This window comes from Bradyrhizobium sp. 14AA (genome assembly GCF_054185205.1).
The window spans coordinates 626781-847791 of the sequence record NZ_JAVAYM010000001.1 but is presented as its reverse complement, the minus strand read 5'-3'; the positions used below and the strand labels follow the sequence as shown (position 1 = coordinate 847791).

Annotated in this window: 233 protein-coding genes and 1 pseudogene (2 of these 234 only partly in view); 121 read left to right on the top strand and 113 right to left on the bottom strand. The window is 65.1% G+C overall.

Annotated features, from left to right (window positions below):
• On the top strand, positions 1-22 hold the final stretch of the coding sequence (locus RAD15_RS04005) for an NAD(P)/FAD-dependent oxidoreductase (protein WP_458174556.1). Its footprint begins 1211 nt before the window's first position; the window shows 22 of its 1233 coding nt (coding positions 1212-1233); the start codon falls outside the window, past its left edge; it ends in the stop codon at positions 20-22.
• On the opposite strand, the gene RAD15_RS04000 is transcribed toward RAD15_RS04005, so the two are convergent.
• From RAD15_RS04000 to RAD15_RS03985, 4 genes are all read right to left on the bottom strand, one after another.
• Entirely contained in the window at positions 19-2088 is a 2070-nt protein-coding gene (locus tag RAD15_RS04000; RefSeq protein WP_458174554.1) for a tetratricopeptide repeat protein, read from the bottom strand. The two genes, RAD15_RS04005 and RAD15_RS04000, sit on opposite strands and share 4 nt — an antisense overlap.
• Before the next feature lie 207 nt (positions 2089-2295).
• Positions 2296-3630 (bottom strand): dicarboxylate/amino acid:cation symporter, encoded by a 1335-nt coding sequence (locus RAD15_RS03995; RefSeq protein WP_458174551.1) that lies wholly within the window; start codon positions 3628-3630, stop codon positions 2296-2298.
• 84 nt (positions 3631-3714) lie between these two features.
• The gene (locus RAD15_RS03990; RefSeq protein WP_458175035.1) at positions 3715-4272 is read right to left on the bottom strand and encodes a biotin transporter BioY; all 558 of its coding nucleotides are present in this window, start codon (positions 4270-4272) and stop codon (positions 3715-3717) included.
• A gap of 88 nt (positions 4273-4360) precedes the next feature.
• Complete coding sequence (locus RAD15_RS03985; protein WP_458174549.1) at positions 4361-5548, bottom strand: pyridoxal phosphate-dependent aminotransferase; 1188 nt, start codon at positions 5546-5548, stop codon at positions 4361-4363.
• 192 nt (positions 5549-5740) lie between these two features.
• On the opposite strand from RAD15_RS03985, the gene RAD15_RS03980 reads away from it, so the two are divergent.
• The 10 genes from RAD15_RS03980 to aat all read left to right on the top strand — a co-directional run bounded on the left by RAD15_RS03980 (position 5741) and on the right by aat (position 15673).
• Complete coding sequence (locus RAD15_RS03980) at positions 5741-7144, top strand: M48 family metalloprotease (RefSeq protein ID WP_458174547.1); 1404 nt, start codon at positions 5741-5743, stop codon at positions 7142-7144.
• A 104-nt stretch (positions 7145-7248) separates the two neighbouring features.
• The gene (locus tag RAD15_RS03975; RefSeq protein WP_458174545.1) at positions 7249-8016 is read left to right on the top strand and encodes a DsbA family protein; all 768 of its coding nucleotides are present in this window, start codon (positions 7249-7251) and stop codon (positions 8014-8016) included.
• Between the two features lie 225 nt (positions 8017-8241).
• The gene (locus RAD15_RS03970; protein ID WP_458174543.1) at positions 8242-9114 is read left to right on the top strand and encodes a DUF1236 domain-containing protein; all 873 of its coding nucleotides are present in this window, start codon (positions 8242-8244) and stop codon (positions 9112-9114) included.
• A gap of 228 nt (positions 9115-9342) precedes the next feature.
• Positions 9343-9810 carry a type II 3-dehydroquinate dehydratase gene (aroQ, locus tag RAD15_RS03965; protein WP_063194278.1) on the top strand — a complete coding sequence of 156 codons (468 nt, stop codon included), beginning with the start codon at positions 9343-9345 and terminating at the stop codon, positions 9808-9810.
• Positions 9811-9845: 35 nt separating this feature from the next.
• Entirely contained in the window at positions 9846-10337 is a 492-nt protein-coding gene (accB, locus tag RAD15_RS03960) for an acetyl-CoA carboxylase biotin carboxyl carrier protein (protein WP_458174540.1), read from the top strand.
• A gap of 82 nt (positions 10338-10419) precedes the next feature.
• Entirely contained in the window at positions 10420-11778 is a 1359-nt protein-coding gene (gene accC / locus RAD15_RS03955) for an acetyl-CoA carboxylase biotin carboxylase subunit (RefSeq protein ID WP_458174538.1), read from the top strand.
• Positions 11779-11884: 106 nt separating this feature from the next.
• Positions 11885-13402, top strand: a complete 1518-nt coding sequence (locus RAD15_RS03950) for a sensor histidine kinase (RefSeq protein ID WP_458174537.1) — start codon at positions 11885-11887, stop codon at positions 13400-13402.
• Positions 13399-13839 carry a response regulator gene (locus RAD15_RS03945; RefSeq protein WP_458174535.1) on the top strand — a complete coding sequence of 147 codons (441 nt, stop codon included), beginning with the start codon at positions 13399-13401 and terminating at the stop codon, positions 13837-13839. The genes RAD15_RS03950 and RAD15_RS03945 overlap by 4 nt, the downstream gene beginning before the upstream one ends.
• Positions 13836-14939: a sensor histidine kinase gene (locus RAD15_RS03940; RefSeq protein WP_458174533.1), complete on the top strand. Its 1104-nt coding sequence runs from the start codon at positions 13836-13838 to the stop codon at positions 14937-14939. Before RAD15_RS03945 ends, RAD15_RS03940 begins: the two co-directional genes overlap by 4 nt.
• A gap of 53 nt (positions 14940-14992) precedes the next feature.
• Positions 14993-15673 carry a leucyl/phenylalanyl-tRNA--protein transferase gene (gene aat / locus RAD15_RS03935; RefSeq protein ID WP_458174531.1) on the top strand — a complete coding sequence of 227 codons (681 nt, stop codon included), beginning with the start codon at positions 14993-14995 and terminating at the stop codon, positions 15671-15673.
• Between the two features lie 42 nt (positions 15674-15715).
• On the opposite strand, the gene RAD15_RS03930 is transcribed toward aat, so the two are convergent.
• Positions 15716-16756: a DUF2155 domain-containing protein gene (locus tag RAD15_RS03930; RefSeq protein ID WP_458174529.1), complete on the bottom strand. Its 1041-nt coding sequence runs from the start codon at positions 16754-16756 to the stop codon at positions 15716-15718.
• Positions 16757-16964: 208 nt separating this feature from the next.
• On the opposite strand from RAD15_RS03930, the gene RAD15_RS03925 reads away from it, so the two are divergent.
• Together RAD15_RS03925 and RAD15_RS03920 are read left to right on the top strand one after the other, a co-directional pair.
• Positions 16965-17912, top strand: a complete 948-nt coding sequence (locus RAD15_RS03925) for an alpha/beta hydrolase (protein ID WP_458174527.1) — start codon at positions 16965-16967, stop codon at positions 17910-17912.
• A gap of 14 nt (positions 17913-17926) precedes the next feature.
• The gene (locus RAD15_RS03920) at positions 17927-18916 is read left to right on the top strand and encodes a Na+-dependent transporter (protein ID WP_458174525.1); all 990 of its coding nucleotides are present in this window, start codon (positions 17927-17929) and stop codon (positions 18914-18916) included.
• A 331-nt stretch (positions 18917-19247) separates the two neighbouring features.
• Here the strand turns inward: RAD15_RS03920 and RAD15_RS03915 are convergent, their stop codons facing one another.
• Positions 19248-20186, bottom strand: a complete 939-nt coding sequence (locus RAD15_RS03915; RefSeq protein ID WP_458174523.1) for a GlxA family transcriptional regulator — start codon at positions 20184-20186, stop codon at positions 19248-19250.
• A 92-nt stretch (positions 20187-20278) separates the two neighbouring features.
• On the opposite strand from RAD15_RS03915, the gene RAD15_RS03910 reads away from it, so the two are divergent.
• The gene (locus RAD15_RS03910; RefSeq protein ID WP_458174521.1) at positions 20279-20965 is read left to right on the top strand and encodes a DJ-1/PfpI family protein; all 687 of its coding nucleotides are present in this window, start codon (positions 20279-20281) and stop codon (positions 20963-20965) included.
• Positions 20966-21466: 501 nt separating this feature from the next.
• On the opposite strand, the gene RAD15_RS03905 is transcribed toward RAD15_RS03910, so the two are convergent.
• Complete coding sequence (locus RAD15_RS03905) at positions 21467-21874, bottom strand: NADH:ubiquinone oxidoreductase subunit NDUFA12 (protein WP_458174519.1); 408 nt, start codon at positions 21872-21874, stop codon at positions 21467-21469.
• Positions 21875-22119: 245 nt separating this feature from the next.
• Between RAD15_RS03905 and RAD15_RS03900 the strand changes: the two genes are divergently transcribed.
• The 4 genes from RAD15_RS03900 (at position 22120) to RAD15_RS03885 (ending at position 26268) form a co-directional block, all read left to right on the top strand.
• The gene (locus tag RAD15_RS03900; protein ID WP_458174517.1) at positions 22120-22779 is read left to right on the top strand and encodes a BA14K family protein; all 660 of its coding nucleotides are present in this window, start codon (positions 22120-22122) and stop codon (positions 22777-22779) included.
• Positions 22780-23029: 250 nt separating this feature from the next.
• Complete coding sequence (locus tag RAD15_RS03895; protein ID WP_458174515.1) at positions 23030-23452, top strand: response regulator; 423 nt, start codon at positions 23030-23032, stop codon at positions 23450-23452.
• Positions 23449-25725, top strand: coding sequence for a CHASE3 domain-containing protein (locus tag RAD15_RS03890; protein WP_458174513.1), 2277 nt, complete (start codon positions 23449-23451; stop codon positions 25723-25725). The genes RAD15_RS03895 and RAD15_RS03890 overlap by 4 nt, the downstream gene beginning before the upstream one ends.
• Positions 25726-25782: 57 nt before the next feature.
• A complete protein-coding gene (locus tag RAD15_RS03885; RefSeq protein WP_458174511.1) occupies positions 25783-26268 on the top strand; it encodes a DoxX family protein in 486 nt (161 codons plus the stop codon).
• A gap of 4 nt (positions 26269-26272) precedes the next feature.
• Here RAD15_RS03885 and RAD15_RS03880 read toward each other — a convergent pair whose 3' ends face one another.
• Positions 26273-27169: a DMT family transporter gene (locus RAD15_RS03880; protein ID WP_458174509.1), complete on the bottom strand. Its 897-nt coding sequence runs from the start codon at positions 27167-27169 to the stop codon at positions 26273-26275.
• Positions 27170-27717: 548 nt separating this feature from the next.
• Between RAD15_RS03880 and RAD15_RS03875 the strand changes: the two genes are divergently transcribed.
• From RAD15_RS03875 to RAD15_RS03860, 4 genes are all read left to right on the top strand, one after another.
• Positions 27718-27948, top strand: a complete 231-nt coding sequence (locus RAD15_RS03875; protein ID WP_458174507.1) for a hypothetical protein — start codon at positions 27718-27720, stop codon at positions 27946-27948.
• Positions 27938-31708 carry a vitamin B12-dependent ribonucleotide reductase gene (locus RAD15_RS03870; protein ID WP_458174505.1) on the top strand — a complete coding sequence of 1257 codons (3771 nt, stop codon included), beginning with the start codon at positions 27938-27940 and terminating at the stop codon, positions 31706-31708. Before RAD15_RS03875 ends, RAD15_RS03870 begins: the two co-directional genes overlap by 11 nt.
• 54 nt (positions 31709-31762) lie before the next feature.
• The gene (locus RAD15_RS03865; RefSeq protein WP_458174503.1) at positions 31763-31960 is read left to right on the top strand and encodes a hypothetical protein; all 198 of its coding nucleotides are present in this window, start codon (positions 31763-31765) and stop codon (positions 31958-31960) included.
• 310 nt (positions 31961-32270) lie between these two features.
• Positions 32271-32786 carry a chromosome partitioning protein ParB gene (locus RAD15_RS03860; RefSeq protein WP_458174501.1) on the top strand — a complete coding sequence of 172 codons (516 nt, stop codon included), beginning with the start codon at positions 32271-32273 and terminating at the stop codon, positions 32784-32786.
• Positions 32787-32876: 90 nt separating this feature from the next.
• Here the strand turns inward: RAD15_RS03860 and RAD15_RS03855 are convergent, their stop codons facing one another.
• Positions 32877-33920 (bottom strand): acyl-CoA desaturase, encoded by a 1044-nt coding sequence (locus RAD15_RS03855; protein ID WP_458174499.1) that lies wholly within the window; start codon positions 33918-33920, stop codon positions 32877-32879.
• 208 nt (positions 33921-34128) lie between these two features.
• Here RAD15_RS03855 and RAD15_RS03850 point away from each other — a divergent pair, with 208 nt between their 5' ends.
• Both RAD15_RS03850 and RAD15_RS03845 read left to right on the top strand, forming a co-directional pair.
• On the top strand, positions 34129-34923 hold the full coding sequence (locus RAD15_RS03850) for a transglycosylase SLT domain-containing protein (protein ID WP_458174497.1): 795 nt from the start codon (positions 34129-34131) through the stop codon (positions 34921-34923).
• A gap of 258 nt (positions 34924-35181) precedes the next feature.
• Positions 35182-36150, top strand: coding sequence for a hypothetical protein (locus RAD15_RS03845; protein ID WP_458175033.1), 969 nt, complete (start codon positions 35182-35184; stop codon positions 36148-36150).
• A 114-nt stretch (positions 36151-36264) separates the two neighbouring features.
• Here RAD15_RS03845 and RAD15_RS03840 read toward each other — a convergent pair whose 3' ends face one another.
• From RAD15_RS03840 to RAD15_RS03815, 6 genes are all read right to left on the bottom strand, one after another.
• Entirely contained in the window at positions 36265-36771 is a 507-nt protein-coding gene (locus RAD15_RS03840) for a hypothetical protein (RefSeq protein ID WP_458174495.1), read from the bottom strand.
• Between the two features lie 460 nt (positions 36772-37231).
• Positions 37232-37513 (bottom strand): hypothetical protein, encoded by a 282-nt coding sequence (locus RAD15_RS03835; RefSeq protein WP_458174493.1) that lies wholly within the window; start codon positions 37511-37513, stop codon positions 37232-37234.
• A gap of 65 nt (positions 37514-37578) precedes the next feature.
• A complete protein-coding gene (locus RAD15_RS03830) occupies positions 37579-38244 on the bottom strand; it encodes a cell envelope biogenesis protein TolA (protein ID WP_458174491.1) in 666 nt (221 codons plus the stop codon).
• A 232-nt stretch (positions 38245-38476) separates the two neighbouring features.
• A complete protein-coding gene (locus tag RAD15_RS03825) occupies positions 38477-38998 on the bottom strand; it encodes a hypothetical protein (RefSeq protein ID WP_458174489.1) in 522 nt (173 codons plus the stop codon).
• Positions 38955-39578, bottom strand: a complete 624-nt coding sequence (locus RAD15_RS03820) for a hypothetical protein (RefSeq protein ID WP_458174487.1) — start codon at positions 39576-39578, stop codon at positions 38955-38957. The genes RAD15_RS03825 and RAD15_RS03820 overlap by 44 nt, the downstream gene beginning before the upstream one ends.
• 140 nt (positions 39579-39718) lie before the next feature.
• Positions 39719-40255, bottom strand: a complete 537-nt coding sequence (locus tag RAD15_RS03815) for a helix-turn-helix domain-containing protein (RefSeq protein ID WP_458174485.1) — start codon at positions 40253-40255, stop codon at positions 39719-39721.
• Positions 40256-40450: 195 nt separating this feature from the next.
• On the opposite strand from RAD15_RS03815, the gene RAD15_RS03810 reads away from it, so the two are divergent.
• Entirely contained in the window at positions 40451-41290 is an 840-nt protein-coding gene (locus RAD15_RS03810) for a PhzF family phenazine biosynthesis protein (protein WP_458174483.1), read from the top strand.
• 26 nt (positions 41291-41316) lie between these two features.
• Here RAD15_RS03810 and RAD15_RS03805 read toward each other — a convergent pair whose 3' ends face one another.
• Positions 41317-41676, bottom strand: coding sequence for a c-type cytochrome (locus tag RAD15_RS03805; RefSeq protein ID WP_458174481.1), 360 nt, complete (start codon positions 41674-41676; stop codon positions 41317-41319).
• 140 nt (positions 41677-41816) lie between these two features.
• Between RAD15_RS03805 and RAD15_RS03800 the strand changes: the two genes are divergently transcribed.
• Both RAD15_RS03800 and RAD15_RS03795 read left to right on the top strand, forming a co-directional pair.
• On the top strand, positions 41817-42020 hold the full coding sequence (locus RAD15_RS03800; protein ID WP_458175048.1) for a hypothetical protein: 204 nt from the start codon (positions 41817-41819) through the stop codon (positions 42018-42020).
• A 108-nt stretch (positions 42021-42128) separates the two neighbouring features.
• Positions 42129-42479 (top strand): zinc ribbon domain-containing protein YjdM, encoded by a 351-nt coding sequence (locus RAD15_RS03795; RefSeq protein WP_458174479.1) that lies wholly within the window; start codon positions 42129-42131, stop codon positions 42477-42479.
• Positions 42480-42751: 272 nt separating this feature from the next.
• On the opposite strand, the gene RAD15_RS03790 is transcribed toward RAD15_RS03795, so the two are convergent.
• Both RAD15_RS03790 and RAD15_RS03785 read right to left on the bottom strand, forming a co-directional pair.
• The gene (locus tag RAD15_RS03790; RefSeq protein ID WP_458174477.1) at positions 42752-43672 is read right to left on the bottom strand and encodes a DMT family transporter; all 921 of its coding nucleotides are present in this window, start codon (positions 43670-43672) and stop codon (positions 42752-42754) included.
• Between the two features lie 65 nt (positions 43673-43737).
• The gene (locus RAD15_RS03785; protein WP_458174475.1) at positions 43738-44154 is read right to left on the bottom strand and encodes a nuclear transport factor 2 family protein; all 417 of its coding nucleotides are present in this window, start codon (positions 44152-44154) and stop codon (positions 43738-43740) included.
• A 129-nt stretch (positions 44155-44283) separates the two neighbouring features.
• Here RAD15_RS03785 and RAD15_RS03780 point away from each other — a divergent pair, with 129 nt between their 5' ends.
• Entirely contained in the window at positions 44284-44871 is a 588-nt protein-coding gene (locus RAD15_RS03780; protein ID WP_458174473.1) for a bifunctional transcriptional activator/DNA repair enzyme AdaA, read from the top strand.
• On the opposite strand, the gene RAD15_RS03775 is transcribed toward RAD15_RS03780, so the two are convergent.
• The 4 genes from RAD15_RS03775 to RAD15_RS03760 all read right to left on the bottom strand — a co-directional run bounded on the left by RAD15_RS03775 (position 44838) and on the right by RAD15_RS03760 (position 46234).
• Positions 44838-44984, bottom strand: coding sequence for a hypothetical protein (locus RAD15_RS03775; RefSeq protein ID WP_458174471.1), 147 nt, complete (start codon positions 44982-44984; stop codon positions 44838-44840). The two genes, RAD15_RS03780 and RAD15_RS03775, sit on opposite strands and share 34 nt — an antisense overlap.
• 349 nt (positions 44985-45333) lie before the next feature.
• On the bottom strand, positions 45334-45582 hold the full coding sequence (locus RAD15_RS03770) for a hypothetical protein (RefSeq protein ID WP_458174469.1): 249 nt from the start codon (positions 45580-45582) through the stop codon (positions 45334-45336).
• Between the two features lie 171 nt (positions 45583-45753).
• Entirely contained in the window at positions 45754-45999 is a 246-nt protein-coding gene (locus RAD15_RS03765; RefSeq protein ID WP_458174467.1) for a hypothetical protein, read from the bottom strand.
• A 70-nt stretch (positions 46000-46069) separates the two neighbouring features.
• A complete protein-coding gene (locus tag RAD15_RS03760) occupies positions 46070-46234 on the bottom strand; it encodes a Flp family type IVb pilin (RefSeq protein WP_458175031.1) in 165 nt (54 codons plus the stop codon).
• Positions 46235-46595: 361 nt separating this feature from the next.
• Here RAD15_RS03760 and RAD15_RS03755 point away from each other — a divergent pair, with 361 nt between their 5' ends.
• Positions 46596-47894 carry a hypothetical protein gene (locus RAD15_RS03755; RefSeq protein ID WP_458174465.1) on the top strand — a complete coding sequence of 433 codons (1299 nt, stop codon included), beginning with the start codon at positions 46596-46598 and terminating at the stop codon, positions 47892-47894.
• 5 nt (positions 47895-47899) lie between these two features.
• Here the strand turns inward: RAD15_RS03755 and pdxY are convergent, their stop codons facing one another.
• Together pdxY and RAD15_RS03745 are read right to left on the bottom strand one after the other, a co-directional pair.
• Positions 47900-48718, bottom strand: a complete 819-nt coding sequence (gene pdxY, locus RAD15_RS03750; RefSeq protein ID WP_458174463.1) for a pyridoxal kinase — start codon at positions 48716-48718, stop codon at positions 47900-47902.
• A 104-nt stretch (positions 48719-48822) separates the two neighbouring features.
• Positions 48823-49467 (bottom strand): TetR family transcriptional regulator, encoded by a 645-nt coding sequence (locus RAD15_RS03745; protein WP_458174461.1) that lies wholly within the window; start codon positions 49465-49467, stop codon positions 48823-48825.
• A 96-nt stretch (positions 49468-49563) separates the two neighbouring features.
• On the opposite strand from RAD15_RS03745, the gene RAD15_RS03740 reads away from it, so the two are divergent.
• From RAD15_RS03740 to RAD15_RS03730, 3 genes are all read left to right on the top strand, one after another.
• Positions 49564-50229 carry an O-methyltransferase gene (locus RAD15_RS03740; protein ID WP_458174459.1) on the top strand — a complete coding sequence of 222 codons (666 nt, stop codon included), beginning with the start codon at positions 49564-49566 and terminating at the stop codon, positions 50227-50229.
• Between the two features lie 184 nt (positions 50230-50413).
• Positions 50414-50758, top strand: coding sequence for a DMT family transporter (locus tag RAD15_RS03735; RefSeq protein WP_458174457.1), 345 nt, complete (start codon positions 50414-50416; stop codon positions 50756-50758).
• Entirely contained in the window at positions 50758-51327 is a 570-nt protein-coding gene (locus tag RAD15_RS03730; protein WP_458174455.1) for a TetR/AcrR family transcriptional regulator, read from the top strand. Before RAD15_RS03735 ends, RAD15_RS03730 begins: the two co-directional genes overlap by 1 nt.
• Positions 51328-51428: 101 nt before the next feature.
• On the opposite strand, the gene RAD15_RS03725 is transcribed toward RAD15_RS03730, so the two are convergent.
• From RAD15_RS03725 to RAD15_RS03705, 5 genes are all read right to left on the bottom strand, one after another.
• The gene (locus RAD15_RS03725; RefSeq protein ID WP_458175029.1) at positions 51429-51749 is read right to left on the bottom strand and encodes a hypothetical protein; all 321 of its coding nucleotides are present in this window, start codon (positions 51747-51749) and stop codon (positions 51429-51431) included.
• A gap of 71 nt (positions 51750-51820) precedes the next feature.
• Entirely contained in the window at positions 51821-52027 is a 207-nt protein-coding gene (locus RAD15_RS03720) for a hypothetical protein (RefSeq protein WP_458174453.1), read from the bottom strand.
• Positions 52028-52291: 264 nt separating this feature from the next.
• The gene (locus RAD15_RS03715; RefSeq protein WP_458174451.1) at positions 52292-52570 is read right to left on the bottom strand and encodes a hypothetical protein; all 279 of its coding nucleotides are present in this window, start codon (positions 52568-52570) and stop codon (positions 52292-52294) included.
• A 170-nt stretch (positions 52571-52740) separates the two neighbouring features.
• A complete protein-coding gene (locus RAD15_RS03710; protein ID WP_458174449.1) occupies positions 52741-53793 on the bottom strand; it encodes an SH3 domain-containing protein in 1053 nt (350 codons plus the stop codon).
• Between the two features lie 147 nt (positions 53794-53940).
• Positions 53941-55863: an FAD-binding monooxygenase gene (locus tag RAD15_RS03705; RefSeq protein ID WP_458174447.1), complete on the bottom strand. Its 1923-nt coding sequence runs from the start codon at positions 55861-55863 to the stop codon at positions 53941-53943.
• 104 nt (positions 55864-55967) lie between these two features.
• On the opposite strand from RAD15_RS03705, the gene RAD15_RS03700 reads away from it, so the two are divergent.
• Positions 55968-56432, top strand: coding sequence for a MarR family winged helix-turn-helix transcriptional regulator (locus tag RAD15_RS03700; protein WP_458174445.1), 465 nt, complete (start codon positions 55968-55970; stop codon positions 56430-56432).
• Between the two features lie 163 nt (positions 56433-56595).
• Entirely contained in the window at positions 56596-57030 is a 435-nt protein-coding gene (locus RAD15_RS03695) for a COG4315 family predicted lipoprotein (protein WP_458174443.1), read from the top strand.
• Between the two features lie 11 nt (positions 57031-57041).
• Here the strand turns inward: RAD15_RS03695 and RAD15_RS03690 are convergent, their stop codons facing one another.
• Positions 57042-57659 carry a L,D-transpeptidase gene (locus RAD15_RS03690; RefSeq protein WP_458175027.1) on the bottom strand — a complete coding sequence of 206 codons (618 nt, stop codon included), beginning with the start codon at positions 57657-57659 and terminating at the stop codon, positions 57042-57044.
• A 320-nt stretch (positions 57660-57979) separates the two neighbouring features.
• On the opposite strand from RAD15_RS03690, the gene RAD15_RS03685 reads away from it, so the two are divergent.
• Positions 57980-59020, top strand: a complete 1041-nt coding sequence (locus tag RAD15_RS03685) for a hypothetical protein (RefSeq protein WP_458174441.1) — start codon at positions 57980-57982, stop codon at positions 59018-59020.
• A 368-nt stretch (positions 59021-59388) separates the two neighbouring features.
• Positions 59389-59619 (top strand): DUF6894 family protein, encoded by a 231-nt coding sequence (locus RAD15_RS03680; RefSeq protein ID WP_458174439.1) that lies wholly within the window; start codon positions 59389-59391, stop codon positions 59617-59619.
• Here RAD15_RS03680 and RAD15_RS03675 read toward each other — a convergent pair whose 3' ends face one another.
• Positions 59620-60405, bottom strand: coding sequence for an SDR family NAD(P)-dependent oxidoreductase (locus RAD15_RS03675; RefSeq protein ID WP_458174437.1), 786 nt, complete (start codon positions 60403-60405; stop codon positions 59620-59622).
• A 129-nt stretch (positions 60406-60534) separates the two neighbouring features.
• On the opposite strand from RAD15_RS03675, the gene RAD15_RS03670 reads away from it, so the two are divergent.
• Positions 60535-60927 (top strand): hypothetical protein, encoded by a 393-nt coding sequence (locus RAD15_RS03670; RefSeq protein WP_458174435.1) that lies wholly within the window; start codon positions 60535-60537, stop codon positions 60925-60927.
• A gap of 102 nt (positions 60928-61029) precedes the next feature.
• Positions 61030-61281 carry a hypothetical protein gene (locus RAD15_RS03665; RefSeq protein WP_458174433.1) on the top strand — a complete coding sequence of 84 codons (252 nt, stop codon included), beginning with the start codon at positions 61030-61032 and terminating at the stop codon, positions 61279-61281.
• 13 nt (positions 61282-61294) lie between these two features.
• On the opposite strand, the gene RAD15_RS03660 is transcribed toward RAD15_RS03665, so the two are convergent.
• The 7 genes from RAD15_RS03660 to RAD15_RS03630 form a co-directional block, all read right to left on the bottom strand.
• Positions 61295-61480: a hypothetical protein gene (locus RAD15_RS03660; RefSeq protein WP_458174431.1), complete on the bottom strand. Its 186-nt coding sequence runs from the start codon at positions 61478-61480 to the stop codon at positions 61295-61297.
• A 174-nt stretch (positions 61481-61654) separates the two neighbouring features.
• The gene (gene minE, locus RAD15_RS03655) at positions 61655-61936 is read right to left on the bottom strand and encodes a cell division topological specificity factor MinE (RefSeq protein WP_028136732.1); all 282 of its coding nucleotides are present in this window, start codon (positions 61934-61936) and stop codon (positions 61655-61657) included.
• Positions 61933-62748: a septum site-determining protein MinD gene (minD, locus tag RAD15_RS03650; protein ID WP_458174429.1), complete on the bottom strand. Its 816-nt coding sequence runs from the start codon at positions 62746-62748 to the stop codon at positions 61933-61935. Before minD ends, minE begins: the two co-directional genes overlap by 4 nt.
• Positions 62749-62767: 19 nt before the next feature.
• On the bottom strand, positions 62768-63466 hold the full coding sequence (minC, locus tag RAD15_RS03645) for a septum site-determining protein MinC (protein ID WP_458174427.1): 699 nt from the start codon (positions 63464-63466) through the stop codon (positions 62768-62770).
• Positions 63467-63710: 244 nt separating this feature from the next.
• A complete protein-coding gene (locus RAD15_RS03640; protein WP_458174425.1) occupies positions 63711-64802 on the bottom strand; it encodes a TRAP transporter substrate-binding protein in 1092 nt (363 codons plus the stop codon).
• A 222-nt stretch (positions 64803-65024) separates the two neighbouring features.
• The gene (locus RAD15_RS03635; RefSeq protein WP_237858175.1) at positions 65025-65282 is read right to left on the bottom strand and encodes a hypothetical protein; all 258 of its coding nucleotides are present in this window, start codon (positions 65280-65282) and stop codon (positions 65025-65027) included.
• 67 nt (positions 65283-65349) lie between these two features.
• Complete coding sequence (locus RAD15_RS03630; protein ID WP_458175025.1) at positions 65350-66330, bottom strand: DUF2778 domain-containing protein; 981 nt, start codon at positions 66328-66330, stop codon at positions 65350-65352.
• Positions 66331-66554: 224 nt separating this feature from the next.
• On the opposite strand from RAD15_RS03630, the gene RAD15_RS03625 reads away from it, so the two are divergent.
• On the top strand, positions 66555-66983 hold the full coding sequence (locus RAD15_RS03625; protein ID WP_458174423.1) for a DUF1810 domain-containing protein: 429 nt from the start codon (positions 66555-66557) through the stop codon (positions 66981-66983).
• Here the strand turns inward: RAD15_RS03625 and RAD15_RS03620 are convergent, their stop codons facing one another.
• Positions 66984-67760 (bottom strand): crotonase/enoyl-CoA hydratase family protein, encoded by a 777-nt coding sequence (locus RAD15_RS03620; protein ID WP_458174421.1) that lies wholly within the window; start codon positions 67758-67760, stop codon positions 66984-66986.
• A gap of 40 nt (positions 67761-67800) precedes the next feature.
• Positions 67801-68283 carry a tautomerase family protein gene (locus RAD15_RS03615; RefSeq protein WP_458174419.1) on the bottom strand — a complete coding sequence of 161 codons (483 nt, stop codon included), beginning with the start codon at positions 68281-68283 and terminating at the stop codon, positions 67801-67803.
• A gap of 101 nt (positions 68284-68384) precedes the next feature.
• Here RAD15_RS03615 and RAD15_RS03610 point away from each other — a divergent pair, with 101 nt between their 5' ends.
• The 3 genes from RAD15_RS03610 (at position 68385) to RAD15_RS03600 (ending at position 72018) form a co-directional block, all read left to right on the top strand.
• Complete coding sequence (locus RAD15_RS03610) at positions 68385-68993, top strand: TetR/AcrR family transcriptional regulator (RefSeq protein WP_458174417.1); 609 nt, start codon at positions 68385-68387, stop codon at positions 68991-68993.
• Between the two features lie 15 nt (positions 68994-69008).
• Entirely contained in the window at positions 69009-69794 is a 786-nt protein-coding gene (locus RAD15_RS03605) for a 2-keto-4-pentenoate hydratase (protein ID WP_458174415.1), read from the top strand.
• A gap of 142 nt (positions 69795-69936) precedes the next feature.
• Positions 69937-72018 (top strand): methyl-accepting chemotaxis protein, encoded by a 2082-nt coding sequence (locus RAD15_RS03600; protein WP_458174413.1) that lies wholly within the window; start codon positions 69937-69939, stop codon positions 72016-72018.
• Between the two features lie 15 nt (positions 72019-72033).
• Here RAD15_RS03600 and RAD15_RS03595 read toward each other — a convergent pair whose 3' ends face one another.
• From RAD15_RS03595 to RAD15_RS03580, 4 genes are all read right to left on the bottom strand, one after another.
• Positions 72034-72999, bottom strand: coding sequence for an acyltransferase family protein (locus RAD15_RS03595; RefSeq protein WP_458174411.1), 966 nt, complete (start codon positions 72997-72999; stop codon positions 72034-72036).
• A 116-nt stretch (positions 73000-73115) separates the two neighbouring features.
• Positions 73116-73706: an NADPH-dependent FMN reductase gene (locus RAD15_RS03590; protein ID WP_458174409.1), complete on the bottom strand. Its 591-nt coding sequence runs from the start codon at positions 73704-73706 to the stop codon at positions 73116-73118.
• A 55-nt stretch (positions 73707-73761) separates the two neighbouring features.
• A complete protein-coding gene (locus RAD15_RS03585; protein WP_458174407.1) occupies positions 73762-73965 on the bottom strand; it encodes a hypothetical protein in 204 nt (67 codons plus the stop codon).
• 166 nt (positions 73966-74131) lie between these two features.
• Positions 74132-74809 carry a nitroreductase gene (locus RAD15_RS03580; RefSeq protein ID WP_458174405.1) on the bottom strand — a complete coding sequence of 226 codons (678 nt, stop codon included), beginning with the start codon at positions 74807-74809 and terminating at the stop codon, positions 74132-74134.
• A gap of 125 nt (positions 74810-74934) precedes the next feature.
• On the opposite strand from RAD15_RS03580, the gene RAD15_RS03575 reads away from it, so the two are divergent.
• Positions 74935-75897: an alpha/beta hydrolase gene (locus tag RAD15_RS03575; RefSeq protein WP_458174403.1), complete on the top strand. Its 963-nt coding sequence runs from the start codon at positions 74935-74937 to the stop codon at positions 75895-75897.
• A 7-nt stretch (positions 75898-75904) separates the two neighbouring features.
• Here the strand turns inward: RAD15_RS03575 and RAD15_RS03570 are convergent, their stop codons facing one another.
• The gene (locus tag RAD15_RS03570) at positions 75905-76363 is read right to left on the bottom strand and encodes a cupin domain-containing protein (protein WP_458174401.1); all 459 of its coding nucleotides are present in this window, start codon (positions 76361-76363) and stop codon (positions 75905-75907) included.
• Between the two features lie 245 nt (positions 76364-76608).
• Here RAD15_RS03570 and RAD15_RS03565 point away from each other — a divergent pair, with 245 nt between their 5' ends.
• The gene (locus RAD15_RS03565) at positions 76609-76857 is read left to right on the top strand and encodes a hypothetical protein (protein ID WP_458174399.1); all 249 of its coding nucleotides are present in this window, start codon (positions 76609-76611) and stop codon (positions 76855-76857) included.
• Positions 76858-77108: 251 nt separating this feature from the next.
• On the opposite strand, the gene RAD15_RS03560 is transcribed toward RAD15_RS03565, so the two are convergent.
• Positions 77109-77984: an MBL fold metallo-hydrolase gene (locus RAD15_RS03560; RefSeq protein WP_458174397.1), complete on the bottom strand. Its 876-nt coding sequence runs from the start codon at positions 77982-77984 to the stop codon at positions 77109-77111.
• Between the two features lie 146 nt (positions 77985-78130).
• Between RAD15_RS03560 and RAD15_RS03555 the strand changes: the two genes are divergently transcribed.
• On the top strand, positions 78131-79114 hold the full coding sequence (locus RAD15_RS03555; RefSeq protein ID WP_458174394.1) for a glycerophosphodiester phosphodiesterase family protein: 984 nt from the start codon (positions 78131-78133) through the stop codon (positions 79112-79114).
• On the opposite strand, the gene RAD15_RS03550 is transcribed toward RAD15_RS03555, so the two are convergent.
• Positions 79111-80733 carry an ABC-F family ATP-binding cassette domain-containing protein gene (locus RAD15_RS03550; protein WP_458174392.1) on the bottom strand — a complete coding sequence of 541 codons (1623 nt, stop codon included), beginning with the start codon at positions 80731-80733 and terminating at the stop codon, positions 79111-79113. The two genes, RAD15_RS03555 and RAD15_RS03550, sit on opposite strands and share 4 nt — an antisense overlap.
• Positions 80734-81006: 273 nt before the next feature.
• Positions 81007-81249, bottom strand: coding sequence for a hypothetical protein (locus tag RAD15_RS03545; protein ID WP_458174390.1), 243 nt, complete (start codon positions 81247-81249; stop codon positions 81007-81009).
• 350 nt (positions 81250-81599) lie between these two features.
• Between RAD15_RS03545 and RAD15_RS03540 the strand changes: the two genes are divergently transcribed.
• The 3 genes from RAD15_RS03540 (at position 81600) to RAD15_RS03530 (ending at position 82665) form a co-directional block, all read left to right on the top strand.
• Positions 81600-81815 (top strand): dodecin family protein, encoded by a 216-nt coding sequence (locus tag RAD15_RS03540; protein ID WP_212337104.1) that lies wholly within the window; start codon positions 81600-81602, stop codon positions 81813-81815.
• A gap of 167 nt (positions 81816-81982) precedes the next feature.
• Complete coding sequence (locus RAD15_RS03535) at positions 81983-82294, top strand: hypothetical protein (RefSeq protein ID WP_458174388.1); 312 nt, start codon at positions 81983-81985, stop codon at positions 82292-82294.
• Positions 82295-82446: 152 nt separating this feature from the next.
• Positions 82447-82665 (top strand): hypothetical protein, encoded by a 219-nt coding sequence (locus RAD15_RS03530; RefSeq protein WP_458174386.1) that lies wholly within the window; start codon positions 82447-82449, stop codon positions 82663-82665.
• A gap of 313 nt (positions 82666-82978) precedes the next feature.
• On the opposite strand, the gene RAD15_RS03525 is transcribed toward RAD15_RS03530, so the two are convergent.
• On the bottom strand, positions 82979-83857 hold the full coding sequence (locus RAD15_RS03525) for a LysR substrate-binding domain-containing protein (protein WP_458174384.1): 879 nt from the start codon (positions 83855-83857) through the stop codon (positions 82979-82981).
• A 94-nt stretch (positions 83858-83951) separates the two neighbouring features.
• On the opposite strand from RAD15_RS03525, the gene RAD15_RS03520 reads away from it, so the two are divergent.
• Complete coding sequence (locus RAD15_RS03520; RefSeq protein ID WP_458174381.1) at positions 83952-84869, top strand: DMT family transporter; 918 nt, start codon at positions 83952-83954, stop codon at positions 84867-84869.
• 51 nt (positions 84870-84920) lie between these two features.
• Here the strand turns inward: RAD15_RS03520 and RAD15_RS03515 are convergent, their stop codons facing one another.
• Entirely contained in the window at positions 84921-85439 is a 519-nt protein-coding gene (locus tag RAD15_RS03515) for a GNAT family N-acetyltransferase (RefSeq protein WP_458174379.1), read from the bottom strand.
• Between the two features lie 184 nt (positions 85440-85623).
• Between RAD15_RS03515 and RAD15_RS03510 the strand changes: the two genes are divergently transcribed.
• A complete protein-coding gene (locus RAD15_RS03510) occupies positions 85624-86829 on the top strand; it encodes a DUF418 domain-containing protein (protein WP_458174377.1) in 1206 nt (401 codons plus the stop codon).
• A gap of 95 nt (positions 86830-86924) precedes the next feature.
• Here RAD15_RS03510 and RAD15_RS03505 read toward each other — a convergent pair whose 3' ends face one another.
• A complete protein-coding gene (locus tag RAD15_RS03505) occupies positions 86925-87629 on the bottom strand; it encodes a GrlR family regulatory protein (RefSeq protein WP_458174375.1) in 705 nt (234 codons plus the stop codon).
• 256 nt (positions 87630-87885) lie between these two features.
• Positions 87886-88035, bottom strand: coding sequence for a hypothetical protein (locus RAD15_RS03500; RefSeq protein WP_458174373.1), 150 nt, complete (start codon positions 88033-88035; stop codon positions 87886-87888).
• A gap of 101 nt (positions 88036-88136) precedes the next feature.
• Here RAD15_RS03500 and RAD15_RS03495 point away from each other — a divergent pair, with 101 nt between their 5' ends.
• On the top strand, positions 88137-88595 hold the full coding sequence (locus tag RAD15_RS03495; protein WP_458174371.1) for a hypothetical protein: 459 nt from the start codon (positions 88137-88139) through the stop codon (positions 88593-88595).
• 48 nt (positions 88596-88643) lie between these two features.
• On the opposite strand, the gene RAD15_RS03490 is transcribed toward RAD15_RS03495, so the two are convergent.
• The 4 genes from RAD15_RS03490 to RAD15_RS03475 all read right to left on the bottom strand — a co-directional run bounded on the left by RAD15_RS03490 (position 88644) and on the right by RAD15_RS03475 (position 92134).
• On the bottom strand, positions 88644-89465 hold the full coding sequence (locus RAD15_RS03490) for a tetratricopeptide repeat protein (protein ID WP_458174369.1): 822 nt from the start codon (positions 89463-89465) through the stop codon (positions 88644-88646).
• Positions 89466-89497: 32 nt separating this feature from the next.
• Positions 89498-90181: a substrate-binding domain-containing protein gene (locus tag RAD15_RS03485; protein WP_458174367.1), complete on the bottom strand. Its 684-nt coding sequence runs from the start codon at positions 90179-90181 to the stop codon at positions 89498-89500.
• A 17-nt stretch (positions 90182-90198) separates the two neighbouring features.
• Positions 90199-90900, bottom strand: coding sequence for a GrlR family regulatory protein (locus RAD15_RS03480; protein WP_458174365.1), 702 nt, complete (start codon positions 90898-90900; stop codon positions 90199-90201).
• Positions 90901-91099: 199 nt separating this feature from the next.
• On the bottom strand, positions 91100-92134 hold the full coding sequence (locus tag RAD15_RS03475; RefSeq protein WP_458174363.1) for a glutamine synthetase beta-grasp domain-containing protein: 1035 nt from the start codon (positions 92132-92134) through the stop codon (positions 91100-91102).
• Between the two features lie 539 nt (positions 92135-92673).
• On the opposite strand from RAD15_RS03475, the gene RAD15_RS03470 reads away from it, so the two are divergent.
• A complete protein-coding gene (locus RAD15_RS03470; RefSeq protein WP_458174361.1) occupies positions 92674-92877 on the top strand; it encodes a DUF2735 domain-containing protein in 204 nt (67 codons plus the stop codon).
• 113 nt (positions 92878-92990) lie between these two features.
• On the opposite strand, the gene RAD15_RS03465 is transcribed toward RAD15_RS03470, so the two are convergent.
• Positions 92991-93299: an MliC family protein gene (locus tag RAD15_RS03465; RefSeq protein ID WP_458175023.1), complete on the bottom strand. Its 309-nt coding sequence runs from the start codon at positions 93297-93299 to the stop codon at positions 92991-92993.
• A gap of 72 nt (positions 93300-93371) precedes the next feature.
• Here RAD15_RS03465 and RAD15_RS03460 point away from each other — a divergent pair, with 72 nt between their 5' ends.
• Together RAD15_RS03460 and RAD15_RS03455 are read left to right on the top strand one after the other, a co-directional pair.
• Positions 93372-94130, top strand: coding sequence for a tyrosine-protein phosphatase (locus RAD15_RS03460; protein WP_458174359.1), 759 nt, complete (start codon positions 93372-93374; stop codon positions 94128-94130).
• Between the two features lie 23 nt (positions 94131-94153).
• Positions 94154-94834 carry an SDR family oxidoreductase gene (locus tag RAD15_RS03455; RefSeq protein ID WP_458174358.1) on the top strand — a complete coding sequence of 227 codons (681 nt, stop codon included), beginning with the start codon at positions 94154-94156 and terminating at the stop codon, positions 94832-94834.
• On the opposite strand, the gene RAD15_RS03450 is transcribed toward RAD15_RS03455, so the two are convergent.
• Positions 94835-95182, bottom strand: coding sequence for a GrlR family regulatory protein (locus RAD15_RS03450; RefSeq protein WP_100175743.1), 348 nt, complete (start codon positions 95180-95182; stop codon positions 94835-94837).
• A 141-nt stretch (positions 95183-95323) separates the two neighbouring features.
• Here RAD15_RS03450 and RAD15_RS03445 point away from each other — a divergent pair, with 141 nt between their 5' ends.
• On the top strand, positions 95324-96010 hold the full coding sequence (locus RAD15_RS03445) for a DUF2161 domain-containing phosphodiesterase (protein ID WP_458174357.1): 687 nt from the start codon (positions 95324-95326) through the stop codon (positions 96008-96010).
• Between the two features lie 103 nt (positions 96011-96113).
• Positions 96114-96419: a hypothetical protein gene (locus tag RAD15_RS03440; RefSeq protein ID WP_028144951.1), complete on the top strand. Its 306-nt coding sequence runs from the start codon at positions 96114-96116 to the stop codon at positions 96417-96419.
• A gap of 77 nt (positions 96420-96496) precedes the next feature.
• Here RAD15_RS03440 and RAD15_RS03435 read toward each other — a convergent pair whose 3' ends face one another.
• Both RAD15_RS03435 and RAD15_RS03430 read right to left on the bottom strand, forming a co-directional pair.
• Positions 96497-97108 (bottom strand): N-acetyltransferase family protein, encoded by a 612-nt coding sequence (locus RAD15_RS03435; protein WP_458174356.1) that lies wholly within the window; start codon positions 97106-97108, stop codon positions 96497-96499.
• A 150-nt stretch (positions 97109-97258) separates the two neighbouring features.
• Complete coding sequence (locus tag RAD15_RS03430) at positions 97259-97660, bottom strand: PaaI family thioesterase (RefSeq protein WP_458174355.1); 402 nt, start codon at positions 97658-97660, stop codon at positions 97259-97261.
• A 119-nt stretch (positions 97661-97779) separates the two neighbouring features.
• Between RAD15_RS03430 and RAD15_RS03425 the strand changes: the two genes are divergently transcribed.
• A complete protein-coding gene (locus RAD15_RS03425) occupies positions 97780-98559 on the top strand; it encodes a cobalamin-binding protein (protein ID WP_458174354.1) in 780 nt (259 codons plus the stop codon).
• A gap of 90 nt (positions 98560-98649) precedes the next feature.
• Here RAD15_RS03425 and kynU read toward each other — a convergent pair whose 3' ends face one another.
• The 5 genes from kynU to RAD15_RS03400 all read right to left on the bottom strand — a co-directional run bounded on the left by kynU (position 98650) and on the right by RAD15_RS03400 (position 103863).
• Entirely contained in the window at positions 98650-99852 is a 1203-nt protein-coding gene (gene kynU, locus RAD15_RS03420) for a kynureninase (RefSeq protein WP_458174353.1), read from the bottom strand.
• Between the two features lie 20 nt (positions 99853-99872).
• A complete protein-coding gene (kynA, locus tag RAD15_RS03415; protein WP_458174352.1) occupies positions 99873-100712 on the bottom strand; it encodes a tryptophan 2,3-dioxygenase in 840 nt (279 codons plus the stop codon).
• A gap of 33 nt (positions 100713-100745) precedes the next feature.
• Positions 100746-101555, bottom strand: a complete 810-nt coding sequence (locus tag RAD15_RS03410; protein WP_458174350.1) for an alpha/beta hydrolase — start codon at positions 101553-101555, stop codon at positions 100746-100748.
• 250 nt (positions 101556-101805) lie between these two features.
• Positions 101806-103083, bottom strand: coding sequence for an ArgE/DapE family deacylase (locus RAD15_RS03405; protein WP_458174348.1), 1278 nt, complete (start codon positions 103081-103083; stop codon positions 101806-101808).
• A gap of 54 nt (positions 103084-103137) precedes the next feature.
• Positions 103138-103863, bottom strand: coding sequence for a pyridoxamine 5'-phosphate oxidase family protein (locus RAD15_RS03400; protein WP_458174346.1), 726 nt, complete (start codon positions 103861-103863; stop codon positions 103138-103140).
• Between the two features lie 75 nt (positions 103864-103938).
• Between RAD15_RS03400 and pdxR the strand changes: the two genes are divergently transcribed.
• Together pdxR and RAD15_RS03390 are read left to right on the top strand one after the other, a co-directional pair.
• The gene (gene pdxR, locus RAD15_RS03395; RefSeq protein WP_458174344.1) at positions 103939-105465 is read left to right on the top strand and encodes a MocR-like pyridoxine biosynthesis transcription factor PdxR; all 1527 of its coding nucleotides are present in this window, start codon (positions 103939-103941) and stop codon (positions 105463-105465) included.
• Positions 105466-105532: 67 nt separating this feature from the next.
• The gene (locus tag RAD15_RS03390; RefSeq protein WP_458174342.1) at positions 105533-105778 is read left to right on the top strand and encodes a DUF6719 family protein; all 246 of its coding nucleotides are present in this window, start codon (positions 105533-105535) and stop codon (positions 105776-105778) included.
• Here the strand turns inward: RAD15_RS03390 and RAD15_RS03385 are convergent, their stop codons facing one another.
• Both RAD15_RS03385 and RAD15_RS03380 read right to left on the bottom strand, forming a co-directional pair.
• A complete protein-coding gene (locus RAD15_RS03385) occupies positions 105779-106144 on the bottom strand; it encodes a hypothetical protein (RefSeq protein WP_458174340.1) in 366 nt (121 codons plus the stop codon). It abuts the gene before it with no gap.
• 35 nt (positions 106145-106179) lie between these two features.
• Entirely contained in the window at positions 106180-106344 is a 165-nt protein-coding gene (locus RAD15_RS03380) for a hypothetical protein (RefSeq protein ID WP_458174338.1), read from the bottom strand.
• Positions 106345-106757: 413 nt separating this feature from the next.
• On the opposite strand from RAD15_RS03380, the gene RAD15_RS03375 reads away from it, so the two are divergent.
• Entirely contained in the window at positions 106758-106967 is a 210-nt protein-coding gene (locus RAD15_RS03375) for a hypothetical protein (protein WP_458174336.1), read from the top strand.
• Between the two features lie 11 nt (positions 106968-106978).
• Here RAD15_RS03375 and RAD15_RS03370 read toward each other — a convergent pair whose 3' ends face one another.
• Entirely contained in the window at positions 106979-107527 is a 549-nt protein-coding gene (locus RAD15_RS03370; protein ID WP_458174332.1) for a CreA family protein, read from the bottom strand.
• A 204-nt stretch (positions 107528-107731) separates the two neighbouring features.
• On the opposite strand from RAD15_RS03370, the gene RAD15_RS03365 reads away from it, so the two are divergent.
• The 4 genes from RAD15_RS03365 (at position 107732) to RAD15_RS03350 (ending at position 111902) form a co-directional block, all read left to right on the top strand.
• Entirely contained in the window at positions 107732-109444 is a 1713-nt protein-coding gene (locus RAD15_RS03365) for a L,D-transpeptidase family protein (RefSeq protein ID WP_458174330.1), read from the top strand.
• Positions 109445-109589: 145 nt separating this feature from the next.
• On the top strand, positions 109590-110159 hold the full coding sequence (locus tag RAD15_RS03360; RefSeq protein ID WP_458174328.1) for a glutathione peroxidase: 570 nt from the start codon (positions 109590-109592) through the stop codon (positions 110157-110159).
• Between the two features lie 167 nt (positions 110160-110326).
• Complete coding sequence (locus RAD15_RS03355) at positions 110327-111340, top strand: polysaccharide deacetylase family protein (protein WP_458175021.1); 1014 nt, start codon at positions 110327-110329, stop codon at positions 111338-111340.
• A 7-nt stretch (positions 111341-111347) separates the two neighbouring features.
• Entirely contained in the window at positions 111348-111902 is a 555-nt protein-coding gene (locus RAD15_RS03350) for a dihydrofolate reductase (protein WP_458174326.1), read from the top strand.
• A 112-nt stretch (positions 111903-112014) separates the two neighbouring features.
• Here RAD15_RS03350 and RAD15_RS03345 read toward each other — a convergent pair whose 3' ends face one another.
• Positions 112015-112467 carry a DoxX family protein gene (locus RAD15_RS03345; RefSeq protein ID WP_458174324.1) on the bottom strand — a complete coding sequence of 151 codons (453 nt, stop codon included), beginning with the start codon at positions 112465-112467 and terminating at the stop codon, positions 112015-112017.
• 293 nt (positions 112468-112760) lie between these two features.
• Complete coding sequence (locus RAD15_RS03340; protein ID WP_458174322.1) at positions 112761-115070, bottom strand: NADP-dependent malic enzyme; 2310 nt, start codon at positions 115068-115070, stop codon at positions 112761-112763.
• Positions 115071-115319: 249 nt separating this feature from the next.
• Here RAD15_RS03340 and RAD15_RS03335 point away from each other — a divergent pair, with 249 nt between their 5' ends.
• Positions 115320-117302: a hypothetical protein gene (locus tag RAD15_RS03335; protein ID WP_458174320.1), complete on the top strand. Its 1983-nt coding sequence runs from the start codon at positions 115320-115322 to the stop codon at positions 117300-117302.
• A 180-nt stretch (positions 117303-117482) separates the two neighbouring features.
• On the opposite strand, the gene aspS is transcribed toward RAD15_RS03335, so the two are convergent.
• Positions 117483-119255 (bottom strand): aspartate--tRNA ligase, encoded by a 1773-nt coding sequence (gene aspS / locus RAD15_RS03330; RefSeq protein ID WP_458174318.1) that lies wholly within the window; start codon positions 119253-119255, stop codon positions 117483-117485.
• Positions 119256-119451: 196 nt separating this feature from the next.
• Here aspS and RAD15_RS03325 point away from each other — a divergent pair, with 196 nt between their 5' ends.
• The 6 genes from RAD15_RS03325 (at position 119452) to rnd (ending at position 126837) form a co-directional block, all read left to right on the top strand.
• The gene (locus RAD15_RS03325) at positions 119452-120924 is read left to right on the top strand and encodes a protein adenylyltransferase SelO (protein ID WP_458174316.1); all 1473 of its coding nucleotides are present in this window, start codon (positions 119452-119454) and stop codon (positions 120922-120924) included.
• A 345-nt stretch (positions 120925-121269) separates the two neighbouring features.
• On the top strand, positions 121270-122121 hold the full coding sequence (locus RAD15_RS03320) for a phosphodiesterase (RefSeq protein WP_458174314.1): 852 nt from the start codon (positions 121270-121272) through the stop codon (positions 122119-122121).
• Between the two features lies 1 nt (position 122122).
• Positions 122123-123073 (top strand): carbohydrate ABC transporter permease, encoded by a 951-nt coding sequence (locus RAD15_RS03315; RefSeq protein WP_458174312.1) that lies wholly within the window; start codon positions 122123-122125, stop codon positions 123071-123073.
• Complete coding sequence (locus RAD15_RS03310; RefSeq protein ID WP_458174310.1) at positions 123070-123939, top strand: carbohydrate ABC transporter permease; 870 nt, start codon at positions 123070-123072, stop codon at positions 123937-123939. The genes RAD15_RS03315 and RAD15_RS03310 overlap by 4 nt, the downstream gene beginning before the upstream one ends.
• A 10-nt stretch (positions 123940-123949) precedes the next feature.
• Positions 123950-125281: an extracellular solute-binding protein gene (locus RAD15_RS03305; RefSeq protein ID WP_458174308.1), complete on the top strand. Its 1332-nt coding sequence runs from the start codon at positions 123950-123952 to the stop codon at positions 125279-125281.
• 407 nt (positions 125282-125688) lie between these two features.
• Complete coding sequence (gene rnd / locus RAD15_RS03300) at positions 125689-126837, top strand: ribonuclease D (protein WP_458174306.1); 1149 nt, start codon at positions 125689-125691, stop codon at positions 126835-126837.
• Between the two features lie 182 nt (positions 126838-127019).
• On the opposite strand, the gene RAD15_RS03295 is transcribed toward rnd, so the two are convergent.
• The 5 genes from RAD15_RS03295 to RAD15_RS03275 all read right to left on the bottom strand — a co-directional run bounded on the left by RAD15_RS03295 (position 127020) and on the right by RAD15_RS03275 (position 130579).
• On the bottom strand, positions 127020-128402 hold the full coding sequence (locus tag RAD15_RS03295; RefSeq protein ID WP_458174304.1) for an aspartate aminotransferase family protein: 1383 nt from the start codon (positions 128400-128402) through the stop codon (positions 127020-127022).
• Positions 128403-128571: 169 nt separating this feature from the next.
• Complete coding sequence (locus tag RAD15_RS03290; RefSeq protein WP_458174302.1) at positions 128572-128742, bottom strand: hypothetical protein; 171 nt, start codon at positions 128740-128742, stop codon at positions 128572-128574.
• Positions 128743-128771: 29 nt separating this feature from the next.
• Positions 128772-129335: an isochorismatase family protein gene (locus RAD15_RS03285; protein WP_458174300.1), complete on the bottom strand. Its 564-nt coding sequence runs from the start codon at positions 129333-129335 to the stop codon at positions 128772-128774.
• Positions 129336-129360: 25 nt separating this feature from the next.
• Positions 129361-129981, bottom strand: coding sequence for a GNAT family N-acetyltransferase (locus RAD15_RS03280; protein ID WP_458174298.1), 621 nt, complete (start codon positions 129979-129981; stop codon positions 129361-129363).
• Positions 129968-130579 carry a hypothetical protein gene (locus RAD15_RS03275; protein ID WP_458174296.1) on the bottom strand — a complete coding sequence of 204 codons (612 nt, stop codon included), beginning with the start codon at positions 130577-130579 and terminating at the stop codon, positions 129968-129970. Before RAD15_RS03275 ends, RAD15_RS03280 begins: the two co-directional genes overlap by 14 nt.
• Before the next feature lie 77 nt (positions 130580-130656).
• Here RAD15_RS03275 and RAD15_RS03270 point away from each other — a divergent pair, with 77 nt between their 5' ends.
• Complete coding sequence (locus tag RAD15_RS03270; RefSeq protein WP_458174294.1) at positions 130657-131697, top strand: LysR family transcriptional regulator; 1041 nt, start codon at positions 130657-130659, stop codon at positions 131695-131697.
• Positions 131698-131790: 93 nt separating this feature from the next.
• On the opposite strand, the gene RAD15_RS03265 is transcribed toward RAD15_RS03270, so the two are convergent.
• Together RAD15_RS03265 and RAD15_RS03260 are read right to left on the bottom strand one after the other, a co-directional pair.
• On the bottom strand, positions 131791-132630 hold the full coding sequence (locus RAD15_RS03265; RefSeq protein WP_458174292.1) for a PilZ domain-containing protein: 840 nt from the start codon (positions 132628-132630) through the stop codon (positions 131791-131793).
• Positions 132631-132835: 205 nt separating this feature from the next.
• The gene (locus RAD15_RS03260) at positions 132836-133993 is read right to left on the bottom strand and encodes an autotransporter outer membrane beta-barrel domain-containing protein (protein WP_458174290.1); all 1158 of its coding nucleotides are present in this window, start codon (positions 133991-133993) and stop codon (positions 132836-132838) included.
• Between the two features lie 379 nt (positions 133994-134372).
• Here RAD15_RS03260 and RAD15_RS03255 point away from each other — a divergent pair, with 379 nt between their 5' ends.
• Positions 134373-134579 (top strand): cold-shock protein, encoded by a 207-nt coding sequence (locus tag RAD15_RS03255; protein WP_458174288.1) that lies wholly within the window; start codon positions 134373-134375, stop codon positions 134577-134579.
• A 90-nt stretch (positions 134580-134669) separates the two neighbouring features.
• Here RAD15_RS03255 and purN read toward each other — a convergent pair whose 3' ends face one another.
• Complete coding sequence (gene purN, locus RAD15_RS03250; protein ID WP_458175019.1) at positions 134670-135323, bottom strand: phosphoribosylglycinamide formyltransferase; 654 nt, start codon at positions 135321-135323, stop codon at positions 134670-134672.
• Positions 135324-135337: 14 nt separating this feature from the next.
• Positions 135338-136411 (bottom strand): phosphoribosylformylglycinamidine cyclo-ligase, encoded by a 1074-nt coding sequence (gene purM, locus RAD15_RS03245; RefSeq protein WP_458174286.1) that lies wholly within the window; start codon positions 136409-136411, stop codon positions 135338-135340.
• Between the two features lie 155 nt (positions 136412-136566).
• On the opposite strand from purM, the gene RAD15_RS03240 reads away from it, so the two are divergent.
• The 7 genes from RAD15_RS03240 (at position 136567) to RAD15_RS03210 (ending at position 146399) form a co-directional block, all read left to right on the top strand.
• Complete coding sequence (locus RAD15_RS03240) at positions 136567-137109, top strand: CDP-alcohol phosphatidyltransferase family protein (RefSeq protein WP_458174284.1); 543 nt, start codon at positions 136567-136569, stop codon at positions 137107-137109.
• A 111-nt stretch (positions 137110-137220) separates the two neighbouring features.
• Positions 137221-137898 (top strand): chromosomal replication initiator DnaA, encoded by a 678-nt coding sequence (locus RAD15_RS03235; protein WP_458174282.1) that lies wholly within the window; start codon positions 137221-137223, stop codon positions 137896-137898.
• A 139-nt stretch (positions 137899-138037) separates the two neighbouring features.
• Positions 138038-140230, top strand: coding sequence for an RNA degradosome polyphosphate kinase (locus RAD15_RS03230; protein ID WP_458174280.1), 2193 nt, complete (start codon positions 138038-138040; stop codon positions 140228-140230).
• A 15-nt stretch (positions 140231-140245) separates the two neighbouring features.
• Positions 140246-141748, top strand: a complete 1503-nt coding sequence (gene ppx, locus RAD15_RS03225) for an exopolyphosphatase (protein WP_458174278.1) — start codon at positions 140246-140248, stop codon at positions 141746-141748.
• Between the two features lie 134 nt (positions 141749-141882).
• Positions 141883-143016, top strand: a complete 1134-nt coding sequence (locus RAD15_RS03220; RefSeq protein WP_458174276.1) for an efflux RND transporter periplasmic adaptor subunit — start codon at positions 141883-141885, stop codon at positions 143014-143016.
• Positions 143017-146091, top strand: a complete 3075-nt coding sequence (locus tag RAD15_RS03215; RefSeq protein ID WP_458174274.1) for an efflux RND transporter permease subunit — start codon at positions 143017-143019, stop codon at positions 146089-146091.
• A complete protein-coding gene (locus RAD15_RS03210; RefSeq protein ID WP_458174272.1) occupies positions 146088-146399 on the top strand; it encodes a DUF3240 family protein in 312 nt (103 codons plus the stop codon). The genes RAD15_RS03215 and RAD15_RS03210 overlap by 4 nt, the downstream gene beginning before the upstream one ends.
• Positions 146400-146476: 77 nt before the next feature.
• Here RAD15_RS03210 and RAD15_RS03205 read toward each other — a convergent pair whose 3' ends face one another.
• Positions 146477-147898, bottom strand: a complete 1422-nt coding sequence (locus RAD15_RS03205) for a TonB-dependent receptor (protein WP_458174270.1) — start codon at positions 147896-147898, stop codon at positions 146477-146479.
• Between the two features lie 280 nt (positions 147899-148178).
• Positions 148179-148406 (bottom strand): annotated as a pseudogene (locus RAD15_RS03200) (TonB-dependent receptor plug domain-containing protein); the annotation flags it as partial.
• A gap of 316 nt (positions 148407-148722) precedes the next feature.
• Between RAD15_RS03200 and RAD15_RS03195 the strand changes: the two are divergent.
• Positions 148723-148902, top strand: a complete 180-nt coding sequence (locus tag RAD15_RS03195; RefSeq protein WP_458174268.1) for a hypothetical protein — start codon at positions 148723-148725, stop codon at positions 148900-148902.
• Positions 148903-149097: 195 nt separating this feature from the next.
• Here the strand turns inward: RAD15_RS03195 and RAD15_RS03190 are convergent, their stop codons facing one another.
• The gene (locus tag RAD15_RS03190; RefSeq protein WP_458174266.1) at positions 149098-149958 is read right to left on the bottom strand and encodes a TerC family protein; all 861 of its coding nucleotides are present in this window, start codon (positions 149956-149958) and stop codon (positions 149098-149100) included.
• A 45-nt stretch (positions 149959-150003) separates the two neighbouring features.
• Positions 150004-150426 carry a nucleoside-diphosphate kinase gene (gene ndk, locus RAD15_RS03185; RefSeq protein WP_458174264.1) on the bottom strand — a complete coding sequence of 141 codons (423 nt, stop codon included), beginning with the start codon at positions 150424-150426 and terminating at the stop codon, positions 150004-150006.
• Positions 150427-150735: 309 nt separating this feature from the next.
• On the opposite strand from ndk, the gene RAD15_RS03180 reads away from it, so the two are divergent.
• The 3 genes from RAD15_RS03180 to RAD15_RS03170 all read left to right on the top strand — a co-directional run bounded on the left by RAD15_RS03180 (position 150736) and on the right by RAD15_RS03170 (position 153357).
• On the top strand, positions 150736-150996 hold the full coding sequence (locus tag RAD15_RS03180; RefSeq protein WP_458174262.1) for a sulfur globule protein precursor: 261 nt from the start codon (positions 150736-150738) through the stop codon (positions 150994-150996).
• 230 nt (positions 150997-151226) lie between these two features.
• A complete protein-coding gene (locus RAD15_RS03175) occupies positions 151227-151400 on the top strand; it encodes a hypothetical protein (RefSeq protein ID WP_458174259.1) in 174 nt (57 codons plus the stop codon).
• Between the two features lie 97 nt (positions 151401-151497).
• On the top strand, positions 151498-153357 hold the full coding sequence (locus RAD15_RS03170) for an ABC-F family ATP-binding cassette domain-containing protein (RefSeq protein ID WP_458174257.1): 1860 nt from the start codon (positions 151498-151500) through the stop codon (positions 153355-153357).
• 99 nt (positions 153358-153456) lie between these two features.
• Here RAD15_RS03170 and RAD15_RS03165 read toward each other — a convergent pair whose 3' ends face one another.
• From RAD15_RS03165 to RAD15_RS03135, 7 genes are all read right to left on the bottom strand, one after another.
• Positions 153457-154131 (bottom strand): 3'-5' exonuclease, encoded by a 675-nt coding sequence (locus tag RAD15_RS03165; RefSeq protein ID WP_458174255.1) that lies wholly within the window; start codon positions 154129-154131, stop codon positions 153457-153459.
• Positions 154132-155934 (bottom strand): putative nucleotidyltransferase substrate binding domain-containing protein, encoded by a 1803-nt coding sequence (locus RAD15_RS03160; protein ID WP_458174253.1) that lies wholly within the window; start codon positions 155932-155934, stop codon positions 154132-154134. It lies immediately after the preceding gene.
• Between the two features lie 117 nt (positions 155935-156051).
• Positions 156052-157701, bottom strand: coding sequence for a cation acetate symporter (locus tag RAD15_RS03155; protein ID WP_458175017.1), 1650 nt, complete (start codon positions 157699-157701; stop codon positions 156052-156054).
• A gap of 38 nt (positions 157702-157739) precedes the next feature.
• The gene (locus RAD15_RS03150) at positions 157740-158042 is read right to left on the bottom strand and encodes a DUF485 domain-containing protein (RefSeq protein WP_458174251.1); all 303 of its coding nucleotides are present in this window, start codon (positions 158040-158042) and stop codon (positions 157740-157742) included.
• A 598-nt stretch (positions 158043-158640) separates the two neighbouring features.
• A complete protein-coding gene (locus RAD15_RS03145) occupies positions 158641-159129 on the bottom strand; it encodes a hypothetical protein (RefSeq protein ID WP_458175015.1) in 489 nt (162 codons plus the stop codon).
• Between the two features lie 166 nt (positions 159130-159295).
• Entirely contained in the window at positions 159296-159748 is a 453-nt protein-coding gene (locus RAD15_RS03140; protein WP_458174249.1) for a DNA polymerase III subunit chi, read from the bottom strand.
• 6 nt (positions 159749-159754) lie between these two features.
• Complete coding sequence (locus tag RAD15_RS03135; protein ID WP_458174247.1) at positions 159755-161254, bottom strand: leucyl aminopeptidase; 1500 nt, start codon at positions 161252-161254, stop codon at positions 159755-159757.
• 338 nt (positions 161255-161592) lie between these two features.
• On the opposite strand from RAD15_RS03135, the gene lptF reads away from it, so the two are divergent.
• The 8 genes from lptF (at position 161593) to RAD15_RS03095 (ending at position 170617) form a co-directional block, all read left to right on the top strand.
• Positions 161593-162762 carry an LPS export ABC transporter permease LptF gene (lptF, locus tag RAD15_RS03130; RefSeq protein WP_458174244.1) on the top strand — a complete coding sequence of 390 codons (1170 nt, stop codon included), beginning with the start codon at positions 161593-161595 and terminating at the stop codon, positions 162760-162762.
• Positions 162759-163856 carry an LPS export ABC transporter permease LptG gene (lptG, locus tag RAD15_RS03125; protein ID WP_458174242.1) on the top strand — a complete coding sequence of 366 codons (1098 nt, stop codon included), beginning with the start codon at positions 162759-162761 and terminating at the stop codon, positions 163854-163856. The genes lptF and lptG overlap by 4 nt, the downstream gene beginning before the upstream one ends.
• Positions 163856-166345 carry an LPS-assembly protein LptD gene (locus RAD15_RS03120; RefSeq protein WP_458174240.1) on the top strand — a complete coding sequence of 830 codons (2490 nt, stop codon included), beginning with the start codon at positions 163856-163858 and terminating at the stop codon, positions 166343-166345. The genes lptG and RAD15_RS03120 overlap by 1 nt, the downstream gene beginning before the upstream one ends.
• A 68-nt stretch (positions 166346-166413) precedes the next feature.
• The gene (locus tag RAD15_RS03115; protein WP_458174238.1) at positions 166414-167340 is read left to right on the top strand and encodes a peptidylprolyl isomerase; all 927 of its coding nucleotides are present in this window, start codon (positions 166414-166416) and stop codon (positions 167338-167340) included.
• Positions 167340-168365 (top strand): 4-hydroxythreonine-4-phosphate dehydrogenase PdxA, encoded by a 1026-nt coding sequence (pdxA, locus tag RAD15_RS03110; protein WP_458174236.1) that lies wholly within the window; start codon positions 167340-167342, stop codon positions 168363-168365. Before RAD15_RS03115 ends, pdxA begins: the two co-directional genes overlap by 1 nt.
• Positions 168365-169222, top strand: coding sequence for a 16S rRNA (adenine(1518)-N(6)/adenine(1519)-N(6))-dimethyltransferase RsmA (rsmA, locus tag RAD15_RS03105; RefSeq protein ID WP_458174234.1), 858 nt, complete (start codon positions 168365-168367; stop codon positions 169220-169222). The genes pdxA and rsmA overlap by 1 nt, the downstream gene beginning before the upstream one ends.
• A 22-nt stretch (positions 169223-169244) precedes the next feature.
• Entirely contained in the window at positions 169245-170303 is a 1059-nt protein-coding gene (locus RAD15_RS03100; protein ID WP_458174232.1) for an alcohol dehydrogenase, read from the top strand.
• Between the two features lie 77 nt (positions 170304-170380).
• On the top strand, positions 170381-170617 hold the full coding sequence (locus RAD15_RS03095) for a hypothetical protein (protein WP_458174230.1): 237 nt from the start codon (positions 170381-170383) through the stop codon (positions 170615-170617).
• Between the two features lie 52 nt (positions 170618-170669).
• Here RAD15_RS03095 and RAD15_RS03090 read toward each other — a convergent pair whose 3' ends face one another.
• Positions 170670-171404 carry a Crp/Fnr family transcriptional regulator gene (locus RAD15_RS03090; protein WP_458174228.1) on the bottom strand — a complete coding sequence of 245 codons (735 nt, stop codon included), beginning with the start codon at positions 171402-171404 and terminating at the stop codon, positions 170670-170672.
• Positions 171405-171575: 171 nt separating this feature from the next.
• On the opposite strand from RAD15_RS03090, the gene RAD15_RS03085 reads away from it, so the two are divergent.
• Together RAD15_RS03085 and RAD15_RS03080 are read left to right on the top strand one after the other, a co-directional pair.
• Positions 171576-171815, top strand: coding sequence for a hypothetical protein (locus tag RAD15_RS03085; protein WP_458174226.1), 240 nt, complete (start codon positions 171576-171578; stop codon positions 171813-171815).
• Positions 171816-171833: 18 nt separating this feature from the next.
• The gene (locus RAD15_RS03080) at positions 171834-172535 is read left to right on the top strand and encodes a Crp/Fnr family transcriptional regulator (RefSeq protein ID WP_458174224.1); all 702 of its coding nucleotides are present in this window, start codon (positions 171834-171836) and stop codon (positions 172533-172535) included.
• Positions 172536-172838: 303 nt separating this feature from the next.
• Here RAD15_RS03080 and RAD15_RS03075 read toward each other — a convergent pair whose 3' ends face one another.
• Complete coding sequence (locus RAD15_RS03075; protein ID WP_458174222.1) at positions 172839-173540, bottom strand: hypothetical protein; 702 nt, start codon at positions 173538-173540, stop codon at positions 172839-172841.
• Between the two features lie 435 nt (positions 173541-173975).
• Here RAD15_RS03075 and RAD15_RS03070 point away from each other — a divergent pair, with 435 nt between their 5' ends.
• From RAD15_RS03070 to RAD15_RS03060, 3 genes are all read left to right on the top strand, one after another.
• The gene (locus RAD15_RS03070; protein WP_458174220.1) at positions 173976-175322 is read left to right on the top strand and encodes a caspase family protein; all 1347 of its coding nucleotides are present in this window, start codon (positions 173976-173978) and stop codon (positions 175320-175322) included.
• 28 nt (positions 175323-175350) lie between these two features.
• Positions 175351-175866, top strand: a complete 516-nt coding sequence (locus RAD15_RS03065) for a hypothetical protein (protein WP_458174218.1) — start codon at positions 175351-175353, stop codon at positions 175864-175866.
• A gap of 151 nt (positions 175867-176017) precedes the next feature.
• On the top strand, positions 176018-177196 hold the full coding sequence (locus tag RAD15_RS03060; protein ID WP_458174216.1) for a hypothetical protein: 1179 nt from the start codon (positions 176018-176020) through the stop codon (positions 177194-177196).
• On the opposite strand, the gene gmk is transcribed toward RAD15_RS03060, so the two are convergent.
• The 7 genes from gmk to fabD all read right to left on the bottom strand — a co-directional run bounded on the left by gmk (position 177135) and on the right by fabD (position 183854).
• On the bottom strand, positions 177135-177788 hold the full coding sequence (gmk, locus tag RAD15_RS03055; protein WP_458174214.1) for a guanylate kinase: 654 nt from the start codon (positions 177786-177788) through the stop codon (positions 177135-177137). The two genes, RAD15_RS03060 and gmk, sit on opposite strands and share 62 nt — an antisense overlap.
• Positions 177789-177791: 3 nt before the next feature.
• Complete coding sequence (locus tag RAD15_RS03050; RefSeq protein ID WP_458174212.1) at positions 177792-178679, bottom strand: YicC/YloC family endoribonuclease; 888 nt, start codon at positions 178677-178679, stop codon at positions 177792-177794.
• 115 nt (positions 178680-178794) lie between these two features.
• Positions 178795-180078, bottom strand: a complete 1284-nt coding sequence (mltG, locus tag RAD15_RS03045) for an endolytic transglycosylase MltG (protein WP_458174210.1) — start codon at positions 180076-180078, stop codon at positions 178795-178797.
• A 125-nt stretch (positions 180079-180203) separates the two neighbouring features.
• Positions 180204-181469: a beta-ketoacyl-ACP synthase II gene (gene fabF, locus RAD15_RS03040; protein WP_458174208.1), complete on the bottom strand. Its 1266-nt coding sequence runs from the start codon at positions 181467-181469 to the stop codon at positions 180204-180206.
• Positions 181470-181579: 110 nt separating this feature from the next.
• The gene (locus RAD15_RS03035; RefSeq protein ID WP_006020277.1) at positions 181580-181819 is read right to left on the bottom strand and encodes an acyl carrier protein; all 240 of its coding nucleotides are present in this window, start codon (positions 181817-181819) and stop codon (positions 181580-181582) included.
• Positions 181820-182134: 315 nt separating this feature from the next.
• Complete coding sequence (fabG, locus tag RAD15_RS03030; protein WP_458174205.1) at positions 182135-182872, bottom strand: 3-oxoacyl-[acyl-carrier-protein] reductase; 738 nt, start codon at positions 182870-182872, stop codon at positions 182135-182137.
• A 10-nt stretch (positions 182873-182882) separates the two neighbouring features.
• Positions 182883-183854: an ACP S-malonyltransferase gene (gene fabD, locus RAD15_RS03025; protein WP_458174203.1), complete on the bottom strand. Its 972-nt coding sequence runs from the start codon at positions 183852-183854 to the stop codon at positions 182883-182885.
• A 289-nt stretch (positions 183855-184143) separates the two neighbouring features.
• Between fabD and RAD15_RS03020 the strand changes: the two genes are divergently transcribed.
• On the top strand, positions 184144-185400 hold the full coding sequence (locus RAD15_RS03020) for a diguanylate cyclase domain-containing protein (protein ID WP_458174201.1): 1257 nt from the start codon (positions 184144-184146) through the stop codon (positions 185398-185400).
• 97 nt (positions 185401-185497) lie between these two features.
• Here RAD15_RS03020 and RAD15_RS03015 read toward each other — a convergent pair whose 3' ends face one another.
• Both RAD15_RS03015 and RAD15_RS03010 read right to left on the bottom strand, forming a co-directional pair.
• Entirely contained in the window at positions 185498-186523 is a 1026-nt protein-coding gene (locus RAD15_RS03015; protein WP_458174199.1) for a fatty acid desaturase family protein, read from the bottom strand.
• Positions 186524-186526: 3 nt separating this feature from the next.
• The gene (locus RAD15_RS03010; RefSeq protein WP_458174197.1) at positions 186527-187231 is read right to left on the bottom strand and encodes a TetR/AcrR family transcriptional regulator C-terminal domain-containing protein; all 705 of its coding nucleotides are present in this window, start codon (positions 187229-187231) and stop codon (positions 186527-186529) included.
• 343 nt (positions 187232-187574) lie between these two features.
• Here RAD15_RS03010 and rpsF point away from each other — a divergent pair, with 343 nt between their 5' ends.
• The 4 genes from rpsF (at position 187575) to rplI (ending at position 190079) form a co-directional block, all read left to right on the top strand.
• The gene (rpsF, locus tag RAD15_RS03005; RefSeq protein ID WP_183239588.1) at positions 187575-188075 is read left to right on the top strand and encodes a 30S ribosomal protein S6; all 501 of its coding nucleotides are present in this window, start codon (positions 187575-187577) and stop codon (positions 188073-188075) included.
• 5 nt (positions 188076-188080) lie between these two features.
• Positions 188081-188320 (top strand): 30S ribosomal protein S18, encoded by a 240-nt coding sequence (gene rpsR / locus RAD15_RS03000; RefSeq protein ID WP_007592020.1) that lies wholly within the window; start codon positions 188081-188083, stop codon positions 188318-188320.
• 126 nt (positions 188321-188446) lie between these two features.
• Positions 188447-189427 (top strand): hypothetical protein, encoded by a 981-nt coding sequence (locus tag RAD15_RS02995; protein ID WP_458174195.1) that lies wholly within the window; start codon positions 188447-188449, stop codon positions 189425-189427.
• Between the two features lie 49 nt (positions 189428-189476).
• Entirely contained in the window at positions 189477-190079 is a 603-nt protein-coding gene (rplI, locus tag RAD15_RS02990; protein WP_458174193.1) for a 50S ribosomal protein L9, read from the top strand.
• A 115-nt stretch (positions 190080-190194) separates the two neighbouring features.
• Here the strand turns inward: rplI and RAD15_RS02985 are convergent, their stop codons facing one another.
• From RAD15_RS02985 to RAD15_RS02975, 3 genes are all read right to left on the bottom strand, one after another.
• Positions 190195-190662, bottom strand: coding sequence for a PaaI family thioesterase (locus RAD15_RS02985; RefSeq protein WP_458174191.1), 468 nt, complete (start codon positions 190660-190662; stop codon positions 190195-190197).
• Between the two features lie 11 nt (positions 190663-190673).
• Positions 190674-191270, bottom strand: coding sequence for a TetR/AcrR family transcriptional regulator (locus tag RAD15_RS02980; RefSeq protein ID WP_458174189.1), 597 nt, complete (start codon positions 191268-191270; stop codon positions 190674-190676).
• 108 nt (positions 191271-191378) lie between these two features.
• Positions 191379-192377, bottom strand: coding sequence for a hypothetical protein (locus tag RAD15_RS02975; protein WP_458174187.1), 999 nt, complete (start codon positions 192375-192377; stop codon positions 191379-191381).
• Positions 192378-192657: 280 nt separating this feature from the next.
• On the opposite strand from RAD15_RS02975, the gene RAD15_RS02970 reads away from it, so the two are divergent.
• From RAD15_RS02970 to alr, 3 genes are all read left to right on the top strand, one after another.
• On the top strand, positions 192658-193908 hold the full coding sequence (locus RAD15_RS02970; RefSeq protein WP_458174185.1) for a class I SAM-dependent methyltransferase: 1251 nt from the start codon (positions 192658-192660) through the stop codon (positions 193906-193908).
• Between the two features lie 756 nt (positions 193909-194664).
• Positions 194665-196176: a replicative DNA helicase gene (locus RAD15_RS02965; RefSeq protein WP_458174183.1), complete on the top strand. Its 1512-nt coding sequence runs from the start codon at positions 194665-194667 to the stop codon at positions 196174-196176.
• A 57-nt stretch (positions 196177-196233) separates the two neighbouring features.
• A complete protein-coding gene (gene alr / locus RAD15_RS02960) occupies positions 196234-197517 on the top strand; it encodes an alanine racemase (protein WP_458174181.1) in 1284 nt (427 codons plus the stop codon).
• 160 nt (positions 197518-197677) lie between these two features.
• Here alr and RAD15_RS02955 read toward each other — a convergent pair whose 3' ends face one another.
• Complete coding sequence (locus RAD15_RS02955) at positions 197678-197896, bottom strand: hypothetical protein (RefSeq protein ID WP_458174179.1); 219 nt, start codon at positions 197894-197896, stop codon at positions 197678-197680.
• Between the two features lie 41 nt (positions 197897-197937).
• On the opposite strand from RAD15_RS02955, the gene RAD15_RS02950 reads away from it, so the two are divergent.
• Positions 197938-198714, top strand: coding sequence for an exodeoxyribonuclease III (locus RAD15_RS02950; protein ID WP_458174177.1), 777 nt, complete (start codon positions 197938-197940; stop codon positions 198712-198714).
• 107 nt (positions 198715-198821) lie between these two features.
• Here the strand turns inward: RAD15_RS02950 and RAD15_RS02945 are convergent, their stop codons facing one another.
• Positions 198822-199637, bottom strand: coding sequence for a DUF4886 domain-containing protein (locus RAD15_RS02945; RefSeq protein WP_458174175.1), 816 nt, complete (start codon positions 199635-199637; stop codon positions 198822-198824).
• A gap of 97 nt (positions 199638-199734) precedes the next feature.
• On the bottom strand, positions 199735-200103 hold the full coding sequence (locus RAD15_RS02940; protein ID WP_458174173.1) for a GFA family protein: 369 nt from the start codon (positions 200101-200103) through the stop codon (positions 199735-199737).
• Positions 200104-200363: 260 nt separating this feature from the next.
• Here RAD15_RS02940 and RAD15_RS02935 point away from each other — a divergent pair, with 260 nt between their 5' ends.
• The 9 genes from RAD15_RS02935 (at position 200364) to RAD15_RS02895 (ending at position 207213) form a co-directional block, all read left to right on the top strand.
• Complete coding sequence (locus RAD15_RS02935; RefSeq protein WP_458174171.1) at positions 200364-201104, top strand: FadR/GntR family transcriptional regulator; 741 nt, start codon at positions 200364-200366, stop codon at positions 201102-201104.
• A 54-nt stretch (positions 201105-201158) separates the two neighbouring features.
• A complete protein-coding gene (locus RAD15_RS02930) occupies positions 201159-202058 on the top strand; it encodes an NAD(P)-dependent oxidoreductase (RefSeq protein WP_458174169.1) in 900 nt (299 codons plus the stop codon).
• 10 nt (positions 202059-202068) lie between these two features.
• Positions 202069-202752: an amino acid ABC transporter permease gene (locus RAD15_RS02925; RefSeq protein ID WP_458174167.1), complete on the top strand. Its 684-nt coding sequence runs from the start codon at positions 202069-202071 to the stop codon at positions 202750-202752.
• A 7-nt stretch (positions 202753-202759) separates the two neighbouring features.
• Complete coding sequence (locus RAD15_RS02920; protein WP_458174165.1) at positions 202760-203428, top strand: amino acid ABC transporter permease; 669 nt, start codon at positions 202760-202762, stop codon at positions 203426-203428.
• 1 nt (position 203429) lies between these two features.
• Positions 203430-204188 carry an amino acid ABC transporter ATP-binding protein gene (locus RAD15_RS02915; protein WP_458174163.1) on the top strand — a complete coding sequence of 253 codons (759 nt, stop codon included), beginning with the start codon at positions 203430-203432 and terminating at the stop codon, positions 204186-204188.
• Between the two features lie 20 nt (positions 204189-204208).
• The gene (locus RAD15_RS02910) at positions 204209-205003 is read left to right on the top strand and encodes a transporter substrate-binding domain-containing protein (RefSeq protein WP_458174161.1); all 795 of its coding nucleotides are present in this window, start codon (positions 204209-204211) and stop codon (positions 205001-205003) included.
• 67 nt (positions 205004-205070) lie between these two features.
• Positions 205071-205517 (top strand): ribose 5-phosphate isomerase B, encoded by a 447-nt coding sequence (gene rpiB, locus RAD15_RS02905; protein WP_239626100.1) that lies wholly within the window; start codon positions 205071-205073, stop codon positions 205515-205517.
• 9 nt (positions 205518-205526) lie between these two features.
• Complete coding sequence (locus RAD15_RS02900; RefSeq protein WP_458174159.1) at positions 205527-206444, top strand: ribokinase; 918 nt, start codon at positions 205527-205529, stop codon at positions 206442-206444.
• Between the two features lie 43 nt (positions 206445-206487).
• Complete coding sequence (locus tag RAD15_RS02895; protein ID WP_458174157.1) at positions 206488-207213, top strand: sulfite exporter TauE/SafE family protein; 726 nt, start codon at positions 206488-206490, stop codon at positions 207211-207213.
• Positions 207214-207224: 11 nt separating this feature from the next.
• Here RAD15_RS02895 and RAD15_RS02890 read toward each other — a convergent pair whose 3' ends face one another.
• Together RAD15_RS02890 and RAD15_RS02885 are read right to left on the bottom strand one after the other, a co-directional pair.
• Entirely contained in the window at positions 207225-209294 is a 2070-nt protein-coding gene (locus RAD15_RS02890) for a putative bifunctional diguanylate cyclase/phosphodiesterase (RefSeq protein ID WP_458174155.1), read from the bottom strand.
• Complete coding sequence (locus tag RAD15_RS02885) at positions 209294-210451, bottom strand: ABC transporter substrate-binding protein (RefSeq protein ID WP_458174153.1); 1158 nt, start codon at positions 210449-210451, stop codon at positions 209294-209296. Before RAD15_RS02885 ends, RAD15_RS02890 begins: the two co-directional genes overlap by 1 nt.
• Positions 210452-210654: 203 nt before the next feature.
• Between RAD15_RS02885 and radA the strand changes: the two genes are divergently transcribed.
• From radA to RAD15_RS02855, 6 genes are all read left to right on the top strand, one after another.
• Positions 210655-212103, top strand: coding sequence for a DNA repair protein RadA (radA, locus tag RAD15_RS02880; RefSeq protein WP_458174151.1), 1449 nt, complete (start codon positions 210655-210657; stop codon positions 212101-212103).
• 166 nt (positions 212104-212269) lie between these two features.
• Positions 212270-212899: a CvpA family protein gene (locus tag RAD15_RS02875; RefSeq protein ID WP_458174149.1), complete on the top strand. Its 630-nt coding sequence runs from the start codon at positions 212270-212272 to the stop codon at positions 212897-212899.
• 28 nt (positions 212900-212927) lie between these two features.
• A complete protein-coding gene (gene purF, locus RAD15_RS02870) occupies positions 212928-214451 on the top strand; it encodes an amidophosphoribosyltransferase (RefSeq protein WP_458174147.1) in 1524 nt (507 codons plus the stop codon).
• Between the two features lie 176 nt (positions 214452-214627).
• Positions 214628-215368, top strand: a complete 741-nt coding sequence (locus RAD15_RS02865) for an SDR family NAD(P)-dependent oxidoreductase (RefSeq protein WP_458174145.1) — start codon at positions 214628-214630, stop codon at positions 215366-215368.
• Positions 215369-215446: 78 nt separating this feature from the next.
• Positions 215447-216592, top strand: a complete 1146-nt coding sequence (locus RAD15_RS02860) for a hypothetical protein (RefSeq protein ID WP_458174143.1) — start codon at positions 215447-215449, stop codon at positions 216590-216592.
• Positions 216593-216759: 167 nt separating this feature from the next.
• Positions 216760-217986, top strand: a complete 1227-nt coding sequence (locus RAD15_RS02855; RefSeq protein ID WP_458174141.1) for an ABC transporter substrate-binding protein — start codon at positions 216760-216762, stop codon at positions 217984-217986.
• Positions 217987-218027: 41 nt separating this feature from the next.
• On the opposite strand, the gene RAD15_RS02850 is transcribed toward RAD15_RS02855, so the two are convergent.
• The 3 genes in view from RAD15_RS02850 to RAD15_RS02840 are tightly spaced (at most 49 nt apart) and all read right to left on the bottom strand, a layout consistent with a single transcriptional unit that may run on beyond the window.
• On the bottom strand, positions 218028-219272 hold the full coding sequence (locus RAD15_RS02850; protein ID WP_458174139.1) for a TCR/Tet family MFS transporter: 1245 nt from the start codon (positions 219270-219272) through the stop codon (positions 218028-218030).
• A complete protein-coding gene (der, locus tag RAD15_RS02845; protein ID WP_458174137.1) occupies positions 219269-220654 on the bottom strand; it encodes a ribosome biogenesis GTPase Der in 1386 nt (461 codons plus the stop codon). The genes RAD15_RS02850 and der overlap by 4 nt, the downstream gene beginning before the upstream one ends.
• A 49-nt stretch (positions 220655-220703) precedes the next feature.
• Positions 220704-221011, bottom strand: partial view of a hypothetical protein gene (locus tag RAD15_RS02840; protein ID WP_458174135.1) — the 3' portion only. It continues 235 nt past the right edge of the window; only the last 308 of its 543 coding nucleotides appear in the window; the start codon falls outside the window, past its right edge — the gene reads right to left on this strand; it ends in the stop codon at positions 220704-220706.

Sequence of the window (221011 nt, the reverse complement as noted above, 5' to 3'; positions counted from 1 at the left end):
CTATCGGCCGGAGCGGTTCTAGCCTTCCGCGCTCGCGGCGAGCACCGCGAGCGCGGCCGAAACGCGCATCAACGGGTCGTCCCATTCGCGGGGGCTGCGCTGGCGGAACAGCCGCATGGTCGGATACCAGGGACTGTCCTCGCGGTCGCGCAGCCAGCGCCAGTCGAGCGCGTAAGGCGTCAGCATCCAGACCGGACGGCCGAGCGCCCCGGCGAGATGAGCGACCGAGGTGTCGACGGCGACGACGAGATCGAGCGCAGCCACCGCCGCGGCGGTGTCGGCGAAATCGCCGAGTGCCGGCGCAAGATCGATGACGTCGCCGCCGAGCGCTGCCAGCACCGGGGCATCTTCGGGACGCGGCTCCTTTTGCAGGCAGTAGAGCTGCACGCCCGGCATCACGAGGCGCGGCAGCAACGCCTCGGCCGACAGCGAGCGTTGCCGGTCGCCCTTGTGCCTGGCATTGCCGGCCCAGACCACGCCGACTTTCAATGCCGTCACACCCGCGAGCGCAGCACGCCAGCGCGACAGTTTTGCGGGATCGGGATGCAGATACGGCACGTCGGCGGGAATGGTGTCGAGCGTGGTGCCGAAGATCCGCGGCAGGCTCATCAGCGGCACTTGCAGATCGAACGGTGGCAGCGGCTCGCCGCGCGCGAGCACGGTGACGTCGGGGAGTTGCCGCAGCAGTGAGGCGAGCGCGGGCTGCACCTGCACGATGACCCTGCCGCCCCTCGCCACCACCATCGGCAGGTAGCGCACGAAATGCAGGGCATCGCCGAGCCCGTATTCGGCAAACAGCAGCAAGGTGCGGCCGTCCAGCGGCTCGCCCTGCCATTCCGGCTCGCCGAACGAGGGATCGCCGTCCGACAGCGTCTTGCATTTGCGCCGCCAGCGATAGGCCTCGAACCCATCGGCGAAATCGCCGTTCATCAGCAGGAAATGCGCGTGGTTGTACTGGGCGAGCGGCTGCTCGGGATCGAGCGCGATCGCGCGGTGCGAGGCCGCCAGCGCCTCGTCGATCTCGCCGGCATTGCGCAGCGCCACCGCGAGATTGGCGTGGCCCTTGGCGTAGTCGGGATTGGACACGACCGCGCAGCGATGCGCGGCGACCGCGTCGCCGGCGCGCTCCTGCTTCTCGAAGACGTTGCCGAGATTGGTCCAGGCCGGGGCGTAGTCGGGCTTGAGCAGCAGCGCGTGCTCGCAGGCGGCAATCGCCTCCTCGAGTGCACCTCGCTCGGAGAGACAGGCGCCGAGATTGCTTGCGATCAAATGATCCGCCGGATCGAGCGCAAAGATCCGCCTGTAGACATCGGCAGCCTCTCGCAGTTGACCGGCCTCGTGCAGGACGAGGCCGAGCAGGCGCAGCGCCGGAACATTGTCCGGCACGCGCGCGATCGCGCGGCGGTACGAGACGATGGCGTCCTCCAGCAACCCTTGCCGATAGAGCACGGCGCCGAGATTGCAGAGCAATCCCGGGTCATCCGGATCGCCATCGAGGGCGCGACGATAGGCAGCCTCCGCCTCGCCGAGCCTCGTCTGGTCCATGAGAAGATTGCCGAGATTGAGCCAGGCGCCGCGATAGTCCGGCTCCCGCGCGATCACGGCGCGATAGGCCTCTTCCGCCTCGGCCGGCCGTCCCTGCTCCGCGAGCACGACGGCCAGGTTGAAGCAGGCCCGCGTGAGATGCGTATCGAGCGCGAGCGCCCGGCGATAGGCGGCTTCGGCCTCGTCGAACCGGGCAAGCTCCCCGAGCGCCACGCCGAGCTTGTTGTGCAGGCCCGCGTCCTCCGGCCGCCGGACCAGCGCGCGCCGGAATGCCGCCACCGCGCCCTCCTGCTCGCCCTTGACCGCAAGCGCGTCGCCAAGCGTGACGAGCGCAGGCGCGTGGTCGGGATCGACGTTGAAGATGCGGCCGAGCAGCGCGGCGCCCGCGCTTGCACGGTCGGAGACGAAGGCGGCGACGGCGGCCAGATGCAGCGCCGGCACATGATCCGGGTCGGCCTTCAGAGCCTCCGCGCAGAGCGCATCCGCCTGGTCGGGACGGCCCGCCGCAAAATGCTCGGCCGCCTGCAACACAATCTGATTCACAACCGCATCGCCCACGACAGCCCCCACCCGTTCGAAGTCCGAGACGCGGGTTAAACGCACGAGGGCGCAAATTCCGTCAGTCCGCGCGTTCGCTCGGCTGAGCGCCGCGAGAAAAAGGGCTGATCGAGGATCTCGACCAGCCCTGCTACTTCAAGGTCTGACTTCAAGGTCTGACGGCGGCTCGCGCCGTCAGATGCAGCCTGCAGATCAGTCCGTCGTGACCGCCGTTTCCAGGTCGGTCGGATCGATCTGCTTGGCGAGGTTGGCGGTGAGCTTCTCGCGATCGAGCTCGCCCTCCCACCAGGCGACGATCACGCAGGCCACGCCGTTGCCGCAGAGATTGGTCAGCGCGCGGCACTCGCTCATGAACTTGTCGATGCCGAGCACGATCGCCATGCCCGGCACGAGGCGCGGGTCGACCACGGCCAGCGTCGCCGCCAGCGTGATGAAGCCGGCGCCGGTGATACCGGAGGCACCCTTCGACGTCAGCATGGCCACGATCAGGATGGTCAGCTGCTGGCCGAAGGTGAGGTCGACGCCGAGCGCCTGCGCGATGAACAACGTCGCCAGCGTCATGTAGATGTTGGTGCCGTCGAGGTTGAACGAATATCCCGTGGGCACCACGAGACCCACCACCGATTTCGAGCAGCCGAGCCGCTCCAGCTTCTCCATCAAGGACGGCAGCGCGCTTTCCGAGGACGACGTGCCGAGCACGATCAGGAGCTCGTCCTTGATGTAGGCCAGGAACTTGAAGATCGAGAACCCGGCCAGGCGCGCGATGGTGCCGAGCACGACGAACACGAACAGCGCCGCGGTGACGTAGAACGTGGCGATCAGGCCGACCAGGTTGAGGATCGCGCCGGTGCCGAACTTGCCGATCGTATAGGCCATCGCGCCGAACGCGCCGATCGGCGCCGCGCGCATCACGATGGAGATGACGCCGAACACCGCATGGGCGGCGTCGTCGATGAAGCTGCGGATAGTGTGGCCGCGCTCGCCCAATCCCATGATGGCGAAACCGAACAGCACCGAGAACAGCAGCACCTGCAGGATCTCGCCCTGCGCGAATGCGCCGACCACGGTGTCGGGGATGATGTGCAGGACGAAATCGACGCTCCTCTGGCCCTCGGCCTGCTTGGCGTAGTTGGCGACGGCTTGCGCATTGGCCGCCGCGCTGCCGAAGCCTGCGCCCGGCCTCACCAGATTGCCGACCAGAAGGCCGATCACCAGTGCGAAGGTGGAGACGACCTCGAAATAGACCAGCGCCTTGACGCCGATGCGGCCGACCTTCTTGGCATCCTGGATATGGGCAATTCCGGAGACCACGGTGCAGAAGATGATCGGGGCGATCACCATCTTGATCAGCTTGATGAAGCCGTCGCCGAGCGCCTTGATCCATTCGTTGGTGGCGACCTGTGGCCACAGCCAGCCGACGATGGCGCCGAGCACGATCGCGATCAGCACCTGGACATAGAGAACCTTGTACCACGGCTTGGCGGCGGGCGGCGCGACCGGCGCCCCCGCCATCGTTGTCGTCGTCATTGTTTCACTCCCCCTCAAACATTGGGGCCAGCCAAGATCAACTTGGCCGGCCCTGTCAATTGGAACTGCTTGGAATGGTGCGATTTACCCGCGGCGATCGACGACCCGGCGTGCCGCCGGCATCAGCGTCGCGCCAAGCGCGTTCTTGACCAGGGATGCCGCAATGAACGGCACGATGCCGACCTGCCAGGCCTTGGCCGCTCCAAGACCGAGGCCAAACGCCAGCCAGCCGAAGCCCGCCGCCAGGATGACGATATGGCCGGCGGCCATTGCCGCAAATAGCAGAACCACGCTGCGATCCCAGCCGCGCTCGGCGAGCCAGCCGGTCACGAAGGCAGCCAGCACGAAACCGAACAGGTAACCCGCGGTCGGACCGATCAGCGGTGCAATTCCACCGACCGGGCCGGCGAACACCGGCAGGCCGATCGCGCCCTCGGCGAGGTAGGCGACCATGGTTGCGCTGCCAAGCCGCCAGCCATAGGCGGCACCAATCATCAGCACGACCAGCGTCTGCAAGGTCATGGGCACGTAAGGCAGCGGCAGGTTCACCTTGGCCGACAGCGCCAGCAGCGCGGTGCCGAGCGCGACCAGCACGACGGCGCGCAGTGCGCCGACGGTCTCGCCCGGCCGGGTCGGCCACATCAATGCGGCGAGAGGAGAATGCGTGGCGGCGGATGGGACGGTTCGGTCAGACAAGTTCAACTCCGGAAGGCTGTTCGAAAACTGGCGGCTATTTAAGCCAGTGAGCGATCCGGTCAACTGCCTCCCGCATCTCATCAGCCGAGCGTGCATAGGATAATCGTATGAACGAGCGGCCACGGATGGGATCGAAATCGAGGCCCGGCGTGGTCGCGACATGGGCCTGTTCGAGCATCTGCTTGGCGAACTCGAAACTGTCAGAGGTGAAGTCCGAGACGTCGGCATAGAGATAAAATGCACCGTCGGCCGGCAGGAACTTGCTGAGGCCTGCCTTGGGCAATCCCTCGATCAAAATGCGCCGGTTCTCCTGATAGCCGTGCTTGATCTCCTCCATCTCGGCTGCACCGTCGAAGGCGGCCTCTGCCGCGATCTGCGACAGCGAGGGCACCGAGATCGACAGGTTCTGCTGCAGCCGCTCGATCGGCCGCACCAGAATCTCCGGCACCACCATCCAGCCGACGCGCCAGCCCGTCATGCAAAAATATTTCGAGAACGAGTTGATCACGAGTGCGTGGTCCGACAGCGCCGCCGCGGTGACCGCCGGAAACGCATAGTCGAGCCCGTGATAGATCTCGTCCGAGATGAAGCGGATGCCGGCGTCTTCCGCCGCAGCGATCAAGCCCGACAGCGCCTCGCGGGACATCATCGTCCCGGTCGGATTGGCGGGGCTGCCGACCAGCACGCCCTTCAGCGGCGCCTTGCGATGGGCCGCGAGCAGCGCCTCGCCGGTGAGCGCATGGCGCGTTTCGTTCGTGGTCTCGATCAGGACCGGCTCGCAACCGAGCGCGGTGAGGATATGACGGTATGGCGGATAGCCCGGCACCGTCACGGCGACGCGGTCGCCGGGCTCGAACATCGACAGGAAGGCGAGGATGAAACCGCCCGAGGAGCCGGTGGTCGCCACGATCCTGTCAGGGCTGACGTCGCAGCCATAGGCATCGCGATAATGCCGCGCGATGCGCTCGCGCAAGGAGGGGATTCCGAGCGCGGAGGTATAATCGATCCGCGCGGCCTCGAGCGCCGCATGGGCGGCCGCAATTGCGGTCTTCGGCGCGCCGGCCGCGGGCTGGCCGACCTCCATGTGGATGACATGGCCACCGGCCGCCTCGATTCGGGCCGCCGCGGCCATGACGTCCATCACCATGAACGGGGGAACATCGCTGCGGCGGGAGGGCTCGAGCCACTGCCCCAACCGGTTCCTCAATGTCGCATCGTGCATCGATTTCTGCTATTTCGCTGGCGGACCGGTCCGTCCGGTCCGGAAAAACGGGGCTCTTGCGCCCCAGACTGGCCGCATTGTACGGCTCATAAGGGGTACGGCTCACAAGGGCATATCGCGTATCCGGTCCGCCGCCAATCGCCAAAACCAATCACGAAACTGCTGTCCAGACCGTTTGACCAAGACCGTTTGATGCTGCTCCAGATCGCATTGCGCAAGAAGGCCTCCGCCCTCACCGCCCTCGTCACGGCCGCGGCGATCGCGTTGCTGCCGCTCCCGGCCGCGCATGCGCAGGGCAAGGGACCGCCGGTCCTGCGCGACACCGAGACCGAACAGCTGCTGCGCGAATACACCCGCCCGATCCTGCGCGCCGCCGGTCTGGAAAAGCAGAACATCCAGATGGTGATCGTCAACGAGAGCTCGTTCAACGCGTTCGTCGCGGACGGCCGCCGCATCTTCGTCAATTACGGCGCGATCCTCCAGTCGGAGACGCCGAACCAGATCATCGGCGTGCTCGCGCACGAGACCGGGCATCTGGCCGGCGGCCATCTGTCCAAGCTGCGCGAGCAGCTCGCCACCGCCCAGACCCAGATGATCATCGCGATGCTGCTCGGCGCCGGAGCGATCGCCGCCGGCAGCACCCGCGGCTCGAGCAGCGCCGGCAACAACGGCCTTGCCAATGCAGGCGCGGCCGTGATCGCCGGTCCGCAGGAGATGATCCGCCGTTCGCTGCTGTCCTACCAGCGCCAGCAGGAAGAGAACGCCGACCGCGCCGGCGTGAAGTTCCTGACCGCGACCCAGCAGTCGCCGAAGGGCATGTACGAGACCTTCAAGCGCTTCACCAGCGAGAGCCTGTTCGCCGCGCGCGGCGCCGATCCCTATCTGCAGTCGCACCCGATGCCCGCGGAGCGCGTGGCCGCGCTGCAGGAGTTCGCAAGCTCCAGCCCCTATTGGGACAAGAAGGACGATCCCGCGCTCCAGCTCCGCCATGACATGGTTCGCGCCAAGATATCCGCCTTCATGGAGCGGCCGGAGACGGTGTACCGCCGCTATCCGCAGACGAACGACAGCATGCCGGCGCGCTATGCCCGTGCCATCAGCACCTATCTGCACGGCGATTTGCGCAGCGCCCTCGCCCAGATCGACGCGCTGATCCAGGTCCAGCCCAACAATCCGTACTTTTACGAGGTGCGCGGCCAGGCCCTGCTGGAGAGCGGCAAGGCCGCCGAGGCGATCCCTGCCCTGCGCAAGGCGGTGCAGCTTTCGAACAATTCGCCCCTCATCGAGATGTTACTTGGGCAGGCTCTGGTTGGAACCGATAATAAGGCCTACACCGACGACGCCGTTCGGATTCTCCGCGCCGCGGTGGCACGGGAGCCCGAGGCGGTGCTCGGCTATACCCAGCTCGCGATGGCCTACGGCCGGAAGGGCGACTATGCCGAGGCGGATCTCGCATCGGCGCAGGCCGCCTACCTGCGCGGCGACAACAAGACCGCCCGCGAGCTCGCCACGCGCGCGAAAACCCGTTTCGCCGTCGGCACGCCCGGATGGGTCAAGGCCGACGATATCGTGGCGGCGAAGCCGCCGCACAACTGAGCAACTGATACGACCAGAACGACGCCCGACACCACGACGTCACGACACCGAGCTTTGAGTCCGGGACGTTTCTCGAAACCTGCTTTGGATAAGAGGATTTGCCTATGCCTTCGCTGCGCCTGCTTGCTCCCGCGCTGTTTGCGCTCGCCATGTTCGGCGCAGCCGCGCCCGCATCGGCCGACAGTTTCTCCGATGCCCAGCGCACCGACATCGAGGCCATCATCAAGAACTACCTCATCAGCCATCCCGAGGTGCTCGAGGATGCCATGGCCGAGCTCAGCAAGCGCCAGGCCGCGGCCGAAACGCAGAAGCACGAAGCCAGCATCGCGCAGAACTCGGATGCGATCTTCAACTCGCAGCGCCAGGTCGTGCTCGGCAACAAGGACGGCGACGTCACCTTCGTCGAGTTCTTCGACTACAATTGCGGCTATTGCAAACGCGCGATGGACGACATGCTCAGCCTCATGAAGAGCGATCCGAAGCTGAAGGTCGTGCTGAAGGAGTTTCCGGTGCTGAGCCAGGGTTCGGTGGAGGCAGCCCAGGTCGCCGTCGCCGTGCGCATGCAGGACCCCACGGGCAAGAAATATCTCGACTTCCACCAGAAGCTGCTCGGTGGCCGTGGCGCAGCCGACAAGGCGCGTGCGCTTCAGGCGGCCAAGGAAGCCGGCCTCGACACCGCGAAGATCGAGAAGGACCTCGCCAACCCCGAGGTGCGCGCCACCATCGAGGAGAACTTCAAGCTCGCCGAAGCGATGGGCATGAACGGCACGCCGAGCTACGTCATCGGCAAGCAGATCGTGATCGGCGCCGTCGGCGTCGAAGGCCTCAGGGAAAAGATCGGCATTGCCCGCTGCGGCAAAGCTACCTGCTAACAACGCGACCTGCGGATCACGCGCTTCGCAATTCAGGCATGCACCAAGGCCGGCTGAAAAGCCGGCCTTTTTCGTTGGTCAAATCACGACGCGAATCCGGCGCACGCGTTCATCTCGCGTTTAAGAAACAAATGCCGCGGAACCCCCGATGTTCCGGAACAACTCAAATCTCCTTTCGTTGTCGGCGCGGGCAATGACGCAAAGAAACACGTGAGGAGAATCTCGATGTTGAACCGCTTTATGATCTCGGTTGCCACGCTTGCGCTCGTCGCGGGCACCGGTCTTGCGAACGCACAAGACAAGGGCCGCGACACTGGCGGCGCTGGCTCGCAGCAGCAGATGCAGCATTCGCAGCCGTCCGGCGGCGCCGCCGAGCGCGGCTCGATGGGCCGTGAATCCGGTCATGAGAAGGGCACGGTTGGCCAGGCCGGCGGGTCCAGCAGCATGAAGTCCGATCGGGCTTCTGAGGACAAGTCCGGCGCGATGAAGGACGAGCGCTCGGGCGGCGCGATGCACAAGAACGCTGCCGAGGACAAGTCCGGCGCGACCAAGGGCCAGCGCACCGACGAACGCGCACAGGGCCAGACGGACAAGTCCCAGCAGGACAAGTCCAAGAGCATGACCCAGGACACTGGCAAGGACACCAAGTCCGGTCAGAAGGACAAGGACATGAAGGCTGAGGGCAGCAAGAGCGGCACCTCGACCAACAATGCCGAGAACCAGAAGGGCACCGGCACGGGCACCAACCAGAACGCTCAGGGCCAGACCGGCACCAGCACCAACCAGAACGCGCAGGGCTCGACCTCGTCCTCGACGACGGTTGGCCAGGCCGGCGCCGGCGCCAAGCTCTCCACCGAGCAGCGGACCCAGATCACGTCGGTGATCCGCGAGGAGCGCGTGGCTCCCGTGACCAACGTGAACTTCTCGGTGGCGGTCGGCACCCGCGTGCCGCGCGAGGGTATTTCGCTGCACGCCCTGCCGTCCCGCGTCGTGACCATCTATCCGGAGTGGCGGACCTATAAGTACGTCCTGGTCCGCGAGCAGATCGTGATCATCAATCCGGACACCTACGAGATCGTCGCCGTCCTCGACGTGTAAGGCGGCTCGCGGTTAAACCTTGGGGGCGGGCAGCAATGCCCGCCCCCTTGCCGTTGGCTGGCAGCCATGCTTCGGACTGGTTAACAAGCAATTTCCGTAGTTTCCGCACAGGTTTTTGCGCACTGGATGAGGTCCTTGAACCGGTCCGGGAGGCCCTTCAAGGCTTCCCCTCACGCTCTTTGTTACCTATAACCCCCGCCACGCCGAAGCACCTCATCCGGGATTGGAATGGCCGAACCAGCAACCGACACGATCCTCGTCCTGAACGGGCCGAACCTCAACATGTTGGGGACGCGCGAGCCTGAGAAGTATGGCCATGCCACGCTGGCCGACGTCGAGGCGCTGTGCCGGGAGACGGCGGCGACATTCGGCCTCAAGGCCGACTGCCGGCAGTCCAACCGCGAAGGCGAGCTGATCGATTTCATCCACGAGGCGCATGCGCGCAAGATGAAGGGCATCATCATCAATGCCGGCGGCTATTCGCACACTTCGATCGCGCTGCACGACGCGTTGCTCGCGGTGCAGATCCCGACGGTCGAAGTGCATGTGACCAACATCCACGCCCGCGAGAGCTTCCGTCACCACTCCTACACCGCGCGGGCGGCCTTCGCCTCGCTCTGCGGCTTCGGCATCGAGGGCTATCGCCTCGCCATCCAGGGCCTTGCCGCCAAGCTCGCTATCAAGCCCAAAGCCTGACGCTCCCCTCCAACAGAACATTCGGATCAAAGAACATGGCGCGCCAGCCAGACGACAAAGCAGCCGCAAAGTTTTCCAGCGAGGATTCCGCGCTCGTCCGCGAGCTCGCCTTGCTGCTCGATGAGACCAGCCTCACCGAGATCGAGATCGAACGCGCCGGCCTGCGCCTGCGGGTCGCCCGTAACATCAGCGTTGCCGCAACCATGCCGATGCCCATCGCAGCCGCTCCCGCGGCCCTGCCGATGGCCGCAGCCGCTGCTGCGCCCGCTGCCGCAGCCGACTTGTCGAAGCACCCGGGCGCCGTCACCTCGCCGATGGTCGGCACCGCCTATTGGGCGCCGGAGCCCGGCGCCAAGCCGTTCATCGAGGTCGGCAGCAAGGTCTCGGTCGGCCAGACGCTGCTGATCATCGAGGCCATGAAGACCATGAACCAGATCCCCTCGCCCCGCGCCGGCACGGTGACGCAGATCCTGGTCGAGGACGGCCAGCCGGTCGAGTACGGCGAACCGCTCGTCATCATTGAATGAGCGAGTGGCGAATGGCCAATAGCGAATGGTGCCCGTCCTGCCATTCGCCATTCACCATTCCCTATTCGCCCGCTGAGGCACCATGTTCGACAAGATCCTCATAGCCAATCGCGGCGAGATCGCCCTTCGCATCCTCAGGGCCTGCAAGGAGCTCGGCATCGCCACGGTCGCCGTGCACTCCACCGCCGACGCCGATGCGATGCATGTGCGCCTGTCGGACGAGAGCGTTTGCATCGGGCCGCCGGCGTCCAAGGACAGCTATCTCAACGTGCCCGCGCTGCTCGCGGCCTGCGAGATCACCGGCGCCGACGCCGTGCATCCCGGCTATGGCTTCCTCTCCGAGAACGCGCGCTTCGCGGAAATCCTTGGCGAGCACAATCTGCATTTCATCGGCCCCAAGGCCGAGCACATCCGCCTGATGGGCGACAAGATCGAGGCCAAGAAGACCGCCAAGAAGCTCGGCATCCCCGTGGTGCCCGGCTCCGACGGCGCGGTCGGTCCCGGCGACGATGCGATGGCGATCGCCAGGAAGATCGGCTTCCCCGTGCTGGTGAAGGCGGCGGCCGGCGGCGGCGGGCGCGGCATGAAGGTCGCGCAGAGCGAGGCTGACCTTCAGATGGCGCTGTCGACGGCGGCCAACGAAGCCAAATCCGCGTTTGGCGATGCCTCCGTCTACCTCGAAAAATACCTCCAGAAGCCGCGCCACATCGAGATCCAGATCCTCGGTGACGGCCGTGGCGGCGCGATCCATCTCGGCGAACGCGACTGCTCGCTGCAACGCCGTCACCAGAAGGTCTGGGAGGAAGGCCCCTCGCCCGTCCTTGCCGCCGCCGCGCGCGCCAAGATCGGCGAGACCTGCGCGAAAGCGATGCGCGAGATGAAATATCTCGGCGTCGGCACCATCGAGTTCCTGTTCGAGGACGGCGAGTTCTACTTCATCGAGATGAACACGCGTATCCAGGTCGAGCATCCCGTCACCGAGAGCATCACCGACATCGATCTCGTGCTGGAGCAGATCCGCATCGCCGCCGGCGGCGATCTGCCGGCGAAGCAGGAGGACGTCCAGGTCATCGGCCATGCGATCGAGTGCCGCATCAACGCCGAGAATCCGCAGACCTTCCGCCCCTCGCCCGGCCGCATCCTGCAATACCATCCGCCCGGAGGCCTCGGCGTGCGGATCGATTCCGCCGTCTACCAGGGCTACATGATCCCGCCCTATTACGATTCCCTCGTCGGCAAGCTGATCGTGCACGGCAAGACGCGCGCCGAATGCCTGATGCGGCTGCGCCGGGCCCTGGACGAGATGGTGGTCGAAGGCATCGAGACCACGCTGCCGCTGTTCCGCGCGCTCGTGCGCGAAGACGATATCATCAACGGCGACTACCACATCCACTGGCTGGAACAGTATCTCGCCGGCAAGGCGGAACCCGCCCCGCGATAATCTTCGCCTCCCATGGAACCCTTTGGCCCCGATCGCGTTCTGCTGGCTCGGGTCAGTTCCAAGGGGGCGTTTTGAAATCCACCGAGCCTGACAAGGCGAGACCGTCGTGACAGCCGAGTCGCACCGACGGCGCGCATTCTGGCAGATCCTGCTGATCTTGGCGGGCCTTCTGGTGCTGACCGTGATCAGCGCGGGCTCCGTCTATCTCGTCAACGAGGCGCGGGAAGACAGCAAAAGGGTGCTCCACACCATCGAGGTGGAGAACCAGATCAACACCCTGCTGCTCGAAGTCCGACGCGCCGAGAGCAGCGCCCGCGGCTTTCTCCTCACGCGAGGACCGGATTTCCAGTCGGATCATGAGAAGGCCGTCGCAGCGATCGTTCCGGCACTCGACAAGCTCACGCGCCAGATCGGCGACAATCCGGTGCAACGCGACAGCATCGAGAAGCTGAGCGCGGCGATCGAGACCCGGCTCGACCAGTTCTCGCGCGAGATGAATTTCGTCAAGCAGGGTCAACCCGACAATGCCACCGCGCTCATCCGCGAGGCCGCCGCCGGCAACACCACGACCACGATCGGCAACTTCGCCAACGCCATGATCCGCGAGGAGGAACGTCTGTTCCGGATTCGCACCGCCAACTCCGACCGGAGCCAGACGCTGGCCGCATCGATGACCGGCATCGGTTCCGGCCTCGTCGTGCTGCTGGCCTTGATCTCGATTTGGCTGGTGCGGCGCTCGGCCCGCGCCCGTGACGAGGCCGAAACGCGCCTGCGCGATGCCAATTTCAACCTGGAGGCCATCGTCGACGAGCGCACCTCAGACCTGCGCGAAGCCAACGACGAAATCCAGCGCTTTGCCTATATCGTCAGCCACGATCTGCGCTCGCCCCTCGTCAACATCATGGGCTTCACCAGCGAACTCGAGGAGCTTGGCGGCGACATTTTCCGCCGTATCGGCGGCCTCACCCATGCCCCGGCCGGCGGGCCGCCACTCGGCTCGGGCGAGATCTCACTCGAAGGCCCCGACAAGCAGCTCTCGGAGGATTTTTCCGAAGCGCTCGGCTTCATCAAGACGTCGATCGCCAAGATGGACCGGCTGATCTCGGCCATCCTCAACCTCACCCGCGAGGGCCGGCGCGAATTTCAGCCGGTGAAGATCGACACCCGTGAGTTGATCGAGGCCATCGTGACGACGCTGGCGCATCAGGCCGCCGAAGCCCAGGCCGAGATCCACGTCGAGCCCCTGCCGAATGTCATGAGCGACCGGCTCGCACTCGAGCAGATCTTCTCCAATCTGATCGACAATGCGATCAAGTACCTGAAGAGCGGTGTGCCCGGCGAGATCAGAATTCGCGGGCGCACCAAGCTCGGCTACGCTATCTTCGAGATCGGCGACAATGGCCGCGGGATCGACGCTAGGGATCATCAGCGGATATTCGACCTGTTCCGCCGCGCGGGAACCCAGGACAAGCCCGGTCAGGGCATCGGTCTTGCACATGTGCGTGCACTTGTGCGTCGCCTCGGCGGTACCATGTCGGTATCATCGGAACTGAACGCGGGCAGCACCTTCACGATCACGCTGCCGATCGCCTGGAACGTGAGCAACCGGAACGCAGATCGATGACCCAACCTGTCAGCATCATCATGATCGAGGACGACGAGGGACACGCGCGGCTGATCGAGCGCAATATCCGAAGGTCCGGCGTCAACAACGAGATCATCTCCTTCGCCAACGGCACGGACGCGATGAAGCACCTGTTCGGTGCCGACGGCAGCGGGCTCGTCCAGAAGGGCAACGCGCTCCTGATCCTGCTCGATCTCAACCTCCCCGACATGGTCGGGATCGACATCCTGAAGCAGATCAAGGAGAACAGATACCTGAAGGCCTCGCCCGTGGTGGTGCTGACCACCACCGACGATTCCCAGGAAATCAAGCGCTGCTACGAGCTCGGCTGCAACGTCTACATCACCAAGCCCGTCAATTACGAGAATTTCGCCAATGCCATCCGGCAGCTCGGCCTGTTCTTCTCGGTCATCCAGGTCCCGCCCGCCGCCTCATGAACCAGCGCACGCCGACACTGCTCTACATCGACGACGACGACGCGCTGGCGCGCCTGGTCGATCGCGGCCTGACGCGGCGCGGCTACAAGGTCGTTCATGCCGCAAGCGGCGAGGAAGGCCTCGAGCGCATCCGCCGCGCGGGGACGGACGGCGGCATCGACGTCGTGGCGCTCGACCAGTACATGCCCGGGCTCGACGGGCTGGAGACGCTCGAGCAGATCATGGCCATCCCCGACGCGCCGCCGGTCGTCTTCGTCACGGCCTCGCAGGATTCCAGCATCGCGGTCACGGCCCTGAAGGCGGGCGCGGCCGATTATCTCGTCAAGGACGTCACGGGCGACTTCATCCCCCTGCTTCACGTCGCCGCCGAGGGCGCGCTGCGCCAGGCCGCGTTGCAGAAGGCGCGCGAGGAAGCCGAAGCCGAGATCCATGCCTCGCGCGACCGCTACGCTGCGCTTGCGGCCGAACGCGAGCTGCTGCTGCGCGAAGTCAACCACCGTGTCGGCAACTCGCTCCAGATCATCGCCTCGCTGCTGCACCTGCAGGCCAACTCCGCCGCGCAGGAAGAGGTCAAGGCCGCGCTGACCAATGCGATGGGCCGCGTCGCCGCGGTCGCGCAGGTGCACCGCCGCCTCTACACCTCGCAGGACCTGAAGAGCGTGGTGCTGAACCAGTATCTGGACTCGCTGCTCGAGGATCTCCGCCGCTCGGCCGAAGGTAACCGGATGTCGCGCCTGACGCTGAAGGCCGAGCCGATCGATATCGATCCGGACCGTGCGGTCGCCGTCGGCATCATCGTCAACGAGCTGGTGATGAACGCGGTGAAATACGCCTATCCCGACGGCGCCGGCCCGATCCATGTCGAGCTGAGCTCGAAAGGAGACGATGTGCTGCTGTCGATCACCGACGACGGCGTCGGCGACAAGGTCAAGGCCGATCCGCGCTCCACCGGCATGGGCCAGCGCATCGTCGCGGCGATGGCCACCAAGCTCGATGCCTCGGTCGAGCGCGACCCGGCGCATTCCGGAACCCGGATCGTCCTGAAGTTCGGTCGCGTGCCCGCAATCCCCGGCAAGACGAATAGCGCTGCCGCGAGCTGACCCGCGTCGCGCCCCATCGCAACTGCGTTGCGTTCCTGCTATGATCGCGAACCATGACTTCGCGCGACTCCGCCTCGTCTGAAATCACGCCGGCCGTGCTGCTGCGCGCCTATGCGTGCGGCATCTTCCCGATGGCCGAGAGCGCCGACGATCCGACCCTGTTCTGGGTCGAGCCGGAGCTGCGCGGCGTCATCCCGCTCGACGGTTTTCGCGTGGCCTCGCGGCTCGCCCGCACCGTGCGTTCGGATTCGTTCCGCGTGACGGTCAATACCGCGTTCAAGGCCACGATTGCGGGCTGCGCCGCGCCGCAGGAAGGGCGCGAGGACACCTGGATCAACAAGCGCATCCGTGACCTCTACGGCGGCCTGTACGAGCTCGGCCATTGCCACAGCGTCGAGGCCTGGCAGGGCGAGGAGCTCGTCGGCGGGCTTTACGGCGTCAGTCTCGGACGGGCCTTTTTCGGCGAGAGCATGTTCCACAACGCGCGCGATGCCTCGAAGGTCGCGCTGGTGCATCTGGTCGCACGGCTCATCCATGGCGGCTTCGAGCTGCTCGACACCCAATACGTCACCGAGCACCTGAAGAGCTTTGGCGCGGTCGAGATTTCGCGGCGGCGCTATACCGCGCTGCTCGACAAGGCGCTCGCGGGCGAGCCCGGCGATTTCCGGAAACTCTCCGCGGGCGATGCGATCCCGGGCGCACGCGCGCTCGAGATCATCGCCTCGCGGCCATAATCGATAACTGCGCTTGGCGGCCAAACCCCGAGGGGATTTGGCCTAGCGGCCAAACCCCGGGATACCGAACAGACCTGGCCGCTGCTCCGGCGGCGGAGGTGGTGGCGGCGCCGGCTGCTGCGGCGGCGGCAATGGCTGCGGCGGACGCTGCTGCACGGCCTGCTTCGGCGCGGCCTTCTTCTGCGCGGGCGGCAGCGGGGGCGCAGCCGGCTTGGCCCCAGGATCCGGTGCCGCGGTCGCAATCGTCTGCTGCGGCTCTTTGCAGTCGGTGAGCCAGATGTCGTAGATCGGATGCTCGACGCCGTGCAGGCCCGGGCTTGCCGCATACATCCAGCCCGAGAAGATCCGCTTCACCTCGCCCTGCAAGGTGATCTCGTCGACCTCGACGAAGGCGTCGGTGTTGGCAGCCTCCGTCGCCGGCCGCGTGTAGCAGGCGTCGGTCTTGACCCTGAGCGCGCCGAACTGGACGGTCTCGCCGATATCCTCGTCGAAATTGATGATGCGCCCGGTGATCTTGTCGAGGCCGGAGAAGGTCGCCTTCTTGTTCACGATCTTCTGGGCCGGCGGCTCGGTGACGACCTCATCGCCCGGCTGGAGGCTCGCCGGCGTCTGCGGCACGGCGCCGCCAGGACCGCCCTTCTGCCCGGGCTGGCGCTGACCGGGCGCACCCGGGGCGCCCTGCGGATTGGGCGGCGCGACCGCCACGGATGGCGGCTGGTTTGGCGGAGCGACGCTAGACCCCGGCGGCGGCGCCAGGGGCTGGGTCTCGACCGGCCCGGGCATCACGTTCCCCTGCCGGCCCGGCGGAGGCGCCATCGGGCGCGAGGGCAGCACGCGGCCCTGCGGCGGCAGCTCCGGCACCTCTTCATCGTCGTCGGGAATCTGCTGCGGCTGCGGCTGGCCGCGCGGAATATTGCCGGGCGGCCGCAGCGGCGGCGGATCGGAGAAGATCGTGCCGATCTGCGCCTCCGCGGGCGTCGCAACCATCAGCGCGGTGGCGGCCAAAAGCGCCGCAAGACCTGTCAGGGTAAAGGTTCGAAACATCTCGCGCGGCTTCAACAGCGAATCGGGCTTGTTGGACATTCTACAGGGGATACCGCCGCTCGCAGGCCCTCCGGTTAACACGAGGAATACGGCGGGGGAAGGGCGGCATCCCTGCCCCGCCCGGCCCGATCTGGCCAGACGGGCGCCCGGATGGGATAGTCGGAAGGCCCTTCCCGGGGCCGAGGCGGGCATCGCCTTCCGAAAACGACATCCAACGATAACTGGAAACCCAGAGGTTGCTCCCCCCATGCCCGTTGTGCTCGATCCCGATGCCGCTGCCGTCTACAAGGCCTTCCAGGAGGCCGGCCGCCCCGCCTACGAGACCCTGACCGCAGGTGAAGCGCGGGCCTATTACGCGCAGGCGCGCTTTGCCACCAATCCCGAGCCGCCGGAGCTGGCGCGCGTCGCGCAGCTGGCGATCCCGGCGCCGCATGGCGCGATCCCGGCCCGCCTCTACGTGCCGAAGGAACCGCGCCGGCGCGACGGCTTGTCGCCGGCCCTGGTGTTCTTCCATGGCGGCGGCTGGGTGATCGGTGACCTCGAGTCCCACGACGTCGTCTGCCGCCAGCTTGCGGTCGAAGGCGCGCTGATCGTGATCTCGGTCGATTACCGCCTCGCGCCCGAGCACAAATTTCCTGCCGCAACCGAGGACGCGATCACTGCGACCAAATGGGTCGCCGCGAACGCGCGCGAGCTCGGCATCGACACCGCGCGCCTCTCGATCGGCGGCGACAGCGCCGGCGGCAATCTCGCCGCCGTCGTCGCGCTCGCCGCGCGCGATGGCGACGGCCCCGAGATCGCGGGCCAGGTGCTGATCTATCCGGCCACAGATTTCGCCATGACGCACGGCTCCCACAGCGAGCCCGAGACCAGCGTGCTCTTGACCCATTCGGTGATCCGCTGGTTCCGCGATCACTACCTCAATGGCACGGCCGACATCCACGACTGGCGCGCTTCGCCCGCGCGCGCGCAAAACCTTGCCGGCCTGCCGCCGGCCTATGTGCTGACCGCCGGCGCCGATCCCCTGCGCGACGAAGGCGACGAATATGCCGCGCGCCTGAAGCAGGCCGGCGTGTCAGTCGCGTACAAGCACTATCCCGGCCAATTCCACGGCTTCTTCACGATGGGCAAATTGCTGCCGCAGGCCAATGGCGCTGTCAGCGAGATCGGCGCCTGGCTGAAGGGATTGGGCTGACGGCGCCGTCCCTCATGCAGTCCGTTCTTCAATCCATCTTCGCCCTCCCCCTGCGCGCCCTGACATGGCTCGGCGGCCAGGGCACCCGTGCGGTAGCCGCCGTCGTGTTCGTGGCGGTCGCGGTGCCGCCGCTCGGGGCGCTGCTGCGTCCCTATGTGACCGAGGCGATCTTCGTTCTGCTCTGCATCTCCTTCATGCGGGTCGATCTCGTGGCGCTCTACGGCCATCTGCGCCGGCCGGCGCTGGTCGCGACCGCAACGGCCTGGACCACGATCGGCGTGCCGCTGATCGTCGGGCTGACTGCCCATATGACCGGGCTGACCAGCCGCTCGCCAGGTCTAGCTCTGGCGCTGATGCTCCAGAGCATGGCTTCGCCGATGATGGCAGCGCCCGCGCTTGCCGCGCTGATGGGGCTCGACGCCACGCTGCCGCTGGTCACGCTCGTCAGCGCCACCGCGCTCGTCCCCTTCACCGCCTCGCTGTTCGCGAGCCTGTTTCTCGACGGCATGCTCAGCATCTCGCCGCTCACGCTCGGCCTGAAGCTGCTCGGCATCCTCGCCGCCTCGCTGCTCGCCGCGACAATCATCCGCCGCCTGTTCGGTGCCGAGGCGATCCAGCGCCACAAGCGGCCGATCGACGGCATCAACATCGTCATCCTGCTGGTGTTCGCCGCCGCCGTGATGGGCGACGTCGCGGGCGACTTCGTCGCCGCTCCGCTGTTCACGATCGGAATCGGGCTTTTGGCTTTCGCGGTCTATTTCACCCTGCTCATCGTGACGACGCTGGTGTTCCGCCGCGTCGGCACCGAGCGTGCCTTCGCGATCGGGCTGATGGTCTCGCAGCGCAATCTGGGCTTGATGCTGGCCGCGACCGCCGGCGCGCTGCCGGCAACGACCTGGCTCTATTTCGCGATGACGCAGTTTCCGATCCATCTGGCGCCGTATCTGCTGACGCCGATCGCGCGGCGGCTCACGGCGCGCGCCGAAGTGGCAAACGCTCTTTAGCAGCCCTGCGAGACAGTTTCTCGAGTGCCCCTGACGCGAATTTCCATTCTCCTCCGACCATCGATATTCGGTAATGGCCGCGCTTCCATCCTGCCGCCTCGGCAGAGACGTGGCAGATCGTAAAGTCGTCGTTCGGAAGGTGAACCGATTTGAGAGTGTCTGGCGTCAATCGCCTGTCACCCATGGCCAAGCCAATCGCAACAAAGATTTCCCGCAACTGGGTAGGCCAATATTCAGGATCGGATTCGTCCATCGTTAGGGGACCGCCTCAACTAGTAGTCTCTCCTGATAACATGCCAAACCCGCGAAGTCGCGCCTTAGGCCCAAGACATCACCCCGCCCGCGCCGCGCGCCGCAGCGCCTGCGGCGGCTGGCCGAAGGCGCGGATGAAGGCGCGGCGCATGCGCTCGGGGTCGCGGAATCCGGTCGTCTCCGCAACGAGTTCGATCGCCTCGCGCGAGGACTGCACGCGCTCGCGGGCGACCTCGAGCCGCAACCGTTCGATCGCCTTGGACGGCGTCGTCCCGGTCTCGGCGGCGAAGGCGCGGGCAAAGTGCCGCGCGCTCATGCCGGCGTGGTCGGCGAGGTCCTCCACCGTCAGCGGCGCGTCGAGATTTTCGCGGGCCCAGGACAACAGCGCGCCGAAGCGGCCGTTCGGCGTCTTCAGTTCCAGCAGCGAGGAGAATTGCGACTGGCCGCCGCTGCGGCGATGGTAGAGCACGAGCTGCCGTGCGGTCGCTTGCGCGATCTCCTCGCCGTGGTCCTCTGTGACCATCGCCAGCGCAAGGTCGATGCCCGCGGTGATGCCCGCCGACGTCCACACATGGCCGTCGCGGGTGAAGATCTGGTCCGGCTCGAACTTCACCTTGGGATAGCGCGCGACGAAATCGCGCGTGCGCCCCCAATGCGTGGTGGCGCGGCGGCCGTCGAGCAGGCCCGCTTCGGCGAGCACGTAGGCGCCCGAACACACGCTGGCCACGCGCACGCCACGCCGCGCCAGCCGCTGCACGAAGGCTCGCGTGACCTCGCAGCGCGCAGCGTCCGTCACGCCGGCACCGCCCGCGACGACCAGGGTCGTGATCGCATTCGCCGATTTGAAATCGCGTGCCATCATTTCCACGCCGGACGAGCTGCGCACGGGTCCTGCCTGCACAGCCAGCACCCGGAGCGCCAGCGGCTTGCCGGAAGCACGGGCCGCGATCTCGAACACCGAGATCGGGCCGGCCGCATCGAGCAACTGAAAATCCGGAAAGATCAGGATGCCGATCATGGTTGCGTCCGAAATAGAGGGAAATATGCCATTTTGGACGGAAGGGCATCATGCCAACCTGCTTCCGTCAAGCTCTCTTTGGAGGATCAGCCATGTCGTCACCGCTCCAGATCGGTCTCCTGGTGTTTCCACGCGTCACCCAGCTCGACTTCACCGGCCCCTTGCAGGTGTTCGCCATGGTTCCCGGCGCAAAGCTGCATTTGATCTGGAAGCGGATCGAGCCGGTGCCGAGCGATTCCGTGCTGACGCTGACGCCAACCACGACGTTTGCGGACTGCCCGCAACTCGACGTGATCTGCGTGCCCGGCGGCGGCGGCACCAACGACCTGCTCAACGACGAGGAGGTGCTGGATTTCCTGCGCAAGCAGGCCGAGGGCGCAAAGTACGTCACCTCGGTCTGCACGGGATCGCTCGCGCTCGGCGCGGCCGGTCTGCTGAGGGGTTACCGCGCAGCGACCCATTGGAGCGCGATGGACATGCTCAGCCAGTTCGGCGCGACGCCGACCAAGACGCGCGTCTGCATCGACCGCAACCGCATCACCGGCGGCGGCGTCACCGCCGGCATCGATTTCGCGCTGACGCTGGTCTCGATCCTGGTCGACCGAACCACCGCCGAGGCGATTCAGCTGCAGATGGAATATAATCCGGCCCCGCCCTTCAATTCAGGCTCGCCCGACACTGCGCCGGCCGAAGTGCTCGCATTGCTGAGGGAGCGTGGTGCGCAAAACCAGGCCCGGCGGCTCGAGGCCGTCAAGCGCGCGGCTGAAAGGGTGATGTAGCTTCGCACGTCAGATTCGATCCACGCGTGTCCCGGACGCGCTGCAGCGCTCTTTGCGCTGCTGTGCTGAGCCGGGACCCAGAATGCCGCTGCACGGGCCCGGCTCTGCAGCGCACCGCTGAAGAAGCGCTGCGCTGCGTCCGGGGCACGAACATCCACGCAAGGTCCGAAAGAAAAAGGCCGCTCGGTTTCCCAAGCGGCCTTTCCTGTCTTACGACAGCTGCACATTTCATCGGGCGATTTCGGAACTTCCAGACCGGGGGCCTATCTCCCGATCGAGTCCTGGTCGGCAGCCGCTGCATTTCGGGGCAGTCGCGAACTGTTGCCCGAACCGAACGCGATGGTTTCCCATCTCCGTAAGATGGGAACATTGAGCCGCATTCCACGCGTGGCCGCAACGGCCGCGCAGGCGCCATCCCCGCTGTTCCCGTTGTCCACAGCGGCGTGAGGCGGATGCGCCTGCATCCAACCGGACGATCGGGATTCGATGGAGGCCGAAAGCCTAGCCGGGGGTCCAGGGCTGATAGTCGCCGGTCGCCTTCGGGCGCTTGCCGCTGGCGAGCGTCGAGCCCGAGGGACGGTAGGCGTTCGCCGTGCCAGTGAGATTCGGCTGGTGCGGCTTTTCCCATTCGCGCGGCTGATAGTTGGCCTCGGTCGGCGGCACGTCGACGACGTGATGGATCCAGCCATGCCAGGACGGCGGAATACGGCTGGCTTCCGCGTAGCCGTTGTAGACCACCCAGCGCCGCTCGAAACCGAGCGTCGGGTCGATCGCCCCGCCGCGGGTGCGATAATAGAGATTGCCCTGCTCGTCCTGGCCCACCAGCTCCCCGTACCGCTTGGTCCAGAGTTGGGTGCCAAAAGTCTGGCCATTCCACCAGGTGAAGAACTTCAGGAAGAACTGTTTCATGCGGCAAGGGCCCTGCTTCGTCGGGTCCTGATGCCATCCGGACGGCGAAATGTCCAGTTCGGCGGGGGCGGTGGTGACCTCCGCAAATGCGGCCTTCCGGCGCCGACGGTGCCGCAAATCGGACGCGATCCGTTCATGCCGGGTACAGCGATCGGGTGAGACGCTCGTCACACACCACGCAAACAGGCGTGATCCAGGAACCACGGCCCTTTCGTGGGGTTGGCTTCCGGGAAAGGAGTTTCATCATGACAAGTCTGAGAGTTCTAGGCGCGGCTGCGGCCGTGGCGCTGGTTCTGCCGTTGGCGACGCCGAGCTTCGCACAGAACCGTCCCGCCGCGGGCGGCGGCGCCCATATCGGCGGCGGTGGCGGCGGTGCTCACTTCGGCGGCGGCGGCGCGCGTATGGGCGGCGGCGGTTTCCAAGGCGGCGGCGCCGCTTTCCGGGGCGGCGGTGGGAGCTTCGCCGGCGGCGCAGCCATGCGGCCGAGCAGCGGCAATTTCGCAGCAGCGCGTCCGAGCGGCGGCAGTTTCGTAGCCGGTGCGGCGACCCGTCCGGCCATCTCGCCCTCCTTCAGCGGTACCCGCAGTGTCGCAACTGCAGGCAACTGGCAGGGCGGCGGCAATTGGAGCGGTCGCCAATGGCACCATCGTCGCGGCGGCTTCTGGCCGGGCTTCGCGGCGGGCGCCGCGATCGGCGGCCTTGGCTCGTACGCCTATTACGGCGGCGGCTATTACAACGACCCCTATTATTATGGCGACGACAGCTACTATGACGAGCCGTCAGTGGCGGTCGTGCAGGATGGCGGCGGCGACTCGGAAGGCTATTGCGCGCAGCGCTACAGATCGTACGACCCGGCCTCCGGAACCTATCTCGGCTATGACGGCCAGCGGCACCCCTGTCCGTAAGCAGATCAACGACAGTTGAAGACGAAGGCGTCGCAGCAATGCGGCGCCTTTTTCGCGCATATCGCGCCGTTCACCTCTTTCGCGCGCATCCTGCTCGTCACATTGCAGCGTTATGTACAAGTCGATTCAAAAACGGACCTCTATGCACCGAGCCGTGCATATCTACTCTGATCCAATCCAAAATTGACCCGAGGCACGATTCGCGGATATCACCAATCACAATGGGGACTTCGATCTGCTGGGAAGTGTCATGCCGCGTGTTCTCGTGGTTGATGACGATCCGATGGTCGGCGCGACCATCGAGGTCCTCCTCCAACGTCAGGGCTTCGACGTCACGCTAGCCGACGGTGGTGAAACAGGACTGGCTGCGCTCGAAGCGCAAGCCTTCGAGGTGATGCTGGTTGACATCTTCATGCCGCATATGCGCGGCTTCGAGTCGATCCGCATCTTTCACGAGCGCGCGCCGGCGGTGCCGCTGATCGCGATGTCCGGCTACGCCTTCGCCTCGTCCGCCTCGCCCTCTCCCGATTTCCTCCGCATGGCGCTGGAGCTCGGCGCAACGCGCTGCCTGCGCAAGCCGTTCACCCCGGAAGCGCTGCTGACCACGATCCGGGAATGTCTCGCCGGCCCGGGCGAGAGCGCATCGCCGAAGGACAAGAAAGAAGTCCCTTGATTCCAACGCAGCGCGTCATTCTCGGTGCTGGACTTGCCATCCTCCTGATCATCACCGCGGCCTCGATCGCCCTCGACGTCAAGTCGCGGTCCGACGCGGCCTGGGTCAATCACATCGTCCAGGTGCAGAAGAAGATCTCCGATCTGCGCGTGCTGCTGCGCCGTGCCGAGAGCGCCGCGCGCGGCTTTGAGCTCTATCGCAGCCAAGGTCTCAGCGACGAGTTCAAGGCGGTGCATGCCCAGATCGCCCCGGCCCTCGCCGACCTCAAGCGCGGCGTGCGCGACAATCCCGATCAGGTCGCGCTGCTGGAGGGCACCGAGCCGCTGGCGCTGCGCCGGATCGAGATCGCTGCCGAAGCGATGCGCCTGCGCGCGGCGAACGACCAGGCTGGCATCGCCGCGCTCAACGGCAGGGCCGAGGGCCGCGGCCTCATGGACACGGTGATGACCAATCTCGACCATCTGAGCGCGGAGGAAGAACGATTGCTCGCGGCGCGCTCGCAGGATTCGCGACGCACCGGCATCGTGCTGCTCGGCATCGACGTCGCCGGCGCCGTGCTGATCCTGCTGCTGGTCGCGCTGGTGATGCGCGAGAGCCGGCGTGCCACGGGGCAGCTCCAGAGCACGCTGACCGAGACCACGGCCGCCAAGGAGGCGCTCGCGGCGGCGGTGGCCGAGCGCACCGAGCATCTGGTCGCCGCGCATGACGAGCTGCGCCTGTCGATCAACGTGCTGCAGAGCACGTTCCACAGCATGGCGGAGGCGGTGCTGGTGATCGACGCCGAGAGCAATGTCCTGCTGTCCAATCCGGCCGCCGAGCGCATGCTGCTGCATCGCGCCGGCATGAACCTCGGCAATCTGCGTGCGCTGTCCGACGTGTTTCACGGCGACGGTGTCACCCCGCTCAAGGCCGGCGAGCTGCCGTCCGCGCGCGTGCTGCGCGGCGAGCAGTTCGAGGATCTGGAGATGATCGTCCGCCCGCACAGCGGCAATCCGCCCCGTCACCTCATGATCAGCGGACGGCCGATGCTGGACGGGCACGGCGACATCTCCGGCGCGGTGCTGGTCTATCACGATGCGACCACATCGCGCGAGACCGAGCGGCAGCTGCACCAGTCGCAGAAGCTGGATGCGATCGGCAAGCTGACCGGCGGCGTCGCGCACGACTTCAACAACATGCTGACCGTCATCTCCGGCAACACCGAGACGCTGGTGGAGAGCCTGAAGCAGCAGCCGGAGCTGCAGCGCGTGGCGCGGCTGATCGACGATGCCGCCGAGCGCTGCGCCGAGCTGATCCAGCATCTGCTGGCGTTCGCGCGCAGACAGCCGCTACAGCCGCGCGACGTCGAGATCAACGCCGCGATCACGGATATCGCAAAGCTGCTGCGCCCGACCCTCGGCGAGCAGATCCAGATCGAGACTGTGCTGGAACAGGGGCCGACGACCGCGCACATCGATCCATCCCGGCTCACCAATGCCGTGCTCAACATGGCGATCAACGCCCGCGACGCCATGCCGAACGGCGGCAAGCTGCTGTTCGAGGCCCACCGCGTCGTGCTCGACGAGGCCTATGCGCAGAACAATCCGGACGTGCGGCCCGGCCCTTACGTGATGCTCGCCGTCAGCGACACCGGCACCGGCATGGCGGCCGAGGTCCAGCAGAAGGCATTCGAGCCGTTCTTCACCACCAAGGAGGTCGGCAAGGGATCGGGCCTCGGCCTCTCCATGGTCTACGGCTTCGTCAAGCAGTCCGGCGGCCACATCAAGATCTACAGCGAGGAAGGCCACGGCACCACGATCAAGCTCTATCTGCCGCCGGGCGAAGGCATGACGGAAGCCACCGCGCCTGTCGCGCCGCAGGCCGAAGGCGGCGCCGAGACCATTTTCGTGGTCGAGGACGACAGCCTCGTGCGCAACTTCGTCACCGCGCAGTTGCGGAGCCTCGGCTACAAGACGATTGCCGCGCCCGACAGCCGCGCCGCGCTGGAATTGATCGAGGCCGGCGAGCCGTTCGATCTGTTGTTCACCGACATCGTCATCCCCGGCGGCATGAGCGGCCGCGAGCTCGCCGAGAAGGTCGCGACGATGCGTCCCGGGCTGAAGGTGCTCTACACCTCCGGCTACACCGACAACGCCATCGTGCACCACGGCAAGCTCGACGACGGCGTGATGCTGCTGACGAAGCCGTATCGCCGCAACCAGCTCGCCGAGATGATCAGGAAGGCGCTGGGGGACGGCGTGGCTGGCCAGGCGTCGGCAGACGATGGGGTTTGAGTTGCATCAAGGCGCCTTGCGACGTGTGGCCTAAGGTCTTCGACAAGGAGACCAGCCATGTTCATTTCGCCAGACGATTTCCGGATCAAAGCAGAGAATTTCGACCCCACGAAAATGGAGAACATCGTCCGCATCGCGTGCGGGGTGTTCTACCTTCCGCACGTCGCGGGAAAGTTTGCCGCCTTCGGCGTTCTCAACCCGCCCATCGTCAAGTTCTTTGCCGCCGCGGGCCTGTCGCCGCCGGAGGCCTGGGTCTACCTCGCCGCCGCTGCCGAACTGTCCGTCGCCATCGCGCTGACGCTCGGCATCTGCACGCGCTTCGCCGCGCTGGGCTCCGTGGCGCTGATGGTCGTCGCAGTCTACTCGCTGCAGGTCGTGAAGGGTTTTGGCTGGACCTGGAATACGGGCGGCTACGAATACCCGGTGTTCTGGGGCATCTGCTCGCTCGCAGTTGCCGTGCACGCCTGGAAGGCCTGGCTGAATGCACGCAAGGATGCCGTCACGGCCGGCAGCCGCACCGTGCGGATGGCGCCTGCGGAGTAGTGCCTCAGCGCGTCGCCAGCACCACGGCGCCGAGCGTGAAGATCAGCGCGGCGATCTGCCCGGGCCCGAGCGGCTCGTGCAGCGCCAGCGCGGAGGCGACGACGCCGATCACCGGCACCGCCATGGTGCCGATCGCGGCGACGGAGGCCGGCAGGCGCGCGAGCGCCGCAAACCAGCTGACATAGGCGATGCAGAACTGCACCACGGTCGAATAGACCAGCAGCCACCATCCGACCGGCGTCACCAATTCCAGATGCGTGGTCTCGACCAGGAGGCCAATGATCGAGATCGGCAGGCAGCCGATCCCGATCTGCCAGGCCGCGGCCGTGATCGGCGGCAGGTGGATTGGGTATTTCTTCGAGAACACCGTGCCGACGGCGAAGCCGAACGCGCCGCCCAGCGCCATGATGATTCCCGGCAGCTTCTCCACGCTGGCGGCAATGCCGTTGCCACCCATGATCGAGGCGAGCCCCACAAAGGCCATCACCAGCCCCAGCGTGCGGAGCAGCGTCGGCCGCTCGCCGAGCACCGGCCAGGCGATGATCGAGGCCCAGACCGGCATCGTATAGGCGATCAGCGCCGCTTCGCTCGCCGGCAGCCAGAGCAGCGCCAGCCCCATCAGCACCATCCAGCCGGTCACGTTGAGGACGGCGGCGGTGAGCAGCCGCGGCCAGATCCCCGGCCCCACCCTCAGGCTCTGCCGGCGGATGACCGCCAGCGCCGCCAGCAGCACCGCGCCCAGCACGCCGGTGACCCCGCGCAGCGTCAGCGGCGGCAGCTCGGCGAGCAGGAATTTGGTCACCGGCCAATTGAAGCCCCAGCCGATCGAGGTGATGGCGAGGAACATCAGGCCGGCCGGGGCGATGCGCGGCCGCGCATCCCGGCGAGTCGAATCAAGCATGTGGGGTATCCGGCAAAATCGAGGTCAGCTTGGCGCGGATTCGCTGCCCCGACCACCGCCTCGGCGGGCATGCCTGCCCTCACCTTCCGTAAGGCTACGTGAGTCCTGCTGACGCAATCCCGATCCCGAAAAATATACCTGCCCTGTGAACAGCGGGATGAAGGCCCCGCATCAACACGGGATGCAAATTTTTTCAGTTGGGAATCCCTGAGGACTCACTGATACTTGCCTCCACAACAGGTGTGGGCTTGCCCCCTGTTATCCCCCGCAATCCACCATATTTAGTATTTGATTCAGGAACCCGTACTAATTCTTGACGAGCGCAACGGAGAGTCCTAGCTTTCGGTCCGTTCGGCGCGAGTGAGTTTGCGTCCCGCCGGCACTCCCCCAAAGGGTCTCGCAAATCGTCACTCCGCCAAGCCAGCCAAAGGCCGCGGGATGAGGGCTTGTCTGCCCGCGAGAAGCGGACTCCTGGGGCGCCAGAACGGGCCGGCAACAGGCTCGGATGGCATCGGTAGACGTTAGTGACGGCGTGGGGCGTTAAACGCATGTCGCGCACATCCCTTGGGGCGGATGGGCGTGGGCATGCCGGCAAGATGATCGATGCGCGCATCGAAGAATCGCGTCGGGAGAACAAGGGCCGGGTCCACCGGCTGAACTGCGGTGCCTTCAAGGCCGGAACGGTCCTCAAGGGAACCGCAAAACGAAATGTCGACCCGGCACGCCTGAACGGAGGCGACCGGTCAAAGATAAGGACGGGGCAAGACCATGCGGATTGAGCGGCGCCACACCACCACGGGACAGTCACCTTACGCGGGAATCGAATTCCGCCTGACCACGTCGGAGATCAGGAATCCCGACGGCTCGGTCGTGTTCAAACTGGACAATGTCGAGGTGCCGACCGAGTGGTCGCAGGTCGCCTCCGACGTCCTCGCCCAGAAATATTTCCGCAAAGCCGGCGTTGCCGCGCGCCTGAAGAAGGTCGAGGAGGAATCCGTCCCCTCCTTCCTGTGGCGCTCCGTGCCCGACACCGAGGCGCTTAGCCTCCTGCCCGAGAAAGAGCGCTATGTCAGCGAGCTCTCGGCGAAGCAGGTGTTCGACCGCCTTGCCGGCTGCTGGACCTATTGGGGCTGGAAGGGTGGCTATTTCTCCACCGACGCTGACGCCCAGACCTTCTACGACGAGCTGCGCTACATGCTCACGATGCAGATGGTCGCGCCGAACTCGCCGCAATGGTTCAACACCGGCCTGCACTGGGCCTATGGCATCGACGGCCCCGGCCAGGGCCACTATTACGTCGACCCCTTCACCGGCAAGCTGACCCGCTCGAAATCGTCCTACGAGCACCCGCAGCCGCACGCCTGCTTCATCCAGGGCGTCGGTGACGACCTCGTCAACGAAGGCGGCATCATGGACCTCTGGGTCCGCGAAGCCCGCCTGTTCAAATACGGCTCCGGCACCGGCTCCAACTTCTCGCGCCTGCGCGGCGAAGGCGAAAGGCTCTCCGGCGGCGGCCGCTCGAGCGGCCTGATGAGCTTCCTCAAGATCGGCGACCGCGCCGCGGGCGCGATCAAGTCGGGCGGCACCACGCGCCGCGCGGCCAAGATGGTCGTTGTCGACGCCGACCATCCCGATATCGAGACCTATATCGACTGGAAGGTGAAGGAGGAGCAGAAGGTCGCGGCTCTCGTCACCGGATCCAAGATCAACCAGAAGCATCTCAAGCTGGTGCTGAAGGCCTGCGTGAACTGCGAAGGCTCGGGCGACGATTGCTTCGACCCCGAGAAGAACCCGGCGCTGCGCCGCGAGATCAAGCTCGCGCGCCGCAGCCTCGTGCCCGACAATTACATCAAGCGCGTCATCCAGTTTGCCAAGCAGGGCTACAAGGACATCCAGTTCGACACCTACGACACCGACTGGGATAGCGAAGCCTATCTCACGGTTTCGGGGCAGAACTCCAACAACTCGGTCTCGCTGAAGGACGACTTCCTGCGCGCCGTGGAAACCGACGGCGACTGGAATCTGAACGCCCGCACCTCCAAGAAGGTGACGAAGACGCTGAAGGCGCGCGACCTCTGGGAAAAAATCGGCTACGCCGCCTGGGCGTCGGCCGACCCGGGCCTGCACTTCAACACCACCATGAACGACTGGCACACCTGCAAGGCGTCCGGCGACATCCGCGCGTCCAATCCGTGCTCGGAATACATGTTCCTGGACGACACGGCGTGCAACCTGGCGTCCGCGAACCTGCTGACGTTCTACAACACCGAGACCAAGCAGTTCGACGTGAAGGGCTACGAGCACCTCTGCCAGCTCTGGACCATCGTGCTCGAAATCTCCGTGATGATGGCGCAGTTCCCGTCGAAGGCGATCGCCGAGCTCTCCTACGAGTTCCGCACGCTCGGCCTCGGCTACGCCAACATCGGCGGCCTCTTGATGACCATGGGCCTGTCCTACGACAGCAAGGAAGGCCGTGCGCTCTGCGGCGCGCTGACCGCGGTCATGACCGGCATCACCTACAAGACCTCCGCGGAGATGGCCGCTGAACTGGGCACCTTCCCCGGCTACAAGAAGAACGCCGCGCACATGCTGCGCGTCATCCGCAACCACCGCCGCGCCGCGCATGGCGAGGCCTCCGGTTACGAGGCGCTCTCCGTCAACCCGGTGCCGATGGACCTCGTCTCCTGCCCGCAGGCCGATCTGGTCAGCCACGCACAGGCGGCCTGGGATGCGGCGCTCGAGCTCGGCGAGAAGCACGGCTATCGCAACGCCCAGACCACGGTGATCGCGCCGACCGGCACGATCGGCCTCGTCATGGATTGCGACACCACCGGCATCGAGCCCGACTTCGCGCTGGTGAAATTCAAGAAGCTCGCCGGCGGCGGCTACTTCAAGATCATCAACCGCGCGGTCCCCGCAGCGCTCCGCGCGCTCGGCTATCGCGAAGCTGATATCGCGGAGATCGAGGCCTATGCCGTCGGCCACGGCTCGCTCTCCAACGCCCCTGGCATCAACGCCTCGACGCTGAAGGCCAAGGGCTTCACGGACGAAGCCATCGCCAAGGTCGAGAAGGCCCTGCCGACTGCCTTCGACATCAAGTTCGCCTTCAACAAGTGGACCTTTGGCGAGGACTTCATCCGCGACCAGCTCGGCATCGGTGCCGAAGCCATCGCGGCCCCCGGCTTCGACCTGCTCCAGGCCGTGGGCTTCACCAAGCGCGAGATCGAGGCCGCTAACGTCCACATCTGCGGCGCGATGACCGTCGAAGGGGCCCCGCATCTGAAGGCGGAACATTACTCCGTGTTCGATTGCGCCAACCCCTGCGGCAAAATTGGAAAACGCTATCTGTCGGTCGAGAGCCACATCCGCATGATGGCGGCGGCGCAGCCCTTCATCTCGGGTGCGATCTCCAAGACCATCAATATGCCGAACGACGCCACGGTGGAGGACTGCAAGTCCGCCTACATGCTGTCGTGGAAGCTGGCCCTCAAGGCCAACGCGCTCTATCGCGACGGCTCCAAGCTCTCCCAGCCGCTCAACTCGCAGCTTATCAGCGACGATGAGGACGAGGACGATGCGGTCGAGTCCCTCTACGAGAAGCCGATGGCGGCGCGTGCCGCGCAGGTCTCGGAAAAGATCGTCGAGAAGCTGGTCGAGCGCATCATCGTGATGCGCGAGCGCGAGAAGATGCCGGATCGCCGCAAGGGCTACACCCAGAAGGCGGTCGTCGGCGGCCACAAGGTCTACTTGCGGACCGGCGAATATGACGACGGCCGTCTCGGCGAGATCTTCATCGACATGCACAAGGAAGGCGCGGCTCTCCGCTCCTTCATCAACAACTTCGCCATCGCGGTGTCGCTCGGCCTGCAATACGGCGTGCCGCTGGACGAATATGTCGACGCCTTCACCTTCACCCGCTTCGAGCCGGCGGGCCCCGTGCAGGGCAACGACAGCATCAAGTACGCGACCTCGATCCTCGACTACGTCTTCCGCGAGCTCGCGGTGAGCTACATGTCGCGCTTCGACCTCGCCCACGTCGATCCCAACGAGACCGGTTTTGACGCGCTCGGCAAGGGCGTCGAGGAAGGCAAGGAGCCGGATGACGGGGCCCACCACGCCACCAAGCTGGTCTCGCGCGGCCTCACCCGCTCCCGCACCGACAACCTCGTCGTGATGCGCGGCGGCAGCGCCGCAGTGGTCTCGGGCAACGACAGCGCCCCGACCGGCGGCAGCAAGGTCACGGCGCTGGCCTCCCACGGCACGTCGGCTCGCGTCGGCGACGCCCTCGAAGGCGCCGTCGCCCTGAAGCAGGAAGCGAGCCACGACCTCTCCCCCACGGAGAAGCTCGAAGCCCTCCAGTGGAGCAAGGCCGGCAGCGCCGCCACGGTTGCGGCTCCCAGCAAGGCCGAGCGCCGCGCGGAAGCCAAGGCCAAGGGCTACGAGGGTGAGATGTGCTCGGAGTGCGGTAACTTCACGCTGGTGCGGAATGGCACGTGCATGAAGTGTGATACTTGCGGCAGCACGACGGGGTGTTCGTGAGGACGGCCAAGTATTTCGCGAACTTGTAGCTACAACTAAAGAAGGGCGGCCAAAATGGCCGCCCTTCTTCTTTTGGGTATTGCCACACGCCCAAGGTTGATCGGCTACCCGCTCTACCGTGTGATGAATATCTTCGACGCGTTGGTGAAGTACGCACTGGAGCATAAGGCAAACAGCAGCATCGTCGTCCGTATCGAGAAGATTCGGGATCGGCTGTTTCGGGCGCTCGACCTCGATCACCGACGCTCGTGATCCACGGTGGCCCTGGCCGCGACTCAACGAACTCAGCAGCTAAGAAATGAAATTCCGCAGTTCGGTTGGCAGCCCGTAGGGTGGGTTAGCGAAGCGTAACCCACCTCTTCGGTCTCCGCGCGGGCAACAGGTGGTGGATTACGCCTTCGGCTAATCCACCCTACGAGCTTCGGCGAACTTTCGCATGCGACCACGATTGAGTGTACACCGTAATCCCCCGAAATTGCCTTTGCCGCCGAGCCCTTCCCCCCTAAACTCCCGACACCACCGGCATGGGTTCCGACGGGCCCGGTAGAAGCGGAGTCGAGTTATGCCCAAACCGGAAAGCTTCCCGATCGAGAAGATCTTCGTTCCCACGAAGCAGAGGAAAGCCATCAAGCCCGAGACCGTCGCGGAGGTCGCGGAAAGTATTCTGGACATCGGACAGCAGGCCCCCATTTCCGTTCGGCTCGACGGAGACCGCCTCGTTCTGGTCGAGGGACTGCATCGGCTCGAAGCCTGCAAGGCGCTCGGCGAGACGACCATTCTCGGTGTCCTGGTCCCGGCTGAGCTTGCTCAGCACAAGCCCCAGCTCGCCGAACGGCCCGAAGTCGAGGCAGAACGCATCAAGATGGCGCGATTGAAACAGTTGCGTCTCGAGAAGGAAGCCGCGGAGGCATCGACTTCTGCCTTGAAGGGCGTCAGCGCAACGGAATCGCCGCGCACCCGTCCGACCAAAGGCGTCCGCGATAATCCGAAGGCATCACCGGGCCGGACTGCGAAAGCAGCACCGAAATCATTGTCGGCCTGGATCACACAGCAAAAGGGCAGCGGCGGCCGCTATTGATTGCCGGCTTCAGGTCTTGAGATCACCGCTCGCGCGAAGCCCCCGCTCTCGACCACCTGTTCGCGGCGCCTGTGCGAATGAGCTCCGCAGTTACCTTCCAGACGACCGAAGCTCTTCGCCAACACCATCAAACGAGTTCTGGACCGCAACCGCCCCACGGCCGCCCTGCTCCGCTTCCGCCGCAGCCCTTCCACGCGCCCCCGCCGCAAAGATATCGTGCACCAGCCCGAGCTTCCCCAGCCCCAGAATAATCAGCCCGTTGATGTCAACCTCGTACCACGCGTGCGACAGATACGCATCGCGCGGAAACCGGTGGTGGTTGTTGTGCAGGCCTTCGCCGAAGGTGAGGAACGTGGTCACGAGCTCGTTGGTGGTGCCGTCGCTGGTGGCGAAGCGGCGGTAGCCCCAGCGGCCGTCGCTGTGGCAGACCGAGTTCACCAGCGACGTCGCCATGGTCATGATGTAGCTGCGGAACAGGCCGGAGAACAGCACGCAGCCGATCATCGTGTGCACGCCACCGAACGCGTAGCCGATGGCGCCGGGAATGATCACCGCCGAGAGCGCGTACCAGTACCAGCGCGTCCGCGTGAAGAACATCGCGATCGGGTCGGCCAGGATATCCCTGGCGTAGTATTCGCCGTCGGTGGTGGCCTGGTCCCACACCCAGCCGCCCTGCGCATGCGACATGCCCTTGGCGAAGGAGGCAATGCGGTTGCCGAAGCCGTCATAGTAAGGGCTGTGGACGTCGCCGGGCTTGTCGGAGTGAAGATGGTGCCGGCGATGGTTGCTCACCCATTTCAGGATCGAGCCCTGCACCGCCAGCGTGGCGATCGCGGCGAAGATCGTCCGCATCACCGGACCGCAGCGAAAGCTGCGGTGCACGAAATAGCGATGCATGAAGCCAATGCCGATCGTGGTCAGCAGGAACATGCCGGCGAAGACCGCAAGCTCCAGCCGGCCGATGCCCTGCCAGACCGCCCAGACGATTGCCGCGACCGAACCGCCGACCATCAAGCCGAACGCGATGTAGGAATCGAGAAACTTGGCGTCGACAACAGGACCTTCGAGCAGCACCCCCGGCGGCATTTTCGGGCTCGCCGCCTGCTCCGACACCACGTCCTCAATGACGGTCATTTCATCTGGTCCATTTACGCAAAATTAACCCTGCTGCGGCGCAACCTACAGGCGCAAGGCTTTTTCAGCAAGGACGGGCGCGGCCGTAGGAGCACGGAGCCGGGACCCGACACGATGCGGCCAGAGGGAAATGACGCCGGATTTCAAGGCGTAACGGACAGCGTTAACCAAGCACACACAGTCTCCGTCATCGGACGCCCACGACACCATGCCCGGACAACGCCGACGCCTCCTCCCTCGCTTTCGCACCGTTCGGCGCAGCGCCCGATGGGCGCGAAAGAGATTCGCGCGGGCACCGCGGATGGTTCGGATCGCGGCCGGCGTGGCGATGCTGCTTGCGGCGCTTGCGCTTGCGAACATCGTCTATCACGTGATCCGCAAGCCGACCGAGCTGTTCGTCCTCGTCGGCAATTCCCTCGACAAGGAGCCGGCCGAGAACTGGCGGCACTACGGGCCGCTGTTCCGCGCGTATTCCACCGCGACGATCACGCCGGAATTGCTGGCCGCGCTGGCGCAGGTCGAGAGTTCGGCCAATCCTGTGGCGCGCACCTACTGGCGCTGGCGATGGAGTTTCAATCCGCTCGCGATCTATAGGCCCGCCTCCAGCGCCGTCGGTCTCTTCCAGATGACCGATCCGGCCCTTGCCGACGCCGCACGGTTCTGTGTCCGCGGCAACGCGGTCACGGAGAGCGGCTGCGGGTCGAGCTTCCTCTATGTCCGCGCGATCCCGAGCCACGCCATCGAGCTGGCCTCGGTGTATCTGGACCGCCAGGTGGCTGACGTTCTCGCCCGCGCGGGCGATGTGAAGGCAAGCCGCGAGCAGAAGCAGGATCTGGCCGCCTTCATCCATCTCTGCGGCGGAGGTCCCGCCACCGCCTATGCGCGCCGCAAGTTTCAGATGCTATCAGGCGAGCGCTGCGGCGATCACCTCGTCGCGGCGTATGTCGCGAAGGTCAATGCCATGAAGCGGCAGTTTGTGCGGCTGGCGGCGGAGGATCCGTAGATCCGTAGGGTGGGTTAGCTAGCGGTCGCGCGAAGCGCGGTCCGCTGGCGTAACCCACCTCTTCTGCCTCCGCGGAAACCAGAGTGGTGGGTTACGCCGTACGAACTGCGCTTTGCGCAGTCGCAGGGCTAACCCACCCTACGCTCCGCCCCGCTCCCGCGGCCCGCCATAATTTTACCTCTGCACGCGCGTTGTGTTGGACAGCGGCGAGACCTATCCTTCCACCGATCGGACTGCCTCCCATTGACGCCCGACCGGATGGAGAGCGCATCGGTGCCTGAAGCAAACGACCCTAAACCCGATACCGAGAAGCCTGATACCGAGAAGCCTGACGGCGGGCTGGCGCGAGCCCTTGACCGGATCAAGAGCACACAGGCAGACCTTGCGCGGCTGGACCGGCTGGTTTCCGGCATGGAACACGACGGCGAAGGCAAGCCAGCCTCGCACGCAAGCGCCGGTGCGACGGCGGCCGCAACTTCCGGAAACAAGGCGCCGACGCCTGTTCCCAATGCCGGGGTTCGCGATCAAGGCTTGAAGGGAGATCGGACCATGATGCGCGCTTTGGTTGGCCTCGTGCTGGCAATCGGCCTTCTCGGTGCCGCCTTCGCTTCGCAATATCGCGATGAGGCCACGTCCATCAGCAAGTCGATCATGGCACGATGGGCTCCGCCGGCGGCGAGCACGCCCCCGCAAGCGTCCGCGGTGGACAATCCGGCGCAGCCGCCGGCCGTGCTCCTGGCTGCTGCGGGTGATCCGAGCCCGGTGCCCGCGCCGCCAGTCGCGAAGGACACGGAAAGCGCCCCAAAGCCTGCCGCCGCAGCGCCTGACCCGGCATCGTCCGATCTCGCGCAATCGCTCAAGGCCATCACGAGCGAGCTTGCGAGCATCAACGGCAAGCTCGAGCAACTGAAAAGCCGGAGCGAGCAGACCCAGCGCGAGCAGGCCGACACCATTCAACAGCTCAAGGCCGCGCAAGAGAAGGATGCGGCGGACAATGCGCGCCTCGCCGCGCAGGTCCAGGCGCTGCAAACGCAACAGACCACTTCATCCGCGTCATCCGCGCCTGCAGCCGCCAAGCCCGTCGTGCGGAGCGTGGTGAGCAACGATGCGGTTGCGCGTGCCCGGCCGCACGGACCAATGGCCGAACCCCGGCGGCCCAGACCGCCGCCGCGCGGCCCCTGGATGCCTCCGCCCTATATGGGCGACCCCTACGATCCGGATTGGTGAGCCCGCAAGGCGCGGGCTTGTTTCCCGAAGGCGCGATGGATTTGAAGCCCAGCTCGCAGGATGGGGGAAGCGCAAGGGCTCATCCCATCTTGCGAACTACGCTCTACACCCGCCTCATCGTATTTCGCTCATCGACACCTTGGCGGCGATCCCGCTCAGCTCGGGCTTTTGCTCTGCAAGCTCCTCAACGGAATCTGGGTCTACCGAGATTTCGGTCATTCTGTGCCTGACCTGTTCGCATGTCTTGCGGACGTCTTCGGTGAACAGCGCGCATTCTTCGATACGCTTGAAGATCTTCCGTCCCTCTTCACGATACCCCGCCGCCGTTTCCCGCATGAAGGCGATTGCGTCATGGACCTGGGCCGTCAGCGCCTCGCATTTTTGCGCGGCGTCGATCAACTCGGCGCCCATGGCCTCGATCTCTTTTGCAGCGGACTCGTAGTCGCGAACGACTGCCTCTGCACTGAGCGCACCGACGCGCGTCACGCCCGCGGTGTGCTCGACATAATCAGGCAGGGCAATGGACGCGAGAGAGCTTCCCGAGCGTACCGATGCAATGTCCGCCTCGAGTTGGACCAAATTCACGCCTTCCCGTCTGTGCAATTGTTCAACACTTGCCATGACTAATCCTCCCAATACGCACCCCGAACCCCTAGCAATATTGGGTTTATTACGGGGAAAATTGCCGTTCTACCCCTATGTATCCTTGACAGTCCCAGCTTTGCCATTTTTTCCCAATCGCTGACGCCGCACGCAGCGATGATGGATTTGTCAGCGTTCAACCTCTCCTCGCGTTGGCGAAGATGGCGGGATTCGCAATGACCCGACTCGACGGGTCAAATCATATTCGGTTTATCAGAAGCAAAAGTCCGCAGGGATTTCGACTTTGCATGAGATCGTTTTCGATATTTTTGGAAGCGCGGTTCGGCAGGGTGCGGGAGCAAGCGCAGGCGGGATGACTATTTGCTGCTTGCATTGCCGCTCGGACCCCCTGCTCGCTACGGCGAACAAAGTCGACCCTCCCGCGAACTGGCCGTTCCGCGCCCGCCGATGGCTGATCACATCCAAACGTGATCGCCAATCACCACCAATACGGCCAGCGCCATCCCTCATAGCGAACATATGACGGCACCAGCGGCGGGCCGTAGGGATCGACGCGGTCGTCTTCAGGGCGATAGCGATAGCGCGGAACAATATTGTAATCCCACGGCGTTGGCCTCAGCACGGGCGCCGTGACGATGAGCCTCTCCTGCGGTGCGCGAACGACCACGGCCTTCCGCGTTCGGGCTTCAGCACCCGATGTCCCGAGACTGCACAGCGCCAGGGCCGTTCCGAGCGCACACGCGACGATCTTGATCTTCATGCGTTGGTCTCCTTCCCGCAAAAGAGTGCTCAAGGACGCAAAGCAAGGCAAGCGAATTCGCTCCCTTACGCGCGCGCACGGCGCAGAGCCTCCTCCAGCTTCCTCCGTTGCTTGTCCCAGCGGGTCTGCTCGGCATCGGCACGTTCGTCGAGCGCGGCTCGTTCGGCTTCGATGTCCTCCGCCCGCGCGTCGTGCTCCCGCCTCGCCTTGTCCAGTGCGGCTTCCGCTGCGGCAACGGCCTTGTCGCGACGCGCGCGCTGCTTGGCGCGGGCGGCCTCGTCCTTGCGGCGCTCGGCTTCGCGCCGCCGCTCTTCCTTCTCGAACGCCGCGGCGGCCTTGCGGGCTTGTTGATCGTCGATCTTGCGGGACGGTTTGTGTGCGCTCCTGGCCGGACGCTTGTTCGATCCGGGCTTTGGCTTTGGCTTTGGCTTGGCCTCATCGTCGGCGAGATCGGTCGGCAGCTCGGCGCTCTCGGTGAACGGGCCGTCCGAGCCGACAGGGCGCCGGAGCACCACGCCAGGGCTTGCCATGGTCGCGGCGACGATGTCGGGATCTTCGGTCTCCTTCGCGGCGCCCTGATGGAACAGGTTGGAGCTGGCGCCCCAGGCTTCCAGCGCCGCCTTCATCGAGGGCGCGGCGATGGCCTGGTCGTAGAAGCCGAGCGAGGTCCGGTAGGTCTTCAGTTTTCTTGCCGGTCTGCTTCTCGGTTTGGTTTTCAGTGTTTTTGGCATGTCGCCCCGCGGCCCTGGCGAGGCGATCTCCCTGGCTGTTCACCGGCGCCATCGTGCCATCATGCGCCTGTTTTGCCCGACGAGTCAAATTCAAATTCGGTATCGCCGAATTTGATCCGGAGGCTACGGGCGCCCCCTTGCCCGGGTCGAGACATTTTTCGGTATCGCAGAACTCTGAAATCGCAAGCGTTTTCTACTGTGCATGGGGTTGTTTTCGACTTTCTTGTGCCAGTCAGCCCCGTGCATCCCGCCTCGCCTGTGCCCTCTTGTTGGCCTGTGAAACCCGCCCGATCTTCGAGGGAGGGAGTTTGACGGTTCGACGACGGCTCGGCAGGGCACGCATGCCGTCATGTGATGTCGGCTGATTTTCCGGGCGCGCGAACTGCCTTGCGCGGCGCAGCGACAGCGCCCGTCGGGCGGCTTCGCCCAGCTCGCGCCTTGCTTCGAAGGCCTCGAGCCGTTTCAGCTCCTTGTTGACGCGCTTGAGGGCGGAGACAAAAACCTCCTTGCGCCGGAACGTGTTGGCCCCCGCCCCCGGCGTGCGGCGACCGCCGGGATCGGCCGCCCCTTTCGCGACGCGTCGCTGGCGGTGCGCGAGGGTTCGTTCCTTGTCGCGAAGCTCACGCAGCACGGTGCGCAGTTTCTCCAATGCCGCACGATCGACGTCGCCGATCGCGGGATGATGGGAGGTCAGAACGATCTGCTGCTCGTCATGATTCAAGATGCTGGATTCGAACTTGCATGGCGTCGACATCCTTCTCCTCCTTCGACGGACTGGAAAACCAGGGGACGTCGCTGTCGAGCGCGACATCCGCAGCGGCAAGGCGGCGGAAAAGCGCCCTGCGGCGGGCAATCGGAGGCCACTCGTAAAGAAAGATGTCGGACGGCTTCCAGATCGCAACCCAGCCGAATATCAGAAAGCTCTCCTTCAGGATCTGGGACACCGGACTCCCGTCCAGTTTTCGCAACAGCAGCCAGCCGAGCACCAGGCCGAGCGACAGGATGGAAAGGCCGACCGCAAGGGAGAACCGCCCGGACTTGAACAGCTCCTGCATCTCTCTGGTCATGGCCTGGCTTCTGTGGTCGAAATGATCCTTGATCGCGATGATGATGTCGCTTGCCGACGCCCGCGAAAATTCGTCCGACGGCAGATGAATGACGATCGCGATGGGAGCATCGATCGGCATCTCCTGCGCACGGGCGACAATGTAGTCTTCGGCCTCGTGCGCAAGCGCACTTTCCCTGAATGGCGACGGATCCAGCGTATTGAAGAGCTGCGACACCTTCCGAAGCTTGAGCTCGATGCGGCCGGTCGGCATGGCCATGGCACCCATTGCACTGCCTCGTGCAGTGACTTGTGCAGTGGCTTGGCATCGTGTGCCGGCAGCTGGCTCGCCGCCATCGGGAAATGTACTGGGAACCGGGGCGTAATACCGATATGGACTCTGCGCCGGTTACGGCAGCAAGCGTGCCCCTACGCCGCGTCGACGTCCGCAGGCGCCGGCCCCGCAACCAGCCCGTCGAGACTGACCATCAAGAGATCGGCGATGTGCATCAGCTGATAGAGCGGTATGTCCGCTTCGCCCTTCTCGGCCGATGACACGAAGGCGGGTGTGACGCCGATGCGCTCGGCCAGCTGGGCTTCGGTGTAGCCACGGGTCTCGCGCGCAGCCTTGACGCGCGCCCCGATCCCGAGCCGGTGCCGGGACTGTTCGTCCGCGGTCATCATGGCGGCCTGCTCGTCCGGGCTCGCATAGCCCTCAGCGAACGCGCTGCCGATCAGCCTCTCCTTGCGCCAGGCAAGCCGGCAATCCTTGCGCAGCCCGTTCGAGAAGATCACCGCAAACTGCTCCGGGACCCACAGCGAAGAGTTGAGTTGCAGGCGCGCGCCGGTGCCGGAGACATCGCGGATCGTGCAGGGCACGCTGACGATGCTGCCGGTGCCGTTGTCGAACTCGACAATGCCGGTCCGCAGCGTGTGATGCCTGATCGCAGCGCGATGATCGCTCATGACAGCTCCCGTAACCTTGCGGCGACATCGAACGTCGTGTCTGACGCAGCCGAAAAATCCGGGCGAAACTACCGCAGAATTTTTTCCTAACTGCTAAGCTTCCGCCGGTTCAACCGGGAGTGGCGGCCATGGTAAAGGAATTGCTCCCGCGCAGCCGCGTAGCCCGGATGAGCTCCTTACGACAAGGAATGATCCATGACCTCCGTCCTCCGTATCGCGGCCTTCTCCGACGGCAACACGGGCGGCAATCCTGCCGGCGTCCGGATCGGCGACGCCTTGCCTGATGCCGCGACCATGCAGGCGATCGCGGCCGAGGTCGGCTTCTCCGAGACGGCCTTCGCGGCGCCCGAGGGCGCGGCATGGCGCGTGCGGTACTTTTCGCCTGTCATGGAGGTGCCGTTCTGCGGACATGCGACGATCGCGCTTGGCGCGGCGCTGGCGCACCGGCATGGCGACCGCACCTTCACGCTGCATCTCAACGATGTCGTCATTTCCGTCTCGGGCCGCCGTGACGGGGACACCATCGCCGCGGCGCTGCAATCGCCGCCGACCCGCAGCGCGCCGATCGAACCGGCGCTGCGCGATGAGCTTCTCGCCCTGTTCGGCTATGCGGCCGGCGATCTCGACCCGCGGATTCCGCCTGCGAAGATTCACGCCGGGGCCGATCATGTCGTTCTCGCCCTGACGTCGCGCGAGGCGCTGGCGCGCATGGCCTACGATTTCGAACGCGGCCGCGCGTTGATGCAGAAGGCGGGGCTGGTCACCGTCGCCCTCGTGACCGCGGAGGGCGCGCTATCGTTCCACGTCCGCAACGCCTTTGCCGCCGGCGGCGTCGTCGAGGACCCCGCGACGGGCGCAGCCGCTGCCGCGTTCGCAGGCTATTTGCGCGACATCGGCTGGCCGCATGGCGGCGCCATCGACATCGTCCAGGGCGAGGACATGGGACTACGCTCGCTGATCCGCGCGGAGATCGGCGCGACGTCAGGCAGCTCGATCCGGGTCTCGGGAACGGCGCGTTTCATGGACGGGACGTGATCGAGCGGGCGGCGCCATCCATTGCGCTAGTTGGCCCTCAAACTCAGGATGTAGGCCGAAAGCGCGTCCGCCTGCTCTGTCGATATCACCAGGTTCGGCATGTTCTGGTGGCTGGTCCGCCAGAACACCTTGAGCGACAGTGCGGTGGTGCCTTTGCGATCGGCGATGGCCTGGAAGTTCGGGGCGTTGTCGAAGGACCCGGCCATGTGCGGCTCGATGGCGTGACACGTCTGGCACCATGCCTGCGCCAGACGATGTCCTTCGGAGACCGCGCGGGAGCCGGACCTCGGAGCCCCGGCCGCGGTGTGGACGACGCTGAAGAGAAACAACAGCGACAGCGCGATCAGGATGGCGATGCCGATGGAGATGCGAACGCTGTGCGACATGGCCACCCTCGCCATTGCTTCGTCGAGACAGAATCCTAGGTCGGCACACGCAGATGAAGTTGATTTGCGTCAAGGGAGTAGCGTCGGGCCCGTCGGAGAAGGTAAACCGAATTGTCCGCCGTCGCGCGGGGAGCGATGGCATGAGCAACGCAATCCCTGGAAGGGTCACCATGAACGGCAATCGCTATTACGGCGTCCGCGTCGAGGGCGCGAAATACGGCGTGGGCTTCGGCTCGGCGCTCGCCATCGCGATCTCCTACACCAACAACCATTCAATCCTGTGGGCGATCATCCACGGCATCCTGGGCTGGCTCTACGTGATCTTCGTCGCGCTATTCCGGTGATATCGCACCGGCAGGCGCTGGCCGCCCGGGCAATCCGCAGCTTTCCCTTGCTTTCCCGGTTCCCGCCCCTACGGTCGCGCCGCGAACGAAGCGTGAGACGAGACAGACATGACCGACACGATGAAATGCCCGACCTGCAGCTCCGAGCATGCCTATCAGGACCGCGATCTCTGGGTCTGCCCGGAATGCGGCCATGAATGGAGCGCTACGGCGGAGGCATCCGCGGACGCCGCGCAGGACACCGGCGTGCGCGATGCCAACGGCAATGCGTTGACCGACGGCGACAGCGTCATCGTGATCAAGGACCTCAAGATCAAGGGCTCGTCCTCGGTGGTCAAGGGCGGCACCAAGGTCCGCAACATCCGCCTCCAGGACGCCACCGACGGGCACAACATCGCCTGCAAGATCGACGGCATCGGCGCGATGAATCTGAAATCGGAGTTCGTGAGGAAGGCGTGAGCACGCGGCGAGCCGGCCGCGGTAACGCTAACGCCAGTTCCCATTCTGGAACACATAATTCCCCTTATCCCCGCGGGAAATCTGTGTAAGCTTCCTCCTGCCGGGAAGGCGTTTGTAGCTCGTAGCTATTTTTTCAACCCGGGGCTGGCTTTTCAAGAAAGCGCGTTTGATTGCATCACAGCTTTGAGACTTGAAGGGCCGCCCTCCGGGCGGCCTTCCCGTATTGGGCGTGCCTGATCCCTCTCCTCGTTCGGCAGTCTGGAGGATCGGGCCTAGCGCTGCCTCTGCGCCAGATAGAACCCGCACAGCACCGTCACGAGCCCCGCCGTCTGCAACATCGTCGGCGGCTCGCCGAGCAGGAGCCAGCCGGTGAGCAAGGTCAGCGCCGGCACACAGGCTGGAAACACCGCGGCACGCGCGACGCCGAGACGCTGAACGGAGACAGCGTAGAGATAGAGCGCGGCAGGTCCGGCGAGCACGCCCTGCGCCAGCGCCTGGATCGCGTTCTCGGTCACGCCGATCGCTGCAATGTGGGCGAGGCCGACGGTCGCGACGTAGACCGGCAACAGCAGCAGCGACAGCACGTTGATGACGAGCGCGGCCGACACGGCGGAGACGCGCCAGTGGCGCAGCAGCGCGCCGAAGCCGGCGAACATGAGTCCTGTCAGCACGAAGGTCAGATCGCCCTGCACGCCATCGGTCCCGATATGGCCGATCGATTCGGCGCCGATCACGCCGAGGCCGCCGACGATGACGATGGCGCCGGCAAGGCGCGAGGCGGAGATCCGCTCCTTCAGGAACACGGCGGCCAGCAGGAGGCCGCCGAGCGTCGCGCAGGAGGGCTGGATCACGCTGCCATGGCCGAGCGGCACGAACAGGAAGCCGGTGTAGGAGATCAGCGACATCACCGGGCCGCCAAGCACCATCAGCACGAGGCCCCTGCTCCAGCCGATGCCGCAGAGATCGGAGATGCCGGCGCGCGCGACCAGCGGCAGGAACGCGATGCCCGACCAGACATAGCGATGCACCAGCAGATCGACCGGCGTGAAGCCGACCTTGAGGCCGTGTCGCGTGCCGGCAAAGCCGAGCGCCCAGAACAGCGCCGCGGCAAGGCCGCAGACGACACCGAGCAGCGCCGGCCCCGTATCGTGCTTCTGAGAGAGAGCGTCAGCGCCGCTCGTCCGCTGATCCATGGGCAAGGCATTATGTCAGCAAATGAGCGGGCTCAACCCACGCAGGCGCAGGGCTGGCACGCGGCTCACGCCCCCTCACCGAACACCATCCGCCATCCCTTGCGCGTGTCCATGTATTCGCGCACCTCGCGGATCCTCTCGCCGGTCACGGTGAACACGAAGCAATAGTCGTTCTCGTATGGCTTGCCGCCGGGGAGCATCGCGCGCATCCGCTCCTCCACGATCACGACATCTCCGTCGGCGTAGACGCCGCGAAAGGCGATATCGACCTCTGAAAACAGCTTGTGCATCTCCTGCGCGATGAAACGCGCGATCTGCCGCGCCCCGACCATGTGATCGGTGTGATCGAGCGCGACCGCGGTGGCATTGCCCTTCGGCCCGATCCATTCGGCGTCGTCCGTGAACAACGCGGCGATGCGCTCGGCGTCGCGTGATGAAAAGGTCTTCCAGGCGTTCAGTACGACGTCCCTCGGGCTGGTCACGGCGGGCTCTCCGGCTGCATTGCGATGAGAGCTGCCTTCTAGGCTGCGATGCGCGGCGCGGCTCGCCACAATCGGACTCGGTCACCCCGCGCCTCTTCCGCCTGCGCGGACATACGCTATCATCCGGCCATGCTGAGCTTTGCGATCTGCAACGCCGCGCGCCTGCGCCGCGATCCCCGTTATGACGGCCGCTTCTTCACGGCGGTCAAGACGACGGGCATCTACTGCCGCCCGGTCTGTCCGGCCAAGCAGCCGTTGACGCGCAACGTTACCTACTATCCGACGGCAGCTGCCGCGGAGGCCGCGGGCTTCCGGCCCTGCCTGCGCTGCCGTCCCGAGACCGCGCCGTTCTGCCCGGCCTGGAACGGCACGCGCTCGACGGTCGCACGTGCAGTGAAGCTCATCAATGAAGGCGCGCTCGACGAGGATTCCGTGGTGACGCTGGCGATGCGGCTCGGCATCTCCTCGCGTCATCTGGCGCGGCTGTTCGAGCGGCACGTCGGCGCCACGCCGCAGCAGCTTGCCAAGACGCTGCGTGTCCAGCGCGCAAAACGCCTGCTCGATGCCGGCGACCACACCATGACCGATATCGCGTTCCAGGCGGGCTTCGGCAGCCTGCGCCGCTTCAACGCCGCGTTCGCCGAACTCTACGGCCGCGCGCCGTCGAGCTTGCGGACGACCGCTCAGAAAAATCCCGGGCTGAGATCGAGGCCATAGGTCAGGCTCAGCACGAACACGAACAGCGCGGCGGCGGCGAACAGAGCGGCGTGCCTGAGAATGAACGCGCGCGGCGAGACGGTGGCGATAACGGCTTTCTGCGCAACGGGCATGATGGCCTCCATTATGAATGATTTCAAAAATTGGCCGCGACCATGCGGCGGCCGCATCAAGCAGCGCGACGTGCAAATCAACCGTTAAAGGGATCACGCCCGTTATGAACGGACATACATGACCGGCCCATTCACGCGAACTTGTTCGCGGCCGGATTCTCAATCAGCGCATCGAGGCGCGATTGTCGGATCGAGAGATCTCGCGGCATGCTCGCGCGACCAGCGCGCGTCGTGATGTCTGCGATCGCCGCACGCGGCGATGCGCATGCGACGTCGTCATGTCCATGGCCGCATGACCCGGTGGAGCCCGCTCTCCGCGAGGCCCACCTGGTCTCAGGCGAATTCGTCTTTAGCGGGCTGCGCCGACGGTCGCGGTCTTCACCTTGCGAGGGCCGAGCACCTTCGCCTGGTGGACCGAGGCAACCGTGATGGGCGCCGAGACCTGCTGGTCGACATGCGCGGCACCGAGCACGCGGACCTGGAGGGGGGAGACCGGAAATCCGTTGGCCTCATAGGTCGGCAGCTCGGCGGCGAAAGCCGCGGTGCTGCCCGCGATCGTCAGGATGGTGGCGGCGATCGTCAAAGTCTTCTTGTTCATTGGTGATGCTCCTGAGTGGAAGATTCGGAGCACATTTAAGCGCGTTTTGCTGCATTGCGACATGCGCCGCTGCATTGCAACAACGCGCGCGGCGCATGGCAATATGTTTAATGCGTACAAGGCCTTGGCCGAATCACGTTAGCCGCGACATGACACTTTTATGGGCGGTGCTCAGCCACCGAGCACATTGCCCCAGCCGTCGAAGAGATAGGCCTTCCAGGCCACGGTTCCGTCCTCGCCCGGCCGGCTGGCCTGCCGGTAGTCGTCGGCGTCCTCAGCGGTCCAGGTGATGATCGTGTCGGTGAGACGATCGTGGAGGATGGCGGGCTCGGTGGGATCGAAGGCGTCCATCGGACGAAGCGAGGAATGCGTCATGGCGATCAACGCGCTGGCCGCAGCAAAGTTGCCGCGAGACATGGCGCACTCAAGGCGCCCCAAGGGGGGCGCTCCAGAGCAGGGACACGAGAGTGGAAGATGCGAGAACGCCCTATTTCAGCGCGCTCGCGAGCGATTGCAGCTTTGCGACGAGATTGGTGCCGAGCGCATAGATGATCTCGATGATGGCGAGCGCGATGCCGGCTGCGATCAGACCGTATTCGATCGCGGTGGCGCCGGATTCATCGGCGGCAAATTCGGCCAACAGGCATTTCAATTTCACAATCGTGTCCTTCCCAACTCCGCCGGAGATTGCCGGCGCGAGAGAAATGCACGGACACAATCCAAGATTGCGTAAATTCAGCCATCTCAATTTGACGACAATGAACGCCGCATTTTGCGAGCGTTTCCGGCGGTTCCGCCACTGGAACCATCATGGAACCCGCGCGTTGCACCTCGGCAACACCTGACCAAAAAGCCCGTTTTCGCCGAAATGCGCCATTGCGCCGCCACACGGTCCTCCGAACAATCGACGCGCTGCGTGCCTTTTCCGTGCAAGACTCTTGGCATCAAGACTGTTTGCATCAAGACTGTTCCGACAAGACGTGTCCGAACAGAACCGTTTGGAGGCAGGGATCATGAACGATCGGCGGTCTCTTCTGGTGGCGGTCTCGTGCCCCTCGGCGGTTCTCGCCGGCTGGCTGGCGCTCTCTCTCTCCGCCTATGCCCCGGCCCTCATCGAGAGCAGCGGCGCCAATGCGGCGGCCGTCTCGCGCGCGAAAGATCTCGGCCGCCTCGACCTCGCCGACGTCCCGCACGCTGCGACCATCGAGGATGGTGTCGCCTTGACCGCCGACGTCGCGGCCGCCGTCGCTGCGGCACCGAGCCTGGCGACCGCTGAAGCGGCAGCGCCCGAGGCGCCCGCCCCCGCCGTCAAAATCGCTTCGGCCGATGCGGCGTTGATCTTGCCTGTGGAGACCCCGCCGCCCGCGCCGCAGATCTCGCCTGAACCCGCGCCCGCCGTCAGCGAGGCTGCCCCCGCGCCAGAACCCGTCAAGCTCGCATCCGCCGATCCCACCGAGATCGTGACCACGGACGCACCGTCCCCCGCCGCGATCGCGATCGGACCGGCGGTTGCCGTGAGCAAGCCCTCGCCGCCTGCGGATACCGTCGCCGTGCTCGACGAATGCTTCGTGATGGACACCTGCATCGATCGCTATCTCTGGGCGCTCTATCAGCGCACCGCGAAGGAGGATTCGATCAAGGTGCAGGAGCGGCGCGCCGTCACCGTCAAGCGCAAGGGCAGGACGGTCACGGTGATGCGCAGCTTCACCAAGCTCGTCGACGAGGACTTTGGCTGGAAGGATCCGAAGGCGGCCGAGCATGCCGGCATGTCGATGATGGACTACGTCATCGGCGGCATGGACAAGAGCTTCAAGCGAAAGCTGTTTCGCACGCTGCTCGCGGCTGAAGCTGCCGGCCTCTCGCCGGGCATCACCAGCGCGTTCCGCGACGACTATCGCCAGTCGATCGCGAGCGGCCTGAAGGCCGCCTCCGACCGCTCCTATCACGGCGGCAGCACACGCGGCGGCTACGGCCACGGCATGGCGGCCGACATCGTCAGCACCCAGGGCAACAACCGCGCGCAGCGCTGGGTCTCGACCGAAATCCTGTGGAAGTGGGTCGACGCCAACGGCAAGGCGCTCGGCATCGGCCGGCCCTATCTCGGCCGCGATCCGCCGCATGTCGGCCCGATCGACGGCCTGGAATACATCTCCAAGCGTGGCACGTCGGATCGCAAGGAAGCAGCCAACGTCAAGCCGAAGAAGATGCGGGCTGTCGCCAGCGCCAAGCCGCCAAAGGCACAGGCCGCGCGCGAGAAGAGCCCGGCCAGGCCGCAGAAATCAGCGCAATCGAGCGGAAAGCGCGCGACCTGAGACCGTCAGGCCTTGGGTCCCGGGGCCGGCAGCGGCACGAGCCGCATCTCGGCGGTGCCGGCTTCCTGCGTGCGCACCAGCACCGCGAAGATGGTCTCGACGGCGAGCCGCACCGCGGCCTCCATCGCCTGGCCCCTGGCCAGATACGCCGCGATCAGGCCGGTGAGGAGATCGCCGGTGCCATAGTGGCGGATCGGCAGTCGCGGCGTCGCAAAGCGCGACAGCTGACCGTCCGCGCACAGGATCGTCTCCACCTGCCCTTCCGCCGTGTCGACGAGCGTGCAGCCGGTCACGACCACGTCAATGCGGCCCGCCCCGGCCAGCGCCGCACATGCGGCACGCAGGCCCTGCGCATCCGCGACGGTGAGGCCCGCAAGCAACTCGAGCTCGAACTGGTTCGGCGTGATCAGGTTCGCGGCCGGCAGCAGCCGGTGCCGGACCACATCCAGGATGCCGTCGGCGACATAGACGCGGCCGTCGTCGCCGATCACGGGATCGCAGAGATAGACGAGCCTGGAATTGCGCGTGAGCGCCCGCTCGACGAAATCGGCGACCACTGCGGCATTGCCGGGCGAGCCGAGATAGCCGGTGACGAGCACGGCGGCCTCGTCGACGAGATCGCGCTCCTCGACGCCCCTCAGGAGATCGGCGACCAGCTCGGTCTCCAGCACCCGCCCGCGCAGGCTCGGATAGCGCGGATGGTTCGACAGCAGCGTCGTCGGCACCGCGGCAACGTTCACGCCCTCGGCCTGCATGGCATAGGCGGCGGCGCTGTTGCCGACGTGGCCGTGGACCACCTGGCTTTGAATGGAAATGACGAGCATTGAAGGAGGTCCGGTCGGAATCAAGACGTTCGGTGGTGCAAGAGTAGCCCGGATGGAGCGAAGCGTAATCCGGGAATGGCACCGCGCACGCGCAAAAGCGGATGTCAGGATTGATCCCGGCGCCGCGCAAGCTCCCCGAGATAGGCGCAGAACATGTCGACGAGCCCGTCGGCATGATGCGCGATCTCGGCCTCGCTGCGCGGCGTCTCCGAAAACCGCTTGCCGACCTCGCTCAGCGTCGTCGTGATCAGCTCACCGGCGAGCTCCCGCGTCGTATCCGATGCCTTGGGCAGCGCCTCCCGCATGAAGGCCGCGACGATGCCTTTGCCGGCGGTCCGCGCGTCGTGCGCCTCGGGCGCGTCGCGATAAAGCGGCGCGGCGTCATTGAGAGCCGTGCGGATCGCAGCCTCCTCGCACTCGGAGCGGATAAAGGCGTGGACCAGCGCGCGCAGCCGCACCAGCGGCGGCTTTGCCCGATCCGCAAGAATGCCGCGCAGCAGCTCGCTCGTGCGCCGCCACTCGTCGCTCTGGAGGCGGAACAGGATCGCCGCCTTGTTCGGGAAATATTGATAGAGCGATCCGACGCTCACCCCGGCCCGCTCCGCCACCCGCGCCGTGGTGAAACGCTGCGCGCCCTCCTTCGCCAGAACCTGAACAGCGGCATCGAGAATGGCCGTCACCAGCTCGGTCGAGCGGGTCTGTTGCGGCTGCTTTCGCGAGGAAATTGAACGGCTTCGACGCTCGATCATGGCTTGCCTGGACAATGCGAATAGGAAATGCGACGAATTAGTCGTATTTCAGCCTCCGCGCAAGCACGCGCTTTTTCGCGAACCCGGAGACGACAAATGCCCACCCCGACCATCGAATTGCTTGCGCCGCTGCTGGATCGCCTCTTCCTTGAGGCCGACGCAGCCAGAGGTGCAACACATGCCGCCATCGCCGGTTTGACCGACGCAGACCGGGCGCGGATGATGCAGAGCAAGACCGCATATCGCGATCTCTATGGACGTCTGAAGGACGTCCCGCTCGCGGTCTCTCGCGAGACCGGCGCGCTGCTTTACATGCTGGCGCGCAGCTCTGGCGCCCGAACGATCGTCGAGTTCGGCGCCTCGTTCGGCATCTCGACCCTGCACCTCGCCGCAGGCTTGCGCGACAATGGCGGCGGCCGCCTCATCACGAGCGAATTCGAGCCGTCCAAGGTGGCGCGGGCGCGCGAGAACCTCTCCGCCGGCGCCCTGATCGATCTCGTCGAAATCCGCGAGGGCGATGCGCTGCAGACGCTTCGCGCAGATCTGCCCGATCCGATCGACCTCGTGCTGCTCGACGGCGCCAAGGCGCTCTATCCGGAGATCCTCGATCTTGTCGAAGACCATCTCAGGCCGGGCGCGATCATCGTCGCCGACAATGCCGACGACAGTCCTGACTATCTGGCGCGCGTACGCAGGCCCGGAAGCGGCTACATGTCCACGCCCTTCGCCGAAGACGTCGAACTCTCCGTGCGGATCGACTGATACCGGTCGAACGCCGCGAAATCCTGGAGCCGCCGCGCGATTCATCACGCGGCGGCTCCACGCTGCCGTTCCCACGTGTCGCAGCCTCGTCACTCACACGTGATACCCGACTCTGGCCCAAGCGACGTTGCGCGTGCTAAACATACCTACCGCGCGGTATCTTTCGCGCCTACATGAGCTCATCATGACGTCCGCCTTCAATGCCTACGCAGCGCTCGCCCTCGCCATCGTTCTCGAGGTCACGGCTTCCGCCTTCCTGCAGCAATCCGCGCAATTCACGCGGCCCTGGCCGACGCTGGCCATGGTGCTGTTCTACGTCGCCTCGTTCTACGCGCTGTCGGTCGCGATCCGGGTCATTCCCCTGAGCATCGCCTACGCGATCTGGGGCGGGATCGGCATCATCCTGACCGCCACCGTCTCCTTCGTGCTGTTCCGCCAGATGCTGGACGCCGCGGCCTTCGTCGGCATCGGCCTGATCGTATCAGGGGTCGTGATCATCAACCTGTTCTCGCAGAGCACAGTGCATTGATGCCGGAAAGCGCCTACACCCGCGCTAAGCAGCCGGAGCAGGTCCGGCGCGCCCTGCTCGACTGCGCCGCGGCGATCGCCATGGACCATGGCGTCGCCGGCGTCACGGTGCAGGCGGTCGCGGCGGCGGCCGGCGTCACCAAGGGCGGGCTGTTTCATCACTTTGGCAGCAAGCAGGCGCTGATCGAGGGCCTGTTTGCCGATCTCCTCGCCCGCGTCGATGCGGAGATCGACGCGAGCGTCGAAGCCGATCCGAAGCCGCGCGGCAGCTTCACGCGGGCCTATGTGAATGCGGTGTTCACCGGCAAGGCCTTCGGCTTTTCGACCCCATGGGCGGCGCTGAGCATGGTCGTCGTCACCGATCCGCCGCTGCGCCGGCTTTGGAACGACTGGATCAAGGCGCGGCTGAAGCGTCATCGCACGACCGACGGCACGCCCGATCTGCACATCGTCCGTCTCGCCGCCGACGGCGCCTGGCTCTCCTACGTCACGACGGGACAGACGCGCATGAACGCCGAGCTCCGCGCCGTGCACTCACGGCTGCTCGCGCAGACCTATCGCAAGCGCTAGCTAGAGCATGATCCGGAAAAGTGTGACGCGGTTTTCCGAAAAGATCATGCTCAAACAACAGCCTAAAACGCGATGACGATTCATCCTAGTCTCATCGCGCTTTACTGGCTCTGCACCGGCTTGGGCGGACGCGGTGCAGATCGGGACGGCTTTGCGCCAGGCTTGGCCGCGGCCCGCGGCGGCGGCGTATCGACCGATTCCAGATAGGCGGCGAGCGCCTTGGCCGAGTCGGAGCTGGTCGCGTAATGATCCCTGAGGAACCAGGACAGCGTCAGGCTGAAGCGCCCTTGGGCAAGGCCGCGCGGGCTGCGATGGCAGGTCGCGCAACCATCGGCAAAGAGCCGATCCGCCGACTTGCCGGCGTCGAGATTTTGCGCGGCGGCAACCGTCGCCGTCAGCACGGCGGCGGCTGCAAGAGTCATCAGGGGCGCGAACACATCGCGCCCCAGTCGAAACAGCATCGTCAATGTCGTCCCCTGGCCCCGTCGCGCGGTCACGCCGCCGAAAGCTGATCGAATTCGGGCGGCGCGTAGGCCTTGCCGTCCTGGTCGGTGATGACGACCTGCCACCCTTCGCTCGCCCACACTTTTGCCTTCGCCACGATGAGCAGCCGGCTCTCGCGGGCGAAACTGTACTTCGCGTTGTCGCGTTCTGCGATCATTTTGTAGGCCAATGCGTGTCCCCTTGCGTAGCCCTGCACCCGTTCTCCTCGTGGCAGCGGGCTTTGGCGGCAATTCGCCGGGAGCGTGGCAATTTGGTGCCATCCGCAGGCAGCATTGCGCCGGCGCGCCCGCGGCCGGCTGACCGGATCGAGCACACGCATCAGGAAACGCGATTCCGCTTGTCGCAGGCATTCTTGTCATGCCTGCGACGGCACGGAGCCGTCATCAAATCATGCTGGACGGTAGCCGGCGCCGGCCCGTCACGTCAGCGACGGAACCGATCGCACCATCTCCAGGTTCCGCTAATGGACGCGGATGACGTGGGGGCGGCCGAGATCGATCAGCCCCTGCACCGCCGAGAGGCGGTCGTCGAGCGCTGCGATGGTGAGCAGCAGATTGTTCCGGCGCTCGTCGAGCATTCCCATCTCGGCGCCGGAGAGCTTTGTGCTCGTCCGCTCCTTGTGAATCCCGTCGAGGGATTTGCGCAGTCCGGCGATCAGGCCGGCCAGCTGCTTGGCCTCTTTGGTCATCGATCGCTTCGCGACATTTTGGCGGCGCGTGTCCGCCTGACTCTGTCTCATCATCATCCTCCCGTGCCCCGCTGCCCCGAGTGGACGGTTACATCTTTGGATAGACGTCTTACGATCAATGAAATCTGCCGGCGAAGAACTTTCTTAAATTGTACGCGCACGGAACCGGAACCCGACCCAACAGAAAGCCCGGCACGAGGGCCGGGCTTTCGTTGACGACATTAGTGCTTTTGATGATCGCCGCCGGGGCCGCCAGCCGGCGCGCCGCCACGCGGAGCGGCATTGATGTGCGGAGCACCGCCGCCTCCACCGTGCGGCATTGACGGTGCAGCCGCGCGCGGCGCCGGCATCTGCGCGCGCGCATTCATCGGCGAACCGTGGCCCGCATTCGGCTGCGCCACATGCGGCATCGCGGGCCGGGCTGCCGGTGCGGCCGACACACGTGGTGCTTCATGCGCGCGGGCCGTTGGCTGGGCACGCGCCGCAGCGCGGCTCGCGGCCTGTTCGTGCATCATGCGGGCCTGAGCATCGCGCGGATTGCGAGTCTGCACATTGGTCCGCTCATGCGCGATGCGCTCGCCCCGTCCGGCTCGCGTCCGGTCGGCGGCAACCGCAGCGTCGCGTTTCGTAATCGCAGCGTCGCGCTTTGCGATCGTAGCGTCGCGCGTCGCGATCGCGGCGTCGTGCTTCGCGATTGCGGCATCGTGCCGTGAGGTCGTAGCGTCACGTCCGGAGACCATCGCGTTACTCTTGGCACCCTTGGCACCCTTGGCGCGCACACCGTCGCGCTCCAATGCAACCGCCGCATCGCGCGTCGCCGCGCGACCGATGCGAGCCGCGCGCGGATCAATCGTCATCCGCGTCGCAACGCGCTGGTGCGAGGTCCAGTAGTTATTCCAGTAGGCGTGGCGCTGATACCAGGGCCGTCCCCCGTAATAGCTCGACCAGTACGAGGTCAGCACGAACGGGACGACGGGCACGCCGATCTCGTCGACATAATCCGGGAGATAGACGTAGTGATTGCGGTAGAGATATTCGAGATATTGCGACGACACCCAGCCGCGATCGTCGGAGAAGCTCACGTCGCACCAGGCATTGCCGCGCAGGCAACCATGGATGTTGACGCGGGCGCCCTCGGGGATGCGATCGACCAGCGGAAAGCCCGAACCCGGCCCGGCGCGCAGGCCGGTCGAGACGGTGACGATGCCCGGCGCGGCCAGCGCGGCCGTCGGCGCGAGCAGCAATGCTGCAACCAGAATGCTCTTCAATTTCATGGCGCGTTCCTCCTCTTCCAGTTGGAACGCGCAAGCGGAATGAGCGTTCCGCGCCCGGCGGTCGCATCCGTCGAAAGATCGAGACGCACGCGGTTCAATATTCATTCGCCGTTCATCGGCAGAGCGCGCAACGGCGCTGCCGCGCCGTCAGGTCGCTTGCCGCATGAAGCCGTCGAAATACGACGCGAGCCCGGCAAAGTCGTCGAGCGGCAGCACGTTCGCGACATACTGGTCGGGTCGCACCACGACCATGCAGCCGGCGTTACGATCGATGCCCCGCATTGCGAAAACGTCGTGGCCGCTCTTGAGATCCGGACAGAACATCTTTTCGTAGTCGATCAGACCATACCGCCCCTTGCGCGGCAGCAGCAGCGACGGCATCGCCTCGATGGCGAGTTCGCGATGATCCTGCTGGAAGACCGCGCGCAGGTCGATCACGCTGTCGATGTCGGCACCCGTGGGCGTATGGCGCCTGACCGGAGACTCCCTGGCCTCACTGAGGAAATTGCACAGCGCGCGAATGGAAGAGCCTGCCGCCGCGGGATTCTCCGCTGGCGAGAACGCGTAGATGCGGAAGCGGCCATCAGCTTGCGAGGCGTGACCGAGATGGACCGGCTTGGCGTCACCGAGCCGAATGACCGGCGCGGAATGGAAGCGCTTGCCGATGACGAGGCCCTCGGCGAGATGCTGATGCGAGGTCGCACCGGTCAGAAGCGACGGCTTGTAATGCGTCGCGGTGCCCGCGGTGTAGCGGCCGTGCCTGACAAAATAGTCCTGCGTCTTCGCGGCGTCGCCGCCACCGGCTTTCGCAGCCGATGCCAGAATCCCCGCCCACTCCCGGTCGAAGTCGATCAGCTCCTTCGCAACCGCCTGGCGCTCCGCCGAATAGGAATGCAAAAGGCTTGGCGCACACTGCCCGCGTAGCACGGCAGCGAGCTTCCAGCCGAGGTTGAAGGCGTCCTGCATCGAGACGTTCATGCCCTGCCCGGCCTTCGGGCTATGGGTATGGCAGGCATCGCCGGCGATGAAGATGCGCGGCAGGCGCGCCTCGATCTCGGTCTCCGGCACGTCGTCGAACTTGTCGGTGAGGCGCTGGCCGATCTCGTAGACCGACCACCAGGCGATCTCCTTCACGTCCAGCGTATGCGGCTTCAGGATCCGTTGCGCTTTCGCAATCACGTCATCGGCGGTGATGTTGCGGTTGGCGACGCGCTCGCCGACATCGAGTTTCGCGAGCTCGACATAGATGCGGACCATGTAGCCGCCTTCGCGCGGAATGATCAGCAGGCTGCCGTCCTTCGCCGACTGGATCAGCGCCTTGAAGCGGATGTCGGGAAAATCGGTCACCGCCAGCACGTCCATCACGCCCCAGGCGTGGTTGGCGGAATCGCCGTGCAGCTCGCGGCCGATCGATTTGCGCACCGTGCTGCGCGCACCGTCGCAACCAACGACGTAGCGCGCCTTGATGGTCTCGACCTTGCCCTCGTTTCCGGCATCGACGCGTTCGAGGCGCACGGTCACGGCATGATCGGCGGGACCTGCGGCCGGATCGACCTCAAGGTCCAGCAGACGGCGGCTGTAATGGGGCTCGAGCTTGGCCGGCGACTTGCGCATGACGTCGAGAAAGCCGTCATGGATGCGCGCCTGGTTGAGGATGACGTGGGGGAATTCGGACAGACCATCCTCGACGTCCTGCACCCGGCCGCTGCGGACGATCTTCTCCGGCGCGCGCTCGTTCGGCTTCCAGAACGTCGTCTCGTTGACCCAATAGGCCTCCTTCAGAACGCGCTCGCTGAAGCCATAGGCGTGGAACATCTCCATAGTGCGGCAGGCGATACCGTCGGCCTGCCCGACCAGCAGGCGGCCCGGCTTCTGCTCGACGATGCAGGTCTTGATGTCAGGAAATTGCGCAAGCTGGGCCGCGAGCGTCAGGCCCGCAGGGCCACAGCCGACGATGAGGACATCGACCTCTTCAGGTACCGCGCCGGCGGCGCCTGAAGCCTGAACGCGCTCGGCGGGATCGGCGATTTCAGGGTCGCCCGGCTGAAATCCATTGAGATGGAATTGCATGAGCACCTCTCCCGTCAATGTTCTGTTTGGATATTGATCAGTATGCTGACTATCAGTATACTTGTCAATGATCCGGCACCGTCCCTGCCCCAAAGGAGAATTCGGTGAAAGACAACAACGACATGCCCGGCCATTTGGCGCGCCGGTTCCAGCAGATCGCGGTGGCGGTCTTCCTGGCCGAGGTCGAAGATGCCGGCTTCGACCTCACGCCGGTGCAATACGCCGCGCTCGCGACCATCAAGGCCAATCCGGGACTCGACCAGGTGACGCTCGCTGGCTTGATCGCCTACGACCGCACCACCATCACCGGCGTGATCGATCGCCTCGTGCAGAAGGGCCTTGCCGAGCGACGCGCCTCCAGCCGCGATCGCCGCGCTCGCGAGCTCGAGATCACCGACGACGGCCGGCGCACGCTGCGCAAGATCACGCCGGCCGTCGAGTCTGCCCAGCGCATCATGCTGCGCGGCCTCAGCGCGAAGGAAGGCGACGAGCTGATGCGGCTGCTGCGCAAGGCCATCGCCGCCGGCAATGACCTCAGCCGCGCGCCGCTGCGCGAGGCGCAGGCATAGAGCGTTTTCGAGCGACGTGGATACCGGTTCGCGTCAGGAAAACGCCCCGTATTTCTACCGGTGATTGTCGTAGTGCCGCGAAACCAGGAACTAACCTTCGGCTGCTACGGTCGGCGCCATTCGGCGCTTAACGCGCGATTAACTTTGCCGTCGGGAGTTTGGGATGTCGAGGTTCATCATCATCGCGGCGGCCATCGCGCTCTCGACCGTCCCTGTGCTCGCAAACGGTCATGGCGGCGGCGATGCCGCTCCTCCGCCGAAGCCCGAAGCGACGACCGCACCGGCCAAGGTGGTCATAACCAAGCAGGGCCCCAAGCTCGTCGATCTCAAGGGCATGACGCTCTACTATTACGAGCGCGACACCAGCGGCAAGACGTCGAACTGCAATGGCAAGTGCGTCGAGAGCTGGGTTCCGCTCCCCGCAACGGCCGACGCCAAGGCCGTCGGCGACTTCACCGTGATCAGCCGCGACGACGGCAGCAAGATGTGGGCATACCGCTATCGTCCGCTCTACACCTCACCTGCCGACAAGGCGCCGGGCGATGCCAACGGCAACGCCACGACGCTGCAATGGCGCATTGCGCGGCCTGGGGACTAGGAAACGCGCTCTCACCCGCGCCAGCGCGCGCCTGGTCCGGCCTGCGCGTTCTGGCCGGGCGGCAGCACCACGACCGTCGCATTGAGCTTCACCCGGTCGTAGAGATCGATCACGTCCTCGTTGCGCATCCGGATGCAGCCTGACGAGATCGCCTGCCCAATATATTCGGGCTGGTTGGTGCCGTGGATGCGGTAGAGCGTGTCCTTGTTGCCGAGGTAGAGATAGATGCCCCGCGCGCCCAGCGGGTTGGCGGGACCGCCGGGAACGCGCGCCGGATAGGGTCCGAGCCGCGCCTGGATGTCGGCGGTCGGAACCCAGTCCGGCCACTCAGCCAGACGGCCGACACGCGCGACCCCCGAGAAGGCCATGGCTTCCTCGCCGACCGCGACGCCGTAGCGGATCGCCTTGCCCTCGGGCAGCACGTAATAGAGATAGCGCGCGTCGGTATCGACCAGGATGGTGCCCGGCTGCTCCTTGCGCTGGTAGTCGACGATGTGACGCAGATATTGCTCGGGCACGTTCGCCTGCGCGTACGGCGTATGTGCGAGCAACTGCCGGTCGCGCGGCGTCATGCTCGCGTCGGTCGACGGCGAAAGCGTTGTCTGCATGCAGCCGCCCAGCGGCAGCATGGCAACGACGAATAAAGCGATCAGATGTCTTGGCACCGCCGGCCCCCCGATAGCGGATAGCAATGCCCCCAGCCTCGCCAGATGCTGCCCAAATCGTGCTGAAAACAAGGCAACATGGAACAATTGCGCGTGTTCGATGGCGCGGGTTCCATCACCACAAACGGCGGAAGAGCGTCGCATCATCTCCACCCCCTCGCCTTGCTTTGGTCAAACCCGGCTGGACTCGTGCGTCATCGGGCCAGCCTCGTCAGGTTTGGATGGCCCACCTCCACAGATCGGCTCGCGCCAATGCGGACGAACAAGACCTCAAAGGAGCTGCGATGCTCGCGATGCTGAACGCCAAGCAAATCGTCGATGAGATCGTGAAGGACACGGTCAAGGACAACGATCCGCACGACGCGATTCAGATCTCGCCGGAAATCGTGCTGGCCTCGCGCCCCATCAGCGTTGCGCCCGCGCTGGCGCCCGAGATCACGACCCGCCCGGAGCCGAAATTCGCGCCGGAGCCCAAAAGCAATTCGAGCACTTCGAGCAATTCTCATTCGAGCAATCCGGGGCCGAGGTTCAGTCCCGTCTCGGAGCAGCAGGCGGCAGCGCCCTCGGTCGACACCGCCATACGCGTCGCGGCGAGCGATGGTCACAACAGGAAAAAACGATCCGCCGCCGGCAAGTGGCTGCGCGGTGCGTTCGTCACATTCCTGTTTGCGGGCGGCAGCGCGGCCGCGACGGTCGCCTGGGAAAAGCACGGCGACACCGCGAGGCACATGCTCGCCGAATGGACCCCGGCCTTGATGTCGCTGCTGCCTTCGACATCGCAGACCACGCCGGTCGCCGTCGCGCAGGCCGCGCCGCCCGCGGAGCAAGCCGCAGCGGATCAAACGACCGACCAGCCCGCGGTGCAAGCTGCGACCGCTCAACCTGCGACACCGCCCCCGGTTCAAATTGCCGCCGCAGCACCCGCAGCAACGCCGCCCGATGCAACGCAGTCGGTGCAATCGATGACGCGCGATCTCGCCGCGATGACGCAACAGATCGAGCAGCTCAAGGCCACCATCGCCGAGTTGAAGGCCGGACAGGAGCAGATGGCGCGCGAGATGACGAAGCCGCCGGCGCCCAGGCCGGTCGCCGACGCAAGGCCGATCGATCCGCGCGCGCGTGTGTCCGCGCTCCCGCCGCGGACCGCACCGCAGCCGGTCCGCAAACCGAAGCCGGCCGTGTCGCAAACCTACATGCCGGCTTATTCGCCGCCGCCGCCCTCGCAGGCGACCGCGGTCGCGCCACAGGCAGCGCCGGTCGCCACGACGCAAGCCGTTGCCGATGACGACGGACCTGTCGTGCGTCCGCCGATGCCGCTGCGCTAGACAGCAACATCAACGCAACATCGCGCAGGCTGTCCGAGTCGATGTGATGCGTTGAGTCCGGGCGATTACGGGAAGCGACACATCGGTCGTGTTCTTCCAAGAGAAAAGGCCGTCGGGATCTATGCCGCCGGCCTTCTCTTGCAGCTGCCGGTTCCCGGAGCCCGGTTCTGCTGCAATTCCATGCCTTATGATCGCGCAGACATGTTTAATAAAATCTTAATGCGCTCGAATACTGCACATCATTTCTGCGCCATAAGCACAGAGATTGCGCGGCCCGTTCATCGAGAAACATCGACTCAGTGATACCATCCGGCATGTGTTGAAGACGTCTCTTGTCGACTTTGAGTCCTCACACCGGGGGAATTCGGATGCCTTACTACTCCTTCGATCTTGTGGTTGGTGAAGAGTTCAAGAACCAGGGCGGAATCATCCTCGAGGACATCGAGGTTGCCTCCGATCGCGCCGATCAGTTGGCGTGTGAGCTGTCGCAGGTGAAGCCGGAGCTGCAGCAGAAAGGTTGCGCGGTGCGCGTCACCGATCGCGATGACAACGAGCTCTATCGCACGCCGCTCGATCCCGTGCCGGCCTGGCAGCGCTAGCTACTCTTCCAGCGCCGGCGCCTCGAACCAGTTCGTCAGCGACAAGCCGCCGTCGACCACGAAGGCTGCGCCGGTGACGTAACCCGAGAGCTTGTTCGACAGGACAGTGAGCGCCATCGGTGCGAGGTCGTTCGCCTCGCCGAGACGCCCGAGCGGAATGTGCCGCGCCAGCGAGGCATCCGCAACGAACCCGCCGGCCGCGATCGCGCCGGGCACCAGCGCATTGACGCGGATGTTGTGCCTGCCGAACGTCTTCGCGAGCTCCTTCACCAACATCGCCATCCCCGCCTTCGCCGTCGAGTAGTGCGGCAGGTTGCGCGGCGTGCCCGCATGCAGGGAGGTGAGAAACAGGAACGAGCCGGGCCGCCTCGCCGCGATCAGCCGCTTTGCGAGCCCGCGCGCCAGATCAAAGCCGGCATCGAGATTGACGGCGTGCATCTCCTGCCAGGTCTTGCGATCGACGGCGAGCGCATGATCGGCCTCGCGCCGTGGCGGCGAGGCGCTGTGGACGAAGTGTGTCACTTCGCCGAGCGCTGCATCCGAGGCGGCGAGCAGTGCATCGCACGCTTCCGGCCTGGCGAGATCGCCGACCCAGGGTACCGCCAATTCGGGCTTGCCGCTCGTGCTGATTGCGGCGCTCACCCGTTCCGCGCTCACGTCGGCGAACACCGTGCGGACGCCCTCGCCGACCAGGGCCTGTGCGATCGCGCGGCCGATGCCGTTCCCCGCGCCGGTGACGAGCGCGGTGTCTTTTGCGGGATCGAACGGCGTGCTGAACAGGCTCATGTCGCTCTCCGGGGCCGGGAGACGGCCAGGTTAGCGCACCGCACGACGGGGCGACAATTGCGGCCTGGCACCATTGCGGAGCGGCGCGCCGGACGCTAGCCTCTCGCCAAAATCGAGGAGGTACCAAGGATGCGTTATGGTTTTCTGATGACGGGCCTGTTGCTGCTTGCCGCGCCGGCCCAGGCGGCCGACGCGCCGCGGCGCTCGACCTATGTGACGATGGTCTTGCAGGCCTTCGCCGCCAAGGTCGAATGTCCGGGCACCGATCTCGTCTATCAGGACCTCGTGCAGAAGGCGCAGCAGATGAGCCTGCCCGACGGCACCACCGAGAAGGTGCGCAAGGCGATCGCCTGGATGCATACCGGCGGCAAGATGGGCGAGAAGCAGGACGACGATCTGATGGCCGAGGTCGCGGTGGCGACGCAGGCGACCGACATGGACCAGCGCCGCCTCGGCATGCCCGGCTGGTGCGAAGCGCAGAAGACCAATCTCGCCGGCCTGATCCGCGGCAAGGGCGGCTAGCGGTATCTGGCGACGTCGGGCACGCCGCAGGGAAACTCCGCTCCGGCCCATAATCGTCACATTCCTCGCCAGCATGCGGGCTTCTTCGCACAGGAGAACCGCATGCTGATCACTCGTCTCATTTTCGCCGGCGCGCTCGCGGCGAGCGCCGTGCTGGGCGCCCCGGCACTGGCAAAGAATACCGACGCCCAGAAGGGCGAGGAGAAATCGACCTCGTCCTCATCGTGCAGTGCCTATCAGCAGGCGCCGGACGGATCGTGGGAACCGCTCCCCTGCAAGGAGACGGGCGAGCGCAGCCAGCCGCAGACGCAGCATCGATCCCCGTCAAGGGGACCGGATCGAGAGGAACGCTGAAGCGCTTGCCTGATCAGCTGTGGTGCGGACCGCGGATGATCTTCATGGCGTCTTCGATGTGGCGCCATTCCTTGGCCTCGTCGGCCTCGCCGCGGCCCTCGCAGGCCTGGGCCTGCTCGGCGGCCTTCGCAATCGCAGCGAAACCATGCCGTTCCAGCATCTGCCGCGCAACGGTATGGACCTGGATCTCGGACATCATGGGCGCTCTCCCGTTTGACCAAACCGCGGCGCAGCGCGCGACTGTCGCCGCGGGTCCTTCACAACGATCTCGCCGCAGGTCCCGTTCCGCTGCCGGAACGACAAAGGCGGCCCGCCATGCCCGGCGGACCGCCTTCTCACCCACCCCAAAATGGGCAGTCCTCAGTCGCGTCCCCTACGCGACCGCCGCTTTCTTGCGCTCGAAGTCGTTGGGCACCTCGATATCGACCTCCAGGGTCGACACCTCGTCGCCACGCTCGAGCCGGACGATGACCTTGGTCGGATCCAGCGTCACATGCTTGGAGACGACCGCGAGGATTTCCTCGCGCAGCACACCGAGCAGGTCGGGCTGGCCGCGCATTCCGCGTTCATGGGCAAGCAGGATCTGCAGCCGTTCGCGCGCGACGGGTGCAGAGGCCTTGTTGCCACGGAGAAGCCGGAGCAGACCCATACTCATGCAGCCCTCCGTCGCAGCAGACGATCCATGAAGCCCTTGCGCTCGGCCGGCACCTGCATCGGCACGGTGTCGCCGCACAGCCGCCGCGCCGCGTCGATATAGGCCCGCGCCGGAGCGCCATCCGCGTTCGACAGCGTCACCGGCGTGCCGACGTTGGAGGCCTTCAACACGTCCTGGCTCTCGGGGATGATGCCGAGCAAGGGCGTCGCGAGGATTTCCAGGATGTCGTCGATGGTCAGCATCTCGCCGCGCGCGGCGCGCGAGGGATCGTAACGCGTGATGAGAATGTGCTTCTCGACGCGCTCGCCCTTCTCGGCCCGCACCGTCTTGGAATCGAGCATGCCGATGATGCGGTCGGAATCGCGCACCGAGGAGACTTCCGGATTGGTGACGATCACGGCCTCGTCGGCAAAGCGCATCGCCATGGAGGCGCCGCGCTCGATGCCGGCCGGGCTGTCGCAGATCACCCAGTCGAAGCGGCTGCGCAAATCGTCGATGACCTTGCCCACGCCCTCTTCCGTCAGCGCGTCCTTGTCGCGGGTCTGCGAGGCCGGCAGCAGCCAGAGGTTCTCCAGCCGCTTGTCGCGGATCAGGGCCTGCGGCAGCTTGGCGACGCCCTGCACCACGTTGATGAGGTCGAACACGACGCGGCGTTCGGCGCCCATCACGAGGTCGAGGTTGCGCAGGCCGACGTCGAAGTCGACGACGACCACCTTGTCGCCGCGTTGCGCCAGCGCGGCTCCCAGTGCGGCGGTCGTCGTGGTCTTGCCGACGCCGCCCTTGCCTGATGTCACGACCAGTACCTTGGCCATCTCAAATATCTCCTTCTGGTCAGTTCAGCGCAGTAATTCGCATGGTGTTGCCCTGCAGCCAGGCCTGGGCCGGCTTGCCACGCAGGGCCTCGTCGATATCGTCGGCAGTCTGATAAAACCCATCGATTGCAAGCAGTTCGGCTTCGATCTTCTGGCAATAGATGCGCGCGCTCGTGTGACCGTTCACGCCGGCCATGGCGCGGCCGCGCAGCGCGCCGTAGATGTGGATGGAGCCGCCGGCGACGACTTCGGCGCCGGAGCCGACCGAACCCAGAATCGTGACATCGCCCTCGGGGAAGATCACGGTCTGGCCGGAGCGCACGGGGGCCTCGAGCAGCAGCGAGCTGGGCTTGGTCTCGGCCTTCGTCTCGGCTTTCTTCGGCGCGGTCGGCTCGACCACGCAGCTGCGCCCGCCCGAAAGCAGCGGCGGCATCATCGGCGTCAGCCGGCCCTCCTCCACGCCCTCGATGCCGAGCACGCGGATGTTGCGGTCCTGCAGACTGGTGAGCAGATGGCCGATGCCGGACTGGCTGAGATCGACCGAGGACAGGTCGATCACCACGGGCCGGCCGGCAAAGAAGCCCGGCGAGCGTGCGATGGTGGTATCGATCTCCTGCAGCCAGTCCTGGATCGGAACCGTCGGCACGAACACGAAGGCCACATAGGAGCGCCCGCGCAGGCGCACCATTTGGCGTTGGACTTTTGCTGCAGCCTCCATAGCGGCCGACTCGTTCCCTGTTATTGAATGGTTAACGATGCGGCCGATATGGTTAACGGGCGGTTAATTCCTCCGTTGCGTTACGTGGATGGGCTGGCCGGCGTGAGGGAGCGCTCCATCCAGGCTGCGCGCTCAGACCTCGTAGGCTGGGCAAAGCGCAAGCGCGCCCACCATGGCAAGTGGAGCAAGGAATGGTGGGCACGGCGCAAGGGCGCCTTTGCCCACCCCTACGAGAGTTATGCGCTCAGCTCTTGTTGCGCATCTTGCTGAGCAGATAGTTGTCGTAGAAGTTTTCCGCGATCTGCGTGTAGAACAGCAGCTCCTTCATGTACGCGTCGTGGCTGTCCTTGGTCCGCTTGAACAGGTCGCTCTTGGCGGCGAGCTCGTTCAGATGGTCCTGGGTCGCGGTGTAGCAGGCCTCCAGCACCGGCTGCGGGAACGCCTTGAGCTCGGCGCCATTGGCAATCAGCCGCTTCAGCGCCGCCGGATTCACGCTGTCGTATTTTTCGAGCATCCAGGCGCCGGCCGCAGATCCCGCCTGGTTGACGATGGCCTGATACTGCTTCGGCAGCGAAGCCCACTTCTCGTCGTTGACGATCATGTGCAGCATGGCGCCGCCCTCCCACCAGCCGGGGAAGTAGTAGTATTTGGCGACCTTCTGGAAGCCGAGCTTCTCGTCATCATAAGGACCCACGAACTCGGCCGCGTCGATCGTGCCCTTCTCGAGAGCCGGATACACATCACCGCCCGCGATCTGCTGCGGCACGACGCCGAGCCGCGCCAACACATGGCCGCCCATGCCGGCGATGCGGAATTTGAGACCCTTGAGATCGTCGACGGTCTTGATCTCCTTGCGGAACCAGCCGCCCATCTGGGTGCCGGAATTGCCGCAGAGGATGGCGTGGGCCTGGAAGGGCTTCAGCGCCTCGTTGGCGAGCTCGGCGCCGCCGCCGAAATGCCACCACGATTCCTGATGGCGATGGTTCATGCCGAACGGCGCACCGGTGGCATAGGCCAATGCCGGCTCCTTGCCGATGTAGAAGTAGAGCGGCGTCTGCGCCATCTCGACCGACGCGACGCTGACGGCATCAAGCGCCTGCAAGCCGGGAACGATCTCGCCGGCGGCAAAGGTCTGGATCTGGAATTTGTTGTCGGTGGCTTCCGCGACGTATTTCGCAAAGGTCTGCGCAGTGCCGTAAATGGTGTCGAGCGACTTCGGGAAGCTCGACGTCAGGCGCCATTTGATCTCGGGCGCGCTCTGCGCGATCGCAGGTGCAGCCACCAGCGTCGTGGCGCCGGCGACCGCGCCGCCCTTGAGGAATGTACGGCGTTTCATGCTGGGGGCTCTCCCTGAAGGTAAGTTTCAAACAAAAACATATTGGCTTTACGGCCACGATCTTCGCGGATCGCTTGCCCGTTCCTGTAGTGGAGTTCAAGCTGCGAGCGAAAGGCCTGTAGCCCGGATGGAGCGTAGTGCAATCCGGGACGGTGCCGCTGACGTGCGCGATCCCCGGATGACGCTTTCGCTCCATCCAGGCCACGAGGCTACGTCTGTCCCTTAGAGCAGCTTCGCGCTGACGAACAGCGCGCGCACGGCGTTGGTTGCCTGCACCGCGAGCATCGCGTTACCGGCAGCGCCTTCCAGCGCCGCAACCGCCTCCTCGTGCAGGGAGCGGAATTCCATCCACTCGACCGACTTGAAGTTGGTGAGGAATTGATAGGCCTGTCCGACCGTCGCGATCGCCAGCGTGTCACCGTTCAACTTGATCTTGAACGTCGTACGCAGTGGGGTCTCGGAGCTTGCTGGATCACTCATGGGCTGCTTCTGGAGGACAACGGCTTAACGAAGGGGAAACGGCAGCCCCGCCGCAGCAGGCAAAATTTCAGGAGTCGGTGCTCGCGCGCTGCGAGGCGGTCGCCGAACCGCTCAGGCTCGGCACGACGATGAGGCGGTTGAACTCGCCATTGTCGTAGGCCTTGAGGAACCGCTCATAGTCCTTGATCGAGACGCAGCCGTTGGAATCACCGCGCGGTCCGAGCATGTAGTTGTGCGTGAGCAGACCGACGCGGCCGAGCGCGCTGGTGCCTTCGGCGGGGGTCATGCGCAGCGCGCGGACGCCGTGGAACAGTTTTTCGCGCGGCTTCAGGTCGTAGGTCGCGGGCGGCGTCGCGCCGAGCATGCGCTGATCGACATGCTCGGGGTCGTCCATCAGCGGGCCCATGCCCGAATGCGCTTCCAGCGCGACACCGCTCGGCAGGTAAAGGGCCTTGGCCTTGATGTCATAGACCGCCGTCCGCGAATCGTAGCCGAGGGCGGCGAGGTCCGGCGCCTTGGCGAACAGGCCGTCGCCAGGGGTCAGCGAGGCCAGCTTGATCTTGTCGGTGAATTTCTCGAAGAAGTTGCGGTTGTCGACCCTCGGGTTGGTCTCCGCATAGGCTTGGCTCGAGGCGATCTGGGCGGAGAAGTCCGCCTGGCTCGGGCGCGAGCGCGGCATCGGGACGGCGTCGGCGCGCTGCGAGGGCCTCGCCTCCTCGGCCGCCGGCCGGTCGTCTTCGGTGAGGGTGGAACGCCAATCGTTGCCCTGGAGCTTTTGGGCGAGCATCGCCCTGGCGTCGCGCAGCTTGATCTGGACCGCGTTCACGGCGGAGCGCTCCAGCGTCCGCAGGCCGAGATCGCGGGCGGGCGAGTTGCCAGACGCCGAAGCGAACCGGTCGTCGAACGAAGGGCCATTGGTCGGCGGCAACGCGGCAGAAACCAGCGGGGTCGAATAGCCCAAGCCTGAATCGCCCAAGCCCGAATCGCCGATGTCCGCAACCCACGCGGCGGCGCCGAGTGCCAGCGCGACGGCGGCCATAGACAGCAGTATTGTCTCGGCTCGCCCAATACGGCGGCGCGACAACAGCCTCTCGGCTTGTGCGCGGTCGGAAACCATCAGATCCCCAAATCGACCCCCGGGGGGCCCAACCCCCACCCGGAGACTCTATACCAGCTACCACATTGGGAGCCAAAAGTTAGGCATAATCGCGGCCGGCAAGGCATCCCAGGAGCATCTCAAGAAACATCTCAAGGGCACCTGAGAGGTATCCCATGACCGATCCTTTCGACCTGGAACGGTTCGTCCAGGCCCAAGATCCGGTTTTTCGCGACGTCCAGGGGGAGCTGACCCGGGGCCGGAAGCGGAGCCACTGGATGTGGTTCATCTTCCCGCAAATCGCCGGCCTCGGCTTCAGCGCCATGTCGCAACGCTACGCCATTGCCTCCCGCGCGGAGGCCAGGGCCTTCCTCGCCCACCCCGTCCTTGGCCCGCGCCTGATCGCATGCACGAAGCTCGTGCTCGCCGTCGAGGGACGAACCATCCACGCTATCCTCGGCGCGCCCGATGACGCCAAATTCCGTTCGTCGATGACGCTGTTCGGCGCTGTCTCCGGCGAGCCCGTTTTCGATCAGGCACTCGCCCGCTATTTCGCCGGCGAGCGCGACGGCGCGACGCTGGAGATCCTGGCGAATCTCGATTGATCAGCGGCCCTGGAAGATGGCCGCGCGACGCTCGATGAAGGACTGAATGCCTTCCTTCGCATCGGCGCTGCCGAGCACGCGGTCGCGAATCTTGGGGATGTAGGCGATCGCAGCCGCCTCGCCGCCTTCGATGTATTTCGCAGCCGCTTCCTTGGTGACCTGGATACCGAGCGGCGCGTTGCGCGCGATGATGGCGGCCAGCGCCATCGCCCGCTCAACCTGCTCTCCCGCCGGCACGACCTCCTGGACGAGACCGATCGCGTGGGCCCGCTCGGCCGAAAACTCGTCGCACAGGAACAGATGGTACATCGCATCGCCCCAGCCGGCGCGCGTGAGGAAGCGGAAATGCGCGCCGCCGAGCGGTGCGATCCCGCGCTTGGACTCCATCTGGCAGAAGCGTGCATCTGAAGCCGCCACGACGATGTCGCCGGCGAGCATGAGCTCGATGCCGATCGTGAACACGATGCCCTGCACGGCGGTGACGACAGGCTTGCGACAGCGCCTGGCAAGGCCGAACGGATCGACATTGCCCTCTTTGATGTTGCGCTTCTCCGCCGTCGGGCCGAAGAATTTCGGCATGTCGAGACCGGCGGTGAAGTCCTTCCCATCGGCGCAGATCACGCCGACGCGGTAGGCCTCTTTGTCGTGCAACTCGGTCAGCGCATCGGACAATTGCTCCATCATCGCCGGCGTGAACGCGTTCTTCTTCGCGGCATTGTCGATGATGATCTTGAAAACATGGCCATGCGCCTCGGTGCGGATGTGACCTTCGCTCATTCGTCTCTCTCCAGATTGTTCGCGTGGTGTTTGCAGCAAATCAGGCCCGCGGCTGAATGGCCGCGCGGATCGCCTCGATCCGCTCCGGCGTGAACACGCCGGAGTCCAGCAGTTGGAGGATCGAGAGCACGCCGCCCCGCGATCCCCAGCTTCCCTCGTCGATGATCTCGAAATTGACCCACCAGGTCGGCGCCGGCGCCTGCATCCCGCAGGCCTCTGCAAGCCGCGCGAGCACGTTGCGGATCACCTGCGCCCGCACCTCGGCAGGCCAGGCCGCGTTCATGACCGCGACATTGACGGTCATGATGTCGCGCGGGGGGGCCTGATCGGACAAGAGCCGGCCGCCGATTGCCATGCAATCGGCCGGCAAGTCGCGGAAGTGCACCTGAAAGCCCATTCGCGCCGCCGGCACATGCTGGCCGACTTCCGGCTCGAGCACGGCGTCGGTCAGGCTTTCCGCAAGACGGCGACGCTGCGCCAGGCTGAGCCGGCCTGCAGGCGCAGTCACGGTGATGACGGTCACGGCGGCCCCTTTCCATGAATATGACACGCGTCATATTCATGTACAGCTTGCCTATGTCAAGTGTCATAGTCTAGATAAGACGGCCAATCGCGGAACACCCCATGACCACCACACGCGACAAGATGATCGCCGGCGCCGCCGACCTGATGAGCAGGCGTGGCGTCAACGCCACCAGCATGCGCGACGTCGTCCGCCACACGACGACGCCGCGCGGCTCGATCAGTCACCATTTTCCGGACGGCAAGCCGCAGTTGATCGCCGAGGCCGTGACCTTCGCCGGCAGGCAGGTGTCCATTCCCCTGGAGAAGGCCATGAACGAACGCGGCGTGATCGGCGGCCTCAGAGCTTTCGTCGCGTCGTGGCGCCGGCGGCTGGAAGCGACCGGCTTCGAGGCAGGTTGCCCGGTGCTCGCCGTCGCCGTCGACCGCTATGTCGGTGAGCCCAGCGACAAGGGCGACGAGACGGCGCAGGAGCATCTGCTCGATCTCGCCGACGGCGTGTTCGCCGATTGGCGGCAGATCATGCGCGCCGCCCTGCTGCGCGAAGGGCTCGCTGCGGAACGAGCCGAACGGCTTGCAACGCTCGTCGTCGCCTCGATCGAAGGCACGGTCGCGATGTGCCGCGCCAGCCGCAGCGCGGATGCGCTCGATCAGGTCCTGGCAGAGCTGGAGACGGTCCTGTCCGCCGCCCTCACCTACACCACCAAATAGACGGAATACACATCGATGGATTTGTCCCGACAACGCGAACTCGCCCGTCATCTCGCCAGTCTGCGTCGCGACGGCCGGCAACAAAGCGGCCTCGACGAGCGGCTGGTGCCGCCGGACGCCGACACGGCGTACCGCGTCGCGCAGATGGTGAAAGAGGAATTGGGCTGGGACGTCGTCGGCTGGAAGATCGCCGGCATGAAACCGGGACTCCAGCTCCAGCTTCGCATCTCCTCGCCTATCTATGGGCGGGTGTTCGCGCCCCTGATCAGGACCTCGCCCGCGAGCGTCGAGCACGCCAGGCAATGCAGCCCGATTCCGGAGGTCGAGTACCAGGCACGCCTTGGCGCCGACCTGCCGCCGCGCGCGAAACCCTACGACGTCGAAGAGGTCGGCGACGCCGTCGCCTCGCTGCATCCCGGCATCGAGCTCGCAGAATGCCGCTTCGTTCACGACGCGGCGTTTCCGCCGATGCCCGCGATCATGGCCGATGGCTCCGGATCGGGAACGATCGTCCTGGGCGAGGCGATCGCCGACTGGCGCAGCCGGGACATCGCGACCCAGGAAGTCGTGCTGAATTGCAACGGCGCGGAAAGGCGCCGCGGCAGCGCCGCAGAGGCCATCGATCATCCCCTGGTGCCATTGACCTGGCTCGCCAACGAGCTGTCGCGCACCGGGATCGGCCTCAAGGCCGGACAAACGATCAGCACGGGCACGCTCACGGGCATGCTGCGGCCGAAGGCGGGCGAAACCTACGTCGCCGATTTTGGTCCGTTCGGAACCGTGAGCGCGACCTACGCCTAAGGCATGTCCCCGAAGCTCGCGCTTAAGACGAATGGACGCATGCAGGGGTGGCATGGCGGCCGGCAACGTAAACTTCGGATTAATACCGGCTGCCTAAAGTTCGCGCAGAATAATTTTCTCCCGCGCCAATGCCGGACAGAACATGAAAATCGGTACGCTCCTGACCACCGCCATCGTCTCGCTCTCGACAGTGGGCGGCGGCCTCGCCGTCTACGTCGCCGTGACAAGGTACCAGACGATGGAGCGGATCACCGAAGCCCAGGGACGGCTCGCGATCGTCCGCGCCGCCAGTGACATCCCGCGCTATCTCAACCCCGAGCGCGGCTTTTCGACCAACATCCTCTATGGTCCCGCGACCATCGACCCCGCGCTTCTTGTCGAGCAGGACAAATTGCGCAAATCGACCGATGGTGCGCGCGACAAGATGAACGCGCTGCGCAAGGAGCTGCCCGGCCCGTTCGACGACGGCGCCACCATCGGCAGCAACATCGACGGCATCAATGCGAAGTTCACGGCGCTGCGCAAGGCGATCGACAAGGCGCTGGCCGGGCCGGCCGAAGCGCGCAAGGATGCCGCCAAGAAGATCGTCGCCGACAACGCCCTGCTCAACGGCGGCGTGACCGCGCTGCTCAACGAGCAGGTCCGCCGCATGGCGATCCTCAACGGTGACGCCTATCGCCAGGCCAGCTACGCCAACATCGCGATGACGCTGCGCGACGTCGGCGGCTTCAACTCCAGCCTGCACAAGAACCTCGTTGGCGGCAAGAAACCGGCGACCGACGCCGAGAAGGCCGAGATCAGCCGCTCCCAGGGCCGCAACGATCAGATCGTGATGTCGCTGCTGGAATTGCGCGGCAGTCCTGCAACTCCGGCGAACGTCGCCGCGGCGCTGGAGAAGTTCAACGCGATCTATGTCGAGGAGTTCGGCCGCGAGCTCAAGCTGGTGAAGGACGGTGCGGTCAGCGGCAAGTACGAACACGACATGGACACCTACTACGCCGCCACGCAGCGCGGCCTCAGCACCATCATCGATGTCCGCGACGCCTTCTACGACAATGCCGAGCAGATCCTCGCCGGCGCTTCGGCCGCCGCACGCACCAGCTTCACCATCGCGCTGCTCGGCCTTGTCGCCGTGCTGATTGCGAGCGTCGGGCTCGTCGTGATCGTGCGCCGCCGCGTCTGCGCGCCGATCATCGACCTGACCACGCGGATGTCGCGGCTTGCCGACGGCGAGGTTGCGGAAGAGATCCCGGGTGCCGAGCGTTCCGATGAGATCGGGGCGATGGCCGCGGCCGTTCAGGTCTTCAAGGACAACATGATCCGCGCCGATCGGCTCGCCGCCGAGAAGCAGGCCGAGAACGACGGCAAGATGCGCCGCGCCCAAGCGCTCGACGAGCTCACCCGCGCTTTCGAAGCCAAGGTGACCGAGCTCGTCGGCGGCCTGTCGAAGGCCTCCTCCACCATGGAAACCACGGCGCAGTCGATGACCTCGACGGCGGCCCAGACCAACAGCCAGGCCGCCGTCGTCGCCGCAGCCTCCGAGCAGACCTCGACCAACGTGCAGACGGTCGCAAGCGCGACCGAGGAGCTGACCTCCTCGATCGCCGAAATCGGCCGTCAGGTCGCACAAAGCACCGAGATTGCGGCCCGCGCCGTCGACAACGCTCGCCGCACCGGCGACACCGCGCGTGCGCTCGCCGAGGGCGCCCAGAAGATCGGCGACGTCGTCACGCTGATCCAGAGCATCGCCGAGCAGACCAACCTGCTGGCGCTGAACGCGACCATCGAGGCCGCCCGCGCCGGCGATGCCGGCCGCGGCTTTGCCGTGGTCGCATCCGAAGTGAAGTCGCTGGCCGGCCAGACCGCCAAGGCGACGACCGAAATCTCCGAGCAGATCACGGCGATCCAGAGCGCGAGCGACGAGACCGTGGCCGCGATCCGCAACGTCGCCGACGTCATCGGCGAGATCGACCAGATCGGCACTGCGATTGCGGCGGCGATCGAGGAACAGGGCTCGGCCACCAAGGAGATCGCCCGCAGCGTGCAGGAAGCCGCTCGCGGCACCCAGGAGGTCAACACCAACATCACTGGCGTGCAGCGCGCCGCCGACGACACCGGTGTCGCCGCGCGGGAAGTGCTGGGCGCAGCCGAGCGGCTTTCGACGCAGTCGCGCGACCTCGCCGGACAGTTCGACCGCTTCCTCGGCGAGGTCAGGGTCGCGTAACAACAACCGGCGAGGTCAGGCGGCCCTCGTCACCATCCGCCTGCGCCCCAGCTCGATGAAGGGCACTTCGACGAAGCGCCACATCAGCCAGGCCGCCGGCGTCGTGATCAACAATCCGGCCAGGAACAGGATCGTTGCACGGATGACCGGCTGCTGGTCGAACGGCAGAAGGCGGGCCACGATCACAAGTCCGACCATGTGCAGAAGATAGAAGCTGTACGATATTCGCCCGTAGAACCGCGCGATCCCGACATCGAACGGCCGTATCGCGACAAGCTTGCGGGGCCCGAAGGCCGCAAGGCAAACCAGCACGGACGCACAGAGCGTTTCAAACGCGATCGTGACAGCGGTCTGCTTCCGAACCGCGACAATGACCATCACGACGAACGCAGCGATGGCAACATACGTTGCGCGGGACGATTGCCATGCCCTGCTCAGCGGGATCCCGTCCGATTGCAGGAGCAAGCCGACGACGAAGGCATAGAGCGGCGCGAGATTGGTGAAGCCCCCCAGCAAATGAACATATGGCCCCCAGAACGCGATTGCGAAGAGAAAGGCGATCAGGATCCATACCGGCGTCGTGCCATGACGCCTCAGCAGCGCGTGGGATATCAGGATCACCGGAACTGCGACGCACTCCACGGTCAAGGACCACATCACGCCGTTGATGTCGCTCTTGATGAGGAGCGCATTGAGGACAACGTTGAGCGGATCAAACGACGGCAGAAAGCCCACATAGAAGCCGAAGCTTTGATAGGCCAGCGTCAGCAGAAGCACCGTCGTGATTGCGGCCGGCAGCAGCCTGAACAGTCGGTGACGCACGAAAGTGACCGGATCAGGATCGCGATCCAGCGATCGCGCGAGAAGAAAGCCGCTGAGCACGAAGAAGACGACGACCGGCGCCATTCCGCCGGCGACCATGTCCCAGGACAGCATGCAGGCGTGGAACGCGAGCACTGACACGGCCGCATACCCACGCATAGCCTCGAGTCGCGGCAGAAACGCCGAATTCCCACGCATGTCCATTGCGCTGAACGGTTAGCGCAGCAACTCACCCGCGGCAACCGTGCCCGGGCGCGGAGCAAGGCTTGCGCCTCTCAATAAGGCGGCGCCTTGCGCGCCCGCTGGGCCTTGGCCGCCTCGATCCACCATGCGAGATCGTCGGCAAAGCGCGGGAACGAACGCTCCAGCGCCTTGCCGCCCTCGCCGATCGGCTCGGCCTCTGCCGACAATGTCTGTGCGATCGGGCCGACGCCGATGGTGCTCGACACCACCACCATGCCCATCTCCGACAGCGTGCCGTGCCACGCGGTCGCGGCGCGGGCGCCGGACAGTCGGCCGGCCGAATAGCTCGCGATGGCGGCCGGGCGCCAGAACCACTCTTCGAGGAAGTGGTCGGTGAGGTTCTTCAGGCCGGGCTGGATGCCCCAATTGTATTCGCCGGTGACGAAGACGAACCCATCGGCGCCGCGGATCTGCCCGGCCAGCTTCTCCAGCGCCTCCGGTGCGGCTCCCTTGGGGTACTCCTTGTACATGCGGTCGAGCATCGGCAGGCCAATGGCCTTGGCGTCGATGAACTCGACCTCCTCGCCGCGACCGCGCAGGCCATTGATGACGAAATTCGCAAGGCGGATGCCCATGCGGTCGGAACGGTAGGAACCGTAGAGAACGAGGATGCGATTGCTCATGATGGCGGTATCATAGCACGAAACCGCTCATGCGCAGCTCCCTTTGTCGCGGGCCTCAGTGCGTCGCGCGATACGGGGCCTGGCGCGGCATCGACCGGCAGGCCAGGCCGTCGGCCAGCAGCTTCATGTCATCATGCCTGCCGCTGCGTATCAGCCGTCCGAACTCTTCGGGTGTGAAAGGAAGACTTGGATCATCATCGATCGGGCGCCGCATCCGCGGGCCGAACAACCGCCGAACCAGGCTAGCCAGCCGCCGCATGTCAATTCCCTCGCGCCAGCAACAAACCTCTCAATCCGCACATTGTTCCTCCCGCACGAACGAGATTGCAAGAGGCCGCTAACCGCTCCGCACCAAAAATTTCCGCGAGAGAAAAATCTCCTCCCGCTTCGCGTGAGTCGGCGCGTCGCATCGTCCGATGCGCGCATCAATCGGCGAATCCGACGAAGCGCACGAAGTCGTCATTGTGCTCGCGATCCGAGCGAACGGCATTGGCGGCAAAGCTGTCGTCGGGATAGCCCATCGCGACGCAGGTCATGATCACCTCGTCCTCCGGAATCGTCGCGACCTCGCGCACGATGTCGGAGCGCATGATGCCCTGCCCGTTGATGACAGAGCCGAGGCCGCGATCCCAGGCAGCGAGCACGATGCCGTAGCAGAGCGCGCCGAGATCGAAATGGCAGACCGCGCCGGGATCGAGCACGCGGTCATAGGTCAAGACCAGCGAGACCGGCGCGTCGAACTGGCGGAAGCCACGCAGCACCCAGTCCTGCCGCATCGGCTTGTCGTCGCGCGCGATACCCATCGCGCTGAACAGTTGCTTGGCGATATCGACCTGCCGCGTGCGGTGAACGCCCTGGTATTCGCCATGGCTGACGATGTCGCGCTTGACCTTGGCGCCGCCAACCATCTCCTCCATGTTGCGGCGGCGCACCTCTTCCAATGGTACGCCCGTGAGCACGTGGACATGCCAGGGCTGGGTGTTCATCGACGACGGCGCACGTTTGGCGCTGTCGATGATCGCCTCGATCACCGTGCGCGGCACCGGCTCGTTCCTGAAGCCGCGCACGCTGCGGCGCGACTGGACCAGCATTTCGAATTCCACCTCAAGACCTCCCTGCCGTTCATGTCGCCGGCATTGCAATTGTAATGCGTGAGCGGTTGCCGATGCGGCGCGCGAAATCTATGCTAACCCGCAAGCAAGACCAAGAACCCTGTGAGGACTCAACAATGCCTGCACCGCTCGATCCCGTCATCGCCCAGATCATTCCGCTGCTGCCGCTGCGCGATCCCACCACGATGACGCCACAGAGCGTCCGCGATGCCTTGCGCGCACTGGCTGCCTCGCGTGCGGCTGTGCCGCCGCCGCCGGTCGAGACCGTGCAGGATATCAAGGTGAAAGGCGGTGCAGCCCCGCTCGACGCACGCGTCTATCGGGTCGGCACCACACCGGCGCCGACCGTGGTGTTCTTCCACGGCGGCGGCTGGGTCGCGGGTGATCTCGAGACCCATGACCGGCAGGCGCGCAACCTCGCGATCGAGACCGGCGCGGTCGTCGTCTCCGTCGACTACCGCCGCCCGCCGGAGACACGCTTTCCCGGTGCATTCGAGGATGCCTTTGCCGCGGTGAGCGACGTGTTTGGCCGCGTCGCGGAATTTGGCTGCGATGCGACGCGCCTTGGCGTTGCCGGCGACAGCGCCGGCGGCAATCTCGCCGCGACCACCGCAATCGCCTGCCGCGATGCCGGCATCAAGCTCGCCGCGCAACTGCTGGTCTACCCCGTCACCGACGTCGTCGGCGCTTACGCCGATGCGCGCGAGAACGCGCGCTTTCCCTCACGCAGCGAGAATGCCGAAGGCTATTTCCTCACGCGCGCCACGATGGAATGGTTCTGCGGCCACTATCTCGCCGATCCCGCTCACGCGACCGACTGGCGGGTCTCGCCGCTGCGCGCCCCCTCCCTCGCCGGCCTCGCACCCGCCATCGTCACCACCGCCTGGTTCGATCCCCTGCGCGACGAGGGCGCGGCCTATGCGCGGGCGCTGGAAACGGCCGGCGTGCGCGTCAAGCACCACGAAGGCCCCGGTCTGATCCATGGCTATTTCGGTCTCGGCGACTCCTCGGATGTCGCGCGCGCCGAGGCGCAGCGTGCACGCGCCGACTTCAAGGCGCTCCTCACGCGAGGCGCGTGAGGACCGGCTAGGTACGGCGCGCCCGCGGCACGTGGGTGTGGCCCCAGGTTTCGTCCCAGTCCTGACCGGCGGCATCGACGACCCGGCCGTCGGCCTCGAAGAACTTGTTCGGCACCTGGAAGATCGCCAGGATCAGCGCGCCCTCCGGACACCAGGCGGCGTGGCGGCTGCCCGCCTCGCGCCAGATGAATTCGCCGGCCTTGCAGGCAATCCCCTTGGCCGGGCCATCCTTGTCGACGAGCGCGCCTTCAATGACGTAGCTCTGCTCGATGCCGACATGCTCGTGATCGGGCAGCACCGATCCCGGCGCAAAGCGCATGAGCGCCGTCATCAGGCCCGTGCGGCGATCGAACAGCAGCGTCTTGGCCTCGCAGCCCGGAAACCGCGTCGTCTGCCAGTCCATGGCCTCGGGTTGAACCAGATGAGAATGCTGGTCGGCGGTCGGCGGGCTCGTCACGGCTTCCATGGCAACGCTCCGTTCCTGCGGCAATCGGCTGAGCCTAACAGGTTCGCACCGCGCGGTCAGCGCGCAGTGCAGCAAGCAGCGGCGCGAATCCGGGAGCCGCCTCGAAGCCGCGAGCGTCAAGGCGAAATGCATTCATCGCGCGCTGCAAAATATCAGCGCCGGCGGCCGTCACGCGCCGATCCTGCTTGATTGCGCCACGATTCCCGGCTCCAATCGCCTCGCCATTTCTGGTTTAGGAGACACCCATGATGAAGCGGATCTTCCTGGCAGCGATCGTTGCCACCTTTGCAGCAGGCTCGGCCCTTGCGGACGACACCTGCGAGAGCAAGGCCGTCGGCAAGGACGGCAAGGCGCTGGCCGGCGCCGCCAAGACCTCGTTCATGAAGAAGTGCAAGGCCGACGCCTGCACGCCCAAGGCCGTCAGCGCCGACGGCAAGCCGCTCGCCGGTGCCGCCAAGAACAGCTTCATGAAGAAGTGCGAAGTCAGCGCGTAAGGCGCAGCGGTTATTCGCCCCACTCTCATGCCCCGGACGCAGCGCAGCGCTTCCCCGGCGACGTGAAGCATCGTCCGGTGCAGCGATGCGCTGCAGAGCCGGGGCCCATGCAACCGCACACAGTCCGATCGATGGGTCCCGGCTCTGCGGCGCATCACCATAGCGCGACGAAGACGCGCGTTAACGCGCTTTCGGCACCGCACCGCGTCCGGGACACGAGGCCGGACGTTCGGCTCAACGCCCCATCAAGCTCACTCCCGCCTGAACCGATAATCGAACGCACCGTCCAGCGGCTTGATCAATCCCACCGTCGGCGCCGGAAAGTGGATCGGCAGGATCAGCGTGTCGGTGTCCGCAACGGAGGCGAAGAATTTTCGCCGCGACACCGCCGACTGTTTTGCATCCCAATCCGGCTTCGCCGACCAGTCCGGCTCGCGACACTGGATCTGGTGATGCATGAGATCGCCGGCGACCACCGCGCGCTGCCCCTTCGAAAAGATGTTCACGCAGCAATGGCAGGGTGAATGCCCCGGCGTCGGCGTCAGCGTGACGGTGTCGTCGAGCGCGTAGTCGTCATCGACCAATAGCGCCTGCCCGGCCTCGACGATCGGCAGGCAATTGTCGCGAAACACGGTGCCGGGCGGATTGCTGCCCTTGGCACTCTCCACCTCCCAGGCCGCGTATTCGCGCTTGTGGAAGACATATTTCGCGTTCGGGAACGTCGGCACCCAGCGCCCGTCGCGCAAGGTCGTGTTCCAGCCGGTGTGATCGATGTGGAGATGCGTGCAGAACACGTAGTCGATTTGCTCGAAGCCGATGCCGAGCGCGAACAATTCGTTGCGCCAGCGCTCCTTGCCCGGAAAGTCGAACGGCGGCGGATGGCCCTTGTCCTCGCCGGTGCAGGTGTCGACCAGGATGGTGTAGCGCGGCGTGCGCACGACGAACGTCTGGTAGGTGATCACCATCATGCCGCGCGCGGCGTCGAACACCTCCGGCTCCATCGTCGGCAGATGGCGCTTGAATACGCCCTCGTCATAAGCCGGGAAAAAATCCTGCGGCCGCCGCCACGGCCCTTCCCGCTCGATGACGGCGTCGATGGTGATGTCGCCGATCCTGAGCTGCTTCATCGCCGTTTCACTCCCTTTTTTGAGGGAGCGTAGCGGCTGGCGTGGGGCCGTTCAAGCGGCGCGATGCGGACAGCGCCCATGCGAGACGATCGCCGCAAATCAACCTCAAACGCCACTGAGGGTGATCGCGGAAATGGGAATCATCTGTGGGCCGGAAACTCAGATTCGCGACGACAGCCATCATCGCCGTCGCGGCAGGCGTCTACATCAACAACACCAGTCTTCTGGCGCCGCATCGCGACAGCACGCCGGTGTTGCTTGCCCATCGCGGCATGGCGCAACGCTTCGACGAGCGCGATGTGAAGAACGACACCTGCACCGCCGCGCGGATGCTGCCGCCGACGCACGATTATCTGGAGAACACCCTTCGCTCGATGCGCGCGAGTTTTGACGCCGGCGCCGATGTGGTCGAGCTCGACGTGCATCCGACAACCAACGGCGAGTTCGCCGTATTCCACGACTGGACGGTCGACTGCCGTACCGATGGCCACGGCGTCACGCGCGAGCAGAGCATGGCGAAGCTGAAAATGCTCGACATCGGCTACGGCTACACCGCCGACGGCGGCAAGACCTTTCCGTTTCGCGGCAAGGGCATCGGGATGATGCCAACGCTGTCGGAGGTATTTGCCGCCTTCCCCGACAAGAAATTCCTCATCAACGTGAAGAGCCGGGACGCAAGCGAGGGCGAGACACTTGCCGCCGTGCTGAACGCGCTGCCGGCCGAGCGGCGCCGAACGCTCATGGTTTATGGCGGCGACGAGCCCATCGCGGCGATCCGTCGCCTCACCCCGGATGTCCGCACGATCTCGCGCGCGGCGATCCGGAGCTGCCTCATCCGCTATATCGGCTATGGCTGGACCGGTCTGGCGCCGTCCGCCTGCGACAACGCGATGGTGCTGGTGCCGATCAACGTCGCACCCTGGCTATGGGGCTGGCCCGATCGCTTCCTCAATCGAATGAACGACGCCAACAGCGCGGTCTTCGTGCTCGGCCCCTACAGCGGCGGCGAGTTCTCCACCGGCATCGACACGCCCGAATTGTTCGCCCGGCTCCCGCAAGGCTATTCCGGCGGGATCTGGACCAACGAGATCGAGGCAATCGCCACGGCCGCGGGCAAGAGCAAGAATTAGCTCCGCAACCCCGGCGCTTCCTGCCCGGTGCGCGCGACGTACTCCGTGTAGCCGCCGCCGAACTGGTGAATGCCTTCCGGCGTCAGCTCCAGCACGCGGTTCGACAGGACACTGAGGAAGTGGCGATCATGCGAAACGAACAGCATGGTGCCCTCGAAATCCGCCAGCGCCGTGATCAGCATCTCCTTGGTGGCGAGGTCGAGATGGTTGGTCGGCTCGTCCAGCACCAGGAAGTTCGGCGGGTCGAACAGCATCTTGGCCATCACCAGACGCGCCTTCTCGCCGCCAGAGAGCACGCGACAACGCTTCTCGACATCGTCGCCGGAGAAGCCGAAGCAGCCGGCGAGCGCGCGCAAGCTTCCCTGCCCCGCGGTGGGAAACGCGTATTCGAGTGACTGAAACACCGTCTGCTCGCCGTCGAGCAGGTCCATTGCGTGCTGGGCGAAATAGCCCATCTTGACGCTGCCGCCGACCGCCACCGTGCCTTCATCGGGCTCGCTCGCGCCGGCGACGAGCTTGAGCAGCGTCGACTTGCCGGCGCCGTTGACGCCCATCACGCACCAGCGCTCCCGACGGCGGATCATGAAATCGAGGCCGTCATAGATCCGTCTGCTGCCGTAACCCTTGTGCACGCTCTTGAGCGCCACGACGTCCTCGCCCGAGCGCGGCGCCGGCGGAAAGTCGAACGCCACCGTCTGGCGGCGGCGCGGCGGCTCGACCCGTTCGATCTTGTCGAGCTTCTTGACCCGGCTCTGCACCTGCGCTGCGTGCGAGGCGCGCGCCTTGAAGCGCTCGATGAACTTGATCTCCTTGGCGAGCATCGCCTGCTGGCGCTCGAACTGCGCCTGCTGCTGCTTCTCGTTCTGCGCGCGCTGCTGCTCGTAGAATTCGTAGTCGCCGGTGTAGGTCGTGAGCGAGCCGCTATCGATCTCGATCACCTTGGAGATCACGCGGTTGATGAACTCGCGGTCATGCGAGGTCATCAGCAGCGTGCCCTCGTAGTCGTGCAGGAACTTTTCCAGCCAGATCAGGCTTTCGAGGTCGAGATGGTTGCTCGGCTCGTCGAGCAGCATCACGTCCGGGCGCATCAAAAGAATACGAGCCAGCGCAACGCGCATCTTCCAGCCGCCGGAGAGTTTTCCGACGTCGCCGTCCATCATCTCCTGGCTGAAGCCGAGGCCGGACAGCGCTTCGCGCGCGCGGCCGTCCAGCGCATAGCCGTCGAGTTCCTCGAAACGGTGCTGCACCTCGCCGTAACGCGTGATGATTTCGTCCATCTGGTCGGCCTTGTCGGGATCGGCCATCGCGGCCTCGAGCTCGCGCAGCTCGGCCGCGACCTCGCTGACGGGACCCGCGCCGTCCATCACCTCGGCGACGGCGCTGCGGCCGGACATCTCGCCGACGTCCTGGTTGAAATAGCCGATGGTGATGCCGCGATCGATCGAGACCTGGCCCTCGTCGGGCAGGTCCTGCCCGGCGATCATCCGGAACAGCGTGCTCTTGCCGGCGCCGTTGGGGCCGACGAGCCCGATCTTCTCGCCCTTGTTGAGGGCGGCGGAGGCTTCAATGAACAGGATCTGGTGGCCGGCTTGCTTGCTGACGTTATCGAGGCGGATCATGAGTGTCTTTTTGGGGGATTTTTGCGTTGCAGCGTCATAGGGCATACGGGGGCCCAGGGGAAGCCCGGCGGGGCCCGGATTGCGCCCCCGCAAGACGCCAGTTTCCCGTAATTTGCCCCGATGCTCCGAAGCGACGCTTGGCGACTGCTGGCTGCCAGCTCGGGACTTATCGCCCCCCGAGTGGTGGCGGAGTGTCCTCAATTCTCGCACATAGGCAATTTGGCAATCGAAGTACGTCTCCCAGCTTCATCGCGAATTGCCCCGAGGAAGGCCTCACCAGGCAGCAAATATGAAAAGCGCTATCGCGACCGGAACAAAAATCGCCAAAGCCAACAATTGCCCTTTTGCGAAATCGTGAAGATCGACCGGGTCAACAGGAAAGAGACCAAGGCAACAATTCGCATAATAGAACGAGTTCTGATCTTCACCATCCGCCGGGTGTGCAGATGGAGCCTTGTCGTCTCCCGCATCGCGAACGAGAGGCGTTGGTGGCTGCCGCTGAGGTCGCTCGATCATCGCGATTTTCCTCCAGCCTGCAAACTTGAGAGGCGCGCCGAAGTCAAAGAGTGATGCCGTGATCCATTGTCAGAACCTCGCGCAGGGCGGGTCGTTTCAAGACCGTCGCGGGCTGGTGACGCATGGCCTATTCGCAGCACCCAGCCTACTTGGCTCTTCGAGACCGAATCTACAGCGGGCGGCAAGAGGCCGGAATGCCAATCAGCTGATCCGGCAGTTAATCCGGTGCCAAGAGCCGCCCTCTGCCAAATGCAGTTTGTCCCTCTCGGCCCCGGGGGCATCCCCGAAACGGTATCAACGCCGAGATCCCAGTGCTAGATTTCCCGGGTCATACCGAACGGGAGGACGATATGCCTGATAGCGTCTACAAGGTCATAGAACTGGTCGGTACCAGCAGCGACTCATGGGAGAAGGCGGCCGCCAATGCGGTCGAGCAAGCTGCAAAATCTCTCCGAGATCTTCGCGTTGCAGAGGTCGTCAAGCTCGACATGCAACTGGATGACAAGGGAAAAGTTGAGGCCTATCGCGCCAAGATCAACGTATCGTTCAAGTTCGAGGGCTCCTGAACCTCAGCACCTCGCCCCCCCACTTGCGGGGCGAGGATGGCTCATTGGAAAAGGCGCGTTGCGCGGTCCGCCCAACCGGGCGGTGTGACCCATCCCGGAGTAGGCCCTAGTCCGACCAGGGCCGATGTGCTTTGATGCGTGGGGGGCGTGTGGCGCGTGGTGGCCCCATGTACATGGTCATTCGCAAGTACACCAAGGTTCGTTCGGTCGCGGACGCTGCTCGCCGCGCCAAGAGCGGTGTCGGCGAGATCCTAAGGCAATCGCACGGATTCAAATCTTACTATGTGCTGGATGCGGGCGACGGTGCTGGTATCGCCGTGATGATATTTGACGACCGCGAAAGCGCCAATGCAGCGAATGCCAAGATACTGGCGTTTGTTCAAGCAAGTCTACCTGACCTTGATCTTGGAGTTCCCGAAATCACGACCGGCGAGGTTTTGGTGCACATAGAGCCTAATGGGTCCTCGGGCGTAATGTAGCCGTAAACGCCGCCAGTTGCGTGGAATGCGTCTCATTCATCCGCCCATGGTCATCGCACAGGATGATCCTTTGGGCGGTCCAATCGCGTACCGTCCGATTCTCAAGTGAGCTACCTGGTTGGGTAGCAGAATGGTCGCAGGAGAAGCCGATCATGACTGACGATCAGGTCAATCTCGTCGTTCAGCACCTTTGCGAGCAATTGCACCTGGCGCTCCGATTGAAGAACAGCGAGGCACATCCACCAAATGCCAAGGATATTGGATTTGATGCTGCTTCTGTAAGAACTGTATTGCTGACCGGGTTGCGTTCGGCGGATGTCACGATCCGCCACGAGGCAGCCGGGGCGAGCGATGAGCCGCCGGGGTCCTGAACGCAGAACGCGGGACAGCAGCCCAGCGCCAATGTCTCAGTTGGGTCCAATGCGAAGAACTCAGGGTGAGCAGATCTAGTCCGCTGTGCCTCACGGAGCGGACGTCTATCCGACGGGGGCGTCACTTCGCGTCGCGGTTGGTCCGCTCGGCGCCCCTGGCTTTCCGACTCCCGCCTTTTCGATATTCGAGCGGTCGAAGCATCATTGGGTCCACGTTGATGAGGCAGTCGAGCATTTCCAGAAAAGCGGACTGCAAAAAGGTACCTGAATGTCGTGACGACGATCGCGCGTGGTCACGAACGTCGGGTGACGTCTAGCGGCGTACGACCTTGCCTCGCACCGACTCGGCCAATGATGCCACCAGATGATCGGCAAGCAGCACCGCAGCGCGTGGCAGTCTTGGCGCCCGATGTAGCCGGATTTCCGCGCGCGGCAGCGGCGGCAGACCGTCGCGCGCTGACAGCCGCCGAAGTCTTGATGGAAACGTTCCCGATTTGACTACCGTCACCGCCAGGCCTTGCGCGGCGATGGCCTCGACTGCCGCGAGGCTGTGGCTGACGAAGGCGAGCCGCCAAGGACGGTTCGCCTTGTCCAGTGCCTGCATGGCCCAGTTGCGGAATAGACAGCCTTGCGGATAGAGCGCCACCGGAAGCGGGTCCGATTGCTCGGCGCGATGATCGGCGCTCGCCGCCCACACTGCCTGCTCGCATCGGAGCAGTTCGCCTTCAGTATGGCCTTCCGGATGCATGGCGACGACGATATCGTAAGTCCCCCCGAGCCGATTGGTCATGGTGGACGTAAGGCCTGTTTCCATCTCGACATCGATCAGCGGATAATTCGCAATGAAGCTCGCAAGCAGCGGCGGCAGCAAAAGCGTTCCGTAGTCGTCCATCACGCCGAGCCGAACGCGTCCCTCCACCTTGTGCGCGCGGACCCGCCCCACCGCCTCCTCGTTCAGGCTGAGGATGCGCCGCGCATAGCCGAGTAACCGCTCGCCGGCTGCGCTCAAATCCACGTTGGCTTTGGTGCGGTGAAACAACTCGGCCTGCAGCTGCTCCTCGAGCCGCTTGACCTGCATGCTAATGGCCGACTGCGTCCGGTTCAGCGCCTTCGCCGCCCGGGTAAACGAGCGCTGGTCCGCCACCGCCAGAAATGCCTGCAGAAGGTCCGGATCCAAACTCGGCGTCATCATCACAATCCGTGATTACATGTATCAGACAAATTCCATTCCTTAATTATCGCGTTTCCACCTATGCTCTGCAACCTGGAAGAATGGAAGTTGGCGAATGACGGAAGCTTGGGGCGTGCTGGCTGCGGTGGTCTCCAGCGCATTGGGCGGCACGTCGATCGGCGCCACCCGGTTTCTGGTCGACGCGATCGATCCGCTGGCGATCGGCTCGTTCCGGTTTGGAATAGGCTTCCTGCTGCTGCTGCCGGTGGCGCTGGTGCAAGGCTATCGCTGGCCGCCGCGGCTGGATTGGCCGGCGGTTGCAGGCCTCGGCCTGCTCTTCTATGCCGCGTTTCCGATCCTGTTCAACGCCTCGCTGATCTTCACAACGGCCGCGCGCGGCGCCTTGGCGTTGTCGACATTGCCCCTGCTGACCATGATAGTGGGCGCGGCCCTCGGCAGCGAGCCGTTGACCGCGCGAAAGACCACGGGCGTTCTGATCGCCATCGGCGGTGTGTCCATCGCTTTGCTGACCGGCCTTGCCACGGCACCGGACGGCGCATGGCGAGGCGATCTCCTGATGGTGTGCGCGGCGTTGTGCATGGCGCTTTACAGCATTTGGTCGAAGCCATTCATTGGCCGATGCGGCCCGATCCCTTTCACCACGCTTGCGATGGCTGCGGGCGCGGCTGTCCTGGTCCTTCTCGCCTGCCTCCACGGCAGCTTCATTCCGGTCGCAGGGTTTGGGGCACCGCAATGGTTCGGCGTATTCTATCTTGGCGCCTTCGGAAGCGCGCTCACCTTCTATCTCTGGGCCTTCGCGCTGGAGCGAACAACGCCGACCCGCGTCGCGATCTCCGTCACGGTCAATCCGGTCGCGGCCTCGCTGGTCGGTGCAACATTCCTGGGCGAGTCGCTGCGCTGGAATCTCCTGGCCGGGATCGCGACGGTATTTATCGGCATCTGGATCGCAACGATGCAATCGCATCCGAAGGCAGCGGCCGGGACCGATCCCGCATTGCAGGAGCCACGCTGAGCAGACTCTGCCGGTTCTGCGCTCCGCTCCAGGCAACAGCAGATCAGCACGTCACAGCTCCTTGGTGAAATGATAGCGACGAATGCTTCCGCCCACAGTCTTGTTGCTGACTGAATTGGGGACTTCCTCACGGACCAGCTGATATCCACAGGTCCTGTAAAGTGACAGCGCTTCGCGCTGCAGCTCCGAAGTGCTCAAATCAATCCGCGGACGCTTGCGCTTGCGGCACTCGTCTTCCGCAAACCTCAACATCTTCCGGGCAATACCCAGGCGCCTCGCGTCGGGATGGACGTACATGCGCCGCAACTCCATCCCCGCAGTTGACGAATTCTCGAGTCCAAACATGCCGACGACCGTCTTGCCGTCTACCGCCACCCAAAACCCACCCTTCCGCTGGCTGTAGTAGCGGCTGATTTGACTCATTTCTTCATGCAAGGACACGGTGATGTATCGTTCAAACGCTTCGGCCATGTGAGGAGGCGCAAGAAGTCGATTGACCCTGACGAAGAGAAGACGGACCTGGTCTGCGTCATCCTCGGTAAACGGCCGTATGATGATCGAAAGGTCCAACTGATCACTCGCTGCGCCAGGTCTCTCGTTCGGAAATCGCGAGAGGTGGCGTCCATACCATCGGATTTCAGTGTCCGCTTCGGGTCAAAAGCTGACGCTCGGCGGGCCGCGCGGCAAGGTCAACCATGGGCCATTTGCGGAATTGAAGTGACTGGCGCTCTCGCACAATCTATAGTATTTGTGCATGGCCGCCGCAATCGATGAGAGCAGTTACAGTCCCGTCAATCCGTCCGAAAGAATCGGAAGCATCGATGTGCTTCGTGGCGTGGCGTTGCTCGGCGTCCTAGCTATCAATCTGGTTACCGAATTTCGCATTTCCATTTTTGAGCAGTTCCTGCCCGCTGCACGGCCCGCAGCTCCGCTGGACCGGGCTGTCGAGACCATCTTGATGCTGGCGGTCGACATGAAGGCGTTTGCGCTCTTCTCGTTGCTGTTCGGAGTCGGCCTTGCAATTCAGTTCGAGCACCTTTCGACGAACCCGCATCGCGCACTTCTTTTGTTTCGCCGTCTGGTCGTATTGCTGGCACTCGGATTGATTCACCTTTGCCTCATTTGGAATGGTGACATTCTCACCGAATATGCAGTCGCGGGTCTTATCTTTCTACCATTCCTGTTTGGCCCCCGCTGGCTCTTGGCCAGCGGCGCGGCGACGTTCCTGGGAGTGTATCTGGCCCTGCAGGTATGGTCACCGCCTGGATTATTTCCGAGCTTTGCTGCAATCCAGCGCGATGTGCAGGAGGCCAATCACGTCTATGCCGACGGCAGCTTCTGGGAGGTGCTGGCATTCCGGCTTCGCGAAATCCCTCTGATCGTTCCTCTGCACATCTACGTTTTCCCACGCACAATAGGGCTATTCTTCCTTGGTGCGTTCATCTGGCGGAGTGACGTTCTCCGAAAGCCGGATCGGAAGCTCTTGTTCTCAACCGCGGCCGCATGCGTTGGCCTGGGCGCAGCGTTGATCCTTCTGAAAGTCAACGGCGCTTCGGCGAGCCTCGGTCTTGACGCAGTGGCCACTCCGGCCGGCACGATCCTGCTCGCTCTCGGCTATGGTGCAGCGTTCGTCGGCGTTGCCGAACTGACGGGCGGAAGAATGCTGCTGGGTTGGGCTGTGCCATTGGGCCGGATGGCATTCACGAACTATCTTGCCCAGTCCGTGATCTTTGGTTGGATTTTCTATGGATACGGCCTGGGCCTATTCGGGCAACTCGGCGCGGCCGAGGCGCTGGCCATCGGGCTTGCCGTGTACGTCTGCCAGATGTTCTTCAGCGCTTGGTGGCTGAGGCACTATCGATATGGTCCGGTCGAATGGTTGTGGCGAACGCTCATGTACGGCACGCAGCAGCCGATGTCTTTGAAAGGATCCGCCCGCGCGGAAAGCCGCCTCGCCTAGGTCTGCAATCGGTCACTTGCTGGCATTGGCTGGGGCGAGGCGCGAGGCCTGCTTCAGCTCACGAAGCGGACATCCTATGCCAATGAGTGTGCGCCCTACGCCCGCCGCATCAGCTTGAGCGAGGCCGCAAGGCGCAGGCTGCGCTTGCCGGCGAGCGCGATGCCTTCGAGCTCGCCGCTGTCTTCCGTGCACGTCCCCGAGAAGCCGATCCCGACCTCATAGCCGCCGAACACGGGGTTCTCGCCTTTGGCCGGCGTGTGCTCCTGGTTCAGCATCTCGCCCTTCCAGCGGCCGTCCGCCGAGGAGTAGGAGCCGAGATAGTAGAAGAACGCATCGCCCCCGAGGATGCGCCCGTCGATCAGCAGCATCACGCCGGACAGCCCGGCATCGACCCCGTCAAGCGCGCGCAGGCTCATCCCGTAGAGGCCGTTGGCGATGCCGCCCTGCCCGATCGTGCCGCGTGGCGGCAGCGCCCCGTCATCGAGCCGCGTGAGATTGGCCCAGAAATGGGCGCCCGGCATGGTGTCCGCACCGCCCTGCAGGCGGATCTGGTTGCCGACCAGCCGGCCGCGCGCGCCGATCGAGGCGACGTCGGCCCCCATCAGCGGCTTGTAGTTGGGATCCAGATTATGCCGCTCGGTGATGACCTCGGCGATGATCTCGCCATCGCGCTCAAAATAGGTGCCAAGATGCGCGAAACCCGAATTGCCGCCCAGCATCTTGCCGTCATGCAGGCACATGACGCTGCAGCCGGAGGCATCGTTGACGCCGTATTCAACCTTGTAGAGTCCGTCCAGCAACGCAAGAAGCTCGCAAAATCAAAAAGAATCGGGGGCTACCTAGCACCCTCGCCGTGCCAAGGCCATCCGGCTTTTCCGCGCAGGGCCGTTCTCGGAGGCTTCCGGCGCATGATGCCATCATGCCCCTGTTTTGCCCGACGGGTCAAGCAAATTTCGTCAAATCCGCAATACCGGATTCCCACTGTGATTTCAGCGGGACGGCTACTGTGCATGGGGTTGTTTTCGACATTTTTGTTTCGGGCAGCCTCTCCACGCGTCAGTGACGCTTGAAATACTGCACCTCACGCTCGTGCTTCTCGGCCGCCGCGCGGCTCCTGAACGTGCCGAGGTTGCGGCGCTTGCCGGTCTTCTGATTCACCTTGCGTGAGTAGAGGCGGTATTCGCCGGATGCGAGCTTGCGGATCATGATTGCGCCTCCTGCTTGTCGGGGTTCAACGACCGGTGCCGGAGCTGGTTCCTGCTTGGGGCCCTTTCGAACCCACCGACGCAAGCTCGCGACGAAGGAGCATGAACCAGACAGAGCCATCACCCGAAGAGCAGATCGCCGAGTTCGTAGCCAGCGCGGCGAAGCAGCCGCTGCTCGATGCCGCCTTCGAACTCTGGCGCTGGCGCTACCGGCTGAACTCCATCGAGGGCCGCCCGACCGCGGAAGAGGTCCGCATCAATCGCACCCTCACCCCTCAGCAGATGGGCGAGAAATACCGCTACGATCGCGACCACGCTCACGAAGGACCGATGTTCGGTTATGTGAAGCGCGCCCATCCGCAAGCCGACGACGAGGCGATCCGGCAGGCCATCATCACGTCAGTCAAGTTCGAGGGCGCGACCGAAGCGCATTTCAAATGGGACGGCGATTTCTGGGAATGTGTCGTCCGCGCCGTGGCGCAGGCCGCCGCGCAGTATCCGGATTTTCTCGAGACCACCTATCGCGACGCCCGCAACAATCTCGCCTACTACATGAAGTGAGCTGCGCAGGCGGATGCTCGGCTCATCCCTCCCAAAGGGAGCAGTGAGCTAGAAGCACAGCGTGGTGACGAGCTTGCCCTGCTTGTCCTTGATCGCGTAGGGGCAACGCAGCCGCTCCAGCGCAGCCTTGGCGTCTTCATCGCCGAGCGCGGCAGCGCGCTCGTAGTAGCCCTTCGCGGCGTCCTTGTCCTTTGCACCGCCGCGGCCTTCCAGCGCGAAGGCGCCCATGCGCTCCAGCGCACCGGGATGGTTTTGCGCCGCCGCCTTCTCGAACAGCGCGCGTGCCGCGACGTCGTCCTTGGCGCCGCCGTCGCCGTTGGAAAGCATCAGGCCGAGCTGGTACTGCGCTTCCGCGTTGGTCTCGGCAGCCTTGCCCAGCAGCGCGCGCCCCTGCACGGGATCGGCCGGCGCGGTGCCGCCTGCGCCGCCGAGCGCGGCGAGATTGCTGACGCCGCGGGGATTGCCGGCCTGCGCCGCCTTCTCGAACAATTTGCGCGCCTGCGCCTCGTCCCTGGCAACGCCGGAGCCGGTGCCGTAGGCGACGCCGAGCTCGACCATGGCCGCGCTCGAGCCCTTGTCGGCCGCCTTGCGCCAGGCAGCCATCGCGTCCGCCGTCTGCCGGTTGGCCGCATAGGCGCGGCCGAGCGCGAACATCGCGCGGCGCGAGGACGGCGCGGCCTGCTTGCAGAACTTGATCGCGGTCGCGACGTCGGAAGCTGCAACCTCGGCCACGCCCTTCACGTCGGCCGGCTTGTCGGGATCGCTGGGATCGGCGGCCAGGCGGTCGCACAGGACGAGGTCGGCCGATTGCGCATGTGCGGCCAGGGGCGCTGCGAGCGTGAGGAGGATGGCAAGAAGATAAGTTCTCATGGGTGCCACGTTGTGTCCCCGGCCCGGCAAATTCAAGGCTCGAGTCCCGATTGGCGCAGCACGGGTGCGACCTCGGGCGAGGCCAGATAACGCAGCAGCCGGTCCGCCGCCTCGGCATGCTCGGCGCTTGCCAGGCGGCCGGCGGAGAACACGGCCGGCGTCTGCAAATCGTGCGGGATCGGTCCCACCACCTCGATGCCGTCGACCTGCTTCAGCTCGCTGATCTGCTGCACGGCGAGATCGGCCTCGCCATTCACGAGCCGCTCCGCCGTAAAGCCCTGCTCGACGATGGTGGCCTTGGCGTTGATCTCGGCCGCGATGCCCAGCCGCACGATCAGCTGGGCGAAATAGACCCCGCTCGCGCCCAGCCGCGAATAGGCGACGGACTGCGCCGCGAGCAGCGTCCTGCGCAGCGCGGCTTCGCTTCCGATGTCGGGATGCGCTCGCCCTGCCCGCACGGCAAGGCCGACATAGGAGCGCGCCAGATCGGCCGCGCCATCGGCAACTACCCGGCCCTCGCCCATCATCTCCTCGAGCCCCTCGCGCGTGAGGATCACGAGATCGGCCGCCTCGCCGTCACGCAGGCGCTTCAGCAGGGCCAGGGTCGGCGCGAAATCGGCATCGATGCGGACACCTGCAGCGGTCTCGTACGCGGACGACAGGCTGCGCATCGCGCCCATCAGGCCGAGCGTCGAGAGCATTCGAATTCTTTCCATGTGCAATCCTGTGGCGCTCAGGCCTGGTGCATCAGCTTGAGCGCGGCGGTCAGGCGCAGGCTGCGCTTGCCGGCAAGCGCGGTCGCCTCCAGCACGGCCTGCTCCGCGTCATAGGTGCCGGAAAAGCCGATGCCGACCTCGTGGCCACCGAAGATCGGATCGTCTTTGGCCGGCGTGTGCTCCTGATTGAGAATCTGGCCTTTCCAGCGGCCGTTCGCGGCGGTGTAGCTGCCGAGGTAGTAGAACGCGGCATCGCCGCCGAGGATGCGGCCCTGGTTGAGCAGCATCACGCCGGTCAGGCCGCCGTCGACGCCGTCGAGCATGCGCAGATGGATCGAATAGAGGCCATCGGCGATGCCGGCCTCGCCGACGCCGCCGGCGATCGGCACCTCGTCTTCCGTGATCGGCGTCATCACCGACTGGAAGGGCACGCCCGGCAGCTCCTTCAGCTCGCCCTTGAAGCGGTAGAGATCGCCGTCGGCCCAGCCCTTCGCGATCAGGGTCGCATCGTCGGTACCCGCCATGGCGCGGTAGTTCGGATCGGGATTGTGGCGCACGGTCTTGATCACGATGTCGGCGCCACCTTCGGTCTTCGCGTAGGTGCCGATATGGGCGAACGCCGAATTGCCGCCGAGCATCTTGCCGTTGCCGACATGCATCACGCTCCGGCCGACCGCGTCGCCGAGTTGAAATCTCACCTTATAGAAGCCTTCAAACACCAGCCGTCCCCGGCCCCGCGCGCATCCAGGGGCACTCTATCCCGCTTTCTGCGGCGGCGGACAAGTTTCACGCGACCGGGTCCCGCGGGCCACCGGGTCGGCCGTCATCAGAATGCAAAAAATCCGCCGGAGCCTTGCAGCTCCGGCGGATTGAATGCCAACCCGGGCCAGCCCCCCAGCCCGGGCCGGGAGGATTGGATTAGGCCGCGGCCTTCTTGTCAGCCGGGACGGACGCGATCGTCTTCAGGATCTGCGAAGCGATCTGGTATGGGTCGCCCTGCGAGTTCGGACGGCGGTCTTCCAGATAGCCCTTGTAGCCGTTGTTGGCGAAGGAGTGCGGAACGCGGATCGAAGCACCGCGGTCGGCAATGCCGTAGCTGAACTTGTTCCACGGCGCAGTCTCGTGCTTGCCGGTCAGACGCTTGTCGTTGTCCGGGCCGTAGACGGCGATGTGGTCCATCAGGTTCTTGTCGAACGCGGCCATCAGCGCCTCGAAGTACTCCTTGCCGCCGACTGTACGCATGTACTCGGTGGAGAAGTTGGCATGCATGCCCGAGCCGTTCCAGTCGGTGTCGCCGAGCGGCTTGCAGTGGAATTCGATGTCGATGCCGTACTTCTCGGTCAGGCGCAGCATCAGGTAGCGGGCCATCCACATTTCGTCAGCGGCCTTCTTGGAGCCCTTGCCGAAGATCTGGAATTCCCACTGGCCCTTCGCGACTTCCGCGTTGATGCCTTCATGGTTGATGCCGGCCGCGAGGCAGAGGTCGAGATGCTCTTCGACGATCTTGCGGGCGACGTCGCCGACGTTCGAGAAGCCGACGCCGGTGTAGTACGGGCCCTGCGGCGCCGGATAACCCGAAGCCGGGAAGCCGAGCGGACGGCCGTCCTTGTAGAAGAAGTATTCCTGCTCGAAGCCGAACCAGGCGCCGGCATCGTCGAGGATGGTGGCGCGCTTGTTGGAGGCGTGCGGGGTCTTGCCATCGGGCATCATGACTTCGCACATCACGAGCACGCCGTTGGTACGCGCACCGTCCGGGAAGACCGCGACCGGCTTCAGCACGCAATCGGAGCTGTGGCCTTCGGCCTGCTGGGTGGAGGAGCCATCGAAGCCCCAGAGCGGAAGCTGCTCGAGCGTCGGGAACGACGCGAATTCCTTGATCTGGGTTTTGCCGCGCAAGTTCGGAGTCGGCGTATATCCGTCGAGCCAGATGTACTCGAGCTTATACTTGGTCATTGAGCCTCTCTGTAGATGATGCGAAAGGTGGGGGCCTTGGGGCCCCCGCACGTTTTGTACCCGGCCATCATCGGCCGGCCCTTTACAAGCATTTAACGTGCCAAAAGGCCGCACTACTGACCGTTTTCCACGGCGGCCGTCCTCTCCTCGCCGCCGACGGACCGTCCGCAATATCGTGCGTCATAGCCGCGCACCTTCGCGTGAAGCTGCACTGCAAAAAACCCGCGGAAAACGCCCGATTCTGGAGCAGTCGGCCCTGCGCCGGAGGTTGCCGATGAAACGCGCATCAACGTCCGGCAATTTTCGCAAAGCTCCACACCCCTGCCTAGCAACCTTTGGAATGGCCCAGTCGTTAGTCACCGACAGAGTGCCTTAGGGGATGCAGAAGGCTACCTGCCTACAAATTGGGCGGAAACTGATTTCCTTTTCAGCACTTTCCAATTCGGGAAGCGCGGCCGATATGGGGATTCCAGTAACCACAATCGAACGAGTCGGGCGCACCATGGAGGCTAAGGCGCTTCGACCAAGGAGCAATCGCAATGATGAACAATGGTCTGAGTCACGGATCGGCAACGATCTACCAATTCCCCGTCGGGGGCCGCGCGGCTCTCGCCGGACGCCGCTATGGCGAGACCCGCCTTCCCGCCGATCATGCTTCGCTTCCCGCGAATGTCTCGATCTGCAGCGACAGCTGGTACCACCAGGAAGCGGTCGACGAGGCCAAGCCGAAATGGGATCGCTGATGCCTGTGGCTGGTTTGATACCGCCGCGCTCTCGCAAGCGTCCGGCGCAGTTTGAAAAAGGGTCGAAACAACGATGTTTCGACCCTTTTTGATTCCTGGCCCAACGACGCCGTTCAGATCACCGCGCAGGCGGTCACCGGCCGCTTCAGATGCTTGACCGTGATGGCCCCGGTCTTGCCGATCCTCAGCGTGATCCCCGCCCCCGAATAGCGCGCACCTGACACCGTCAGCCGCTTGGCGAGCGTGACGGGTTCGCCGTCGATCTGGAGGAAGGCGCGCTTGTCGTCGTCATAAAATCCCACGATGAACTGCGTACCATCGGCGCAGTGGTAGGTCCGGAACGTCTGCGCATCGGCCTGCCGCGCACTGGTCATTCCAGCCAGCATGGTGATCCCCAAAAGAATAGCCTTGTGCCGGCCCATGATCGCCCCCCTGTAATAGACCCCAAGGACGCCCGCAGCGCGTCCAATGGAACCATAACCCAAGCTGATCTCATGCAAGACTCTTCCCTAAAAGACTCCCCTGCCCGCCACCTCGCCTTGCAAGGCGCCAGTAATTTTCGCGACCTCGGCGGCTACGCCACGACTGATGGCCGCACCACGCGCTGGCGGCACATCTTCCGCTCCAACCATCTCGGCCAGCTCACCGCCGACGACATCGCGATCATCCGCGCGCTCGGCGTGCGGAGCGCGTTCGATTTCCGCGGGGTCGAGGAGCGCGCGGCCGGCGTCTGCGTCGTGAACGAGATCGCGGTGCATTCGCTGCCGATCGAACCAACGGTCGTGGCGGCGCTGCGTGCCGAGATAGCCACGGGCACGTTGACCGCGCCGGTCGCGCTCGAGCTCATGCGCGAGTCCTACCGCAACTATGTCCGCCACAACACGCACAGTTTTCGCAGCCTGTTCGGCCATCTCCTCGAGGACCGCGCACCGCTGGTGATCCACTGCACCGCCGGCAAGGACCGCACCGGCTTCGCCAGCGCGCTGATCCTGCTTGCGCTCGGCGTGCCCGATGACGTCATTGCCGAGGATTACCTCCTGACCAACCGGCACTACAAGCGCGACGCATCAAACGCCTTCGATCTTCCTGCCGACGTTCTCGATGCGATCGGCAGCGTCGAGGCCTCGTATCTTGCTGCGGCTTTCGAAGCCGTCGACGGCGAATATGGCGATCTCGAAACCTACTTGCGCGACGGGCTCAAGCTCGGCACAGCAGAACGGGCTGCGCTGAAGGCGCGCTATCTGCAATCGTAGGCGATCGCGCCGGGAGAACGATGATGCAAGGCAAGGTTCTGATCGTCACCGGCGCACTCGGCGCGCTCGGCAAGGTGGTCGCAGAGATCGCGCAGTCACGCGGCGCGCGCATCGCCGGCATCGATCATGCGCCCTCGCAGGTCTCCACCACGCCCGAGCGCATCGAGATCGGCGGCGTCGACCTGTCCGACGCGGCGCAGGCGAAGGCTGCGGTCGAGGCGGCCGCGAAGCATTTCGGCCGGCTCGATGCGCTGATCAACATCGCCGGCGGCTTCGCCTTCGAGACCGTCGGCGACGGCGACATCAAGACCTGGCAGCGCATGCATGCGCTGAACGTGCTGACCGCACTCAACACGTCGCACGCGGCGCTACCGCATCTCGCCGCGTCCAAGGCCGGCCGCATCGTCAACATCGGCGCCATGGGTGCGCTCCAGGCCGGCTCCGGCATGGGTCCCTACGCCGCGTCGAAGGCCGGCGTGCATCGCCTTACCGAGGCGCTCGCCAGCGAATGGAAGGGCAAGGTCACTGTCAACGCGGTACTGCCCTCGATCATCGACACCAAGGCGAACCGCGCGGATATGCCGAAAGCGGACTTCTCCAAATGGGTGACGCCGCAGGAGCTCACCGAGGTCATCCTGTTCCTCGCCAGCGATGCCGCAAGCGGCGTCACCGGCGCGCTGATCCCGGTCGGTGGGCGAGTGTGATCAATCCGGCACCAGCAGCCGAAGGTTGCCTTTGAAGCGGATGCTCTGCTTGCCCGCGAGCGCAATGCCTTCGCCGTACGCGGTCTCGTCGGTGTAGGTGCCACTGAATCCGATGGTGACGACCTTGCGGCCCCACACCGGACGCTCGTCGAACGAGGGCGAATGCTCCTCGTTGGTCAGCTCGCCCTTCCACTTGCCATTGGCCGAGGTGTAGGTGCCGTAGGCGAAGAAAAATGAATCGCCGCCGCGCATGGTGCCGTCACGCAGCACCATGACGCCCTGATTGCCGCCCTGCACAGCATCCAGCATTTCGATGCGGATGTGATAGAGCCCGTTCCTGATCGTCATCTTCGTCAAGCGCCCGGCTGTCCCGCCCGCAGGATAACCGCACCATCCGTTCTCGATCAAATGGTGCAGAGCCCCGAGTCCGATCCGGCTAGACTGCCGGCAACTGATTCTCCGATCGAACGTCACACTCGGAAGGTTCCTTTGGAAACCGCGCTTTATCTGCCCGTCAAACGCTTCCTCGAAGAGCTCGGCTTCACGGTCAAGGGCGAGATCGGCGGCTGCGATCTCGTCGGCCTCAGCGCCGGCGATCCGCCCGTGGTGGTGATCGGCGAGCTCAAGCTCGCCTTCAATCTCGAGCTGATCCTCCAGGCCGTCGACCGCGCGCCGGCCGGCGACGAGATCTGGATTGCGGCCAAGATGTCGATCCGCGGCAAGGGGCGCGAGAGCGATGCGCGCTATCGCAATCTGTGCCGCCGCCTCGGCTTCGGCATGCTCGGGGTGACCGACCGCGGCCAGGTCGAGGTGCTGGTGAAGCCGCCAACCGCAGCGCCCCGCCGCGAGCCGAAAGTGCGCTCGCGTCTCGTTGCCGAACACCAGCGCCGCCAGGGCGATCCCGTGCTCGGCGGCAGCACGCGCTCACCGATCATGACGGCCTATCGGCAGCAGGCGCTGGCCTGCGCATCGGCGCTCGCCGACGGTCCGCGGCGGGTGCGCGAATTGCGCGAACGCTGTCCCGATGCCGGCAAGATCTTGCTTAACAATGTGTATGGCTGGTTCGAACGCGCGGACCGGGGAATCTACGGGCTGACCGAGGCCGGACATGCCGCGCTGAAACGCTGGCCCCAGCAAAAAATTGGGGCCGACGCAGGTGCTCCGTCACCGGCCTGACACGGGATCGATGCAAGCCGTGAATAGCTGAGATGCCACACGAAATTCATATTGCAATGCAACATAGGCGACACTAGGTATCCGGGATCGAAACGAGGCCCCCATGAGCGCAGACTGGAATACCAAGTACGGCACGCGGCGCGTCCGCCACGACCCGCCCACCCTGGACGAGGCGATCTTTGCCGCCGTCGGCATTACCGACGACCATGAGCAGCAGGCCGAGATCGCCGCAGCTCTGATGGGAATGCCGCTCGATGTTGTGCAGGCCGAGGTCAAGAAGCAGGCGCGGACCAACAGCCGCATCACCGCCACGCGCGTGATCGCCGGCGAACAGGGCGCGCAGCGCTCGGTGGTGGTCGAACGCCGCGTCGTCCGCCGCTTCAGTGCCGCCACGCGCACTGGCACCTGAGCGCTTAATTCCCTGCTCCCAATACGAAAGCGGACCGGTTTTGCCGGTCCGCTTTTTGATTCCGCTCCGCTCTTCGTTCAGGCGGCGCGATTGCCATACATGCTGGAGATGATCTTCCAGCAGGTCGAATTGAAGCTGAGAATCGCGCGACCGGCCTTGAAGGGCGAGGCCGCGAGATCGGCGAGCTCGGCTTCGGTCGTCTTGACGAGATCAATCGTGCCGGTCGATTCGCCATGGCGGAACTGCAGATGCGCGCCGAACTTCCTGGCGAGTGCCCGCATCGCGTGATTCTCGGCGCCGGTGGTGATGCGCAAGCGCTTGTAGCCCTTCCAGCGCGCCTCCGCGATCAGTCGGCTGAACAACACGGTGCCGACGTTCTGGCGTCGCGCCGAGGCTTCCACGCTGAAGGCAACTTCGGGCAGCGAATCGCCCTCCGGCGGATGCAGCTCGGCCGCACCGCGGACCATGCCATCGACGATATAGGCGACGATCACGGTGCCATCCTCGGCACAGCGGGCGGCATAGCGCTCGATAAAGCTGTCATCGAGAAAGCCGTTGAAACGGTCGTGCCGACTTGCGGCATCGAGTCTGAGCAGGTGATCGCGCAGAAGCGGCAATTCTTCCTGCTGGCTCAAGGTCCGCACATAGCCCGGAACAGACGGCGCGCGAACGGTGTCTTCAAGTACCACGTCAAAACTCCTCTTGGTGTCCCTCGAGGAGGCGTTCGAATCCCTAGGCCCCCTATATTGTGCGTCGCAATAAATTTTTCAAGACGGGAACCTGCCCAAGTTAGAAGCAGCGGAAGCGACTAATTCGTTAACAAAATCAAGGCCCCGTATTCATACGAGAACCAGCTGCGTCTGAGTCACGACCGCTACCAATTTACCGTCCTCGGTCTCCAGCCGGGTGGTCCAGACCTGGGTCCGGCGGCCCCGATGGACCGGGGTCGCGGTGGCGATGACCGTGGTTCCCTCCTTCGCCCCACCGATGAAATTGGTCTTGCTTTCGAGCGTGGTGGTGCCCTTGGCGTCCTCAGGCAGGTTGATCACGGTTGCCGCTGCACCGACGGAATCCGCCAGCGCCATCACCGCGCCGCCATGGATGGTGTGGTGGAGCGTGCAGAGTTCGGGTCGGACCGTCATCCGCGCCACCACGCGGTCCTTGTCGGCCTCGACGAACTCGACGCCCTTGAGCTCGGCGAACGGCATCTTCATCGCTTTAAGTTTTTCGAGCGGCGTCATCGGATCTCCTCCCAATTCCTTGTTGTCCCAGCGTGAATTGCCCCGCGCGGCAAAGCAATGACGTCCGAGGTAATCGCTCTGCTGACATCGGCGCCCGCATTTGCGCATATGCTCCTCTCATGCGCCACTTCCCGCCCCGCCGCATCGTCTGCCTGACCGAAGAGACGGTCGAAACGCTCTATCTGCTTGGCGGGCAGGACCGCATCGTCGGCGTGTCCGGCTATGCCGTCCGTCCGCCGCAGGTGCGGCGGGAGAAGCCACGGGTGTCGGCCTTCGTCTCTGCGGACATTCCAAAAATCCTGGCGCTGGAACCGGACTTGGTGCTGGCCTTCTCCGATCTCCAGGCCGGCATCGTCGCCGATCTCGTCCGCGCAGGCATCGACGTCCACGTCTTCAACCAGCGCGACGTCGCCGGAATCTTGGCGATGATCCGCGCGCTAGGTGCCCTGGTCGGCGCGGCGGAACGCGCGGAGGAACTCGCGCAAGGTCTTGAGCGGCGCCTTGCCGCGATTGCCGCAACACCCCGCCCCTCGCCGCGGCCAAAGGTCTATTTCGAGGAATGGGATGATCCGCTGATCTCCGGTATCGGCTGGGTGTCCGAGCTGATCGAGATCGCCGGAGGTGAGGATGTGTTTCCGGAGCTGCGACATCGGCAGGCGGCGAAGGATCGTATCGTTTCGGCGGAGGCGGTACGCGAGGCAGCGCCGGATTTGATCCTGGCGTCATGGTGCGGCAAGAAGGTCGTACCCGCCCGCATCCGCGCGCGCGAGGGCTGGAGTGAAATTCCGGCAGTGCGTAACGGCCGCATCGTCGAGATCAAATCGCCGATCATCCTCCAGCCTGGACCTGCGGCGCTGACGGATGGGCTCGATGCGATCGTGACAGCGTTGTGGGAGTGAATGCAGGTAGCGCGACCGCCGACGCTCTCGTGTCCCGGACGCGCCGCAATGCGTTAGCGTTGCTGCGCTGCGTCCGGGGCACGGCAGAACTCACGTCACCGCATTCACGACCTGATACTCCGGCTGCCGCCACACCTCCCCTGCGATCACCTCCTCGATGATCTCAGCCGCGCGCACGATCTCGTTCTCGCCGATATACAGCGGCGTGAGGCCGAACCGCATGATGTCGGGCGCGCGGAAGTCGCCGATGAGGCCGCGGGCGATCAGCGCCTGCATGGCGGCGTAGCCGCCGTCGAAGGCGAAGGAGACTTGTGAGCCGCGGTGCTCATGCGCGCGCGGGGTGACCAGCTTCAGAGATGGACAGCGGCGCTCGACCTCGGCGATCAGGAGATCGCAGAGCGCCAGCGAGCGCGCGCGAACCTCTGCCATGTCGACGCGATCCCAGATGTCCAGCGAGGCCTCCAGCGCTGCCATCGCCAGCACCGGCGGCGTGCCGACGCGCATGCGTTCGACGCCGCCGGCAGCCGCATAAGCGAGTTCGAACGCGAACGGTTTTGCGTGGCCCATCCACCCCGACAAAGCGGCGCGCGCGCTGTCGGCGTGGCGCGGCGCGACATAGAGGAAGGCCGGAGCGCCGGGGCCGGCGTTGAGATATTTATAGGTGCAGCCCGCGGCGAAATCGACGCCGCAGCCCGCGAGATCGACCGGCAGCGCGCCGGCCGAATGGGCGAGATCCCAGACCGTGACGATGCCGAGCGCATGCGCCCTTGCCGTCAGCTTCGCCATGTCGTGGCGGCGTCCGGTGCGGTAGTCGACCTCGGTGATGTAGAGCACCGCGATTTCTTCCGACAGCGAAGCTTCGATCTCTTCCGGCGCCACCAGGCGCAACTGATGGCCGCGCCCGAGCGTCGCGATCAAGCCCTCGGCCATGTAGAGATCGGTCGGGAAATTGCCGGTGTCTGATAGTACGACCTTGCGCGATGCGTTCATGTCGAGCGCGGCGGCGAGCGCCTGATAGACCTTGAGCGACAGCGTGTCGCCGACCATCACTGAGCCGGCTTCCGCGCCGATCAGCCGGGCAATGCGATCGCCGACATGGCGCGGTTGGGCGTACCAGCCCGCACTGTTCCAGGCGCGGATCAGCTCGTTGCCCCATTCGTCTGTGATGACGCGGTGGACGCGCTCGGCAACGCCCAGCGGCAGCGCGCCGAGCGAATTGCCGTCGAGATAGATCACACCTTCAGGCAGATGGAACAGCGCTTTGGTGTCGTCATAGACGCGATATCTGGTCATAGACATTTTCTTGGGCACTTCTACAGAATCGTGCGGACGCGCCAGAGTTCGGGAAACAGCTCGACCTCCAGCATGCGCTTGAGATAGCTGACGCCGCCGGTACCGCCGGTGCCGCGCTTGAAGCCGATGACGCGTTCGACCGTCGTCACGTGGTTGAAGCGCCAGCGGCGGAAATAATCCTCGAAATCGACCAGCTTCTCGGCGAGCTCGTAGAGCATCCAGTGCGTCTCGGGCGCCTCATAGACGACGCGCCAGGCCTGCAGTACGCCCTCATTGAAGCTGTGCGTCTCGCGAACATCGCGCGCCAGCACGGTGGCCGGCATCTTCAGCCCGTTGCGATCGGCGAGCCGCAGCACCTCGTCGTAGAGGCTGGGCGTCGCGAGCTCGGCCTCGAGCAGCTTCGTCGTCTCGGAATCGTGCGCGTGCGGCTTCAGCATGGCGTGGTTGCGGTTGCCGAGCAGATATTCGATCAGCCGGTATTGGCGCGACTGGAAGCCCGAGGACTGGCCGAGTTGCGAGCGGAAGCGCGTGTATTCACTCGGGGTCATGGTGCGCAGCACATCCCAGGCATTGTTGAGCTGCTCGAAGATGCGCGACATCCGCGCCAGCATCTTCATCGCAGGCTGCACCTGGTCCCTGGCGATGGCGCGGCGCGCGGCGCTGAGCTCGTGGATGGCGAGCCGCATCCACAGCTCCGTGGTCTGGTGCTGGATGATGAACAGCATCTCGTCATGCGCTTCCGACAGTGGATGCTGCGCACCGAGGATCGCGTCCAGCGCCAGATAGTCGCCATAGGACATGCGCCGGCCGAAATCGGTCTCGGCGCCTTCGCTCGTGGGATCGTAATCGCTGGACGTCATGACAGGCCCTTTCGATCGATCTTTCCAGCCTCGTCAGTCGAGGCCGATCAGGCGCGCGGTGATCGACGACGACGGATCCTTGAGAGCGTCGATCACGGTAAAATGGTTGAGCCCGGGATCGACGACGAGGCGCGTCGGCACGTCGAAGCCGGTCCAGACATTGGCCATCAGGTCGGACTGGCGGATGAATTCCGGCCGCTCGCTGCCGCCGACCCAGGCGGTGACGGGCGAATGTCCGCGCGGCAGATGCAGCGCCGCGCTCTCGAGCGTCGCCTCCTCCATCGTCATGCGCAGCGTCTCGTTCATCTTCGTTTTCAGCAGCGGACGCAGATCATGCAGCCCGCTGATCGAGAGCGTGCCAGCGATGCGGTTGTAGACGGCGGATTCGAGCCGGCTGTCGTCGCACAGCATCCGCGTGACGAGATGGCCGCCGGCGGAGTGGCCGGCGAGCCGGATCGGCCCGGAGATGAGCGATGCGGCTTTGGCAATCGCCGCGGCGATCTCGGCGGTGATGTCGGAGATGCGCGCGGCCGGCGTCAGCGTATAGCTCGGCAGCGCCATTGCCCAGCCGTGATGCCGCGCGCCTTCGGCCAGATCAGTCCAGGTCGACTTGTCGAAGCGCATCCAGTAACCGCCGTGGACGAAGACGACGAGGCCCTTGCTGTCGCCATCGGGCAGGACCAGGTCGAGACGCTGACGCTCCCCGGAGCCGTAGGCGATGTCGGAACGAAAATTCTTCAGTCCGGCGCGATAGGCCGCCGCGCGCTCGACCCATTGTGCCGGCATCTTGTCCGACCCCGGGATATGGGCCGAATTGGCGTAAGCATCATCCCAATCGCGCATTGTGACTCCCGAGGACTCTCCGGCGAACCAGATGCCAGTCTGCCACCGGTCAGGGCAGCATCCTAGTCTTTCTTTTAAGCTTAAAGGATTTGGCGGAGCCCCTGTTTCGGGCAGCGGACGCCCTAGCCGAGAGGCCGTAGGGTGGGCAAAGCGAAGCGTGCCCACCATTTCGTTTGAGATTGAGGAAGGATGGTGGGCACGGCGCAAGAGCGCCTTTGCCCACCCTACGTGTTCGTGACAGAGGAGAGAGCTACGCTTTCTCCACTCCGCACCATTCCGCGACGAACAGCGCCATCGCCTTGGTCGTCTTCTTCAGCGACTCCAGGTCGACGAATTCGTTGAAGCCGTGCATCTCGCCGCCGCTGGCGCCGAAGCACAGGCTCGGGATGCCATGGTTGAGGCCGTAGAATCGGGTGTCGGTGAGCGCGGTGAAGATGAGGTCCTCGACCGCACCGCCATAGACCCTGCCGAACGCCTTGCCGAATGCGGCTTCCGGCGCGGCGGCGTCGGTCAACTCATAGCCTTCCGACAGAAAGCCCGACCATTCGATCTCCGGCGGATTGTTGGCGAGGAAGCGGTGGTTGCGCGCGGCGGCCGCGACGCAGGCCGCAATCTCCTTCTGGTGATCGACGATCGACCAGCCCGGCAGAACGGCAATGCGGCAATCGACGTCGCACCAGGCCGGGACGCTGGAGGCCCAGTCACCGCCCTTGATGATGCCGGGGTTGAAGTTGATGGGATGGTTGAGCGTCTTGAAATGCCTGTCAGCCTTGGCGCGCTCGTTCCATTCGATCTCGAGCTTTTGCAGCGCCTGGATCAGATGATACGCCGCCATGATCGCGTTGGCGCCGGAGCCTGCGAACGCGACATGGGTCGGATGGCCCTTCACCCGCAGGCGAAACCAGATGACGCCGACCTGCGAGCGCACCATCTTGCCGCCGGTCGGCTCCGGAATGAAGCAGGCATCGGCGCGATAGCCGCGCTGCAGCGTCGAGAGCGCGCCGACGCCGGTGCTCTCCTCCTCGATCACGGACTGGAAGTGGATCCGCGCGGTCGGCTTGAGGCCCGCAGCCTTGATCGCATCCAGCGCGTAGAGCGCGCCGATCGTGCCGGACTTCATGTCGCAGGCGCCGCGCCCGAACATCTTACCGTCCTTGATGACGGGCGAGAACGGCGGCGTGTCCCACAATTCCAGGGGGCCTGCGGGCACCACGTCGCAGTGGCCCTGGAGGATCAGCGACTTGCCGCCATTGGTTTGCGGGTGGTAGGTGCCCACCACCGAGCGCGCCTTGGAGAAATCGTGCTCGATCGGCCCGAAGCCGCGCAGATCCTTGAGATCGTCGACATTGATGTGCCAGTCGTCGACCTCATAGCCGCGCTCGCGCAGGAGGTCTCCGATCATGTCCTGGCACGGACCCTCGGCACCACGCGTCGAGGGGATCGCAACGAAATCGCGTGTGGTCGCAAGCTGGGCCTCGAAGCCGGCATCGACGGCGTCGAGGATTCTCTGCTGCGTTTCGGCATTCATCAGGCAACTCCAGGCATTCCAATGGTTCCCAAGGAGCGCGCAAGCTAGCCGATTTCAGCCGTTCGGGTACTCTGCAAAATAGGCATCCCGCAATGCATCTTCGAGCAGCCGGCCTTCCGAATAGCCATTCAGCGTCGCGGGTCGCGTGACGCCGTCGAGCAGCCGCGCACACGGCTCCGGCGCGCCGAGCACGGTGCGAACCGGGATGCGTTCGGCATAGATCGGCAATGCGTAGTCCTCGTCATCATCAGCCACGCCCTTGGCGCGGACCTTGGCCGAGGCTTCCTCGATCTCCATCGCGATGAACGACGTCGCCTTGATCTCCTGGGTGTTGCTCGCCCGCAGGCTCGCGGTGCGATCCGGGAAGAAGCGATCGACCATGGCAATCACCGCTCGCTCCTTCTCATCGGGATCGGTGACGAGATAGGCGGTGCCGAATGCCATCACCGCGCGATAGTCGGCGGAATGGTTGAAGCCGCAGCGCGCGAGCACGAGGCTGTCGAGATGCGCGACCGTCAGGCACACGCGCTCGCCCCTGGTCTGGTTACGCAGCATGCGGCTTGCGCTGCTGCCGTGCCAGTACAGCTTGGTCCCCTCGCGCCAGAAGAAGGTCGGCGTGCAATAGGGCTGGCCGTCGATCGCATAGGAGACATGGCACAGCATCGAGGAATCCAGGATGCGATGGACGGTCTCGTGATCGTAGAAGCCGCGGTCGTGACGGCGCTTCACCTGGTTGCGCGCCGATGTCGGGTAGGAATTTGGGCTGTCGGTCTGGCTCACGGCCGCTCCTGTCGGGATTGGAACAATTCCAGGAGAGTTGTAGCGGCCCATTTGGTCTGCGATAGTGCCAATTCCATGCGAAAAATTTCGACCAATTTGGCGCCCTCGCCGGCCAAGTCTTCCTTGCCGACCAAGTCTTCCTTGCCGACCAGGTCTTCCTTGCCGACAAAGGCCGAGCTGCCGCTCGATCTCACCGGGGCGCACATCACGCCAGGTGCCTCCGCCGCGCATCGGTTGTACCAGGCGCTGTGCGAGATGATCGTCTCCGGCCTCGTCAAGCCGGGCGAGCCGCTGCCGCCCTCGCGGACGCTGGCGAAGCAGACGGGCTTCCGCCGCAACGCAGTCGTCACCGCCTATGAGCGGCTGATCGCCGATGGCTTTGCCGACGCAACCGTCGGCTCCGGAACGTTCGTCACCGCACGCATCCCTGCACGCGCGGCCGGACCGAGGAAGCCGAAAATCATCGTCGAAACGCCCGGGCAAGGCGCATTCGCGCTCGGCTGCACCCATATCGACGAACGCGCGGTGCAGCGCTTCCGCGCCTTCGTCGGCCGTCGCATGCGCGCCTTCGGGTCCGAGCATCTGCATTACGGCGATCCCCGCGGCAGCCGCGAGCTGCGCGCCGCGATCGCCGATCACCTGCTGTCGGCGCGGGGCCTGCGCTGCGACCCCGACCAGATCATGCTGACATCAGGCACGTTGCACGCGCTCCGCATCGTGCTGAGCGCAATCCTCAAACCGAACGATCAGGTCTGGTGCGAAGACCCCGGCTACCCCGCCGCACGAAAAACCATCGCCCATTGCGGCTATCGCGCCGTGCCCGTTCCCGTGGACGAGCACGGGATGCGCGTCGCCAAGGGGCGCGTGGCGGCGCCGTCCGCGCGCGCGGCCTATGTCACGCCGTCGCATCAGTTTCCGCTCGGCGTGCAGATGTCGATGCCCCGGCGGCTCGAGCTGCTCGATTGGGCGAAACAGGCCGGCGCGTTCGTGCTGGAGGACGATTACGACAGCGAGTTCCGCTATGACGGCGCGCCGCTGATGTCGCTCGCCGGCATCGACCACCTCCAGCGCGTGATCTACCTCGGCACGTTCGCCAAGACGCTGTTTCCGGGCCTGCGCATCGGCTATTGCGCCCTGCCCGAGCGCTTGATTGGCGACGTCACGGCTGCGCGCGCCGCGCTCGACCGCTTTCCCGGCACGCTGATGGAGGGCGCGGTGGCCGACATGCTCAATTCCGGCGCCTTCGCGGCAAACCTGAAGCGGGTGCGAAAGCTTTATCGCGAGGCGCGCGATGCGCTGGCCGAAACGCTGGAAGCTGCATCCGATGGCGCGCTGTCGGTGCCGGTGCCGTCGCAGGGCCTGCACCTCGTCGCCCGGTTCGATTCATCGGTCGATCTATCGGTGGCGACAGAGGCCAAGCAGGCCGCCGGCGCGGAGGGCTGGCTACTCGCCGACACTTATTCGCGCGCCCGCCCCCTGCCCGGGTTCGTGCTGGGATTTTCCGGGCATGCGGTTCCGAAGCTCGTGGCATCAGCGGAACGGCTCGCGCGGGATTCGCGCGCCGCCTTGCGTGCGAGAAGCAAATCGGCCCGGCGGGCGTGACGAACCTTCACTATCAGAATCGCCGTCCCGTCCCTACATTGCGGCATCGATGCCGGGACCTTTGATCATGCTTCTACGTCGTGCAGCCTGCCTCTCGCTCCTGATCTCCGTCGCGCTCGCCACGGCGGCCTCCGCCGTCACCATCGGACGTGAACAGGACATCACCGACCTCAAGCTCGGCCAGCGCGTGCAGGTGGACGACGGAACCTGCCCCGCCGGACAGGTCAAGGAAGTGCGCGGCGCGAAAATGACCGACAAGGGCGTCTCGCGCACGAGCTCATGCGTGCCGCGGCACGGTCCGAAGACGAAGTAGCTACGACTTCGCCGGATCGAACATGCACTGCAGGGTCGGCTTGGCGATCTTGGTGAAGGTCGGGCCGATCTCGCCCTGCTTGGAGGTCGGCACCCAATCGGTCTCGATCGTCGGCACGCCGGTCTCGCTGATGCCGCGCAGCAGCGCCTCGCGCAAATCGCGGTCCTCGACGACGGCGGCAGCATGATCGTGCAGGCAGCCGCAGACTTCCTCCGGATGCTCCCAGCGCCCGAGCATCCGCGGCGCGCATTGGCGCACGAATTCGCTGCGTGGATCCGGTAGCCTGGAGGGCGCGCGCACCTGCGCCTGGACGGAGCTGATCGTCAGCAGGGACATAAATGCTGCGGCGCAGACACGAAGGAACATGATGGCCTTTATCGGCTGATTTTTCTTGCTGGCGATCAGAAGCGCGCGGCGACCACGATCGGCTGCGATGCCGTGTCGGTGACCGGCGAGCCGCTGTACTGGAAGGTGCCGACACCCGGCAGGTTGCCGTCCGGGGTGCCTGCGAACGAGGCGTCGGCCAGCACGAAACCGAAGGCAAGGATGAAGCTGAGCGAGCGCATGGTCTTGTCTCCGAAATCCGTCCCCGGCGTTGCGCCGTCGTCGTGTGCAGCTGATAACCACGGGCGGTTTCGCGCGTGATGCGCCAAAAACGGAAAATGGTTTCGTCTCCGTGAGAATTGTTTCGTCGGCCCCGGCGCGACGAAACATTCGACCGAAAACCTCAATCTTTTCAGATGGCCGTGCCCGTACCCAAAGTGGCCCGGCAAGTTCCCGATCCGGCTTCAAACTGCGCCGGACGCAGGCGCCGTCATGCTGCCGCCTCACATGCTTCACATGCGTTTTACGTTTTTCTGCTGAAGAGAAACCAAACGAAGGCTGGGCCTGTCGAACCCTGGACGCTTTGGCTGCGACCCAAGCCATCGAAACCGAGACGCCCGGATCACCGGGCGCGTTCACGTGAGGAATGGCCATCATGACGGCGGAAGATCGCGCAGCGCCGCGCGACGCGGACCAGCGGACGGACCGCGGAGATCAAAGACCCGTTCGCGGCAGCGCCACCTCGTCAGGCGAAATGGCGCTGCAATCGAGCCGCGGCTTTGAGGCCGCGCCGCAGACATTCGTGCGGCTCACGGGCTCACACCTTGCGAAACCCCGCACCGGCCGCGCTGTCGTCACCGAGTGAACGCAAGCGCGTCACTGGGTGAAGAATTCGCCGCACTTCTGGACGTTCGGGTCCGCCGGTCCCCACGGCATGATCGGCACGGTCGACGTCGAATTCTTCGGCGAGCCCTCGATCAGTTTGTCAGAATAGACCATGTAGACCAGCACGTTGCGCTTGGTGTCACAGCCGCGCACGATCTGCATCTTCTTGAAGAACAGCGAGCGCCGCTGGCGGAACATGTCGTCGCCCTGCTCCATCTTGGTCTTGAACTTGATCGGGCCGACCTGGCGGCAGGCCAGCGAGATGTCCGAGACCTCCTCCGCAAGGCCGAGCCAGCCCTTGAAGCCGCCCTTCTCCGGTACCGTGAAATGACAGGCGACGCCCTCGACCTCGGGGTCGTCGAGGCCATAGGTCGCGAGCTTGTCGTTCGGGCTCATCCATTTGAACACGGTCGAGCGGCGGAAGATCAGATCGGGCTCGTCGGCAGCCGAGGCGGACGCCACCGGCACGGTCAGAGCCAGGAGGAATAAAGCGAGGCCTTTCAAGCGGATGCCGGAAAGACCGGGGAAACGAGATGACATGAAGTTCTCCGGTACCTAGTCCCGGCAATGTAGGCATCAGGTCGCCGCTCAGGAAGACGACCGGCCGCGGGGCACGGCCGCCGTTTACCGCTCCGTGAGGCTTTTTTGCTACGCTTTGGACAAATGTAGCTGATGGCAGAACCACCCTGCTGGTGAACGCGTATCCCCTCTGAGAGACTAATGATTTGGACTATGGATTCGAGGATGAATAGCGTGAACGGGTCTGGTTTTTCTGCCAAGCCGACGCGACTTTGGCAGGTCGCCATTTTGACGGCGGCAGGTGCGATCGGTACGGCGAGCCAGGCTGAAGCCGCGTTTTATTACTGGACGGACTATTCCGACGGGTCCTACGGGCGGCAGGAGCGGCATTTTGAACAGCCGCGACAGAAGCCGACGAAGCACGGCGCCTCCAATAGGAAAAAAGAAGTCGTCGCCGAGAAGGAAGCCGGCACGAAGCCGCAAGGGCCGCTCGTCATCGTCGTCTCGATCGATCGGCAGAAGGTCACCGTCTACGACACCAATGGCGTGTTCGCGGAATCTCCGGTGTCGACGGGGATGAAGGGCCACTCGACGCCGATGGGTGTGTTCAGCGTCATCCAGAAGCACAAATTCCACCATTCCAACATCTATAGCGGCGCGCCGATGCCGTACATGCAGCGGATCACCTGGTCCGGCGTCGCGATGCATGCCGGCGTGCTGCCGGGCTATCCGGCCTCTCACGGCTGCATCCGCATGCCGATGTCGTTCGCCGTGAAGATGTGGAACTGGACCAGGATGGGTGCGCGCGTCATCGTCTCGCCCGGCGAGATGACGCCGCACAGCTTCCAGCATCCCCTGCTCGCCTCCGTGCGCGTGCCGCCGCAGCCCGCGGCCAGCCTCGAACCGCAGACCAATGCCGGCGACAAGGCCGACAAGGGCGCGGCCGCCAAGATCACTGAAGCCAAGCCGGCCGAGACTAGGACCGCCAGCGCTGACGGCGTGCTCGAGCTGCGCTCGTCGGTCGGCCACACCGTGATGTCGGATGTGACGACGGGCCAAGCGTCGGCCCGCGAGGAAGCCGCCGTGCCAGCCGACAAGGCCGAGACGATGGCCAAGTCCGAGACCAACAAGTCCGAGACCAAGACGGCCGAAGTCGTGGCCAAGCCGCAGTCGGAAGAAGCCGCCAAGCCGGCGAACGCCGACGCCAAGCCCACTGAGGCCGCGGAAGCACCCAAAGCAACTTCCACCACTGACGACAAGGTCGAGGCTGCGAAGACCGAACCGGCGGATGCGCCGAAGTCTGAAATCGCGAAGTCCGAGCCGGCGAAAACCGAACCAGCCAAGACTGAAACGGCCGACACCGCGAAGAAGCCAGACGCGGCCGTGACGGCTGCCGCGCCCGACGTGAAAAAGGACGAGACCCGCGTCGCGGATCCCGCCCCGGCCGCAAAGCCGGAAGCACCCAAGCGGGCCGGCCAGATCGCCGTCTTCATCAGCCGCAAGGATGCCAAGCTCTACGTGCGGCAGAACTTTGCGCCGCTGTTCGAAGTGCCCGTGACGATCGCGGCGAGCGACCGGCCGCTGGGCACGCATGTCTTCACCGCCGAGGTCGACAAGACCGATGCCAATGCGCTGCATTGGTCGGTGGTGTCGCTGCCGGTCACGGCTCGCTCCGCGGCACGCGAGGACGACAGCCGTATGACGCGCCGCCAGCCCGGCGCCGCCGTGATCCCCGTTGCCGCCAAGCCTGTTACAGCCAAGCCCGTGGTCACGCCGGACAGCCCGGCTGAGGCCCTCGACCGCATCTCGGTCCCCGCCGACACCATGGCGAAAATCAACGAGATGCTGACCTCCGGCGGCTCGATCATCGTCTCCGACCAGGGCATCAACCAGGGCGAGACCGGCGAAGGCACCGATTTCATCGTTCGCCTGTACTAAAGCGTTTTCGAGCGAAGTGGGTACCGGTTCGCGTCAAGAAAATGCGTCAAAACAAAAGTCCGGCCGTCCCGATAACGCGGTGTTGACGAGGCCGATCGCGTCGGCGGAGTAACATGCGGCCGGATCATTCCGGGGGGACGCCGCGATGATGAACCGCAGGACCATGCTGATCGCAGCGCTGGCCGGCACGCTGGCGCCGGCAACGCGTGCGCTCGCCGATGGCGGCATGAGCCGGGTTTCGGCCTACGCCTTCACCTTCCCCGCCTTATTCGGTGACGACATCCGCCTTGCCGCGTTCACCGGCAAGCCGCTGCTGGTGGTCAACACGGCCTCGCTGTGCGGCTACACCCCGCAATATGCCGGCCTGCAAGAGCTCTGGAGCGAGTTTCGCGTGCGCGGGTTCACCGTGATTGGCGTGCCCTCCAACGATTTCGGCGGACAGGAGCCCGGCGGCACTAGCGAGATCACCGAGACCGCACATCACCAATACGGCGTTACCTTCCCCATCGCAGCCAAGGCAGTGGTCGTCGGATCGAAGGCGCATCCATTCTACAAATGGGCTGCCGACGCGCGGCCAAGGGAGGTTCCGCGCTGGAACTTCCACAAATACCTGATCGGTCGCGACGGCTATATCGCCGAGGTCTTTCCGTCGGCGGTCGAACCGGCGGACACGCGAATCAAGACGGCCGTTGCCAAGGCGCTGGCCGACAGTTGACGAAGGCGCGCCCCAATCCGGTTGGGCACAATTGTGGTGGGGGCGCCAAACAGCCGTTGCAATGGCGAGGGCCCACCATCTAGGCTAGGATCGTTTGGGGCAGGATGGTTTTGCCGAAGGCGAAAAAGCTGCGGCGGAACAACGGGATCAATCTCGAGGACAACACCATGCGTGTGGCGGCAGGACTGATTTTGGCAAGCGCAATGTCTCTAGGCATGACGGGCGCGGCATGGTCGCAGACCCCCGCCGCCAAACCCGCGGCCGCGACGCAAGCCGCACCGGCGGCAGCGCCGGCTGCTTCTGCGCCCGCTGCGGCTCCCGCAACGGCCGCCGCGCCAGCGGGCTTCGTCAATCCGCCCCCGCCCAAACAGGCGCCGCAGCCGGCGCGCGCGGCCTGCAACACGCCGGGCGCACTCGGCGTCACCCGTACCGTCGAGATCGACACCACGGGCGGTCCCGGCTTCGGCTTCGAGCATTTCAAGGAGCTCGACTTCCTGCGCGACAAGGAGGTGGTGCTGACCTTCGACGACGGCCCCTGGCCCAAGAACACGCCAGCGGTGCTGAAGGCGCTCGCGGACGAATGCACCACCGGCATCTTCTTCTCCATCGGCAAGCACGCGACCTATGAGCCCGAGATCCTGAAGCAGGTCTATGCGGCCGGCCATACCGTGGGCACCCACACCTGGTCGCACGCCAATCTCAACAACAAGAAGCTCACGGAAGCGCAGCGCAAGGAAGAGATCGAGAAGGGCCTTTCCGCGGTGAAGTGGGCGCTCGGCGGCATTGCGCCCTCGCCGTTCTTCCGCTTCCCGGCGCTCCAGCATCCGCCGGAGATGGTCACCTATCTCGGCAACCGCAACACGGCGATCTTCTCCTGCGACATCGACTCCTTCGACTTCAAGGCCTCCAAGCCCGAGAAGGTGGTGGAGACCGTGATGAAGAAGCTCGATGCCAAGGGCAAGGGCATCGTCCTGATGCACGACTTCCAGAGGCACACCGCGGAAGCCCTGCCCGAACTGCTCAAGCGCCTGAAGGCCGGTGGCTATAAGGTGGTGGCGATGCGCGCCAAATTCCCGGCCTCGACATTGCCCGAGTACGACCAGGAACTGCTCAAGGACGTCAAGCTGCCGACGGTGAGCCAGCGCCCTGTCAATTCGGTGGTGACGACCGTTTCCGAATAGAAGGCCATTGTCTTTCCATATCGAAGGCTACGTCATCGTCTCCGCGGACGGCATGCTCGCGGATCCGACACATATCATGCCGGAAAGCCTGAAGTTCGAAGGCGACAAGCTGTTCTTCGAGCAGGCGCTCGATCGCGCGGCGCTGATCGTGCACGGCCGTCGCTCGCACGAGCAGCAGCCGAATTCGCCGAAGCGCAAGCGCCTGATCCTGACCCGCAAGATCAAGGCGCTCACCGTCGACCCTGAAATGCCGAAGGCGACGCTGTGGAATCCGGATCACGCGAGCTTCGAGGAAGCCTGCGCTTTTGCCGACGTCGGCTCCGGCACCGTCGCGGTCATCGGCGGCCCCGTCGTGTTCGACATGTTCATGGACCGCTACGACACGTTCTGGCTGTCGGAAGCCCCGCATGTGCGGCTGCCCGGCGGCGAAGGCTGTTTTGTCGGCGTGCCGGCGCGGACGCCGCACGAGGTGCTGGCCTCACATGGGATGAAGGCGGGCACGCCGTATCTGCTCGACGCGGCGCATGACGTCACGGTCACGCCGTGGCGCAGGGTGGTCTAAAGCATGATCCCGAAAAGTGCGAAGCGGTTTTCCGGAAAGATCATGCGTATACAACAACCTAAAGCGCGATGACGATTCATCCAAATCTCATCGCGCTTTAGGGCTGCGGGCGCTACACGTCCCCGTAGGCCGTCTCGGCCGAGCGCGTGGCGCGGCCATAGCCCATGATCATGAACAGCGCGCCGATGATCGAGAGGTTCTTGAGCGCGTCGACCAGCATCTTGGCGTTGTCCGGCGGCGCCTGGTTCCAGAAATCGTAGAACAGCACGGTCGCGACCGCGACGTAGATGATCAGCAGCATCGCGAACAAGCGCGCGCCGAAATTCAGCGCGATCATCAGCCCCGCGATGATCTCGAGCCCACCGACAGCGATCGCCAGGAGTTGCGGCGTGGTCATCGCGGTCGCCGTCTCGACCTGCTTGGCGTAAGGCGCAATGATTTCGGGCACCACGATCTTGGTGGCGATGAAGTCGGCCGTCGCCTGGATGGCGAAGAGCTTGGTCGCGCCCGTGTAGATGAACAGCACGGCGAACAGGATCCGCCCGAAAGTCACGAACGCTGGCATGATCGGCCTCTTGGCAAAGCGCTAAGCACGGGACGCGCGAGGGATTATGAAGAGTCCGCTTGCGGTTTTCAAACGGGGAAATGGAGAACTGAAAGTAATTCAAAAGTTGGCGGGACAGACGGTGTCGCTTCTCCCCTTGCGGGAGAAGGTGGCGCGAAGCGCCGGATGAGGGGTATCCATCCGCGAACTCATTGTGAGAGGTGCTCGCGGAGAGAGACCCCTCACCCGTCTCGCCGCTCCGCAGCGAGCCACCCTCTCCCGCAAGGGCAGAGGGTAAAAGCGACGCGCCCGCCCTACGTGAACAACGTCGGCTGCTGCCGCGCCGCACGCTCCTGCGCTTCGACCACGGCGACCGCCGTCATGTTGAGGATGCCGCGCGCCGTCACCGAGGGGGTGAGGATATGCGCGGGGCGCGCCGGGCCGACCAGGATCGGGCCGACGGGGAGCGCGTCTGCGAGCGACTTGATCATCTGATAGGCGACGTTGGCGGTGTCGAGGGTCGGCATGATCATGATGTTCGCCTCGCCCTCGAGCTTGGAGTGCGGCAACACCATGCGGCGGGCGGCGGCGGAGAGTGCGGTATCGCCCTGCATCTCGCCATCGGCCTCGATTTCCGGATGCTTCTCCTTCAAGAGCTGCGTCGCCCGGCGCATCTTGCGCGAGGATTCCGTGTCGTAACTGCCGAAATCGGAATGCGAGACGAAGGCGATCTTCGGCTTGATGTTGAAGCGCTGGACGTGGACCGCCGCAAGCGAGGCGATCTCGGCGAGCTCCTCCGCGCTCGGATTGGGACGGACCTGCGTGTCGGCGATGAAAAAGGCACCCTTGCTGGTGATCAGCAGCGCCAGCGCCGCATAGTCGCTGATCCCCGGCGAGAAGCCGACGATTTCGCGAACATGGCGCAGATGGCTCATGTAGCGGCCCTCGACGCCGCAGAGCATGGCATCCGCCTCCCCGCGCGTCACCGCGAGCGCAGCGATCACCGTGTTGTTGGTGCGCACCACCGTGCGCGCCGCATCCGGCGTCACGCCGCGGCGGCCGGCGACCTCGACATAGGACTGCACATAGGAGCGGTAGCGCGGATCGTCCTCGGGATTGACGAGGTCGAAATCCTTGCCCGCCTTGATCGACAGGCCGAAGCGCTTGATGCGCGCCTCGACGACGGACGGACGGCCGACCAGGATCGGCGTCGCCAGCTTTTCTTCCAGCACCACTTGCGTGGCGCGGAGCACGCGCTCGTCCTCGCCTTCGGCGTAGATCACGCGCACCGGCTGGGTCTTGGCCTTGGCGAACATCGGCTTCATGACGAGGCCGGAGCGGAAGGCGAAGCGCTCGAGCAGCGCGGTGTATTCGTCGAAATTGGTGATGGGGCGCGTCGCGACGCCCGATTCCATCGCGGCCTTGGCCACGGCCGGCGCGATGCGCAGGATCAGGCGCGGATCAAACGGGCTCGGGATCAGCGAACCCGGGCCGAAGCCTTGCGTCTCGCCGGTGTCAAAACCCTGCGCCACCGCATCGGACGGCGCCTCGCGCGCGAGCTGCGCGATGGCCTCGACGGCGGCGTGCTTCATCTCCTCGTTGATGGCGCTGGCGCCGACATCGAGCGCGCCGCGGAAGATGAAGGGGAAGCAGAGGACGTTGTTGACCTGGTTCGGATAGTCCGAGCGGCCGGTGCAGATCATCGCGTCGGGGCGCACCTTGCGCGCCTCCTCCGGCATGATCTCCGGGGTCGGGTTGGCGAGCGCCATGATGAGGGGCTTGTCACCCATCGCCTTGGCCATCTCCGGCTTGAGCACGCCCGGCGCGGAGAGGCCGATGAAGATGTCGGCGCCGCCGATGACGTCGCCAAGCGTGCGCTTGTCGGTCTTCTGCGCATAGACCGCCTTCCAGCGGTCCATCGTGGTGTTGCGGCCCTCATGCACGAGGCCGTCGATGTCGCAGACCCAGATGTTCTTGCGCTGCGCGCCCATCGACACCAGCAGGTTCAGCGTCGCGATCGCGGCCGCCCCTGCCCCCGATGCCACGATCTTGACCTCGGACAGCTTCTTGCCGTTCAGCCGGAGGCCATTGGTGATGGCGGCGGCGACGATGATGGCGGTGCCGTGCTGGTCGTCATGAAAGACCGGGATCTTCATGCGCTCCTTGAGCTGCGCCTCGATCTCGAAGCATTCCGGTCCGCGGATGTCTTCCAGATTGATGCCGCCGAAGGTCGGCTCGAGCGCCGCCACGGTTTCGACCACGCGGTCGATGGTGTCGGCGGCGATCTCGATGTCGAACACGTCGATACCGGCGAACTTCTTGAACAGGACCGCCTTGCCCTCCATCACCGGCTTCGAGGCCAGCGGGCCGATGTTGCCGAGGCCGAGCACTGCGGTGCCGTTCGAGACCACGGCGACCAGATTGGAGCGGATCGTCAGCGTCGCCGCTTCCGCCGGGTTCTTGGCGATCTCCATGCAGGCCGCGGCAACGCCCGGGGAATAGGCCAGCGCGAGGTCACGCTGGTTGGCAAGCGGCTTGCTCGCCTGGATCTCGAGCTTTCCGGGGCGCGGCAGACGATGATAGGCCAGCGCCGCCTGGTGGAGATCATCAGAATAGGACGACATGCGGTGTCTCGCCTCGCGTTACCGGCCTCAAAATGCATCATCCGGAGCGGCCGTCCAAGTGGACGGTGCTATTTCCGGGTCGTGGAAACGGGATGAAGCACGGCGGGCGCCTCGGTGGCAACATCCGATTGCGCCCCCATCAACAGGGGGCGCGGTCAAATATTTGAAAACCATAGCTTTCCCTGGACCGTACGGCGTTTCGCGAATATGGCAGGTTGCGCGGTGCAAAACGAGCAACTGGAGCTGGGAATGAAGCGAATTCTGATCGGCCTGATCGCTCTCGCCGTGCTGGCCGCCGGCGGATGGTTCGGCTTCAACCTCTACGCACAGCATCGCGCCACCGCCGAGATCGAGGCCGCGTTCGAGCAGATCCGCGCAGGCGGCGGCAAGGCAAGCCACGGCAAGATCGGGTTCGATCTGCCGAGCCGCACCCTCACGATCGAGGACATCGCCGTCACGCCCGGAAACCAGTCGCAGGCGCAGATCAAGATTGCCGGCATCAAGGGAACGGGCGTTCGCCAGATCGACGATGTCAGCTTTTCGGCCGACAGCATCGACATCACCGGGTTTGAGGTCGCGCTGGACCAGGTCGGCCCTGCGAAGCTGAAGGCTTCCTACAGGATCCCGCAACTGATCCTACGCGACTATGCCGGTCCCATTCATGCCGGCAATGCGCCAGCGGACGGCTCCCTGATCGACCTGTACCGCTACGTGCTCGGTCAGTACGCGAACGTCACGGCGTCGTCGCTCACGGCGCCGACGCTGACGATGAGCTTCGATGCCGGCAACAGCGGCGCGGGCAGCGGCGCCAGCAGCGGCGAAGTCGCCTATTCCGGACTGGCGATCCAGAACCTGAAGCGCGGCAAGATCGATGCGATGAAGGCGGACCGCGCCGTCATCTCGATCGACGTGAAGCAGCCCGGCAAGCCGGACAAGCTGACCGGCGAGTTGTCGAACATCATCGTCAACGATTTCGATGCGGCCGCGATCATCGCGGCGCTCGCCCCGCAGACAGCCAGTGACGACACCTATCGGCGGGTTTACCGGCAAGTCTCGGCCGGTCCCTATGTGCTCAAATCGGCGCAGGGAATGCGCGTCGATATTGCCGGCTTCATCATCGAGGATATCGACGTTCAGCCGTCGAAATTCCGACTGGCCGAGATCTTTGCCGCGCTGCCGCAGGACAAATCAGCCCCGCCGACGCCGGCACAAGCGCGCGAGATGATGGAGAAGCTCGCCGGACTCTACGAGGGTCTTCGCATCGGCAGAGCCGAGGTGAGCAGGATTTCGGTCGGCACGCCGCAAGGGACCGGCAAGGTCAACGCCATCAGGTACACGCAAGGCGAATTCGCGGTCGAGGGCGTCGATACGCCGGCGCCGCAGGGACAGTTCAAGATGGAACGCTTCGCGCTGAAATCCTTCAGCGCGGCAAACTTGATCCGCTGGGCGGCCAGCCTCTCCAATCCCGGCCAGGCGCCGTCGCCGGACCAGATGCTGGGCCTGTTCCGGGTGCTCGAAGGCGCCGAGATCAAGGGCGTCGTCTCGCCCTACAAGAACACGCGGCAGCTCGTCACCATCGACACGATCAGCCTGGCCTGGGGCCAGCTGGTCGGATCGATCCCGAGCAAGGCCAATCTGGTCGTGAAGATGGTTGCTCCCACCGATCCCTCCAATCCGACGCAGCTGCCGCTGACCATGGCCGGCATCGACAAGCTCGCGATCAACCTCGATCTCGGCGCCGCCTGGACGGAATCGTCGGGCACTTTCGCGCTCGCGCCGGCCACGATCGATCTCGGCAATCTCGCCAGAGCACAGGCCCGCTTCGCGCTCGCCAACGTGCCGCGCGGCCTGTTCACGACCGATCCGGTGCAGGCCATGAGCCAGGCCGGGCAGATCGAGACCGGCGCGGTCGAGCTCTCGCTGCGCGACAGCGGCGTCGTCGATCTGATCGTGGCTCAGTTCGCGCGCACGCAGAATGTCAGCCGTGACGCTGCGCGCAGCGCCATGGTCGAGATGGTCCGGGCGCAGGGCGAGAAGTTCGCGGCGTCCAATCTCGATGTCAGGGCGGTAGTGGATGCGCTGGCCGGCTTCGTCGCGACGTCAGGTCAGACGCTGACGCTCAAGCTCTCGCCCCGCGCCAAGGTGCCGCTGATGCAATTGATGCAGCTCACCCAGACCGACCCGGAGAGCGCGCTGTCGCAGTTCAGGATCGAGGCCTCGACGGGGCTGTAGGTCTCGTGTCCCGGACGCGCTGCAGCGTGTAACGCTGCTGCGCAGAGCCGGGCCCCAGAGAGGCCCGCAGTTCGCCGCGACATGGGCCCCGGCTCTGCAGCGCACCGCTGAACCGGACGATGCTTCGCATCGCCGGGGAAGCGCTGCGCTGCGTCCGGGGCACGGGCAACTCGCCGCGCCTCACTTCTGCGGCAGGTTCACCCGCACATGCAGCTCGCGGAGCTGCTTGGTCGTGGCTTCCGACGGTGCACCCATCAGCAGGTCCATGGCCTGCTGGTTCATCGGGAACAGCGAGATCTCACGCAGATTCGTGGTGCCGCAGAGCAGCATCACGATGCGGTCGACGCCGGCGGCCATGCCGCCATGCGGCGGCGCGCCGTACTGGAAGGCGCGGTACATGCCGCCGAAGCGGTCGACCACTTCCTGCTCGCCATAGCCCGCGATCTCGAACGCCTTCACCATCGCTTCCGGCACGTGGTTGCGGATGCCGCCCGAAGCGATCTCGTAGCCGTTGCAGGTGATGTCGTACTGGAACGCCTTGATGGTCAGCGGATCCTGGCCCTTCAGCGCGTCGAGGCCGCCCTGCGGCATCGAGAACGGGTTGTGCGAGAAGTCGACCTTCTTGTCGTCCTCGTTGTATTCGTACATCGGGAAGTCGACGATCCAGGCGAGTTCGAACCGCTCCTTGTCGGTGAGGTTTAGCTCCTCGCCGACCTTGTTGCGGGCAAGACCAGAGAACTTCCAGAACTTGTCGGGATCGCCGGCAACGAAGAAGGCGGCATCGCCTTCCTTCACGCTGATCTGCGCGCGGATCGCAGCGGTGCGCTCGGGCCCGATGTTGTTCGCAAGCGGACCGGCGCCCTCGCCGCCCTCGCGCCACATGATGTAGCCGAGGCCGGGCTGGCCCTCGCCCTGCGCCCACGAGTTCATGCGGTCGCAGAAAGCGCGGCTGCCGCCGCCCGGTGCCGGGATCGCCCAGACCTGGTTCTTGGGATCTTCGAGCATGCGCGCGAAGACCTTGAATCCGGAGCCGCGGAAATGCTCGGAGACGTCCTGCATCTCGATGGGGTTGCGCAGGTCCGGCTTGTCGCTGCCGTATTTGCGCAGCGCCTCGGCGAACGGAATCCGCCGCCAGTTCTTGCTCACCGGCTTGCCCTTGGCAAACTCCTCGAACACGCCGGTGATGACGGGCTCCATCGCCGCGAACACGTCTTCCTGCGTGACGAAGCTCATCTCGACGTCGAGCTGGTAGAACTCGCCCGGCAGACGATCGGCGCGCGGGTCCTCGTCGCGGAAGCATGGCGCGATCTGGAAGTAACGATCGAAGCCCGACATCATCAGCAGCTGCTTGTACTGCTGCGGCGCCTGCGGCAGCGCGTAGAACTTGCCGGGATGGATACGCGAGGGCACCAGGAAGTCGCGCGCGCCTTCCGGCGAGGACGCAGTCAGGATCGGGGTGTTGAATTCGAAGAAGCCCTGCCCCTCCATGCGCCGGCGCATCGACTTGATGATCTCGACGCGCGTCATGATGTTCTGATGCAGTTTTTCGCGACGCAGATCGAGGAAGCGATATTTGAGCCTGATGTCTTCAGGATATTCCTGGTCACCGAACACCGGCAGCGGCAGATCGCCGGCCGGGCCCAGCACCTCGATCTCGCTGACATAGATCTCGACCTTGCCGGTCGGCAGATCGTCATTGTCGGTGCCCTCGGGGCGGCGGCGGACCTTGCCGTCCATCTTGACCACGAATTCCGAGCGCAGCTTCTCGGCCTGCGAGAACGCCGGCGAGTCCGGATCGACCACGCACTGGGTCAGGCCGTAATGGTCGCGCAGGTCGATGAACAGCACGCCGCCATGGTCGCGAACGCGATGGACCCAGCCCGAAAGGCGGACCGTCTCGCCGATGTTGCTCTCGCGGAGCGCGCCGCATGTATGTGACCGGTAGCGATGCATGGTCGTCCCAAAAATGATGTCGGAGGAAACGAATCGGACGGCCTGTAACGGCCGGTCCGAAGTTGCGGCAGGGTTTACCCGACGAGGCGGGGGGCGGCAACCAAGGGAACGGGCTGATTTGGGCTGGAAGCGCCCATTTTTGGCATATCAGAGGTCGAACCTTTGCCATCGGGCGTTCCAGCCCTATCTTGAGGCCATGACGGTGCATTTCCCCTTCCAGAACTCCTATTCGGCCCTGCCGGACAGCTTCTTCGCCCGCGTCGCGCCGACCCCTGTCGCCGCCCCCCGGCTGATCAAGCTGAACCGGCCCTTGGCGGTCCAGCTCGGGCTCGATCCTGATATGCTGGAGACCCCGGAGGGTGCCGAGATCCTGGCCGGAAAGACGGTTCCCGCCGGAGCCGATCCCATCGCCATGGCCTATGCCGGCCACCAGTTCGGGCAGTTCGTGCCCCAGCTCGGCGACGGCCGCGCCATCCTGCTCGGCGAGGTCATCGACAGAGACGGCGTCCGCCGCGACATCCAGCTCAAGGGCTCGGGCCCCACCCCGTTCTCCCGCCGCGGCGACGGCCGCGCCGCGCTCGGGCCGGTCCTGCGCGAATACATCGTCAGCGAGGCGATGTTCGCTCTGGGCATTCCGACCACGCGCTCGCTTGCTGCCGTCGTCACCGGCGAGCACGTCATCCGCGAGACGGCACTGCCCGGCGCGGTGCTGACGCGCGTCGCTTCCAGTCACATTCGCGTCGGCACCTTCCAGTTCTTCGCCGTCCGCCGCGACACCGACGCAATCCGCCGGCTCGCCGACCACGTCATCATCAGGCACTATCCCGAGCTGCGCGACGTGGAGCGCCCCTATCACGCGCTGCTCGCCGGCGTCGTCGCGCGCCAGGCCGAGCTCGTCGCGCGCTGGCTTCTGGTCGGCTTCATCCACGGCGTGATGAACACCGACAACTCCTCCATCTCGGGCGAGACCATCGACTACGGCCCCTGCGCCTTCATGGACGCCTACAACCCATCGCAGGTGTTCTCGTCGATCGACGAGATGGGTCGCTACGCCTACGCCAACCAGCCGCGCATCGCGCTGTGGAATCTGACGCGCCTCGCCGAGTGCCTGCTGCCGCTGTTCTCCGACGACCAGGAGAAGGCGGTCGCGGAAGCCCAGGACATTCTCGGCGCCTTCAGCGAGACCTTCAGCGCCGCCTATCAGGCGGGCCTGCGCCAGAAGGTCGGCCTGTTCACGGAACGCGACGGCGACGAGGCGCTGATCCAGGACCTGCTGGATGCCATGGCCAAGAACCAGGCCGACTTCACCCTCACCTTCCGCAAGCTCGGTGATGCCGCCGGCGATGATGGCGCCGACGTGCGCGCGCAGTTCATGGAGCCCGCAGCTTTCGACGAATGGGCCGGACGCTGGCGCGAACGTATCGCGATCGAGCCACAGAGCGCAGCCGAACGGCAAGCCGCCATGCACGCGGTCAACCCGGTCTTCATTCCGCGCAACCACCGCGTTGAGGCCGTGATCCAGGCTGCGGTGAACAACGACGATTACGCGCCGTTCGAAGACTTGGTGAAGGTGCTGGCCCGGCCATACGAGGACCAGCCCGACTACGCCGCCTACGCCGATCCGCCGCTGCCGGACCAGCGGGTGTTGCAGACGTTCTGCGGGACGTAGCGACAAACGCGGTGCCGTTGGATGGCGCTGCCGTCGAGCAGCCCACCGCCTCGCGCGTTCTGCGGATTTTCCGATGATCGCATCATGCCCCTGTTTTGCCCGACGTGTCAACGCGTGCCGAAAGACGCGTAAGCCATTGTTCCGGCAACCATCGGCTACTGTGCATGGGGTTGTTTTCGAGATTTTTTAAGCGTCATGCGGCTCGCCAACTCTCACCCCGCATCCTGTGGACACGTCCCGCCACGGGAACCGCTGTCATCAAACTGAAACACACGCGCTCTAACGGGCTGGCAGGGTCGTCTTGCCGGAGGCGTCCATCCTCCAACTGTCCCGACAAAGCGCGCCATGCCCTTCAAATTCATCCACATCACCGACACGCATCTCGCGAACCCCGGGCTGAAGCTCTATGGGCTCGATCCGCGCGCCCGGCTGGATGCGGCGATCGCCGACATCAACAAGCACCAGTCCGACGCTGCGTTTGCGGTCGTGACCGGCGACCTCACCCATTGGGGCGAGCCTGAATCCTATGCCAATTTCGCCGAGGCAATGTCGGCGCTGACAATCCCTTATATCGCCATGGTCGGCAATCACGACCGCCGCGTCACCTGCCTCGACGCGCTGAAGGCGGCGCCGCGCGATCCCAACGGCTTCGTGCAGGGCACGCGCACCACCGAGCACGGCCTGTTCGTCTTCCTCGACACGTTGGACGAGACCAGCCACGCGGGCGAGATGTGCGCCAAGCGCCTCGGCTGGCTCGCGCGCACGCTCGCGGCCGCGCCCGCCGACCAGCAGTTCGTCGTGTTCATGCACCATCCGCCCTTCCCGGTCGGCGTCCACGCGATGGACGAGATCGCGCTCGCACAGAGGGCCGAATTCGCCGAGGTCATCGCGCCCTACCGCTCGCGCATCCGCCACCTCTTCTTCGGCCATGTGCACCGGCCGATCTTCGGCAGCTACGGCAAGATCCCGTTCTCGACCCTGCGCGGCACCAATCACCAGGTCTGGTTCGAGCTCGACCCCGCCGCCACCGACCACCTGGCGAGCCACGAGCCGCCGGCCTATGGCGTCGCGCTGATCGACGACGAAAACATCGTCGTGCACAGCCACGACTTCCTCGACACCAGTCTGCGCTTCTCCTTCGACCCGCCCGCGGGGATGGACGGCCGCGACTATGCGCTCAAGTTCGCGGCGCGGTGAGATGAGCCTCGCTGAACCCGCGGCTCTCCCGGTCGCGGCATCGGCAGCACCGCGCCTGCACGTCCTGAAGCGGTTCACGACCGGCTTCAAATCCTCGCTGCCGGCCTATCTGCTGCTGCTGCCCTCGCTGATCTTCCTCGCGCTGTTCACCTATGGCGCGATGGGCCGCGTGTTCGTCGACGCGCTCTACCAGCGCGCGACGCCGAAGGCGCCGCTCCGTTTCGTCGGCCTCGACAATGTCAGCGCGGTGCTGGCGGATCCCTATTTCACCGGCGCGGTCGTCAACAACCTCATCTATGCCGTCGGTACGGCGATCCCGAGCATCGGCCTCGCGCTGCTGTTCGCGCTGGCGCTGTCGCGCACCCATGCGGTGAGCAGCGCGCTGCGCGCTGCGCTGTTCCTGCCGGTGCTGATCCCGATGGTCGCGGCATCAGCACTGTTCCTGTTCATCTTCCTGCCCAATGTCGGCCTGCTCGACCACTATATCGGCCGGCTGCTTCCCGTGCTGCCGAACTGGCTCGGCGACCCCGATATCGCGCTCACCGCGATCATGGTCATCACCATCTGGAAGAACGCCGGCTATTACATGCTGTTCTTCCTCGCCGGGCTCCAGGCCGTGCCCGAGGACGTGATGGAGGCAGCGCACCTCGATGGCGCCGGACCGTTCATGCGCCTGCGCTACATCATCCTGCCGGAGCTCAAGCCCACCTTCCTGTTCGTCATCGTGATCGCCACGCTCAACGCGGTGACGCAGGTCGACCACGTCTTCGTCATGACCAAGGGCGGCCCATCCAACTCCACCAATCTCGTGCTGTTCTACATCTACCAGCAGGCGGTCGAGCATTACGACATCGGCAAGGCCTCGGCCGCGACGCTGCTGACGCTCGCCGCCTTGATGGGCCTCACCGCGCTCTCCTTCCGCACCATGGCGAACCGCGAGGGCGGGGCATGAAGCTGATCGACAGGCTCTACAAGGACGCCCCGCTCGCCACCCGCAACGAGATCACGCCGAAGCTCGGCTTCGCGCTGACCGTGCTGCTCGCGATCGTCTGGCTGATCCCGTTCCTCTGGATGGGCGTGGCAACACTGCGTCCGGCGTCCGACGGCATCAACGCCATGGCCGAGTTGATGCCGAGCCTGAAGCCGACGCTCGACAACGTCAGGGATGCCTGGGAGATCGGCGATTTCCCGCGCTACGCCCTCAACACCACGCTGATCTGCACCGGCATCCTGCTGGTGCAGTTCGTCACGATCACGCTGGCAGGCTTTGCCTTTGCGCGGCTGAAGTTCGCCGGCAAGACGCTGATCTTCTATCTGTTTCTGATGCAGCTGATGCTGGTGCCGGTGCTGCTGATCGTGCCGAATTTAAGCCTGATCGCGCAGCTCGGCCTCTATGACACGCTCACCGGCGTGATGATGCCGTTCTTCGCCTCCGCCTTCGGCACCTTCCTGATGCGCCAGGCTTTCGAAGCCATTCCGACCGAGCTGGAGGACGCCGCGCTGATCGACGGCGCCAGCCTGCTCCAGCGCATCCGCCACATCTACGTGCCGCTGTCGATGCCGAGCTTCTCGGCCTTTGCCATCATCTCAGTGACCAGCCACTGGAACGACTTCCTGTGGCCGCTGATGGTGATCAATTCGCCGGACAAGCGGCCGCTCACGGTCGGGCTCTCCGTGTTCACCGCGACCGCGGAGGGCACGCAGGCCTGGGGCACCATCGCCGCGGGCACGCTGATGGTGATCGCGCCGCTGCTCATCACCTTCCTGATCTTCCAGAAACGCTTCATCAGCTCTTTCGTCACCTCAGGCATCAAATAGGAGATTTCCGATGCTGTTCTCCCGCAGGCTCATGCTGGGCCTCACCGTGGCAGGTACTTTGGCAAGTGCCCTCGTCTTCCCGGCGCAGGCCGAAGGTCCGACCGAGATCGACCTGTTCTTTCCTGTCCCCGTCGACGGCAAGCTCGCTCGCGACATGGGCACCCTGATCAAGGAGTTCAACGAGACCCATCCCGCCATCAAGGCGACCGCCGTCTACACCGGCTCCTATGACGACACGCTGATCAAGACGCGCGCTTCGATCAAGGCCGGCAAGCCGCCCGCCGCCGTGATCATGTCGGCGAACTTCCTGCTCGACATGCAGATCGAGAACGAGCTCTCCAATCTCGATAGCCTGATCGCCGCCGACGGCACCACCAAGGACCAGTTCCTGGGTCAGTTCTTCCCGGCGCTGCAGGGCAACGCAGTGATCAACCGCTCGGTCTACGGCGTGCCGTTCCACAATTCGACGCCGCTGCTCTACATCAACGCCGACAAGGCCAAGGAAGCGGGCCTTGATCCGAACAAGCCGCCGCAGACCTGGGCCGAACTCACCGACTGGGCCAAGAAGCTCACCAAGCGCGAGGGCGACAAGGTGACCCAATGGGGCATCGCGATCCCCTGCGCCTACGACTATTGCGGCTGGATGATGGAAACGCTCACCATGAGCAATGGCGGGCGCTACTACAACGAGGAGTTCGGCGGCGAGGTCTATTACGACACGCCCTCGATGCTCGGCGCTCTCACCTGGTGGAACGACCTCGTGAGCAAGCACAAGGTCCACGCGCCCGGCGCCACGCCTGGCCCGGCCGTCAGCACCTCCTTCATCTCCGGCAATGCCGCGATGATGATGCTGTCCACGGGCTCGCTGACTTACGTGCGCGACAACGCCAAGTTCGCCTACAAGGTTGCCTTCATCCCGCGCAACGTCCGCAACGCCGTGCCGATCGGCGGCGCCTCGCTGATCGTTCCGGCGGGCCAGGAAGCCGACAAGCAGAAGGCCGCCTGGACGCTGATCAAGTGGATGACCTCGCCCGAGAAGAGCGGCTGGTGGAGCCGCGCCACCGGCTATTTCGCGCCCAACATGGCCGCCTACAAGACGCCCGAGATGGTCGACTTCCTCAACAAGAACCCCGACGCCAAGACCGCCGTCGAGCAGCTCGACGTCGCAAAGCCCTGGTTTGCGACCTACAAGACCGTCCCGGTCCGCAAAACCCTCGAGGACGAGGTGATGCTGGTCCTCAACGGCAAGAAGCAGCCGAAGGAAGCCCTCGTCGCCGCCCAGAAGGCCGCCGACGAGACGCTCAAGCCGTACAATGCGGAGACGTCGCTGAAGCTGCCGTAAGGCGGACATCATCGGCAAACGAACATCGGCGCTCCGCCATGCGGGGCGCCGAACGCATTTCGGGCGCCCGCATTAACCCCCCGTCCACCATCCGGCCCGCCCGGCCGCCGGTAACCATTGGAATTAACAGACCCTCAACGCACCCCCGACAAATCTATCAATGTTTCTGGAGATTTCGCCGTGGATCTAATGGTTTTCGAGTTCCTGGGCCTGGCGCTGGTGGCCATGTGCGTGGTCGTGGTGGCGCTGCCCTGCGCCCGCAAATCCTCGCACCGGATCCGCTACGAATAGGAATTTCGTCGGAAAAAGCGATTCCGGTCCAAATACAAGGCTCGAATTCGCATCGAGCCCCTTGACATCACAGCGCTTTCGGCAGAACGGCTGATGTCACGTGTCATGGGCCGTTCATGGATTTGATTACCACCACCGCTGACCTCGCGGCTGCCTGCAGCCGGCTGGCCAAGCACCCCGTCATTACCGTCGATACCGAGTTCCTGCGCGAGACCACCTACTACCCGCTGCTGTGCGTGGTGCAGATGGCCAGCGCCGAGGAAGCCGTGGTCATCGACACCCTGGCCGAGGGCCTCGACCTCAAGCCGTTCTTCGAGCTGATGGCCAACGAGGCCGTGCTGAAGGTGTTCCACGCCGCCCGCCAGGACATCGAGATCATCTGGCATCAAGCCAATATCATCCCGCACCCGGTGTTCGACACCCAGGTTGCCGCGATGGTGCTCGGCTACGGCGACAGCATCGCCTATGACGCGCTGGTCGAGAAGGTTGCCGGCCACCGCCCGGACAAGACCCACCGCTTCACCGACTGGTCGCGCCGGCCGCTGACCAAGGAGCAGATGCATTACGCGGTGTCCGACGTCACCCATCTCCGCGACGTGTTCGCCGCGCTCGATGCCGATTTGAAGAAGCGCCGCCGCAGCGAATGGGTCTCCATCGAGATGGAGGTCCTGACCTCGCCCCGCACTTACGATTTCCACCCCGAGCGCGCCTGGGAGCGGCTGAAGACGCGCGTGCGCAAGCCGAAAGACCTCGCGGTGCTGATGGAGGTCGCGGCCTGGCGCGAGCAGGAGGCGCAGAGCCGCGACGTGCCGCGCGGCCGCGTGCTGCGCGACGAGGCGATCAGCGACATCGCCACCCACGCCCCGAACACGCTGGAGAAGCTGGCCAACCTGCGCTCCGTCCCAAAGGGCTTTGAGAAATCCAAATGGGGCGCGGACATCGTCGCGGCTGTCCAGCGCGGGCTCGCGCGGGATTTGTCGACGCTGCCGAAGCTTGAGAAGCCGCGCAACAATAACAATGGCGCGGCGATCGTCGAGCTGTTGAAGGTGCTGCTGCGCATGACTGCGGAGCGCCACGCCGTCGCCAGCAAGGTGATCGCCACCGTCGACGATCTCGAGGAGATCGCAGCCAGTGACGAGGCCGACGTGCCCGCCCTGCGCGGCTGGCGCCGCGAACTGTTCGGCGATGCCGCGCTGAAGCTCAAGCGCGGCGAACTGGCGCTGGCGGTCGAGAAAGGCCGCGTGATCGGGGTTCAGCGGGCGTAGGCGGCCTCGCCCCCTCCCAGTGTCGTCCCGGCGAAGGCCGGGACCCATAACCCCAGGGAGGAGTTTGGCGAAGGCTCGCCACCCGGTACTCCTACCAACCCCATCGGTAGACCACGCGGTACGGGTCCTGGCTTTCGCCAGGACGACACCGGTGGATGAGGTCGGTTGCTCCGACCCCACCCTTACGCCGGCGTCAGCTTCGCCACTTCCGCCTTCATATCCTCCAGCACACCGGCGATCGCCGCGACCAGCTCGTCGATCTGGGCCTTGGTGACGATCAGCGGCGGGCAGATGGCGATGGCATCGAGCATGTTGCGCGAGATCACGCCGCGCTCCTGGAGCATCCGGCTGGCGATGCCGCCGACCGCGCCCGGCGTCGCCGCTGCAGTCTTGCGCCCCTTGTCGAGCACGAGCTCGATCGCCGCGATCATGCCGACGCCGCGGACCTCGCCAACCAGCGGATGGCTGGTGAGCTCGCGCAGCTTGCCCTGCATGTAGCCGCCGAGCTCGGCGGCATGCGCGACCAGCCCGCGCTCCTCGATGATCTTGAGGTTTTCCAGCGCAATCGCCGAGCCGACCGGATGTCCGCCCGCGGTGAAACCGTGGCCGAGCACGCCGATCTTGTTGCTCTCGTCCGCGATCGGCTCGAACATGCGGTCGTTCATCAGGATCGCCGAGAACGGGAAATAGCTCGAGGTGATCTGCTTGGAGACCACGAGCACGTCAGGCTTGATGCCGTAGGTCTCGCAGCCGAACATCTTGCCGGTGCGGCCGAAGCCGCAGATCACCTCGTCGGCGACCAGCAGGATGTCGTACTTCTTCAGTACCTTCTGGATCTTGTCCCAATAGGTCGCCGGCGGCACGATGACGCCGCCCGCGCCCATCACGGGTTCGCCGAAGAACGCCGCGATCGTATCGGGCCCTTCCTTCTGGATCAGCGCATCGAGTTCCTCGGCCCGGCGCGTCGCGAACGCCTCCTCGCTCTCGCCGGGCGCGCCGTCCTTGTAGAAGTGCGGCGAGCCCGTGTGCAGGATGTTGGGCAGTGGCAGGTCGAACGAACGGTGATTGTTCGGCAGGCCCGTGAGGCTGGCCGATGCAATGGTGACGCCATGATAGGCGCGCATCCGGCTGATCACCTTCTTGCGCTGCGGCTGGCCGAGCGCATTGGAGCGATAGGCGATCAGCTTCAGCACGGTGTCGTTGGCTTCCGAGCCGGAATTGGTGAAGAACACCTTGCTCATCGTGACAGGCGCGAGCGCGACCAGCTTCTCGGCAAGGTCGATCGAGGGCCCGTGCGATTTGGCGGAGAACGTGTGGTAGAACGGCAGCGCCTGCATCTGCTTGTGCGCAGCCTCGACCAGGCGCTTCTCGTTGAAGCCGAGCCCGACGCTCCACAGGCCCGCCATCGCCTCGAAATAGCGCTTGCCTGACGCGTCGAACACGTAAGGACCCTCACCGCGTTCGATCACCAGGGGACCGGCCTGCTGATGGGTGCGCGCGTTGGTGTAGGGATGGAGCTGATAAGCCACATCGCGGGCTTCTTGCGAATTGGGCAGGATGGACATTGCGAGGAATCCTTGAAGTCGTCACGTCGCCGGCGCGGCCAACGTCACTCCTTGGCTATTGCGACAATGCAAAACTTGCAACGCCAATTCGTCGGCAGCAGGCGCTCAGCAGCGTTGCACAAAGCCGCACATGGGGCAGCTCTCATGGGCATCTCTCACGGAGCAGCTCTCACGCCGCGTCGTCGTCATGCCCGTCGTCAGCGCCGGCAGCGGCCTCCCTCACCTCCACGAGCGCCATCGAGAGCAGATAGACCGTCGTGGGCAGACCAAGCCGGCGCGCCGCCTCGGCGGCATGCGATAGGTCGCTCGCCAGCTCCTTGAGCTCATCTCCCCGTGACAATGTCTCACCCCATCCGCGCTCGCGGCCGCCTACACCGCAACGGCGCCGCTGGTTCTGATCAGTTCGGCGCCGGACTGGATTGTAGCAAAGTTGCCGATGACATTCACTACCGCATGCTTGTAGGCGGCGGCATCGCCCCTGCCCGGCTGCCGGCAGGCCACGGCGTCAGCGACCACCTGGTAGCGATGGCTGCGGTGAAACCCGTCGACGGCGGTGGCCAGGATGGTCTCGTCCAGGGAAAAGCCGATCAGAATGCAGCGCGCATTGCGCATATTGGACTTGTAGTCCACAAACCGCGCCGAACTGTAGGCCGAGGGCAACGGGTGCTCGAACGTCATTTCTCCCGGCCGCGGCTTCGCCTCCCCAACCCAATCGGTCAGCCTCGATGCCGGATTGAACCAGGCCGCCTGCGCGATGCGTTTCAGGTGCATCACCGGCCAGAGATTGTCGCGCCACAGCGTCAGCAGTTCCAGGCAGCGCGCCATGGCGACATCGCCGTCGAGGATGACGTGGCGACGCCCTGGGGTCAGATATTCGACCTGGAGATCCGCGCAAACCAGGATTGGCGGATCATCGTAGATGGAAACCAGCATTGTCTTGCGCGCAGCTGCACCAGTTTCAGCGGTCGGCGAGTGCGAGGTCCCGCAGCGGTGACGTCACCGCCCGCCCCGTGGAGGCGTCGAGCACGCCCGGACGGTCCCAATCGCCCTCGGGACGGATGATCACATAGGGATCGCTGTCCAGCGTGATGGCGTCCGGGCCCGGCTCGATCTCCAGCAGCATCTCAGTGTAGGAAAAATCCGAGAAGGTGATCTTGCGGTTGTGGCCGAGCGGCTTGGCGCCGAAATGGGCCCAGAAATCGACCAGCCTGTCCTGCGCCTGGCCGTAGATCTTGCGGAACCCCTTGCGCTTCACATAGTCGACGCTCGCCTGCACCAGCTTGAACGAGACGCGTGAGCGCCGGTATTGGTGACGCACCGCGAGCCGCTCCACCTTGGCGAAATCGCCGAAGAAGCGCACCCGCAGGCAACCCGCAGGCTCGTTGCCGACGAAGCCGATGAAGTGGGCCGCGACCATGTCGTTGCCGTCGAACTCCTCCTCGAACGGACAATCCTGCTCGGCGAGATAGACCGCGGAGCGAATGGCGGTGACCAACATGAGGTCGCCGGGATCGCGCGCGAGGCGGATGGTGATGGCGCGGGAGTCGGACTTGGCGAGGGGAATCCTAGTACCGTGCATCTGCAAAACTCCTTGCTTGGATGATCGCACCCGGCATGCACATCGGCTGCCGATGCCAAGGGCGCTCGTAGCACCAGAGGTCGGGTTGGAAGCTCGGAACCGGCGCGAAGCCGGTGGCCTTCATGATGTCGCGTCCGGCCACGGTTGACGGCTGCGCATAGCAATCCGCGCCGCGAAATCTTAGCTGTCGCAGATGAGCCGCGGCCTTGCCGAGACCGGCGACACCACGTCCCGTCGCCGCGATCGCCCAGATGTAGATGGCAGCAACGTCTTCCCCGGCGGAAGCGAGAAAGTGCGCTTCGGGCGCGGTGAGGCAGATCTCGTCGAGCAGCAGGGCGTCATGCCCGCGATCGTTCAGGAACAGGAAGGCCATGCCGCCGAGCAGCTGACCCTTCCGGCTGAAAGTCAGGATGCTCTCGGGATCGAACGTGAAGTATTTCGCAAGCTCCACCGTCCCGATCCGCACGCCCGGCACCAGCCGATGCGCCATCTCCGAAAGCGCGGCAATTTCGGAAAATTGCGCGCAGCGGACATCGACGTCCGGGCTCAGCGGCAGCGCGTCGAAATCATGCCTTGCGGCAAACGAGCCCCTTTCCATAGCCAGATCGCCCCTCTATCGTTTGCGGCTTTCGTGCGCCGCTACGACGATGAGCTTAGCGGCTGGGGATCAGGAGTATGCAGCAGTTATTGCACCGGGGTGCTGCGATGATGCAGCACCGTGAAGAAGCCCTGGGCGCGTCCTGGGACGATTTGAAACTGTTTTTAGCTTGCGCAAAATATAAAAGTTTCCGCAACGCCGCCGAAGAGCTCGGCCTCACCTCCACGACCTTGATGCGCAGGATCGACCGGCTCGAAGAGAGCATCGGCTGCAAGCTTTTCCTGCGCGACCAGAGTGGTCTGACGCTCAGCGACGAAGGCAGCGCGATGATCGCCGACGTCGCCCATATGGAGCGTCATGCCTTCAACGTGTTCCGGCGCGCCTCGCGATCGTCGAACGATACGTCGGGCACCGTGCGCGTTGCGGTGACGGAAGGCCCCGGCAATTTCTGGATCCTGCCGCGACTGATCGACTTCCAGAAGACCTACCGCAAGATCACCGTCGACCTGCGCTGCGCGATGGAACAGGCCGACGTCGCGCGGCTCGAATCCGATATCGCGATCCAGCTCGAGCCGCCGACCAACCCTGATCTGATCGTCGCCAAGCTCGGCCGTCTCCACATCTATCCCTTCGTCTCCAAGGAGTACGAAACCCTCTACGGCGTGCCGGCGACCCTGGCCGAGTTGAAGAACCACCGCATCGTCAAGCAGAGCGCGCCGCAGGTCGACGACGGCGCCTACGCCCGCGTGCTCGGATTGAAGTCGCTCGAGGGCATCGTCGGAATCAAGACCAATTCCTCGGTCGGCGTGCTCTATGCGGTGGAGCGCGGCGCCGGCATCGGCTTCCTGCCGACCGTATCGATTGCGCTCGGCGCGCCGCTCGTTGCCGTCGATCTCGGCGTCAGCCACCACGCCGATCTCTGGCTCACCTATCACAGGGAATTCCGCACCTCCGAGCGCCACAAGATCGTGGTCGACTGGCTGAGGAAGATCTTCGATCCCAAGACCTATCCCTGCTTCCGTGACGAATTCATCCATCCGGACGCGCTGGTGCCGATGATGACGGCCGCGCGCGAGGGTTTTGGGCTGACGGGATATGTCGCGGCGACGCCGGCTTAAATCGGTTCGCCAAAGGAATCCGACGGTACGGCGCAAACCGAACCGCCTACGCCCGTGCGGTTCTCGGCCGGTGGTTTGACTACAAGCTGATCGTCAGCCGAAGCGCACGCCGATGCGCTTCGGCTTGCGCCAGACCACGGTGCAGCGCCGCTCCGCCGATTCCATTTCCATCACCAGGCGGAAGTTGTCGGGAACCAGCGCAAGATTTGCATCCTCAATGGAAGCGCCGCTGGCGGAGATATCGCGCACCATGCAGGTCAGCCTCTTGCCGGGAAAGCTGATCTTGGCAGCGCGTCTCACGGCACGCCGTGGTAACTTGCGATTGTCGCGCCCGCCGGTCGCCTCCGTCTTGCCTCGCTCGCTGTTCGATACGGCGATATCCGGCTGCTTCACTGTTGCGCTCGGCCTGATCAGACCCGAGAAGACAATATTGGCCTGCATCTTGAAATCGCCGACGACTTGGCGACGCGTGTTGACGTTCGTCAGCTGCAGCGACGCCAGGATTTGTTCGACGGCGCCGTCACGGCCAAACGGCAGCAGCAGCCGATGACAATCCACGCGTTGACCGTTGGGACCAACGGTCGAGATAATCATGTAAACGGCCGCACCTTTGTTGGTACAATGCTTTGCGGCATCCAATGTCACTCGTCGCAGCGACATCGGCACGACCTGTTCCATCGTCTTGCCGGCCCAATCCGAGTTGAAGGCCTGCGATACGTTCTCGCCCTGGTACAACGCGCGAAACTTCTGGCGTGGCTCCTTGCCTTCGACACTCCAGACCACGAGCTGCTTCGGATCGTGCGACAACGCCGTTGGGTCGAGCTCAGTGAAGGCCGGGAAGTGCCGGCCGGCCGCCAGCCGATCCCAATGCTCTGTGAGCGCGCGCTGGGAAGGCGATTTGATCGCCTCAGACGAAATGAGCTTGAGCGTCATCCGATTCATCCGACCGCGTGAGGCGTAAACACTGACGGGGGTGACTTAAGGATGGCTGAAAATTCCCCTCGAAGTGCTCACCATGCGCTTTGACGATGCCAATTCCGGACCTGGCGGCCCAGCCAACCTACCAAGATACCGCGCCCGACCGGCGCGCTCCGGCTGTGTTCGCCGCGAGGGAACGTGTTTCGGATGAAGCTCCGTCTTACCACCGGTATTCGAAGCCGACCGTGCCCTGGTGCGACGTCAGCTCGTTGCGGAACTTGCCGTCGTAGTTGACGTAGAGCCGCGCGGTGTTGGTCAGGCTGAGCGAGGCCGAGGCGCCGGCATCCACGCCGTAACGGCTCTCGCCGATGCCGGGCACGATGATGCTCTGGGTCCCGAGGCTGACCTGCACCGATCCGAGGTTCTGGTAAAAATTGTCGACGAACTTGCCGTAGGCGGACAGGTCCAGAATCTTCTGGTCGAAGATGAAGTAGCGGCCGACCTCGGCGCCGACCAGGACGCGCGCACGCGACAGCGCCGTCGAGCCGACGTTGAGCGGATCGAGGCCGCCGGCCTCCTGGAACGCCGCGCTGGTGGCGCGCACATATTCGAGCGCGCCCTTGGGCACGATCCGCATCTGGTCCTTGGTCCAGTAGTAACTGATCTCGGTCAGCGCGCCGTCGACGGCGGCGCGATAGCCCGCGGTCGCAAGGCCGAGGCCGGTGTCGCGGCTGGAATGGACCTTGCCGAAACCGTGCACCACCGCGAAGGCCCAGGTCCACGGGCCCTTGTCCACCGAGCCGTTGATACCGAGTTGCGTCAGGTCGAGTGTCGCGGACTGGAGCGCCAACGGCACGTCGACATCGGTGTGGCTCTGGTCGACCGAGAAGCCGAGATTGACGCCTGGCGCGAGCCGCGCGCCGAAGCCGGCGACGCCGCCAAATGTCTTGCGCTTGTCGCCGACAAAGTCGCCCTGCGCATCGGTGCGAACCGAGATGCCGTAGCCCTCGAACCAGGTGCGGTAGCGCGGATCTTCCGTGCTCGCCGATGCGCCGCCGCCACCGGGATTGGTCCGGAACGCCCGGTTGACGCCGCCCGATGCCTGGTTGCCGAGCCGCTCCAGGAAATTCGAACCGAGATCGAGCGCACTGCTGCCGGCGGACTGGTTGGAGTTGGTCGAGGTCGGGACCGGGGTCGGTGACGGCGTGGGAGTCGGGGCCACAGCCGGAAGCGGCGTCGAGCTCTGCGCCCGGACGGGCGCGGTCCCCGACATCATCCCGACCAGCGCAAGCGCCATCGCGATCGCAGCCGCGATCCGGCGGACGCGGTCCAGCCCGATCGTCTGCCGTGTCCCGGAAAGCTGCGAGGGGCAGCGCATAACGACCAATCCCGAAGTAAAATGCCGACTCGCAAAAATGCAACACAGTGCGCGGCGCGTGCGGCGATTTGTGCCGAACTGCCACGGAGGGTCAACCGGTCCGCACGTCCTCGCAGAGGCGATTGCCCTCGATTGTGCTCCCCCGGCCACAGGTCGTAAATTGCAGACGGCGGCATCCGGCCCGGTCTTGAAATTCGCGCGCGGCTTGCTAATCGGCGATTTTCATGTTGCAATATTGGACACAATCGGAATTGGCCGCTCGACTGTGCGTTTCGCGACATTGAGACTCAAGACTCGAACAGACTTCCGGAAGCCCGTTTGTGGCGTGGCACGCGAAAAGCGGCCGCGTCTTTTTTGTATCTAGTGGAGGAGACTGAGGATGCCGCAAAAGGGCACCGTCAAATGGTTCAACCCGACCAAGGGCTATGGGTTCATCAAGCCGAACGGCAGCGACAAGGACGTGTTCGTCCACATCTCCGCCGTCGAGCGTGCCGGACTCTCCACCCTCAACGAGAACCAGTTGGTTGAATACGACCTCGTGGAGAACCGCGGCAAAGCATCCGCGGAGAACCTCAAGGTCTCCTGATTTCTCTCAAAGCGACGCGCGAGAGATCATGACGTTGCCCCCGGCTCTGCCGGGGGATTTCGTTTCTAAAGACCGTCGCGGGAATGCGCATCAGCGCACCACGGGCGAAACCAGGAAATTCTCCGACGGCCCGCTTCCCGCGGTCTTGCACACATCGCCCTCGATCCGGACCTTGCCGGTGGCGAGCAGCCGCAGCGCTTCGGGATAGAGGCGGTGCTCGACTTCGAGGATGCGCTCCGACAGCGTATCCCCCGTGTCGTGGTCGCTGACGGGAACCGCGCCCTGCATCACGATCGGGCCGGCGTCGGTCTCGGGGATCACGAAATGCACCGTCGCGCCCGACAGCTTGACGCCGGCGCGCAAGGCCTGGCCGTGCGGATCGAGGCCGGGGAATGACGGCAACAGCGAAGGATGGATGTTGAGCATCCGTCCGTACCAGGCCCTGGTGAACTCGGCCGTGAACAGGCGCATGAAGCCGCCCAGACAAATCAGCTCGATGCCGTGCTCATCGAGCGCTTCCTGCAGCACTTTCTCGAATCCGGCGCGGTCCTTGCCGAACGGCTTGCTCTCGATCACCAGCGTGTTCACGCCGCTCGCCCTGGCCCGCTCGAGCCCGAGCGCATCGGCCTTGTTCGAGACGACGAGCGAGATCTCCGCCGGGAAATCCGCAGCGGCGGCGGCCCTGATCAGCGCGGACATGTTGGAGCCGCGGCCGGAGATCAGGATGGCGACGCGGCGCTTCATCACAGCGCCAGTCATTACAGCGCCATGTCGAGATGGCCATTATAGACGACGCGGTGCTCGCCCTCGGCCGGGATCACGGTGCCGAGCTGCGCCACGGTCTCACCGGCATCGGTGAAGACCCGCACGACCTCGTCGACCTTGTCGGGCTCGACGATCGCGATCATGCCGATGCCGCAGTTGAAGGTGCGCAGCATCTCGAGTTCGGCGATGCCGGCTTGGGCAGCCAGCCATTTGAACACCGGCAGCACCGGCAGGCGCGTCAGATCGATGCCGACGCCGAGATCCTTCGGCAGCACGCGCGGAATGTTGTCGGTGAAGCCGCCGCCGGTGATGTGGGCGAGCCCCTTCACCGCGCCGGTCTCGCGGATCGCGCGCAGGCAGGATTTGACGTAGAGCCGCGTCGGCGTCAGCAGCGCGCCACCGAGCGTCATGACCGGCGCGAACGGCGCCTGTGCCCCGAAACCGAGGCCAGATTGTTCCACGATCTTGCGCACCAGCGAGAAGCCGTTGGAGTGCACGCCCGACGAGGCAAGGCCGATTACGGCGTCCCCGGCGGCGATGTCCTTGCGTGGCAGCAGCGTGCCCCGCTCCGCGGCACCGACCGCAAAGCCGCCGAGGTCGTAATCGCCGTCCTTGTAGAGGCCGGGCATCTCGGCGGTCTCGCCGCCGATCAGGGCGCAGCCGGACTCACGGCAGCCCTCCGCGACACCCGCGACGATCGCGGCGGTCGCCTCCGGGTCGAGCTTGCCGCAGGCGAAATAGTCGAGGAAGAACAGTGGCTCGGCGCCCTGCACCACGAGGTCGTTGACGCTCATGGCGACGAGGTCGATGCCGATCCCGCCATGCAGGCCGGTTTCGATCGCGATCTTGACCTTGGTGCCGACGCCGTCGGTCGCGGCGACCAGGATTGGGTCCTTGAAACCGGCCGCCTTGAGGTCGAACAGGCCGCCGAATCCGCCGATCTCGGCGTCGGCGCCGGGCCGTGCGGTGGCGCGCACCATCGGCTTGATCAGGTCGACGAGGCGGTTGCCCGCGTCGATATCGACGCCTGAATCGGCGTAAGTGAGGCCGTTTTTGCGGTCGGTCATGCCCGATTTCCAGTGGGGTTGCGGCTGGTTACGTCGAATTCCGGGGACGCGCAATGGCTCGCATGGCGCTCCTCCCTATACTATGTAGATATCAACCGGTTCAGCCTCCTAAGGGGCCGGATTCGAGGTCAGACCGGGTGCCGGGAAGCGCTTTCGTGAGTATTCCGAACATCATTACCCTGGGCCGCATCATGCTGGTCCCGATCATCGTCTGGGCCATCGTGTCGAGCCAAATGGAGGTGGCGTTCGCCGTCTTCCTGATCGCCGGTATCAGCGATGCCGTGGACGGCTTCCTGGCCAAGCGCTTCAACATGACAAGCGAACTCGGCGCCCTGCTCGACCCGCTCGCGGACAAGGCGCTGCTGGTTTCGATCTACATGGCGCTCGGCATCTGGGGCGCGATCCCACGCTGGATCGTGATCCTGGTGGTCTCGCGCGACATCATGATCGTCGCAGCCGTGATCGTATCCTGGCTGTTCGACCGGCCGGTCGAGATGAAGCCGTCGAAGGTGTCCAAGCTCAATACGGTCGCCCAGGTCGCGTTCGCAGCCTTAGTACTGGCTGCGCTTGCCTTCGGCTTCAAGCCGGAGCCCTATGATATCATCCTGATGGGCTTCGTGACGGTCTTCACGCTCTCCTCCGTGTCGCTCTACCTCGTCGAGTGGCTGCGGCACATGAGCACTGTTGAGGCCAAGTAGCACGATCGAGGCCAAATGAGCGGGGATGCGGCCCCGTAAAAGGCCAACTCCCGCTTGATACGTCCGATCTCTTCAAACGACGCCGGCGCGCCGGCATGGAGCAAAGCAAGCGTGGCAGGCCGCGTTCATCCCCGACAATTGGCGTTCTCGCTTCCGCATGCGGAGAGCCTCAGCCGGGACAATTTCCTCGAAGGCCCCGCCAACGCGGCCGGTCTCGGCCTGATCGACAGCTGGCCGGAATGGCCGAACCGGATCATGTGGCTGGCCGGCCCGGAAGGAAGCGGCAAGAGCCATCTCGCCGCGATCTGGGCCGAGGTATCAGGCGCCCGCTCCACCACGGCCAATGCGCTGAGCGCGGCAGGCGTTCCGGGCGCGCTCGCCACCGGCGCGCTGGTGGTCGAGGATCTCAAGGCCAGGGAATTCGACGAACGCGCTCTCTTCCATCTGATGAACCTCGCCCGCGAGGATGGCGCCTACGTCCTCTTTACCGGGCGCGAGGTGCCGGCATCGCTCGAGATCGCGCTTCGCGACCTGCGCTCGCGGCTGCGGGCGGTGCCCGTGGTCGCGCTGCTGCCCCCTGACGACCAGCTCTTCCGCGGCCTGATCGTCAAATTCTGCGCCGATCGCCAGCTCGCGGTGGACGAGAGCGTGGTCGGCTACCTCGCCACCCGCCTCGAGCGATCCTCGGCCGCCGCCCGGCAGGCCGTGGCGCTGCTCGACAGCGAGGCGCTGCGGCTCGGCCGCCCCGTCACCCGGGCGCTGGCCGCCGAGCTGCTTCGGGACGCCTGACCCCTTCGCCTCCAAGGCCGCTTGACGCGGCGGAGCGGCGGAACATCAATGTCATCGAAACGTCATCGCTCTAACACATGCTCCCGCCGATTTTGCGCGCAAGGCGCAAATTGGGGTGAACTGGATGGACCGACTTCTCATGGACTCTGTGCAAGCCGTTGAAATCAAAGAAAAAGCCCCGGAGACCGAGGGCGTGCCGGCGATCGCATCGAGCCCTGAACGGTTCATCAACCGCGAGCTGTCCTGGCTGCATTTCAACCGCCGCGTCCTGGAGGAAGCGGTCAATCCCAGCCACCCCATGCTGGAGCGGGTGCGATTCCTGTCGATTTCAGCGAATAACCTCGACGAGTTCTTCATGGTCCGCGTCGCCGGCATCAAGGCCCAGGTGCGGGAGGGCATTGCCGAGCGCAGCCCCGACGGCCTGACGCCGTCCGAGCAGCTCGCGCTGATCAACCGCACGGTCTCCCAGCTGGCCTCCGACCAGCAGGCGATCTGGCGCGACCTGCGCGGCACGCTGGCCGATGTCGGCATCGTGCTGGTCGACGGCAAGGACGTCACCAAGGCGGAACGGACCTGGATCGAGGACTACTTCCTCAACAACGTATTCCCGCTGCTGACGCCACTGGCGATCGATCCCGCCCACCCCTTCCCGTTCATTCCGAGCCTCGGCTTCACCATCGCGCTCCAGCTGACGCGGGCCGCCGACGGCAAGCAGATGAACGCGCTGATCCGCATGCCCGGCAAGATCGACCGCTTCATCCGCCTGCCGGCCGAGGGCAAGACCGTCCGGCTGATTTCGCTGGAGCAGGCGACCGCCCTGTTCATCAACCGCCTGTTCCCCGGCTACAATCTGCACGGCCAGGGTGCCTTCCGCATCATCCGCGACTCCGAGCTCGAAATCGAGGAAGAGGCCGAAGACCTCGTCCGCCTGTTCGAGACCGCGCTGAAGCGCCGCCGCCGCGGCTCGGTGATCCGGCTCGAGATCGATGCCAAGATGCCCGAGGAATTGCGTAGCTTCGTGCAGCACGCGCTGTCGGCTGCCGATGACGAGGTCTTCCTCGTCGAGGGCGTGCAGGCGATGAACGAACTCTCGCAGCTCACCCGTCTCGACCGGCCCGACCTCGAATTCACCCCTTATGTGCCGCGCCACCCCGAGCGTGTGCGCGAGCATGGCGGCGACATCTTTGCCGCGATCCGGCAGAAGGACCTCGTGGTCCATCACCCCTACGAATCCTTCGACGTGGTGGTGCAGTTCCTGCAACAGGCCGCGCGCGACCCCGACGTCGTCGCGATCAAGCAGACGCTCTACCGCACCTCCAACAACTCGCCGATCGTGCGCACCCTCGCCGAGGCCGCCGAAGCCGGCAAGTCCGTCACCGCGCTGATCGAATTGAAGGCGCGCTTCGACGAAGAGGCCAACATCCGCTGGGCACGCGACCTCGAACGCGCCGGCGTGCAGGTCGTCTACGGCTTCCTCGAACTGAAGACGCACGCAAAGCTCTCGATGGTGGTGCGCCGCGAGGGCGGCAGCCTCACGACTTACGTCCATACCGGCACCGGCAATTACCACCCGGTCACCGCCCGCATCTACACCGACCTCTCCTACTTCACCTCGGATCCGACCATCGGCCGCGACGCAGCGCGCGTGTTCAACTTCATCACCGGCTACGCGGCGCCGAGCGATCTGGAGAAGATGGCGGTATCGCCGCTGACCTTGCGCAAGCGCATCATCGAGCACATCCAGGGCGAGACCGCGCATGCGCGGCACGGCCGGCCCGGCGCGGTCTGGATGAAGATGAATGCGCTGGTCGACCCCGACATCATCGACGCGCTGTACGAGGCCTCGCAGGCCGGTGTCCAAGTCGAGCTCGTGGTGCGCGGTATCTGTTGCCTGCGCCCCGGCATTCCCGGCCTGTCGGAGAACATCCGCGTCAAGTCGATCATCGGACGCTTCCTGGAACACGGCCGAATCTATTGCTTCGGCATGGGCCAGGGCCTGCCGAGCGCGAAAGCGGCTGTGTATATCTCCTCCGCCGACATGATGCCGCGCAACCTCGACCGCCGTGTCGAGGTGCTGTGTCCGCTGCAAAATCCCACGGTGCATCAGCAGGTTCTCGAACAGATCATGGTCGCGAATCTCAAGGACAATGAGCAGAGCTGGCAGTTGTTGCCGGACGGGTCCTCAACGCGTATGAAGACCGCGAAGGGCGAGGAGCCTTTCAACGTCCACAACTACTTTATGACAAATCCGAGTCTGTCTGGCCGTGGAAAGTCGCTCAAGGAATCCTCGCCGCGCCGCCTCACGCGCCGTAATGAACGTCATCCATCCTGATCCGGGATCTGCGACGTGAAGCGGCCGCGCAAGCGCGGCTCGAGCGTCGCGGTCATCGATATCGGTTCCAACTCGGTCCGTCTCGTCGTCTACGAGGGACTGACGCGGAGCCTCATTCCGATCTTCAACGAGAAGACGCTGTGCGGTCTCGGGCGCGAGGTGCAGAGCACCGGCCTGCTGGCGCCCGATGCCGTCGACAAGGCGCTGACCTCGCTCAAGCGCTTTCGTGCACTGTGCCGGGTGATGCAGGTCGGACGCGTGTTCGCGATCGCGACCGCGGCGTGCCGCGACGCCTCCAACGGCCCCGACTTCATCGCCAAGGCCGAGCGCATCTGCGCCGTGAAGATCGAGATCCTGTCGGGTCCGCGCGAGGCGCGGCTGTCGGCGCTCGGCGTGATCTCCGGCATCCATCACCCCGACGGCATTGTCGGCGATCTCGGCGGCGGCTCGCTCGAGCTGATCGACGTGCGCAGGAACAGCGTGCGCAGCGGCGTGACGCTGCCGCTCGGCGGGCTCGCGCTCCAGGACCTCGCGCACAAATCGCTCAAGCGCGCCGACCGCATCGTACGCGAGGCGATCGACGACGTGCCGCAGCTCACCGCGGGCCGCGGCCGCACCTTCTATGCGGTCGGCGGCACCTGGCGCGCCCTGGCGCGCATCCACATCATTCAGAGCGGCTATCCGCTCCAGGTGATGCACGGTTATTCGATTACGGCGGCCGAGGCGCTCGACTTCTCACGCCGCCTTCGCCGGCTTGCGGCCGCCGACATGCTCGCCGACATCGAGATCGTCGCCGACGCACGCCGCCCGCTCCTCACCTATGCGGCACTCGTGCTCGAGCACATCATCCGGGTGGCGAAGCCCAGGAACATCGTGTTCTCGACCTTCGGCGTGCGCGAGGGCCTGCTGCACGAGAAGCTGCCGGAGTCCGAGCGCAACAAGGACGGATTGATCTGCGCCGCGGAGGAGCTGAATCAGCTGCTGTCGCGTTCCGCCAAGCACGCCCGTGAGCTGATCGCCTGGACCGACCGACTTGCCCGCGTCGTCAAGCTGCGGGAAACCGAGGAGGACCGCCGCCTGCGCCATGCCGCGTGCCTGCTCTCCGACATCGGCTGGCGCGTGCATCCCGATCACCGCGGCGAGCAGACGCTCAGCCTCGTCGTCAACGGCAATTTCGGCGCGATCACCCACACCGAGCGCGCCTTCGTCGGCCTGTCCGTGTTCTATCGCTATGCGGGGCTGAGCGAGGAAAACCAGCCGCCGACCACCATGCAGGAGCTGCTGACGCCGGCGCAGCTCGAACGCGCCCGCCTGCTGGGCGCGGCATTCCGCGTCGCGCATCTGATCTCGGCGGCGCGGCCGGGCGTCCTGCCCGCCACGCATTTCCGCAGCCAGAGCCGCAAGCTGATGCTCGTCTTCGAGCATCGCCTCGGCGACCTCGTCGCCGACCGCGTCGGCAGCCGCTTCAAGCAGCTCGCCCGCCTGATCGGCCGCGCCGGCTCGATCGTGCGACGTTAGGGCCGGCTGGTCCAATCGCTCCCCCGGCACCGGCGGGAATCGTGATCCGCCGGCTCCCGTCGGTTGATGCAAATCAACTCATTCTTGCTGGACCGAACTAACGTGCCGTCACGTTGTTTCGGACCACATCTGCCATGCAACTCCATCATGGGATTCCTCTCCCGGTCCGTGCTCGGAACGTGGCTGGCCGCGCGCTGCTTGTCCTTGCATTCTGCTTTTCGCCTTCGGCGTCGCAAGCTCAGGATGAATTGAAGCTGAGCGATGCGCAGGCCCGGAATCTCGGCGTGCGCGTCACCCATCCGGTCGCGAGCCGGACCGATCTGACGCTGCCCTATCCCGTGCAAATCGTGATTCCCACGCCGCAATTGTGGGTCGTCAGCGCGCCGGTGGCCGGCATGGTCGCCAATCTCCTGGTCGGGCGCGGCGATCGCACCTCGGCCGGCCAGCCACTGGTCGTCCTGGAAAGCCCAAGCTTCGTCTCCCAGCAGCGCGACTTCCTGCACGCGATGGCACAGGAGGTTCTCGCCACCCAGCAGCTCAAGCGGAATATCGATCTGTTCGAGGGCAAGGCCGTGCCGCAGCGCGTGTTGGAGGCCAGCCAGGCCGAAGCGCGCCAGGCCACGCTCGTGGTCGCCGAACGGCGGCAGATGCTGCATCTGAGCGGGATGTCGGACGAGGCCATTTCCCGGCTGGCCCAGGAAGCGGCGATCAGCGCGACGCTCACGGTCAATGCGCCGCAAACCGCATCCGTGGTCGATGTTACGGTCTCGCCGGGGCAGCGGCTCGAACAATCCGCACCGCTCGTCAAGCTGGCGCGGCTCTCACCGCTATGGGCCGAAATCGCGGTTCCCGCAGACCATATCCGATCGATCCGCACCGGTGCGAAAGTGGAGATCGACGGCTATGCCACCCCGGGCAAGGTCGTGCTGGTCTCCGAGACGACCGACTCCGCCACCCAGACCATTCTGGTTCGCGCGGAAGTCCCCAACGACGGAGAGCTGCATCCCGGCCAGACGGCCGCTGCCCGCATCGGTTTCCTCTCCGCCGGCGAAAACGCCTGGGAGATTCCCTACAGCGGGCTGGTGCGGCGGGGCGAACAAACCTCGGTCTTCGTTGCCATCGACGGCGGCTTCCGGCTGGTCTCGGTCAAGCTCCTTGCGGAAGACCAGGACCATGTCGTGGTGTCGGGCCCGGTCACGGACCAGGACGCGATCGCGGTCGGCGGCATCTCGGCGCTCCGCGGCATTCTCTCCGGACTGGGGCAATAGATGCTCCGGCGCCTGGTTGCGTTCGCGCTGTCGCAACGGCTGTTCGTCATGCTGGGTGTGTTGCTGGTGATCGGGGCCGGCGCCGTCCTGCTGCCGAGCCTTCCGATCGACGCGTTTCCCGACGTCTCGCCGGTTCAGGTGAAGATCATCATGAAGGCGCCGGGCCTCACTCCCGAAGAGGTCGAGCAGCGCATCACGGTCCCCGTCGAGCTCGAACTGCTGGGATTGCCGAACAAGAAGGTGCTTCGCTCGACCACGAAATACGCGCTGGCCGACATCACCGTGGATTTTGAGGACGGCACCGATATCTACTGGGCACGCAACCAGGTCTCGGAACGACTATCGAATATCTCGCGTGATTTCCCCGACGGGGTGAGCGGCGGTCTTGCGCCGATCACAAGTCCCCTCGGCGAAATGTTCATGTTCACGATCGACAGTCCCGAGCTGTCGCTCGCCGAGCGCCGGACCCTGCTCGACTGGGTGATCCGCCCCGCCCTGCGCACGGTCTCCGGCGTTGCCGACGTCAATGCGCTCGGCGGCGATGTGCGCGCCTTCGAGATCGTGCCGCGTAACGATGCGCTTGCCGCCCGCGGCATCTCCTACGACCTGTTTCGCCGGGCCATCGAAGCCAACAGCCGCAATGATGGCGCCGGGCGGGTGAACCAGGGCGAGGACAGCGCCCTGGTCCGGATCGAAGGCAGCATCCGTTCGATCGAGGATATCAAGGCGATCGTCGTCGACACGCGCGAGGGCGTGCCGATCCTCGTCAACGACGTCGCGGCCGTCAAAGTCGGCACGCTGACACGCTATGGCGCGGTGACGGCGGACGGCCGCGGCGAAACCGTCGAGGGGCTCGTGCTCGGCTTGCGCGGCGCCAATGCGGGCCAACTCGTCCGCGACGTGCGTGCCCGGCTTGCCGAGCTGCAACCCTCGCTGCCGAAGAGCGTTTCGATCAACGTGTTCTATGACCGCAGCCGCCTGGTCAACCGCGCCGTCGGCACCGTGGTGCGAGCGCTCGGCGAGGCCACCGTCCTCGTCATCGTCCTTCTACTGCTTTTCCTCGGCAACTGGCGGGCCTCGCTGGTGATTGCTCTCAGCCTGCCGCTCGCCATCGTTATCGCACTGATCGTCATGCGCGTCGTGGGGATGTCGGCCAACCTGATGAGCCTCGGCGGACTTGCGATCGCGATCGGTATGCTGATCGACGCGCTGGTCGTCGTGGTCGAGAACATCATCGGCAATCTGAGCAAGCACGAACCGGGCAAGGCGACGCCGCTGATCCACCTGGTGTACCGTTCGGTTTGCGAGGTCCTGGAGCCGGTTGCCTCGGGCGTTCTGATCATCATCATCGTGTTCGTCCCCCTGCTGACACTGCAGGGATTGGAGGGCAAGCTATTCATCCCCGTCGCGCTGGCCATCATTTTCGCGCTTGCGGGGTCGCTGCTGCTGGCGCTCACCGTGATCCCGGTCGCGACGTCCTACGTGCTCAAATCCGCATCGCATCGCGATCCCCTGCTGGTTCGTGCGGCACAACGGATCTACGCGCCTGCCTTGCACTGGGCCCTGAACAACGAGCGCAAGGTGATGGCTGCGGCGCTGATCGGCCTTGTGGCTGCGGGCTTCGCCTACACGAAGCTCGGCAAGACTTTCATGCCGACGATGGACGAAGGCGATGTGATCGTCAGCGTCGAGACGCTTCCGTCCGTCAACCTCGACGAGTCGCTTGCCATGAACGCGAGGCTCCAGGCCGCGCTTCTGGCCGTGCCGGACATTGCCGGCATCGTCGCCCGGACCGGGTCGGACGAGCTCGGCCTCGACCCCATGGGCCCCAACCAGACCGACACCTTCCTCGTGCTCAAGCCGACCGCCGAGAGGCAGACCGAGAATCGCGAGGCCCTGCTGCAGAAGCTCCGTGAGGTCCTGGCCGGCTTTCCAGGTATTTCGCTCAGCTTCACCCAACCCATCGACATGCGCGTGCAGGAGATGATCAGCGGCGTGCGCGGCGACGTCGCGGTGAAGATCTTCGGCCCCGACATCGCCAGGCTGAACGAAACTGCGGCAAAGCTGTCGGCCATTCTGTCCGGCATCGATGGCGCCGAGGACGTCTACACCACGCTCAACGAAGGCGCGCAATATTACACGGTTGCCGTCAATCGAATGGAGGCCGGCCGGCTCGGCCTGACGGTGGACTCCATCGCCAACTCGCTCCGCACGCAGATCGAGGGGCGGACGATCGGGACCGCACTCGAGGAAGGACGCCGCACGCCGATACTGGTCCGCGGCAGCAAGACGACACGGGAGGCGCCGACGCTGCTGGCCAGCCTGCCGCTGACGCTCGCCTCCGGACAGCACGTGGCGCTGTCGCAGGTCGCCAGAATCCAGCGCGTGGACGGCCCGGTAAAGATCGACCGCGAGGACGGCGCCCGAATGAGCGTGGTTCGGGCCAACGTCCGGGGTCGCGACATGGTCGGCTTCGTCGAGGCGGCCCGTCAGAAGGTCACGGCCGAGCTCCCACTGCCGGATGGCTACCGGTTGACCTGGGGTGGACAGTTCGAGAACCAGCAACGTGCCGCCGCGCGCCTGTCCGTCGTGGTGCCCGTCGCGGTCGGCCTGATCTTCGTATTGCTCTTCACCACGTTCGGCGCCATCCGGCAGGCCTTGCTGGTGCTCGTCAACATTCCCTTTGCCCTGATCGGGGGCGTCTTCGCGCTGGTCCTGACGGGCGAGTATCTGTCGGTGCCGGCGTCGGTCGGATTCATCGCGCTGCTTGGCATCGCCGTCCTCAACGGCGTCGTCCTGGTCTCTTATTTCAATCAGCTCCGGGCCCATGGCCTGAGCGAGGATCGTATCGTCGTCGAAGGCGCCATGCGCAGGCTTCGGCCAGTGCTGATGACCGCGAGTATCACGGCGCTTGGCTTGATCCCGCTGCTGTTCGCCTCGGGCCCCGGTTCCGAAGTCCAGCGCCCTCTCGCCATCGTCGTGATCGGAGGGCTCGTGTCCTCTACCGTGCTCACCCTGATTCTCCTGCCGATCCTGTATCGCCGCTATGGCGGATCACCGAAGGTGGCCAAATGATCGAGCAGCCGGTCTGCCTCACGCTGATCGTGCCGCGCCAGCTCCGCGACGAGGTGTTCGACTATCTCACCGAGCAAGCCGACCTGATTTCGGGATTCTCGGCTTCACACGGCACCGGTCACGGCGCCGAAATCCGATTGCACACCGCCGCCGAACGCGTGAAGGGCCACGCCGATCAGACCATCGTGCAGGTTATCCTGGCCGGGAGCGACGCCGGCCGCTTGCTCGACCGTCTGCGGATGTCGTTCGCCGGAACCAGGCTTGTCTATTGGACGATGCCCGTGACGGAATTCGGCACGATCGATTGAAGAAGCCAGTTCAGCCGCCCCACACCGGAGAATGAGATGCTCCTTGCGCCACTACCGTTGACGCTGAGCCACCCAACTCAGAAATCCGTGGACATCGACAACAGCAGGGTTCGCGGCGCGCCTTGCGCCACTGCGGAGAAGCTCGCGACGCCGGCCCAGTAATTGGTATCGAACACGTTCTGGACCAGGGCCCGGAGCGTGACCGGGTGGTTATTGATGCGCGTGGTGTAGCGGGCTCCCAGATCCAGCCTCGTCCAGGACGGAATGATCTGCGTGTTTGCCCCATTCAGATATTGGTGCCCGGTATAGATGGTGTTTGCGACCAGCGTCAGCCCGGGCGCGAACGGGGTGTCCCATTCGGCGGACAGATTGGCTTGCACCTGGGGCACTCCGATCGGCGTCTTGCCAAGATTGGCTAGCGTGCTCGTCTTTATCAGCTCCGCGTCGATCAATGTCACACCGCCAAGCACGCGAATGCCCGGCTGCACCTCTCCGAACACGGTGAATTCCACGCCGCGATTGCGCTGCTTGGCGTCAGCCCGGAAGACATTGTCGGCCCCCGTCTGTGCCGACGGCTTGATGATCTCGAACAGGCTGATCGTGGTCGCGAGCGTGCCGAAATCGACCTTGACGCCGGCTTCCTTCTGCTTGCTGAAATACGGCGCCAGGATTTCTCCTTGATTGGCCGTCATCGTCGGTGCGGTATCGCCCTTGCTGAGCCCTTCGATGTAGTTGGCGTACAGCGAAACGTTGCTCCAGGGCTTGACGACGAGGCCGACCATCGGTGTGTACGCCGTCTGGTCGTAGGCGGACGTCACGGCACCCGTCGTGGTGTTGTAGTTGTTCGACTTGACGCCCTGCTGTCGCACGCCGACAGTCAGCTGCAGACGTTCCTGAAAGACCGACATGGTATCGGCCAGCGCGAGGCCGGTCAGCTCGCTGTCCGAGAGTTTCGGAACGGTTGCGGGAGCCGGAACAAGCTGCTCGGGACGGGCAACCGGCGCATAGATGTTGGACAGAACCGGCGTTCCGTTTACAGACCCCCGCCCGACCTGATCCGTGTAGTAGCTGCCCTGGAAGGTCACGGCGTGGCTGATCGCCGCGGTTTCAAACCGGGCGCGCACGCCGGCGTCGGCGACGTTCCGGTCGATGTCGAATTTGAAATGTCCCGGCGTCGTCGTGGTGTTGCCGGCCGCGTTCAGGATCGTCGGCGTGCCGAACAGCCGATCGACCTGGGTCCTGCCGCCGCCGCCACTTGCGAACACCGTCACGGTATCAGTCATGTCGAACTCGCCGCGCGCCAGCAGCGAGTTGTCGTGAACCTTGGCCCATTCCCAGGACTGCGTGACATTGCGGCGCCCGACCGGAGCGGTCGGGACGGCGACGCCCGTTGCGACCAGGAACGGCCGCGTGGGCGCGTCGAACTTTTCGTCCTGATCGATGAACGAGCGAGGCTCTGAATCTATCGCCGCGATAATCGAACGCCGCAGAGCCGACATGTGCCTCACGGCTCTGGTTGTCCAGCGGCGTATCGCCGTTGTGATAGCTGCCATTGACGCGAATTCCGAATTCGCGGTTCTCGCCGAACCGGCGGCTGACGTCGAGATGGGTGCCGAGCTGCGAGTTCGTCGCGTAGTCGGTCGTGACCCGTGTCAGATCGACATCGCCTGCACGCTTCGGAACGATATTGATAGTGCCGCCGACGCTGCTGTTTGGTGCCATGCCGTAAAGCAGCGCGGTCGGCCCCTTGATGATCTCGATCCGTTCGACGTAGTCGGTGAACACGCGGTAGTTCGGCGCGACGCCATAGACGCCGTTGAAGGCGATTTCTCCGACATTCCCCTCGCCGATCGGAAACCCGCGGATGAAGAAGGAGTCGAGAATGCCGCCGGTCTGCCCCGTAAAGCGCACCGAGGGGTCGTTGCTGACGACGTCGGCCACCGTCGTGGCCTGTTGATCTTCGATCTTCTTTGCCGTGTAACTCGTGATGTTGAACGGCGTGTCCATGAAATCCTTGTTGCCGAACAGGCCAACCTGTCCTCCGCGTGCCACCTGCCCGCCCGCGTAGGATGGCGGGAGCGCGCCCGGCTTCGATGCTGCGGGATTTCCGTCCGCCTGAACCGTGGTCCGCTCAGTTGCACGCGATCTGCCGCCGCGAACCGCCGTTCGGCCCGGATTGGAGCGCGGGCGCGCGCGCGGCTTCGGCGCGTCTGCAGTCACGGTCACCGCCGGCAGCGCGGTCGCGTCCTGCGCCACCGGCGCCGCGCTTTGCGCGTTGGCGCGCTGCGGCAGCCCGGCGCCGAACAAGGCGATGGAGACCACAGTGACCGCGAAAGCTATCGGGCTGGAATACGTCGGAATTGCTTTGACGGTGGCGGCAACAACAGCAACAGGACGGCAAATGACTCGCGACGGCATCGCACCAGCTTCCGATTTCATGAACATGAACGACGGAGCGACGTGCCGCGGGCAGCGTTATCGAGTCAACGAAAGTGGCCTTTAGTTTCAGCAGTTTATAATGAGATAAACTCTAGATCGCCCGAAGGTTGCGAACGCAGTGAGTCACGCTGCGACATGTCGAAGCGCGCCACGCGCGACCGCTTGACGGAAGAGTTCCGGGAGAGTTCGCGCGAAGCGGCAATGCTCGCCGGCGCGCGGGCCAGCAAGGCTGATCACGTTTGCTGACTACGCTTGAGAATTATTCTGCCGACGCCTTGGCGTGGCGCTCGGAGGATTCGAGCGCGGCCGAGCTCAGGCTGCGCCGGCGCCAGATGGAGCCGACGACCAGCACGACGACGACGCCAAGCGCCGCGCAGAGATATTCGCCGCCTCCGCCGCCATGGCCGAATTGCATCGGGATGTGCAGGCCGCTGAGTATCTTATCCAAGGAGGCGCCGAACGGACCGTCGAACAGCGTGTGCAGCTTCGGCGCGATGCCGGGGTCGGTGGCGATCACCTCGCCCGCGATCCAGCCGAGCAGCGCGGCACCGGCCCAGACCAGAACCGGCAGCTTTGCGAGCAGCGCCATGATCAGCGCCGCACCGGCGACGATCAAGGGAACGCTGATGGCGAGGCCGAGGATCAGAAGCGGCACGCTGCCATTGGCGGCGGCAGCCACCGCGATGACGTTGTCGAGCGACATGACGATGTCGGCGACGACGACGATCTGCACGGCCTGCCACAGATGCGAGGCGGACTCGACGCCGTCCTCGTCCTCTTCTTCCGGCACCAGCAGCTTCGCCGCGATCACGATCAGCGCAAGGCCGCCGACGAGCTTGAGATACGGCAGCTCCATCAGGCTCGCGACGATGCCGGTGAAGATGATCCGCAGCAACACGGCCGCGCCGGCACCGAAGATCATGCCCCACAGGCGGTGCCGCGGCTTGAGGCCGCGGCAGGCAAGCGCGATCACCAGCGCATTGTCGCCGGAGAGCAGGATGTTGATCCAGATGATCTTGCCGACCGCAATCCAGAAGGTCGGTTCGGCCATCTCGTTGCGAAACTGGGTGAAGAATGCCCCGATCGTAGCGGGATCGAAGATCTGCCAGAGCCAGTTCACAATACGTCCTTTCGCCCCGTCGATTTCAACTTACCGGCTGATTGATCAGCCGACGATCTCGTTGCCCGAGAAGAACTGCGCGATCTCGATCGCGGCGGTCTCCGGCGCATCCGAACCATGCGCGGAGTTCTCGCCGATCGACTTTGCGTAGAGCTTGCGGATGGTGCCGTCAGCCGCCTTGGACGGATCGGTCGCGCCCATCACGTCGCGATACTTGGCGACGGCGCCCTCGCCTTCCAGCACCTGAACGACGACGGGGCCCGAGGTCATGAATTCCACGAGCTCACCGAAGAACGGCCGCGCCTTGTGGACGGCGTAGAACGTCTCGGCCTGCTCCTTGGTCATGCGGATGCGCTTCTGCGCGACGATGCGCAGCCCACCCTTTTCGATCACGGCGTTGACCGCGCCGGTCAGGTTACGCGCGGTGGCGTCGGGCTTGATGATCGAGAAGGTGCGTTCGATGGCCATAATCTTGTCCTTGAGAAGAAGCGGTGATCCGGGTTTGCGGGGCTTATATCGGCGCCTTTGCCGGACGGCAAGCGACCGCCGGAACGGCCTCACAGGCACTTGGCCGCAGGGCGGGCCAGCCGATTCCGGCATGGATTACAACAATTTCACCCGGATGAACCCAATCTGAAGCCTTCGGCAGGATTCGGTTCAGCCTCGCCGGCGTAGGGTGGGCCCCATCGAAACCGAAGCCTGATCATGAGGCGGACCGTTTCGGCGGCCTTTCCATCGACGCGATAGCCCCGCGCCGGCAGTTTTGAGGAGATCACCATGTTGAGGAAACTTTCGCTCGCCGCGGTTGCTGCGGTCGCGCTGGGTGCCGCGCTGGCACCGACCTCCGCCTCCGCTCACTGGCATGGCGGATGGGGCTGGCACGGCGGCGGTGGTGGCTGGCATCACGGCTACGGCTGGGGCGGACCGCGCTACTATGCCGGCGGCCCCGTCTCCTACGGTTATGGCGGCTGCTATGTGCGCCGGCTGGTCCCGACCCCCTGGGGACCTCGCTGGCGGCTGATCAACCGCTGCTACTGAGCCCGTCAGCACCTTTCCAGAGCACCTTTCCAAGGGTACCTAAGCCCCCCAGGTACCTTCCAAGAGAAGCCCCGGCGTTCCCCTCGCCGGGGCTTTTCCTTGGGCGGATATGGCGGGATTCATACAATCTGTACGAGAATGCCGCGGTTTCCCCCCCAAAGGGCGAAACTATTTTGGGGGCCAACGACTTGGTATCCGTGTCGTTACTTTGAAGAACACGGAACCCTGCGATGGCTGGCCTCTTTGCCAATGACAGCGAACAGATCGACCGCCGCACCAGCCGCTCGATCTGCGATGCCGTGGGCGAAAGGCTCCAGCAGAGCCTCCGCCCCGAATCCCGTCTCCCGACGCATCTCGAGCAGCTCCTCGACGAGTTGAGGCGGCGCGAGCGCGATTCGCACTGATTGCGAGCGTGATCCGGGAAAGCGCGGAGCGTTTTCCAAACGACAACCTCACGGAAAAACGGGTTGCGTTCGGAGCGCCTTGCGGTGACAAGGCCGCATGCTTGCTATCACCGACCTCTCCATCCGCCTCGCCGGACGCCTTTTGATTGACCAGAGTTCCGTGCAGATCACGCCTGGATCGCGCGTCGGCATGGTCGGGCGCAACGGCACCGGCAAGTCGACCCTGTTCAAGGTGATCCGCGGTGAGCTCGCGGCCGAGCACGGTTCGGTGACCCTGCCCCCGCGCTGGCGGGTCGGAAGCCTTGCGCAGGAGGCCCCGAACGGCCCCGAAAGCCTGATCTCCGTCGTGCTCAAGGCCGACCTCGAACGCGCCGCGCTGCTGCATGAAGCCGAGATCGCGACCGATCCGCACCGGATCGCCGAGATCCAGACCCGGCTGGTCGATATCGACGCGCATTCGGCGCCGAGCCGTGCCGCGGCGATCCTCTCCGGCCTCGGCTTCTCAGCCGTCGACCAGGAGCGCCCCTGCGCCGAATTCTCCGGCGGCTGGCGCATGCGCGTCGCGCTTGCCGCGACGCTGTTCGCCGCCCCCGATCTCTTGCTGCTCGACGAGCCCACCAACTATCTCGACCTCGAAGGCACGCTGTGGCTGGAGGATCACCTCGCCCATTATCCGCGCACGGTGATCGTGATCAGCCATGACCGTGACCTCTTGGATAGCTCGGTCGACCAGATCCTGCACCTGGAGCGCGGCAAGCTCACGCTCTACAAGGGCACCTACTCCTCCTTCGAGGAGCAGCGCGCCGCGCGCGAGTTGCTCGACGCCAAGGCGGTCAAGCGTCAGGAGGCCGAACGCGCCCGCCTGCAGGCCTTCGTCGACCGCTTCAAGGCCAAGGCCTCGAAAGCCCGGCAGGCACAGTCCCGCGTGAAGATGCTGGAGCGGCTGAAGCCGATCACGGCACTCGTCACCGAGGACGTGCGCGAGATCAGCTTTCCTGCGCCGGAGAAGATCCTGTCGCCGCCGATCATCGCGGTCGACAATGCCTCGGTCGGCTACGATCCGGCGGCGCCGGTGCTCGGCCGCGTCACGCTGCGCATCGACAATGACGACCGCATCGCGCTGCTAGGTGCCAACGGCAACGGCAAGTCGACACTTGTAAAGCTGCTCGCCGGACGCCTCGCGCCGTTCTCCGGCCGGGTGACACGCGCCGACAAGCTGTCGATCGCCTATTTCGCTCAGCACCAGCTCGACGAATTGAACGAGGACGCCTCCGCCTACGACCACGTCCGCAAGCTGATGGGCGATGCGCCCGAAGCCAAGGTGCGGGCGCGCGCCGGCGCGATCGGCTTCTCCGGCAAGGCCGCCGACACCAAGGCGGGCAAATTGTCGGGCGGCGAGAAGGCGCGGCTGCTGCTGGGCCTTGCGACCTTCTTCGGCCCCAACATGATCATCCTGGACGAGCCGACCAACCATCTCGACATCGACAGCCGCGCCGCGCTTGCCGAAGCCATCAACGAATTCCCCGGCGCCGTCATCATGGTCTCGCACGACCGCTACCTGATCGAGGCCTGCGCCGACCGGCTCTGGATCGTCGCCGAGCGCACCGTCACCAATTACGATGGCGACCTCGACGAGTACCGCCGCCTGGTGCTGTCCGCGCGCAACGCTGAAGCCCCGCGCGAGCGCAGCGCGCCAAGCGAAAAGCCGCAACGCCCGCGATCGGACAATCGCGGCTCGCTGAAGAAGCGCATCGCCGAAGCCGAAACCGAGATTGCCCGCGTCAGCGAGATCATCGCCAAGATCGATACGGCCCTCGCTTTGCCCGACATCTTCACCAGGGATCCCAAGCAGGCGGCGCAATTGTCGAAGGCCCGCGCCAATGCAGCCGACGCGCTGGCGCGCGCCGAGGAGCAATGGCTCGAGGCGAGCACGCAGTTCGATGAGGCGGCGGGCTAGCTTCAAATCTGAAAAACAACCCCATGCACAGTACGGGTGTTATTACACCGGCATGAAGTGGCTTGGAGCGGTTGAGTAATCTGCCCCCGCGGCTTGGGCTTAAGTTCCTCCGAACTGATTGAAAACGGGGCTGGTCCGCTGGCGCGGGATGCGGACCCCGCGCCGGGTCAGGTCGCGCAGCTGCAGGAACATCATCGCGGTCATCAAGGCGTCGTTGAAGGCGTCGTGCTGCCCAAGGGGCGGAATGTTGAGGTCGCGGAGGATCGCGGCGAACGACAGATCGACCGGCGTATTCGGAGGCGCATTGCCGTATTTGCGTTCGTAGTAGAGCCGCGACACTTCGATGCGTTCGTTGGGCAGCTCGATCCCCACCAGCGGCAGGATGTACTTGTCCAGCATGGCGATATCGAAGTCGACATAATAGCCGATCAGCGGACGCGGCCCGATGAAATGCAGAAAGCCCGGCAGCACCTTCCAGACGATCGGCGACGCCTCGACGTCGGACCGGCGCAAGCGGTGAATCTTGATCGCCTCCGCCTCCAGCTCGCTGTCGGGATGGACGATGGCTTCGAAACGCGCACTGGTCAAAATCCGGTTGCCGCGGATCTTGATTGCGGCAATAGCGACAACGTTGTCCGTTCGCACATTCAGACCGGTGGTCTCGCAATCGATGACGACAAACTCGTCGGCCGGAGCGCGATCGAACATGAAGCGGTACGATTGGTCGCTCAGGGTCGCCTGGTGCAACAGTCGCTTGAGCGCACGGGGCAGCATCTAGAACATGCCGAGCTTGAAATGATGACCGACGATCTCCCGGAACTTCTTCACCACCTGGAGCGCGTCACGCAAGAGATGCCGTTCCATGCTGGACAGATGCGCCGGTCTCACCAGAGTCCCGGATGCGCCGGCGGATGCGGCCAGTTGCCCGTCGAGCCGAAGCATCAGCAGGAACCGGAAGGCCTGTTTCAGGTCGCGTCCGAAGTCCGATTGCAGCACGCCGAGATCGCATAGTCGAGAGATCCGCTTGTCGGTAGAGGTCTCGCGCAGGCCCTGTTCGAGCGCCAGACTGCGAACGCCGTGCACGATGGGAAAGATCCCGCCCTTCTTGAGATCCAGCGCATCGCCGGTGCCCTCAGACGTGATCAAATTGTTGAAGAGGCCGATCGGCGTTTCGAACGCGTCAACGGCGCGCGCGAAATGGGCCATGAATGCCTGCTCGCCCCGGGTCATCTCGATCAGCGCCGTCTTGGCGTCGTTCAGGAGCTGCTCATTGCCCGCGATCGCCTGCGCATCGTAGACGATGGCCACGTTCATGTGCCCGGCCTGGTCGGGAAGTACGATCCAGCGGCGCAGATCCGCGAGATAGTCGGACAGCGGCCGGGACCATAACGGATTGCGCACCATGATATCGCCCGGACAGGGCGGAAAGCCGAAGCTCTCGAGGGAGGCGAAGAATTCGCGGCGGAACGCCTCCAGGACTTCGCCCTGCATCGGACCTGCGAGAATGAGGCCGTTGTCCTGGTCGGTACGGATGGTCTGCTCGCCCCGCCCCTCGCTTCCCATCACGATCAGGCAACTGCTGGTGCGCAGCTCGGCCGGCGCGACCATCTCGAACAGTCGGGACAGCAGGCGCCGGTTGAGGTCGGAGACAATCTCCGCAATGACCTCCACCTTGACGCCTTGCCGTCGCAGCACGCGCGTTTGCGTCTCGATCTCCCGCGCGGCGGTGGCGAGGTCCTGCTGGCTCGAGGCTCGATCGATGCGGCCGGCGGTGACTTGAGCGCTTCCCGCCAAAAACCCCAGCAGATCGATCTCCTCCAGAATTCCGACGAGCTCTTCGCCGTCGCGCACGGCAAGCCGCCGCTTGTTGTGCTTGGTCATGAGCAGGAGAGCCGAGGAGACGAAATCATCACGGCGCAGCGACACGATGTCGAAATTCGCGAGCTGACCGACCGGCGTCTGGATGGACTGGCGTCGCAGCACCACCGCCTTGGACAGGTTCATGCCGGTCACGATGCCGATCCGTTCGCCGTCCCTGACGAACAGCGCATTGCTGTTGATCTCGCGCATCAGATGCCCGGCGGCCTCGATCGTATCGCTGGCAGCCAGAAACACCGGCGGATGCAGGAACAGTTCGCCGACCCTGGCGTGCATCAACGAACCGTAGCGTCCCATCTCCTCGTCGTTGGCAAGTTCGTCCAGCTTCTGGGATATCTCGCGGTAGAAAAACGCTGCAAAGCGCGGATTCGCCTTGATCAGATCAAGCGCGAGCTTCCTGGGGATCACGTAGCAAAGCGTCTCGTCGCGCGCGAGAAACTGGTGGCCGCTATGGTCGTGGACGAGCGCGCGGCTGTCGAACGTATCCTTGGGACCGAGCAGCGCCAGCAAATCGGCCTCGTTCCGCTCCTCGACAACGCCTTTGATCACGACATAGAGCGCCTCCGCCGGAGCGTCCCGCTTGATGATCGCTTCGCCCGGACTGAAGTACCCGATGTCCAGCGCGGCCCGCAACGTCTCGGCCTCGCTCAGTGTCAGGCGATCGAACGGCGGATTGGTGATATCGAACGCCTTGGGCATTTCGGCCTTTCGAAGCTGCGGATCATCCGGGGATCCGGCGATTGACCATCGAAAGCGCAGCACCGACCGGTTCAGATGAGCCGGTCGGTGCTAGAGCGACGTCGCATAGATCCCCGGTTAGTGGGCCGTGGCCGAAGCAGCCCCGATACCGGTCTGGGATCGGACATATTGTGCTTCGAAGCCATCGCGATCGGCCGCGGCGCGCCTGCTGCGGTCCAGGATCGAGACCAGCCAGATCCCCGCAAAGGCGAGCGCCATCGAGAACAGCGCCGGATTGTCCAGCTTGATGGGAGCCGAGCCCTTGGCGAAGCCAAGAGTGGTCTCCCAGACTGCCGGCGACAGGACCACGCCCACGACCGCGCTAGCCAGACCCAGGAAGCCGCCGACCACGGCGCCCCGCGTCGTCAGGCCCCGCCAGAAGATCGACATCACCAGCACGGGGAAATTGCAGGACGCCGCGATGGCGAAAGCAAGCCCCACCATGAAGGCGACGTTCTGGTTCTCGAACACGATGCCCAGGAAGATCGCGAGCACGCCGAGCACCAGGGTCGCAATCTTCGAGACCCGGATCTCGTCCTGCTCGTTGGCGTTCCCGCCCTTGATCACCATGCCGTAGAGATCGTGGCTGATGGATGATGCCCCGGCCAGCGCCAGGCCCGACACGACGGCCAGGATCGTGGCAAAGGCAACGGCCGAAATGAAGCCGAGGAACAGGTTGCCGCCGACGGCGTTCGCGAGGTGAATCGCCGCCATGTTGGAGCCGCCCTTGATCGCCGCGATTCCGCTCTTGGTCTTCTCGAGAATGCTCCCGTCCAGGAACATCGCGTCGGTCGAGACCAGCGTGATCGCACCAAAGCCGATGATGAAGGTCAGGATGTAGAAATAGCCGATGAAACCCGTGGCGTAGAACACCGACTTGCGGGCCGCCTGGGCGTCCTTCACGGTGAAGAACCGCATCAGGATGTGCGGCAGGCCCGCCGTTCCGAACATCAGCGCCAGGCCGAGCGAGATGGCCGAGAGCGGATTGGAAATCAGGCTGCCGGGCTCCATGATCGCGAGCTTCTTGGGATGCACCTCGGTTGCCTTGGTGAACAGCGCTTCCGGGCTGAACCCGAACTTGTAGAGCACCGCGCCGGCCATGAACGTTGCACCCGAGAGCAACAGCACCGCCTTGATGATCTGCACCCAGGTCGTCGCCTTCATCCCGCCGAACGTCACGTAGATCATCATCAGGCCGCCAACCAGGACGACAGCGATCCAGTAATCGAGACCGAACAGCAGCTGGATCAGCTTGCCGGCACCGACCATCTGCGCGATGAGATAGAACGCAACGGTCACCAGCGAGCCGCACGCCGCCAGGATGCGGATCTCGGTCTGCCCGAGCCGAAACGAGGTCACGTCGGCAAAGGTGAACTTTCCGAGGTTGCGCAATTGTTCGGCGATCAGAAAGGTGACGATCGGCCATCCCACGAGCCAGCCAACGGAGTAGATCAAGCCGTCGTAGCCCGAGGTATAGACGAGGCCCGAAATGCCGAGGAAGGACGCTGCCGACATGTAGTCGCCGGCGATCGCAAGTCCGTTCTGGAAGCCCGTAATTCCGCCGCCGGCCGAGTAGAAATCCGCGGCCGAAGCGGTCCTCTTGGCGGCCCAATAGGTGATGACGAGCGTCAGGCCGACGAACCCGACGAACATGCCGATCGCCGACCAGTTGGTCGCCTGCTTGGAGCCGCCTTCGATGGTGCCGGCGGCGAGCGCGATCGTGGGCATGCTTGCGAGCAGGAACACCGAGAGCCAGGAGAATTTCTTCACGAGCGGTTCTCCTCGACAATCTTGCGAATGAGCACGTCGTAGCTGGAATTGGCCTGGCGGACATAGATACCCGTCAGCACGAAGGCGAGCACGATGACGGCTAGTCCGATTGGAATGCCGATGGTCGTCACGCCGCTGCCCAGCGGTATCCCGAGAAACTTGGGAGCGTAGGCGACCAGCAGGATGAAGCCGAAGTAGATGACAAGCATGACCCCCGACAGCATCCAGCCCAGCGACGAGCGCCGGCGCACGAGCTCCTGGTAGTTCGGATCGCGTTCAATCTTGGCGAGGTTGCTCACATCGATGGTCCCTGGAATGATCCTCTGGAGTTCTTGCCGTCAAAGCGGGCCCTTATCTCGCGGGCAATCCCAGCCTGTACTGCCTGACGGCAAGGCTCCATGATCCAGATCAAGTCCGGTTGATCCCTATGATGCGCGTGGCGAACGGCGAGCCATCGCCAACATGATGGCGGCCCTCATTTCCGTACCTCTTGATGTCGGGCGTTCAGCTCACGAGCGACCGTCCGCGCAGCCTCTTCATGGGCGGTCCGGAGGGGTCCAGAGATGTAGCCATTTGAAGGCGCCGGCCGAAGACTGGAAAGCACTCGAACAAATATTCGCTGACTTCGGTCACGCGCATGCACTGTCAATTCGTGGCGGCGAACAGTTTCGAGACCGACGCACCACGTAGCGCGCACTGGACCAGTGCAACGAGGCCGGCGTCAGCATCAACATGTCCCATGAGCCTTGGCTCGCGCGTCTGAATTCGCCTCGTGCCGATGACAGCGTGAAGCTCAGCGTCGTCTCGCTCAAGCCAGACGCCGGAGACCGAGCGGTGAGATCCTGTCGTACGAAGACGCAATGAAGGGACGGCCCATAGCCGTCCCGCAAGCTTGCCTTACGCCGATTTCTTCTTCGGCTTCGGCTTGGTCGCCTTCGGCACGACCTGCGGCTCGGGATTGCCCTCGATCGACGACAGCCGGCCGGAGGTGAAGGTGTAGATGCCGGCACGCGGACCGGTGGTCCAGGTGACGACCGCGACGCGGCGGCCTGCTGCATCACCGGACAGGTTGACGTTCGAAGGCGCGCCGATGCCGCGCACCACGTCGCATTCGGTGTGGCCGAGCGCGACCGTGCCACCCATCGGCGCCGACGCGGTCGTCGATGCATTGGCGTCGGCCGGCCCGGGCGCCGGCGTCATGCCGGGACAGGCACCGTCGGCACTGACCAGATCCTCGGCTCCAACCGGCTTGTCGGGCGTCAGCGGCGGCGATTCAATCGAGATGTTTCTGATGAAGAGGCGGCCGGGTTTCTGGAACCATTCGGCGTCCTTCGACAGCAGATCGGTCCCCGAGCAGCCCGCGACCAGCGGTGCTACGGCAACCAACGCAACTATGAGCGACTTGGGAAGCTTTTGATGTCGCACGATAAACCAAATTCCCCGCGTGAAGGACCAGCCCTAAGCGTTTGTCCCAACATCACTTTGCGGCACGAAGGTGACCAAAGCCATCATCGCCCGAAAAGTGCAAATTATCATTAACTGCGAAAGACCGCTAATTCCGCCGCTGCCACCGGCCCCGCTCGTCGGCCTGCCAATAGGTGACATCAAATCCCCGCGCCTTGCAATCCGTCCAGGCGCTGCGGGCCAAAGCGAGTGCGTCCGGATCGTCGCCGTTGAACAGCAGCACCATGCGCTCATAGCCCTGCGCATCCTGCGGCAGCACGGCACTGTCGATCAGGAAACGGACATTGGCACCGTTCGGATTGCCCTCCTCGATCGCCAGCACGATCGGCTGGTCGGCGGCGTCGTTCACGCGCCATGTCGCGTGCGGCAGGAAGGAATCGTCGCGATAGGTCCACAAGTGAGCGTCCAGCGCGTCGGCGCGTTCTTCCGACGTCGACTGCACCACGACGCGCCAGCCGCGCTCGAGCGATTTCTCGAGAAGCGGCGGCAACACATTGTCCACCGTCATGTTCTGCAGATGGTAGAACAGCACTTCAGTCATCGCAGGTCACTTGCGCTCATAGTGATCCGCCACCAGGCGATCGAGGAGACGGACGCCGTAGCCCGCGCCCCAGCTGTGGTTGATGTCGGTCTTCGGCGCGCCCATGGCGGTGCCGGCGATGTCGAGATGCGCCCACGGCGTGCCGTCGACGAAGCGCTGGAGGAACTGCGCCGCGGTGATCGAGCCGCCATGGCGGCCGCCGGTGTTCTTCATGTCGGCGAACTGGGAATCGATCAGCTTGTCGTATTCGGGTCCGAGCGGCATGCGCCAGACCTTCTCCCCGCTCTCGGCACCGGCCGCGAGCAGCCGGTCGGCAAGCTCGTCATTGTTGGAGAACATGCCGGCATGGTCGGTGCCGAGCGCGACCACGATGGCGCCGGTGAGCGTCGCCAGGTCCACCATGAATTTCGGCTTCACCTTCTTGGCGACGTACCAGAGCACGTCGGCCAGCACGAGGCGGCCCTCCGCGTCGGTGTTGATGATCTCGATGGTCTGGCCCGACATCGAGGTGACGATGTCGCCGGGCCGCTGCGCATTGCCGTCGGGCATGTTCTCGACGAGACCGATGGCGCCGACCACGTTGACCTTGGCCTTACGCGCCGCAAGCGCGTGCATCAGGCCGACGACGCAGGCCGCGCCTCCCATGTCGCCCTTCATGTCCTCCATGCTGCCGGCCGGCTTGATCGAAATGCCGCCGGTGTCGAAGCAGACGCCCTTGCCGATGAAGCTGACCGGCGCCTCGCCCTTCCTGCCGCCGTCCCAGCGCATGATCACGGTGCGGCTCGGCCGCGCCGAGCCCTGGCCGACGCCGAGCAGCGCGCCCATGCCGAGCTTCTGCATCGCCTTGACGTCGAGCACCTCGATCTTGACGCCGAGCTTGCGGAGCTGAGCGGCGCGGCGTGCGAATTCTTCGGGGTACAGCACGTTCGGCGGCTCGTTGACGAGGTCGCGCGCGATGACCACGCCGTCGACGACATGGCCGGCCGAGGCAAACGCCTTCTTCGCAGCAGCAGCGTCGCCCGCCGCGATCGAGATGTCGGCGCGCAAGGCGCCCTCCTCGCCGTCCTTCTTCTTCGTCTTGTAGCGGTCGAACTTGTAGGCGCGCAGCCGCAGGCCCGAGGCGATCGCGACGGCCTGCTCGCTCGTCATGGCCCCGTCGGGCAGCTCCGCCATGATGGTCATGGCGGCGGCCCCGGCGGAAAGCTTGCCCGCCGCCACGCCGCCGAATTTGAGGAAGTCGTTCGCCTTCAGGCTGGCGGCCTTGCCGGCGCCAATCACGATCAGGCGGGTGGCCTTCACCCCCTCCGGGGCCAGGATGTCCAGCGCCGCACCGTTTTTGCCCTTGAAGGCGGCGGCGGAGGCCGCCCGCTTCACAAGTTCGCCAGCGCCGCCGAGCGCCTTGGCGGTGGCGGGACCCAGCTTCAGGCTGTCGTCACAAAACACGACCAGAATGCCACGGGCGGCTGATGACAACGGGACGAAGCCGACCTTGATGGCATCGGACATGGGTAACTCCTCCAAAACATGGGACTTTTTGCCGATAGGCGGTCGCGGCCTCGGGCCGGACCTGAACGGCGATTCACTGGACCTTCCGCACTATGGGCCAGCGGCGCGGCAGATGCCAAGCGCCCCCGTGGCCGCCAGGCCACAACGAGCGAAATATTAACCATATATTGAGGGTGCCACGGGGCAGCCATTTTGTTGACGGATCAAAGGGATGGTAGTGAGAGAGTAGCCGGCGGAAGAGGTGGTTGGCCGACCTTGGGGATCCCCTGACGGGGGATTGGTTGGACAGCTGGAATTCCGGCCGACATTGGGGCTTGGTGGGATTCGTGCGGTAGCGCATGGGGTCAATTGATAGGTATATCTTCCGCACGACGCTGGCGTCGTTTGCGCTCGTCCTGGTCAGCCTTACCGGCGTGATCTGGATTACGCAGGCGTTGCGCGGCATCGACCTGATGACGAGCCAGGGTCAGACCATCCTGACCTTTCTCGGCATCACCAGCCTCGTCGTGCCGGCCCTGGTCCTGATCATCTCGCCGATCGCGCTGATGATCGCGATCTCGCACACGCTGAACAAGCTCGCGACCGATTCCGAGATCATCGTGATGAATGCCGCCGGCTTCTCGCCGTTCCGGCTGTTCTATCCGTTCTTCTACGCCACCTGCGTCGTCGCGCTGCTGGTCGCCTTCATCGCGGCCTATCTGGCGCCGGACGGTATGCGGCGGATCAAGCAGTGGGACGCCGAGATCACCGCCGACGTGCTCACCAACATCCTCCAGCCCGGCCGCTTCGCCCAGCTCGACAAGAACCTGACGATCCGGATCCGCGAGCGCCTGCCCGGCGGCATCCTCGCCGGTATCTTCATCGACGACCGCCGCGATCCCAACGAGCGCGTCTCGATCGTCGCCGAGCATGGCGAGGTCGTGAAGAACGAAAACGGCTCGTTCCTGGTGCTGAAGGACGGCAATCTCCAGCGCTTCGAGGCCGGCAAGCGCGATCCCGCGCTGGTGGCATTCGGACGCTACGGCTTCGACATGTCGAAATTCGGCAACCAGGGCCGCGACGTCACCCTCGGCATCCGCGAGCGCTATCTCTGGGAGCTGCTCTCCCCGTCCGAGGACGATCCCGTCTACAAGCAGATTCCCGGCCAGTTCCGCTCGGCCCTGCATGACAGTCTGTTGGCGCCGATCTATCCCTTCGCCTTTGCCGTGCTGACCTTCGCCTTCCTCGGTGCGCCCCGCACCACCCGCCAGAGCCGCAATTTCTCGATCGGCGGTTCGGTGATCGCGGTGTTCGGCCTGCGCATGGCGGGTTTCGCCTGCTCGGTGATGGCGGTGAAGTCGCAGGGTCCGGTGCTGGTCCAATACGCGATGGTCATCGGCGCCATCGGCGTCGGGCTGTGGATGATCGTCGGCGGCATTGTGGTCGAACCGCCTGCCCGCCTCATGGAGGCCATCAACAGATCGAACGCGCGCATCGCGCGGCTGTTCCGACGGCCGGCCACCGCATGAGCATGCTCACCAACACACTCGGGCGCTATTTCGCCGGCCGCTTCGTGGTCGCCGCGCTTGGCGTGTTCGCCAGCATTTTCCTGCTGCTGGTGCTGGTCGACTACATCGAAATGGTGCGCAAGACCTCGGGCCTCGCATCCGCCTCCGCGATCATGGTGGCAGAGACCTCGCTGTTCCGGGTGCCGCAGCTTTTGGAGAAGCTGACGCCGTTCTGCATGCTGATCGGCGCCATGACCTGCTATCTCGCCCTCTCCCGCCGGCTCGAGCTCGTGGTCGCGCGCGCCGCCGGCGTCTCCGCCTGGCAGTTCATCTCGCCGGCACTCGGCAGCGCGCTGCTGATCGGGGTGATCGCCACCGTCGCCTACAATCCGATGTCGGCCAATTTGCGCGAGCTCTCCAAGCGCATGGAAGCCGAGCTGTTCGGCTCGGCGCCCGGCGGCGGCATCCAGGACGCCTCCGGCTTCTGGCTCAATCAGGTCACCAGCGACGGCCAGACGATCATCAACGCGGCGCGCAGCGAGCAGCAGGGCGTCCGGCTCACGGGGCTCACGCTGTTCCGGTTTGACACAGAGCAGCGCTTCAAGGAGCGGGTCGAGGCGCGCGAGGCGACGCTGGAGGCCGGCCAGTGGCTGTTCAAAGGTGTCCGCCGCTTCTCGCTGGACTCGCCGCCGATCGACCAGGCCGTTCTGGCGATTCCGACGACGCTGACCGAGGCGCAGGTCCGCAACAGCTTTTCCACACCCGAGACTGTGTCCTTTTGGCAACTACCGAGCTACATCCGCTCCTCCGAGAGCTCGGGCTTCGCGACAGCTGGATACCGACTCCAGTATCAAAAGCTCTTGGCGCAGCCGTTTTTGCTTGCCGCCATGGTGATGCTCGCGGCCTCCGTGTCGTTGCGCTTCTTCCGGATGGGCGGCGTGCAGAAGATGGTTTTGAGTGGCGTGGGCGCAGGCTTTCTGCTCTACGTTCTGTCGAAAGTGACTGAAGACTTGAGCAAGGCTGAGTTGATGCATCCGATCGCTGCGGCGTGGTTGCCCGTGGTGGTGGGCGGCCTCACCGGCTTTTTGGCCTTGTTGTACCAGGAGGACGGTTAGTGACTGCCGTCCGTCGAGGACCTGTGTCTCGTTTGACGCTGCGCACATCGGTGCGCACGAACGGGAGCGGCTTGTCCGTGCGCAGGCTCCTGCTCGCGGTCGTCGCCGCCGCCTCGCTCGGCGGGTTGTTCGACATCGCCGCCGTGGCGCCGGCTTCGGCCCAGTTCACCTATAATCCGCTGCCGCCGCGTCCGAAGCCGCCGAAGGTCGCCAACGACAACCAGATGCTGGTTCAGGCGACCGAGGTCGACTACGACTACAACAATTCGCGCGTCTCCGCGGTCGGCAACGTCCAGCTGTTCTACAACGGCACCAGCGTCGAGGCCGACAGGGTCATCTACGACCAGAAGACCAAGCGGCTCCATGCCGAAGGCAACATCCGCATGACGGATGCCGACGGCAAGATCACCTATGCCGAGATCATGGATCTCTCCGACGATTACCGCGACGGTTTCGTCGATTCGCTGCGCGTGGACACCGCCGACCAGACCCGCATGGCCGCGAGCCGCGCCGACCGCTCCAGCGGCAACTACACGGTGTTCGAGAACGGCGTCTACACCGCCTGCGCACCGTGCAAGGACGATCCGAAGAAGCCGCCGCTGTGGCAGGTCAAGGGTGCGCGCATCATCCACGACCAGCAGGAGAAGATGCTGTATTTCGAGACGGCACAGATCGAATTCTTCGGCGTGCCGCTCGCCTACATGCCCTATTTCTCGACGCCCGACCCGACGGTGAAGCGCAAGACCGGCTTCCTGATGCCGGGCTTCACGTCCTACACCGCGTTCGGCTACGGCGTCGAAATCCCGTTCTACTGGGCGATTGCGCCCGACATGGACGCGACCTTCAGCCCGCGCATCACCTCCAAGCAGGGCGTGCTGTTCCAGGCCGAGTTCCGCCAGCGCCTGATGGACGGCGCCTATCAGATCCGCGTCTACGGCATCGACCAGCTCGATCCCGGCCAGTTCGCCGGCCTGCCGGGCGACCGCCAGTTCCGCGGCGGCGTCGAGACCAAGGGCCAGTTCGCGCTCAACGACAAATGGGTCTGGGGCTGGGACGGCGTCGTGCTCTCCGACTATTACTTCATGTCGGACTATCGCCTCGCGCAGTACCGCGATCCGATGGGCTCGTTCCTGAACCTGCCGACCGACGCGCTCTCGCAGCTCTATCTGACCGGCGTCGGCAATCGCAGCTTCTTCGACGCGCGCACGATGTACTGGCTGAGCTTCTCCGGCAACCAGAGCCAGGTGCCGATCGTCTACCCCGTGATCGACTACTCGAACGTGCTCAACTATCCGGTCTTCGGCGGCGAGTTCAGCTACAAGACCAACTTCGTGAACCTGTCGCGTGAGAGCGCGGCGTTCGATCCGATCACGACAGTCGCAAACACCAACAGCCTGTGCACGACGACATCCGCCGATCCGCTCGCGCGCACGCCGTCGCAGTGCCTGCTGCGCGGCTTCCCGGGCACCTACACCCGCCTGACCGCGGAAGCACAGTGGCGGAAGTCCTACACCGACCCGTTCGGCCAGATCTGGACGCCATTCGCCAGTCTGCGCGCCGATGCGATCAATTCCTCGGTCTCCAACCAGCCGGGCGTGTCGAACTACCTGCCCGTCGGCGACACCCAGGCGTTCCGCCTGATGCCGACCGTCGGCCTCGAATACCGCTATCCCTTCATCAACGTTCAGCCCTGGGGCTCGACCACCATCGAGCCGATCGCGCAGATCATCATCCGTCCGAACGAGACCTACGCCGGCAAGCTTCCGAACGAGGATGCCCAGAGCATGGTGTTCGACGCCTCGAACCTGTTCAGCGTCGACAAGTTCTCCGGCTACGACCGCGTCGAGGGCGGCGGCCGCGCCAATGTCGGCGTGCAGTCCACCACGCAGTTCGACAGGGGCGGTGCCGTCAAGGTGCTGTTCGGCCAGTCCTACCAGCTGTTCGGCATGAACTCCTACGCGGTGCAGGACTCCATCAATACGGGCATCGATTCCGGCCTCGACAAGCCGCGTTCCGATTACGTCGCCAGCGCCAGCTACTCGCCGAACCGCACCTACACGTTCAGCGTTCGCTCCCGCATGGACGAGCAGACCTGGAACGTGCAGCGCTTCGAGGCGGAAGGTCGCGCCAATTTCGATCGCTGGTCGGTCAGCATGCTGTACGGCAATTACGCGGCACAGCCGGAACTCGGCTATCTGACGCACCGCGAGGGCATCCTGACCTCGGGCTCGCTGAAGGTCGCGACCAACTGGGTGGTGACGGGTTCGGCGCGCTGGGACCTCCAGGCCAACAAGATCAACCAGTATGTGCTCGGTGCCGGCTATGTCGACGATTGCTTCGTGCTGGCGGCGAACTACGTAACCTCCTATAGCTATTCTGCGGGCTCGACGCCGCCCACGTTGAGCCACGCGTTCATGTTCCAGATCGGCCTGCGCACGCTGGCGACCTCGTCGACGAGCAGCAGTTCCGGTAGCGGCGGCTTCCAGTGAACGGTTTGAAGTGACGGCCGCGTGTTCCCGATCGCAGGTTCACCGCGGCTGACATGCGAGCGACAACCATGACGTTTCCATTGCCTGTCTTCCGCCTCCTCCTCGTCCTCGCTGCCCTGTTGCTGGCCGGCATGCCGGCACGGGCGCAGAACATCGTCGTCATGGTCAACGGCGATCCGATCACCGATTTCGACATCGAGCAGCGCTCCAAGCTCGACCTGCTGACGACGCAGAAGACCCCGAGCCGGCAGGAGGTCATCAACGAGCTGATCGACGACAAGGTGAAGATCAAGGAAGGCAAGAAGTACGGCGTCGATCCCGGGGTCTCCGACATCAACCAGTCCTTCGAGGGCATGGCCCAGCGCATGCGCGTCTCGCCGGAGCAGCTCGCCAAGTCGCTGGAGGTCAAGGGCGTCCGTCCTGAAACCCTGAAGGGCCGCATGAAGGCCGAGATGGTCTGGACCAGCCTCGTGCGCGGCCGCTTCAAGGAGAAGCTGATGGTGGGCGAGCGCGACGTCGCGCAGGCCGTGCAGGCGCAGACCGGCGACAAGCTCCAGATCGAGGGCACCGAATACAAGATGCAGCCGATCGTGCTGATCGTGCCGCGCGGCTCGTCCCAGGCGTTCATGGAGACGCGGCACAAGGAAGCCGAGAGCTATCGCGCGCGCGTCGGAAGCTGCGAGGAAGCCAACTCGCTGTTCCGCTCGACGCCGAACGCCACCATCCGCGACAGCGTCACCAAGACCACCGCGGAGCTGCCCGAGGCGCTCCGCAAGGTGCTCGACGACACGCCGATCGGCCATTTGACCGCGCCCGAGGTGACCAAGGCCGGCATCGAGATGGTCGTGCTGTGCTCGCGCAAGCCGACCATGATCGACACGCCGAAGAAGCGCGAGATCCGCGAGAAGATGTACTCCGAGAAGTACGAGAAGACCCAGAAGACCTATCTCGACGAGCTCCGCAAGGCGGCGATGATCGAATATCGCAACCGCTGATGGCCAACGACCCGATAAAGCCCCTCGCCCTCACGCTGGGAGAGCCCGCCGGCATCGGCCCCGACATCACCATCGCAGCCTGGCTCAGGCGCCGCGAACTGAGCCTGCCCGCCTTCTATCTGCTCGGCGACGAGGCACTGATCGCCCGCCGCGCCAAGGCGTTGAGTCAGGCGCTCGGCGCCGACGTCAGGATCGCGTCCGTGAATGCGGGCGAGGCCGAGGCCGCCTTCCCCGAGGCCCTGCCCGTGGTAGCTATCGGCGAACGCGCGACGGCCGCGCCCGGCAAGCCCGACGCATCGAGCGCACCGGCCGCGCTCGCCTCGATCCACCAGGCGGTCACCGATGTCCGCGAGGGCCGCGCCGGCGCCGTCGTCACCAACCCGATTGCCAAGAGCGTGCTCTACCGCGCCGGCTTCCGCCATCCCGGCCACACCGAATTCCTCGCCGAGCTCGCAGCCGCAGACGGCCGCGTGCCGCAGCCGGTGATGATGTTGTGGTCGCCGCGGCTCGCTGTGGTGCCCGTGACCATCCACGTCTCCTTGCGCGATGCGCTGGCCCAACTCACGAGTGAGCTGATCATCTCGACCGTGCGCATCGTCGCAACCGAGCTGAAATCCCGCTTCGGCATCGCCCGGCCGCGCATCGCGGTCTCCGGCCTCAATCCGCATGCCGGCGAAGACGGCTCGCTCGGCCACGAGGAGCAGACGGTGATCGCACCGGCGCTTAAAGCGCTACGCAGCGACGGCATCGAGGCCAGGGGCCCGCTGCCCGCCGACACCATGTTCCACGAAGCCGCGCGAGACACCTATGACTGCGCGGTCTGCATGTATCACGACCAGGCGCTGATCCCGATCAAGACGGTGGCCTTCGACGACGCGGTCAACGTCACGCTCGGCCTGCCCTTCATCCGCACCTCGCCCGATCACGGCACCGCCTTCGACATCGCCGGCACCGGCAAGGCGAATCCCTCGAGCCTGATCGCTGCGCTCAAGCTCGCGGGCCGCATGGCGGCGACACAAAGCTGATGAGCGCGATCGACGACCTCCCGCCGCTCCGCGAGGTCATTCGCCAGCACGCGCTGTCGGCCCGCAAATCGCTCGGCCAGAATTTCCTGCTCGACCTCAATCTCACCGCGCGCATCGCGCGCGCCGCAGCGCCGCTTGAAGACACGACCATCGTCGAGATCGGCCCGGGCCCGGGCGGCTTGACGCGCGCTTTGCTCGCGCTCGGCGCCAAACGCGTCATCGCGATCGAGCATGACGAACGCGCGATCCCGGCGTTGCAGGATATTTCCGCGCGCTATCCCGGTCGGCTCGAGATCGTGCATGGCGATGCCATGACCTTCGACCCGCGTCCGCGGCTCAATGGCGAACGCGCAAAGATCGTCGCCAACCTGCCCTACAACATCGCGACCCAGCTCCTGATCAACTGGCTCACGACCGAACCCTGGCCGCCCTGGTACGAGATGATGGTGCTGATGTTCCAGCGCGAGGTCGGCGAGCGCATCGTCGCGCGCGAGGACGAGGAGGCCTATGGCCGGCTCGGCGTGCTCGCCAACTGGCGCTGCGAGACCAAGATCCTGTTCGACATTTCGCCGTCCGCCTTCGTGCCGCCGCCGAAGGTCACCTCCTCCGTCGTGCGTCTCGTGCCGCGCGCCGAGCCTCTCCCTTGCGATCGCAAACTGCTCGAACAGGTCGCAGCCGCAGCCTTCGGCCAGCGCCGCAAGATGCTGCGGCAAAGCCTGAAGTCGCTGGGCGTCGACCCCGCGCGGCTCGCTGCTGCCGCCGGCGTCGATGCGACGCGGCGCGCGGAGACCATTCCGATTTCAGGCTTTGTTGCCATGGCACGTGAATTGGCGGATATACGCAGCGAAGCTGGATAACAAGAATTTCGGAGGAAGGAATATGGCGTTGATGCGTCGGCAGTCCCTGGTCAAGTTCGATGCGCCGCTGTGCGAGACCATCGTCGACACGCCCAAGCCGCAAGGACGCGAGGTGCTGGTGCGCATCGAGCGCTGCGGCCTCTGCCATTCCGACCTGCACATCCAGGACGGCTATGCCGATCTCGGCGGCGGCAAGAAGCTCGACACCACGCGCGGCATGACGCTGCCCTTCACGCTCGGCCACGAGATCGCCGGCGTCGTCGACGAAGTCGGCCCCGACGTGCCGGCCGGCCTCATTGGCGGGAAGAAGGCGGTGTTTCCGTGGATCGGCTGCGGCCAGTGCCGCGACTGCGCCAACGGCGACGAGAACCTCTGCGCCAAGCAGCGCTTCCTCGGGGTCTCCATCGACGGTGGTTTCGCCACCCATGTGCTGGTGCCCGACGCGAAATATCTGCTCGATTACGATCCCCTGCCCGTCAACCAGGCCGCGACGCTGATGTGTTCGGGCGTCACCGCCTACGGCGCGCTCAAGCGCCTGGTCGACCGTCCGCGCCAGCGCAACCTGCTGCTGATCGGCCTCGGCGGCGTCGGCATGATGGGCCTGTCGTTCGCGCAGGCGATGTTCAAGCAGCCGATCACGGTTGCCGATCTGTCGCCGGCCGCGCGCGAGACCGCGCTGAACAACGGCGCCGCCGATGCCTACGATCCGTCCGAGCCCGAAATCATCAAGCGCATCCTGAAAGAGACCGAAGGCGGCTTCGACGAGATCGTCGATTTCGCCGGCAACGAGAAGTCGATGGCCTTCGCGGTCGCCGTCGCCGCGCGCGGCGGCAAGATCGTGGTCTCCGGCCTGATGGGCGGCCAGTTCACGCTGCCGATGGTGCAGTGGGTCTACAAGCGCATGACCATCGAAGGCTTCATGGTCGGCACACTGGCTGAGGCCCACGAGCTGATGGCGTTGGCCCGCGCCGGCAAGATCAAGCCGACGTCGATGCGCGAGGAGCCGATGGGCGACGTCCAGAAATGGATCGACAGCTTGCGCGCCGGCAAGGTCGTCGGCCGCATCGTGCTGAAGAACTGACGCCGCCTGCGCGGCGGACGGACGCAAGTTTCGCCGCCGCGCGCGGAACGGCTTCGGCCGCGCCGCGTTGGCAGCACATGACCATTCGCTGCACCGTCGAAAGCGCGTTCTTCATCGCCTGGAGCTTCCTGGAGCAGAGCGGAGAGCTCGGCCCTCCGGACGAAACCGCGAACGTCATTCTCGACGCCATCGAAGCGCAGCTCAAGACCGGCGAACGCCGGCAGCTGATGCTCGCCAACAGGGCGATCGACGTCTGGCGCGCGCACGCGGCGAGAAGCCGGTCCACGCACGATTGCGAAGCACGCTTCGGGTGATCACATCGACGCCATCGGGCCCGCCGGACGGCGGTGCCATCGGGCTGCGCGCTCACGGCGACGGCGGCTGGCGCTTCAGATGCAGGTAGGCCGGACTGAAATCGCCGAGCCGCTGCAGTTCCCGCCATTTCAGGACGATCAGCTGGCCCTCGCGCAGATCCATGGCTCCGCTCCGCCTGAGGTCGGCGAGGGTCCGGTTCACGGTCGCGATCGCCATGCCCAGCGTCTCGCCGAGCTGCGCCAGGCTGATCGGCACATGGCAGCGGTTGCCGCGAACGAGTTGCGCCGCGCGGGCACGATAGAACAGCTCGCAGAACAGATGCGCCATGCGCGCCTGCATCGGCCGGGCACTGTTGTTGGTAACGGCCTCGCGAAAGATCGCTGCATCGCGCAGGGTCTCGCGCCAGACGGAGAACGCGAAAATGGGCCGCCGCCGGAACGCGGCGAACAATTCGCGATGCGGGATGAAGGCGACTGAGGCGCGTCCGAGCGCGCAGAGCCCATGATCCATCTGGTCGATGAACAAGCCCTGCGCATCCGGCAGGTCGCCGGACAGATGAAAGGCGAGATACTGCCGCCGCCCGCTGCCGAGCAGATGGTAACGCGCAACCATGCCGGAGACGACCAGCACCGAGTGCTCGGGTTTGTCACCCTGACGGATGAAATCCTCGTTCGGCTCGTAATCGCGCTGCGTGAATGTGAGCTCGCGAATCTGGTCGACATCCTCTCCTGCGAGCTCGGTGTGCTCGCACAGGTTCCGGATCAGCACGTCGTGGACATTTTCCATACGGCCGCCAAAAATCGCACCGGTTCTATCAAATGATACATCTGGCCCCGGTCTCGCCGACTAGAACTCCAATCGGAAGCACAGGTTGCTATCCGGTTCGCGACGCACCGGATCGCATTCACACCATCATGCCGATTGCGGACCGAGCCAGCCCTGCCCAAGAGCCTGCCCATGAGCCACACGACGATCCTGGAGCGCATCCGCGGCCTGTTCGCAGCGGGACCGAGCGAGCACCTGGACGGCATCAGCGACGCCTTCCTGAAGGGAACGCTGAGGGAGCCGGTCCGGCCGATGTCGGATCAGGAACTCTCCCGCGCCATCCGCGAGTTCCGCTCCGCACCGGTCTCCGACGGGAGCATCGCCAGGCTCTCGCGGCGCCTCGGCGAAGCGCCGGCGCCGCGCGACGGCTGAAGCGCGTACGCGAGACTCATGCCACACCAGAAGTTCATCGCGCGCCTCCAGGCGATCGAAGGCCTCTCCGAGAACGAGCGCCGGCTGGTCACGGGCCTGCCGTCCACGCTACGCCAGGTCGCCGACGGCGAGATCGTGCTGCGCCAGGGCGAGGCCGTCTCCCGCTGTGTCTTCGTCGTCAGCGGCTTTCTCTACCAGGCCCGCATCGTCGGCGACCGCAGCCAGATCCTCGCATTCCACGTGCCCGGCGACATGCCGTGCCTGCACACGCTGCTGGTCTCGCCGATGGATGCGGACCTCGTCGGCCTCGGCCCGACCACCGTCGGCTACGTCGCGCATGGCCAGCTCAGGCAGCTTCTCGACGACTCCATCCACCTGACCCGCGCATTCTGGCGCGAGACGCTGATCGATGCGGCGGTCTCGCGGCAATGGATCGCGCGCCTCGGCGCACAGACGGCGCTGCCCAAGGTGGCGCATCTCATCTGCGAGCTCGCCGCGCGGCTGGAGATCGTCGGCCTCGTCACCGACGGCTGTTTCCAGATGCCGATGACGCAACGCCATGTCGCCGACGCCTGCGGACTGTCGATCGTGCATGTGAATCGCACCATCCAGGAGCTGAGGCATCGCGGCTTGATCGCGTGGGAGGGTAGCGAGATCGCGCTGCTGCAACCCGAAGAGCTGCGGACGCTTGCAGATTTTTCGCCTGACTATCTCACCTGAGCGTGGTCAGCGAATTTTCGGACGACGATCGGCGAAAAGCATTGACAGGTTCCAGCAGCCGCAGCTCCCGACGTCAGCATCCTCGTGGACCACTTCGAAGAGATCAATTTTCCGACCAATCGGTTAGGCGTCCAGCAGTATAGCGGCTCAAGGCCGCGGCTGCCGCCCGCGGCGTGAGCGAATCCTTCGAAGGTCCAGCGGTCAACGAAATCATCCATCGATGGCCGGACGAAGTCGGGAAGACTCTCAACTCACCGCGGTTGGTCCATTCTACGCTGCGCGGCCCGAGGGATGATCAGAGTGTCACTGTTCCTCATCCATGACGACGTCCGGCTCCTCTCCGAGCGCTTTCTCAAACATCAGCGCGTCGAGCTTGGCCTTGATCGCTTTGATGCAGTCGAACGCTGCATCTCGGTAGCACGCCTGGTTATCGACGCCCTGCTTCCAGTTGGAAAGCTTGCGGCAGTCTTTTGCGATGTGATCTGCTCCAAAGCTTACGAAGCGCGTGGTGTGCGCGAAGTTGTTTCGGATGCTCTTGATCACGCGCAAGTCGTCCCGCGCCAACTTGTCGATCAGCTCGAACATGTAGGCGAGTTCGATCTTTGCGGAGAACGACCCAAGCGCACCCATCGGACCGAATATCTTGGTTGCCTCCACATTACTAAGCTGACGGCCGGCGGCGAGCAGCAGCTTTTCCAGAGAGTCCTCGATCAGGCCTGCAGTCACCAGGGCGTTTCCCGCTTCTGTCTGACGCGCGAGGATCTCAAGCATCTGATCCTTCGTGAAAGCGCCGATCATTTCGGAAGCCGGCTTCGGTGGCGGGACATAGCCGATGCCGCTGGCCTTTACCCTCGCCAGCTCAGCTTCCAGTTCGGCCCTCCTCTCTGGCGGCAGTTGCTGAGCCAACAACGATGACAGCTCGGCAATCCTGCGCTCGCGTTCCTCACGAAACGCTTTCTGCCCTTCGGGGGTGTAAAGCGGGCTCAAGCCGGGATACTCGGTCATGTGAGCTGTCTCCTTGGCTGCCCTTCCTCAGTCAGTCCAGTCATTGTTTTCCTGATAACTACTGATCCACTGCCCGCGCATCGTCCTTCTCGCCGTACTGATTCTTTGTTCAACGAGACAATGACACGTTAGGCAGGCGCTGCCGACTAAATGCTCGCTTATCCCGCTAAGCTGCAAATCGGCGAAAGCCTGTACGGCGACTAGGGGAGCTCTAGCGTTGATCGGGGTGTGTAACCACGCACCAGCGACGAAGAACAGTACCAGGAATGGGGCCTACGGTGCCGATCGTTGCCATCGTTGTCTCCCCGGTGATCCTCTTCTGATAATCTGAATCACCCGAGGCTGTTTTCAAGGGGCAAAGCTGCCGGCTTGACGCACCGCTTTCCGATCGCGCACCTAGCTGGTAGATTGGCGCCATTACTTTGGGGAATTTTGATGCGCGCGAGGATTTTCAATCGCGTCATGGGGCTGATGGCGGTGGTCGTAGCCCTGCTCGCTGCTGCCACGCCACCGGCATCGGCCGAGAAGCGCGTCGCGCTGGTGGTCGGCAACTCCGCCTACAAGAACATCACGCCGCTCGACAATCCCTCCAGGGACGCGAGCCTGATGGCGGACACACTTGCCTCGCTCGGCTTCGCCCTCGTCGGTGGCCGCGCGCAGCTCGATCTCGACAAGAGCGCGATGGACATCGCCGTGCAGAGTTTTGGCCGGCAAGTCCAGGGCGCCGACGTCGCGCTGTTCTATTATGCCGGCCACGGCGTGCAGGTGGCTGGCTCCAACTATCTCGTGCCTGTCGGCGCCAATCCGACGCGCGAGGCCGACGTCGATTTCCAGATGACCGACGTCAATCTCGTGCTGCGGCAGATGCAGGGCTCGGGCACGCGGCTCAACCTCGTGATCTTAGACGCCTGCCGCAACAACCCCTTTGGCTCACGCGGCCTGCGCGCCTCGGACGGCGGCCTCGCGCAGATGCGCGCGCCCGAGGGCACGCTGATCTCCTACGCGACGCAGCCCGGCAATGTCGCGCAGGACGGCACCGACGGCCACAGCCCCTACACCAAGGCGCTGGCAGCGACGGTGCGGACCGCCGGCCTCGACGTGTTCCAGACCTTCAACCAGGTCGGCCTCGCCGTGAAGCGCGCCACATCGGGCGCGCAGCAGCCCTGGGTGTCGTCCTCGCCGATCGACGGCACTTTCTATTTCGTGCCGCCGACGCAAACCGCCCCGCCCCCGGTCGCCGCGATGCAGCCTGATCCGCTGCCGGCCGAGCGCCTGCGCGCCGATCCGGACCGCGTGCCGTTGCGCGATGCTGCGCTGCTCAGCGAACTCAGCGAGCGGCTCTACGAGCTCAATTTCGACCCCGACACGCCCGACGGCCTCACCCGCGCGATCACGAAGCTGCAGCAGCGGATTGCCATGGCGCCGACCGGGGAGCCGACGGAGGGCCTGCTGCTGCGGATGCGCAAGATGGATGATCTCAAGCCCTGGGGCTCGATCGTCTACGGACCCGACGGCAGCAAATGGGGCATGTCGTGGAACCACGCCTCGCGGCGCGCGGCGGTGGCGGACGCGCGCGGCAATTGCGGCGGCGCCAAATGTCCGATCGAGCTGTCCTTCTACGGCAAGAGCTGCGGCGCCTTCGCCATCTCCGACAAATCCTGGTCGCTGGTCCAGCGCGAGGGCGTGCAGCGCGCCCGGGACGCCGCGCTTGACGAATGCGGCAAGGCTGGCAAAGCTTGCCGCATTATCGGAGCCGTCTGCGCCGACGGCTCCGGCCGCTGATACATTTTTTCATTTGGGATTTTTGCTCATGCCCAATGCCGTCATCCGCACATTCGCCTGCGCATCCCTCCTCACCGCCGCCCTCGCCTCGTCATCCGCCTTCGCACAGTCCGGCAGCGCCGGCGGCTCGATCGGCAATGACGAGAAGTCGCTGTCCGGCTCGCGCCAGGATTCTTCTTCGGGCCGTTCGGCCGAGCCGGCGCCCTCCGCGCGGCGGAGCAAGCCGGCGGCTGAGGAACAGCGTTCATCATCGCGGCGAAGCGGTGGTGGCGGAGGTGGTGGCGGCGGCGGCTTTGACGGCGCTTGGCTGGTCACCAGCATCGGCTGCGGCGGCACCACGTCGGGCGCGGTCGTCGTCTCCTCGGGCAAGGTCATCGGCCAAGGCGTCAGTGGGACCGTCAGCCCGAGCGGCGCGGTCAGCACCTTCGGTCGCGGCGAAGGGGTGACCTTCACAAGCTCCGGCCGTCTCGCGGCCCGCAGCGGTTCCGGAACCTGGCGCCGCTCCGATGGCTGCGGCGGAACCTGGAACTCGTCGAAGCAATAGCCCTCTAAAAAGCCCGATATCGCGGCGGAACGTCCACGCCGCAGGCCCAATTCAAGCCACATCCTCTCCGGATTTGCGGCTCATTGCCACCCAAGTCTTTGATGACAAAGGGACGGTAAAGAGTTGCGTGACGCGTAATCGGGAGACCAGGATGGGCAACCGCACCGCAAAGTTCATATCCGCGCTTGTGGGCAGCATCATTGCCGGCGCACCGCTGGCCGCCGTGTCGCAGAACGCGCCGAACGCGCAGAACGCGCCGGAGGCATCGAGCACGGCCAATGCCGCCGCCGACTGCCTCGCTTCGCCGAAGGGGGCCGCGCCGCAGGGCCAGCACTGGCGCTATCGCGTCGAGCGCGGGACCAAGCGGCAATGCTGGTATCTGCGCGCCGAAGGCGCCAAGGTCACCCCAAGCGCGCAGGCCGCGACCGACACGCCAAGCGCGGATTCGGCGGCGCCGCAGTCGGTGCAGAACGCACGTGCCGAATACATCGCGCCGCAGACCGGCCTCGCTGCGAGTGCGCCGGTCGCGCAGCAGCCGCCGGGCGCCACTGACAATGCGCAGCAGCCAGCCGTCGCCGCGCGCTGGCCCGACGCCTCCGCCTCGCCCGAACCGCAGCCGTCGCCCGCTCCCGTCGTCACGGCCGCCGCGCCGCCAAGTGCGAAGCCGGCAAAGGCCCCTGCTCCGATGGCTCTGGCTGCGGCGGACAGCACCGCCGACAAGCCGGTCGGCTCGCCCCAGCTGCTGCTGCTCGTGGTTGGCGGCGCGCTGGCGCTCGCCGGCATTCTCGCCAGCCTCATCTATCGCTTCGCGCGCCCCCGCGTCCGCGTCCAGGCGGCCGATCGCCGCGTGCACTGGGACGATCGGGAGCCGCACCATCAGGACGGCAGCCGCGCGCCCTGGCGCAATGATGCGACGCCGGCCGTCATGCCGCGCGCGCAGCCGCCGCAACCCATCGATTTCGATGCCGCACGTCCGCAGCCCGCACGGCTCGTCGCGATCGAACGCAAGATCGATGTGATCGAGCCGCGCAAACCGACTGCAATCGCCGAAGCTGCACAGGCTGACGAAGCCAAGGAAGCCGAGATCGCCGTCTTCGACAGGGAATTCGAGATCGAGGCCGCCGCGCCTCGGCTCGCGGCGAGCGAGCCTGATCACAAGACCGATGAAGAGCAGGCTCGCCACGATGAGGACGCCGTCGACGTCGACATCATCACGACGATGCTGGAACGGCTGCTGAACGAAGGGCCGCGGCTGACACCGCCTAGCCCTAAAGTTGGCCTTGCAAACCTCGCACGAAGCCAACGAGGCCAGTCCGCCGCTCGCGCTTGAGGCGTTCGGCCTTCAGGATCGACTGCACCTCGGCGAAGGCCTCATCAACATTGTGGTTGATGACGATGTAGTCGTACTCGGCCCAGTGGCTCATCTCGTGGCTGGCGCGGCTCATGCGCTTGCGGATCACCTCGTCGGAATCCTGCGCGCGCGAGTGCAGCCGCTTTTCGAGGTCGGCTGCCGAGGGCGGCAAAATGAACACGCTGACGACGTCCGCACGCGCCTTCTCGCGCAATTGCTGCGTGCCCTGCCAGTCGATGTCGAACAGCACGTCCTGCCCGGACGACAGCGCAGCTTCGACCGGCGCGCGCGGCGTGCCGTAGCTGTTGTCGAACACGGTCGCCCATTCCAAGAGCTCGTCGCCCTTCACCATCGCTTCGAAGCGGGGCTTGTCGACGAACAGATAGTCGCGCCCGTCCACCTCGCCGGGCCGCATCGACCGCGTCGTCGCCGACACCGACATTCGGAGGCCCGGCATCCGGTCGATCAAGAGACGCGACAGCGTCGTCTTGCCCGCACCCGAGGGCGAGGACAGCACGAACATCAGCCCGCGCCGCTCGACACCGTCAGTTCCGTGGCCGCCCGTCGTCATCGATCACTCCAGATTCTGGACCTGCTCGCGGAACTGCTCGACCACGTTTTTCATGGCGAGCCCCGTATTGGTCAGCTCGATGTCGTTCGACTTCGAGCAGCAGGTGTTGACCTCGCGGTGAAACTCCTGCGCCAGGAAGTCGAGCTTGCGCCCGATCGGGCCGCCCTTGCCGATCAGCTCGCGCGCCTGCGCGATGTGGGAGGCGATGCGGTCGAGCTCCTCGCGGATGTCGGCCCTGGTCGCGATCAGGATCGCCTCCTGCATCAGGCGGTCGGAATCGAAACGGTCGGAGGTGTCGAGCAGTGCGGCGATCTGCTCGGCGAGCCTTGCCTTGATCGCCTCCGGCTTGCGGCCCGGCGCGGCCTCGGCTCTCTTCGCGAGTTGCTCGACCTCGTCGACCCGCTGGGTCAGGATCTGCCCGAGCGAGGTGCCCTCGCGCTTGCGCATCTCGACGAGTTCGGCCAGCGCCTTGTCGAAGGCTTCGGCCGCAGCAGCGCGGGCCGCCTTGTCCTCCTCCTCGTCGCCCTCGGGCTCGGCCACCTCGACGACGCCCTTGATGGCGAGCAGGCCGTCGATGCTCGGCGCCACTGCATCGACCTTGCCGGCGATCACGGCGGCGGCCTTGAGAACGGCGTTGAGCACGTCCTCATTGACGCGAACCGTGGCCGCGGCATTGGCGCGCTTGACGGTGAGATTGGCGTAGACGGTGCCGCGCGACAGAAGCTCCGCGGCGCGTTTCTTGGCATGGGCCTCGAGCTCGTCGAACCCCTGCGGCAGCCGCACCCTGAGGTCAAAGCCCTTGGCGTTGACCGACTTCAATTCCCATTCGAACGTGTACGGCCCGCTCGCGCCGTGGCTTCGGGCAAAGCCGGTCATGGACGACAGCGCCATCAGATAAAATTCTCCGGAAACACGGGATTCGCGAGGCTATCAAGCCACGCGAATCTTAAGACTATTTTGCAGGAAAGTGGAATCCGCAATGTGCCGTGGGCAGGTCTGCAGCGAGCTAGCGCTGGATCACCGGCGGTGACGGCTGCACCGCGCCCTGCCGCGCCGGCGGGGCAGCAGCGGGGGCCGCTGGACGAGCCGCCGGAGGCTTTTTCTGTTGATTGGGCCGTGCCGGCGTGGTCGCCGTCGGCGTATCGGCAGCGCTGGGCGCGGCGGCGGCCGGCGGCGGCGCGTCCTCGGCCGGCTCGACCGTGTCGTTCTGGATCTGCTTCTCCATGGCGCGCAGCTTGGCGACGTTCTTCTGGTGCGCGTCGTAGGTCTCGGTGAACGCGTGTCCGCCGGTGCCGTCCGCGACGAAATAGAGGTCGCGGGTGCGGGCCGGATTGGCGGCGGCTTCCAGCGAGGCGCGGCCGGGGTTGGAGATCGGGCCCGGCGGCAGGCCCTCGATCACATAGGTGTTGTAGGGCGAGGGCTGCGTGATCTCGCTGCGCTTGATCGGACGGCCGAGCGTGCCCTTGCCGCCGACCAGGCCATAGATGATCGTGGGATCGGACTGGAGCTTGATCCGCTGCTTCAGGCGATTGACGAACACGGCGGCAACGCGGCTGCGCTCGTCCGGCTTGCCGGTTTCCTTCTCGACGATCGAGGCCAGCGTCACCAGCTGCTCCGGCGTCTTGACCGGAATGTCCTGGTTGCGGCGTTCCCAGATCTCGGTCAGCACGCGCTTGTGCGCCTGCTGCATGCGCTGGATCACCTGCTCGCGCGTGGTGCCGCGCGGGAACTTGTAGGTCTCGGGCAGCAGCGTGCCTTCGCGCGGAAGCTCGCGCACACTGCCGGTGAAGATGTCGTTGTCGGACAGCCGCGCCACGATCTGCTCGGAGGTCAGGCCTTCCGGAATCGTGACGGCATGCTGCACCACCTTGCCCTCGACGATGGTGGCGATGACGTCGCGCAAGGATGCGTTCTTCTGGAACGAATATTCACCGGGCTTGAGGTCCGAGCTCGCCTTCAGCGCGGCGACGCTGGCAATGAACACCCACGGATTGACGTCGGTCACGCCTTCCCGGTTCAGCGTCTCGGCGATGTCGCGCTTGCCCGCACGCTGCGGGATGTTGACGATCTTGTCTTCCCTCAGCGGACCCGCCGCCTCCAGCACCTGCCGGCCGTAGTAATACACGCCGCCCGCACCGATCATCGAGATCAGCAGCAGGGTGATGATGGCGTTGCCGACGATCACGAAGGGATTGCGCGCGCGGTCCGATCGCTTCGGCGGCGGCGGAACTTGCTCGGGCTCGAGCGCTGCCCGCGGACTCCGGGGCGAAATGGGCGGCCTTTCACTCATCGAAGCAACCTGAATCCTGCCGGTTCAATCGCGGCCTGACAATCGCTTGCCTAGCCAAATGCACGCGCCCACTTCCATGACTATCGCCGAATACGGCAAAACGGTGGATTCGTCGCAACAACAAACTAATGGACCAGACGCCGGACGATCACCGACGCATTGGTTCCGCCAAAACCAAACGAATTCGACAACGCGACGTTGACCTCACGCTTCTGCGCCGTGTGCGGCACGAGATCGATCGCAGTCTCGACCGACGGATTGTCGAGGTTGATGGTCGGCGGCACGACGTTATCGCGAATCGCCAGAATGGCGAAGATCGCCTCGATCGCACCGGCCGCGCCGAGCAGATGACCGGTCGACGATTTGGTCGAGGACATCGCGACCCTGGAGGCGGCATTGCCGAGCAGACGCTCGACCGCGCCGAGCTCGATCTCGTCGCCGAGCGGCGTCGAGGTGCCGTGCGCGTTGATGTAGTCGAGATCGACCGCCGTGAGGCCGGCACGCTTGAGCGCGGCCGACATGCTGCGGAAGCCGCCATCGCCGTCGGGCGACGGCGACGTAATGTGATAGGCGTCGCCCGACAGACCGTAGCCGATCACCTCGGCATAGATCCTGGCGCCGCGGCGCCGGGCATGCTCGAGCTCTTCGAGCACCAGGACTCCGGCGCCCTCGCCCATCACGAAGCCATCACGATCCTTGTCGTAGGGACGCGAGGCCTTCTCGGGCGTGTCGTTGAAGCCGGTCGACAGCGCGCGCGCGGCGTTGAAGCCGGCAATGCCGATGCGGCTGATCGGCGACTCGGCGCCGCCGGCGACCATGACGTCGGCATCGCCGAGCGCGATCAGGCGGGCGGCATCGCCGACCGCATGTGCGCCGGTCGAGCAGGCCGTGACCACGGAATGGTTCGGCCCCTTCAACCCGTGGGCGATCGAGACGTAGCCGGAGGCGAGATTGATCAGGCGGCCCGGAATGAAGAACGGCGACACCCGGCGCGGACCACGCTCCTTGAGCAGGATCGCGGTGTCGGCAATGCCGGTGAGGCCGCCGATGCCGGACCCGATCATGGTTCCGGTCGCGCACTTGTCTTCTTCAGTCTCAGGATGCCAGTTGGCGTCGTCGAGCGCCTGGCCCGCGGCCGCCATGCCGAAGATGATGAAGTCGTCGACCTTGCGCTGGTCCTTCGGCTCCATCCACTTGTCGGGATTGAAGGTGTCATTCGACCCGTCGCCGCGCACGACCGTGCAGGCGTATTTGGTCTGCAGATCGGAGACATCGAAGCTCTCGATCCTGCGCGCACCGCTCTCGCCGTTGAGGATGCGTTTCCAGGTCGGCTCGACGCCGCAGCCGAGTGGCGAGACCATGCCAAGCCCCGTGACGACAACCCGCCTCATGTCCGAAAACTCCGCATCGATAGATTCACGGCCAATAACAAGAAACCGGCTGACCGCTGGCAAGCGGCCCGTCCGGTTTCAATTGTTGTCCCCGCGAAAATAGAAGAGCCTTAGCTCTTCGCGTTCTTCTCGAGAAACTTCGTGGCGTCGCCGACGGTGAGAATCGTTTCCGCGGCGTCGTCCGGAATCTCGCAACCAAATTCTTCTTCGAACGCCATCACCAGCTCGACGGTGTCCAGACTGTCGGCGCCGAGGTCGTCGATGAAGCTCGCAGCGTCGACAACCTTCTCGGGCTCAACACCAAGGTGTTCGACCACGATCTTCTTAACCCGCTCGCCAATCTCACTCATTGCATAACCTCGTGTTGTTCCCTGTAGACCCGACCCCCCGGGACGATACGAGCCGTCGTGGTCGTGTTACTTGCCTTTGCTTACGAACTTTAGATTTGGCCCCATCCTAACCGATACAGGGCCCGGCGAACGACGGCCAAAGGCTCCGCATCGCCAATATACAGGGTTTCAAAAACCTGCAATGGCGTTCTTTGCCCATCCGTTGATGGTCCGGTTATCATACTTCAATTGCCTTGACTACAAGCCTCATTTCGCTCCGGAAACGGCCGTTTGCCGCATCCGGCACCGCCCCGAGGGGCGGTGCGGAATGAGGGGTCAGATCATGGCCATGCCGCCGTTGACGTGGATGGTCTGCCCGGTGACGTAGGCCGCCTCGTTCGAACTCAGGTAAACTGCGGCCGCCGCGATGTCCTCGGGCGTGCCCAGACGGGCGGCCGGAACCTTGGTCAGAATCGTTTCGCGCTGCTTGTCGTTGAGCGCATCGGTCATCGGCGTCTTGATGAAGCCGGGCGCGATGCAGTTCGCGGTCACGCCGCGCTTGGCGTATTCGGCGCCCAGCGTCTTGATCATGCCGATCAGGCCCGCCTTCGACGCAGTATAGTTGCCCTGCCCCGGATTGCCGGTGACGCCGACCACCGAAGTGATGGCGATGATGCGGCCGAAGCGCTTGCGCATCATCAATTTGGTGGCGGCGCGCGCGAGGCGGAAGGTCGCGGTCAGATTGACGTTGATGACCTCATCCCAGTCCTCGTCGCGGAGCTGGACGAAAAGATTGTCGCGGGTGATGCCGGCATTGGCGATGAGGATGTCGACCTGGCCCATCGCGGCTTCCGCCGCGGGCACCAGCGCCTCGACCTCGTCGGCCTTGGAGAGATTGCACGGCAGCACATGGGTGCGCTCGCCGAGCTTGCCGGCAAGCTCGTCCAGCACCTCCTTGCGCGTCCCCGAGATCGCAACCGTGGCGCCCTGCGCATGCAGCGCCTGCGCGATCGCGCCGCCGATGCCGCCGGTCGCTCCGGTGACGAGCGCCTTTTTGCCAGTCAGATCGAACATCGATAACTCCTCAACCCTGCTTCGCGGCAGCCAGGGCGTCCTTCAAGGCGTCCTTGGCCGCGGCAATATCGTTCGGCCCGCCGACCGCAACGCCGACGGCGCCGTCGGCGATGCGCTTGACGAGGCCCGTCAGCACCTTGCCGGCGCCGATCTCGAAGAAACGGGTGACGCCCTGTCCTGCCATATAGGCAACCGACTCGCGCCAGCGCACGGTGCCGGTGACCTGCTCGACCAGGCGGCGGCGAATCTCGTCGGGATCGGTGATGGCGCTTGCGAGCACATTGGAGACCAGGGGGGCTGCGGGCGCCTTGATCGTGACCTTGGCCAGCGCCTCGGCCATGGCGTCGGCCGCCGGCTGCATCAGCTTGCAGTGGAACGGCGCAGACACCGGCAGCAGCATCGCGCGCTTGGCGCCCTTGGTCTTGGCGATCTCGACGGCGCGATCGACCGCGGCCTTGTCGCCGGAGACCACCACCTGCCCGCCGCCATTGTCATTGGCGGCCTGGCAGACCTGCCCCTGCGCCGCCTCGCCCGCGACCTCCATGGCCGCTTCGTAGTCGAGGCCCAGCAGCGCCGCCATTGCGCCGGCACCGACCGGCACGGCTTTTTGCATTGCGAGACCGCGGGTGCGAAGCAGGCGCGCGGTATCGGAAATCGTCAGGCTGCCGGCCGCAGCCAGCGCCGAATATTCACCGAGGGAGTGGCCGGCGACGAAGGCCGCATCCCGCCCGACGGAAAAACCAGCCTCGGCTTCCAGCACGCGCAGGGTGGCGATGGACACCGCCATCAGCGCCGGCTGGGCGTTCTGGGTGAGCTGGAGGGTCTCGGCCGGACCATCCCAGATGATGGCCGTCAGCTTCTCCCCGAGCGCCGCATCGACCTCGTCGAATACGGCACGCGCCACCGGAAAGGCATCGGCCAGGGCCTTGCCCATGCCAACCGCCTGGGACCCCTGCCCCGGAAATGTGAATGCTGCCGTCATCGGCGCTCCCTGGATCGCTCGAGCAGTTGTTTCGAGAACCGGCAGCCGATTACGTCCGGCCCGAGCCTTGGTTCCCGATCATGCACCAAAGGGGGCCGTAGACAACGACCGGGGCTCCGCTGTCAAGCCGAGATGGGCGCCCGGGCACAGGCATCGCGCCGCGAAAGCCGCTGCTGCCGTGCACCAGTCGCCCTGGCGGGACATCGCCCGCAGGCAAAGCGTTTACGCTGTCGAGAACCTGGTTCCCCCACTTAAGCGGCCTTAAATGCCGCTTCCCTAGGTTGCCGCCATGGCAAATGGGGTCCCACAGACGTCGACAGCTTCCGCTTCGGCCGGACGACCGCAGCGGCCGTGGCTCCCTTTGCAGGCCTGCGTCGACTGGCTGCTCGCCGGCCCGCGCCCGCAGCCGGACGACATCCACAACGAATTGCTCCAGCAGCGGACCAACAAGACTAGGACGCTGGTCGTGGCCGTGCTGGCATCACTGTTGATCGCATCGCTTGCCGCCGCGCTGACCGGCGCCACATGGGCCTATGCCTGGGTGCTGGCGGAGATCGCCCTCGGCAGCACGCGCATCCGGCTGATGATGAGAGCCCTCGCAAAGGCGAAGCGCGACCGGCGAGCGCCGGTGAACGTTTCGCCGATCTGGGCGGGGCTATCATCCGTCATTCTGATTTCCGCCGGTTGCTATCAATGCGTCGCCTCTGGCGACATGCCGCTGGTCCTGATGGCCGGCATTGGCCTTGCCAATCTCGTCGGCGGCATCGCATCGCGCAATGCCGGAACGCCGCGCTACGGCATCCTCCTGATCTGCATCCTGACGCTGCCCTTCGCGGCAGCCACGATCCTGTCGCCGGTGCCGTTCCTGTTCATCATCGGCCTGCAAACGCCGGTCTATACGGCGGGGATGATCTTCCTGCTGCTGGAGAACCACAAGATCCTGCTCGATCTCCACCATTCCGAGCGCAGCAACCGCCTGATGGCGCATCACGACCTGCTCACGGGTCTGCCCAATCGCGCCCTCAACCAGAAACTTTTCGCCGAGATGCTCGACGGCCCGTGGCCGGATGCGGCGTCGGCCGCATCGAAGCTCACCGTGTTCTGCGTCGATCTCGACGGCTTCAAGGGCGTCAACGACAGGTTTGGACACGCCGCCGGCGACGCCGTCCTCGTCGCAGTGGCGAAGCGTCTCTGCGCCAGCGTGCGCGATGGCGACGTCGTGTGCCGTATTGGCGGCGATGAATTCGTCATCCTGTTGCCCGACATCACCGACGATGAAGCTGCCGCGGTAGCGCGACGGATCATCGCGTGCGTGGCCGAGCCGTTCGAATTCGCGCCGGCAGCCTGCGTCGGAGCCAGCATCGGTATCGCATCGGCGCCGCGTGACGGGACGACCGCCGACGAATTGCTGAGCGCGGCCGACCGCGCGATGTACGAAGCCAAGCGCCGCGGCAAGGGCGATTTCGTGATCCACCGCAGCGTCGAGTTCGTCGCCGAGGTCGTGCCCCTCGTCCCTCTCGCCAAAGCGCCGGCGCTGGTCCGCTGAAGCATGATCCGGAAAAGTGCGAAGCGGTTTTCCGGAAAGATCATGCGTCTACAACAACCTAAAGCGCGATGACGATTCATCCAAATCTCATCGCGCTTTAGAATCCGCCGGCCGTCTGGTTGGCATCGACCTCTGCGCCGGCCTGGGCGCGGCGCGCGCTGTTCACCAACTGACCCGGCCGATCGTCGCGGTTCGGCTTCGTGGTCGCAAGCCGCAGCACCGCCGCGTAGCCCGGCTGCACCTCCATGCGGCCGGCGTGCCGGCTCGCGCTCAGCAGGCGATGCACCTTCGGCAGATTGTAGCAGGGCACGTAGAACAGCAGATGATGCTCAAGGTGATAATTCACGTAGTACGGCGCGATGAACAGCCGCTCGATAAGATTGGCATGGGTGGTGCGGGTGTTGCGCAAGGGATCGCTGCTGTCGGGCACGACGGCGTGCTCGGCGATGTTGCGGATGCGGGTGATGACCATCATCCAGGTGAGTAGCGGCACCAGCCACAGCAGCGGATAGGCCCACCACACGCCGGCCGCGGCCAGGCTTGCGAACATCGCGGCATTGACGAGGCATTGCGGGCCCAGCTTCTCCCAGAAATGCGCGGCACGCTGGCGCCAGGGCCAGTCCTTCGGCCCGAGCGCATTGAGCAATTGCGCCTTGCGCTGCTGGTAACCGGTCTGCCCCGTGATATCGCGCATGAACTTGCGACGATAGCTCAGCTTGGTGATCGGAAACGGCGCCGACAGCACGAGATCGGGATCGTCCTCCTGCTGGGTCCGCGCATGGTGCTGCAGGTGGTAGCGCCGGTAGCTGCGCGTCTCCGCAAAGAGCGGATAGGCGCAAAACCACTGGCTCAGGGCCAGATTGGTTTTCTCGTCGGCGGACAGGCAGCCATGCGCACCGTCATGCATCAGGATCGCTAGCCCAAGCTGGCGCGAGCCGATGATGGCGACGGCGAGAACGTAGGTGATCGGATTGGGCCACCACGCCACCAAGGCGATTGCGCCGATGATGAGTGCCCAGGCGTGCGCGATCAGCGCGACGCCTTTCCAGGTGACACGCTGGCGCACGTCGGCAAGCTGATCGTCGGTAAGGAAATCGCGGGCACGCATGCGAAGCGCGGTCATGGCCTAACCCTCCTCGTTCGAATTGCCGGATGCGTCGCGCTCGTCGACGAGACGCAGGCGCGCGGTATCGCCGGTGGATTTCGCCTGGTCGCCAAGCACGCGCAGCATCTCGGCGCAGAGTGCCTCGGGCGAACGGCCCATGGCGTAGCCTTCGAGAATGACGCCGATGGCGACGGCCCAGAACCGCCGCGAGCTTTCGTCGGGCGCACGCAGGGAGCGCCAGCCATGCCGCTCCACCTGGCTGGCATAGGCACGCGCGCCCTCGGCGTGCAGGCGTTCGACGGTGCGTTCAACCAGCGGCGCCAGATCCTGGCGCCGCCGCGTCAGCGTCAGGGCCTCGGCGAAGAAAGCGACCGAATCGCTCGCCGTCACGGTCTCCGCCAGCGCGTGGGTGTAGTCCCGGGGCGTGCGCGCCTTCAGCGCCGCCTGCTCGGTCGCGCGCGCCAGATAAAGCAGATCGCGACAGGCGCATTCGACGAACAGCGCCTCCTTGGTGCGGAAATAATAGGTGATCTGGCTCGGGAATGCGTCCGCCGCGGCCGCGATGTCGGTGATCGCCGTGCCTGACAGGCCTTGCGCCCGGAACAGCGGGCTTGCCGCGTCCAGCAGCAGCGAGCGCATCTTGCGGCCCGCCGAACGCGTGGCGCGCGCCGCATGCTTGGGGTCGCCAGCCGTCTCAACCGGCTCATAGACCGACTTTTCCGCCATGGGGACCTCTCCGTTAATTTATTTGTATGACATACAAACAAATAAATCAAGCCTGAAGGGTATGAGAGCACGGGCTCTTGTCGACCTGCATCGGGACGATACCGCCGAAATCGGCCCTCCAATCTTGCAAAGCCGGCCAAAATCCGTATAAGGCGCGCATCCGCAGACCCCGGCCGGGAGCTGAACGGACGGTCTCAACAAATCACTCGTGATTTTGGTGTGGCAGGGCCAGTCGGCCCGTCGTCCCGTGTTTCCGCCTTCTGAGCTTAATCCCAGAGTCCTTTCCGAAGGTCTCTTAAGGGCTTGACGCCGGGCGATGCGCCAACATGAGGAAAGGACCACCATGGCTCTCTATGAGCATGTTTTTCTCGCGCGTCAGGACGCGAGCCCGCAGCAGGTCGAAGAGCTGACTGCGCAGATGACCGGTATCGTCGAGGGTCTCGGCGGCAAGGTCACCAAGACCGAGAATTGGGGCGTGCGCTCCCTCACCTACCGCATGAACAAGAACCGCAAGGCGCACTTCGTGCTGCTCAACATCGACGCGCCGTCCGCGGCGATCGCCGAGATCGAGCGCCAGGAGCGCATCAGCGAAGACGTGATCCGCTATCTCAGCGTCCGCGTCGAGGAGCTCGAGGAAGGCCCGTCCGCGATGATGCGCAAGGCCGACCGCGATCGCGAGCGTGACGACCGTGGCGGCGGCTTCCGCGGCGAGCGTGAAGGCGGCTTCCGTGGCGACCGCGAGGGCGGTTTCCGTGGCGGTGATCGCGACGGTGGCTTCCGCGGTGATCGCGGCCCACGCCGTCCGCGCGAAGAAGCTGAAACCACCACGACGGATGGGGAGTAAGATCAATGGCTGAAGCTGGTGCACGCCGTCCGTTTTTCCGTCGTCGCAAGAGCTGCCCGTTCACGGGCGCCAATGCTCCGAAGATCGACTACAAGGACTCCAAGCTGCTGATGCGCTACGTCTCCGAGCGCGGCAAGATCGTGCCGAGCCGCATCACCGCGGTGTCCGCGAAGAAGCAGCGTGAGCTCGCCCGCGCCATCAAGCGCGCGCGGTTCCTGGGCCTCTTGCCCTACGTCATTCGTTAAGACGAATACGGCCGGCGACGACATCGCCGCCGGCCGCTCTACCGGTTTCATAAGGCTTCCGGGTCGTCCGGTCGCCGATGGTTGGGGCGAAATGCCTCTAACCGCTCGAAGGGAGCGGGACAGCTGATGATGGCATTTGGACTGATAGCCCTGATCGCCGGCGCTGCGTCGGCCCTGATGTTCGCCTCGATCGTGTCGGGCGCGCTGATCTCGCTCGTCCTGTTCTATCTCGCACCGTTGCCGCTGATGGTCGCCGCGATCGGCTGGGGGCCGCTTTGCGCGAGCATCGGTGGCATCACTGCTGCGATCGGCCTCGGCGCCCTGTTCGGCCTGCCCTACTGCATCGCCTTTGCCGTCACTGTCGCGCTGCCGGCCTGGTGGCTCGGCCATCTCGTGCTGCTCAGCCGGCAGGTGGGGAGCGGCGCCCCTGACGCTTCCGCCACCGAGCCGCCGGCCGGGCCCGAGCTCGAATGGTTTCCCGTCGGCCGCCTCCTGCTGTGGATCGCGGGCTTTGCCACGCTGACCACGATCGCCGCCCTGCTCACGCTCGGCACCGATTCCGATACCATCACCGGCACGCTGCGGCGCGGCCTGATGCGCATCCTTCGCGCCACCGACCCGCAGACTTCGGGCGAAACCGACCAGTTCGTCGATGCGCTGGTGCGCATCGCACCGGCCGCCGCCACCATCGTCGCAATGATGACGCTCACCCTCAATCTCTGGCTCAGCGCCAAGATCACGGCGACGTCGGCCCGTCTGCGCCGTCCCTGGCCGGACCTGATGACGGCCGAACTGCCGCCGATGACGCTCGTGGCGCTCTGCGTCGCGCTCGCCTTCTGCTTCACCGGCGGACTGCTCGCGATCGTCGCGCAGATCACCACGGCGGCGCTGATGATGGGCTATGCCCTCACCGGCTTCGCGGTGCTGCATACGCTGACGCTCGCGCTGAAGAGCCGCACCTTCTGGCTCGGCTCGACCTACGCCGTCGTGGTCGTGTTCGGCTGGCCCGTGATCGCGATGGTGATCCTCGGCCTCGCCGATGCCGTGTTCGGCTTCCGCGAGCGCTTCCTGCGGACGCGCCAGCCGCCGCCTCTGCCAACCCCTTAAGTCCAACCCTGAAACCAAAACTCAAAGAGCACTTCAAAGGAGAACGAATATGGAAGTCATTTTGCTGGAACGCGTCAACAAGCTCGGTCAGATGGGCGAAGTCGTGAAGGTTCGCGACGGCTATGCCCGCAATTTCCTGCTCAAGCGTGGCAAGGCGCTGCGCGCCACCGCCGACAACCGCGCCAAGTACGACGGCATGAAGGCCGACCTCGAGGCCCGCAACCTCGCGTCCAAGGGCGAGGCGTCCAAGGTCGCCGAGAAGATCCAGGGCAAGAACATCATCGTGATCCGTCAGGCTTCGGAAGCCGGCCAGCTGTTCGGCTCGGTCACGGTGCGTGACGTCGTCACCGCCTTCGAGGCCGACGGCGTTGCGCTGGAGCGCCCCCAGGTGCAGCTCGACGCACCGATCAAGACCATCGGCAAGCACACCATCACCGTCGCCGTTCACCCGGAGGTCGAGGTCGAGGTCTCCGTCACGGTTGCGCGCAGCCAGGACGAGGCCGAGCGCATCAACCGCGGCGAGGACATCTCGACCCGCAACGAGGACCGCGACGCGGCCGCCGAGGCGATCGCCGCCGCCGGCGAGTTCTTCGATCCGGAAGCCCAGCACGACGACGAGCCCGCGCCCGCTCCGGCCGAAGAAGAGAAGTAAGCAGATCAGCCCGTCATTCCGGGGCGGTCCGCAGGACCGAACCCGGAATCTCGAGATTCCGGGTTCTCGCTTCGCGAGCCCCGGAATGACGAATTGAATCAGAAGCCCGGTCGCCTCAGGCGGCCGGGCTTTTCGTTTTGGCGGCGACGTCCTCGCTCAGCATCGCGATCGAGGCCAGCGCCGTCGCCGTATGCTTCTCGATGCCGTCGCTGACACAGAACACATCAGCGGCAACGACCGAGACCTGACGGCCTGGCTTGATCACCCTGGCCCGGCAGATCAGCTTCTCGCCGACCGCGGGCGACAACAGATTGAGCTTGTATTCCGCCGTCAGTGCCGGCTGGCCGCGCGAGGCGGCGGCCGCGATCGTCGTGGCGTTGTCGACCAGAAAGGCGGTGACGCCGCCGTGGAAGAAGCCGTGCTGCTGCAGCAGCTCCGGCCGTCTCTCCACCGCGATCGTGCAGGTACCGCGCGACAATTCCGAGAGCTCGGCACCGACCAGGTTCATGAAACCCTGCCGGCCGACATTGGCGTGAATGCGTTCGGCGATCGGTTCAAATTCGGGATCTGCTTCGTTCTGCATGCAGCCTCTCCTCATTTCCTGTTGATGCGCTCGGGCGGCACCAGCGCGCGGATCGCACAAGCGATCAGCGTGTCGGCCTCAATGCGCGGATCGGCGCGGTCGCGTCCCGAGAGGAAGGCGCGGCAGAAGATCTGCGCCGGACCGATGAGCTGGCTGACGAACATCACCGGCGTCATCGGCAACAGCTCGCCACGCGCGACCAGCGGCGCGCGCCAGCGCTCGATGCCTTCGGCAAGCCGTGCATTCTGCGCGCGCTGGGCGTCGCGAACGTCCTCGCCCCATTCGCTACGCGAGATCTCGAAGAGGTAGCGCGCCTCGCGCCGGCAGGTCGCGACCCAGTCGAGATGCGCCCTGATCAGGCGATCGATGCCCTGCTCGGCATCGGGGACAGGATCGAGCGCCGCCAGCACCGCGGCGTGATAGTGCCTCAGCGTCTCCAGGAACAGCGCACCCGCCAGTTCCTTCTTCGATCCGAAGACATGAAAAAAGCTGCCATTGGAGGCGCGCGCCCGGGCGCGGATCGCTGCCACCGTCGCAGCTTCGAAGCCGACCCTGTCGAACACGAAAAGGCCCGCCGCCAACAGGTCGTCACGTACGCTCGCAGCCATCGGCATCTCCTAGAGTATAACTCTAGAGCAATGCTCTAATCATGGTCAAGACGATGCGAAGGCCGCGGTGAGCGCGGCCTTCGCAAATCGATCGAAAATATGGGTCGGCTATCGCGAGATCGGCGGCGCCGGCGGCCCGGAAGACTCCGCCGGTGGCGGGGCCGCAGCGGTCGCGGGGGGCGCCGCGTCCTGCGGCTTGGCTGCCGGTTCGGAGCTGGCGGCAGGCGCGGCCGGCTTGGGAGCTTCTTCTACCGCCTTGGGCGTGGCGACAGCCGGCGGAGCCGGTGTCACCTGCGGCACCGGATCGGGCCGCAGCGCCGGAGTATCGCTGCCGCGTGGCTCGACCTTGGCGCTTTCGGGCTTGGAGTCAGCAGGCTTAGAGTCAGCAGGCTTGGACTCAACAGGCTTGGGCTCAGCAGACTTCTCGGACGGCTTGCTGTCGGGCTTGACCTCGGGCTCGACCTTCGCGCTCTCGGGCCTGGACTCGCTCTTCGGCTCGCTCTTCTTGTCTTCAATGGCCGGGGCGGCGGCGTCGACCTTCGGCGCTTCTTCGGTGCCGGGCTTGCCGCGACGCTTACCTTTGCGGCCTTCGGGCGCGGCCTGGCCCTCGGGCTTCACGGCTTCCTTGGCGCCTTCCTCGGTCGGCCGCGCCGCGCGCTTCTGGCGCGCGCCTTCGGCTACGGGCGCGGCGGCCTCGCCTTCCGGCTTGGCGGCGTCCTGGGAGCGCTGACGGCGGCCTTGATGTTCGGGCGCCTGACCTGGCGCGGTGTTGGCTTCCTTGTCCTTGGCGGCGTCCTTCTTGTCCTTGCCGTCCTTGGCCTGGTAGCGGGTGTCGGTGGCGCCGTTGGAGACGAGGTAGGAGGCAAGCACGCCGGCCATGTCGGAGCTGGTCGTGTAATGCTGACGCAGGAAGCCCGGTAGCGACCCCGGCGCCACGGTCTTCAACAGGCCGCGCGGGCTCTTGTGGCAGGCATTGCAGGTCTGCGCGAAAAGCTGGGATGGGGCCTTGCCGGCCTCGAGGTTCGTCGCCTGCGCAAGAACGGTATCGGTCGCGCCGAAGCCAATCAGAAGCAATACCGTCGCGAGGCTGAGCGCTCGGCTCGACATTCCCATCATCTCCATTGAATTTCCGCGAATGCAGCCGGCATCCGGCGCGGCGGCGGTCCACCTTTTAGCGGATTGAGCCATGAATGGAAGCAGGGTCCGCGCGCAAGGATGTGATTAAGCGCATTTGGAATATCGGCTGTGATCACAGCGCAATAGCGAGACCGAAACCGCCCTCCTACATTTACATGCAAACGCATAGGAACCGCTGCGGCATCCGGGCGTCAGATATGAACGGCCGGGTTAGTCGGATCTTTCGGGTTCGCCCGGGAGGAAGGTGTCGATGGACCGCTTGTTGCGTCGATTTCTGTCTCAATTCATCCGCCGCGGGTCGTTGACGGTAACCGGCGCACGCGGGTCCAAGTTCACCGTCGGCGACGGCTCCGGCGCGCCGGTCGCGGTGCGCTTCGTCACCGCGGAGGCCGAGCGGAAGATCCTCGTCAATCCCGAGCTCGGGCTTGGCGAGGCCTATATGGACGGCGAGTTCGTCGTCGAACGCGGCAGCATAGCTGATGCCCTCGCGATCCTGCTCGATCAACCCGACCTATTGCCGCAGTGGGCAAAACCCTGGTGGCACCTGCGCTATTTGACGCGCCATCTGAAGCAGTTCAATCCGCGCTCCCGCTCCCGCACCAACGTCGCGCACCACTACGATCTCGACGCCCGGCTCTATTCACTCTTCCTGGATGCCGACAAGCAATATAGCTGCGCCTATTTCGAGACGCAGGACGCCGCGCTCGACGACGCGCAGCTCGCCAAGAAACGGCATATCGCCGCAAAGCTGCTCGTCAGGCGCGGCCTGCGCGTGCTCGATATCGGCTCCGGCTGGGGCGGGCTCGGGCTCTATCTCGCCGAGATCGCAGGCGCCGACGTCACCGGCATCACGCTGTCGACGGAGCAGCTGCAGGTCGCCAATGCACGCGCGGCAGAAAGGGGCCTGACCGGCTCCGCCAAATTCCTGCTCCAGGACTATCGCGACATAGCCGGGCCGTTCGACCGCATCGTTTCGGTCGGCATGTTCGAGCATGTCGGGGAGAGGTTCTACGACACCTACTTCCAGCGCTGCGCGGAATTGCTGAGCGAGGACGGCGTCATGCTGCTGCATTCGATCGGCCGCTCGCAGGGCCCGGACTCGACCAATCCCTGGATCGCAAAATACATCTTCCCCGGCGGCTACATCCCCGCTCTGTCGGAGGTGCTGCCGGCGATCGAGCGCGCGGGGCTGCTGCTCTGCGACGTCGAGATCCTGCGCCTGCATTATGCCGAGACGCTGAAGGCCTGGCGGGAACGCTTCATGGCGCGGCGCGAAGAAGCCGTACAGCTCTACGACGAACGCTTCGCCTTGATGTGGGAATTCTATCTGGCGGCGTGCGAGATGACGTTCCGCAAGCAGGCCATGATGAACTTCCAGATCCAGCTGACCCGGCGTCAGGGCGTGGTGCCGCTGACGCGCGCCTACATCGCACGCGAAGAGGGCCGCTTACGCGCCCGTGAAGGCGGTGCCAGGCCCAGGCTGAAGCTGGCTGGTGAATAAGTCCTAATGACGCAGGGTCGAAATCGGAGCGGACCGGAAAGTAGCCGTTAACGCCAATTGCGCCCGTAGCGCCACGAGGATTTCGGGGGCCACCGGCTGGCGCCGCACTTCGGGCTGCCCGGCGTGCTCCATGGCCGCGATCAGCCCCGACAGCCAAAGCCGGCTGCCTGCCTCGCTTCGCCAGATCTGGTGCTGCCGTTCTGGCCGCATCGCTTGCCTCGTCTTCTTGATTGCGGGACGGAGACAACCCCCTGCCCGCTTCCCTGTTCCGGCTCTCCCCCCGAAAGAATCCGGGGAGATGTGATCTGCTTCACATAAGTCTGGTCGGCCCTGGCCTAGACCGTCGCCATGAGCAAAGAGACCCAAACCTCATTCGACGTGCAGGACGACCTCCGCACCGATTACGCCCTGATCGTCACCGGCGTCGGGGCGGCCCTGGTTGCGCTGGTCTACCTCCTGCTGGTCTGAAGGCGAGCCGAAAGCGGCCAGCGCGCGCCGTTTCGCATGCTTCTCGATACGTCTGCGCGCCAATCCATTAGGTTCATTTCATCCGGATTTTCCCGTGGCGCGGTCGTGGCTGCTTCCCCGCGGAGGGGGTTCCGCGAAAATCCGTCAAGCGCGGCGCGTGCCGCCCCGGCCAATCATCCACCATTTTAATGATCGGTTGATAGCGGGCAGCTTTTGCTTCCGCTTTGGGCCGAGGCGGCGCTTTATCCCGGCCCCGCATCCGCCCCAGAAAATTGCTATCGCTCGATCATGGCCCTGACTGATTCGAACGTTCTCAAACTCGCGCCCGACGCTGGAACTCCGACCTATCGGAGCGCGCCGCATAATATCGAGGCGGAACAGAGCCTTCTGGGCGCGATCCTGGTCAACAACGACGCCTTCTACCGCGTCTCGGACTTCCTCGAGGCGAAGCACTATTTCGAGCCGCTGCACCAGACCATTTTCGAGACCGCCGGCAGCCTGATCCGGATGGGCAAGATCGCGACGCCCGTCACGCTGAAGACGTTCCTGCCCGCCGACACCGATGTCGGCGGCATGACCATCGGGCAATATCTGGCGCGGCTCGCGGCCGAAGCGACCACCATCATCAACGCCCAGGACTATGGCCGCACCATCTATGACCTGGCGCTGCGCCGCGACCTGATCGGCATCGGCGAGGACATGGTCAATGTCGCCTATGACGCGCCGGTGGATTTTGCGCCGCGGGCGCAGATCGAGGACGCCGAGCGCCGCCTCTACGAACTCGCCGAATCCGGCCGCTATGACGGCGGCTTCCAGAAATTCTCGCAGGCGTTGGCGGTCGCGGTCGATCTCGCGGCCAAGGCGTTCCAGCGCGACGGAAAGCTGTCGGGCATCTCGACGGGCATGCGCGACCTCGACACCAAGATGGGCGGCCTGCAGCACTCCGATCTCATCATCGTGGCCGGACGCCCGGGCATGGGCAAGACGTCGCTGGCGACCAACATCGCCTACAACGTCGCCAAAGCCTATGTTCCCGAGGTCCAGGCCGATGGCACCACGAAGGCCGCCAATGGCGGCGTGATCGGCTTCTTCTCCTGCGAAATGTCGGCCGACCAGCTCGCCACGCGTATCGTGGCCGAGCGCACCGGCATTTCCTCCTCCCACATCCGCCGCGGCGGCATCACGGAAGCCGATTTCGACAAGATCCGGGAAGTCTCGATCGAGCTGCAGTCGCTGCCTTTTTATGTCGACGCGACCGGCGGCCTGTCGATCGCCCAGCTGATGGCACGTGCGCGCCGGCTGAAGCGACAGAAGGGCCTCGATCTCCTCGTGATCGACTACATCCAGCTGCTGTCGGGCTCGGGCAAGCGCGCCAGCGACAGCCGCGTGCAGGAAATCACGGAGATCACGACCAGCCTGAAGGCGCTCGCCAAGGAGCTCAACGTTCCGGTCATCGCGCTGTCCCAGCTCTCGCGCCAGGTCGAATCCCGCGAAGACAAGCGACCGCAGCTCTCCGACTTGCGTGAATCCGGATCAATCGAGCAAGACGCCGACGTCGTGCTGTTCGTTTACCGCGAGGAATATTACCTCGCCATGAAGGAGCCGCGCCCGGGCACGCCCGAGCACGAGAAATGGCGCCTGGACATGGACCTTGCGTACGGCAAGGCCGAAGTCATCATCGGCAAGCAGCGCCACGGCCCGACGGGCACGGTTGATTTGGCGTTCGAAGCCTCGGTCACGCGGTTCGGCGACCTGGCGCCTGACAGTCAGCTGCCGGCACGCAGCAGCAACGACTACTGAGTTCCTTACTCAGTTCCTTGGGTTGAACCGCGCGGGTCTCTTGCGTAAAACGGCGCCATGACAATGGCGTCCGATCCGAAAATGACCTCGCAATCCGGCCTTCTCTCCGCGGAGGCCAATCAGGCTGCCGCGCTCGCTGCCTATGGCGGCGTGCTCACCGTCGATCTCGACGCCATCATCGCCAACTGGCGCAAGCTCGAGAAGACGGCCGTACCCGCCGAATGCTCGGCGGTGATCAAGGCGGACGCCTATGGCTGCGGCGCCGAGCAGGTCGCGCGCGCCCTGAACAAGGCGGGCTGCAAGACCTTCTTCGTCGCCACCATCGAGGAAGCGCGCAAGGTGCGCGCGGCCGTCCCGGAGCCCACGATCTACGTGCTCGGCGGCTATTTCCAGAACACCGGCGAGCACTACGCCAAGATCAACTGCCGGCCCGTGATCGGCGATCTCAACGAGCTCGCCGAATGGGACGTGTTCTGCCGCCGCACCGGCTGGAACGGCGGCGCCGCCGTTCACATCGACACCGGCATGAACCGGCTCGGCCTGACGCTATCGGAAGCGCAGGCCATCATCCCCCGCATCAATGCCGGCGATCACGGCATCACGCTGGTGATGAGCCATCTGGTTTCGGCCGAGCAGCTCAACAGCCCCGTCAATGCCAAGCAGCTCGCTTCCTTCCGCGCCATCGCCAGCGAATTCTCCGGCGTGCCGGCGGCGCTCGCCAATTCCTCAGGCATCTTCCTCGGCGCCCCCTTCCAGTTCGACCTGGTGCGGCCGGGCGCAGCCCTCTACGGCGTCAACCCGACGCCGGAGGCCGACAATCCGATGCAGCAGGTCGTCGATCTCAAGGCGCGCATCGTCCAGATCCGCAACGTCGAGCGCGGCGAGAGCGTCGGCTATGGCGGCACCTGGACCGCGCGGCGGCCGACCAAGCTCGCGATCATCGCGGTCGGCTATGCCGACGGCTATTTCCGCGCCGCCAGCTCCAACGACGGCACCCGCGGCGCCGAGGTGATCGTGGCCGGCAAGCGCTGCCCGGTCGCGGGCCGCGTCTCGATGGACCTGATCGCCATCGACATCACCGACCTGCCGCCGAACGCGGTGCGGCGCGGACACATGGTGACGCTGCTCGGCGAAGGCATCACCGTCGACGAGCTCGCGCATCATTTCGGCACCATCGGCTATGAGGTGCTGACCAGCCTCGGCCACCGCTACGCCCGCGTCTACAAGGGCGGCAACGTGGTCGAACCGCTGGCGAAGCCGGAGCCCGCGCAGGCGGCCGAGCAGCCGCCCTCACCGCCGCCGATCGAGCAGCCGGCAGCCCCGCCGCCGCTGCCGAGCTAAGCAGACACACTCGTGCCCCGGACGCGACGCAGCGCTAGTTCAGCGATGCGCCGCAGAGCCGGGGCCCATCTCTCCGCATCGTACCATGTCGCTTTCTGGGTCCCGGCTGTGCGGAGCGGCGTTACACGCCGCACCGCGTCCGGGACACGAGAGTGGGCGCTTATTTCTTTTTCCTGCTGTCCAGCGCCGTCTTGCAGGTCGCACTGAGCTGGTCGCGCTTGGCGTTGAGGCAGGCGACGATGCCGCCGCCGGGCGCGATGCCGGCACAGAATTTGTCATAGTCCGCCTTGCATGCGCCGCGCGTATCGGCTGACTGTGCCGAAGTAGCTCCGGAGAACGCGGCAACGAATGCGAGTGCGGCAAAGCTCAACTTGGACATTGTATCTCCGGAAGACGGAAGGCAGGAGCCGGTAGCTCTACATGAAGATCGCGACATTCAACATCAACAACATCAACCGCCGCCTGCCCAATCTGTTGGCATGGCTGCGCGCGGCAAAGCCCGATGTCGTCGCGCTTCAGGAGTTGAAGGCAAGTGATGGCGAATTTCCGGCGGCCGCACTCGAAAAGGCCGGCTACGGCGCAGTCTGGTGTGGACAGAAGACCTGGAACGGCGTTGCCATCCTCGCGCGCAATGCCGCGCCCATTCTCACCCGCGATCGCTTGCCGGGAAAGCCCGGCGATCTCGAAGCCCGCTATATCGAAGCGGCCGTGCGCGGGATCATCGTCACCAGCATCTACCTGCCGAACGGCAATCCGCAGCCCGGACCCAAGTTCGATTACAAGCTCGACTGGTTCGCGCGCCTCAGGCGTCACGCCAACACCTTCATCCAGCAGGACCTGCCGGTCGTGCTCGCGGGCGACTACAACGTCGCGCCTACAGAGATCGACATCTATCCGACGCGCTCATGGGACAAGGATGCGCTGATCCAGCCGAAGAGCCGCGCGGCGTTTGCCTCGCTCGTTGCGCAAGGCTGGTGCGATGCGATCCGCGAACTGCATCCAGAGAAACGCATCTACACGTTCTGGGACTACAAGCGAAACCGCTGGCCGCGCGATGCGGGCCTGCGGCTCGATCATCTGCTGCTCAGCCCCGCCCTCGCCCCGCGCCTCGTGAAAGCCGGCGTCGACAAGAAGATTCGCGGCGAGGATGGCGCGAGCGATCATGCGCCGGCGTGGGTGGTGCTGAAGCAGCCGTGATCTCGCAGGGTGGGCAAAGCGAAGCGTGCCCACCAAATTCGATTATGCGGACAGATGGTGGGCACGGCGCAAGTGCGCCTTTGCCCACCCTACTAGATCACCCGAGATCACCGCCCGTAATACTCCTGCACCGTGTCCCACGCCGCCTTTTGCAAGAGCTGCGTCGTCTCCGCATCGAGAGCCATGTTGTAGGAATTGCCAACCGGCGTGCGGCCGCTCAGCGCGGCGAACGTCACGCACGCCGCCAGATACGTGCCTGCCGGACTCGGATGCCGCTTGTCCGGGGCATAGAGATTGAGCTCGGGCACGAGCTTGCGCGCCCGTGCGAAGGCAAGGCCTGCCGGAATGACCAGCGCGTCATTGGCATTGCCGGCGATCGTGTAAGCTTCGGCCAACGCTTCCGTCATCTCAGGCTTGTCCGCATAGGCCCAGGACATAAAAAACACCGGCCGCATGCCGTGGGCGCGGACGATCTCGCTGTCCTTCTTCGCGAAGGTCGTGAACGCATCCTTCAATTGCGGATGGATCGGGCACTGGCTGCAATCCATCATCACGACGGCGTCGTACTGCTTGCCCGGCTTGTTGAAGATCACGACGTTCTGCTCGTCGAAGGAATAGGCGCCGATGCCCGCCGGCCGCAGCAGATTGTCCATGTCGTGCCAGTCGAGGCCGGAGCCGCCGATCGTGACCATGGTGTTGCGATACGCCGCCTTGCTCGCGGCATCGGCCGCCCGCTCCATGAAGGTGAGATGCCCGGGCATGCCGTTGTTGTAGTAGAAGAAGCTGTTGCCGACGAACAGCGCCGCCTTGGGGAAGTCAGGTCCGAGCGAAGTGACCTTCGGCTTGGTCTGCGCCTGTGCATTGAGGCTGGCCGCAACGGCCAGACACATTGCGAGCATCACTCGCGCAAAAAGACGCGTCATGGGCTTCCTCCCTTTTTCCAGGGCCGGAAACAAACCAGCTTTTCAAAACGGCCTCAAGAGGACGGGCGCGCAGCGGTGAGGTGCGCGCCTTTCATGCTCACCACAAATTCTTGCCGTCGATCATGTTCACCGGCACCGCCTCCAGATCGAAATCGTCGAACAGGCGCGCATTCACGCCAACCCTGGGATTGTCGAAATCGGGCTTGCCGCTCGACCAGTCCGGTGACTCCGAATAGGTGCCGCAGCCGCAAGCGGCGCAGAAATGATGCCTGACCGTGCGGCTGCCCCAGAGATAGGTCGCGACGTTGTCCGGCGGTGACAGCAGGCGAAACTGCGCCGGCGTGTAATTGGCCCACAACGCGCCGCGCTTGGCGCACAGCGAACAGGTGCAGCGGGTCACGCTAGACGGCGCCTCCGTCACCTCGAACACCGTCTCACCGCAATGACAGCTTGCCTCGATCGGCATGATCCACTCTCCGTTTTGTCAGGAGATGGTCGTAGCCGGGCGCTGCTGCCAACATGCTGTCAGCAGCGAGCCTCGGGTCGCGGCCTTCGGGCCCCCTCCAACAAAAAATATGAAAAACAACCCCATGCACAGTAGCCGGCCCTAGTCGGATCAATGCCTTAGCCTCAACCGTTTCCCCCGCCCGTTTAACTTCGGCCGCTTGACCTGAGCGCTCTGGTCAGCATACTGGTCTGACCAAGATCAGACCAGGCGAGACAGGGATGGAGCTCAAGCGGACCGCCGAAGGCGAAAAAGGGTTCGAGAAGGTATTCGCCTTCTTGCGCGAACGCCTGCTTGCCGGCTCGCTCAAGCCCGGTGACCGCCTGATCTCCGAGCGCGAGCTGGCAACCCTGCTCGGCGTCAGCCGGCCGATCGTCCGCGAGGCGCTGCGCGCCCTCACCGTGCTCGGCATCGTCGAGATCCGCGACCGCATCGGCACCGTCGTGACCCGGCCGGACGTCTCCGTGCTGAACGACTTCTTCACCTTCGCGCTGGCCCAGCAGGCGGACATGCTCGACGACGTCATGCAGGCGCGCGTCGCGATCGAGTGTCAGGCGATCCGGCTCGCCTGCGAGCGCGCCAACATTGCCGACTTCGAACGCCTGCAGCGCGCGCTGGCCAAGATCGGCGAGACGATCGACGAAGCGGATGCCGGCGGCATGGCCGATTTCGACTTTCATCGCGCCATCGTCGTGGCATCGCATTCGGAGACGCTGACCGTGCTGCACAGCTCGATGGCGGGCCTCCTGACGCATTCGCACCGCAGCCGCCGCGAGCTGGTGCAGGCCTTCCCGTCGATGAAGACCTATCTGATCGACGACCACCGCCGCATCTTCGACGCCGTCATCGCGCGCGATCCGGAGCGGGCGGACGCGACGCTGCGCAAGCATTTTGCCATCGGCGACGAATATCGCAGGCGCGCCATCGTCGGCGACATCGACAAGACCAGCGCCTCAGGCTGACCGGGGCACACCGGTCCACCAGGAAGCCAAAGAACCAAGAAACGGATCGATAACATGGGACGGAACGACAAGGGCAATGTCGGCTTCATCGGCATCGGCACGATGGGCCGCGAGATGGTGCGCAACCTGCTGATGGCCGGCCACGCGGTTCGCGTCTTCGATCTCAACGAGGCCGCATTGGCCGATAGCGTCAAGGAAGGCGCGACGCGTGCCAACAGCCCGGCCAATGCCGCGCAGGCCGCTGACATCGTCATCACGATGCTGCCGGATACGCCCCATGTCGAGGCGACCATTTACGGCGAGCACGGCCTCCTGAAGTCGCCGCCATCAGGCAAGCTCATCGTCGACATGAGCACGATCTCGCCGGTCGCGGTCCGCCGCATCCATACCGACCTGCAAAAGATCGGCGTCAGCTTCATCGATGCGCCGGTCTCGGGTGGACCCGTGGGCGCGAAGAATGCCGCGCTCTCCATCATGGCGGGCGGCGATGCGCCTGCCTTTGCGCAGGCCGAGCCGTTCTTCCGCGCGATGGGCACGACCATCACGCATGTCGGCGCAGCCGGTGCCGGCCAGACCGTCAAGCTCTGCAATCAGCTGATCTGCGGCATCAACATCCAGGCGATCTGCGAAGCGCTCGCGCTTGGCCGCGCTTCGGGCCTCGATCTCAATCTGCTGCGCCGGGTGCTGCTGGGCGGCTCCGCCGCCTCCTGGATGCTCGACAAGCTCGGCCCCCAGATGATCGCGGGCGACGTCGCCGCCGGCTTCCGGATCGATCTCCAGCTCAAGGACCTTCGCCTCGTGCAGGAGCACGCGCAGGCACTGAGCGTGCCGCTGCCCGGCACCGCGCTGGTCACCAGCCAATATGTCGACGCGCGTGCCCATGGCGAAGGCAGCAACGGCAACCAGGCACTGTTCCGCGTCTATGACCGCATGACCAACCAGACCACCGGCTGAACGGGCGACGATGAGCCTTCAACTCGACTTTCCCGCAGTGCTGGAGCGTTGGCCGAGTTTTCTCGCCGGCGCCGTCCTCACGCTGGAGCTTGCGGCCTTCGCGACGGTGCTCGGCGCCCTGCTCGGCACGCTCGCGGCCGTCGGGCGCGGCTCGCACAACGCGCTGATATCAGGCGCGTGCAAGGCCTATGTCGAGACCATCCGCAACACGCCGCTGCTGGTACAGATCTTCCTGGTCTATTTCGGCCTCGCCAGCCTGGGCTTGAAATTCTCCGCCTTCACGGTCGCCGTGGCCGCGCTGACCATCAATGTCGGGGCCTACACCGCCGAGATCATGCGCGCCGGCTTCGAGGCGATCCCGCGCGGGCAGATCGAGGCCGCCGAGGGGCTGGCGCTGTCGCGTCTCCAGATCTACTGGCACATCATCCTGCTGCCGGCGGTCGAGAAGGTCTATCCGGCGCTCACCAGCCAGTTCGTGCTGCTGATGCTGGCCTCATCGGTCTGCTCGCAGATCTCGGCCGAGGAGCTGACCGCGGTCGCCAACTACATCCAGTCGGACACCTATCGCGCATTCGAAACCTACATCATCGTCGCCGTGCTCTATGTCATCCTGTCGCTGGCGATGCGCGCCGGCTTCTGGGGCCTCGGGCTCGTGCTATTCCCGCGCCGTCGCCGGCTCGGCACGCCGTTGTGAGATGACCATGGGCGGACATCTCAACATCAATCATCTGATGTTCCTCGGCCAGGGCGCGCTGTGGACCATTGGTCTCTCGGTGATCGCGCTGATCGGCGGCGGCATCGTCGGCTTCGTGATCGCGCTGGCACGCATCTCCCCACTCAAATCCGTGCGGATCGCCAGCGCCGTCTATGTTCAGCTCGTCCAGGGCACGCCGCTGCTCGTCATCCTGTTCCTCGGCTATTTCGGCCTCGCCGCGATCGGCCTCAAGGTCTCGCCGCTCGCTGCCGCCGGTGCCTCGCTGACGCTCTACGTCGCCGCCTATCTCGGCGAGATCTGGCGCGGCTGCATCCAGTCCGTGCCGAAGCCGCAATGGGAGGCCGCCGAGGGGCTCGCGCTGAGCCGGACCCAGCGCATGACGAAGGTGATCCTGCCGCAGGCGATCCGCATCGCGACGCCGCCGACCGTCGGCTTCATGGTGCAGATCATCAAGAACACCTCGCTCGCCTCCGTGGTCGGCTTCGTCGAGCTGATGCGCTCGGGCCAGATCGTCAACAACTCGCTATTCGAGCCGTTCGCCATCTACGCGATCATCGCCGTCACCTATTTCGCCATGTGCTACCCACTATCGTTGCTCAGCCAGAGGCTGGAACGGCGGATGGGGCGTGGCAGGTCCAACCTTGCGCCAGCCTGACATGCAACAAAACGCCCCCTCCTCCGAACCGATCGTGTCGCTCCGCGACGTGCAGAAGAGCTTCGGCCCGCTTCGGGTGCTCGATGGCGTCTCCTTTGCCGTCGAACGCGGCGAGGTGCTCGCCCTCATCGGCCGCTCCGGCTCCGGCAAGAGCACGGCGCTGCGCTGCATCGACCGCTTCGAGAAGGTCGACGGCGGCGAGATCGTCGTTTGCGGACACCGCGTCGATCGCCCCGACGTCGATCTGCGCGCACTGCGCCAGGACGTCGGCATCGTGTTCCAGAGCTACAATCTGTTTCCGCACCTGACGATCGAGCAGAACATCACGCTGGCGCCCTGCGCGGTGAAGGGCATGGCGAATTCTCACGCAAAGGACCTCGCGCGAAAAGTGCTGGCGCAGGTCGGGCTCGAGGAGAAGCTGCACGCCTACCCTGAGCAACTCTCGGGCGGCCAGCAGCAGCGCGCGGCGATCGCCCGCTCGCTGGCAATGCAGCCGAAGGTCATGCTGTTCGACGAGGTCACCTCCGCGCTCGATCCCGAGCTCACCGCCGAGGTGTTGAAGGTGATCGAGCAGCTCGCGGCCGACGGCATGACCATGGTGATGGTCACGCACGAGATGGGCTTTGCCAAAGGCATCGCCGACCGAATCGTCTTCATGCATCGCGGCAAGGTCCACGAGACCGGGCCAGCCTCGATCCTGACGTCGCCGACGACGCCTGAACTCACGCAATTCGTGGGCACCGGAAACCTAAAATCATAACAGGGAGAGGAGAACCAAGGATGATAAAGAAGTCACTGCTGGGCACCACCGTCGCACTGTGCAGCCTCGTCATGATGGCGGCCACGCCGGCATCGGCCGACCTGCTCGATGACATCACGCAGGCCAAGAAGATCCGCATCTCGACCGACCTCGCCATCCCGCCCTCGGGCATGATGGATAGCACGATGAAGCCGACCGGCTCCGACGTCGAAGTGGCACAACTGCTCGCCAAGGACTGGGGGCTCGAGCTCGAATTCATCCAGACCACCGGCGCGACCCGCATCCCCAACGTCCTGACCGGGAAGGCCGACATCATCATCTCGACCCTGTCGGTGACGCCCGATCGCGCCAAGGTCATCGACTTCACCAAGCGCTATGCGACGCTGCAATCCGACGTCGGCTGCCTGAAGTCGTTGAACGTCAAGGACTGGCCGGACCTGAAAGACAAGACCATCGGCGTCTCGCGCGGAACCACGCAGGATACCACCCTGTCCAATATGAAGGACAAGGAGCTGAAGATCGCCCGCTATGACGACGACGCCACGGAAGTCACGGCGGCCGTCTCCGGTCAGGTCGATTGCGTCGGCACGTCGGCCACGATCATCAACCAGATCGGCGTCAAGAATCCGGCCCGCATCTTCGAGTCGAAGATTCCGCTCGCAACCTTCGACCTCGCCATCGGCCTGAAGAAGGGCGAGCAGCGCCTGATGGACAAGCTGAACGCCTGGATCACCGAGAACGTCAAGAACGGCAAGCTCAACGCGATCTACAAGAAATTCCACGGTGTCGATCTGCCGGCGGACATGCGCAGCTGAAACCAGAGAGACCCGTGACAGCCGTTTCCAGGCTGTCACGGTCAATGCCAATCAAGAAGGACATCATATGCGTCTCGTCATCGGATCCGACCACGCCGGCTGGCCGCTCAAGCAGACCGTCATCGACCACATCCGCAAGCTTGGCCACGACGTCGTGGACGTCGGCTCCCATGACGACAAGCCGGTGGACTTCCCCGATATCGCCCGGGCCGTGGCGCAGAAGGTGACGTCGGGTGAAGCGGCACGCGGCATCATGGTGTGCGGCACCGGCGTCGGCGCCTCGATCGCGGCCAACAAGATGAAGGGCATCCGCGCCGCGGTCTGCCACGACGTGCATTCGGCCCATCAGAGCGTCGAGCACGACGATGTGAATGTCATGTGCATCGGCGCGCAGATCGTCGGCGCCTGGCTCGCCGTGGATCTCGTCTCGTCCTACCTCTCGGCCGAGTTCTCGACGGACGAGGATTTCCGCCGCCGCGTGGAGAAGCTGCGCGTCATGGACGAGCAAGGCTGACGTCCCGCCATGATCCTGGTGTTCGGATCGCTCAACATCGACCTGGTCGCGCAGGTCCCGGTCATTCCCGGCCCGGGCCGCACGGTGCTTGCACCGTCCTATCAGCGCCATTTCGGCGGCAAGGGCGCGAACCAGGCGGTGGCTGCCGCGCGGATCGCGGGTTCGGGACGCGTGCGGATGGCGGGCCGTGTCGGCCGGGACGGATTCGGCGACAGCGCGATCGAGAACCTCAGGGCGAACGGCATCGATACCGATCTCATTGTCAGGGCCGACGAGCCCACCGGCTGCGCCTTCATCACCGTCGATGAAGCCGGAGAGAACGCGATCACGGTGGCCAGCGGCGCCAACATGGCCGCGAATGCCGATGACCTCCCGGCCGAACTCTTCAGTTCCGACAGCGTGCTCGTGCTTCAAATGGAGGTGCCATTTGCGCAAGCACTGGACGCCGCCCATCGGACGAGATCGGCCTCCGGCACCGTGATCTGGAATCTCGCGCCCGTCCCGGAGAAGATGACCCGTGAAATGGTGACGGAGCTTCTCGCGGTCACGGACCATCTGCTCGTCAACGAGCATGAGGCAATGGGTGCCGCAGCGGCCATCGGCATTGCCGGATCCGACTACGAAGCAGCAAGCTCGGCACTCGCGAGGGCCGGCGACCTCACCTGCATCGTCACCGCCGGTGCGCAAGGCGCCCTGGCTGTCGCGGCGGACGGAACCCGCTTGCGCGCGCCCGCCCCGCGTATCACGCCGGTGGACACCACCGGGGCCGGCGACACCTTTGCCGGTGCGTTTGCGGCGATGATCCACGAGAAGGTTCCGCTTCAAATGGCCCTCCAGGTTGGATGCGAAGCGGCGGCCCAAAAGTGCCTCATGCCGGGTGCGCAGCCCGGCATGCCGATGCGGGCGAAGATTCCGTCTCTCGCTTAGCGTCGTCCATGGCTAAAGTGCTCCGATTCCCGGAGCCCTGCCCTTGGCCTTTCTCTTCGTTCTCACCGTCGGCCTCATCGCCGGCACCATCTCAGGCATCGTCGGCACGGGCTCGTCGATCATGCTGATGCCGGTGCTGGTCTATGCGTATGGGCCGAAGGAAGCCGTGCCGATCATGGCGGTCGCCTCCGTGATGGCCAATTTTTCACGGATTTTGGCCTGGTGGCGCGAAGTCGACTGGCGGGCCTGCGCGGCCTATTCGGTCACGGGCGTTCCGGCGGCCGTGCTCGGTGCGCGCACGCTGCTGGCCCTGCCCTCGCATGCCGTGGATCTCGCCATCGGCGTCTTCCTGATCGCCATGGTGCCGGTCCGGCACTGGCTGGCGCGGCACGACCTCAAGGCCAATCTCTGGCATCTCGCCATCGGTGGGGCGATCATCGGTTATCTCACCGGCATCGTGGTCTCGACCGGCCCGCTCAGCGTTCCGCTGTTCCTGTTTTACGGGCTGAGTAAGGGCGCCTTCCTCGCCACCGAAGCCGCCGCCTCGCTCGGCCTCTATTTCGCGAAATCCGTGACCTTCGAACGTTTCGGCGCGCTGACGGGCGATGTCTTCATCAAAGGCCTGGTTGCGGGCGCCTCGCTGATGTCGGGCGCCTTCGTCGCAAAGCGCTTCGTGCTCCACATGAAACCAGACATGTTCCGCCTGGTGATGGACGCCATCATGATCGCGGCCGGGCTCTCGATGCTCTGGAATGCCACCCAGCCGTAGTCGCGCTGAGTTCAGGCGGCGAATTCGGGCGCGATCGACGGGCTGTCGGCGACGACGCGGCTCTCGGCTGCCGGCTGCCTCTCGAGCCATTGCAGCACGGCTTCGAACGGCTGCGGCCGCTGGAAGAGAAAGCCCTGTCCGAACCTCACGCCCATCTCGCGCATGGCCGCGGCCTGCTCGGCCCGCTCGATGCCTTCGGCGACCAGGGTCAGCCCCAGCGTGCCGGCGAGCGATGCGATGACGCCGACGATCGCCTTGTCTTCCGCGCTGTCGGGGATTTCGCTGATGAACGCCTTGTCGATCTTGACCTTGTCGAGCGGAAACCGGCGCAGATGGGCGAGCGAGCTGTAGCCGGTGCCGAAATCGTCGAGCGCGATGGTGGCGCCGAGGCGCCGCAGCCGATGCAGCGTCTCGGATGCGCTGGCGATGTTGTTGATCAGCGATCCCTCGGTGATCTCGAGCTCGAGCAGTGATGCCTCAACGTCGAAGCGCGCGCAGGTCGCGCGCAGCTCGGCGGCGAACGAATGGTCGGCGAGCTCGGACGGCGGCAGGTTGATCGCGATCCGGATCTGTGGCCTCCCGGCGGTGGCCAGCCGTTGCAGCGCGCGGCAGGCATCGGTCAGCACATAGCGCGTCAGCCGCGCATTGTTGCCGCTGCGCTCGATCAGCGGCAGGAATTCGCCGGGACCGATCACGCCGTATTCGGGGTGGCGCCAGCGGATCAGCGCTTCCAGGCCGACGATGTCGTGGCTGTCGAGATCGACCTGGCCCTGGTACCAGACCTCGAACTGCCCCTCGGCGAAGCCGGTGGGAATGGCGAGCTCGAGATCCCTGCGGCGGCGGTAGTCGCGCTGCAGCGCCTCGTCCAGCACGGCGACGGTGCCGGGCGCCTTGCTCTTGGCATGATAGAGCGCGATGTCGGCGAGCGCCGGCAAATGCGACAATTCGGGGTCGCCGGCGCGGCGCACCGCAAGGCCGATGCTGGCGCGCGGCACGACCTGCTTGTCGTGCAGCCGGATCGGCTCGGAAATCGCATCCAGCAATTGGCGCGCGAATGCTTTCGCAGTCGCCTCGTTGCTGACCTCGGGGCGGATCACGACGAACTCGTCGCCACCGAGCCGCGCGACCCAATCCTGCGGCTCGACCGCGCCGCGAAGACGCTCGGAAATGTGCACCAGGAACTTGTCGCCGGCATCATGGCCGAAGGTGTCGTTGATGTCCTTGAAATCGTCGAGGTCGATGAAGCAGAAGGCGATCAGGGTGTCCGGAGAACCGGCATCGCCGCTCAAGGTTACCAGGCGTTCGGTCAGGGAGCGGCGGTTGGGCAGGCCCGTGAGCGGATCGTGCGAGGCCATGTGGCCGAGCCGGTCGAGCGCGCCCGACGTCGTGCGCTGCATGGCATTGAAGGCGTGTGCGAGCTGGCCGAATTCATTGGACGACCTGATATCCGCCGGATAGGCGCGGCCGTCCTGCTTGCTGCGCTGGATCGCCGACATGATCGCGGCGAGCGGCTTGCCGATGAAGATGTTGGCCGAGATCCGCATCGCGACCATGGTCGCAAGCGTCGCGAGCAGCCCGACGACGAGGAGCAGCATCAGCCGGCTGCCCGTGTCCGCATACGCCGTCGCATAGGAATAGGCGATCGCGATGCGTCCTGCCTGCACGGCGATGTTGCCGTTGCGGTAGTTGACCGGACGGGAGACCTCCGCGACCGCCTGGTCCGCCGGGCGCGCCACCACGCGGGCGATCGCAACGCCGGTGTCGTCGTAGACGGCTGCCGCCGCGATGGTCTCGTCGTGCATGATCTCGTTGAGCACGCCGGTGACCTGGTCGTAGCGCATCTTCCAGAGCGGCTCGGCGATCAGCTCGGCCCGGCTCTCGGCGACGCGGGCAATGCGGGCGTCGAGCTGCCTGGTCTGCGACCAGAAGCTCGAGACCTCGACGCCGGCGGAGGCGAGCAGCTGCACCAGCAGCAGAACGGGGACCGTGGCCCAGATCATCGCGCGGACGACCGAGCGCAGGCGCGGTGGCGCTGCCTGCCCGTCGCGGTCCGGATCGGTCATCGCCTCATCCTTGCGCATCAGTCACCGAGGCCGTCAGGTGGCGCAAGGGACGAGACCAGCGCGTCTATGGAGAAATCATACCGGCCGCAGCGTCCCGCCTTCGCCCTGAACCGCGCGAAATCGATCCGGTCGAAGGCGCGCGTCTTGATGAGGTCCCCGACTGAGGCGAGATTGTCGCGCGTGATCGCTGATGTCTTGACCTCGACGCGGGGTGAAGCGGCGGCGAAATCGCAGCCATCGGCGTAGTCGCGGAGCAGGACGATCGACCAGCCGCCGAGCAGGAAGTGCCCGCCGTCAGTCAGGAGCAGGCGGCCGGCCTTGATCTCGCGCAGCGCGTCTTCCGACCAGTTGAGACCGACCACCTCGATGTTCCGGCCGGGCACGAGGCCGGCAGCGGCCGCCGCGCGGAGCGCGCCGAGCGCCATCGGATCGTTCCCGGCCCATATGCCGGCGGGCCGGATCTCCTTGCGCGCGGCCCAGCTGAGATAATTCGCCGTGACCTGCTCGGCCTCGGACTGCGTCCAGTTGGCGAACAGCATGCGGTCCACCACAACGTCGGGCGCGCCGTCCACCGCGAGCTTGAGCCCGGCGTTGCGCGCGATCGAGGCCGGCGTGATCTCGTCGCCGCCGATGCCGAGAATGTGGATCTTGCCGTCCGGACTCTGCCATTTCTCGGCACGTGCGGTGCGGATCAAAGCATTGGCCATCCGCGCGCCCGCGGTCTGGAGATCGGTCGTGATGTCGCCGAGCCAGGTCTTGAGCGTCTGGCGCGGCGGTCCGAGACGCACGGCATCGTCGCCGATCAGCGTGTTCGAGAGCAGCAGCGTCTTGACGCCGGCGGCCTCGGCCGCCTCCAGGATCGGAACGGCGGCGGATTCCTCGTTCGAGAGAATGAGGAAGTCGGGCTTGTCGGCGCGGGCGACCACGCCGAAGCCGAGCTCCTGCATGGTGCGGTAGTTGCGCTCGCTGGTCAGCACCTCGACATGTGCGTCGAGCTTGCGCCCGGCGGCCTGCATGGTCTGCGCGACCATGTCCCAATAGACCTCGCCGGTCTTGCCGGGATTGACGAAGACGATGTCGAGACGCTTGGCGTCAGCCGCAACAGCGCCGCCAGGCGGCATAAGAACGCCGCAGGCCATGCCCGCGGCGAGCAATATGCGCAAAAGTCCCGTCATTCGTGTCGCCATCCCGTGTTGGTTCCGACGCTGGACCCGCGTCCGCTAACATTTGGCAAAGTTCGGCGCGGTGCGGCGGCGTAGAGCTAACAAAGGGTGTATCGGGCGGGCTGAATTGCGATATTTGATGTGCAGCCGGGCTCGCTCCTCGACCGGTCATTCCGTGCTATCAGCAAACTCGAACCCCGCGACTCGCTGTCCCCATGGCCAAGAACACGCTTTCCTTCGTCTGCCAGAACTGCGGCGCGGCCTATAACCGCTGGCAGGGCAAGTGCGAGTCCTGCGGCGAGTGGAATACGCTCGCCGAGGAGGACACCACCGGCAGCGTCCCCGTCTCGATCCGCTCCAAGCGCAAGGGGCGCACATTCGCGCTGGAAAGTCTCGCCGGAAAGAGCCCGGATGCGCCGCGCCTGTCGTCGGGCATGACCGAGCTCGACCGCGTCACCGGCGGCGGCTTCGTGCGCGGCTCGGTGCTGCTGGTCGGCGGCGATCCCGGCATCGGCAAATCGACGCTGCTGACGCAGGCGACCAGCATGATGGCGCGCGCCGGCCACCGCATCGTCTACATCTCCGGCGAAGAGGCGGTCGCGCAGGTGCGCTTGCGCGCCGAACGGCTCGGCCTGTCGGACGCGCCGGTGCAGCTCGCCGCCGAGACCTCGGTCGAGGATATCGTCTCGACGCTGTCGGAGGGCGCGGTCCCGCGGCTGATCGTGATCGATTCGATCCAGACCATGTGGACCGACACGGTGGAATCGGCGCCTGGCACGGTCACGCAGGTGCGCGCCTCGGCGCAGGCGCTGATCCGTTTCGCCAAGAAGACGGGCGCGGCCATCATCCTCGTCGGCCACGTCACCAAGGACGGCCAGATCGCCGGTCCCCGCGTGGTCGAGCACATGGTCGATGCGGTGCTGTCGTTCGAGGGCGAAGGCTCGCAGCAGTTCCGCATCCTGCGCGCCGTGAAGAACCGCTTCGGCCCGACCGACGAGATCGGCGTATTCGAGATGACGGGCCTTGGCCTGCGTGAAGTCACCAATCCCTCCGAGCTGTTCCTGTCGGAGCGCGATCTCGGCACGCCCGGCACCGCAGTCTTCGCGGGCATCGAAGGCACACGGCCCGTTCTGGTCGAATTGCAGGCGCTGGTGGCCCCCACCTCGCTCGGCACCCCGCGCCGGGCCGTGGTCGGCTGGGATCAGAGCCGGCTCTCCATGGTGCTGGCGGTGCTGGAGGCCCATTGCGGGGTCAAGCTGTCCGGCCACGACGTCTACCTGAACGTCGCGGGCGGCCTGCGCATCCACGAGCCGGCAGCGGACATGGCGGCCGCCGCCGCGCTGGTGTCGTCCCTGGTTAATGCGCAGTTACCCACCGATGCCGTCTATTTCGGCGAGATTTCGCTCTCCGGCGTGATCCGCCCGGTGGCGCAGACCTCGGCCCGGCTGAAGGAAGCGGTCAAGCTCGGCTTCAAGCGTGCCGTTCTGCCCGAATCGGCCCGGGGCAGCGATGCCGGCGGCGACGCCGGACTGTCCCTGAACGCGGTCAACAGCCTGACGACGCTTGTCGCCGAGATCGCCGCCAAGGGCTCCCGCCGAGGCGACTCGAACCCTCCGGCGGAGAAAAATGCCACACCGGCAAGATTCCGCCGCGGAGAGGGCTAGGCGGAGGTGACGTTTCCGGCCTCCGCCGCTATACAGCCGTCACAAAAGCAGCGTGGGATTGCGTGGTTGCGGCCTTGCCGGGAACGCCGTCTGGCCCTCACTTAGGGCCACGGCCAAACACCGATTCGCTGAGCACCTTTGAAGTACGAGCGGACCAGACCAGCCGATGCCAGTAACCATCCTCGACCTGATCCTGCTCGGTGTGATGCTGATTTCGGGCCTGCTCGCCATGGTCCGCGGTTTCATGCGCGAAATCCTGTCGATCGCGGCCTGGGGCGCGGCGGCGATCGTGACGCTGTACTCGTTCTCCAAGCTGCTGCCGACGGCCAAGACCTATTTCAACAACGACACGGTCGCGAGCGTGGTCGTGGTCGCCGGCGTGTTCGTGGGTACCCTGGTCGTGGTCTCCGTGATCACGGTCCGAATCTCCGACATGATCCTGGATTCGCGCATCGGCGCGCTGGACCGCACCCTCGGGTTCCTGTTTGGCCTCGCTCGCGGGCTTTTGATCGTCGTGGTCGCGTTCCTGTTCTTCACATGGCTGGTGCCGGACAAGCAGCGCCCGGACTGGGTCACGGGGGCGAAATCCCGGGTGGTTCTCCAGGGAACCGGGGACTGGCTGATGGCCCTCTTGCCTGACGACCCCGAGAACACCATCTTGAAGAGATTCAAGAAAAACAAACCAGATGATGATCAAGCTGATTCCGAGCAGCAGCCTGCGGGCAGCGGCGACGGATACAGTAAACCTGCTCGTGAAAGCCTGAAAAAGCTGATCGAGAAACCTGCGGCGCGTTGATTTGGCCCTAAAGAGAGGCGCGGACGAGATGCGACACCCTGACCAGGACGCCCAACTTGATCTCGATCCAACGGCCGCTTTGAGTCCCGCCGCGCTAGAGCTTCAGGACGATCTGGAGGGGGATACGCTACGCGAGGAATGCGGCGTCTTCGGCATCTACGGTCATCCGGACGCCGCCGCCATCACCGCCCTCGGCCTGCACGCCCTTCAGCACCGCGGCCAGGAAGCCGCCGGCATCGTCTCCTACGACGGCAGCCGCTTTCACTCGGAGCGCCGGCTCGGCCTCGTCGGCGATACCTTCTCCCGCCGCGAGGTGATCGACCGCCTGCCCGGCAACATGGCGGTCGGCCACGTCCGCTACGCCACCACCGGCGCCACCATCCTGCGCAACGTGCAGCCACTGTTCGCCGAGCTCAATGCCGGCGGCCTCGCGGTCGCCCACAACGGCAACCTCTCCAACGGCCTGACGCTGCGCCGCGAGCTCGTCAAGAGCGGCGCGATGATGCAGTCGACGTCCGACACCGAGGTGATCCTGCACCTGGTGGCGCGCTCCAGGCGCAGTCGCTTCATCGAGCGCTATATCGACGCGCTGCGTGAGATCGAAGGCGCCTATGCGCTGGTCTCGCTCACCAACAAGAAGCTGGTCGGCTCGCGCGATCCGCGCGGCATCCGCCCGCTGGTGCTCGGCGAGCTCGACGGCTGCCCGATCCTGACGTCGGAGACCTGCGCGCTCGACATCATCGGCGCGCGCTTCGTGCGCGACATCGAGCCCGGCGAAGTCATCGTGTTCGACGAGAACGGCCAGGACATCCACAAGCCGTTCCCGCCGATGGCGCCGCGCCCCTGCATCTTCGAATACATCTATTTCTCGCGTCCGGATTCCATCGTCCACGGCCGCTCGGTCTACGAGGTGCGCAAGAACTTCGGCGCGCAGCTCGCGCGCGAGAGCCACGTTCCGGTCGACGTCGTGGTGCCGGTGCCGGATTCCGGCGTGCCCGCCGCGGTCGGCTACAGCCAGCATTCGGGCGTGCCGTTCGAGCTCGGCATCATCCGCAACCACTATGTCGGCCGCACCTTCATCCAGCCGACGCAGGCGATCCGCGAATCCGGCGTGCGCATGAAGCATTCGGCCAACCGCGCCGCGATCGAAGGCAAGCGCATCATCCTGATCGACGACTCGCTGGTGCGCGGCACCACCTCGAAGAAGATCGTGCGCATGATGCGCGATGCCGGCGCCAAGGAAGTGCACTTCCGCCTCGCCTCGCCCCCGATCCTCTATCCTGATTATTACGGCATCGACCTGCCCGATCGCGGCGGCCTTTTGGCCGCGACGCATTCGCTGGAGGAGATGCGCGAGCTCATCGGCGCCGACTCGCTCGCATTCCTGTCGATCGACGGCATGTACCGCGCCATGGGCGAGCCAGGCCGCGACCCCGCCAATCCGAAGTTTGCGGATCACTGCTTTACCGGGGCGTATCCGACCCACCTCACCGACCAGACCCAGACCGAGCAGCAGCCGCGGCAGCTGTCGCTGCTGGCGGAAGCGAGCTGACGCCGAAGGCGTCATCCCGGGGCGCGCACAGCGCGAACTATGGTGCGCAATTGCGCACCTGGGGATCTCGATTTTGTCTTGCAACCTCTGGATTTCGGGTTCGGTGCTTCGCATCGCCCCGGCAAGACGACCACGCGAGGGCTTGTCCCGGCCGTCCACGCCTGTAAAACCCCGCCATGACAAAACCCCTCGCCGACCGCATCGCTCTCGTCACCGGCGCCTCGCGCGGCATCGGCTATGCCACGGCTATCGCCCTGGCCAAGGCCGGCGCGCATATCGTTGCGGTCGCACGCACGCAAGGCGGGCTGGAAGAGCTCGACGACGAGATCCGGAAGATCGGCGGCAGCGCCACGCTGGTGCCGCTGAACCTCACCGATTCCGACGGCATCGCGCGGCTCGGCGCGGGGCTGCACGAGCGCTACGGCAAGCTCGACATCCTCGTCGGCAATGCCGGCGTGCTCGGCCCCTCCTCACCGATTGGCCATATCGAGCTGAAAACCTTCAACGACGTGATGGCCGTCAACGTCTCCGCGAACTTCCAGCTGATCCGCTGCATGGAACCGTTGCTGAAGCAGTCGGATGCGGGGCGCGCCGTGTTCATCACCTCGGGCGCCGCCAACAAGGCGACCGCCTATGTCAGCCCCTACGCCGCCTCCAAGGCCGCGCTGGAGACGTTGGCGCGCGCCTGGGCGCAGGAGACCGCGAACACGCCGTTGCGCGTCAACCTGTTCAACCCCGGCCCGGTCCGCACCCGCATGCGCGCCACCCTGATGCCGGGCGAGGATCCGGCGACGCTCGACACCGCCGAGCAGGTCGCCAAATTCATCGTCCCGATGTGCGCGCCGGACTGGACCGAAACCGGCAAGTTCTACGACTACAAGACCCGCAGCCTGATGAGCTTCCGCTCGCCCGCCTGATTGACTCGAATGCCTCCCCGCGATTGACTGCCCGCGCTCAAGCGGCAGCAAGCCGCAAGCCAAAAAAGGGAGGTCGCCATGGCGTCATGGCATCGCGCAGGGTTTACGCCTGCGCTCGCAAACGTCTCTTACGCCGTCTCCATCCTGATCGCAGCGATCGCGTTCGTGCTTCCGGGCACGGCGAGAGCCGGCGACGTCCCGACCTTCGCGGTCGATCCCTCCTGGCCGAAGCAGCTGCCCAACAACTGGATCCTCGGACAGGTCGGCGGCATCACGGTCGACTGGCAGGGCCACATCTGGGTGATCCATCGTCCGCGCTCGCTCACCGATGACGAGAAGGGTGCGAGCCTCACCCCGCCGCGCTCCAAATGCTGCGTGTCGGCGCCGCCCGTGCTCGAATTCGACAGCGACGGCAACCTGCTGCGGTCCTGGGGCGGTCCGGGCGAAGGCTATGAATGGGTCGGCCGCGAGCACGGCATCGAGGTCGACGAGCGCGGCTTCGTCTGGGTCGGCGGCAATGCCGACAACGACAACGCCATCCTGAAGTTCACGCTCGACGGCAAGTTCGTCGCCCAGATCGGCAAGATCGCACCGAGCCTCGGCAGCAACGACACGACGCAGCTCGGCAAGCCCGCCGAGACCGCGCTCGACAAGAACGCCAACGAGATCTACGTCGCCGACGGTTATGGCAACCGCCGCGTCATCGTGTTCGACGCGACGACGCTGGCCTACAAGCGGCACTGGGGCGCCTACGGCAACAAGCCTGATGACAGCAAGCAGGCGCCCTACGATCCGAAGGCCCCCGTGGCGCAACAATTCGGAAATCCCGTCCACTGTGTGAAGCTCGCCCATGACGGCCTCGTCTACGTCTGCGATCGCATCAACAACCGTATCCAGGTGTTCAAAACGGACGGCACCTTCGTGAAGGAGTTCTTCTTCGAGAAGAACACGCTCGGCAACGGTGCTGTCTGGGACATCGCGATCTGGCCCGATCCGAAGCAGACCTGGCTGCTCAGCGCCGACGGCGAGAACAACGAGATCAGGGTCATCAAGCGCGAGGACGGCAGCGTGGTCGGTAGCTTCGGGCACAACGGCCGCAACGCCGGGCAATTCCACTGGGTGCACGCCATGGCGATCGACGCGAGGGGTAACGTCTATACCGCCGAGGTCGATACCGGAAAGCGCATCCAGAAATTCAAGCTGACGTCGGACGCTCTCAAATAGCGTCTCAACGCATTTTGCCCAAAAGTTAACCGACGGATGACGCTACGACGCAGCGTCATCCGCATTTAGGTGCATTGCAGCCAGCCGTGGGACACGGTAGAGCCATCGACAGGAACAAGGCTCCGCAAGAGAGCCGTCCGAATATTTGACAATGGAGGAGACCTTTCATGACGACGACGCTCGCGCGCCGCACTGCGGCTTTTCTGGCATGTGCCGCCTTCGGTTTTGCAACATCCGCCTACGCCCAGGACAAGTCCGTCAAGATCGGCGTGCTCAACGACATGTCGAGCCTCTATGCCGACATCGGCGGACCGAACTCGGTCGCGGCGGTGAAAATGGCGGTCGAGGATTCCGGCCTGAAGGCCAAGGGCTGGACCATCGAAGTTGTGTCGGGTGATCACCAGAACAAGCCCGACATCGGCGTCAACATCGCCCGGCAATGGATCGACAACGACAAGGTCGACGTCATCTCGGACACGCCGAGCTCGGGCGTGGCGCTCGCGGTGAACAACCTCGTCAAGGAAAAGAACTCGGTGCTGCTCAATTCGGGCGCGGCCACCGCTGATCTCACCGGCAAGGCCTGCACGCCGAACACGGTCTCCTACACCTACGACACCTACATGCTCGCCAACGGCACCGGCAAGGCGCTGACCAAGGCCGGCGGCGACAGCTGGTTCTTCCTCACCGCCGATTACGCGTTCGGTCATGCACTGGAGCGCGACACCAGCGCCGTCGTCACCGCCAATGGCGGCAAGGTGCTCGGTGGCGTCAAGCATCCGCTCAACACCGCGGACTTCTCGTCCTTCCTGCTCCAGGCGCAGTCGTCGAAGGCCAAGATCGTCGGTCTCGCCAACGCCGGCGGCGACACCACCAACGCGATCAAGCAGGCCTCGGAATTCGGCATCGTCCAGGGCGGCCAGAAGCTCGCCGCGCTGCTGCTGTTCATCAACGACGTGCACTCGCTGGGCCTGAAGACCGCGCAGGGCCTGACCTTCACTGAATCCTTCTATTGGGACCTCAACGACCAGACCCGCGAATGGTCCAAGCGCTTCCAGAAGGTCTCGCCCAAGGGTTCGATGCCGTCGATGACGGTTGCAGGCCTCTATGCCGGCGTCCTGCATTACCTGAAGGCGATGGACGCGCTCGGCAGCAATCCGCATGACGGCGCCAAGGTCGTCGCCAAGATGAAGGAGCTGCCGACCGACGATCCGCTGTTCGGCAAGGGCCCGCTGCGCGCGGACGGCCGCCGCCTCATTCCGGCCTATCTGTTCGAGGTGAAGAAGCCGGAAGAGTCGAAGGGACCGTGGGACTATTACAAGCTCGTCGCCACCATCGCGCCGGAGGACGCGGCCAAGCCGCTCGAGGCGAGCGACTGTCCGCTGGTGAAGAAGTAAGGCGATGCCGTAGGGTGGGTTAGCCGAAGGCGTAACCCACCCTACGAGACCGTTCTCGTCGCAGCCAACGCCCGCATCGCGATCGCCACGCACACCACCATCAGCACGGCCGCAAGCAAAAACGGCGCGCCGGGCAGATGCAGCGGCGCGCTGGCGCCGATGAAATAGGAAAACGTCAGCGTGAACAGGAACGGGCCGACGAGCTGCGACACGCTCTGCACGCTCGCAGTCGCGCCCTGCAACTTGCCCTGCTGATCGGGTGCGACGAGCCGCGTCATCAGCGATTGCATCGCGGCACCCGAGATGCCCCAGAGCGACATCACGGGAATGCCGATCCAGAACAGCGGCCCGGTCGGCGCAGCACCGAAGATGACGAATCCGATCGCGCCACAACACAGGCCCATCAGCAGCGCATTCCGCTCACCGAGCACACGCACGATTGGACCGATGGCGAGCCCCTGCACCACCATGGCGCAGATACCGACCATCGCCAGCGTCAGTCCGACCGTCTTGGAATCCCAGCCGTAGCGGTAAGTCGCATAGAGCACGAAGGTCGAGGGCAGCACGACATGCGCGACCTGCGCGATGAAATTGACGACGGACAAGCCGGCCAGGGCCGTGTTGGTGCGCAGCAGACGCAACGCTCCGACCGGATTGGCGCTCTTCCAGCGGAACGGCGCGCGCTTCTCGGGCGCCAGAGATTCCGGCAGGACGAAGAGACCGTAGAGCGCATTGGCGAAGCTGAGGGCCGCCGAGGCCCAGAACGGCAAATGCGGATCGATATCGCCGAGCAGGCCGCCCAGCGCCGGGCCCAGGACGAAGCCCGCGCCGAACGCAGCTCCGATCCTGCCGAAGATCGCCGCCCGCCGCTCCGGCGCCGTGATGTCGGCGATATAGGCAAAGGCGGTCGAGATGCTGGCCGAGGTGATGCCCGAGATGACACGGCCGACGAACAGCCACGCAAGCGACGGCGCCAGCGCCATCAGCACGTAATCGGCCGCAAGTCCGAAGTTCGACAGCAACACCACCGGCCGCCGCCCGAAGCGATCCGACAGCGCACCTAACACCGGCGAGAACACGAACTGCATCAGCGCCCAGGCGGTGCCGAACAGGCCGAAGATGCGGGCCGCATGGGCAGTGTCGTTGCCGACAAAACTCTCGATCAGCTTGGGCAGGATCGGCATGATCACGCCGAGCGCGAGCATGTCGAGCAGGATGGTGACGAAGATGAAGGCGACGGCACCGCGCCGGACCGGCGCTGTCGCCTCACCGGCCTCCTTGCTCACGACGGCCGCTTGCGCTTGTGCGCAAAGGGGTTGGCCTTCTCGCGCAAGGTGATGCGCACCGGTGTACCCGGCAGCTCAAAGGTCTCACGCATCGAATTGGTCAGATAACGCAAGTAAGACTGCGGCACTGCGTCCGCGCGCGAGCAGAACAGCACGAAGCTCGGCGGGCGCGCCTTGGTCTGGGTGATGTAGTTGAGCTTGAGCCGTCGGCCGGACACCGCCGGCGGCGGATTGGCCTGGACTGCCTGCTCGAACCAGCGGTTCAATGCCGAGGTCGACACGCGCCTGTTCCAGAGCGCGTAAGCGTCCTGGATCGCCTGCATCAGCCGATCGATGCCCTCGCCCATCAGGCCGGATACGGCGACGATCGGCACACCCTTGATCTGCGGCAGCCAATGGTCGGCATCGCGACGCAAACCCGAGATCGCGCCGCCCCCTTTGCTCTCCATCAGGTCCCATTTGTTGACGGCGAGCACGACCGCGCGGCCCTCGCGCTCGATCAGGTCGGTGATGCGCAAATCCTGCTCTTCAAAGCGGTTCTGCGAATCCATCATCATCACGACGACCTCGGCAAAGCGTACCGCACGTAGCGCGTCGGCGACCGAGAGTTTTTCCAGCTTCTCCTCGATGCGCGAGCGCCGGCGCAGACCTGCCGTGTCGAACACGCGGAATTCGCGGCCCTTCCAGTTGATCTCGACCGCAATGGAATCGCGCGTGGTGCCGGCCTCCGGGCTGGTCAGCAGGCGCTCCTCGCCGAGCAAATGGTTGATCAGCGTCGACTTGCCGGCGTTGGGCCGGCCGACAATGGCGACCCGGATCGGGCGCGTCGCGGCCTCTTCCTCGGTGAGCGGCTCGTCGTCCTCGACCTCATCTTCTTCGTCGATGGGCTCCGGCATCAGCTTGGCGAGTTCGTCGTAAAGCTCGCCCATGCCCTCGCCATGCTCGGCCGATATCTGGATGGGATCGCCGAGGCCAAGCGCAAAGGCTTCCATCGCGCCGGCATCGCCGTGCTTGCCTTCGCTCTTGTTCGCGACCAGCAGCACCGGCTTGTTGGCCTTGCGGGCGAAATCGGCGAAGGCGCGGTCGGTCGGCGTGAGGCCGATGCGGGCGTCGATGACGAAGAACAGCGCATCGGCCTGCGCAATCGCGGCCTCGGTCTGTTCCTGCATCCGCGCGGTCAACGAGCCCTTGGCGCCCTCGTCGAGGCCCGCGGTATCGATGATGGTGAATTCGAGGTCACCGAGCCTGGCCTCACCCTCGCGGCGATCGCGGGTGACGCCGGGGAGATCGTCGACGAGCGCGAGCTTCTGTCCGACCAGGCGGTTGAACAGCGTCGATTTGCCGACATTGGGCCGGCCGATGATGGCGATCGTAAAGGGCATCGGTCATCCCTGCGCTGCCGGGGCCGCGCCTGTCAATGCAATGAAATAATCAGCGGGAGAAACTGCCGCTCGGCATCGGCGCCGGGAAGGCCCCCTGCGATTGCTGCTGCGTGGTCTGGGTCGGTTGCGCCTGCTGGACGGGCTGGTCCGGCGGCGGCGCGGTGGTGCGCTTGCGGACGATCTTCTGCTTGGGCGGCGGAGCTGCCGTGGGCGGCGCAGCCTCCGGTTGGGCCTCGCCGTCGACTTCGCCGGCGGGCGCCTCAGCCGGTGCGGCCGCAACCGGCTGCCTCGTCTTCTTGGCCTTGGCACCCTTCGCCGGCTTGGCCTCGGGCGGCGGCTCGGTGGGGAGAGCCGCGA

Excerpts from the sequence above, each read along its gene's own strand:
- RAD15_RS03995 (WP_458174551.1), bottom strand. The coding sequence starts at position 3,630 with ATGACGACGACAACGATGGCGGGGGCGCCGGTCGCGCCGCCCGCCGCC.
- RAD15_RS03990 (WP_458175035.1), bottom strand. The coding sequence starts at position 4,272 with ATGTGGCCGACCCGGCCGGGCGAGACCGTCGGCGCACTGCGCGCCGTC.
- RAD15_RS03985 (WP_458174549.1), bottom strand. The coding sequence starts at position 5,548 with ATGCACGATGCGACATTGAGGAACCGGTTGGGGCAGTGGCTCGAGCCC.
- RAD15_RS03980 (WP_458174547.1), top strand. The coding sequence starts at position 5,741 with ATGCTGCTCCAGATCGCATTGCGCAAGAAGGCCTCCGCCCTCACCGCC.
- RAD15_RS03975 (WP_458174545.1), top strand. The coding sequence starts at position 7,249 with ATGCCTTCGCTGCGCCTGCTTGCTCCCGCGCTGTTTGCGCTCGCCATG.
- RAD15_RS03970 (WP_458174543.1), top strand. The coding sequence starts at position 8,242 with ATGTTGAACCGCTTTATGATCTCGGTTGCCACGCTTGCGCTCGTCGCG.
- aroQ (WP_063194278.1), top strand. The coding sequence starts at position 9,343 with ATGGCCGAACCAGCAACCGACACGATCCTCGTCCTGAACGGGCCGAAC.
- accB (WP_458174540.1), top strand. The coding sequence starts at position 9,846 with ATGGCGCGCCAGCCAGACGACAAAGCAGCCGCAAAGTTTTCCAGCGAG.
- accC (WP_458174538.1), top strand. The coding sequence starts at position 10,420 with ATGTTCGACAAGATCCTCATAGCCAATCGCGGCGAGATCGCCCTTCGC.
- RAD15_RS03945 (WP_458174535.1), top strand. The coding sequence starts at position 13,399 with ATGACCCAACCTGTCAGCATCATCATGATCGAGGACGACGAGGGACAC.
- RAD15_RS03940 (WP_458174533.1), top strand. The coding sequence starts at position 13,836 with ATGAACCAGCGCACGCCGACACTGCTCTACATCGACGACGACGACGCG.
- aat (WP_458174531.1), top strand. The coding sequence starts at position 14,993 with ATGACTTCGCGCGACTCCGCCTCGTCTGAAATCACGCCGGCCGTGCTG.
- RAD15_RS03930 (WP_458174529.1), bottom strand. The coding sequence starts at position 16,756 with ATGTCCAACAAGCCCGATTCGCTGTTGAAGCCGCGCGAGATGTTTCGA.
- RAD15_RS03925 (WP_458174527.1), top strand. The coding sequence starts at position 16,965 with ATGCCCGTTGTGCTCGATCCCGATGCCGCTGCCGTCTACAAGGCCTTC.
- RAD15_RS03920 (WP_458174525.1), top strand. The coding sequence starts at position 17,927 with ATGCAGTCCGTTCTTCAATCCATCTTCGCCCTCCCCCTGCGCGCCCTG.
- RAD15_RS03915 (WP_458174523.1), bottom strand. The coding sequence starts at position 20,186 with ATGATCGGCATCCTGATCTTTCCGGATTTTCAGTTGCTCGATGCGGCC.
- RAD15_RS03910 (WP_458174521.1), top strand. The coding sequence starts at position 20,279 with ATGTCGTCACCGCTCCAGATCGGTCTCCTGGTGTTTCCACGCGTCACC.
- RAD15_RS03905 (WP_458174519.1), bottom strand. The coding sequence starts at position 21,874 with ATGAAACAGTTCTTCCTGAAGTTCTTCACCTGGTGGAATGGCCAGACT.
- RAD15_RS03900 (WP_458174517.1), top strand. The coding sequence starts at position 22,120 with ATGACAAGTCTGAGAGTTCTAGGCGCGGCTGCGGCCGTGGCGCTGGTT.
- RAD15_RS03895 (WP_458174515.1), top strand. The coding sequence starts at position 23,030 with ATGCCGCGTGTTCTCGTGGTTGATGACGATCCGATGGTCGGCGCGACC.
- RAD15_RS03885 (WP_458174511.1), top strand. The coding sequence starts at position 25,783 with ATGTTCATTTCGCCAGACGATTTCCGGATCAAAGCAGAGAATTTCGAC.
- RAD15_RS03880 (WP_458174509.1), bottom strand. The coding sequence starts at position 27,169 with ATGCTTGATTCGACTCGCCGGGATGCGCGGCCGCGCATCGCCCCGGCC.
- RAD15_RS03875 (WP_458174507.1), top strand. The coding sequence starts at position 27,718 with ATGTCGCGCACATCCCTTGGGGCGGATGGGCGTGGGCATGCCGGCAAG.
- RAD15_RS03870 (WP_458174505.1), top strand. The coding sequence starts at position 27,938 with ATGCGGATTGAGCGGCGCCACACCACCACGGGACAGTCACCTTACGCG.
- RAD15_RS03865 (WP_458174503.1), top strand. The coding sequence starts at position 31,763 with ATGGCCGCCCTTCTTCTTTTGGGTATTGCCACACGCCCAAGGTTGATC.
- RAD15_RS03860 (WP_458174501.1), top strand. The coding sequence starts at position 32,271 with ATGCCCAAACCGGAAAGCTTCCCGATCGAGAAGATCTTCGTTCCCACG.
- RAD15_RS03855 (WP_458174499.1), bottom strand. The coding sequence starts at position 33,920 with ATGACCGTCATTGAGGACGTGGTGTCGGAGCAGGCGGCGAGCCCGAAA.
- RAD15_RS03850 (WP_458174497.1), top strand. The coding sequence starts at position 34,129 with ATGCCCGGACAACGCCGACGCCTCCTCCCTCGCTTTCGCACCGTTCGG.
- RAD15_RS03845 (WP_458175033.1), top strand. The coding sequence starts at position 35,182 with ATGGAGAGCGCATCGGTGCCTGAAGCAAACGACCCTAAACCCGATACC.
- RAD15_RS03840 (WP_458174495.1), bottom strand. The coding sequence starts at position 36,771 with ATGGCAAGTGTTGAACAATTGCACAGACGGGAAGGCGTGAATTTGGTC.
- RAD15_RS03835 (WP_458174493.1), bottom strand. The coding sequence starts at position 37,513 with ATGAAGATCAAGATCGTCGCGTGTGCGCTCGGAACGGCCCTGGCGCTG.
- RAD15_RS03830 (WP_458174491.1), bottom strand. The coding sequence starts at position 38,244 with ATGCCAAAAACACTGAAAACCAAACCGAGAAGCAGACCGGCAAGAAAA.
- RAD15_RS03825 (WP_458174489.1), bottom strand. The coding sequence starts at position 38,998 with ATGTCGACGCCATGCAAGTTCGAATCCAGCATCTTGAATCATGACGAG.
- RAD15_RS03820 (WP_458174487.1), bottom strand. The coding sequence starts at position 39,578 with ATGGGTGCCATGGCCATGCCGACCGGCCGCATCGAGCTCAAGCTTCGG.
- RAD15_RS03815 (WP_458174485.1), bottom strand. The coding sequence starts at position 40,255 with ATGAGCGATCATCGCGCTGCGATCAGGCATCACACGCTGCGGACCGGC.
- RAD15_RS03810 (WP_458174483.1), top strand. The coding sequence starts at position 40,451 with ATGACCTCCGTCCTCCGTATCGCGGCCTTCTCCGACGGCAACACGGGC.
- RAD15_RS03805 (WP_458174481.1), bottom strand. The coding sequence starts at position 41,676 with ATGTCGCACAGCGTTCGCATCTCCATCGGCATCGCCATCCTGATCGCG.
- RAD15_RS03800 (WP_458175048.1), top strand. The coding sequence starts at position 41,817 with ATGAGCAACGCAATCCCTGGAAGGGTCACCATGAACGGCAATCGCTAT.
- RAD15_RS03795 (WP_458174479.1), top strand. The coding sequence starts at position 42,129 with ATGACCGACACGATGAAATGCCCGACCTGCAGCTCCGAGCATGCCTAT.
- RAD15_RS03790 (WP_458174477.1), bottom strand. The coding sequence starts at position 43,672 with ATGGATCAGCGGACGAGCGGCGCTGACGCTCTCTCTCAGAAGCACGAT.
- RAD15_RS03780 (WP_458174473.1), top strand. The coding sequence starts at position 44,284 with ATGCTGAGCTTTGCGATCTGCAACGCCGCGCGCCTGCGCCGCGATCCC.
- RAD15_RS03775 (WP_458174471.1), bottom strand. The coding sequence starts at position 44,984 with ATGCCCGTTGCGCAGAAAGCCGTTATCGCCACCGTCTCGCCGCGCGCG.
- RAD15_RS03770 (WP_458174469.1), bottom strand. The coding sequence starts at position 45,582 with ATGAACAAGAAGACTTTGACGATCGCCGCCACCATCCTGACGATCGCG.
- RAD15_RS03765 (WP_458174467.1), bottom strand. The coding sequence starts at position 45,999 with ATGTCTCGCGGCAACTTTGCTGCGGCCAGCGCGTTGATCGCCATGACG.
- RAD15_RS03755 (WP_458174465.1), top strand. The coding sequence starts at position 46,596 with ATGAACGATCGGCGGTCTCTTCTGGTGGCGGTCTCGTGCCCCTCGGCG.
- pdxY (WP_458174463.1), bottom strand. The coding sequence starts at position 48,718 with ATGCTCGTCATTTCCATTCAAAGCCAGGTGGTCCACGGCCACGTCGGC.
- RAD15_RS03745 (WP_458174461.1), bottom strand. The coding sequence starts at position 49,467 with ATGATCGAGCGTCGAAGCCGTTCAATTTCCTCGCGAAAGCAGCCGCAA.
- RAD15_RS03740 (WP_458174459.1), top strand. The coding sequence starts at position 49,564 with ATGCCCACCCCGACCATCGAATTGCTTGCGCCGCTGCTGGATCGCCTC.
- RAD15_RS03735 (WP_458174457.1), top strand. The coding sequence starts at position 50,414 with ATGACGTCCGCCTTCAATGCCTACGCAGCGCTCGCCCTCGCCATCGTT.
- RAD15_RS03730 (WP_458174455.1), top strand. The coding sequence starts at position 50,758 with ATGCCGGAAAGCGCCTACACCCGCGCTAAGCAGCCGGAGCAGGTCCGG.
- RAD15_RS03725 (WP_458175029.1), bottom strand. The coding sequence starts at position 51,749 with ATGACTCTTGCAGCCGCCGCCGTGCTGACGGCGACGGTTGCCGCCGCG.
- RAD15_RS03715 (WP_458174451.1), bottom strand. The coding sequence starts at position 52,570 with ATGAGACAGAGTCAGGCGGACACGCGCCGCCAAAATGTCGCGAAGCGA.
- RAD15_RS03710 (WP_458174449.1), bottom strand. The coding sequence starts at position 53,793 with ATGAAATTGAAGAGCATTCTGGTTGCAGCATTGCTGCTCGCGCCGACG.
- RAD15_RS03705 (WP_458174447.1), bottom strand. The coding sequence starts at position 55,863 with ATGCAATTCCATCTCAATGGATTTCAGCCGGGCGACCCTGAAATCGCC.
- RAD15_RS03695 (WP_458174443.1), top strand. The coding sequence starts at position 56,596 with ATGTCGAGGTTCATCATCATCGCGGCGGCCATCGCGCTCTCGACCGTC.
- RAD15_RS03690 (WP_458175027.1), bottom strand. The coding sequence starts at position 57,659 with ATGCTGCCGCTGGGCGGCTGCATGCAGACAACGCTTTCGCCGTCGACC.
- RAD15_RS03685 (WP_458174441.1), top strand. The coding sequence starts at position 57,980 with ATGCTCGCGATGCTGAACGCCAAGCAAATCGTCGATGAGATCGTGAAG.
- RAD15_RS03680 (WP_458174439.1), top strand. The coding sequence starts at position 59,389 with ATGCCTTACTACTCCTTCGATCTTGTGGTTGGTGAAGAGTTCAAGAAC.
- RAD15_RS03675 (WP_458174437.1), bottom strand. The coding sequence starts at position 60,405 with ATGAGCCTGTTCAGCACGCCGTTCGATCCCGCAAAAGACACCGCGCTC.
- RAD15_RS03670 (WP_458174435.1), top strand. The coding sequence starts at position 60,535 with ATGCGTTATGGTTTTCTGATGACGGGCCTGTTGCTGCTTGCCGCGCCG.
- RAD15_RS03665 (WP_458174433.1), top strand. The coding sequence starts at position 61,030 with ATGCTGATCACTCGTCTCATTTTCGCCGGCGCGCTCGCGGCGAGCGCC.
- RAD15_RS03660 (WP_458174431.1), bottom strand. The coding sequence starts at position 61,480 with ATGATGTCCGAGATCCAGGTCCATACCGTTGCGCGGCAGATGCTGGAA.
- minE (WP_028136732.1), bottom strand. The coding sequence starts at position 61,936 with ATGAGTATGGGTCTGCTCCGGCTTCTCCGTGGCAACAAGGCCTCTGCA.
- minD (WP_458174429.1), bottom strand. The coding sequence starts at position 62,748 with ATGGCCAAGGTACTGGTCGTGACATCAGGCAAGGGCGGCGTCGGCAAG.
- minC (WP_458174427.1), bottom strand. The coding sequence starts at position 63,466 with ATGGAGGCTGCAGCAAAAGTCCAACGCCAAATGGTGCGCCTGCGCGGG.
- RAD15_RS03640 (WP_458174425.1), bottom strand. The coding sequence starts at position 64,802 with ATGAAACGCCGTACATTCCTCAAGGGCGGCGCGGTCGCCGGCGCCACG.
- RAD15_RS03635 (WP_237858175.1), bottom strand. The coding sequence starts at position 65,282 with ATGAGTGATCCAGCAAGCTCCGAGACCCCACTGCGTACGACGTTCAAG.
- RAD15_RS03625 (WP_458174423.1), top strand. The coding sequence starts at position 66,555 with ATGACCGATCCTTTCGACCTGGAACGGTTCGTCCAGGCCCAAGATCCG.
- RAD15_RS03620 (WP_458174421.1), bottom strand. The coding sequence starts at position 67,760 with ATGAGCGAAGGTCACATCCGCACCGAGGCGCATGGCCATGTTTTCAAG.
- RAD15_RS03610 (WP_458174417.1), top strand. The coding sequence starts at position 68,385 with ATGACCACCACACGCGACAAGATGATCGCCGGCGCCGCCGACCTGATG.
- RAD15_RS03605 (WP_458174415.1), top strand. The coding sequence starts at position 69,009 with ATGGATTTGTCCCGACAACGCGAACTCGCCCGTCATCTCGCCAGTCTG.
- RAD15_RS03600 (WP_458174413.1), top strand. The coding sequence starts at position 69,937 with ATGAAAATCGGTACGCTCCTGACCACCGCCATCGTCTCGCTCTCGACA.
- RAD15_RS03595 (WP_458174411.1), bottom strand. The coding sequence starts at position 72,999 with ATGCGTGGGTATGCGGCCGTGTCAGTGCTCGCGTTCCACGCCTGCATG.
- RAD15_RS03590 (WP_458174409.1), bottom strand. The coding sequence starts at position 73,706 with ATGAGCAATCGCATCCTCGTTCTCTACGGTTCCTACCGTTCCGACCGC.
- RAD15_RS03585 (WP_458174407.1), bottom strand. The coding sequence starts at position 73,965 with ATGCGGCGGCTGGCTAGCCTGGTTCGGCGGTTGTTCGGCCCGCGGATG.
- RAD15_RS03575 (WP_458174403.1), top strand. The coding sequence starts at position 74,935 with ATGCCTGCACCGCTCGATCCCGTCATCGCCCAGATCATTCCGCTGCTG.
- RAD15_RS03570 (WP_458174401.1), bottom strand. The coding sequence starts at position 76,363 with ATGGAAGCCGTGACGAGCCCGCCGACCGCCGACCAGCATTCTCATCTG.
- RAD15_RS03565 (WP_458174399.1), top strand. The coding sequence starts at position 76,609 with ATGATGAAGCGGATCTTCCTGGCAGCGATCGTTGCCACCTTTGCAGCA.
- RAD15_RS03560 (WP_458174397.1), bottom strand. The coding sequence starts at position 77,984 with ATGAAGCAGCTCAGGATCGGCGACATCACCATCGACGCCGTCATCGAG.
- RAD15_RS03550 (WP_458174392.1), bottom strand. The coding sequence starts at position 80,733 with ATGATCCGCCTCGATAACGTCAGCAAGCAAGCCGGCCACCAGATCCTG.
- RAD15_RS03545 (WP_458174390.1), bottom strand. The coding sequence starts at position 81,249 with ATGATCGAGCGACCTCAGCGGCAGCCACCAACGCCTCTCGTTCGCGAT.
- RAD15_RS03540 (WP_212337104.1), top strand. The coding sequence starts at position 81,600 with ATGCCTGATAGCGTCTACAAGGTCATAGAACTGGTCGGTACCAGCAGC.
- RAD15_RS03535 (WP_458174388.1), top strand. The coding sequence starts at position 81,983 with ATGTACATGGTCATTCGCAAGTACACCAAGGTTCGTTCGGTCGCGGAC.
- RAD15_RS03530 (WP_458174386.1), top strand. The coding sequence starts at position 82,447 with ATGACTGACGATCAGGTCAATCTCGTCGTTCAGCACCTTTGCGAGCAA.
- RAD15_RS03525 (WP_458174384.1), bottom strand. The coding sequence starts at position 83,857 with ATGATGACGCCGAGTTTGGATCCGGACCTTCTGCAGGCATTTCTGGCG.
- RAD15_RS03520 (WP_458174381.1), top strand. The coding sequence starts at position 83,952 with ATGACGGAAGCTTGGGGCGTGCTGGCTGCGGTGGTCTCCAGCGCATTG.
- RAD15_RS03510 (WP_458174377.1), top strand. The coding sequence starts at position 85,624 with ATGGCCGCCGCAATCGATGAGAGCAGTTACAGTCCCGTCAATCCGTCC.
- RAD15_RS03500 (WP_458174373.1), bottom strand. The coding sequence starts at position 88,035 with ATGATCCGCAAGCTCGCATCCGGCGAATACCGCCTCTACTCACGCAAG.
- RAD15_RS03495 (WP_458174371.1), top strand. The coding sequence starts at position 88,137 with ATGAACCAGACAGAGCCATCACCCGAAGAGCAGATCGCCGAGTTCGTA.
- RAD15_RS03490 (WP_458174369.1), bottom strand. The coding sequence starts at position 89,465 with ATGAGAACTTATCTTCTTGCCATCCTCCTCACGCTCGCAGCGCCCCTG.
- RAD15_RS03485 (WP_458174367.1), bottom strand. The coding sequence starts at position 90,181 with ATGGAAAGAATTCGAATGCTCTCGACGCTCGGCCTGATGGGCGCGATG.
- RAD15_RS03475 (WP_458174363.1), bottom strand. The coding sequence starts at position 92,134 with ATGACCAAGTATAAGCTCGAGTACATCTGGCTCGACGGATATACGCCG.
- RAD15_RS03470 (WP_458174361.1), top strand. The coding sequence starts at position 92,674 with ATGATGAACAATGGTCTGAGTCACGGATCGGCAACGATCTACCAATTC.
- RAD15_RS03465 (WP_458175023.1), bottom strand. The coding sequence starts at position 93,299 with ATGGGCCGGCACAAGGCTATTCTTTTGGGGATCACCATGCTGGCTGGA.
- RAD15_RS03460 (WP_458174359.1), top strand. The coding sequence starts at position 93,372 with ATGCAAGACTCTTCCCTAAAAGACTCCCCTGCCCGCCACCTCGCCTTG.
- RAD15_RS03455 (WP_458174358.1), top strand. The coding sequence starts at position 94,154 with ATGCAAGGCAAGGTTCTGATCGTCACCGGCGCACTCGGCGCGCTCGGC.
- RAD15_RS03450 (WP_100175743.1), bottom strand. The coding sequence starts at position 95,182 with ATGACGATCAGGAACGGGCTCTATCACATCCGCATCGAAATGCTGGAT.
- RAD15_RS03440 (WP_028144951.1), top strand. The coding sequence starts at position 96,114 with ATGAGCGCAGACTGGAATACCAAGTACGGCACGCGGCGCGTCCGCCAC.
- RAD15_RS03430 (WP_458174355.1), bottom strand. The coding sequence starts at position 97,660 with ATGACGCCGCTCGAAAAACTTAAAGCGATGAAGATGCCGTTCGCCGAG.
- RAD15_RS03425 (WP_458174354.1), top strand. The coding sequence starts at position 97,780 with ATGCGCCACTTCCCGCCCCGCCGCATCGTCTGCCTGACCGAAGAGACG.
- kynU (WP_458174353.1), bottom strand. The coding sequence starts at position 99,852 with ATGACCAGATATCGCGTCTATGACGACACCAAAGCGCTGTTCCATCTG.
- kynA (WP_458174352.1), bottom strand. The coding sequence starts at position 100,712 with ATGACGTCCAGCGATTACGATCCCACGAGCGAAGGCGCCGAGACCGAT.
- RAD15_RS03410 (WP_458174350.1), bottom strand. The coding sequence starts at position 101,555 with ATGCGCGATTGGGATGATGCTTACGCCAATTCGGCCCATATCCCGGGG.
- RAD15_RS03405 (WP_458174348.1), bottom strand. The coding sequence starts at position 103,083 with ATGAATGCCGAAACGCAGCAGAGAATCCTCGACGCCGTCGATGCCGGC.
- pdxR (WP_458174344.1), top strand. The coding sequence starts at position 103,939 with ATGCGAAAAATTTCGACCAATTTGGCGCCCTCGCCGGCCAAGTCTTCC.
- RAD15_RS03390 (WP_458174342.1), top strand. The coding sequence starts at position 105,533 with ATGCTTCTACGTCGTGCAGCCTGCCTCTCGCTCCTGATCTCCGTCGCG.
- RAD15_RS03385 (WP_458174340.1), bottom strand. The coding sequence starts at position 106,144 with ATGTTCCTTCGTGTCTGCGCCGCAGCATTTATGTCCCTGCTGACGATC.
- RAD15_RS03380 (WP_458174338.1), bottom strand. The coding sequence starts at position 106,344 with ATGCGCTCGCTCAGCTTCATCCTTGCCTTCGGTTTCGTGCTGGCCGAC.
- RAD15_RS03375 (WP_458174336.1), top strand. The coding sequence starts at position 106,758 with ATGACGGCGGAAGATCGCGCAGCGCCGCGCGACGCGGACCAGCGGACG.
- RAD15_RS03370 (WP_458174332.1), bottom strand. The coding sequence starts at position 107,527 with ATGTCATCTCGTTTCCCCGGTCTTTCCGGCATCCGCTTGAAAGGCCTC.
- RAD15_RS03365 (WP_458174330.1), top strand. The coding sequence starts at position 107,732 with ATGAATAGCGTGAACGGGTCTGGTTTTTCTGCCAAGCCGACGCGACTT.
- RAD15_RS03360 (WP_458174328.1), top strand. The coding sequence starts at position 109,590 with ATGATGAACCGCAGGACCATGCTGATCGCAGCGCTGGCCGGCACGCTG.
- RAD15_RS03355 (WP_458175021.1), top strand. The coding sequence starts at position 110,327 with ATGCGTGTGGCGGCAGGACTGATTTTGGCAAGCGCAATGTCTCTAGGC.
- RAD15_RS03345 (WP_458174324.1), bottom strand. The coding sequence starts at position 112,467 with ATGCCAGCGTTCGTGACTTTCGGGCGGATCCTGTTCGCCGTGCTGTTC.
- RAD15_RS03340 (WP_458174322.1), bottom strand. The coding sequence starts at position 115,070 with ATGTCGTCCTATTCTGATGATCTCCACCAGGCGGCGCTGGCCTATCAT.
- RAD15_RS03335 (WP_458174320.1), top strand. The coding sequence starts at position 115,320 with ATGAAGCGAATTCTGATCGGCCTGATCGCTCTCGCCGTGCTGGCCGCC.
- aspS (WP_458174318.1), bottom strand. The coding sequence starts at position 119,255 with ATGCATCGCTACCGGTCACATACATGCGGCGCGCTCCGCGAGAGCAAC.
- RAD15_RS03325 (WP_458174316.1), top strand. The coding sequence starts at position 119,452 with ATGACGGTGCATTTCCCCTTCCAGAACTCCTATTCGGCCCTGCCGGAC.
- RAD15_RS03320 (WP_458174314.1), top strand. The coding sequence starts at position 121,270 with ATGCCCTTCAAATTCATCCACATCACCGACACGCATCTCGCGAACCCC.
- RAD15_RS03315 (WP_458174312.1), top strand. The coding sequence starts at position 122,123 with ATGAGCCTCGCTGAACCCGCGGCTCTCCCGGTCGCGGCATCGGCAGCA.
- RAD15_RS03310 (WP_458174310.1), top strand. The coding sequence starts at position 123,070 with ATGAAGCTGATCGACAGGCTCTACAAGGACGCCCCGCTCGCCACCCGC.
- RAD15_RS03305 (WP_458174308.1), top strand. The coding sequence starts at position 123,950 with ATGCTGTTCTCCCGCAGGCTCATGCTGGGCCTCACCGTGGCAGGTACT.
- rnd (WP_458174306.1), top strand. The coding sequence starts at position 125,689 with ATGGATTTGATTACCACCACCGCTGACCTCGCGGCTGCCTGCAGCCGG.
- RAD15_RS03295 (WP_458174304.1), bottom strand. The coding sequence starts at position 128,402 with ATGTCCATCCTGCCCAATTCGCAAGAAGCCCGCGATGTGGCTTATCAG.
- RAD15_RS03285 (WP_458174300.1), bottom strand. The coding sequence starts at position 129,335 with ATGCTGGTTTCCATCTACGATGATCCGCCAATCCTGGTTTGCGCGGAT.
- RAD15_RS03280 (WP_458174298.1), bottom strand. The coding sequence starts at position 129,981 with ATGCACGGTACTAGGATTCCCCTCGCCAAGTCCGACTCCCGCGCCATC.
- RAD15_RS03275 (WP_458174296.1), bottom strand. The coding sequence starts at position 130,579 with ATGGAAAGGGGCTCGTTTGCCGCAAGGCATGATTTCGACGCGCTGCCG.
- RAD15_RS03270 (WP_458174294.1), top strand. The coding sequence starts at position 130,657 with ATGCAGCAGTTATTGCACCGGGGTGCTGCGATGATGCAGCACCGTGAA.
- RAD15_RS03265 (WP_458174292.1), bottom strand. The coding sequence starts at position 132,630 with ATGACGCTCAAGCTCATTTCGTCTGAGGCGATCAAATCGCCTTCCCAG.
- RAD15_RS03260 (WP_458174290.1), bottom strand. The coding sequence starts at position 133,993 with ATGCGCTGCCCCTCGCAGCTTTCCGGGACACGGCAGACGATCGGGCTG.
- RAD15_RS03255 (WP_458174288.1), top strand. The coding sequence starts at position 134,373 with ATGCCGCAAAAGGGCACCGTCAAATGGTTCAACCCGACCAAGGGCTAT.
- purN (WP_458175019.1), bottom strand. The coding sequence starts at position 135,323 with ATGAAGCGCCGCGTCGCCATCCTGATCTCCGGCCGCGGCTCCAACATG.
- purM (WP_458174286.1), bottom strand. The coding sequence starts at position 136,411 with ATGACCGACCGCAAAAACGGCCTCACTTACGCCGATTCAGGCGTCGAT.
- RAD15_RS03230 (WP_458174280.1), top strand. The coding sequence starts at position 138,038 with ATGGACTCTGTGCAAGCCGTTGAAATCAAAGAAAAAGCCCCGGAGACC.
- RAD15_RS03220 (WP_458174276.1), top strand. The coding sequence starts at position 141,883 with ATGCAACTCCATCATGGGATTCCTCTCCCGGTCCGTGCTCGGAACGTG.
- RAD15_RS03215 (WP_458174274.1), top strand. The coding sequence starts at position 143,017 with ATGCTCCGGCGCCTGGTTGCGTTCGCGCTGTCGCAACGGCTGTTCGTC.
- RAD15_RS03210 (WP_458174272.1), top strand. The coding sequence starts at position 146,088 with ATGATCGAGCAGCCGGTCTGCCTCACGCTGATCGTGCCGCGCCAGCTC.
- RAD15_RS03205 (WP_458174270.1), bottom strand. The coding sequence starts at position 147,898 with ATGTCGGCTCTGCGGCGTTCGATTATCGCGGCGATAGATTCAGAGCCT.
- ndk (WP_458174264.1), bottom strand. The coding sequence starts at position 150,426 with ATGGCCATCGAACGCACCTTCTCGATCATCAAGCCCGACGCCACCGCG.
- RAD15_RS03180 (WP_458174262.1), top strand. The coding sequence starts at position 150,736 with ATGTTGAGGAAACTTTCGCTCGCCGCGGTTGCTGCGGTCGCGCTGGGT.
- RAD15_RS03175 (WP_458174259.1), top strand. The coding sequence starts at position 151,227 with ATGGCTGGCCTCTTTGCCAATGACAGCGAACAGATCGACCGCCGCACC.
- RAD15_RS03170 (WP_458174257.1), top strand. The coding sequence starts at position 151,498 with ATGCTTGCTATCACCGACCTCTCCATCCGCCTCGCCGGACGCCTTTTG.
- RAD15_RS03165 (WP_458174255.1), bottom strand. The coding sequence starts at position 154,131 with ATGCTGCCCCGTGCGCTCAAGCGACTGTTGCACCAGGCGACCCTGAGC.
- RAD15_RS03160 (WP_458174253.1), bottom strand. The coding sequence starts at position 155,934 with ATGCCCAAGGCGTTCGATATCACCAATCCGCCGTTCGATCGCCTGACA.
- RAD15_RS03155 (WP_458175017.1), bottom strand. The coding sequence starts at position 157,701 with ATGCCCACGATCGCGCTCGCCGCCGGCACCATCGAAGGCGGCTCCAAG.
- RAD15_RS03140 (WP_458174249.1), bottom strand. The coding sequence starts at position 159,748 with ATGACTGAAGTGCTGTTCTACCATCTGCAGAACATGACGGTGGACAAT.
- RAD15_RS03135 (WP_458174247.1), bottom strand. The coding sequence starts at position 161,254 with ATGTCCGATGCCATCAAGGTCGGCTTCGTCCCGTTGTCATCAGCCGCC.
- lptF (WP_458174244.1), top strand. The coding sequence starts at position 161,593 with ATGGGGTCAATTGATAGGTATATCTTCCGCACGACGCTGGCGTCGTTT.
- lptG (WP_458174242.1), top strand. The coding sequence starts at position 162,759 with ATGAGCATGCTCACCAACACACTCGGGCGCTATTTCGCCGGCCGCTTC.
- RAD15_RS03115 (WP_458174238.1), top strand. The coding sequence starts at position 166,414 with ATGACGTTTCCATTGCCTGTCTTCCGCCTCCTCCTCGTCCTCGCTGCC.
- pdxA (WP_458174236.1), top strand. The coding sequence starts at position 167,340 with ATGGCCAACGACCCGATAAAGCCCCTCGCCCTCACGCTGGGAGAGCCC.
- rsmA (WP_458174234.1), top strand. The coding sequence starts at position 168,365 with ATGAGCGCGATCGACGACCTCCCGCCGCTCCGCGAGGTCATTCGCCAG.
- RAD15_RS03100 (WP_458174232.1), top strand. The coding sequence starts at position 169,245 with ATGGCGTTGATGCGTCGGCAGTCCCTGGTCAAGTTCGATGCGCCGCTG.
- RAD15_RS03095 (WP_458174230.1), top strand. The coding sequence starts at position 170,381 with ATGACCATTCGCTGCACCGTCGAAAGCGCGTTCTTCATCGCCTGGAGC.
- RAD15_RS03090 (WP_458174228.1), bottom strand. The coding sequence starts at position 171,404 with ATGGAAAATGTCCACGACGTGCTGATCCGGAACCTGTGCGAGCACACC.
- RAD15_RS03085 (WP_458174226.1), top strand. The coding sequence starts at position 171,576 with ATGAGCCACACGACGATCCTGGAGCGCATCCGCGGCCTGTTCGCAGCG.
- RAD15_RS03080 (WP_458174224.1), top strand. The coding sequence starts at position 171,834 with ATGCCACACCAGAAGTTCATCGCGCGCCTCCAGGCGATCGAAGGCCTC.
- RAD15_RS03075 (WP_458174222.1), bottom strand. The coding sequence starts at position 173,540 with ATGACCGAGTATCCCGGCTTGAGCCCGCTTTACACCCCCGAAGGGCAG.
- RAD15_RS03070 (WP_458174220.1), top strand. The coding sequence starts at position 173,976 with ATGCGCGCGAGGATTTTCAATCGCGTCATGGGGCTGATGGCGGTGGTC.
- RAD15_RS03065 (WP_458174218.1), top strand. The coding sequence starts at position 175,351 with ATGCCCAATGCCGTCATCCGCACATTCGCCTGCGCATCCCTCCTCACC.
- RAD15_RS03060 (WP_458174216.1), top strand. The coding sequence starts at position 176,018 with ATGGGCAACCGCACCGCAAAGTTCATATCCGCGCTTGTGGGCAGCATC.
- gmk (WP_458174214.1), bottom strand. The coding sequence starts at position 177,788 with ATGACGACGGGCGGCCACGGAACTGACGGTGTCGAGCGGCGCGGGCTG.
- RAD15_RS03050 (WP_458174212.1), bottom strand. The coding sequence starts at position 178,679 with ATGGCGCTGTCGTCCATGACCGGCTTTGCCCGAAGCCACGGCGCGAGC.
- mltG (WP_458174210.1), bottom strand. The coding sequence starts at position 180,078 with ATGAGTGAAAGGCCGCCCATTTCGCCCCGGAGTCCGCGGGCAGCGCTC.
- fabF (WP_458174208.1), bottom strand. The coding sequence starts at position 181,469 with ATGAGGCGGGTTGTCGTCACGGGGCTTGGCATGGTCTCGCCACTCGGC.
- RAD15_RS03035 (WP_006020277.1), bottom strand. The coding sequence starts at position 181,819 with ATGAGTGAGATTGGCGAGCGGGTTAAGAAGATCGTGGTCGAACACCTT.
- fabG (WP_458174205.1), bottom strand. The coding sequence starts at position 182,872 with ATGTTCGATCTGACTGGCAAAAAGGCGCTCGTCACCGGAGCGACCGGC.
- fabD (WP_458174203.1), bottom strand. The coding sequence starts at position 183,854 with ATGACGGCAGCATTCACATTTCCGGGGCAGGGGTCCCAGGCGGTTGGC.
- RAD15_RS03020 (WP_458174201.1), top strand. The coding sequence starts at position 184,144 with ATGGCAAATGGGGTCCCACAGACGTCGACAGCTTCCGCTTCGGCCGGA.
- RAD15_RS03015 (WP_458174199.1), bottom strand. The coding sequence starts at position 186,523 with ATGACCGCGCTTCGCATGCGTGCCCGCGATTTCCTTACCGACGATCAG.
- RAD15_RS03010 (WP_458174197.1), bottom strand. The coding sequence starts at position 187,231 with ATGGCGGAAAAGTCGGTCTATGAGCCGGTTGAGACGGCTGGCGACCCC.
- rpsF (WP_183239588.1), top strand. The coding sequence starts at position 187,575 with ATGGCTCTCTATGAGCATGTTTTTCTCGCGCGTCAGGACGCGAGCCCG.
- rpsR (WP_007592020.1), top strand. The coding sequence starts at position 188,081 with ATGGCTGAAGCTGGTGCACGCCGTCCGTTTTTCCGTCGTCGCAAGAGC.
- RAD15_RS02995 (WP_458174195.1), top strand. The coding sequence starts at position 188,447 with ATGATGGCATTTGGACTGATAGCCCTGATCGCCGGCGCTGCGTCGGCC.
- rplI (WP_458174193.1), top strand. The coding sequence starts at position 189,477 with ATGGAAGTCATTTTGCTGGAACGCGTCAACAAGCTCGGTCAGATGGGC.
- RAD15_RS02985 (WP_458174191.1), bottom strand. The coding sequence starts at position 190,662 with ATGCAGAACGAAGCAGATCCCGAATTTGAACCGATCGCCGAACGCATT.
- RAD15_RS02980 (WP_458174189.1), bottom strand. The coding sequence starts at position 191,270 with ATGGCTGCGAGCGTACGTGACGACCTGTTGGCGGCGGGCCTTTTCGTG.
- RAD15_RS02975 (WP_458174187.1), bottom strand. The coding sequence starts at position 192,377 with ATGTCGAGCCGAGCGCTCAGCCTCGCGACGGTATTGCTTCTGATTGGC.
- RAD15_RS02970 (WP_458174185.1), top strand. The coding sequence starts at position 192,658 with ATGGACCGCTTGTTGCGTCGATTTCTGTCTCAATTCATCCGCCGCGGG.
- RAD15_RS02965 (WP_458174183.1), top strand. The coding sequence starts at position 194,665 with ATGGCCCTGACTGATTCGAACGTTCTCAAACTCGCGCCCGACGCTGGA.
- alr (WP_458174181.1), top strand. The coding sequence starts at position 196,234 with ATGACAATGGCGTCCGATCCGAAAATGACCTCGCAATCCGGCCTTCTC.
- RAD15_RS02955 (WP_458174179.1), bottom strand. The coding sequence starts at position 197,896 with ATGTCCAAGTTGAGCTTTGCCGCACTCGCATTCGTTGCCGCGTTCTCC.
- RAD15_RS02950 (WP_458174177.1), top strand. The coding sequence starts at position 197,938 with ATGAAGATCGCGACATTCAACATCAACAACATCAACCGCCGCCTGCCC.
- RAD15_RS02945 (WP_458174175.1), bottom strand. The coding sequence starts at position 199,637 with ATGACGCGTCTTTTTGCGCGAGTGATGCTCGCAATGTGTCTGGCCGTT.
- RAD15_RS02940 (WP_458174173.1), bottom strand. The coding sequence starts at position 200,103 with ATGCCGATCGAGGCAAGCTGTCATTGCGGTGAGACGGTGTTCGAGGTG.
- RAD15_RS02935 (WP_458174171.1), top strand. The coding sequence starts at position 200,364 with ATGGAGCTCAAGCGGACCGCCGAAGGCGAAAAAGGGTTCGAGAAGGTA.
- RAD15_RS02930 (WP_458174169.1), top strand. The coding sequence starts at position 201,159 with ATGGGACGGAACGACAAGGGCAATGTCGGCTTCATCGGCATCGGCACG.
- RAD15_RS02925 (WP_458174167.1), top strand. The coding sequence starts at position 202,069 with ATGAGCCTTCAACTCGACTTTCCCGCAGTGCTGGAGCGTTGGCCGAGT.
- RAD15_RS02920 (WP_458174165.1), top strand. The coding sequence starts at position 202,760 with ATGGGCGGACATCTCAACATCAATCATCTGATGTTCCTCGGCCAGGGC.
- RAD15_RS02915 (WP_458174163.1), top strand. The coding sequence starts at position 203,430 with ATGCAACAAAACGCCCCCTCCTCCGAACCGATCGTGTCGCTCCGCGAC.
- RAD15_RS02910 (WP_458174161.1), top strand. The coding sequence starts at position 204,209 with ATGATAAAGAAGTCACTGCTGGGCACCACCGTCGCACTGTGCAGCCTC.
- rpiB (WP_239626100.1), top strand. The coding sequence starts at position 205,071 with ATGCGTCTCGTCATCGGATCCGACCACGCCGGCTGGCCGCTCAAGCAG.
- RAD15_RS02900 (WP_458174159.1), top strand. The coding sequence starts at position 205,527 with ATGATCCTGGTGTTCGGATCGCTCAACATCGACCTGGTCGCGCAGGTC.
- RAD15_RS02890 (WP_458174155.1), bottom strand. The coding sequence starts at position 209,294 with ATGCGCAAGGATGAGGCGATGACCGATCCGGACCGCGACGGGCAGGCA.
- RAD15_RS02885 (WP_458174153.1), bottom strand. The coding sequence starts at position 210,451 with ATGACGGGACTTTTGCGCATATTGCTCGCCGCGGGCATGGCCTGCGGC.
- radA (WP_458174151.1), top strand. The coding sequence starts at position 210,655 with ATGGCCAAGAACACGCTTTCCTTCGTCTGCCAGAACTGCGGCGCGGCC.
- RAD15_RS02875 (WP_458174149.1), top strand. The coding sequence starts at position 212,270 with ATGCCAGTAACCATCCTCGACCTGATCCTGCTCGGTGTGATGCTGATT.
- purF (WP_458174147.1), top strand. The coding sequence starts at position 212,928 with ATGCGACACCCTGACCAGGACGCCCAACTTGATCTCGATCCAACGGCC.
- RAD15_RS02865 (WP_458174145.1), top strand. The coding sequence starts at position 214,628 with ATGACAAAACCCCTCGCCGACCGCATCGCTCTCGTCACCGGCGCCTCG.
- RAD15_RS02860 (WP_458174143.1), top strand. The coding sequence starts at position 215,447 with ATGGCGTCATGGCATCGCGCAGGGTTTACGCCTGCGCTCGCAAACGTC.
- RAD15_RS02855 (WP_458174141.1), top strand. The coding sequence starts at position 216,760 with ATGACGACGACGCTCGCGCGCCGCACTGCGGCTTTTCTGGCATGTGCC.
- der (WP_458174137.1), bottom strand. The coding sequence starts at position 220,654 with ATGCCCTTTACGATCGCCATCATCGGCCGGCCCAATGTCGGCAAATCG.